We start from the raw sequence: 230,686 nt of genomic DNA, 5'->3' as shown, positions 1-230,686 counted from the left end.
GCGTGGTAAATGCGAATAACCTGAAAGTAACCGCCAACGTGGCGGAAGCCTATGCCGGCTTTTTGAAAACAGGAGATGCCGTTATTATCGCCTTCCCGGATGTTAACCGGGAAATACGGAGCAATATCGGCTTCGCCTCCAGGACCATCGACCCGCTGAGCCGGACCATCAAGATTGAAGTGCCACTGAAACCCGATAATGTACTGCGTCCCAATATGATTGCACACATCCGGATTGTTGACTACACCGCTAAAAATGCAGTAGTGATCCCGGTAAGCGTTATTCAGTACACCTCCGGAAAACCATATGTAATCGTAGCGCAGAACACCAACGGCAAGATGATCGCCCAACGTAAAAGCATCGAAATGGGTCGCACGTACAACGATAAAGCAGAAGTGAAAAGTGGATTGACCAACGGTGATAAAATTGTGACTACCGGTTTTCAGGGGCTGAATGATAACGACCTGATTAAATTATAAAGCTGGCGATAACGGCTAAAACCAAGTGTATGCAAGATAATCTCCATAAAGAATTTAAGCCTACCAGCTGGGCCATTGATAATAAGGTAAGCGTATACGTTGCCACCATTATCATTGCACTTGCCGGTATTCTTACCTATAATAGCCTGCCAAAGGAACAGTTTCCCGAGGTAGTGTTCCCGCAGTTCTATATCAATACCATCAACGCCGGTACTTCTCCGGAAGATATGGAAACGACGGTTACAAAACCTATCGAAAAACAACTCAACGGCATCTCCGGCGTAAAGAAGATCAAAAGTACTTCTATGCAGGATTTCTCTGCGATCACCATCGAGTTCAATGCCAATGAAGATATAGAAGCAGCCCGTCAACAGGTACGTGAAAAAGTAGACGATGCTAAAAAAGATCTGCCGCAGAACCTGACGCAGGAACCGCAGATCGTGAAGATTGACGTATCGCAGATTCCTATCATGAACGTGAACCTGTCGGGCGATTTCGATCTGCAAACCCTGAAGAAGTATGCAGATGATATGAAAGACCGCATCGAAGCGCTCAATGAAATTACCCGCGTGGACCTGGTAGGTGAGCTGGAACGCGAAATCCAGATCAATGTGGACAAATACAAGATGGATGCGGCCCAGATCAGTTTTGATGATATCATCGGCGCTATACAGGGCGAAAATATTACGATCTCCGGTGGCCTCGTGGCTATGGATGGCCAGAAACGTACGCTCAGTGTAAAAGGTGAATATAAAGATCCGGGCAAGATTGGGAATATCATCGTACGCGGACAATCCGGCGCCACTGTTTACCTGAAAGATGTAGCTACGGTGGTAGACGGATTCCTGGAGCAGGAAAGCTATGCCCGCCTCCGGGGAAAAAACGTTATCACCCTCAATGTTATTAAACAGAGCGGTAAAAACCTGATCGACGCATCTGATAAGATCCAGGCCATCACCAAGGATATGAAGGAAAATTACTTTCCTAAGAACCTGGAAGTGACCATCACGGCCGATCAGTCAAAGTCTACCCGCGTAACCCTGCACGACCTGATTAATACCATCATTATTGGCTTCCTGCTGGTAACCGTAATCCTCATGTTCTTCATGGGAGCCGTGAATGCGATCTTCGTCGCCTTATCGGTGCCTATCTCCATGTTCATCGCGTTCCTGCTGATGCCAATGTACGGGTTTACGCTCAACATGATGGTGTTGTTCTCTTTCTTGCTGGCATTGGGTATCGTGGTGGATGATGCGATTGTGGTGATAGAAAACGTACACCGTATTTATAATGAACGAAGGGACCTGGGTATCGTGAAAGCTGCCAAGATAGCGGCAGGAGAGGTATTCCTGCCGGTGTTCTCGGGTACCCTCACAGTACTGGCGCCGTTCTTCCCCCTGCTTTTCTGGCCTGGTGTAATCGGTAAGTTCATGTTCTACCTGCCGGTAACCCTCATCACTACGCTGGGAGCCTCCCTGATCGTGGCTTATATCATTAACCCGGTATTTGCGGTAGATTTCATGGATAGGCATGAAGGGGAAAATCATCCTAAACCCAGGTTCGATAAGAAGTTTGCTATTCTTTCTGGCGTATTCGCCTTTATAGCCCTGATGGGATATGCCAATGGCAGCGTGGGCACGGGTAACTTTGTCATATTCGTGTACCTGATGATTGTACTCGAACGTTTCTGGTTGGGTGGCGTGGCGCGCCGCTTCCAGCACAGCTTCTGGCCAAGGGTACAGGAACGCTACAAACGTATTTTGAAATGGTGTTTATTGGGATGGCGCCCGGTATGGATTGTGATAGCCACTTTCGGATTACTGATTTTCAGTATTATGCTAACGGCTATACGAAATCCAAAGGTGGTATTCTTCCCGCAAGCCGATCCTAACTTTATTTATACTTATATAGAACTACCCAATGGTACTGACCAGAAATATACAGATTCTATTACCAGTATCGTGGAAAGCCGCATTACCAAAGTGGTTGGCGCGAAGAACCCGATCGTGGAATCTATTATTTCCAATGTGGCCAAAGGCGCCGGCGATCCTTCCCAGATGGACCTGAGCGTACAGCCACAGAAAGGAAAGGTAACCGTTGCCTTCGTGGAATTTAGCGCCAGGAACGGGCAATCTACCGTACAATACCTGGACAAGATCCGCGAAGCGGTAAAGGGTATCCCCGGAACCAATATCACGGTAGAACAGGAGCAGGGCGGACCGCCAACCGGTAAGCCGATCAATATCGAAATCAGTGGCGATAACTTCGATGAGCTCACCAGTACCTCGTTCCGGCTCAAACGTTACCTCGATTCCCTGCAGATTGGTGGGGTGGAAGAGCTGAAAAGCGATTTTGAAGCCAATAAACCGGAAATTGTAGTGAACATCGACCGGGAAAGGGCCAATGCTCAGGGTATTTCTACCCGCCAGATTGGAGGGGCTTTACGTACGGCCCTGTTCGGGTTCGAAGCCTCCAAGATCCGTGATGCGAAAGACGAATACAAGATCATGGTACGATTGAGGGAAGATCAGCGCAATAACATTAACAACCTGATGAACCTGAACCTGGTATACCGGGATATGAATATGGGAGGCGTGGTACGCCAGGTACCTTTGTCGGCTGTAGCGGATATCCATTATTCCAATACCTATGCGGGTATCAAACGTATCGACCAGAAAAGGGTGATTACGTTGTATTCCAACGTGTTGACCGGCTTTAATGCCAATGAAGTAGTGCAGCATATCGAAACTTCGCTGCATGATTTCAGTCACCCGGCTTCCGTGTTGATTAAGATGACAGGTGAGCAGGAAGATCAGCAGGAAACCATGAACTTCCTGATGATGGCGATGCTGGGGGCTTTTGGGTTGATTTTAATGATCATGGTAACCCAGTTTAACTCGATTGGCCGTCCGATGGTCATTTTTATGGAAATATTATTCAGTATCATAGGGGTATTCCTTGGGTTCTCCATCTTTAAGATGAGCATTTCCATTGTAATGACCGGGGTAGGTATTATGGCCCTGGCAGGCATTGTGGTACGTAATGGTATCGTGTTGGTAGAGTTTACGGATTTGCTGATCCAGCAGAATATGCCGGTATATGATGCGGTGGTAGAAGCGGGGAAGACCCGTATGACGCCGGTAATATTGACCGCTATAGCGGCCATATTGGGACTGATTCCTTTGGCCGTGGGCTTTAATATCGACTTTGCTTCCCTGTTCAGCGAGTTTAATCCGCATATTTTCTTTGGGGGAGATAACGTGGCGTTCTGGGGACCTTTAGCCTGGACCATGGTATTTGGACTCGTGTTTGCCACCTTCCTGACCCTGATCCTGGTGCCGGTAATGTATGCCATGAACAAACGGTCTATCGATGTGCTGGATCGGTATAATCTGCCACGGTGGCTCAAGTATGTGCCATTCCTGGTGCTGGTGATGAAGATATTTATGAAGCGCGATGAAGTGAGGAAGATGCATGATCCTAAGTATCTGTCGCCCAAGCCCTATCATTTCTTCCCTGAGCCCGAAGCTACCGTAGAGGAAATACGGGGTAAGAAAAAGGTAGATGGCATCTCTGTGAATTAAGTTTTTTTCAATACAGTGTAACAGTTGTAGGTTAACAGTCTCCGTCCCGATTCTTCGGGACGGATTTTTTTTGTATATTCGGGCTGGAAATAGATTTTTCTTCTCATTAACAAATTTTAACATTTGGAATGAGTGGCATTTGAATAGCCTTTATTACTTTTGACCCACAGACAATTGACACGTTACTAGCCATATACAGCCTTAGCCTTATATGCCATATGATAATTAAGCAATAAAATATTAAGAGACAGTCTGTTTTAAATAGTTGGTTAGGCCATTTAGCCTGTAATGAGAGATAGATATATTACAATAATAGTATAGGGGATAACTTGACAAAACCAAAGTACCGCCATTAAGAGAGAAAACTAAGGCGTAAGATTGGAAGACCATGGAGTACGTAGCGACGTTGGCTTTTGCCAGAGAAAGGGACCAACAGGATCCTCTACATAAATTCAGAGATCAATTTTATTTTCCACAGCGTAACGGGAAGGATGCGATTTATTTATGTGGTAACTCGCTCGGATTACAGCCTAAGAACGTGAAGGGGGCTATAGAACAGGAACTGGCGGATTGGCAGCAATGTGCGGTGGAAGGTTATTGGAAGGCTAAAAATCCTTGGTTATATTATCAGCAATACTGCAGTAAACCGTTGATGGGCTTATTTGGAGCAAGCCAGCAGGAGTTGACAGTAATGAATACGCTGACGGTAAATCTGCATTTAATGATGTTAAGTTTTTACCGGCCAAACAAACAGCGGTTTAAAGTGTTAATGGAAGCAGGAGCATTTCCGAGTGACCAATACGTAGTTGAAACGCAGGTAAAGCTCTTTGGATTTGACCCGGAAAGTGCAGTGATAGAAGTTTCTCCCCGACCAGGAGAAAGTTTGATAAGATTAGAAGATATTTTGGAGATTATTAACCGGGAAAGTGATAGCTTAGCGCTGGTTTTATTCGGAGGTATAAATTACTATACCGGACAGTTTTTTGATATCCCCGCTATAACAGTTGCTGCTCACAAGGCAGGTGCTTACGCAGGTTTCGACCTGGCACATGTAGCTGGAAATATACCGGTAGAATTGCACAATTGGGACGTAGATTTTGCCGTTTGGTGCTCTTATAAGTACCTGAATGGCGGTCCTGGCGCGGTAGGAGGCGCATTTGTGCATGAGAAACATGCCAGCAACCGTGCTTTTCTTAGATTAGGAGGCTGGTGGGGCAATGAAGAGAGTGCACGTTTTAAAATGGAAAAGGGGTTTGTGCCTAAAAAAGAAGCTGAAGGATGGCAACAAAGCACCGCTCAGGTGTTTAATATGGTAAGCCTGAAAGCATCCCTGGAATTATTTGAAGCGGCCGGTATCGGCGCTTTACGTAGCAAAAGCATTGGAATGACTGATTATCTTGCGTTCCTGTTGCAACAGTTAAAAGGCATAAACTTCCAGATTATAACACCGGAAAATTGTAATGAACGCGGCGCTCAACTATCTTTGCTGTTTATGAACAGCGGTAAAGAAATACATCAACGGATGACCGATGCCGGTATAATCGTTGACTGGAGAGAGCCTGGAGTTATCAGGGTATCACCGGCACCTCTGTATAATTCCTATCAGGACGTATTTCATTTTTATGAAATCATAGCAAATATTGCTTCAAACGCTTAATTAAGTAAGATGAATTTTGAGAGAAACGAACGCCCCCGCAGGCCTTATTCTCCTGATACCAACAAAGAGAATGATCCCAATAAGGAGAAAGGCGATGACAAACCCAACTTAAACAACGAGCGGGAAGGCGGCAAACCCGACTACAACAGTGGCGGCTCTGAAGGGCGCCCTGGTTACAATCGTGAAGGCGGATATCGTCCGCGTACAGATTACAATCGTGATGGTGGCTATAACCGTGATGGTGGCTACAACCGTGAAGGCGGCGGGTATGACCGCGGCGGCGGTGGTGGTTATGATCGTGGTGGTGGCTACAACCGCGGCGGCGGTGGTGGTTATGATCGCGGCGGCGGTGGATACGACCGTGGTGGCGGTTACGATCGCGGTGGCAGCGGCTACAACCGTGAAGGTGGTGGCGGCGGTTACGATCGCGGTGGTGGTGGCTACAACCGTGAAGGCGGTGGTGGCGGTTACGATCGCGGTGGCAGCGGCTACAACCGTGAAGGTGGTGGCGGCGGTTATGATCGCGGTGGTGGAGGCTACAACCGTGAAGGTGGTGGCGGTGGCTACAACCGTGAAGGTGGTGGATACAATCGCGGCGGTGGCGGCGGTGGTTACGATCGCGGCGGTGGCGGCGGTGGTTACAACCGTGGCGGCGGTGGCGGTGGTTACGATCGCGGTGGTGGCGGCGGTGGATACAATCGCGGCGGTGGCGGCGGTGGTTACAATCGCGGCGGTGGCGGCGGTGGTTACAACCGTGGCGGTGGCGGCGGTGGTTACAATCGCGGCGGCGGAAGCCCAAGACAGGGTGGAAGACCTCAACGCTTTGAACCTAAACCAGATAATAAAATTTACTTTATCGCCCTCCTGCCAACTGCAGAAGTAGGTAAAGAAATTATAAAGATCAAACAGGAATTTGCAGAACAATACGGTCCTATGTACGCACTGAAAGTGTTGCCGCATATTACCCTGCAGGTACCTTTCACGGCTGATCCGGCACTGGAAAAAGCTTTCTGCGACGAACTGACAGAGTTTGCCAAAACACAGGCTCCTTTTGAAGTGTCCCTGAAAGGCTTTGGTACTTTCCCGAACAAACAAAACCGTGTACTCTTCATCAACGTGGAAAAGAGTGAAACCATGTCTGCTATGCACCGTCAACTGATCAACTTCCTGCGTAAGGAATTTGGCTTCAGTACCATGCTGGCACGTACAGGATTTACACCACACGTTACCGTGGCCTTTAAAGACCTGGAAGATGAACAATTTAATAAAGCATGGCCCGAATATGAGAACAAGGAATATGAGGCTACCTTTAAGGTAAATAACCTCTACTTCCTCCGTCACAACGGAAAATCATGGGAAGTGCTGCAGAAATGCAAGTTAGGTGGCGCCTGATAAGGCAACCATCCTCAAATAATAAAGGCCTCCGCAGATGCGGGGGCCTTTTCATATAAACACAGACAGTATAACTATGTAGGCTATACGAAATTATTGCTTGATAATTTTTCCGGAACCTTTTACATCAGCTATCAAACTGGCTTCACCGGTGTAGAAAATATTCCCGCTTCCATAAATCCTCGCCTCCAGATTTTTATGCACATATACCGCATGATCGCCGGAACCCCGGATGGTAATAACCGCATTCTGCGCCTCCAGGTCCATCGCTGTAATCTTCCCGCTTCCATTGATCTCACTGTTTAAGGTAGTAGCCAGCCCTTTCAACCCAATATTCCCCGACCCATTAACTGTCGTGTTCAGATCCCCTGTATTCAGCAACAGCGCAGCATCTCCGCTGCCGTTCAGCTCGTACTTGAAAAGCGACGTATGTATGGTATCCTTATTATCTAAAGAACCGCTGCCATCAAATTTCACCCGTTGAAAAATGGAGTTATGCACGTATATCTTTATAGGCAAATGACGGCGCAGGTTTACCCGGTTACGCAAACGCACAAACAAACTATTGTTGCGGATACCCGTTTCTATTACACCAATAATATTGTCTTCTGCACGGATCTCCACGGCGCCATTGCCTTCCTGTATTAGCCGCACTTCAAAGGGCCCCGATACCTCCAGGTCTGTAAATGCACCCACACTGCGGGTTTCCTTCACTACATTGCCAGATCCGGAAATATTGTCCTTGTTGCAGCTGGACAGTATAATACTGAAGATCACTATCATTAATAGTAGCCATCCGATACTTAAACTGGTATATGTAATAATAAACTGCTTCTTCATAATTGTTGTTTTAAGGGGTCGGTTTAAAAAATGACGTATACCAACACCGATACCCCTATGGCGCAGTTAAATTTCCCGGAACAACTAAATAAGAAAGGAGAGAAACAGGCAGTAGAACAATCACCCGTATAAAAGAAATAAGCCGGCCGTACAGACGTACGGAACCGGCTTTTTGATTAACCCCTATGAAAACAAACTATTGCTCTTGTTGAATATCGTTCTCAGTTAATTTACACTGGTAGTAACAGTTGTAGGCTTATTCAAAGTCTTTGCTTCCTGCTCCTCAAGATGTAAAGTACCTGATGTTATGGATCGATTTTGCAATTACGGTGCCATAATATTTCAAGCTCCCGCATTTAACATATCTTTTGGAAGATATTAACAAAACAACGGAATCGATTATCGGCAAATAAAAAGCCGCCACCTGACGAGTGACGGCTTTCAAGTGTATGGAAGAAAGTGATTATCTTCTGTTCAACTTGCTCAGCAAACGCAGTATTTCCAGGTATAACCAAACCAGGGTTACCATTAACCCGAAGGAAGCATACCATTCAAAATATTTAGGCGCACCTTGCGCAGCTCCCTGTTCAATCATATCAAAATCGAGGATCAGGTTCAGGGCTGCAATACCCACTACAACGAGTGAAAACAGGATGCCGAAAGTACCACTGCTGTGGATTAACGGCATTTCAATGTGAAACAAACGCAGTACCAGGGCTATCAGGTAGAAAACAGCAATACCCAGGGTAGCAGTCATTACAATAGCTTTAAAACGTTCTGTTGCACGGATCACTCCTGTGCGGTACAATACCAGCATGGCGATAAAAGTACCAAAGGTAAGCCCAACCGCCTGCAACACGATACCATGCCACTGCGCTTCAAAAACTGCGGAGATGGCACCCAGGAATAATCCTTCTGCCAAGGCATAAGCGGGAGCCAGGTAACCAGCCCATTCTTTTTTGAAAATAATCACCATGGCAAGTACAAAACCACCAATAGCGCCACCTATAGCTAGCGGCATCACTGAGCTGCCGTTTCTGAAAAATTGACCCCAGGAAAAAACTGCAGCTGCCATCAATAACAGCAACATAAAGGACATTTTGTTAACAGTACCACGGATAGTCATGGTTTCTCCCACCATATGAGGAGCTTTGTCAAACACACTTTGTTTCAGTACAGGGTTATTCGATTGAAATAGTGCCATAAAGTATAGTTTAAATTTATGGGTTAAAAATACGATTTGATTTAATACCAGGGCGTTTATATCCCCCGGATCCGGCCAAAATTAGCATTTTTATAACCAATAACTTCATGTTATCACCCATAACAATAAGTAATGAGCGGGCCGGCTTTAAGCTACGATAGTCTACTAAAGTTGTGTACTTTTGTAATCGGATCGGGAATAATATTGCCTCATAGCGCAATAACACCGGCCGATTACCTAAATTTACATCTTTAAATAAAGAATACCTTTAAAAGAATAAATAGATGCCTAATACTTCGATTCAACAGCTGGAGGATGTAGTGATAAAATTTGCGGGCGATAGTGGAGATGGGATGCAGTTAACAGGTACCCAGTTTTCAAATAACACCGCTTTATTTGGTAATGACCTCAGCACATTCCCGGATTTTCCGGCCGAAATACGTGCCCCAATAGGAACCTTGCCAGGTGTGAGTGGTTTCCAGCTGCATTTTTCATCTAACAGGATATTCACCCCCGGAGACGCCTGCGATGTGCTCGTAGCCATGAATGCGGCTGCGCTGAAGGCTAACCTCAAAGGACTCAAAAAAGGAGGCATCATCCTGGCCAATACTGATGGCTTTGATGCGAAGAACCTCCGCCTTGCCAACTATCCGGAAGGAGTAAATCCGCTGGAAGACGGTTCACTGGCAGCGTATCAGCTGCATACTATGGACGTCACCAAAATGACCAGGGAAGCCCTGAAAGACTCTTCCCTCGGTATGAAAGAGAAAGACCGGGCCAAAAACATGTTTGTACTGGGCTTCCTCTACTGGCTGTACGACCGTAACATGGAAAATACCGAAACCTTCCTCAAAGAGAAATTCGGTAAAAAACCGGAAATCCTCGAAAGCAACCTGAAAGTACTGCATGCCGGCTACAACTTTGCCGACACTGTGGAGGCCTTCACCACCCGCTATCGTGTGGAAAAAGCCCGCATGGAGCCTGGCACCTACCGCAGTATTACCGGTAACACGGCGCTGGCTTACGGCCTGGTAGCCGCTTCACAGAAAGCTGATCTGCCGCTGTTCCTGGGTACTTACCCCATTACACCGGCTTCCGATATCCTGCACGAATTGAGCCGCTTCAAAAATTTTGGTATCCGTACCTTCCAGGCAGAAGACGAAATAGCCGGTATTACTTCTGCCATCGGCGCTTCCTATGGCGGACATATGGGTGTTACCACCACCTCCGGTCCGGGAATGGCACTGAAAGGTGAAGCCATGGGGCTGGCGGTAATGCTTGAAATTCCGCTTTTAATTGTTGACATTCAACGCGGAGGACCTTCTACTGGCTTACCTACCAAAACGGAACAATCCGACCTTTTACAGGCTTATTATGGCCGTAACGGCGAATGTCCGATGCCGGTGATCTCGGCTTCTACACCAGCAGATTGCTTCGACGCCGTTTTTGAAGCATTTCGTATCGCCGTGCAACACATGACACCGGTTATTTTTCTCAGTGATGGATACATTGCAAACGGTTCTGAACCCTGGCGCTTCCCTAAAGCAGCTGATCTGCCACAGATTGCAGTGAAGTTTAAGAAAGGACTGGAGGAAGGAGAGGAGCAATTCCTGCCGTATCACCGCGACGAAAACCTGGTACGCCCCTGGGCCGTGCCTGGCACTCCCGGTCTGGAACACCGTATCGGGGGGCTCGAAAAGCAAAATATCACTGGTAACGTAAGCTATGATCCGGAAAATCACCAGCTGATGGTAAAAATTCGCCAGGAGAAAGTAGATAAAATCGCAGAACATATCCCACTGCAGAAGATAGAGCTGGGTCCGGAAAAAGGTAAAGTACTCGTACTCGGCTGGGGATCAACCTATGGCGCTATCAAAAGTGCCGTACTGGACCTGCTGGCCGAAGGGCACGAAGTGGCGCATGCACACATCCGCCATATCCGCCCCTTCCCGAAGAACCTCGGCGAAATTCTGCATAGCTACGATAAAGTGCTGATCCCGGAAATCAATAACGGTCAACTGATCAAAATTATCCGCGACCAGTTCCTGATCGATGCACACGGTTATAATAAGATCATGGGCGTACCCATCACTAAGGGCGAACTGATTACCAAGATCAAAGAAATGCTGGCCTAGTCTGCCAGCCCCAGATATTATTTATGGCACACAATAAAAAATCCTGTCCATCGTGACAGGATTTTTTGTATTTTCCTATATGGGGAGAGGATTTACAGCTACCGATCTCTATAAAAAATATTTTTTGATCAAGCCAGGTATTATGAATAGCCTTTTTCGTGTATTGTTTACCGTTATAACATCAGCTGTACTGTATGCACAGGTATATGCACAAACCAATACTTTCGAAGTACGCGTAGCTAATCATGCAGTCGGTACCATAGAAGCTAACAGGAAAGTAAACGGGCAAACAAAAAGCATCGTTATCAAAACACGTATACAGGTGATGTTGTCTAAAATAAACAGCGACATCGTAAATGAATACAGTAACAACGTGCTCAATACAGCCAAATCTTCCCGGATCACTAAAAATGGAGAAGATAAGCAAACACTTACCCGCCGTAACGGGAAAGAGTATACGATTATAGTGAATGGGGAGAAGTCAACGCTGGACCATGCCGAAATAGAAGCCTGTGTGGCCGATCTCTATTTTGCGGAGCCCAAGCAGCTAAGCCGCGTCTTCTCCGAAACATTGGGGCTATTCCTGCCGGTGAAGTCAATAGGAGGGGGCATGTATGAACTGATATTACCCGAAGGAAGAAAGAATGTATATAAATATGAAAACGGAACACTGGTACTGGTAGAAGTAAACCATTCCTTTGGTAAAGCCATCTTCGTAAAAGTAAGTTAAATCGGAACATATCTGTAAAAGCAAAAGGGTTATGTAATCACATAACCCTTTTGCTTTTACAGATATCTGAACAGTTTGCTCAATGACTGTTAATGAGCCTCCTTACTTTTCTTACTGTCCCTGAAAAATAACATAAACAGTACCAGTACTACCGCGGCAATACCCGCTGGAATTAACCAGATATGCTGCCAGTTATGGCCATTAGCGGTTTTATAGGACTCGACAATAGGACCGGAAATCAAAAATCCTATCAGCATTCCTACGCCGTAAGTGGCCAGCGTTACAAAGCCCTGGGCAGAGCTCTTGAATTCTTCTCCCGCCACTTTATCTGTATAAATCTGACCGGTTACAAAGAAGAAATCATAACAGATACCATGAAGCACAATACCTGCAATCAGCATCCAGTAATTGGCATCAATGTTTCCATAGGCAAACAGGGTATACCGGATTACCCAGGCCAGCATACCTAATCCCAGCATCTTCTTTACGCCCAGGCGCGCAAAGAACAGGGGCATTACCAGCATAAACAGGAACTCCGACATTTGCCCCATGGATTGCTTGCCGGCAGCGGCGTTCATGCCTATTTCATTCAAAAATGGATTGGTGAAATTATAATAGAATGCCAGTGGGATACAGATGGCGATAGACGACAGGAAAAACAGCAGGTAAGAACGGTTTTTCAACATGCGGATAGCATCCAGTCCCAGGATTTCCCTGACTGAAATTTCCGTTCCTTTCTTTGCTGGTGGCGTTTTGGGCAGAGTAAAGCTGAATACCCCCAATAATACAGAAGCGGCGGCCGCCATTTTAAAGGTGAGGTCGAGTGAATTGGTTTTTTCCCAGTGCAACCAACCGATCAGCAGGCCTGCAATGATCCATCCTACAGTGCCAAATACACGAATAAAGGAAAATTCCTTGCTGGGATCACTCATTTGCCGGAAGGAAATAGAATTTACCAGCGCCAGTGTGGGCATATAGAGAATCATATACGCCAGCAGCAATGGATAAAAAGCATCGAAGCTGGTCATGCCGGAACAGGTCCACAACAGCGCAGCTCCCAGCAGATGGATAACGCCCAGGATAATTTGGGCGGAAATAAAACGGTCAGCAATAATACCTACGATGAACGGGGCTATTACAGCGCCGATAGACTGGGTCAGAAATGCCACTCCCACCTGGCTGTCGGTGGTGCCTTGCAGATTTTTCAGCACGAAAGTGCCCAATGTAACAAACCATGCTCCCCAGATAAAGAATTCGAGGAACATCATAAACGATAGTTGTACCCTAACAGCTAATCTCATAACGACTGATACTTAATTTATTGCATCTTAATGAACTGTTTAAGATAAATAAAAAATAGTAGTTATAACGGAAATTAATGACGGCTAAAAGAAACTTTCGTTGTTTACAGGGTACCCGGTCTGATGGTTTTGCCGGGCATTACCGCTATGTCGGAACCCGCAGCCAGCAAGGCGCTGAGCGGTTGTTGCTGCAACATGGGTTCAAAACTGCTGCCATACAAAGCGCCAGTACTGCAATGATAATCAAAATCGGTCACGGGATGAATTTCCCATTGAGGATGTGTAACCTGGTACTCACTGGTAGTATGGGCGTTTAACTGGGTATATCCCCAGTAATGTTCGGTGATGAATTCGGCTTCGCTGCCAGGTAGTATCGGTTGCGTGGCCTGCAACGCCCTGGCGGATAAATGATTCCATTCATTTGATACCTTCCACCGGTAGTTCACTTCGAGGGTATGCGCATCGGGGTATTGCCAGCTATGGCTCATTGCATGGGTAGCATACCTTTCGCGGTAAATAGTGTTGGCTATCAGGGTGATAAGTGGTTTGGGAACGAGCTCTTTTACAAATACCACCCCTCTTTTCCAGTTACCGTTTTCTTTATAACGAACGTAAAAACGAAGGTTGACTTCTTCAAAAGTGCGATGGCCCGGCAAACTGAGGCCTCTGACCCGGGTATTTTCAAAGAGAAATCCTACCAGGCTGATATAGTGGGTGTTATTCCAGGTGTCGAGTTCCGTGTGCGCCGGTAGCCAATGACGGAGCACTGCCGGATCAGCTTCAAAATTGATCATCAACAGCTTTCTCCAGGCAGCAGTCAGGAACGGGCGCATGATTAACTGGCTTTTATGAGTTTGGCGTAATACTTACAGGCCGGGCGCAGTCCGCATTCTCCGCATTTGGGACTTCTGGCCACGCAAATATAGCGGCCATGCAAGATAAGCCAGTGGTGAGCGATGTACACCTTATCTTTTGGTATATGTTTGATTAGCTGCAGTTCGGTTTGCAGGGGTGTTTTGGCGTTGGTAGTCAGGCCAATACGCGCCGACACCCTGAATACGTGGGTATCTACGGCCATATTGGGTTGTTGGTGTACCACCGAAGTAATGACATTGGCGGTTTTACGCCCTACGCCCGGTAATTTCACCAGTTCAGCTACCGTGGAAGGGATTTCCCCGTTAAAGTCGTCTACCACCATGTTGGCCATGCCTATCAGGTGTTTTGTCTTATTATTGGGATAGCTGATGCTGCGGATGAGTGGGAAAAGGTCATCGAATGTGGCTTTACTCAGGGCGTATACGTCCGGATATTGCTCAAAGATGGCCGGGGTAGTCATATTTACACGTTTATCTGTGCATTGTGCAGACAGGATAACAGCGACCAGTAATTGGTATGGATTGTCGTAGATCAGTTCTGTTTCGGCATTGGGCGCATGTTGCTCAAAGTACTTGAGAACAAACGCATAGCGCTCTTTTTGAGTCATGCCCTAAAGATAGGAAAAATGAAAAAGGTAAGCAGCGGGCTACTTTTTTTCAGTTTGTTTGTTGTTGGCATAATCAAAGATCAGTTGGAGGGTAGCTGGCCGCGGAGTATAGCATACTGTATTCAGTGCTGCTGCCGTGTCCTTAAAGCGGGCTTGTTCTTCCTGGGTTAAGGAAAGTTCCTCCTGGTGATGTTTAAGATCGCTTTTTGTAACCAGACACAGGGTAGACAGTACAGAAAGTGTAAAATTACTCATGCATTATTATTTTAGTAAAAAGAATAGGTTCTATTTTATAACGGAGATAAAGAGGAATCTATTGTTAATTTAAGATAAATTTTTAAGAAATGCAAGAGAGTGCCAGGGCTATTGTTGTGGAGCAGGGGTGATAATGAAAAGGTCTTCATTATCTTTTTTCATATAATATTTTTCGCGGGCAAATTTTTCCAGTTTTTCCGGGCTGGAAAGGAGTTCCTGTTGTTCTTCCCGGGTTTGTTTGATTTCCTGGATAAAGAAGGCTTTCTGGTCTTCCAGCTTATTTACTTCCGACTGGAACTGGTACTGAGACATGAGGTTGGTCTTGTCCAGGAAGGATATCCAGACAACAAATGCCGCGAATGCAATGAAGAACTTGTTCTTCAGGAAAGCGGGCACTTTTATGGATTTAAACCTGGACATAAGGCAATTTACTAAAGAATTACGAATTACAAATGACGTATTTACAATAATACGCCCTTTGTAATTCGTAATAGGATTGCTCCCGGGGGATTATTTTTTAACACCGATAGCATTAGTAGGATAGATTGCTACTTCGCCCAGTGCTTCTTCGATACGCAGTAACTGGTTGTATTTCGCCATACGGTCGGTACGGGAAGCGGAACCGGTTTTGATCTGGCCGCAGTTTAATGCAACAGCGAGGTCAGCAATAGTAGTATCTTCAGTTTCGCCGGAACGGTGACTCATGATAGAGGTATAACCAGCTTTGTGTGCCATGTTAACCGCATCGATGGTTTCAGTAACGGTACCGATCTGGTTTACTTTGATCAGGATGCTGTTGGCAATACCTTTATCGATACCTTCTTTCAGGCGTAGTACGTTGGTAACGAACAGATCGTCGCCTACCAGTTGTACACGTTTGCCTACGGCATCGGTCAGTTTTTTCCAACCATCCCAGTCATCTTCTGCCATCCCGTCTTCGATAGAAACGATAGGATATTTGTTTACCCATTCAGTCCAGTAAGCCACCATTTCATCGCTGCTGATTACTTTCTGGGAACTCTTGTAGAATTTGTAGCTCTTGGTAGCTTCGTCGTACATTTCGCTGCTGGCAGCATCCAGGGCGATAGCAACCTGGGTACCTGGTTCGTAACCAGCGGCTTTGATAGCTTCCAGTACAGTTTCGATAGCTTCTTCGTTGCTCTGGATTTCAGGAGCAAAGCCACCTTCATCACCTACGTTGGTGCTGTATCCTTTCTTCTTCAGTACAGATTTCAGGTGGTGGAAAATTTCCACGCCCCAGCGTAAACCTTCAGAGAAAGAAGGAGCACCTACCGGTACGATCATGAATTCCTGGAAGTCGATTTTATTATCTGCGTGAGCACCACCGTTGATGATGTTCATTAAAGGAATGGGCAGGGTGAAAGCGTTTACACCACCGAGGTAGCGGTAAAGTGGCTGGTTGCTTTCTTCAGCAGCAGCTTTAGCTACGGCCATGCTCACCGCCAGGGTGGCGTTAGCGCCCAGTTTAGCTTTATTAGGAGTACCATCGAGCTGGATCAGCATTTTGTCGATACCAGCCTGATCTGTTACTTCCCAGCCAATCAGTTCTTCAGCAATAATATCATTTACGTTGCTTACAGCCTGTAATACGCCTTTGCCCATGTAAACAGCCTTATCGTTGTCACGTAGCTCTACCGCTTCGTGCTTACCGGTAGAAGCACCGGATGGTACTGCTGCACGGCCAAAATGTCCGTCTTCGGTGGTTACATCAACCTCAATTGTAGGATTACCGCGGCTGTCGAGGATCTGCCTGGCGTGGATTTCTGAAATAGTACTCATAATTCGAAAGTTGTTATTGTTAGCTATTTATTTGTTTCTCAGCGCTTAGCGTTTTAGCGGGCGAGTAAGACCAGGGCTAAAGGCGACCAAAGGCTAAGCACTTTTCGTCAGTTCCCGGAATATGGTTTCCAGGCTTTGTGAATTGCTCTGCAAAGAAAGTATGTTCCGGTTATTAATCAAAGCAAATTGTAAGAGGTTTTTTCTTACCTCGTCCACTTCCCCGGTAAATAATTGCCAGCTATGGTCTTCCCTGGCCACCACGTGGCTAATACCACCTATTGTCATCAGTTCGGCTGCTGTAACGGGCTCGCCAAATGTAACCATTAAATAACCCTGGGAGCCATTTTGCTGCTGTAACAGGGATAACTTGTCATCGGCAATAATTTTCCCTTTATTGATGATAATAACCCGGTCGCAGAGGGCTTCTACCTCCTGCATAATGTGGGTAGAGAGGATCACCGTCTTGTTGGCACCCAGCTCTTTGATCAGCTGGCGGATATCTGCCAACTGGTTAGGATCCAGCCCGGTAGTGGGTTCGTCCAGTATCAGCACCTCCGGATCGTGCAAGAGCGCCTGTGCAAGCCCTACCCGTTGCTTATACCCATTGGACAAAGCGCCGATTTTCTTATGTTGCTCCGGCTGGAGCCCCGTTAACCGGATTACCTCTGTAATCCGCTGTGCACCTGCTTTCCCTAACTGGTGGATGCCCGCCACGAATTCCAGGAATTCCCTGATATACATATCGTAATACAAGGGATTGGACTCCGGCAGATAACCTACTCTTTTACGTACTTCCAGTGATTCAGTAACAATATCAAATCCACATACACTGGCCTTCCCGCTGGTAGGCGGCAAAAAACCGGTGATCATTTTCATGGTAGTAGATTTCCCCGCGCCATTCGGCCCCAGGAAGCCGGTAATTTCCCCTTTTTTAAGTGTGAAGGAAATGGCATCCACCGCCCGTTGTTCGCCATATACTTTACTGAGTTCTGATACCTGGATAGACATGTATGCTTGCACGTTTTGCGGCAACTAATGTACTATAAAAAGAGGATAAAGTATAAAGCTCCCGTATATGCAGCAGCAGCAAGCCGCTTCGCCCGCCGGCAGTAATTGGTAAGTGTGAAGGACACATAACCTTTTCCCTTTTTCCTACATTTGCATATTATGAAGAGAGTCATCGGCCTATTTTGTTTGCTACCGCAACTGTTACAGGCGCAATCTATTCCGGTAAAAGACTACCCGCAGGGCTATTTCAGAAATCCTTTGAATATTCCCATTGAACTGGCTGGTAACTTTGGAGAACTGCGACCTAATCACTTCCATTCGGGAATGGATATCAAAACCCAACAAAGGGAGAACCTGCCGGTCCATGCGGCAGCAGATGGATACGTAAGCCGCGTCGGTGTTTCACATACCGGGTTTGGTAATGTATTATACATTACTCACCCCAACGGATATACGACGGTATACGCTCACCTGAACGCTTTTTTTCCAGCCCTGCAGCAATACGTGAAAAAGCAGCAGTACCAGGCCGAGAGCTGGGCCAGCGACCTTGTTATCCCTGCCGGTATGTTTCCCATAAAGAAAGGCGATTTTGTGGCCTGGAGCGGCAACACCGGAGGGTCGGCCGGTCCGCATCTTCATTTTGAAATCAGGAATACCCAAACGGAAAAACCGCTAAACCCGCTGCTGTTCGGCTTTGACATCGCAGATACGCATGCCCCCGACGTATACCGCATCGCTGTGTACGACCGGGAGAAAAGCATCTATGAACAACAACCTATTACCCTGGCGGTAAAGAAGGCAGGAGGCGAGTATGTAACGGCGCAACCTGTCATTAAGATTAACGCCAGCAAAGCAGCTTTGGGCATTAGTGCGGTAGACCGCATGAATACCGGCAATATTTACGGTATTTATGAGGTAACCCTTTACCAGCGCAATGAGCCGGATATCGATTTCCAGCTGGATAATATTGGTTACGATGAAACCCGTTACCTGAATGCACATATCGATTATAAAATAAAGAAAGGTGGCGGTCCATACTACCAGCTGCTCTTTTCCTTGCCTGGCAACAAACTGGATATTTATCACGATGTAAAGGGGGATGGCACCATTTCGCTGGAAGATGGCGCAGTTCATGATGTGAAGCTGTTGGTGAAAGATGCCTATGGTAATACCTCCACCGTGAAACTGGCCCTACAGCAGGGTGGCCCGGAGCCGGCCGAGAAGCCTTGCGCCAATACGATGTACCCCGATTCCCGGAACATATTTGAAAATAACCAGGTAGAGTTTTACCTCGATGAAGATGCGCTATACGATAAAATTTGTTTCAACTACCTGGAAACACCGGCAACAAGCCCCAAGGCTTATTCCAATATTTTCCACCTGCATACGCCACTGGTACCCATACATGATTTCTTTGGCGTACGTATGCGCTCATCCAGGTCAGTACCGGAGCAGCTGCAATCAAAGGTGGTAATGGTGCGGGAAGGTATGGGAAGCAGCACTTCTGGAACCACACTGGAAAATGGCTGGTATAAAGGCACTTTCCGCGACTTTGGCAACTTCCACCTGGAAGTGGATACAATTGCGCCCAAAGTAACGCCATTGGGTGTAAAGCCTGGGGCTAACCTCGCCAAAGCGACGAAGATTGCCTTTGCCATGAACGATGCCAGTGGTATTCAGCGCTACCGCGCAGAGCTGGATGGCAAATGGCTGTTGTTTTCACGCAGAGGTAACGTACTTACCTATACGTTTGACGAGCATTGTCAGCCAGGAACACATGTACTGGTGATGAAAGTGACCGATGTGGCCGGAAATGAAGGCACTTACCGTTTGTCTTTTAAAAGGTAATTGAACACTGGAAACCTAAACTCTTATATATGGTGGAAAACTTGAAAGAAGGCGATAAAGCCCCTGTTTTTAAAGGAAAAGATCAGCATGGCAAAACCGTATCCCTGGCAGATTTTAAAGGAAAGCGGGTGGTGTTATATTTTTATCCGAAAGATATGACACCGGGATGTACTGCCCAGGCATGCAATCTGCGTGACAACTATACAGCATTGTTGAAAAAAGGATATGTGGTAGTGGGTGTGAGCACCGACAGCGAACAAAGTCACCAGAAGTTCATTGAAAAATATGAGCTGCCATTTACCTTACTTGCCGATGAAGATAGGAAGATTGTGAACCAGTACGGTGTATGGGGTGAAAAACAAATGATGGGAAGAGTATACGATGGTATTCATCGCACCACTTTTTTGATTGATGAGAAAGGCGTGATTGCACATATCATCAAAAAGCCCGACACTAAAAATCATACGGAAGAAATCCTGGAACTGTGGAAATAACCCGGTGATAAAAGCTATAAAAAAAGAGCGAAGATGATATCATCTTCGCTCTTTTTATTTCTTATACTAAGTATTATCTTTTCTGGCGTTGTTTCTTAAACAGGTTACCTGTTTTAAACTTGTTACCTTCCGGACTACCTACACGGTCCATAGCGCAACGGAAGCCAACGGTATTAGTGGCCATGTCTTCCTGCATGTAACGGCGCGTACCAGGGGAAAGCCAGTAAGCACGGTCGTTCCAGCTACCACCTTTCACCACGTGTGATTTATCGTTGATGAGGGAGGTGATACCGTAACCATATTCAACCTGGGAGAGGGAGTCACCATCGAGATAGTTGATTACATCCCCTTTCTGATAGTTAAGACGGTTAGCACTTTCTTCGTCTGTTACATCGCGCATTTTCAGGTGACCTAAGCTATCTTTTTCGAACTCTTTATTTTCGTTCTGGTAAACAGTCTGGAATTTGTTACCACGATAGTAGTTGAAGTCTTCTCCATCGATCGGGTTCAGTGGTCTGTATACGTCGAGTACCCATTCTGCTACGTTACCTGACATATTGTAGATACCGAAAGTGTTTGGATAAAATGAGCGGATAGGACCAGGGATAGAAGCACGGTCGTTCAAACCACCGGCCACACCCATGTTATCACCGGAACCACGCTTGAAGTTGGCCAGGAACTGGCCCTGCATGGTACCACGTCGGATATCACGTAAACCGCTGGTGTTGGTTCCCCAGGAGTATACCTGTTTGTTCATGATCAGCTCTTCCCCGTGTTTGCCTTCTTTTTTAGAAGGGCCAGGGTTTTGACCAATGTAACCCAGTGCAGCGTATTCCCATTCAGCTTCTGTTGGGAGACGGTAGTTAGGCAACATGATACCATCTTCAAAGGCAGCGTTACGGGGAGTTCCGTCCGCATTTTTGAACTGGCCTTTGGTGCCTTTAGACATTTTACCGGGAGTACCTTCGTATAAACCGGCAGTATATGATTTGGTGTCGAAAGTATTATCGTCTGACTGGTTGTTCACGTCTGCCTTGGAGAGCAGGCCTTTGTCCATCAGCAGTTTTTCGTTTACACGGTTGGAACGCCATTTACAGTAGTCGGTTGCCTGTTTCCAGGTAACGCCTACTACCGGATAGTCGTTATATGCCGGGTGACGGAAATAATATTCCACCAGTGGCTCGTTGTAGGCCAGCTCACTACGCCATACCAGGGTATCTGGCAACGCGTTACGGTATACATCCGGGAATGACTCGCCGTAAACGCGGTTCAACCAGTAGAGATATTCGCGGTAGTGTATGTTGGCTACTTCCGATTCGTCGATGTAAAAGGAGGAAACAGTAATACGACGTGGAATATTGTTCCAGTCGCCCATTACGTCCTGTTCCGTTGCTCCCATGGCAAAGGTACCGCCCTGCACGAAAACAAGACCAGGGCCTGTTTGCTGGTTTACGTTCTTTGCTACGCTGAAACCGCCCATTTTCTGGTCGTTATAGTTCCAGCCGGTAGCAGAAGAAGCCGACTTCTTCTTACCGAAAAGTCCCCCGCCGTCTTTGTGACAGGCACTCATGGATAGCATTACGCTGGTACCTACGAGCAATGATAAAGAGGTTAATCTACGCATGCGATACAGCTTTTGTCTAGTATATTTACAGTAAACGCAAATGTACTCTTTTTTATTTTATGGCGAAAAAAATTAATTTGTAATTTGCTGCCAATCGTCCCCGCTGATAAAGGGTCTTCTAAATCAACTGGCCGAAAAACGGCGATTAAGATAATGAAACTCAATTATATTTTTATAGGGATGTTCCTGATTTTTTTGCTGGGAGAAACCAGAACATATGCCCAGCAAAGCCCCAGGCAGTATAAAAAAAATACCGTGCTGACCGGTGGCAGCTGGTATAAGCTGGCCGTCAGCGAACCTGGCGTCTATAAAATAACCGGCTCCCTGCTCAAAAGTATGGGCATGGCCGCCCACCTGCCCACCGGGGCTATCCGCCTGTTTGGTACAGGGGGACAGATGCTGGACGAAGCCACCGGCTCCCCCCGTTATGACGATTTGCCCGAGGTAGCGCTTTATGCACAGGATAACGGTGATGGCTACCTGGATGACAACGACTACCTGCTTTTTTATGCCCCCGGCCCACATAGCTGGAAGTACGACCCCGGAACCGGTATGTTCAGCCATCAGCGTAACCTGTATGCCGACACCGCCTGGTATTTTATTACGGCCATGGACAATGGCCTCCGTATATCATCCGATTACACACCTTTACAACCCGGAATTCCGGAAAATACCTTCGATTACCGGGCCTTTTACGAACGGGACAGCATTAACTTCCTGAATAGCGGGAAGCAATGGTGGGGGCAGGAGTTTAGTAAAGTGATTGGGTTGTCGCGTAACTACCGTTTCATATTGCCCACGACACCTGCCGGGCCAGTAACGCTGACCATGCGGGCCGCCGCCCGCAGCGGTGGCAGTGGGAGTACCTTTAATGCCACCGTTAACCAGGCAAGCGCCATTAGCAGCCTGTATCTGCTGCCGGTGACCGATAATATCTTTGAAGGGGTGGCTACTGTGGCTACGGGCACGGGTACTGCTCCCGCGGCCCAGGCCCAGGTGGAAATTGGAGTGACCTTTGTCCCAGGTAGTCTCAATGACCGGGGCTGGCTGGACTACCTGGAGGTGCAGGCCCGTTGCCCGCTCGTATTACCGCCTAACGGTATGCTAGATTTTCGCAGTACCACTGCAGGCACTTCTCCCTATACCCCCCTGGCCCTGTATAACGCTGGCGGGCAAACGAAAATATGGGATGTTACCGATCCTATACACCCCGTAGCTGTAAACGGTATGCTACAGGGCGATTCCCTCCTGTTTAACCGGAAAAATGACCGCCTCCATGAATACATCGCGTTTAATGAAATAGTTGCCCTGACCCCTGTACTGGTGGGTGCCGTTCCCAACCAGGACCTTCATGGAAATGGGGCCGCCGATATGATTATCATCACCACCGTTGCGTTGAGAGGTGCGGCGGAGAGATTAGCAGCCCTGCACCGGGATATGGACCACCTGACAGTACAGGTAGCTACCATCGACCAGGTATATAACGAGTTTGGAGCCGGCACGCCCGATCCTACAGCGTTGCGTGACTATATAAAGATGTTTTCTGACCGGGGCCCCGCGCCCCGCTACCTGTTGTTGTTTGGTGCCGCGTCTTATGACTACCGCTGGCGGGTAAAGAATAATACGAACGACGTTCCCTCCTGGGAAAGTATGGCGTCGCTGGATGCTATCCGGTCGTATGTAACTGATGATTATTTTGGGATTTTGAAAGATGGTGGAGATATTAACCGCACGGACATACCGGATTTACCGGAAATAGGCATCGGGCGTATCCCGGCCCGCACGATAGGGGAAGCCTCGCTGGCAGTAGATAAAATTATTCGCTACCGGCAACCGGCTGCCTTTGGCCCCTGGCGCAACCAGGTAACCCTGGTAGCCGATGATGAAGATAATAACCTGCATTTTGAAGATGGGGAGAAAATGAGCACTGTCATTGCTGGTAGTGCCCAACAGCTCAACATTGATAAAATATACCTGGATGCCTGGCCCCAGGAAGCTGGTAGTGCCGGTCCCATTGCTCCGGCAGTTAATGCCGCCATAGCCAGGCGTATCAATAAAGGTACCCTGGTATTCAACTATTCCGGGCATGGCAGCAACTCCCGGCTGGCGGCAGAAAATATCATGGATGCTACCAGCATTAATGACTGGCATAACGATCAGCAGCTTCCCTTATTTATCACGGCCACCTGCGACTTTGCCCCATACGACGACCCGGGGATTACCTCTCTCGGGCACCGTGTATTATTACAGCATTCTGGAGGGGCTATTGCCTTAATGACTACCACCAGGGCCGTTTTTGCTGCCTCCAACCGATTAATGAATGCCAATTACCTGGACGTTGCCTTTACGCCATTGGCCGATGGTACTATGCCCTCCCTGGGCATGGCCGCCATGCTGGCTAAAAAGCGGACCAACAGCAGCTCCAGTGATGTAATCAATAACCGCAAGTTCCAATTACTTGGCGATCCGGCCCTCACCCTGGCCTTTCCTGCCTACCGGGTGGTGACTGATTCTATTAACGGGAAAGCGGTGAATGGGGCTGTGGATACGATCAAAGGGCTGGGAACCTACACCATCAAAGGGCATATTGCCGATGCGCAAGGAAAGGCCCTGGATACCTACGGCGGCACGCTGAACACTATTGTGTACGATCAGCCAGCCCAACTAAAAACACGAGGAAATGATCCTGGTAGCCAGCCAGCAGCGTATGTCGTACAGCAAAATGTCCTTTTTCAGGGCACGCAAACAGTGACTCAGGGGAAGTTTTCATTTACATTTGTGGCGCCACGGGACATCCGGGAGGGTACAGGTAACGGAAAGATTAGTTACTACGTGAGTAACGACCGGCAGGATGGTAATGGCTATTTCGATCATTTTACCACGACCGGCCTTGCAACCAACCCCGCCGAGGATGTAGCCGGACCCCTAATAACAGCCTGGTTGGATAACCGGCGCTTTAAAAATGGGGATATTACCGGGCCATCGCCGGTACTACTGGTAGACCTGGCCGACAGCAGCGGGATCGATATTTCCGGGAATAATGATGACTATCGGCTTATAGCCATCCTGGATAGTTCAGAATATTTTGTGTTAAATGATTATTTTGCGGCATCTTTGGACAGTTATAAGAAAGGAAGTATACTGTTTCCTTTGGGCGGATTGCCCGTTGGAGAGCATAGGATCACTGTTAAAGCATGGGACACTTATAACAATGCTGGCAACACTACTATCCATTTTAAAGTAGCAGAACAAGGAGCACTGGCAGTAGAAGAGGTGAGGAATTATCCGAACCCCTTTCATGATGCAACACGTTTTACCTTTTTGCATAACCAGCAGGGAGAAGAATTACAACTGACCCTGCAGGTATATACAGTAGGGGGGCGCTTGGTGAAAACATTACGCAGCACAATAATTTCTGTCACTGGTCGTTATGATGGCATACCCTGGGATGGTTGTGATGATGCGGGAGTAAAACTATCTCCAGGTCTGTACGTGTACAGGTTAATTATCAAGACCACGAAAAGAACGCAGACAAAAGGCGGTAAACTGGTATTATGGTAGCCCATGTAAAGTGCGTAATATTTTGACCAATATCCCAAATAAACCCCTTTCTATGTTATATTAATAAATAAAATTATTTTTACATCCTTATCAAATACAAAATCTGCATGATCCGAAAGGTAACAATGGGCTTCGTGTTCATTTACGGTACTTTCATAAGTTTTAACGTTTCAGCGCAAATCACCAATCCGGGGCAGACAGATGGACGTACTAATGCTGTAAATACAGCCGTCCCTTTTCTGAGAATTACGCCGGATGCACGAAGTGGTGCTATGGGCGATGTGGGCGTAGCACTCTCACCGGATGCATATTCTATTTATAACAACCTTTCCAAACTGCCATTCGCAGAAAAAAATGCGGGCTTTGCAGTTACCTATACTCCCTGGCTGAAAGAACTGGTGAATGACGTTTTCCTGGCCAGTCTTACCGGATATACCAAATTAAACGATAAAGAAGCCATATCGGGGTCTTTACGTTATTTCTCCCTGGGAACTATCAATTTCACAGACTTGACTGGCAATCCCAATGGAGATTTCCACCCGCGGGAGTTTGCGTTGGATGCAGGTTATGCCCGTAAGTTGTCTGACCACTTCTCTATCGGGTTAACCGGCCACTATATTTACTCCAACCTCGCAGGAGGCCAGAGTACCAACGATGGTATTATCAAGGCAGGTAAATCTTTCGCAGTAGATCTGTCAGGATTTTATACTAAAGAGTTTGAAAAATCTGATGGGTTGGTAAACCGGCTGAACATCGGGATGGCTATTTCCAATATCGGTACCAAGATTTCCTACCTGGGTTCTGCTGCCAACAAGGATTTCCTGCCCACTAACCTGGGTTTAGGAACGGCTTATACCATTTCCCTGGATGAAAGCAACCAGCTGACTTTTGCGCTGGATATTAATAAGCTGATGGTACCCACGCCGGATTCATCAGGTGCATATAAAGAGAAAGGCACCCTGCAGGGGATGTTCAGCTCTTTTACAGATGCGCCTGGAGGATTTAAGGAAGAAATGCAGGAACTCATGTATTCTGTAGGTGCGGAATATTGGTATAACCAGCAGTTTGCGGTAAGAGCGGGTTATTTCAACGAAAATAAATACAAGGGAAATCGCAAGTACTTTACTGCTGGGATCGGCGTCAAGTATGATATTTTCGGACTGAATTTTTCTTACCTGGTGCCTTCCGGAACCGGTATTCAGCGTAATCCGCTGTCGAATACCCTGAGGTTTACGCTGACCTTTGACCTGGGCCCGAGAGATGAGGAGAGTCGCACCGGCTGGTAACGATATACCTGTAAATAACTAATTGGTTAAACGGTTGAATCCCTCCGCCAGACGGGGGGATTTTTATATTTAATGCCTTACCTTGCGGATTGGCATAATGATTAAATAATTACGAATATGAGTAGGATACGTATTGGGTTAGGGGTAGATTTTCACCAATTGGTAGAAGGCCGGGAATTCTGGCTGGGAGGAGTATTGGTACCGCATCATAAAGGAGCGTTGGGACACAGTGATGCCGATGTGCTGTTGCATGCAATCTGTGATGCTATGCTGGGCGCGCTTTCGTTGGGAGATATCGGGGTGCATTTTCCCGATACAGATAATGCCTATAAGAATATCGACAGTAAGATATTATTGGCCCGTTGTGCGCAGCTCATTGGTGAAAAAGGTTACCAGGTAGTGAATGTAGACAGTACTCTTTGCCTGGAAGCACCCAAAATCAAATCTTATGTACCGGCAATGCAGGCTGTCATTGCATCTACCTTACATATCAGCACAGAAGATGTATCCGTAAAGGCTACCACCACAGAAAAAATGGGATTTGTAGGCCGCGAAGAGGGCGTTACAGCCCATGCGGTGGTATTACTGGAGCATATTACCCAGTAATTACCATTCCTTAGTATTTTAAAATATCTTTGTTCAATGGCGGATATTATTGTGAAAATTATTAATAAGTCCGGTAACGAATTACCGGCCTATGCTACGGCGGATGCGGCAGGGATGGACCTCCGCGCACACCTGGAAACAGCGGTAACGCTACAATCGCTGGAAAGAGTACTGATTCCTACTGGTTTATTTATGGAGCTGCCGGCTGGTTATGAGGCGCAGATCCGCCCACGCAGCGGGCTGGCTGTTAAACAGGGGCTTACCGTTCTGAATACACCCGGCACGATAGATGCAGATTATCGCGGAGAAGTGAAAATAATTATCATCAATTTGTCTAACGAACCGCAAACTATTCACCCGGGCGACCGTGTCGCTCAAATGGTCGTGGCCCCCTTTGTACAGGTGGCCGTTCAGCCAGTAACCGTATTGACAGAAACCGTTAGGGGAGAAGGCGGGTTTGGACATACCGGTAAATCCTGATAAATGCGGATCTACTTCACCGTTATAGGACTGGTTGGCCTTTTGTTAATGGGAGCTTGTAGTGGCGGCAGGCAAACGACGTCGCGGAAAAACGCAACCAACAAAAATGCCGTTGTGCTTGCACAACGGGCCGATAGCCTTTTTTTCGCCGCACAGCGTTCCAAAATGCTGGGCGATTACAGCACGGCCATCACCCAGTATATCGACTATCTACGGCTGAATAAAAATAATGCGACCGTCAACTATGAACTGGCCCGGCTGTTTATGGAAACGCAGCATGCGGAGAATGCCCTCCTCTTTGCCCGCAGAGCGGTAGCGCTCGATCCGCAGAATCATTGGTTCCAGATAACCCTCGCGGATGCGTATGCCGTTAATCAAAGATTTGACAGTGCTGCCTACGTGTTTGATGGCCTTACCAGCAAGTATCCCGATAACGAAGATTATCTCTATAATAAAGGCATACTCCTGGCGAAAGCCAACAAACCTGCTTCTGCACTAGCCACATTTAACCAACTGGAGAAAAAAGTGGGCGTAGTGGAAGAACTCATCTATCAAAAACAAAAATTGTTGCTGAAGATGAGCATGGTAGACGAGGCCGCCGCAGAAATACAGAAACTGATTGATCAGAATCCCCAGGAAATCCGCTACTACTACCTTTTGGCTGAGATCTATGATGCCAACGACCGTGTTCCTGATGCGGCATCGATATATCATACTATCCTGACTAAAGACCCGGATAACCCCAGGGCACTGATCGCCCTGGCTTCCTACGCCAGGAAGAACAATGACATGGCCACCTACTGGGGCAATCTTACCAAAGCTTTTGCCAATCCGAATTATAATATCGACGAAAAAGTAGCCTACGTATATCCATATCTTCAAATGTTGAACCTCGACACTGCCAAGCTGGACGAGGGATTGCGGCTTACTTCCCTGATTATCCGGGCACATCCACAGGATGCCAAGGGCTATGCATTACAGGGGGACATGTTTTCCCAGGCAGATATGATCGATAGTGCAGAAGTGAGTTATAAAAAGGCGATCAGTCTCGACGATACCCGCTTTTCGGTATGGTATCAGCTGATGTGGATTTACTCCCGTAAGGAAGATCCAACAGCATTGCTTACCCTCAGTAACAATGTTACCACCAAATTCCCCAAGGAATTTATGGGCTATTATTTTAAAGGGGTGGCCAGCTTCTTATTACAGCAATATCCGAATGCGATCAACTCTTTGAATACAGCATTGGAGATAGGGAATGGAGAAAAGAAATTTTTAGGAGATATTTATTCCCTGTTGGGCGATGCATACCACGCAACAGGTCAGCATAAGCAGTCAGACAGCAGTTATGAACGCGCTTTGCTGTTGCGTCCGAAAGATGCACTGATCATGAATAATTACAGCTACTACCTGTCGCTGCGGGGAGAAAACCTGGATAGGGCGGCGGAAATGTCAAAGCAGTCGCTGGAGATCGAACCCGATAGCCCAACTTACATGGATACCTATGCCTGGATTCTTTTCCGTCAGGAGAAGTTTACAGAGGCCAGGCAATGGATAGAAAAAGCCCTGCAGTATCCGGAGGCACAGAAAAATCCGAATGTACTGGAACATTACGGAGACATTCTGTTTAACCTGAAAGAAGTTACAAAGGCAGTGGAATACTGGCAGATGGCAAAAGACAAAGGAGCTTCCTCTGTTGGCCTGGTCCGTAAGATTGCCGAAAAAAGATATATTCAATAGGCTTTTAGCTACAAGTATTGATCAATGAAGAGAAATATTATCGTCACACTTTTAATTGCATCCATTGGTATAGGAATGATGGCCTGCCGTCATCCCAAGAAACTGGCAAGAAACACCTTCCCCGCAGCGGATACCAATAAGGTAATCGTTACCAGGGATAGCTCTTCCAATGAGGAGTTAACCAGGTTTACCAGTGACATGCTGAAGGGAATACATGCCAACCATATCGATTTTGCCACTTTTTCCGGTAAGATGAAATTGGCATTTGAAACAGATAAAAAAAGTCATAATAACCTGAATGCTACCTTCCGAATCAAAAAGGATAGCATCATCTGGATTTCTATTTCGGCGCCTATTGTAGACGAAGTGATCAGGGCCGTGATTACGCCGGATAGCCTTAAAATGTATAACCGGTTGGATAAACAATTATTCCTCCGGAAGATGTCGGATGCAGAGGAGTTGCTGAATATACCATTTGATTTCTCAACCCTGCAGGATATGTTGATTGGTAACCCGGTATATCTTACTGACTCTGTATACCAGGTAGTGAAAACGCCGTCTATCATTTCCTTCAGTTGTGATCATGCGAAGTTTGTAAGCCTGTTTAATGTGTTTGCGGATGACTATGGATTGCAGCAGAGCAAGGTCATGGACAAAGACAGCACCAGCGCTATTAAACGTTCCTGCGAGCTGACTTACGGCGATTATACAACGGTGGCCGGGCGTAAATTTCCCACCACCCGTCGTATTTATGTGGAAGAAAAAAATGTAACCAAGGTAGCGCTTGACTTTACGCGGTACGATTTTGATACGCCGCTGAGCTTTCCTTTTAGCATGCCTTCCAGCTATAAGCGCATGTAAAATGAACATTGCGTAAAATGTCGTCTTTATTAAACTAATAAACGTTGTATATTTATTTAATTTGCAGTTACTAAAACTAGTCATGTTGTATTTGAAGAAGATTATCCCGTTTGTATTGATGCTATGGTTAGTGCCAGCTACGTTGGCAGCCCAGAATAATGGGCAGCAACAATCGCGGGAGGAACTTGAGCGTAGGAAAAGGGAGCTGCAGAAAGAAATAGATGATGCCAACGAACAACTGAAGGAAACCAAGAAATCTACCCGCGAAAGCCTCGGGCAATTGCGCGCGCTGCGTGATAAAATTACCCTGCGTAGCCGGTTGATCAATAATATTAATGAAGAAATCAACTTTATTAATGGAGATATCAATACTGCGTTACGGGATGTAAAAACCCTCCAGAAAGACCTGGACACCCTGAAAGCCCAATACGCCCAACTGGTTGTTTACGCATATAAGAACCGTTCCTCTTATGATATGATGAACTTCGTGTTTTCTGCACAAAGTTTTAATGACGCCGTAAAGCGGTTTCAATATTTAAAGCAATATCGTGAATACCGTCGCCGGCAGGCCGATAATATTGTGACCACCCAGGAGCAGCTAAATCATAAAATTCAGAACCTGGAAAACCAGCGGATAAAGCGCTCGGATGTACTGAAAACGGAACAGGACCAGAGAGCTACGCTGGAAGAAGATAAGAAGGAAAAAGATGAGGTACTGAGTAAGCTGAAAGGACGTGAGAAAGAGCTGGTGGCGGATATTAACCAACGTAACAAAGATGCACAAAAAGTACAGGCAGCTATCCGGGCAGTAATCCGCCGGGAAATAGAAGAAGCGCGCCGTAAAGCCATAGAGGAAGAAGCTGCCCGCCGTAAGGCTGCAGAAGAAAAACGCCGGAGAGATGAGGAAGCCCGCAAAGCCGCACTGGCTGCCGCTGAAAAGGCAAAAGCCGATGCCGCCGCTGCTAATAATGCCAATAAACCAGCTGCGGAGAAACCCGCGCCTACGCCAGTTAAACCACCAGAACCTACTCCGGAACCGGCAAAACCAGTTGCCCGCACGGAAAACGTACTGGAGGCAACACCAGAGGCGCTGGCCTTGTCGGAGAGCTTTGAAGCCAACCGTGGAAAGCTCCCATGGCCGGTGGATGCAGGTAACATTATTGAGCACTTTGGTATTCACCAGCATGCGGTAATGGAACATATCCAGGTGCCTTCCGATGGTATTGTGATTGCCACTAATAAAGGTGGCGCTGTTAAATCCATTTTTGATGGAGAAGTGAAATCTGTGGTGGTGATGCCAGGATCGGGCTATGTAATTATTATTCGCCATGGACAATACTTCACCACGTATGTACGTTTGCAGACAACAAGGGTGAAAAAAGGTGATATGGTTAAAACAGGGCAGGTAATAGGTACTGCCAGTACCAATGATATTGAAAACACCGGTGAAGTAGAACTGCAGATATGGAAAGGCATTAACAAGCAGAATCCTGAGCAGTGGATAAGAAGACGATAGATATTTGAGCTTAACTAACTGAAACTATACGATGAAGCTGAAAGTACTCAAAGGTGCTTTCAGCTTTTCGCTTACTAACCAAATGCTTTTTTTTTTGAGAAAGTTGATCCCTCTTCTGATGGCGCTGTGGCTATTACCTGCACCGTTGTTGGCACAACGGAGTAAGGTACAGTCGCGCACCGTATTGGAAAACCGTAAACAGGAGCTGCTGAAAGAAATAGAAGCAGCAAATAAAGCCCTGCAGCAAACCAAGAAGTCTACACGGCAGAACCTTACCCTGCAGCGCGAACTGGAGCAGAAAATTGCCAGCCGCAATCAACAGATCGCCAGCATTAATAAGGAAATCAGCCTGATAGAAGGCGATATTAGCAGCACTAACAATAACGTACACACGCTGGAGAAGGAAGTAGATTCTTTAAGGGCACGTTATGCCCAGTTGGTGGTATATGCGTACAAAACCCGCGACTCATACAATGTACTCAGCTTTCTTTTTTCGGCCACCAGTTTTAACGATGCTATACGCCGGTACCAGTACCTGCAACAATATCGTGAAAATCGCCGCCGGCAGGCAGAAAACCTCTTGTCTACCCGGGAACTACTGGACCAGAAATTAGTAGTGCTCCAGCAACAACGGGCAGAAAAGGCAGGAAGTCTGCACCAGGAGCAACAACAGCGGGTTAGCCTGCTGGCAGATAAAAAGGAAACGGATCAAACAATTGCCCAGCTGAAAGACCAGGAACAGGACTTACAGCGCCAGATCAACAAAAGTAAAGCCGAAGCCAAACAAGTTGACCAGGCCATTCAGGAAGCGATCCGCCGCGAAATTATTGCTGCGCAGAAAAAAGCCGCTGCCCAGGCATTGGCCAGGAAAAAAGCGGCCGAAGCCAAACGCAGACAGCTGGCTGCTGCCAGGGAAGCCCGGAGAAAAGCTGCATTAGCTGCCGCTAAGAAAGCGCATAAAAAACTGCCGGTAAAACCTGTAGAGGAAGAGAAGGAAGAAGATGACGATGATTTACCACCAGCAAAAACATCTACCGAAGATGTACTGGCGGCCACGCCAGAAGCACTTTCGCTGTCGCGTGATTTTGAATCCAACCGGGGGCGCTTGCCCTGGCCGGTAGACGCCGGACACATTACGGGGCACTTTGGTGCAGGGAGAATAGGGAAAATTGAAGTAGATCACAACGGCGTTATCATTGCTACCGGCAAAGGAGCGGCCGTCAAAGCCATATTTGATGGAGAGGTGATCATGGTATTCATGATTCCAGGCGCAGGATATATGGTTACCCTGCGCCACGGAAAATATTTTACCAATTACGTGAGACTACTGGATGTACGTGTGAGCAAGGGAGCTACGGTAAAACGTGGTCAAACCCTGGGTGTTGCTGCTACCGGTGGCGCCGGCAGCGGTGGTGAAATAGAATTACAGATATACCGGAATACTATAAAACAGAACCCTGAACGCTGGATACGTTCCCGTTAAAGTAATTGCACTTGTTTTTGCAGCACTTCTTCATATAACGCCTCATATTTGGGTATGATATTGTCGATATGAAAGCGTTGGGCCTGTTCCCAGGCGCCTTTCCTTACCTGTTGCAGGAGATTTTCATCTTTCAGCAACCGGATCGCCTGTGCGGCCATACCTTCTACATCGCCCACATTGCTCATATAGCCGGTTTGTCCGGGGATATTGATTTCAGGCAATCCGCCGGCGTTGGAGGAAATCACTGGTACCTGTGCCGCCATGGCTTCCAATGCGGCTAACCCGAAGCTTTCATACTCTGAAGGCAGCAAAAACAGGTCGCTGATCGACATCACATCTTCTAATTGTTCCTGTTTCCCTACAAATCTTACATCTTCGCAGATACCTAATTCGCGGCAAAGGCATTCTATAGAAGGTCTGTCGGGCCCATCGCCCACCAGCAACAATTTAGCAGGAATTTCCTGGCGTACCCGGGCAAATACTTTCACTACATCCGGTACCCGCTTCACTTTACGGAAGTTAGACACATGCAGCAATATTTTTTCGCCGTTAGGGGCAATGGCCTGCCTGAAATGAGGAAGTTCCCGGCGGCTGAAACGTTGGGTATCCACAAAGTTGTAGATCACCGATATGTCCTTTTCTATAGGGAAGGACTTATAGGTTTCTTCCCGCAGGTTTTCTGAAACGGCTGTAATGGCGTCGGATTCATTGATGGAGAAGGTAACTACCGGTTCATAGGTTTTGTCTTTACCCACCAGGGTAATATCTGTACCGTGAAGCGTAGTAATGAAAGGTACTGTTCTGCCATGTTTTTTCACGATTTGCTTGGCCATATATGCGGTAGATGCATGTGGAATGGCGTAGTGTACGTGCAACAGATCCAGTTTCTGGTTAATAATCACATCCACCATGGTACTGCTAAGGGCAGATTCATAGGGAGGAAAATCAAAAAGCGGATATGTAGGGACCTGTACTTCGTGATAATATATATTAGCGTGAAACGCGTTAAGCCTTACTGGTTGCTGGTAGGTGATAAAATGTACCATGTGGCCTTTGTCTGCCAGGGCCTTACCCAGTTCGGTTGCCAATACCCCACTACCACCGTAGGTAGGGTAACATACTATTCCTATGCGCATGAGATGTTTTTTTGCATTCCGCAAAGGTACTAAAAAGCGGAAAGGATACAGCATAGGCCAAAGTTGGCCTGGAGGCAGGGAGGGGTAAGTGGTTATTGCCAGCCTAATCTTGATAGCTTTATACTTTACTCCTGCGGCTTTTTTTAGTAGTTTTAACGATAAATTAACCTGCTGCATGAAAAAGTTTATAATGCCGATTTTAGTGGCCTTTTCCCTTCCTGCCGTTGCCCAGAGCCAGGAAAAGGACTCCCTCACATTAAGAAGGCTGGCGGATGAAGTGCTCACGCATAGCACAGCGTACGACAACCTGCATACTTTAACCAAGAAGGTAGGCGGCCGCCTGGCAGGATCGCCCCAGATGGTAAAAGCCGAACAATGGGGCGTGAAAGCCCTGAAGGCTGCCGGAGCAGATACCGTATATCTCCAGGAATGCATGGTGCCTCATTGGATAAGAGGCGCTGCCGAAGAAGCCCGTATTATATCGAAGCGGCGCGATTTTATTCCTCCGCTGAATGTATTGGCTTTAGGAAATTCGGTAGGCAGCGGACCCGCCGGCGTAACAGCCGAAGTGCTGGAAGTAGCATCTTTCGATGACCTGGAAGCCAAAAAAGACCAGGTAAAAGGCAAGATTGTTTTTTATAACTATCATTTCAATCCCACTTTTATCAAAACATTCCATTCCTATGGAGATGCTGTAAAATATCGTGGCCAGGGCGCCAGTCGTGCAGCCAAATATGGCGCAGTAGCTGTTATTGTGCGTTCTATGAGTCACGCCGCCAATAATTTCCCTCACACGGGCGCCATGGCATACGACAATGCTTATCCCAAGATTCCGGCGGTAGCTATTGGACTGGAAGATGCCGACCGTTTAAGCCAGCGGCTAAAAGACGATGTGGACGCGAAGGTATTCCTGCGTACCAATTGCATGATGCTGAAAGATACAATCGGGCATAACGTGATCGGAGAACTGCGGGGCAGTAAACATCCCGACCAGTACATCACCGTAGGCGGCCATCTTGATTCCTGGGATGTAGCAGAAGGTGCACACGACGATGGTACAGGCTGTGTGCAGTCCATCGAAGTGTTGCGTGCTTTCAAGGCAGCTGGAGTAAAACCGGAACGTACCCTACGGGTGGTGTTATTTGCCAATGAAGAAAACGGCACACGGGGTGGTCGTAAATACGCGGAAGTAGCCAAAGCACAGCAGGAAAAACATATCTTCGCGTTGGAAAGTGATGCAGGTGGCTTTACTCCACGAGGCTTTATCACTACGGTGGATGCTGCCGAAAAAGCAAAGATGGATAGCTGGAAAGCCTTATTTGCACCCTATGGCATATACGATTTTGATGAACAGGGAGGGGGCGTAGACGTGGGCCAGTTACATGAAGCATTGGGAACACCGATGGCTGAACTTTCTCCCGATTCGCAGCGTTATTTCGACATTCACCATGCCGCTAATGATGTATTCGAAAACGTGAATAAAAGAGAACTGGAGCTGGGCGCTTTTGGTATGGCTGCTTTGATTTATCTTGTAGATCTGAATTTCTGATTATCCACTACTAAAATATACTTATGGGTCGTTTTGTCTTTATTGTTGTTTCTATTATTATACTGGTATTGGGAGGCATATTCTTCTATAAATACTATTTCGTTTTCGGACAGGGAGTAAAGGCAGGCGAGCTTAATTATTTTGTGCAGAAAGGATATATCTTTAAAACCTATGAAGGTAAATTGATTCAGTCGGGTTATCGTGGTAAAGTGGCTGGTACTATTCAGTCTAACGAATTCCAGTTTTCGGTGGCCAGCGAACGTATTGCCCAACAGTTGATGACTGCCAGTGGCAAAGTAGTAGAGCTGCACTATAAAGAATATCTGGGCGCTATTCCCTGGAGAGGTTACAGCCCTTTTATTGTGGATAGCATTATTTCTATCACCAACCCGGCACCTCAGAACCTGATTCCTTAAAATAAAAGTATCACCAATAAAAAATGCTGCAGCCATGAAGTGAGCTGCAGCATTTTTTATTAGAAAAGTAGGAAGGCATTGTATCCTAGCCCGCCTGTATAAGAAATATTGCAGGTCTTTTATGGAGATCTGGTAATTGTTTTTTCCATTCCTTCACCGTCTTTGTCTTGATATATTCTGTAGGCGCGGTAATATCTGCCGCTACACATATGCGGGTACTGTCTTTACAGTTATCCACTATATCCTTCAGCAGCTGGTTATTACGGTAAGGCGTTTCAATAAACAGTTGGGTTTGTTGTTTCCGTTCGGAGGTGGCTTCCAGTTCCCGGATGGTTTTAAGTCTTTCCGGTCCCTTAATAGGCAGGTAACCTACAAACTGGAAATTTTGCCCGTTCATACCGGAGGCCATCAGGGCCAGCAGCATGGAGTTGGGACCGATCATGGGAATGATTCGGGCATCGATGCTGTGGGCCATCTGCACTACCAGGTGCCCGGGATCCGCAATGGCGGGGCATCCGGCCTCACTCAATATGCCGATGTCTTTCCCCTCCAACAGTAATTTCCGGCCAATAGTTACATCTGGTGGCTGATTTTCATTCATGATCAGCAGTTGGAGGGCATCTATATTAATATTCCTGTCGAGCGCTTTTAAATAGCGTCGGGCAGTTCGTTCATTTTCTACATAAAAAACCGACAGCCGCTGTACAATAGCTGTTACATAGGCCGGGATGCTGAATAAGGCATCAGAACTTAACACGGTAGGAACAAGGTACACATTGCCTGGAGTATTCATTTATCGCAGTTTTTTGTTTTGTAAGTCAATAGTGGCAGCAATTACAGCGTACGACGGCGCCAACATCCAGCCCACTACCGGGATCAGCATAAACAAGTAAAACACCATGCCATTACCAATGGCCATGCCCCGGTGCTGGCGTATAAATGCAATGCTTTGCGACATATTTAAGCGATGTCTTTCACAACTGTAATCCATCATGGCAAAGCCGTAAAAATAGCTCTCTACAAAAAAACTGATCATGGGTATCAGCCAGCCAACAACCGGGATAAAAGATACCAGCAGCAATACCAGGATAGCCGCAGTTTGGTAAACGATGTTACGGCACGACATCTTAATGCCCCGGATAATATCCTGGCCCAGCTGTGACCAGCTGAATGGGAACTCTTTATATTCCAGGATGGCCTCTGTTTTTTCTGATAAATAGGAGAATACCGGCGAGGCTACTATCAAAAACAGGTATTTGAAATAAGAGAAATACCAAAATACAAAGACTATCCTCACAGAAAAAGCCACGAGGATAAAAAGAAAACTAATCCAGCTGCTTTCCAGGTCCTGTACCCATTCTGTGATATGCAGCAATTTAGTCAGGTACTCCACAAAATCACCGGAATATCCCCATACAAAGTAAAACCCTGTAAAAAAAAGCAAACAGTAAATAATGCCCGGTATCAGTATCCATTTCCATAATTTATGCTGCATGATAAACTGATGGGCCTTTCCGTATGATTGAACAGCCGACAGTACTTCTCTGAATGAAAACAACGCCTGAATTTTTTTAGTGTAACTAAATGTTTTATGAAAGAGCAACGAAACTAAGGCAAAAATATTTTAAATGTGAGCATAAAGCTGAAGGCGCAAAGCAAAAAGCTATTATAGAGAATGATATTGGCGAATATTTAACAATATCGCAGCAGTCATTCTCTATAATAGCTTTTTGCTTTGCGCCTTCAGCTTTTAGAAGCGTGGACAAAGCGTCTTATACTTATTATTTTCGTTCCTGGTGTGAATATAGATCAGTGAAATCTCAAAACCTCCCCTGTAATTAGAGGCTGGTTTCAGGGTAGAAACGTTGGTATCGTAGGTAAGCCCGAGCTGGAAACCCTTGAATTCTAGTCCCACATAAGGAATAACGGCATCTTTAAGACGGTACCAGCTACCTATATAAAACGTAGTAGGCTGATCATCTACCTCGCTGAGGGAGAAGCCATAGGCACCGCCAAACGTAAACTCAGTAGCTGTGCTTTGTTTCATGTACAGGATACTGGTGTGGAAGCGGTCTTTCCCGTTTACCGGTACAGAGCCCCCGCCATGTACGGTCCAGCGGTAGCTGAGCCGGTTCTGGGTAAGGTTCATAAACGACTCGGTAGGTTGGGTAATATGATAATAGGAGGCGCCCAGGTAAATATTGGACGATTCCCCGATTAAACCGTTGTACAAGATCCCCACATTGGGATCGAAATAGGAAATTTTTGGATTTACCAGCGTTTCATTGCTGGGGATAGACGGGTTATACCCGTTGTTATCTATTTGATTCTCAAATTGTAACTTGGTATTATCAATCCTTTTTTGCACCAGCGTTCCCTGTAAACCTATGGCGAGCGTATGATTACCTTCCGGATCCAGGCCTTTATGATAGGCAGTGCTGAACGAAAGATAAGTAGATGTTAATGCCCCGCCACCACTTCTGTCGTACATTGCCTGAAGCCCTACACCCCAGATATCTGTATAGGAAATCACGTTTTTAAGTATCCCGAAATCAATGGCTGCAGTCCCGGTAATGAAAGGGGAAGCAATGCTGCTCCATTGGGACCGGTAGTTGCCGGATAAGCGGTAATCTCCTGAAAATAAACCGGTAAATGCTGGGTTAAGCGTGAGCGGTGAGGCAAAAAATTGCGAAAAGTGCGGATCCTGCGCCCTTAAAGGATTAAAATAAAGTAATATGGTCAAGAATAGTAAAGCTCTTTTCATAGTAGTAAAGCTTAAAGCATAGGGTAGTTATGCAATGTCGGTGAAGGTACATTAATTAGTTCATATCGCAAATTAAATTCATGTATAAAAAGCAGCCGAAATAAAAATGCGAATAGCAGCCGTACCTGTTAAAGATACAAAACTGCTATTCGCAAAACGATTTTATGGTGATTATTGTTGCAATTTATTTCCGAAGGCCAGGTCGCCCGCATCTCCAAGACCGGGAACGATATACCCCTTGGCGGTCAGTTCATCGTCAATATCGCCCGCCCAGATGGTCAGGTTAGCGTTGGTATTGCGCAGCACATACTCTATCCCCACAGTACAGGCAATGGCCACTACCAGGTGAATATGACTGGGCTTCCCGATGGCTTCCAGGTGCTCAATGGTTTTTACCAGGGAGGCGCCGGTAGCCAGCATAGGGTCTGAAAGAATCAACACCTGCCCATCTATCGACGGGGTACTGACATATTCCAGGCTGATATCAAAAGAGCCGTCGTGGTTATGTTTGCGGTAAGCCGAGATAAACGCATGATCTGCCTTGTCGAAATAGTGCAGCAATCCCTGGTGCAAGGCCAACCCTGCACGTAAAATAGTGGCCAGCACCGGTTGGGCCTTCAGTACGCGACAAGTGGCAATACCCATGGGGGTAGTCACCTCTTTGTCTTCATAATCCAGCGTTTTGCTGATCTCATAGGCCGCCACTTCCCCCAGTCGCTCCAAATTACGCCGGAAGCGCATGCGGTCCGTTTGAACCTCCACATTTCTGATCTCGCTTAACCATTCTCCAACCAACGAATTGGTTTCACTTAAATTGATAATCATGAGCAATCCCTTTGAGGCCGCAAATTACCGAAAAATAGTGAACTACTCTTTCTCGTCCTTGTCCAGTAGTTTAGCTTTCTTTACCAGCTGTATGAATTCAGCCCGGTATCCTTCTTTGTCCTCTCCCCGGGCGGTTCCTGCCCACAACAGCACCTGGTCGTAGGTAGCAGTACCTGCAAAGGCAGACCGCCTCAGCAACTGGCCGAAAGCTGCTACGGCAGTAGCCATCCGGAAGTCTTCCGGCGCGGCGCCAATTTCTTGGTTATCATAAGGTAGCACCTTTTCCATTAACTGGCTCTTTTCTGCAGCAGGATCCTTGTAGCGCAATTTTACGGTCAACACCTCTTTCTGGTTACCTACTATCTTACCTTGCTGGTATTTCAACGGATCCACCCAATTCACGTTTTCCCCTTTCTTACCGGTAGGTTTCAGCTCATACAATGCGGTCACCGTGTGCCCCACGCCCATATCGCCGGCATCTTTCTTATCATTATTAAAATCTTCGTTCTGCAATATCCTGTTTTCATAACCTACTAACCGGTAGGCCTGTACGAAGTTGGGATTGAACTCTACCTGTAGCTTTACGTCCTTGGCCACGGTAAACAGGGTACCTCCAAACTCGGTTACAAACGTTCTGCGGGCTTCTTCGAAATTATCAATGTAGGCGTAGTTGCCGTTGCCTTTGTCGGCCAGCAGTTCCATGGTGTTATCTTTTAAGTTACCCATGCCAAAACCTAGTACAGATAAGAAGATCCCTTTCTGTCTTTCATTTTCTATCAGGCGGGTCAATGCTCCTTCACTGGAAATACCCACGTTGAAATCGCCGTCTGTAGCCAATATTACCCGGGTATTGCTGTTTTCTTTACGGAGCTTCGCCGCAATGTCATAAGCCAGCTGTATACCGGCGCCGCCAGCGGTAGAGCCGCCAGCCTGTAGTTCATCGAGAGCCGACAGTATATGTTGCTTATCGTTGCCGCTGGTAGGCGGTAATACCACACCGGCAGCGCCTGCATATACCACAATGGCTACTTTGTCCTGTGGGCGTAATTGTTCCGTCAATACCCTGAAGGCCTTTTTAACCAATGGAAGCTTGTTTTCTTCATCCATGGAGCCCGAAACATCCAGCAGGAATACCAGGTTGGTGGGAGGGAGGTCTCTGGTGTCTACCTGTTTGCTTTTCAGCGCCACGCGCACCAGCTGATGGCTGGTATTCCAGGGACAAATGGCCATGTCGGTATAAATGGCCACCGGATCTTTACCGGCAGGGGCTTTATAGCCATAATCGAAATAATTGATCATTTCTTCTACTCTTACCGCATCTGGTGGTGGCATTTCGCCATTGTTCAGGAAACGGCGCATATTGCTGTACGAAGCCCTGTCCACGTCTATGCTGAAGGTGCTCAACGGCTGGTCTGTTACCGCATGGAAGATATTTTCGTTGATAGGACTGTAATCTTCTGCACTGGAAGGTGCATATGAAACCCTGCCATTATTGGCGGCTACGCCTGATACCATCATCTCATAATTTTGGGCAGCCACCATATTGCGTTTTGGGCTAACTGCCTTAACAGTAGGGGCAGGAGGCGATGTTGATCCTGATGGCTCGCCACCCACCATAACATCGTCCATTATATACCGGCTCCTGTCTTTAACTACCCGCTGTAGCAAATGAAGGGTAACATTGATAGAGGCCTGTTTATCGTTTACCGTGAGTGTTACTACTTTATAATTAGTAGCATTGACTTCCAGCGTAACTGTACCCGCAGGAACTTTCAGGCTAAAATGTCCTTTGGTATCAGAGGCTGTCATCACATCTGTATTTTTTATCCGGACCACCGCATTCGCTACAGGTTGATTACCTGCGCTTTCTTTTACAGTACCGGTAATAGTGCGCAGCTGTTGGGCAGATACAGCGAACGCCACCAGGCAGTTGAATAATAGCAGAGCAAGATATTTTTTCATGGCGATATTGTTTTCTGCTAATAGGATGGCATCCATGTGGCCGTTTCCATAAATCAGGAAAAAAAATATTTAAAAACTACCTTTGCTGAAATTTTTTGAGATGGTATATAACGTGATTGGCACCATGTCTGGTAGTTCATTAGATGGACTGGATATAGTTTTTGCAGAATTGACCGAAATACGCGGACAATGGACTTATGCTATTAAAGCGTCCGAGAGCCTGCCTTACGAGCCGGAATGGGTGGAGAAACTGGTCCAGGCCACCACTTTGTCCGCCAGGGACTACTTGCTGTTGCATACGGCCTATGGACATTATACCGGGCAGCGTATCCTGTCTTTCATAGAAAAGAACCAGCTGGATCATAAAGTACATTTTATTGCCTCACATGGTCATACCACTTTTCATATACCTTCCGCCAAAACAACGGCCCAGCTGGGCGATGGAGCGGCTATTACCGCGGTTACCGGCTTACCGGTGATTACCGATTTGCGGGCAGTAGACGTGGCATTGGGTGGCCAGGGAGCGCCTATTGTGCCTATTGGTGAAAAATATTTATTGCCTGGATACCAATACTGGCTGAACCTGGGAGGTATTGCCAATGTTTCTGCCCAGTTGCCAGATCAATTTGTAGCATTTGATATTTGCCCAGCCAACCGTGTGCTGAATTCCCTGGCAGCGGCGTTGAATAAACCTTACGACGATGGCGGCGCCCTGGCGGCCGGTGGCGTTGCAGATGTGGTGTTGTTGAATCAGCTGAACAGCCTGCCTTATTACGCTGCTTCATGGCCCAAATCGCTCGCCAACGACTTCGGTACCGATACCATCCTGCCTATGATAGCGCCTTTGCGTATTTCTGTACAAGGTAAACTGCGTACCTATGTAGAACATATTGCAGCACAGGTAGCACAGGCCGTAAAAGCACTGAAAGAAAATATGCCGGAAGGGCCCGGTAAAATGCTCGTTACCGGCGGCGGGGCATTCAATACCTTCCTGGTAAACACGATACAACAACAACTGGAGCCCCTGGAAATTACAGTAGAAGTGCCCGATGCACTGACGGTTAATTTTAAAGAAGCCTTGATTATGGCGCTGATAGGTACTTTGCGCTGGAGACAGGAAGATAATATCTTAAGCGGTGTCACCGGCGCATCAAGAGACTCCATCAATGGAGCACTCTGGACGAGCCGGTAAACAGTATTAGAAGTTTTTCTCCAGGAGCTGGAATTTATCCCCATCAAACAAGCCAAGATCGCTTAGTTTCAAATGAGGAATCACCAGTAACGCCATAAAGGACAATGTCATGAAGGGCGATGCCAGCCGGGAACCGAGGGCTTTGGCCGCTTTATCTAGGGTACCGTATTGTGCCGCCACCGTATAGCCGTCGAGGTTACTCATCAAACCGGCGACCGGCAGGGGCAATACGGCAGTGTCGCCGCCGTTTACCACGCTGATACCCCCTTGCTCAGCTATTACCGCGTTGATAGCGGCGGCCAGGCTTTCGTCGTCGGTACCCACAGCAATGATGTTATGACTGTCGTGCGCTACCGAGGAGGCGATGGCGCCCTGTTGCAGCCCAAATCCATGGATAAATGCCATTGCGGGAGCCGCCTGCCGGTAACGGTTTACTACGGCCAGTTTCAGCACATCTTTTGGTATACTGTTTTGCACGTTTCCTTCGGCTACCGGGAGTAATTCCTGTAGAGAACTGGTAATCAGCTGACCATCGAGCGCTGCTATCACCCTGGCACTTACTTCAGTGTCATGGATGTTGTTGACCGGTATACGGAAGTCTGCCGGCTTCACAGGGTTACATATGAAATTATTCACAGGAGCTGATGCAATGCTGGGTATGAGCGTATGCCCATTTTCCGCAACTTTTACCCCATCGATATAAGTGGCCAGTATGCTGAAATCTTCCAGGTTATCTACCACAATAAAATCAGCCGGATCATTTTCCTTCAGCAGGCCGTTATCCAGCTTGTAATGTACAACTGGGTTGATACAGGCGGCGCGTAGTATTTTAAAGAGATCTATACCATGTGCCAGCGCTCTCTTTACCAGCAGGTTAATATGCCCTTCTTCCAGGTTGTCAGGGTGTTTATCATCGCTGCAAAACATAATATGGTCGGCATAGTCATTCAGTAAAGGGTATAATGCCTCAAAATTTTTGGCGGCACTTCCTTCCCGGATAAGGATGTGCATCCCATACTTTAATTTATCCAACGCTTCTTCCATAGTAAAACATTCGTGGTCGGTGCTGATGCCTGCGGCAATATAGTCGCGGGCGGCATCGCCTCTAAGTCCCGGTGCATGGCCGTCGACAGGCTTACCTGCTTTTTTTGCAGCGGCGATTTTAGCCATCACTTCCGGATCTTTATGCAGTACTCCCGGGAAATTCATCATTTCCGTAAGATACCCGATGTCGGGTCTTGCCAACAGGGCTTCGATATCAGCCACTGTAACGGTGGCGCCGGCGGTTTCAAAAGTGGTGGCCGGCACACAGGATGGGGCGCCAAAGTTGAACCGGAAGGGTACCTGTTTACCATTTTCCAGCATATAAGTAACACCGGCAACGCCCATTACATTGGCTATTTCATGCGGGTCGCTGACGGTAGCAATGGTACCATGTACAACAGCCATCCGGGCAAATTCGGAAGGAATGAGCATAGAGCTTTCCACATGTACATGCGCGTCTGTAAAGCCCGGTAGCAGGTAGTTGGAGTAAGATTGGCTATCGCGTGTAATCCTGGCTATGCGGCCGTTTTCAATATGCAGGGTAGCAGGGTAAATTTCGGCTTGCAGGATATCCACCAGGTTGCCCGATATCTGGAATGTATTCATGCCGTAAAGCTAAGGAATAGGCGGCATTTTCGACCCTGGCGTATTTTTTGGTAAACTGTTGGGGGAGATGTTTTTTGGTTATCTTTAGTTACCAAAGAAACGAATATCAAAAACGTATTTATGACAAGGATTAAATCTTACGCGTTGCTGGCTGCCCTTCTGATAACAGGAATCAGCACTTACGCCCAGACTGCCGACGAAATTATTGCAAAGAATACCGCTGCAATGGGTGGAGAAGCAAAATTGAAAGACCTGAAAACGCAATATGTAGAGGGAAGTATGGAAGTGCAGGGGCAATCTGTACCCATCAAGAAATGGGTAAAGCAGAATGAAGGCATGCGGCTGGAATTCAATGTGATGGGAAGCAACAATATACAGGTAGTAACCCGGTCTGCCGGATGGAGCCTGATGCCGGTAATGATGCAAACGGCACCCCAGGATATGGATAGCGCTACCCTGAAAATCATGCAACCGCAGCTGGATCTGAGAGGAGAACTGTACGATTATAAAAACAAAGGAAAGAAGATAGAATTATCAGGTAAGGAAGAGGTGAATGGCATACCGGCCTATAAGCTGAAAGTGATCGGGGACGGCGGCTCTACAGGAGATGTTTACATTGATGCCAATACCTTCCTGATTGTGAAAACAGTGAATAATATTAATATCAAAGGGCAGTCACTGGAGCTGGTATTACTGATGTCTGATTACAAGAAAACGCCGGAAGGCTACGCCTATGCGGCCACTACCACACAAACGCCGGGCGATGTTAAAATAAATGTGTCGAAGGTAGATGTGAATACACCGGTAGCAGATACGCTGTTTGCTAAACCGCAATAAAGAATTATGGACATACGCTGGTGGAATGCTGATTGACACGCCCCGCCAGCGTATATCTTCTGTATACAAATATTATTTATACAATTTGGCCATGGCTATTGCCTCTTCGGCCATTTTTTTTGCCAGGTGGGCTGGCTGCAGCACTTTTACCTGGGCGCCATAGCTGAGCAAGGTCATGGTGAGCTCGGGGTTGATAACAACATTAAGGGATATACGACATTCCTGGTCATTATCCTCCACTACTTCCTGCGAAGCGTGTATAGGCTGTGATTTAACGTACTTGCCCTGTTTAGGGGCAAAGCTCAGCAAAACATGTTCGGGTTCCCCATCATGTACGGTAATGCCAACAGCATGCTTGAAATAGCTGGCATCATCGAAGTTCTTTTCATCAAAATGTTTCATGGTAGGCCAGAGCTTCACAATTCTGTCCAGCGCAAACGTAATAACAGCGCCGCCCCTGGTCTGCTGGCTTTTGCCGATCAGGTAAAAGCGGTGTTGATATTCTCGCAGGTGATAAGGTTCTACCCAGTGTTCCTTGGGCTCGTCGCGTTCAAAGCTCTGGTAGGCAATCCGGATGATTTCCAGGTTTTTTATGGCGTCTACAATCTCGGGGATATGTTCGGCGCCTTTGTATTGAGAGGCGCGGGCAAATTTAATCAGGCCTTTATGTTGCAGCGCTTCCCGGTTCATTTTCAGGCTGGCGGCTATTTTGAGAATAGCATCTTCAAATTGTTGTACTACCGGTAAACTGCGGAATTGTTCTAATATGCCAATAGCAATTTCCAACCCCTGCAGATCTGCTTCTTCAATAGGGGAATTACTGATGGAAAAACTTTCATCTGCGTACCGGTAGGTGCCGCTGCTACGGTCGTATACGATAGGCGCCATGTAGTTTAATTCCGGATCCTGTCGCATGTCCTGTAAATCCTTCTGTATGGTACGAACGGAGATGCCCGCTCCCATTTTATCAGATACATATTCAATCAGGTTGTCCAGGGTAGGTTTGGGTTTCTGTTTGCTGCGCAGTCGCTCATCGATCCAACGGTAGCGCGACACCGCATCTTTGTTCTTTGGCAATAGATAAAATTTAGATAATAAAAATAAGCAATTCCTGCTTTTGCAAATAAGGATAAAAAAAATATAGCGAAAAGATCACTACGCAAATTCCATGCGTGCAGCGCAGCTAGATTTGTATTGTTATCAAAACGGAATGGTTATGAATCAAGTAAATACAACTACAGCCATTACACAAATGCAGGCGATTTCAATTGGGCAAATCATCATGGATGATTCCAATTACCTGACGCTCTGGGGCCAGTTGCTGCAGGATGATGTGTGGTATCCCTGTGATTTTGTAACTACGTATGAAGTCATGAATACCATGCTGCGTTTCGGGCAGGATAAACACGATGCGGTACAAATGACCATTGTGAAAAAACTGGAAGATATGCGCCGTATCCCGGATATAATCGACCTGGAAGCGGAATTGGGAACCGCCGTAGTTTTTGACAACCTTATTTTTTATATGCGCCGTCCATGTCTGCAACAGGACGACAACTGGGAAGCCTATGCGGATGAAGAGTGCTATTATATAGAACGGGTAATACAAATGCCCATCGTGCCGGTACCGCCTACTTTACCACCCGCAGCCCGCCTGCAGGGAGAAGATAACGAGAAAATGGAGTATTGTATCCAATTACTTCATGATGCCTATAACCTATACCTTGGATTTATTGAGATTGAACTCGGGGATGAAGCTGCCAGAATGAAGGCCGGTCTGGAAAATGACTATAAGTTCAGCATGGCTTATTATGCCTGGCAGCTACATACCTCAAATACTTAACCCCTTGTTAGCCATATTTTTATCTATTGAATAACCCCTTTCAGCTGTTGTATGAACCCCTTTTCTATCCGTTGATTGAACCCTGTTAAACATTGTTTGTTAGCCCCAATTCCCCTCCCCATGAAAAAAAATCGGCAAAATTGAGAAAAAAATCCCTAGAAGTCTATAAATTTTGTAGGAAAAGGTTATTTTTGGTCAATAAAATCGCAGAACTATGAGTTTAAGACTGGGCGATGTTGCTCCAAACTTTAAGGCTAATACCACTTTAGGAGAGATAGATTTTTATGAATTCCTTGGTGATGGCTGGGGTATCTTATTTTCTCACCCGGCAGACTTTACTCCGGTATGTACTACCGAGCTTGGTAAAACTGCCCTTCTGAAAGATGAGTTCGCGAAACGTAATACTAAAGTACTGGCTGTCAGTGTAGATCCACTAGATAAACACCTGAGCTGGATAAATGATATCAACGAAACACAACAGTGTGACGTAACTTTCCCTATTATTGCAGATGAAAACAAGACAGTGGCAAATCTGTATGACATGATTCATCCAAATGCCTCTGAAACATTTACTGTTAGATCCTTGTTTATCATTGGACCGGACAAAAAAGTGAAACTGATCATCACTTACCCGGCCTCTACCGGCAGAAACTTCCATGAAGTACTGCGCGTGCTGGATTCTCTGCAGCTTACTGCTAAATACAGCGTAGCTACACCAGCCGACTGGAAAGATGGAGAAGATGTGATCGTTACCGCAGCGGTGCCCACGGCAGACATTCCTGCCCGTTTTCCGAAAGGCCATAAAATTATCAAGCCTTACCTGAGAACAACACCTCAGCCCAACAAATAATGAAGAAGTAGCCTGCAAAAGGCTTTACGTATAAAGATTTTTTAATGGTTGGTTTTTGATTTTTACGAAACGGGGATTTCTCCCCGTTTTTTTTTGCCCTTTTTCTCCCGCCTGGTAAACAAACCCCATATAGATAGGACTCCCCCGCAATTAGCATAAAAAAGATTAGGGAAAACAAAAACAGCTTCCTGCTTCCGTTTCCCCTAACCCTTAAAAAATCAAACAAAACAACATTCTTTATAACAGCCCTATTCAGCAGAGAGCTCCTCCCCAATAACAGGCTGTTTGCCCCGATGCTTCCGCAATTGCGTCAGCAAGGCACTCATATCTTTAGGCAGTGGCGCCTCTATGGTATATTCCTTTCCGTTTTGATCCTTAAACACCAGCATCGACGCATGCAGCGCTAGCCGGCTCAACAACGGACGCTCTTCTTCTGTATGCTTACCCAGTTTGAATTTCTTCTTGATGGTCGACAAAAGTATAGGCTGCGCGCTACCATAAAACTCGTCTACAGCAATAGGATGACCCAGGAATTTCATGTGCACCCTGATCTGATGCGTACGCCCGGTATGAATTTGCATCCTGACCAGGCTATACAAACCAAATTCTTCCAGCACTTCGTAGTCGGTAGAAGAAGGCTTACCCTTACGGTTGGTCACCATCTTTCCCTTCTGTACCGGGTGCTCCATAATGCCCTCGCTCACATTCCCCTGTTTAGTGGTCAGCTGACCGCTTACCAGGCCCAGGTAGAATTTTTTCACGTCCCTGCTTTCAAACAGCTGGGAGAAATATTTATGAGCAGCCTCATTACGGGCAAACAGGATGATGCCGCTGGTTTCGCGGTCCAGCCGGTGTACGGTGAATACCTCACCATACGCCTTCTTCATGATGGCAATTAATGAGCTTAACTCATTGTCATGACGATCAGGTAGCGTGAGCATGCCGGCAGGCTTGTTCACGATAACAAAATCAGGTGTTTCCAGTATAATATGATCTACTAATCGCATCAGGTTATTCGGCAGTTATTTTTTAAAATGTTTCAACAGGATGACTTCTTTCTCTGTGAGAAAGCGCCATTGACCCCGGTTCAACGTTTTTTTGGTCAGACCCGCATACATTACCCGATCCAATTTTTCAACGGTATATTCCAGGTGTTCAAAAATACGGCGTACGATACGGTTCTTACCACTGTGTATCTCAATACCCACCTGCTTTTTGTCTTTTGGATCCACATAACCCAGTGCATCTACTACAGCTACACCATCTTCCAGGGTTACGCCGTCAATAATTTTGTCAAAGTCGCCCTTGGTAAGGGGTTTATCCAGTTCTGCCTGGTAAATCTTTTTGATATTGTGTTTAGGATGCGCCAGTCGCTGCGCCAGTTCTCCGTCATTGGTGAGCAACAACAATCCGGACGTGTTACGGTCCAAACGGCCTACCGGGTACACCCTTTCATTTTCTGCGGCGTCCTGGATCAGGTCCATTACGGTTTTGCGGCCTTCGGGATCATCGGTAGTAGTGATATAACCTTTGGGTTTATTCAGCAGAATATAAATCAGGTTTTTGGTTGGGGTAATTTTTTTATCCTGCATCGTCACGTGATCGCTGCCGGTTACTTTGGTAGCAGGCTCGGTAACTACTTTACCATTCACCGTTACCTTACCTTCTTTAATCAGGTCTACCGCCTTTCTGCGGGAGCAAAGACCGCAGTGCGCCACAAATTTGTTCAATGGCATTTCGCCAGGCCCAAAGATGCTTTGCTTACTTTCGCTATCTTTCGCAGCAGGTTTTGTGGCAGACGTGTGGTCAGTATCCTTTACCTTGATGCGTTTTTTCCGGTCTTGTTTATCAGCAAAACGTTCATTGGTTTTATCAAAGAATTTTTTCCGGTTAAATCCGCTGGGAGTCTCTCTGTCAGCGGATTTGCCACCTTTTTTACTGTCGCCGTGAAAATGGAAAGCGCTGTCATCGTTCTTTTTGGTAACGCCGTAGGTACGTTTACGTAACGGTTTGTCTTCACCGCCGGTGCGTTTACCAAATGCAGGCTTGTCGTCGCGTTTGAAGCCGCCGCCGCGCTTATCCTCGCTTCTCTCACCAAAACTGCGTTTAGGCTTATCGTCATTTCTCTCACCAAAGCTGCGCTTAGGTTTATCTTCACTTCTTCCGCCAAAACTGCGTTTAGGTTTATCGTCGCCTCTCTCACCAAAGCTGCGCTTAGGTTTATCTTCACTTCTTTCGCCAAAGCTGCGTTTCGGTTTATCGTCCCCTGCGCCAAAGCCAGGCTTGCGGCCATCGGCAGAGAAACCTGGTTTACGGGCTGGACGCTCGTTATTATCGAAAGTACGTTTGCGGAATGCAGGCTTTTCATCCCCGGTTTTCCCCCCTTCAAAGCGGGAAGAACGGAAAGACGGTTTACCTTCTGTATGGCCGCTATCTTTTGCAGAGGCTCTTCCTGGCCTCTCGCCGTCAACGGAAAAGCGGTTGCGATTGCCTGCTGGTTTGTCGCTTTTACCCATCTTATTGTCCCTGGATGGACCAAACCCTTTTTTAGCAGGTTGTTTTTTCTTCATAAATTATCATTGATTGATGATCATGGATGCATGACCAATAAGAATATGCATGTAAATAGTTAGCCTTTGTTGGCCAGTTGTCCGCAGGCGGCATCAATATCTTTACCACGACTACGGCGCAGCCTTGCATTCACCTTGTTTTTAGCCAGGTATTCCATAAACTCTTCTGCTGTTTGGGCATCAGGCTTCTGGAAACGGGCCATACCAATAGGGTTGTATTCGATGATATTCACCAGGTCGGCTGGTACCTGCCGGTAAATTTTAATCAATTCATCGGCATCTTCTTTGGCATCGTTAAAATCCTTGAAGAGAATATATTCAAAGGATATTTCATTTTCAGTGGCCTTGTAGAAATAGTTCAACGCTGCAATCAACTCTTTAAGGTTGTTGGAATCGTTGATCGGCATGATTTCGCTGCGTTTTTTATCATTGGCCGCGTGTAAAGACAAAGCCAGGTTAAATCTTACTTTATCGTCTCCCAGCTGCCGGATCATTTTCGCTACACCGGCGGTGGACACCGTAATACGTTTAGGCGACATCCCCAGTCCATCCGGGGCGGTAATCCGCTCAATCGCCTGCAGTACGTTCTTATAGTTGAGCAAAGGTTCGCCCATGCCCATAAACACAATATTGCTCAGCTTTTTGCCATAAGAAGTCATGGCCTGTTCGTTGATGAGCGCTACTTCATCGTAGATTTCATCAAAGTCGAGGTTGCGCTTGCGGTCCATATAACCAGTAGCACAGAATTTACAACTCAGGCTACACCCTACCTGGGAGGACACACAGGCCGTTTGACGGCTGTCGGTAGGTATCAGTACACCTTCTACCAGGTGATTATCGTGCAGGCGAAAACGGCTCTTAATGGTGCCGTCATTACTCTGCTGCACGGCATCTACTTTTATAGCCGGAAGGGTGAAGTGTTCGGTGAGTTTTTGTCTTAGTTCTTTTGAGAGATTGGTCATCGCTTCGAAACTATCGGCATGGCGTAGCCAAAGCCACTCGTATACCTGTTTCGCGCGGAAAGGTTTTTCACCTATTGACCCGAAATATTCCTGTAAAGCCGGCAGGCTTAAATGCCGGATATTTTTATTGTCAGACTTCATTATTTGACCGTTGTTTGAGCAATTGGCTGCCTTCCGGCAGTCGAAAAGTAACGGCAAAGATACGTAATATTGGGATACTGACAGAATAGCACCTAAAAAGCAATGCCACAGCCGTTTCCAGCTGTGGCATTGCTGTAGTTATGTATAGCATTTATTTCATCCATATGGCCGCAAACCGGGAGGAATTGTCATACCCCTGTACCCGGTACAGCTGGTATCCCTGGGCGGTTAAGTCGGTGAATTTGGCCTGGTAATCGGCCGGGCTCATATTCATATAGGAATAATAAGCCTTGTTCCTTGGCCACCACAGGCCTCCAACGTTGTTTTGGCTGCCGTTTTCTTCCACATTGACGTTTACCGTCATCAATCCTGCTTTATTGAGCTCATTAAATTTTTTGGTGAAATCATTGGTATTCAGTCCATAATACATGTAAAATCCTCCGGGGTTGTTGCTGCCAAATACCCCGGCATGATAACGTTTACCGCCAGCATAGTATACCACATGTTCGGTAACCCGCATTTTTTGCTGGTCTACACAGCTTTTCCATTTGGCATTCCATACGTCATCGGTGGCATTATGTACCGCTACAAAGTTCTCGTTGCCGCGGAGTTTCCATATAACAGTAAATAAAGGATTGCCTCCGGCATCGTTTACCACGGAAATCTGGCGGGGAATAAAGCCTTTGGCGTAATACTCATCAAAGTATTGCTGATACTGGGTGGAATTCATATTGATACGGCAATACCACTGTGAGGGCAGGCCATATTGGAATGAGCCGGATGCGAGGTATTGATTACCGGCTTTGTGTACACTCAGTGTTTGCAAAGCCATCCCCATACCGGTATAGTAGCCCCAGTACTGGGTGATATGCTGCACCGGCACATTGTGAAAGGAAGGATAGAAAGGGGCGAAGAAACGGTTGAATGCCCCGGTAGCACCGATTTCATAACAGGAAGCGTTGCTGTTGTCGGAAGTGGAGTAAACACCGTAAGGATCTACTTCCATCCAGTCGGCCCCGGTACCCGGACTTTTAATCCACAGCATGAAATGCAGGTGGTTATTGGCGGTATAGGGATTAGTAGGCGTACCATCCTGGTTAAGTCCCCATCCGGCGCCACCAAAGCCCGTATTGCCCGACCAGGCAATTTGCTGCCCTGCATATACTTTGTCGCCGGCTTTTACCTTCAGCTTTTGGTCATTGGTGCCCCAAAGCAGCTGGGACGGATTGGGCAGGTTCGCGAATTTCTTATACTTGGTATCCCGCGCATCCAGGTTGCTGGGATCGCTGACAGGAATCATTTTTGCATTGGCCACGTCATGGTCAAACCCGCCACGGAGGTGGAAGTAGCCAGTGCGGTAGGTAGTGCCATCCTGGGCAATATGTTCTATGATCACCACGTTACCAAAAAAGGAATCCCACATGGCGGTAACTACCTTACCCGCAGCACTGGCATATACGCCAAAAGTAGGATCTATACCGGGGCCATATGCGTCAGATGTTTTGGAGAAGTCTACCGAACCATGGCCACTGCCATTGTCATATTTCCAGGCGCCCCCGGGATATACTTTGCTGTTAGTAAAGGGAAGGAAGAAAGGTACTTTGGGAGTAAGGCTTTCCGCATAGGTCCGTGCATCGTTTTCATTGCTGAAAATAGCCGCGGGAGAGGCGTATAGCTGATTTTTATTAGCCGCTTCATCTTGGATGTTATAGCTGCAACAGCCAATGGTAACAGTAGGAGTGGTACAGAAGGCCGGTGTATTCAGCTTTTTCACTGTAATAGGACCATTGTCGATGCCAATAAAAGCAGTTTTGCTATTGGCTACCATGTTCCATTTCGGAGCGGGCGCCAGGCGTTGCACATGCACGTTGCGGCCTGGTGTTACCGGGTGTTGCCTGGACGGTTCTATTCCTTCCTTAACAGGAGCCACAGGTTTATTAGGTCTGTAAAGTAATTCCGAGAGATTGGCGTCATTTTCTCCGACGGGTTGCTGTGCATGGGTGATCAGGGGGAAGAGGCCTGTCAGGCACAATAGGATACGTAAGTGCTTCATTTGTGGGGCTTTTAACGATGAATAAATAATCGGGGGCAAAACTACGGTTCTGCAAAAGTTGGCCAAACGGTATTTACTAAAAGGCGGAAATAAGGTTATAACTGGCGGTGTTTGGCGGGTAGCCTGCAGGTGAAGAGGCGGTTTAACGGGGATGCTTTATATTGCAGTTAAACCAAAACAATCACATGCAAGTTGCTTACATAGTAGATGCGGTACGTACTCCCATAGGCCGCTATGGTGGCGCACTGAGCACCATCCGCCCGGATGATCTGCTGGCGCATCTGATCAAAGCGTTAATGAAAAGAAATAGTTCCCTGGATCCGGCTGTTATAGAAGATGTGATTGCCGGCGCCGCCAACCAGGCGGGGGAAGATAACAGGAATGTGGCGCGGATGGCGGCACTGCTGGCAGGGCTACCTGTTACCGTAGCCGGTAATACCGTAAATCGTTTATGCGCCTCCGGTATGCAGGCCATTATGGACGCTGCCAGGGCAGTGATGTGCGGGGAAGGCGATGTATACCTGGCCGGCGGTGTGGAAAGCATGACCCGTGCCCCCTTTGTGGTGGCTAAGTCAGATACTGCCTTCGGCCGCAAAGCAGAAATGTATGATACCACGATTGGCTGGCGTTTCACGAACCCCAGGCTGGCCGACATGTACCATCCCTATGCGATGGGGGAAACAGCCGAAAATGTGGCTAACCAATGGAAGATAGGAAGAGAAGAGCAGGATATTTTTGCATTGCGTAGCCAAACCCTTTACCGGCAGGCATTAGAAGCCGGCAAATGGCAGGACGAAATTATACCCGTAGAAATCGTCCAGGGGAAAGACGAGAAAATGCTCTTTTCGGAAGATGAACATCCGCGGGCTACTACCCTGGAAAAGCTGGCTGCATTACGCCCCGCTTTTGCTAAAAATGGATCCGTTACCGCAGGTAATTCCTCCGGTATCAACGATGGTGCAGCTGCAGTACTTATTGTGTCGGAAAAGGCATTGAAACAATTTAACCTCCAGCCACTGGCACAAATCAAAAGTATGGCGGTAGCGGGTGTAGATCCCGCCATTATGGGCATTGGCCCTGTACCGGCCTCCAATAAGGCATTGCAGCGTGCCGGCCTCACGGTGGATCAATTGCACCTGGTAGAACTCAATGAAGCCTTTGCCGCGCAATCCCTGGCTTGTGTACGTGACCTGGGATTAAATCCCGAACTGGTGAATGTAAATGGGGGCGCCATTGCTATCGGGCATCCATTGGGTTGTAGCGGCGTACGTATTACAACTACTTTGTTGCATGAAATGAAACGCCGACCCGAAGCTAAATTTGGCTTGGCTAGTATGTGCGTGGGTGTTGGTCAGGGAGCAGCAGTCATCTTCGAAAAAATATAAGTGTAGGATTACCCTAAAATAGCGAGCGGTCGGACATTACATCCGGCCGCTCGTTGCTGGCAAGCAAAAAAAAAGGGTTCATCATAGACAGATTTGTTTCTCCGTCATCATTTTCCGGAGATTGATCAGACCATAACGCATCCGACCCAATGCTGTATTGATACTCACTTGCGTGAGATCTGCTATTTCTTTAAAACTTAATTCTGCGTAGTGACGCAGGATAATTACTTCCCGTTGTTCTTCCGGCAGCATATCCAACATCCTGCGAACACGATCGTGACTCTGACGGGTAATCAGCTTGTCTTCCGCGCAGCTGTCGCTGAAACCTAATACATCAAAGATATCTTTGTCATCGCCGGTTCTGATCATTGGCGTACGCTTGATCTTCCGGAAATGATCTACACAAAGGTTGTGCGCAATACGCATCGCCCAGGGAAGAAATTTTCCCTTCTCTGTATAACGTTCAGCCCTAATCGTATCAATGATTTTAATAAAGGTATCCTGGAAGATATCTTCTGCGAGGAAAGAATCTTTTACCAGTAGTAGGATGGAAGTGAACACCTTGTCTTTGTGACGGTGCACCAATTCTTCTAATGCGGAAGAATGTCCCTTTTTAAAGAGAGTAATCAACTGCTCATCGCACAATTTGTACATTACTTGCATAAACTTCTACAACTAGGCAGGTTAGTAAATAAATTACAGACTTCACAGCCAGTTTGGTTGTTTTAATTAAGTAGAGTTTATGCGATAATGAGTAGTTTTTAGTTAAAGATCGATGCCTGAAATGCCAGCGAGATAGACCTGGTCTTATGCAAATATAACAGAATAGTTCAATAAAACAAATAATATTATAGTAGGCTTCGGAAGGCTAAAATAAAGGCTTTGAGCGGATTCGAAACACCACTCAAAAGCTAACTATTGAACTAACATCTTTTCCCTTAAATTTGTTCTGTCATGGCAACAAAAGTAAAGAAAGAAACAAGCACAATTGATCCTCAGGAAGTTAGCCCGCAGGACCATATTTTCATAAAAGGAGCCAGGGTACACAATCTCAAGAATGTAAGCGTATCCATCCCCCGTAGCAAACTCGTTGTGGTAACTGGTGTGTCCGGTTCAGGGAAATCCTCCCTGACCATGGATACCCTCTATGCCGAAGGCCAGCGCCGGTACGCGGAAAGCTTAAGCTCCTATGCCCGTCAATTCCTGATGCGTATGAACAAGCCGGATGTCGACTATATCAAGGGGATTTGCCCGGCCATCGCTATCGAACAAAAAGTAATTACCCGTACCCCCCGTTCCACGGTGGGATCTATGACGGAAATTTATGATTACCTCCGGCTCCTGTTTGGAAGAGTGGGTAAAACCTATTCCCCCATCTCCGGAAAACTGGTAAAAAAACATGAGGTAAGTGACGTGGTAGACTTTATCACGAAACTAAAACATGGCAGTAAGGTATTGCTGCTGGTGCCTTTCCGTCGCCACGCGAAAAGAGAGGCGAAGGAGGAACTGGGCATCCTGCAGCAAAAAGGCTTTTCCCGTTTATACGTACCCGGCGCCGAAGGCAATGGCCTGCTACGCATAGAGGAGCTACTGGAACAAAAAAAGATTACCGTACCCGCCGATGCCTGGGTATTAATAGATCGCCTGGTAGTAAAGGATTTTGAAGAAGATGATAAACACCGTATAGCCGATAGCGTGCAAACGGCGTTTTACGAAAGTGAGGGTGATTGCTACGTGGAAGTGGATGGAAAAGAAATCCAGCACTTCGCCAACCGCTTCGAGCTGGATGGTATCACCTTTGAAGAACCGGTACCCAACCTGTTTTCCTTCAATAACCCCTACGGCGCCTGCCCTACCTGTGAAGGATTCGGACAGGTACTCGGACTCGATGCCGACCTGGTGATACCCGATAAGCGACTGAGCGTTTTTGAAGGCGCCATCGCGCCCTGGCGGGGTGAGAAAATGGGTGAGTATAAAGACGCGCTCATTAAAGTGGCCCGTAAATTCAATTTCCCGGTACATAAGCCTATCGCCGAATTAACGGATGAACAGGTGAAATTGCTCTGGACCGGCAACGAACACTTCTATGGGCTGAACGAATTCTTTAAAATGGTAGAGCAAAACCTGTATAAGGTCCAATACCGTGTACTGCAAGCCCGTTACCGCGGTCGTACGATATGCCCCGAATGCGGAGGCGGACGTTTACGCAAGGAAGCGCTCTATATCAAAGTAGGCAACCGGAATATCGCGGAGCTGGTGGACCTGCCCGTATCAGACCTGAAAAAATGGTTCGACGAACTCGATCTCAACGAATATGATCAACAGGTAGCTAAACGTATTCTCATTGAAATAAATCATCGTATCAAAACCTTACTGGATGTAGGTCTCGGATACCTTACGCTCAACAGGGTAGCCAATACGCTGAGTGGTGGCGAAAGTCAGCGTATCCAGCTGACGCGGACCCTGGGCAGCAACCTTACCAATTCCATGTACATACTGGATGAACCCAGCATCGGCTTGCATGCACGCGATACACACCGCCTGATTTCCGTACTCAAAGAGCTGCGCGATCTTGGCAATACCGTGGTGGTAGTAGAACACGACGAACAGATGATGGAAGAAGCTGACTACATCATCGATATGGGCCCACTGGCCAGCCACCTGGGAGGGGAAGTCATTTTCGCCGGTACCTATCTTCAAATACTGAAAGATGGTAAAAGCCTTACCGGTAAATATCTCAGTGGACAATTCACCATCGATCCGCCAGCCAAGGTACGCAAGTGGAAAAAAGCCATTACCGTGGAAGGCGCCCGGCAGCACAACCTGAAAAATATTACAGTTGATTTTCCATTGCAGGTACTCACCGTCATCAGCGGTGTGAGCGGCTCCGGAAAAACTACCCTCGTAAAACAGATCCTCTACCCCGCACTGATGAAGCTAAAGGGCGAGTTTGCAGAAAGGGTGGGTAACCACAAGGCCCTCAAAGGCGCTATGGATGATATTACACAGGTGGAAATGATTGACCAGAACCCCATTGGTAAGTCATCGCGCTCCAATCCGGTAACCTACATCAAAGCCTACGATGAAATCAGGGACCTGTATTCCAGGCAACAGCTGAGCAAGATGCGCGGTTTCCAGCCCAAGCATTTTTCTTTCAACGTAGATGGCGGCCGTTGTGATGCCTGCAAGGGAGAAGGAGAGGTGATTGTAGAAATGCAGTTCCTGGCAGATGTACACCTTACGTGTGAAAGCTGTGGTGGTAAAAGGTTTAAAGACGAAGTACTGGAAGTTACCTATAAAGGGAAGAATATCTACGAAGTATTGGAAATGGGGGTAGATGAAGCGCTGAACTTCTTCAAGGATGAAAAAGAAGTATGTAATAAAATACGTCCCTTGAGCAGTGTAGGATTAGGGTATGTGAAACTCGGACAAAGCAGCGATACCCTCAGTGGTGGAGAGGCGCAACGTGTAAAACTGGCATCTTTCCTTGGAAAAGGGAAAGCCCAGGGACATATCCTCTTTATCTTCGATGAGCCTACTACCGGTCTGCATTTCCACGATATCAGGAAGCTGCTGGACTCCTTTAATGCATTGATAGATCAAGGCCATTCCGTACTGGTGATCGAACATAACCTCGACGTGATCAGGAGCGCTGATTGGGTGATCGATTTAGGCCCTGAAGGTGGCGCCGGTGGTGGTAACCTGCTATACGCGGGTGTTCCAGACGGATTAAAGAAAGTAGGGGAAAGCTATACAGGGAAGTTCCTGTAACAAGGGCATCAAAATAAAGTTAGAAAGGTGTATCGGTCATGATACACCTTTTTTATTGACAGAGCGGTCAGTGATGCTAACGGTTGCCCAATAAAAAAGGGCCGCACCCGGAAGGTGGCAGCCCTGAAAATTTTTTACAGGCAAATACCTGGTTATCTGAGTCGGTCGAGTGATTTGATCAGCTTCTCATCTTTATAAATGCCTCTTACCGCCAGGAACAGTAAAATGATGATCACAATGGGCAAAAACGAGGCGATCTGGTAAGACGCGGATGTAATGGCTACACCACCCGTACTTAATTTATTAGCCGTTTGCTGCACCACATAGTATTGATAGGCCAGGGCGCCAAAAGCAAAAAGAATGTTAAATATTGTGAGCCGGAACTGTAATTTACGCTTCTTAAAGAGGAAGATAGTAACTGCGCTCAGCAGTATAATCACCACATACAATACAAACAGGAGATAATTGCTGGAAGCGTTTACGTACACCGGGTTAGGGTTGTTGGTCAGGGTAGCTTTCCACAGGTTAAAAGATAAGGCAGCAGCGCCGGCGGCGGCAGCCAATAGCAGATAGAGACTCTGGATGCGTTGTATCATGATATTTGTGAATGTTTAACGCTGTAAAAGTAAGTAATTTTAATGGTTAGTATCGTTAATAATAGGCAGGTATCCCACTATTGTGTTGGATGCGCTATTTGAATACTTCGTATATTGCACGCCCAATAACAATCTTATATTTATATGGCAAAGAAACTGAATAAGCAGGATGCGTTAGACTATCATGCAATGGGCAGGCCGGGTAAAATTGAAGTCATACCTACAAAAGACACTAAATCACAATGGGATCTGTCGCTTGCATACTCTCCCGGAGTAGCAGAACCCTGTAAAGAAATTTACAACGACGTAGAAAACGTTTATAAATATACCGCGAAAGGAAACCTGGTGGGCGTTATCAGCAATGGTACCGCTGTACTGGGATTAGGAGATATAGGTCCTGAAGCTGGCAAACCGGTGATGGAAGGGAAAGCCGTATTATTTAAAATATTTGCCGATATAGATGTATTTGATATAGAGCTGGACGCTAAAGATCCCGATACCTTCGTAGCGGCTGTAAAAGCCCTGGAGCCCACCTTTGGCGGTATTAACCTGGAAGATATCAAAAGCCCGGAATGTTTCGAAATTGAAGACAGGCTGAGAAAAGAGTTGAAAATTCCGATTATGCACGATGATCAGCACGGTACGGCCATCATTTCTTCCGCCGCCTTGCTGAATGCACTGGAACTGGTTAAAAAGAAGATAGAGAAGGTGAAAATCGTGGTAAACGGCGCCGGCGCCGCTGCCATGGCCTGTGTAAAACTGTATGTAGCCCTGGGCGCCAAACCGGAAAATTTCATCATGTTTGATAAAGACGGTGTGTTGAACAAAGACCGCCAGGACTTATCCGACAGGCATAAGCAATTTGTTACCAGCACCAAAATAACTACGCTGGCAGAAGCCATGAAAGGAGCAGATGTGTTCCTGGGATTATCAGTAGGCAATGTAGTTTCTACCGACATGATCAAGAGCATGGCTAAGAACCCCATCGTGTTTGCCATGGCTAATCCTGACCCGGAAATAGCTTACGAAACCGCTATCGCAGCACGCCCCGACATCATTATGGCTACCGGCCGTTCTGATTATCCCAACCAGGTAAACAACGTATTGGGCTTCCCATATATCTTCCGTGGCGCCCTCGATGTGAGAGCCACCCAGATTAATGAAGCCATGAAACTGGCAGCTGTACGGGCTTTGGCTGAAATGGCCAAATCGCCGGTGCCGGATATCGTTAACCTGGCCTATAACGAAAGAAATATTTTCTTCGGACCTAAATACATTATTCCCAAACCGCTGGACCCACGTTTATTAAGTACCGTAGCACCTGCAGTAGCTAAGGCCGCTATGGAAAGTGGTGTGGCCCACCGGCCTATCACCGACTGGGAAGCTTACAAAAATGAGCTGAACCATCGGCTGGGACTGGATAACCAACTGTTTCGCGTAATTGGAACTAAAGCGCGCCGTGATCCAAGGAAGGTGGTATTTGCGGAAGCAGATAACCTGAAGGTGCTGAAAGCCGCCCAGGTAGTGAACGATGAAGGTATTGCCCACCCAATTTTGCTGGGTAATGAAACCCGTATCCGTGAGCTGATGCTGGAAAATGCCATCGACATTGAAAATGTGGTGATCATTGATCCGAAGAGTGAAGAAATGAAGGAAATGCGTCATCGTTTCGGCGACCTCTTCTTCAAGAAGCGCCAGCGCAAAGGACTTAACCAGTACGAAGCCCGTAAAATTATGCGTGAGCGTAACTATTTCGGCTGTATGATGGTGGAAACCGGCGAGGCAGATGCACTGATTTCCGGTCTTACCCGCAAATACCCGGATACTATCCGTCCTGCGCTGCAGGTAATCGGTATGGAAGATGGCGCCAAGCGCGTAGCAGGTATGTACATTATTCAAACCAAACGTGGACCATTGTTCCTGGCCGATACTACCGTAAATTTCAATCCTACTGCAGAAGAACTGGCAGATATTACCATGATGGTGGCCAAGGAAGTGAAACACTTCAATATCACGCCCCGCATTGCGATGCTGTCTTATTCCAATTTTGGCAGCAGCCAGACACCGGAGGCGCAAACCATGAGCAAGGCGCGCGAAATCGTAAAACAACGCGATCCGTCCCTCATTGTAGATGGTGAAATACAGGCCGCAATGGCCTTTAACAAGGAAATTCTGAAAGATAATTATCCATTTACGGAACTGTTGGGTGAAGAAGTAAATACCCTCATCTTCCCTAACCTGGCAGCTGGTAATATTGCATATAACCTCTTACAGGAAGTAGCGGGGTTTGACGCCATTGGCCCCATCCTGCTGGGCATGAAAAAGCCGGTGCATATCCTGCAATTGGGTAGTACCGTGCGCCAGATCGTAAACATGGTGAACATCGCCGTGGTAGATGCACAGGAGAAGTGCTGCCGTCAGGCCAGGGAAGAGGGAAAAGGAAAGAAAGAGAAAAAGAAAAAGTAAGCGATAAAACATAGTAAAAAGCTATTGTGGAGATGACCGAAGCGATTTTTAATATTCGCTATCCTCATTCTCTGCAATAGCTTTTTGCTTTCCGCTTTTTCCTATATTTAACCATGCAAACTATTTCCCGTAAGAAAATATTTTTCCCAATTAACTCGGCCTTTCGCAATTACCTCAAATTGTATGAGCGGGAGTTGAAATTGCCTATATCCTACGAGGAACTACGGTATTATGATCAGTCTATTTCCGTGTATGATAAGGAAGGAAAAGACACGCTTTGGGAAACCGTTTTCTATCCCCAGAGTATGGTTGGATCCATTCATGCAGGGTTAAAGCGGATATATTCCATTTTGAAGGCAGGTGGGGATCAAACCGCAGAGGAACACCTGCATATAGAGCGGATCGATTACTGTACTTTCGGAAATTCTCATCCTTTCCGCATTAAAATCGTCAATAACTACAATGAAGTATACGACTATTTTTATATTAAGATAGCCGATGCTTCCCGTATTTATGGCCTGGAACTGGAGCATATCCTATCTCCCTACTGGATGAATTTCCTGATAGATGGTAATACCCTGGTGGAAGAACATATTGCGGGGGTGCCGGGTGATCAGTTTATTTTACATTACCTGAACAGACCTGAGTTTAACCCGAAACGTATAGCCAAAGAGTTTGTGAAATTCAATGAACGCTGCTTTGTACGATTATTGGGAGATATGCGCTCCTATAACTTCGTGTTCGATATCACGCCTGATTTTGATGATGTGCAGTTCAGGATACGGGCTATCGACTTTGACCAGCAGTTTTACGAAGGCCGGCGTACGCTCTACATGCCACAGTATTTTAAAGAAAACAGGGTATTTGTAGATCTGGCGATTAAGCACCTGAATGCGGAAGTGGTAAAGCAGTATCAACAGGAGGAGCGCGCCGTAATTGCCCGCCGTATCAAAGCTCATCGTCACCGGATCAAAGACCTGCGCGATGTGATCATGACCGACCGGGTATCTTTCCCGGAAAAAATACAGCAGTTGGGGAATGAGTTAGCCGAATATTATCATGATGCCGTTTTCTCGCGTTGCAAAACCATGGGCGAAATAATAGAACGCAGTTTAAAGCGTTTGCTGGTAAGCAGCTTACGGTAAGCCCGGTATTAAATCTTAAATTAAGACATGTTTGAAAAAATCCTTCCTATCTTTGATCAGTTATGGAGTTCAAATTCTTCTATCATTTCGGAAATTTCCTGCTAATGTTAAAGGGCATGTTTTCCCGCCCGGAAAACATGAAGATGTACTGGAAACAATTTATGCAGCAATGCGTGGATATCGGCGTAGGGTCGTTTGGGATAGTCTTTATTATCTCCCTGTTCATGGGTGGCGTAACGACGCTGCAAACAGCCTATCAGCTTGTAAGCCCTATCATACCCAAGAGTACCATAGCACAGGTGGTGCGTGATACCATTATCCTGGAGTTTGCTCCTACCTTGACCAGTATTGTACTGGCCGGTGTGGTAGGTTCTAAAATAGCATCAGAACTGGGTAATATGCGGATATCCGAGCAAATTGACGCCCTGGAAATTATGGGTATCAATACCAAAGGATACCTGATTGCCCCTAAAATCCTGGCCGCTGTACTTATGATACCGGTCCTCGTAGCCATTGCGGGTTTCCTGGGTATCTGGGGTGGTAAGGAAGCCGGGGAACTGTCTGGAGTGCTGTCCGGCGAAGAATTTATGCAGGGATTACGACAGGAATTTAAAGCATATAACGTTTTTTTTGCGATGGCTAAATCCTACACTTTCGGATTTATTATTGCCAGCGTATCTGCCTACTATGGCTATAATGTTACCGGTGGCGCATTGGAAATCGGTAAAGCCAGCACCACGGCCGTAGTGGTAAGTTGTGTGTTGGTATTATTCATGGACTACGCATTAACGGCTATATTACTGTAATCATGATTGAACTGAAAGACATAAGAAAGAGCTTTGGGGATAAGGAAATATTGAAAGGTGTGTCTACAACAATGGAGCCCGGTAAGGTAAACCTGATCATTGGCGCCAGTGGTAGTGGCAAAACTGTACTGATGAAATGCATTGTAGGACTGATGGGCGTAGACGGGGGGAAGGTACTGTATGATAACCAGGACTTTACCAGTATGGACGATAAAGAGAAAAAAGGCATCCGTCAGGAAATAGGCATGTTGTTCCAGGGATCTGCCTTATTTGACAGTATGACGGTGGAGCAAAATGTAATGTTTCCCCTGGAAATGTTTGGTACCGGTACCCACAAAGAAAAGAAAGCCCGTGTAGACGAATGCCTGGAAAGGGTACAGCTTAAAGAAGCTGCAAAAAAATATCCCGCTGAAATTAGCGGTGGTATGAAGAAAAGGGTAGGTATTGCCCGCGCCATTGTGCTGAATCCAAAGTATCTTTTCTGCGATGAGCCTAACTCCGGTCTGGATCCGCAAACCTCCCTGCTCATCGATAAACTGATTACCGAGCTTACTAAAGAATATAATATCACTACGGTGATCAATACCCATGATATGAATACGGTGATGGAAAGTGGTGACCACATTGTATATATGTACCAGGGACAGAAGCAATGGGAGGGTAGTAACAAAGACATCGTATTCAGCAAGGATCAGAAATTAAACGACTTTATTTTCGCGTCTGAGTTCCTCCGGGAGGCCAAAGAAATGCGGCAGCTGGAAATGTTCAAGGATGGAAAGTGGCGGGATCAGCTGAAAAAGGAACAGGACGGGAAATAAAAAACAGCATATTATACATTAATATAAATGTATATACGGATAAATAACCGTCAAATTATTTCCCCGGGCGATTGGTAGCTTTATCTTAAAGGCGATAAATTGCAGAATTATGGAAATCGGCTTATTTTTGCCGTCCAGAAGAATCAGATATATAATATTAAACCAATAAAACAAGCGCGATGAGTGTTTTAGTTAATAAGGATAGTAAAGTGATTGTTCAGGGATTTACCGGTACTGAAGGTACATTCCATGCTACACAGATGATTGAATATGGTACCCAGGTAGTGGGGGGTGTTACCCCTGGTAAAGGTGGTACTACACACCTGGAGCGCCCGGTATTCAACACAGTAGCGGATGCAGTAAAAGCAACAGGTGCAGATGTTTCCATCATTTTTGTACCGCCAGCTTTCGCAGCAGATGCAATCATGGAAGCTACCGAAGCTGGTATTGCCCTGGTGGTATGTATCACCGAAGGTATTCCTGTTCAGGATATGATCAAAGCGAAGAATTTCCTGCAGGGTACCACTACCCGCCTCATCGGGCCTAACTGCCCTGGTGTTATCACCGCAGAAGAAGCTAAAGTAGGTATCATGCCTGGCTTTATCTTCAAAAAAGGTAACATCGGTATTGTTTCCAAATCCGGTACCCTCACTTACGAAGCTGCTGACCAGGTAGTAAAAGCTGGTTTAGGCGTTTCTACCGCTATCGGTATTGGAGGCGATCCTATCATCGGTACACCTACCAAAGATGCCGTAGAATTGCTGATGAATGATCCTGAAACAGAAGGTATCATCATGATCGGTGAAATTGGTGGTAGCATGGAAGCGGATGCCGCTAAGTGGATCAAAGAATTTGGTACTAAGCCGGTTGTAGGTTTCATCGCTGGTCAAACCGCGCCTCCGGGACGCCGTATGGGCCACGCCGGTGCTATCATTGGTGGTGCAGACGATACCGCTGCCGCTAAAATGAAAATTATGGCGGAATGCGGCGTACACGTAGTGGAAAGCCCTGCCAACATCGGTAAAACCATGGCAGAAGTACTGAGCAAGAAAGCAGCCCTGGCATAACTATCTGCCGGTAAAATATATAAAGGTGAAAAGTGAGGCGGTATCATCCCATCACTTTTCACCTTTTTTTATCCCCATTTATGGAAACCTTACTGAAACCCGCATCTCTTTAAAAAGTATCTTACTTCATGTAAATAACGGTTTTATGCGTTTATTCATCGGAATATTCATTGTTTTAATCTTTAGCAGCATTCAGATAATGGCCCAGTTTAATTATGATAACTCCTGGAAAAAAATAGTCACCCTCGAGGAAAAGGGATTACCGAAATCGGCACTGGAAGTGGCAAACGATATTTATGCCCATGCTGTAAAAGACAAGGCAACGGTACAGGAGATCAAGGCATTGATCTACCAAATGAAATACAATACCCAGATCAAAGACAGCAGCACCCTGGAAAACATGCAGCGCATCAATAACCGGATAGCTACTGCCTCCGGCGCTCAAAAAGCGATCCTGCAAAGCATCAAGGCAGAAATGCTGCTCCGGTATTTTCAGTATCACCGCTACCAGTTGTATAATCGCACCGCTATCGCCGGTGATGAAGGCGCCGATATCACCACCTGGGGCATGGAAAAACTGCATCGGGAAATTACCGCCGCTTACGAGGCTTCTTTGTCTGATAAATCGTTATTAGAAAAGACTGCGCTCCGTGAGTTTGATCCTATTATCATACCAGGCAACACCCGTGCATTACGACCTGCGCTATACGATTTGCTGGCTCATCGCGCCCTGGAGTATTTTAAATCCGGCGAGTCAACTATCACCAATCCGGTTAACCAGTTTGAGCTAACGGACGCCGCAGCTTTTGCCCCGGCAGCCATCTTTGCCACCCATCGCTTTACTACTACGGATACCGCCTCTTTGCAATATCATGCCCTGTTGATCCTGCAAGAGCTCATTCGCCTGCATGCCGGAGATAAAGCTGCTCTGCTGGATATTGACGTGGAGAGAATTACCTATATGAACCAGGTAGCCGTGATAGATAACAAGGACGGTCTTTACCTGCAGGCCCTGGACCAGATGGCCCAGGCGTATACCGGCCAGCCGGAAGTAACAGCCGTCCTGCAACTACAGGCCGCTCATTACCTGCAGGAAGGCCTACAGGAAGAAGCGCCCAAGGCAACTGCCATCAAAAAAGCGAAAGAAATTTGTGAGAAAGCCGTACAACTGGCGCCTCAATCGGCCGGTGGCGTAGCCTGTGCCCAGATGCTGGACCAGGTGAACGAAAAATCGCTCGAACTAACCACGGAAGCAGTGAATGTGCCAGCATTGCCTTTTAGAACCTTGGTTAAATACAAGAACATCGATAAGATCTACCTCCGCATGGTGAAGGTGGATGAAGCATTCCTTAAACAGCTACGTAAAGCACAGCAGAATTACCGGAACGATGAAAATGCTTACTGGAAACTGGCGCTGGCCCGGCCGGCCCTGAAGTCATGGGAACAAGCCCTGCCCAATCCCAACGACTACCTCTTACATAAGGCGGAGATTAAAATTGATGCATTACCAGCAGGACATTATATGCTGCTGTCTAGCGTAGATCCTGCATTTGCGCTGAACAATAACCCCATGGCCATGCAGCTGACCTGGGTGTCGAACATTAGCTATATCAGCGGCAACAGCGAATACTATGCGCTGGACCGTACTAGCGGTAAGGCTTTACCAGGAGTAACGGTAGATATATACAAAGGCAACTACCGCGATGACCAGGACAACTGGACATTATTGCAAAGCCTGGTGACCGACAAAAATGGGAATGTAAAAATTAAATATGCTAATAACGGCCAACAGATCCGTACCCACTGGAAAAACGGTGCAGATGAACTGTATATAGATGAGTACAAGTATTTCTATAATAACACTTACAACAGTAATAATGAAGGCGTTTATCACTATCTCTTTGCCGACCGGGGGATTTACCGCCCGGGTCAAACTGTTTATTTTAAAGGGATTGTTATAAAGCAACATGCAAAAGAGGTGCAAAGCCAGCTTCAAACAGGCTACCAGTCTACAATCTATTTATATGATGCCAACGGTACCAAAGTAGACTCCCTGAAATTGACCACCAACGAATATGGTACTTACTCCGGGAAGTTTGTTTTACCCGAAGGCCGCATGAATGGTATTTTCTCCCTGAAAGAGGCCAAGGGTAAAGGAAACCTGGCTATCCGGGTGGAAGAATACAAACGACCTAAGTTTTATGTAGCATTTGATTCCGTGAAAGAAAGCTATCGTTTAGGCGATACCGTTACCGCCACCGCCAAAGCGCTGGCGTATGCAGGGAACAACATCGACGGGGCAAAAGTAAAATACCGTGTAGAACGCCAGGTGCGTTATCCCTACCTATGGATGTTTTACTGGAAACCTATTCCTTATTATGCTTCCCGTGAAATTGCACACGGCGAAACCACTACGGATGCCAATGGCGCATTTACCGTAAAATTCCCGGCGCTGAGTGATAAAACAGTAGATCCGGCCAACAAGCCTATTTTTAGCTACTACGTATATGCGGATGTAACGGATCTGAATGGTGAAACCCGTAGTGCCGGACAATCTGTAAGTGTGGGTTACCAATCCATGGAAATAGAGTTGCGTGCCGCAGAGCGCATGCAGCAAAAAGAATTGGCCGATATCAGGATTATTTCAAAAAACCTGAATGGTGGCTTTGAACCGGCTACACTCCAGGTACAATTGAAACCACTTACGCCCAACAAGCGCCTGATACGCCGCCGCTATTGGGAAAAACCAGACCAGTTTGTAATGGACGAAGCGGCCTATATCAACGCTTTTCCGGTAGATATTTATAAAAATGAAGATGAAACCGCGGCGTGGCCCCGTTTGTCGCCTGTTATACAGGAAACCATGAAAAGCAACCCAGACGGTCATCTAGCACTCAACACCCAAAAGTTGAAACCTGGTTTCTACGAGCTGGAAGTAAGCACTATAGATAAAAACAATGACACGGTAATGCAGAAAACCACCTTTGAGTTGGTAGACCCAAATACCAAAGCACTGCCGGCGCCTGCCTATCTCTGGACTTATCAGCCTGAAACCACTGTAGAACCGGGCAATACCGCCAGTATCCTATTCGGTACCAGCGCAGGCCCGCTGAATATATTACAATCCACTCAAACCGTGGAGGATGGCGATGTGCATACTAACCTGGATCTTGCAGGGGTAAAAAAACTAGAGTATCCTATCACAGAAAAGGAAAGAGGCGGTAAACAGATCAATTATATTTTTGTAAAAGATAACCGCATATTTGCCACCGAAGCGGGAATTGCGGTTCCCTGGAGTAATAAGGACCTGCAAGTGAAACTGGGCACTCACCGCGATAAGTTGTTACCCGGCGAAAAAGAAAAGTGGACCGCGCAAATTTCCGGCAATAAAGGTGAGAAAGTAGCCGCAGAAATGCTGGCCGCTATGTACGATGCTTCGCTGGATGCCTTTGCTCACAGCGCCTGGTCTATACCAGGTATTTATCCATATGCTTCCAGGCCTTCGGCTTTCAACGGCAGCGAAAACTTTAAAATGGAAGTATCTACTGGACTGTATATCCGTCCGGATAAATCTTATCCATCCGAGTCAAAAGAGTATGATGAGCTGAACCTGTTTGACTGGAGCATGACCGATGGAGGCGGTTGGATGGGAGCCGGTCCCGGTGGAAGTATCCGCAGAAAGGCGATGGCCGGAAGAGTTCCTGGTATAGTATTAGCCGAAGATGCTAAAATGATGGCTCCGGCGCCAGCATCCGCTCCTGCCATAGGCCTTGCTAAAAATGCCCAATTGAATGAGGTAGTGGAAGTAGGCTATGGCACTAAGAAAAAACAAGACACCGCCGAGGCCCCGGCAGGTGAAGCGCCTGTTGCCTCCATTCGCAAAAACTTCCAGGAAACGGCCTTTTTCTTCCCGGATCTTCATACCGACAAAGACGGGAACATTTCTTTCGAGTTCACCGTGCCGGAAGCCCTTACCAAATGGAACTTCCAGGCACTGGCACATACCAAAGAACTGGCATTCGGTATGACAAGCGCCAGTATCGTTACGCAGAAAATACTGATGGTACAGCCCAATGCACCCCGCTTTGTGCGCGAAGGTGATAAAATAACCTTTACCGCTAAAGTAAGCAACCTGTCGGATACCCTGCAGATAGGCCAGGCCCACCTGGAATTGCTGGATGCCGGTACCATGCAGCCGGTTGACGGATGGTTCCAGAACATCTTCCCGATGCAACATTTCACAGCTAAGCCGGGACAAAGCACCGTAGTAAGTTTTCCTTTACAGATCCCTCATGGTTTCCAAAGTGCACTGGTATATCGTGTAACTGCACAAGCAGGTAATTTCAGCGATGGAGAAGAAAATGCCCTGCCGGTGCTCACTAACCGGATGCTGGTAACAGAGGCGATGCCTTTACCAGTAAGAGGAGATGGAAAACATGATTTTACTTTTGAAAAGCTGTTGCATAGCGATGCTTCCCAAACACTGGTGCAGCACGGGGTTACAGTAGAATATACCAGCAATCCTGCCTGGTACGCCGTACAGGCATTGCCCTACCTGATGGAGTTTCCATATGAATGCGCGGAGCAGGTGTTTAACCGCTATTACGCCAATGCACTTGCCACATATATTACAGGTGCTACGCCAGGTTTAAAAACGGTGTTTGAAAAATGGAAAACTACCGACACCGCAGCGTTACAGAGCAATCTGCAAAAGAATGAAGAACTGAAAGCAGTATTGCTGCAACAAACACCCTGGGTGTTGGAAGCAAAGAACGAAGCGCAACAGAAGAAAAATATCGCCTTGCTGTTTGATCTACAACGCATGAAACAGGAAAGCAGGTCCTCCCTGGATAAACTGGCTGCCAAACAATTACCCAGCGGCGCTTTCCCCTGGTTTACCGGCATGTGGGAAGATAGATTTATTACACAGTATATAGTGGCAGGTATTGGCCACCTGCAACAACTGGCAGCTGTAAAAGATCCAATAACCGCGGATATGGCCAATAAAGCCATTGACTACCTGGATAAATTATTAGATAAAGATTACTATGAGCTCATCAAAAGGAAAGCAGATCTGAAAACACCACAGATCAACTATCTGCAAATCCACTATCTGTATGCCCGTAGCTTCTTTGATAAGCCCGTGCCAGCGGCGATGAAAAAGTCTTTCGACTTCTTTTACGCCCAGGAAAAAATGGTGTGGACAAAGCAGGAACGCTATGCACAAGGCATGATAGCCCTGACCCAGTTCAGGAAAGGGGATAAGGTAACGCCGGCGGCTATATTAAAATCGCTGAAAGAAAATGCGATAACCAGCCCGGAAATGGGTATGTATTGGAAAGATGTGGTAGCTGGTTATGGCTGGCAGCAGGCGCCTATTGAAACACAGGCATTGCTGATAGAAGCATTTCAGCTGATAGGCAAAGATGAGAAAGCTGTAGCCGATATGAAAACCTGGTTGTTGAAAAACAAGCAAACCAACAACTGGTCTACCACCAAAGCTACCGCCGATGCCTGCTATGCCATGCTTCTACAGGGTAGTAACTGGCTGGCAGCCAACCCACAGGTTACGCTGCAACTGGGCAAACAAACCATACAACCTGCGGCCACTGAAGCAGGCACAGGGTACTTCAAGGAAAAGATTGATGGTAAGGAGGTAAAGCCTGATATGGGACACATCAGTGTAACTGTGCAAGACAGCAAGGGACAACCTTCCTGGGGAGCTGTATACTGGCAGTATTTTGAAGAGCTGGATAAGATTACCACGGCTAAAACACCTTTGGTGCTGGAAAAAGAACTGTACAAAGAAGTGAACAGCGACAAAGGCCCGGTACTCACCGGGATTGCAGATGGCAACGAACTGAAAGTGGGAGATAAGGTGAAAGTACGTATTGTACTGCGTGCTGACAGGACTATGGAATACATTCACCTGAAAGATATGCGGGCAGCTTGTTTCGAGCCAACCAACGTAATCAGTACCAGTAAATGGCAGAATGGTATGAGTTATTATGAAAGTACCAAAGATGCATCTACTGATTTCTTCTTCAGCTATTTGCCCAAAGGTACGTATGTGTTTGAGTACGCCTTATTTGTAACACATGAGGGCCGGTATTCCAACGGTATCAGTGAGGCGCAATGCATGTATGCACCTGAGTTTACGGCGCATAGTGAAGGATTGAATGTGAAGGTGACAGAATAAAGTCAACATAAAATACAGAAAGGGGATTTTGCGGTTTTCCGTAAAATCCCCTTTTTATATCTTCGCAGCATTATGAGGAAAGCAGATTACCTTATTATAGGGCAGGGAATTGCGGGAACCATGCTGAGTTGGTTCTTACTACAGGCAGGGAAAAAGGTAATTGTTATCGACGATGCCAAATCCAACAGTGCTTCGCGGGTGGCTGCCGGCATTATTAACCCGGTATCTGGCCGTCGTTTTGAGCCGGCCTGGATGTATGATACTATTTATCCGTTTGCAAAAACTACCTATCTGCAGCTTTCGGCTTTGCTGCAGGTGCCGGTTTTCACCGAACGTCAGCTATGGACCGTATTCCCCTCGTCCCAAATGAGAGATGCTTTCCTGAACAAGGCTACCGGCAATGAATATACGGAGCTGCCAACTACCCTGAAATATGAGGCTTTCCTGGACCAGCCCCACGGCGCTGCCATTGTACGGGGAGCTACGGTAAATCTTCGCGCCTTGTTGCCCGCTTATCGCCGTTACCTGGCAGAACAGAATGCTTTGCTGGAAGAACACTTCGACTCAGCAGCCCTGGAAATAACAGCTACTGGAGTAACGTATAAAACCATCAGCGCAGGCAAAGTGATTTGCTGCGATGGAGTAGCTACTACCAGTGGACCTTTCTTTAAAAACGTAAAATTTTTACCCAATAAAGGGGAGGTGCTGTTGGTGAGGATACCAGGATTGGTAACCAATGATATCCTGAAGAAAGGCATTACCCTGGTGCCACAGGAAGATGGATTGTATTGGGCGGGGTCTTCCTTTGTATGGGATTATACCGACGACGGACCTACGGCGAAGCAGCGGGAAATATTGGAAAAGAGCCTGCAACAGTTGCTGAAAGTGCCGTATGAGGTGGTTAATCAACTGTCGGCTGTACGGCCTTCCGGAAACGACCGTCGCCCCATTATTGGTTTCCATCCGGAGTACCCCGCCATAGGCATATTTAACGGGCTTGGAACCAAGGGCTGTTCGTTGGCCCCTTTTATGGCAGCACATTTCAAGGAAGTGCTTGTTGCAAACACCCCACTGATGCAGGAAGTAGACTTGCACAGATATTTTTAACATACTCCCGGGATAAAATGCCCGATGCAAACCGTATCTTTGCCCCCCTTATGGGTGTAAGTGTACAACTGGATAGTGGTCGCCATTTGCAGACAGCTTATTCCGTATGTCAACCATAAAACTCACTAAATCAATTATTTACGCATGTACAGGACGCACACTTGCGGGGAATTACGAATGGAACAGGTGGGCCAGGAAGTAACATTGGCCGGATGGATACAGACAGTAAGAAAGTTTGGCAGCATCAATTTCTTTGATCTGCGAGACCGCTATGGTATTACGCAATTGTTGTTCGGCGAAAGCCTGAATGCTAAACTGGATGCACAGCCACTGGGCCGTGAGTTTGTTATCCAGGTAAAAGGCACCGTAACAGAGCGTTCCAATAAGAATAAGAATATTCCGACAGGAGATATAGAAATCACAGTAAGCGATTTCACGATCCTCAATGCGGCTAAAACACCGCCGTTTACCATCCAGGATGATACCGATGGTGGTGATGAGTTACGTATGAAGTACCGTTTCCTGGATCTGCGCCGTAATGCGGTAAGACAGAACCTGGAGCTCCGCTACCAGATTGGCCGTGCTGCACGTAATTATTTACATACTGCCGGTTTCATGGACGTGGAAACGCCTTTTCTGATCAACTCTACCCCTGAAGGTGCACGTGATTTCGTGGTGCCCAGCCGTATGAATCCTAACCAGTTCTATGGACTGCCACAGTCGCCCCAAACTTTCAAGCAATTGTTGATGGTGAGTGGGTACGACCGTTACTACCAGATCGTGAAATGCTTCAGAGATGAGGATTTACGTGCCGACCGTCAGCCGGAGTTTACGCAGATCGACTGTGAGATGAGCTTTGTAGAACAGGAAGATATATTGACCACGTTTGAAGCGATGTTGAAATATATCTTTAAAGAGATCAAAGGTCTTGAGTTCAATGAACCGTTCCCAAGAATGACTTTCGATGATGCTATGGAATATTATGGTAACGATAAACCGGATATCCGCTTCGAGATGAAGCTGGTAAACCTGAACGATACCGTAAAGGGCAAGGGCTTTAAAGTATTTGATGAGGCAGAACTGGTAGTGGCTATTGCTGCTAAGGGTTGTGCCGAATATACCCGTAAACAGCTGGATGAATTAACGGACTGGGTAAAACGTCCGCAGATTGGCATGAGTGGCCTCATCTATGTTAAATATAACACCGATGGTACACTGAAGAGCTCTGTGGATAAGTTTTTTGATGAATCTCAATTGGCATTATGGGCGCAAAAATGTCAGGCGCAACCTGGAGATCTTATCCTGGTGCTGGCTGGCAAGGAAGAGCGCACCCGTAAAGCTGCCAGCGAGCTCCGCCTTGAAATGGGAGAACGGCTTGGTTTACGCAACAAAAACGAGTTTAAACCGTTATGGGTAATAGACTTTCCGCTGTTTGAGTACGCCGAAGAAGAAAAACGTTGGGTGGCCCGTCACCATCCGTTTACGTCACCAAAGCCAGAGCAGATTGCCCTGATGGACGATCCTTCACAATACGCTAAAATTAAGGCAAACGCCTACGACATAGTTTTAAATGGTACAGAAGTCGGTGGTGGTTCTATCCGTATTTTCCAGCGCGATCTGCAACAGAAGATGTTCGCCGCCCTGGGAATGACTAATGAAGAGGCAGAGCGCAAATTTGGCTTCCTGTTAGGTGCATTTGAATATGGTGCACCACCGCATGGAGGTATCGCACTCGGATTCGACCGCCTGTGTGCGCTGTTAGGTGGCAGTGAAAGCATCCGTGACTTTATCGCATTCCCGAAAAATAACTCTGGTCGCGATGTAATGATGGATGCGCCTAGTGAAATTGATCAAGCGCAGCTTAATGAGTTAAGGATCAGCCTGGTTAAGTAATTTTTAGGGGTAGGTTTAACTAAACCATAACAGCCTCTACCGTAAAAACGGACTTACCGGCATAGTCTTTGCAAGAAGAGGGCTTCGTAGCTAAAATCCCCTTTGATATGGCAATTTGCTGCATCAAAGGGGATTAACACTAATATAGGGACAATATTTTTTAACAAGAGATTAACGAGAGAAAAGAAACAGAGAGAAGAGATATTATTAAATTTTTTAAAGTAATATTGCGATGTGATCATCGTTGATATGTGAGGAAGAAAATGATGCTGAAAACAAAGAAAAAACTATCACCAACAAAAAATACTACCATGAGAATTTCTACATTCTTGAAGCGGACAGTATGGTCAGGTGCGGTGTTAATATTGCTCATGCTCAGCAATGTTGGGTTTGCTCAACAATCGACAACCAATTATTTGAAGAAATTTAAACCAGTATCTGTAGAGATCATGCAGGAAACCGGTATACCGGCAAGCGTTATCCTCGGAATTGCCATGCTGGAATCTGGCACCGGCACCAGCAGAAATGCTAAATTGTTGCATAACCACTTTGGTATTGTGGGCAAGAACGACCTGGCAAAAACCAAGTCCGGACACCGTTCCGTATACAAACAATATGTTACTGACCTGGCTTCCTACGAGCATTTTGCGGAGCTGCTGGCCAGTAAAAAATGGTTCGGTCAAATGAAAGGAAACCCCGAATTTACCGCCTGGCTCAAAAAAATGAACCATAGCGGTTATTCTTCCGCCGGCCATGAATGGATCAGAAGAGTGACGAATATTATTAACCGCTATAAATTGTATAAGCTGGACGCAAGCATGGATAGCGTGGCAACGGACTCCAAGCAATGGTTAACCGTAGGCATGCCGCCAGCAGGCGAACAGTGATGCGCTAACCTATTATAAACTATGTCCGGCAAAAATAAGTCTGCCTACCCGTTTTATATTATTATTGGAACGCTTGGATGCCTGGTAGGACTGTCACAACTAAACTACCGCTTATCATATAAAGACTTTCAATTCAGGAAACTGGATTTGTTGTCGGATCTGAGAACAGATTCAGCTTCCACAAACAATCAAAAGCTTACTGCTGCCGGTAAAGGCAACAGTAAGCTTTCTGGTTTAGACAGCAGCACCGGAGCTGCCAACCCCCATGTAGCTAACCCCGATCATGCTCATGACTTCATGTCGTATACCGGTATCATGGAATATCCTTCCCCGGTTCCGGGAGATAGCTCCGCTGGTATGCAGCATTTCTTTAACGCGCTTCGTGAACTGAAAACCGGTAAGCGCCGTAAAGTACGGATTGCCTATTTCGGCGACTCTATGATTGAAGGTGACCTGATCACCGGTGACCTGCGCGACAGCCTGCAACATTTCTTTGGCGGCGCCGGCGTTGGATTTGTACCGGTTACTTCCGTGGTAGCTTCTTTCAGAACCACCATCACGCACACCTTTTCTACCGACTGGAAGGATTATCACTATAAAAATTCTCCACCGTCCAATATCACGCTGGGCCTGTCGGGACATACCTTTTACCCGGGAGGAAACAGCTGGGTGAAATACTCGCCCGTGAAAAAGCCGTTGCTCGACAAATTCCAGGATATATCCCTGTTATATGGCCCCGTAGCTTCCGGCACCGTTACTATTAACGATAAAGCCTATACGCTTTCCGGTAGTGAAACGGTGAACAGGCTGGACTTGGAACAGGATACCGCACAACCTTCGCTGATGCTGCGTTACAGCGGCGGCGCCATGCCTTTCTATGGCGTTTGTTTTGAAAATGGTAATGGTGTCTATGTAGATAATTACTCCTTCAGGGGAATCAGCGGGGTAGAACTGGGCCACCTGTCGGCCGAAATGGTACGCCGTATGCAACAGAAACGCCCTTACGACCTGGTAGTGATGCATTATGGCGCCAACGTATTATTCCGCCCGGAACTGACGGACTATAGCTGGTATGAGCGCCCAATGAAAAAGGTAATGGATTCTCTGCGTAACGACTTGCCTGGTACTTCTTTCCTGATTATTGGTACCGCAGATAAATCGTACCGCAAAGCTGATAAATATATCACTGCACCAGGAGTGCCTGCATTGTTGCAGGTGCAACACGATCTGGCTGCAAGCCATGGTACCGCCTACTGGAACCTATACGCCGCCATGGGTGGCGACTGTTCTATGGTAAAGTGGGTAGAGGGAGATACCGTTATGGCCAACAAAGACTATACACACTTTAACAGAACGGGAGCAGCCAAAGTAGGAGCGCTGCTTTATAAAGCTATTATGAATGAATACAGGCTGGCACAACCTTAACAAAAAATGGGTGGCAGTGCTTTCGCTGTTGCTCGCCGGTATTACAACAACTTATGCACAACAGGTAAATGTTAACAATATTCAGCAGGATACTGCACTGTTTAGCGTTTTTCATTCCCTTTCCGCTGCAGACAGTAGTGTAATATCTATTCTTCACCTGGGTGATTCCCATGTGCAGGCAGGCTATTTCCCATTGGCCACAGCTTCTCTGTTGCAACAACAGTTTGGTTACGCCGGCAGAGGATATGTATTTCCCTATAGCCTGGCAGGCACCAATGGCCCGGAAGACTTCAGATGGAATAGCACCGTAAGATGGTCGTCGGAGAGAGTGGTAGACCGGAATAAGTCGAGTGTACTCGGTCCGGGTGCCATTGTGATCACTTCCCTTAATGATGCCCCTAACCTGGCTTTCTCCGGAAAACCAGATGGCAGTATGGATAATAACTTCCGTGAGGCAGAATTGTTTTATGATGCCGGTAGCACCAACAATACAGTAGTGGCGCCCGATGCTACAGTAACAGTAACCCCGGCACCGTTTCCTGGTTCGCCCACCATCAGTATGGCTACCCTTCATTTCCCACAAATGGTCAATTCATTCCAGGTAAGGTGGGAAGGTACAGGCAACGGGCCATTCCGCTTTTTTGGTGCGGTCATGAAAAACGGTCGCCCTGGTGTGCTATACAATAGCATAGGAATTAACGGCGCCATGTACCAGCAATACAACGAATTTGATAATACGCTTTTGGCGCAGATGGCAGTGCTGAAACCACAGTTGGTTATCATCTCTCTGGGTACAAATGAAGCCTATGGGGGCAGGATGGATCCGCTGACCTTCAGAGATGAAATAGATAGAACAGTTACCCTGATCCGGGAACAAAATCCTGCTACCCGTATTCTCCTCACCACGCCACCCGACTGTATGCGTGCCGGCAGGAAAGGAGTGAGAAAGAAAGTAGGGAAAAGAAAATATAAGACGATATATCATACCGTATATTATCCCAATCCATATATTTCAATGGTTACCCAGCAGATTATGGGATATGCCCGTCAACACGGTCTTGCCTGCTGGAATTTTAATGCGGTAAATAAAGCGCAGAAGGATAGATTTGCAGGGGCATGGGCGCCAGACCATATTCATTTTAATGTGAGAGGATATCAGCAACAGGGACAGTTACTATACGAAGCCCTGCAACAATCTTATACACATTACTTACAGCAAACCAAGAAAAATCCAGTTATCTCCAATGATCAGCGTTAATGAGTTGTTGTCAGAACTGTTGTACGACGAGAAAAATCCGGTTCTCTTTAACAGCGGTTTCTTCTTTTATTACTTTGCTTTATTCATGATGTGCTACCTGCTGGCCAGCAGGAGCAAAACCGCCAGGGTATGGGTGTATACCGTGTTTTCCCTGTACTTTTTCTATAAAGCCTGTGGCTATTATGTGGGATTGGTTATCCTGTCGGCTATCGTCGATTTTAATTTATCGCGATGGATTTACCACAGTAGTGATAAAAAAGTAAAGAAATCATTGCTCATATTTAGTATTCTGCTGAATATTGGATTGTTGTTTTATTTCAAGTACACTAACTTCTTTATCGGTATTATCAACGATGTTACTGCCGGGCATATTCACCCATTAAGCCTGATCCTGCCTATCGGAATTTCCTTTTATACCTTTGAGAACCTGAGTTATACGATCGACGTATATCGCGGAGAAATCAAGCCGGTAAACAATTTCATGGATTATCTCTTCTTCCTGTCTTTCTTCCCGAAGCTGATGATGGGACCCATTGTGCGTGCGGCAGATTTTATTCCGCAGATTTCCATGCCCTATCGTCTTACCTCTGAAGACATCGGGAAGGGGATGTACCTCATTATGGGTGGTTTGTTTAAGAAGATCATAATATCTGACTTTATCTACCAGAATTTTGTACAATATATTTTTGATGATCCCAGTAAGCACACCGGCCTGGAATGCCTGATAGGCGTGTATGGCTATGCCCTGGTGATCTATTGCGATTTCTCCGGTTATTCTGATATGGCGCTGGGTATTGCCCGGTGGACCGGCTTCAAAATCCCGCCTAACTTTGACTCTCCTTACCAGAGTTCCTCGATCACAGAGTTCTGGCGCCGTTGGCATATTTCATTGTCCAGCTGGTTGCGCGATTACCTCTACATTCCATTGGGAGGTAACCGTAAGGGAAAAGTACGTCAGTATATTAACCTGGCGCTGACCATGTTAATCGGTGGTTTCTGGCATGGCGCGAGCTGGAATTTTATATTCTGGGGAGCCATGCATGGCAGTGCGCTGGCCGTTGACAAGGTGCGCATTGACTGGTTGAAAAAACGCAAAACAGTGATAACAGGTTGGAAAGCCACACTCTTTAAAATAATAGGTGTACTCATTACTTTCCACTTTGTATGTTTCTGCTGGGTATTTTTTAAGGCCGCTACGTTCCATGATGCCTGGTCGCTTTTACACCAGGTAGCATACGATTTCCAGCCGGAAATAGCGATGGAATTATACCAGGGTTATACCGCCGTGTTCTGGGTAATGGTGCTGGGTTTTGTATTACACTTCCTGCCGTCCAGGGTAGAATTCTCCCTGGAAAAATTTCTTGGAAGGGTGCCGGTAGTGGGCAGTGTAGCCATTATGGTGGTATTCATATGGCTGTTGGTACAGGTAAAGAGTACCCAACCCATGATTCCGATCTATTTCCAGTTTTAATTCAACGTTTTTGCCGGGGAATGAAGATCTCACAATGATCAATTCCGGTGAGCGAAATAAAGAAATGGTTGCCACTCATTTTGAAGTGCCCGGACCTGCAGCTGGTGTTAATAAACTGGTACATGGGCAGGCCGGCGGCAACAAAGCTCATGGGGACCGGCAATTTTTTATAGCTACCTCCGGGAATCATTTTGGTATACAGGCCATGTGATTCCTGGAAGGTGAGTTGCATCTGCCGATGTGCCCTGTCATACGCACTTTCCTGGGGCACGAGGATGCCCACATACATCATCATTTTACTATAAGAGGTAACTGGCACCACATCCAATGTACCGGTAATTACCATGGCGCCCGACAGTTGCAGCACGGCATTAATGGTATGCAGTTCCTGTTGGTACCGGCCCATATACTCCACCATGCTTTTTACCGGGTTATTGTTTTGAGGCAATATGTTGTAGTACAGGATATAATCCGGCAGACTTACATTCAGCGTTCTATCTATAGAAAAAATGAGGTGCTGCGGATCGTTATGGGGTGTGGTGGCCCTCGACGTTTCTTCCAGTGTATAAGCTTCATTGGGTAAGTACAGCCGGTCGCGGAAGCTGACAGGGGATTCGTTGTACAGTTCCCGAAAGCCTTTGGTAAAGCTGGAATGCGTATATCCACACACCTCCGCAATCTGTTTTACGCTGAAGTCGCTATGCCGCAGGTAGCCGGCGCCCGCTTCCAGTCGCCTTCTTTTCGCAAAGTGAACATAAGATTCACCGTACATTTCCACAAACTTATGCGAGAAGTTGTCGTATGATTCGGCAATCATAGCGGCTACCGTCCTGACATCCCTTTCTCCAAAAGGATCATCATGCGATAAAGCGATGGCGTGTTCAATTTTCTTTTCCCAGTGGGTAATGGTGGAAGTTTTCATATTGGCATGTTTGGAAGGTGATCCTAATCTAGTCAGAATGATAATCTGGTTTGCAAGGCCTGGCAAAACAGGGATGTATTAACGAGCGCTTAACATTTAGATAGCATTATTAAATAATAGTTAATTATCTACTTTTGCGCAATAATTTAAAAACGAGATGCGCGTAGCCAGAATATTGCCAGTTGTTCTTTTGATGTTGTTATCCAGTATGGGCGCCCGGGCGCAATTCCTGATGGATATGATAGATACCACTTCTGAGCTGGGGAAGGGGATGATTTCCATTTACCAGAAGTATGATGCGCTACGTTTCAGCGGCTATATCCAGCCGCAGTTCCAGATGGTACAATCGAAAGGAGCTGCCAGCTATGCCGGCGGCGATTTTGGTGCCGCTGTTGATAACCGGTTTACACTTCGCCGCGGCCGTATCCGCGTCGATTACGAACGCTATAATAAGCAGGATATGCCCGTAGTACAGTTTGCTTTCCAGTTTGATGGAACGGAGCGGGGCGTATTTATCCGCGACTTCTACGGCCGCTTCTTTGAAACCAAATTCAATGTATTATCGCTGGTGGGAGGGATGTTTGCCCGTCCTTTTGGCTATGAGGTAAACTTGTCATCGGCCGACCGTGAAACCCCGGAGAGGGGGCGTATGTCGCAGATACTGATGAAAACGGAGCGCGACCTTGGCGCCATGATTTCTTTTGAGCCCCGCCGCAAAGACCATCCGTTGCGATTCTTAAAAATTGACCTCGGCGCCTTTAACGGGCAGGGGCTTACGGCTACCACCGATTTCGACAGCCACAAAGACATTATAGGGCGTATTGCCATCAAGCCGCAGAAAATAGGAGCTTCCCAAACCCTGGTTTCAGGCGGTGTATCAGTATTGTATGGAGGCATGCAGCAGTTTACCAACTATATCAATACCATGGGTACGGTAAATGGTAAACCAGGTTACCTGGTGGATTCCAGTGTAGCTAATGCTGGGAAAATTGCGCCCCGTCATTATTATGGCGCTGATATACAGGTGAAAATTCCGAATGGTCCGGGAAAAGGCAGCACCCAGTTCCGGGCTGAGTATATCCGGGGACAGCAAACCGCTACCGCACAAACCACCGAAACACCAGGCGCTATTCCGCTTACTCCCCAGGGAAAATATGCACCGCTCTATATTCGCAGTTTTGACGGCGCCTATCTGTATTTTATTCAAAACCTGGCTAGCGAGCAACATCAGCTGGTGGTAAAATACGATTGGTATGATCCCAATAAAAAGGTGAGCGGGAAAGATATCGGTGTGCCCGGATCGGGACTAACGGCAGCGGATATACGCTATAATACCTGGGGTGTTGGCTATCTGTATTACGCCAACGAACACTTGAAGTTTATGTTTTATTATGACTGGGTAATCAATGAAAAAACAGCACTGGAGGGATATACCAACGATTTGAAAGATAATGTGCTGACCTGCAGGATGCAGTACCGGTTTTAATAACCAACGGATTTGCGGATAGTGATATCCGCAAATCCGTTACCCTTATTGTTCTCTTCCAGACTCCATGGTGAAGCCGAAAGTACTGCCTATTTCAGGTTTGCTGCGAACAGTAATAGATTGGTCGTGCGCCTCTACGATATGTTTTACAATGGCCAGTCCAAGACCGGTACCACCGATATCGCGGCTGCGGGCGCGGTCGGTGCGGTAAAAACGTTCAAACACACGAGGCAGATGTTCTTCTGCCATACCAATGCCGTCATCGGATATTTCAACCAGTACCCGTTTACCGTCCATGCTGTAAATGCTGGCAATGGTATGGCCATCAGGCTTACCGTATTTGATGGAGTTATCTACCAGGTTGATCAGTACCTGCCTGATTTTCTCTTTATCTGCAAACACTGGTTGTGGCGCTTCACAACCCTTTTTGATGCTGAATTTTATGCCTTTGGTATTGGCTTTCAGAGACAAGGTATCAAATACATCCTTGATCAGGTCCTGGATAACGAATACTTCTGCATTGATTGTCATTTCACCGCTTTCGAGTTTGGATATTTCATCCAGGTCATCGATGAGGCGGCAAAGGCGATCAATATTTTTGGTGGCGTTTTTCAGGAATAATTTATTCACGTTTGGATCTTCCAATGCCCCATCCAGCAGGGTGTGGATATAGCCCTGTACAGCGAAGATGGGCGTTTTCAGTTCATGAGAAAGATTGAGCAGGAACTCTTTCCGGAATTCTTCGTTCCGGCGCAGGTTCTCCAGCTCCTCTCTTTTCTGACTGGCCCATTTTTCCACGTCTTCACTTACTTCTTCAATGGTTTTCAGGGGAAGTATATTTTTCTGGAAAAACTCCTCCCGCTTGGATGCCTTGGTTTGGTAAATGAACTTGTAGATCAGCTTTATTTTACGGTAAATAAAGTTCTGCAACGTGTAAAGGTACAGGTAGTAGGAAACAAGAAAAGTAAGTATAAATGCCCCCAGCATTACCTTCCAGTTGCCATCTATTAGCAGGCTTCCCAATGCTATAACAGCTGATATGATCAGGGCTGTAAATCCCGCTAATTTTTGCGGGGATAGGTTTTTAGCTTTAAACATACTCCAAAGTGAGTAATTAGTATAATAATGGGAAATTACTTTAAATTTTTTACTTGCCAACGGAAATCAGTTTAGCCCAGTCGCTTTTCAGCTTTCAGGAATATGATGTTTTGGTGGGATAGAGGGCCAATAAAAACCAATAGCTGATAGTGATACTAACAGCTAACAGTAAAGGCCAACAGCCAATGATGGCATCAGCCTACATTTCGAACTTATATCCTACTCCTTTAACGGTAGTGATTAAGTCGATACCAATTTTCTGGCGGATTTTGCGGATGTGTACATCAATGGTGCGGTCGCCTACAATTACTTCGGTACCCCATACCTGGTTGAGGATTTCATTGCGCAGAAATACACGACCGGGTTTGGATGCCAGCAATTGCAGTAACTCAAATTCTTTTTTCGCCAGAATGATTTCCTGTCCTTTGTAGGTAACAGTGAATTTCTCACGGTCAATGATCAGGTCTCCGAGGGTTACACGGGTTTCTTCCGGTTTGTGCAAACGGCGGAACAATGCGTTGATCCTGCTCACCAGCAGTTTGGGCTTAATGGGTTTGGCAATGTAATCATCGGCCCCCATGTTCAAACCATCTACTTCCGATTTTTCATCATTCAGTGCGGTCAAGAACAGTACCATGGTGTCTTTGAATTCCGGGATCTTCCTGATTTCGCGACAGGTATCAATCCCGTTTTTGTTGGGCATCATGATATCCAGCATAATCAGATCCGGTCTGAATATTTTAGCCTTCTGGATAGCCTCGCTGCCGTCTTTGGCGGTTACGGTATCATAACCCGCTGTTTTGAGATTGTAGCTGATAATTTCCAGAATGTCCAATTCGTCATCTACTACCAGTATTTTTCCTGCTACCGCTTGGTCTATCATAAATTTTGCTTTTAAAAAGACGGGACAAAATTATAAAGCCATCCCCGTGATTAATGGAAAATTAACATTATGAAATTGTTAATTCAGTATCAGCCTGGTTTTCCGCGACCATTCACAAGGTACATGAATTTATAATCTCCCTTCAATATGGTAATTATCTAACATTCATACGGATGTGATTGTTATTGTAATGGGATATTTTTATTTTCAAAGCCGCCAAAAAGCATCAATAAGCCCATTAGATAATTATGCCAGTTATAGATAGAATATTAATATATATTTCTCCTTAAAAACAAAAGATAAACGGGCACTACTGGCAAACTCTGTATTTTGGTTGTAAATTTGCTATCTGGTCCCACGGGAAAAGATCACTTTAGTATGAGACGATTTTTATTATTTTTTGCACTGGCAGTATTCACAGTCAGTTCGTTAATGGCGCAGAGTAGTCATCATCCGATTCCAATCAGCAGACAGGGGTTTCATGATAACATCGACAAAGAACAGGCCGCTGCAGCCAAATTTGATGGTAAAGCCGATGATTTTGTTAAAGTATCAGAGGATCAGACAACCAACCTGCAGGTAACCAACGCGCTTCTGAAAGAAGTAGACAAGATGCAGCAGGAGATTGAAGATAATGATGCGCTGGATCACCGCCTGAAGGTAAAATACCTCTCCGGCATTTATGTAATGCTGAAAGACTATAACACCAAACGTGCGCGTCATAAAATTGATCCGGAAGAAGCTCCCGCCATGGTAACCGCCTTCCGCGATATGATGCACGCCGATATCAAAGGCCAGAGCATTGCACCTTTCGTGAAAAACCTTTCCTTCGACGGCGCTGAACGAATGATTGAGTCCTTCCAGGATAATCCTGGTTATAAAGACGCAAAAGGGGAAGTGTTTGCCAAATACGCTTATGGTAACCTGGAAACCATTATGCCCAAACTGTCGGAATACCTGGACTTTCCAGGCACCGATTCCATTGTGGCTGCTGTAGCCCGGAAGTATCCTAACCAGGTGCTTACCTACGCTACTTCCTATACGCCTATGGCCAACGCCATTAAACGTAACCAGGATCCTATCGTACAGCAGATTGTGCGCATTGGTCAATCTCCCCAGAGCACCAAAATATTGCCTTTCCTGGACGAACTGCTGGCCGGTACCACTACTGTAGAAAAGCTGGAACCCATTGTCAGCAATGACTACCAATACTACAAGCAAATGGTAAAATCTACCATCGCCCTGCAGAAATTGAAAAACGAAGGGAAAACACCCTACGGACTGAAAGCGATGATGGAAAATATGCAGGCCAAATCACTGCTGTATATCCGCGAGGTAAACGATTTGCACGAGGAATCCGCCCCGGTGCGTTTTGCTATCGTCAAAAACTTTACGCCCGAAGAACTGTATTATCTCATCATCAACGGCCAGGAAGAATTGTATACTTCCAGCTACACCAACCATAACAACGCTGGCTTGTACGACCAGATGATGCTGCGTATGAAGCCACCCCGTGGCGACAGCCTGTTGGTGATGGTGAATTTCGACCGTTTCAAGAAGTTTATCGCTATGGCAGCGGGTTTCAATACCCTCGATAATTTCCTGAAATCAATGGCGCCGGAAAACTCCAATTACCTGATGCAGAAATATGTGCAGAACCTGGAGAAAACTGAAGACCTGGAAGACGCGGTAGACGTAGCCAATTCCTTCGGCAGCATCCGTGATGAGAAACTGCTCGACTTCCTGCGGGCCGAAGTAAAAAAGAATTTGGCATATGTAAGTCGCCATAAAGATAAACGCGGTACCGTTATCTACCAGCTGCTTACCAGTCTCTTTGAAACAGAGTCCAAAACGGAAAACGACTCTTCTAAAGCCACTGATATGGCCAGCAAATTCCAGCTGCCGCCGATCAACTTCGTGGCCTACAACGGCCTGGAAAGTGACAGTGGGAAGGTATTCCAGCAGGTGTTTTTCTATGGAGATAAGGATGGGCAGGAATCATTTTCCAGCTTCATGACCAATTTCCCATCTTCCGAATGGAGAGTTACCAAGAATAAATACTGGGCTACTATTTCTTCGCTCAAAGGCAAGCCTACCGTCATCTATGCGAATTTGCCGATAGATGAACCCGGGGATAAAGAAGCGATTGCCAAGCTGTCGGACTACCTGGATGAAAATGATATTCACCCGAGCATCTTTATTCACCGTGGCCATAGCTACCATATCAATACCACCCTGGAAAACCTGCAAAGCTCTGCTAAGATCGTGATGCTGGGCTCCTGCGGAGGTTACCATAACCTGGCTACGGTATTGGAGAAATCGCCAGAAGCGCATATTATTTCTTCCAAACAGGTAGGTACCCGTTTTGTGAACGAACCGATCATCCATACCCTGGAAGACCAGGTACGTGCAGGCAGAAATGTTGACTGGGTGCAGATGTGGGCGGCCCTCACCAAAAGATTTGCAGGAGATGCACGTAATAAAGAGCTTTTCAGTGATTATGTGCCACCACATAAAAACCTGGGTGCTATTTTCATTAAAGCCTACAAACAGGTGATGAAGGACGAGAAAAAATAAGCTAAAAACACAAGGCATAAAGCATAAAGCTATTAAGGCGAATGATCTAAGCGGATATTTATCCGCCCTGGTCATTCGCCTTAATAGCTTTATGCTTTCCGCTTTAAGCTTTCTGCTTTTTGTTGTACGTTTGTAGTGTAGTTCAAACCCGGCACATTGGAAAATCTTGTGGTAAAGAAAGTATTTGATTTTAGTTTATTACGGCGCATCTTCTCGTTCGCGGCTCCTTATAAGCGGTCCTTCTACATATCCATGATATTAACGGTTGTACTGGCTGCGATCTCTCCATTACGGCCCTACCTGATCCAGGTAACGGTAGATAAATACATTGCCGGCCAGCTGATGAAGATGTTGATCCTGGTCACTATCGTACAAATAGGATTGCTGCTGCTGGAAACGGTGGTACGATTCTTTTTCTCGTACCTGACCAACTGGCTGGGGCAATCGGTGGTAAAAGACCTGCGGGTAACGGTATATAAGAAGATTGTGCACCTGAACCTGGCATTTTTTGATAAAACACCTATTGGTACCCTCACTACCCGGACCATCAACGATATTGAAGCCATTAACGATGTTTTCTCGGAGGGGATTATTTCCATTGTGGCTGACCTGTTGATGATTATCGCCATCCTGGTGGTGATGTTTATGGAAGACTGGCGCCTGACACTGATTAGCTTGTCGCCCTTTCCCATACTGATTTTTGCTACCTACATTTTTAAGGAAAGTGTGAATAAATCCTTTTACAAGGTGCGCAACGCTGTATCGGCGTTGAATGCCTTTGTACAGGAGCATCTTACGGGTATGGTGGTGGTGCAGGCTTTTACTTCAGAAAAAAGGGAGCTTGCCCGTTTTAAGCATATCAACAAGGACCACCGCAACGCCAATATCGATGCCATTTTTGCCTATTCCGTGTTTTTCCCGGTAGTGGAAATTATTTTGGCTATTTCATTGGGACTGATGGTATGGTGGGGCGCCAATAAAGTGCTGAATTATGAAGTGACCCAGGGTGTAATGATTGCGTTCATTATGTACCTGAATATGCTGTTTCGCCCGCTGCGTATGTTGGCCGATAAGTTCAATACCCTGCAGATGGGAATGGTGGCCAGCGAGCGTGTATTCAAAGTGTTGGATAACCAGGATTATATTGCGGATAAGGGGCATCACAAGGCCGATCAGATGAAGGGCGACATTAGCTTTGAACATGTATCGTTTGCCTATATAGAGGACCGTTATGTTCTGAAAGACATCAATTTCCACGCTAATCCGGGCGATACGGTAGCGATAGTAGGGCATACCGGTTCGGGCAAAACCACTATTATCAGCATCCTTAACCGCCTCTATGAAATTCAGAAAGGAAGTATTAAGATAGATGGGATCCCATTGCCGGCGTATTCGCTGGAGTCACTGCGTAGTAAGATAGGCGTGGTACTACAGGATGTATTCCTGTTTGCCGGTTCTATTTACGATAACATCACCCTGCACGACAGCAGTATCAGCCGGGGAAAGGTGGAAGAAGCTGCCCGGTTGATCGGTATTCACGACTTTATTATGCAATTGCCGGGAGGGTACGACTACCAGGTGATGGAGAGGGGCAGTACTTTATCGCTCGGACAGCGGCAGTTGATTTCGTTTGTGCGTGCTCTGCTGTATGATCCGGCCATCCTGGTGCTCGATGAGGCTACTTCTTCAATCGATACAGCATCTGAAATGATGATACAACAGGCCATCGATAAGCTGATTGCCGACCGTACCGCTATTATCATTGCACATCGTTTGTCTACCATCAGTAAGGCCGATAAGATTATTGTACTGGATAAGGGAGAAGTGAAAGAAATGGGTACACATGATGAGTTATTGAAGCTGGAAGGGTTCTATTATAAACTGCATAGCATGCAGTTTAATGCAGCGAAAGTATAACGGGCTACCCCTAGGTAGGATGTATTGCTGCGATTTACTTTGTACATTTGCAGCTATTTAAATCCTATATCTGATGAAAAGAGTTGTTAACGCTATTCTTATCTTGTTTTTACTGTGCCCCATTATATCATTGGCCGGGGATTATGAAAAGGCCTGGGAGGCTATTCACAAAAATGATATGAAATCCGCGGTCACCTATCTGCAAAAGGTGATCAAATCCGGTGGCCCTCAAAAGAACAGTGCTGTTAGTACACTGGTATTACTTCACCACGTTACAGATTATGCGGATGATTTTTCACGCACTTATTTTAATCCGCTTGGCGTATTATCCACTCCCGCCCCTTATGCTTATGCATTGTGGTTTAACGGCGCATTATTAGGAGATTACGGTGTGAAAAGTGGTAGCCAGCTCGATAACCTGGATCGCATCATCAATGATTCTGTTCAGTACAATGGCTCAATGCGGGCTGCTGCCAGGTATTTCAAAACTCATCATCTACGAGGCATTAAACAGCAATCTATGGCCCTTGCGTTGTTTCCCCAGATAGGTGCCATAGAAGAATGGGCCTATGCCGGACCGTTCGATAATCTGATGGGTAGCGGTTTTGACAAAGATTATGGTCCAGCAAAGCACCCTACGGGCAGCAATTTTATTTCTAAGAATAATAATCCCATTAACTGGTTTGTACCGTTATATACTACCCGCGAGGGTTGGACCTTTGTAGGGCCGGCATTTGCTTCCAGTAACGCGGTGGGTTACCTCCAATCTTTTGTAAAGTCTTCATCAGATATGGATGTTGTGCTATGCCTGGGTGGTAATGGCGCCATGAAAGTTTGGGTAAATGATAAGCAGGTGATTAGTCAGCCGGAAGAGCAGGTTACGGAGCTGGACTGGTGGAAAACGAAAGTACATCTGAATAAAGGCTATAACCGTATTTTACTCCAGCTAGGCTATACAGATGATAACAGTACCCCTCATTTTATTGTGAGATTAACAGATGAACAGTACAACCCTGTTAAAGGTATTACGGCGCAAAACCGGCCGGAAAGCTATCAGCCGGATCTATCGAAAGGGGAGTCAGCGCTCATTCCGCATTTTGCCGAAGAGTATTTTAAAAAAGAAATCGCCCAACATCCTGCCGACCCGGTACTGGCAATTCTGTTGAGCAAAGTTTACGTCCGCAACCAGGAATGGGACAAAGCGAAAGCTGTGATGTTTAAATGGCAGAAAGACTATCCAAAAGATGCTTTGGTACTGAATTATTATATCGATTGTTTGTCGGGCAATAATGACAGAACAGAGATTACAGAGCGTATGGAGTTGATGAAAGCGCTGGTGCCAGACAACTACTGGATGTTGGCTGCCAAGATGAACAAGTTGGAAGAAGAAAAGAATTATACGGAGGCAATGGAGATACTGGACAAGTTAATTGCAATGAAAGGAGAGCATCAGTATACTACTTTTAAAAAGCTGCAATTACTCATGGAGCAGGAAAAGATTGACAGCGCTTTGCAGTTACTGAAGTTTGCCTATGAGAAGTATCCGAATGTGACTGAAGTTGTGCAGGTGATGTCGCTGATTGAGTCGAAAGTACATAACAATCCGGCTAAAGCGCTGGAGGTATTGGAAAAGAACAGGGCCGAACGATTTAACTTTAAATTGCTGGATGGGTTGACAGATGAATACCTGAACCAGGGCAAAACAACAGAGGCGGTGGCATTGATGCAGGAGCTGCAGGGGATGGCCAGATATGACGCAAATAGTTATACTAAGCTGATTAAGTATTACTATGGCCGCCAGGATTATGATTCCGCATTGAAGTACCTGCGGATACAACATCAGATTAGTCCATATAGTCACGTGCCGCTGGGCGATATGGCCAATTGTTATCTTCAGAAAAAACAAAATGACTCCGCTATCCACTACTATCGGCAGGCGTTAGCAATGTATGCGGGCGGCTTTGGTTATCGTGAAAAATTGCGTACCCTGGAAAATAAACCGCCTATGGACAAGTATTTTCCAGTATTGAACTATTACAAAGAAATAGAAGCTGCACTGAAGAAACAACGGGATTCAACCCAGTCTTATGCGTATATTTTTGATGAAAAGAATGTGATTGTATATCCGGAGGGTGCAGGAGAACAAACCATCAACACGGCTATTATCATCAACAATAAAAAAGGCATTTCCCGCTGGAAGGAAATCTCTATCCCATATAATACCGTGTACCAGGATGTGATTATTGTAAAGGCGGAGGTAATAAAGGCGAATGGAGCTAAGGTTCCCGCCGAAACCAATGAAAATGAGATTGTGTTTACCCGGTTGGATGAAGGAGATGTTATCTATTTTAACTATAAAGTGAATAGTTATGGGCGAGGTCGTTTAGGGAGGGAATTCTGGGATAAATTTTATTTCTCAGGCTTTGTTCCCAGGCATATTTCCAGTTACAACGTACTGATATCCGACAGTATCCCTTTATACTATGAGTATGTAAATGGAGGAGCCGTTAAGCCGAATGTAAGCAAACATGAACAATTTAAGCTGTATAGCTGGCGGGAGGATGATATTACAGCAGTGCGTAGTGAATCATATATGCCTAGCCTGAATGATATAGGTAAGGTGCTGCATCTTTCAACGGTAAAAGACTGGGATGTGATAGGAGAGTGGTATAGTGATATTACCCGGGCGCAATCGAAGGAGGACTTTGAAATTAATGAGGCCTGGAAAGAAATATTTCCTTTTGGCGCAGAGAAGTTGGATGATTTCGCTAAAGCGAAGCGAATTTATGAATATATAGAAAAGAATATTGCCTACAGCTCCGTATCGTTTCGGCAGGGGGCTTATGTACCACAGCGGGCTGGTAAAACGCTGGTGACCCGTTTGGGAGATTGTAAGGACTTATCAACGCTGTTCCTGGCTTTTGCCCGTAAAGCAGGAGTGGAAGCCAACTTAATACTAGTAAGTACCCAGGATTACGGAGAAAAGAATATGCAGCTGCCTTCTATGGATTTCAATCACTGTATAATTCGGTATAAGGCGGAAGGAAAAGATTATTACCTCGAGTTAACAGATAATGCATTGCCATTTAATTCGTTGTCATCAGCTCTGGCCGGGGCACAAATATTAAATATTCCATATAACTACAAGAATGGGGAAAAGATTGGGCTGTTGTCAGCGGCCAATTTTGCGCCGAAGATGTTACGCCGGCGACTGGATATCGACCTGAGTGGGGCAGACCAGCATATTATTTCCAATTGTGCCTACAGTGGAGAATTAGCGTCGCAGATCAGGCATTCCTATCAGCACAAAACCCGGGAGGAAACAAAAGACGCTGTACAACATGGCATTAGTGGTATGTTCAAAAATCAAGTAGTATTAGATAGCTTTAATTTCCGTAATCTGGATAACCTGGAAGATACGGTGTGGCTGCAAAGCACTTTTACGGTGAAGAATGATGTTATCAATGTAGGCGATTTCAACATGATTAAGCCGGCATTTATGGATATAGTCGCCACAGCGGATATTTTTACGCCAGAGGCGCGTCAGCATCCGTTCGAATATAACAATTACGAGAATACCGATAACTATACTACAGAAATTCACATTAAGCTGCCAACAGGCAAGCAATTTGACCAGGTACCGGGCAATACCAATCTGAAATGGGAAGATATGAGTTATGACCTGTCCTTTAAAAAAGAAACAGATGATAAATTAGTTATTAGTAGGCAGTTTAAAACAAATTGTAATAAAATAATTGGACCTGTGGCATTTAAAGAACTGGAAACCTTTTTTACAGGTATTATTAAGGCGGAGCAGAAATATGTGTCCTTTAAATAATATTCGTTAATCAAGAAACAAAAAAGACAGCCATTGGCTGTCTTTTTTGTTTAATATTTCCCAGAAAGGATCCATTATAAACCGAACGTTACCGTAAATATTTAAATTATAATTTTTTAAATATGAATGACCATTTGCAACAGACGCTTTTCTGAGAATTTTTTCATTGAAAAAGGGGGAAATACGGAGTTACAAGGGCTTGGCTATCAATATAATTACAATATATCGTTCTTTTTTTTCGTAGTCGCTTAATTTTGAAAGTAAAAACGGTTATCTTTGCGCAAAATTTCAGAAAACGGTGATTTCTTTCAATTGGTTCAAACATAGAATGGTAGCACTTGTGATGGTTTTAGGCCTTCACAGTTTTAGTAATTTTTCCTACGCTGAGGAGGCGCACCCTGAACACGCAGCAGCTGCGGTGGCAGGTGAAGAAAAGCACTCTGACGAAGGTGAGTCCAAGAAGATTGATATTAAGGAGGTGCTCTTCGGACACATTTCTGATGCACATGACTGGCATCTGTTTGATCTGGGTGAACATACCCCGGTGGTTATTCCTTTACCGGTAATTATGTATTCTCCGACACATGGTGTTACAGCGTTTATGTCATCCCGTTTTGAGCACGGACATCAGCCTTATGCCGGTTACCAGCTGGTAAATGCGCATTACCGTGCAGAGAAGGGGCTGGATGAAGCTACTTATCCTAACAATAAAGTAATTGCCGTAGACGATAATGGTATGCCGACCAATGAGAAGGTATATGATTTGTCTATGACCAAGAATATCACCTCTATGCTGATTGCTGCCATCCTGCTGACCTGGATCATGCTGACGGTAGCGAAGGCTTACCAGACCCGGGGCGCCAAGAAAGCGCCTAAAGGTTTACAGAGCCTGATTGAGCCGGTTATCATCTTTATGCGTGATGAGGTGGTAAAACCAAATATTCCTGGTCACCGGAGCGCTAAATACACTCCATTTATTCTCACTGTATTCTTTTTCATTCTGATCAATAACTTGTTGGGACTGTTGCCTGGTTCTGCCAACGTAACCGGTAACATCGCGGTAACAGCGGCACTGGCGCTTATCAGCTTTATTGCTACTATGTTTAGCACCAACAAGCATTTCTGGGGTCATATCTTCAATCCTCCGGCACCATTTGGTGTAAAGCTGATCCTCGCCCCGGTGGAGTTGATTGGTGTGTTTACCAAGCCTATCTCCCTGATGATCAGGTTGTTTGCCAACATCCTGGCAGGTCACATTATCATTCTGAGCATTATCAGCCTGGTATTTATTTTTGGTTCTATGAACCGCGGAATTGGTTATGGCTTTATGCCGGTATCCATTGCCTTCAACCTGGTAATGATGATGCTGGAATTGCTGGTAGCCTTTATCCAGGCATTTATCTTTGCCAACCTGACTGCGGTGTTTATTGGCCAGGCGATGGAAGGTGCTCATCATGAAGATGGACATCACCATTAATCTCCTCCTTTAAACAGGAATGATTGAAAGTGAACAGTAGATTGCTGGAGCTTTTACGAACAAACGAAATTTTTTAAATTCAAATACATATTCATTATGGCACTTTTGTCTATTTTATTGCAGGCTGCTGCTGCATCTGGTCTGGCTAAAGCTGGTGGTGCTGTTGGTGCTGGTATCGCTGCTATCGCTGCTGGTATCGGTGTAGGTAACATCGGTAAGAGCGCTCTGGAGTCTATCGCTCGTCAACCAGAAGCTGCTAACGACATCCGTGCAAACATGATCCTGGCTGCTGCGCTGGTTGAGGGTGTTGCCCTCTTCGGCGTTATCGCTGGTCTGTTGGCGGTAGTTATGTAAGCAAAACTTCTTACTGCATCCGGCGCACAGGGCAATGGATGCAGTAAATTTTTATGCTGAACACAGCTCATTCAACATCTGTAAATATCAACATAACAATATCATAAAATCCTAATTATATGGATCTGTTGCAACCCGCGTTAGGCTTGTTTGCTTTTTCGTTTATCGTTTTCGTTATCGTTTTCCTGATACTGAAGAAATTTGCCTGGAAACCGATCCTTGCTACTCTGAAAGAAAGGGAAGATTCAATCACTGACTCCATTACTACTGCTGAAAGAGTGAAAGAGGAAATGGCACAGATGAAAGCTGAGCACGAACATGTGCTGGCGGAAGCTAAAGCTGAAAGAAGTAAGATCCTGAAGGAAGCAAAAGACGCGAAGGACATGATTATCAGCGAAGCAAAAACTCAGGCGCAAGCTGAAGCTAAGAAAATCATCAGTGAAGCTTACACCGCTATTGAAAACCAGAAAATGGCTGCGTTAACGGATGTAAAGAACCAGGTAGGTAACCTCGTGATCGAAGTTGCTGAAAAAGTACTGAGAAGAGAACTGGCTGATAAAACAGCACAGGAAGGTTACGTGAAACAACTGGCAGAAGAAATCAAATTGAACTAAGAGATTAACTGAATGCTGGTAACAGCAAAGAGTTAACGGCTAAAAGCTTTTTTAAATATGCAGAATCCCCGTTTAGCATCCCGGTATGCAAAATCATTGATAGACCTGGTACAGGAACTGAACCAGGTGGAAGCTGTACATACCGACATGCAGTACTTACAACAGGTGATGAAAAGCAACCCGGATGTGGTGAGTTTGCTGAAGAGCCCCATCATTAAGGCTGATAAAAAGCAAAAGATCCTGGCAGCAGTGCTGGAAGGACGGGTAAGTACAACGACACTGAGTTTCCTGAATCTCCTGGTAAGCAAAGGCCGTGAAAGTGCATTGCCTGAAATTGCTACTGAGTTTCAGCGCCAGTACAACGTGCTGAAAAATATCAGTGCTGTAAAAATCACTACTGCCGTGGCGCTGGACAATGCTACACTGGATGTAATCAAATCCAAAATAGCCAGTGAAGTTCCTCAGCAGATAGCGTTGGAAACAGCTGTAAATGCCGATCTGATCGGTGGCTTCGTGCTGGAAACCAATGATAAATTGTTTGATGCTTCTATCCTGCGCGATCTGAAGGATATCAGACAACAATTTACCAAGAACATTTACGTATCCGAGATACGTTAATTATACAGCAGCCGCTGCGTACACGCAAAGCTGTTGTCGTTATACTAAATTTATCTAACGACTTTTTTTAAAATCATAATTATGGTTGATATTAAACCTGATGAAATTTCGGCGATATTGCGCCAGCAGTTAAGCAACTTCAATGCTTCTGCCGACCTGGAAGAGGTAGGTACTGTATTGTCAGTGGGTGATGGTATTGCCCGCATTTACGGTTTGGGTAACGTTGGTTACGGTGAACTCGTTGAATTCAGCAATGGTGTAAAAGCAATTGCACTGAACCTGGAAGAAGATAACGTGGGTGTGGTATTGATGGGTGCTTCATCAGGTATTAAAGAAGGTGATAAAGTGCGTCGTACCAAACAAATCGCATCCATTAATGTGGGTGAAGGTGTGATTGGTCGCGTTATCAATACACTGGGTGAGCCAGTTGATGGTAAAGGCCCTATCAAAGGTGAACTGTATGAAATGCCACTGGAGCGTAAGGCACCAGGAGTATTGTTCCGTGAACCGGTAAAAGAACCGCTGCAAACAGGTGTGAAAGCGATCGATGCGATGATTCCTGTTGGCCGTGGTCAGCGTGAATTGGTAATTGGTGACCGTCAAACAGGTAAAACAGCTATCTGTATCGACACCATCATCAACCAGAAAGAATTCTTTGACGCAGGTAAACCTGTATACTGCATATACGTAGCGATTGGTCAGAAAGCATCTACTGTTGCCGGTGTAATGAAAACATTACAGGAAGCAGGCGCTATGGCTTATACTACCATTGTAGCTGCAAACGCTGCTGATCCTGCTCCGCTGCAGTTCTACGCTCCATTTGCCGGTGCTGCTATCGGTGAGTTCTTCCGTGACTCGGGTCGTCCTGCACTGATCGTATACGATGATCTGTCTAAACAGGCCGTTGCTTACCGTGAGGTATCCCTGCTGCTGAAACGTCCTCCTGGTCGTGAAGCTTACCCTGGTGACGTATTCTACCTGCATAGCCGTTTGCTCGAGCGTGCTGCGAAAATTATCAATAATGATGCTATCGCCCAGCAAATGAATGACCTGCCGGAATCTATCAGACACCTGGTGAAAGGTGGTGGTTCCCTGACAGCATTGCCTATCATTGAAACACAAGCGAGTGATGTATCTGCTTACATCCCTACCAACGTGATCTCCATCACCGATGGTCAGATCTTCCTGGAAGGTAACCTGTTCAACGCAGGTATCCGTCCGGCGATCAACGTAGGTATCTCTGTAAGTCGTGTGGGTGGTAACGCTCAGATCAAATCCATGAAGAAAGTATCTGGTACCCTGAAACTCGACCAGGCACAATACCGCGAAATGGAGGCCTTCTCCAAATTCGGCGGTGACCTGGATGCTGCTACCAAAGCAGTTATCGACAAAGGTGCCCGTAACGTGGAAATCCTGAAACAACCACAGTTCAGCCCATTCCCGGTTGAAAAGCAAGTGGCTATCATCTACCTCGGTACCAATGGTCTGCTGCGCGATGTTCCCGTTAAACAGGTACGTGCTTTCGAAGAAGCATTCCTGAACGAAATGGATGTTCGTCTGCCTGATGTACTGGCTGAATTCAAGAAAGGAAATCTGCCGGAAGATGGTCTGAAGAAAATGGTGACACTCGCTAATGAGCTGAAACACAGATTCGCATAAGCAAAACATCTTGCTGAAAATATAGAATAGAAGGGCTTTACCGTTGTCGGTAAAGCCCTTTTTAATTTCGGTGAATCTTCTGTAAGAATTTTGGTTTATAATATAAACCAGTTTAGTTTTGTTCCATCAAATTAATCCCTGATATGTCGAAATTCAACCTTTATCTATATCTGCTGATCTGCTTTCCTTTGGTGTCGTTGGCACAAAATAAAGTGACGGGTAAGGTAACCGATAGCAAAAAGCACCCGCTGGCAGGCGTAAACATTGCCATCAGAGGCACTTACGATGGGGCCACCACCGCAACAGATGGCACCTTTTCTTTTACCACCAGCGCTTCCGGCGACCAGATCATTTCTGCCTCCTTTACCGGTTACCAGCCCATGGAATTAAAAGCGAACGTAAGCGCCTCCGAACCGATAAACATCATACTGAAGAACAATATCAACGCCCTGCGGGTAGTTACCATCTCGGCCGGTAGCTTTGAGGCCAGCGATGATAAAAAAGGAACCGTACTTAAGCCCCTGGATATCGTTACTACTGCCGGCGCAGGCGCTGATATTGTAAACGCTATCAAAACGCTCCCGGGCGCCCAGCAAACAAACGACCGGGAAGGACTGTTTGTACGCGGCGGCACCGGCTATGAAACCCAAACACTGATAGACGGTATGTTGGTACGGAATCCTTTCTCAACCAGCTTGCCAGATATTCCGGGCCGTGGCCGCTTTTCCCCTTTCCTGTTTAAAGGTACCACCTTCAGCAGCGGTGGCTATTCAGCACAGTATGGACAGGCCTTGTCGTCGGCGCTGATATTGGAGTCTACCGACCTGCCCACCCGCTCTTCTTCTTCACTGGGATTATCCGTGATCGGGGTAAACGGAGGGGTGGATAAACTAACAAAAGATAAAAAGACCTCCTACGGTGTGGAAGCGGATTATACCAACCTGGCGCCTTACTTTAATGTGGTGAAACCCAAACAAACACCCAGCCTCGGACCGGAAATTATTGGCACTTCTGCCAATTTCCGGAGGAAGACTTCTTCTACCGGGATGCTTAAATTTTATGGATATGGCAACTGGACCAAAATGGGATTCAATAGCAACAGCCTGGAATACCCCGGCTATATGGAGTCTTTTAAGGTACATAACAATAACGTATACACGAATCTGACTTACCGCGAAAGTATAGGGCATGATTGGCACTTATATGCCGGGGCCTCCTTTAGTATCAATACGGATAATATTCATACAGATACGCTGTTGAAGAACCCAGCGCCTACCCTGATCAAGGTACGATCTACCCTCAGCCAGTCGAAGCTAATGCTGTATAAAAATCTGGGTAGCTTTTCTGTGGTTAGATTTGGCGGAGAATACCAGTATGCCATCGAAAACTCTTCCTTCAATGAAAAGACGGCCAATTACGTGGATAACTACACCGCAGCTTTTGCGGAGGGCGATATTTATATTACCCCCAGCCTGGTAGGACGCCTGGGTGGACGTGCTGAATATTCTTCTATACTGGCAAAAATGAACTTTGCGCCCCGTGTATCACTTGCTTATAAATTCGATAACTACAGCCAATTTTCATTAGCCTATGGCGACTATTACCAGAAGCCGGAGCCCCAGTATCTCCGTTTCAATAACTACCTGGGCTATATGAAAGCCACTCACTATATTGCCAGCTTCCAGCGGATATCCAATAGTTATACCTTCCGTACGGAAGTGTTTTATAAAAAATACAAAGACCTGGTTAAAACTGTGCCTTCCTATAACAACAATGGCGATGGCTATGCCAAAGGCATCGAAGTATTCTGGCGCGACCGCAAAACTTTTAAGAATGTGGACTACTGGATTTCCTATTCTTACCTGGATACTAAAAGAGATTACCTGAATTATCCATTCCGTGTGCAGCCCGATTTTGCAGCCAATCATACCGCCAGTATTGTATATAAACACTACTTGTCTAAAATCAGTACCAACCTGGGTTTAACATACACCTTTGCTACGGGGCGTCCGTATTATGATCCCAATTTACCGGTGGACAAATTCATGTCGGAAAAAACGATGACCTATAATGCAGTGGGAGTGAGCGCCAGTTATCTTACCAATATCCGCAAAGCCTTTACCATATTTGTTTTGTCGGTGAGCAATGCGCTTGGTAACAAGCAGGTATTCGGTTATCATTATTCTACTGATGGATTACGCCGGAATGAGATTACGCCCAATGTGCCAAGATTTATTTACCTGGGCATGTTTATGAATTTTGGTATCGACAGAAGACAGGATGTTCTTAATAACCTCTAATAACACACATATGAAACGTCTCTTTTTAGCATTTTTATTTACCGGTAGCATGGCTACCGCCGCCATGGCCCAGAGTGCCCAATACATGGATGCTATGACCAAACAAACTGCAGACCTGGATAGCAGCAGCACATTTACCCCCGATCATCTGTTGGAAAAGGGCAATACTTTTGAGCGGATTGCCAACGCAGAACAAAGCCAATGGTTGCCTTACTATTATGCCGCTTATATGCAGGTTATGCAGGGATTTATGCTGAAGGATAAAAGTCAGCTGGATCCGCTGATGGACAGGGCAGAAGTGAATCTTGATAAGGCGGAGTCATTGAGTCCAAAGAACTCTGAAATTGCCTGCATCCGCTCCTTGGTGGCCACTGCACGATTAACGGTAGATCCTATGACCCGTGGTCAAATGTATGGCGCAGAAGCGGCTAAGCAATTGCAACAAGCCAAGGAGTACAACCCGGAGAACCCGCGTATTTACATGTTGCAGGGACAATCATTATTGTTTACACCGGAACAATGGGGTGGCAGTAAGTCTGGTGCAAAAACAGCCCTGGAGCTGGCGTTGACAAAGTTTGCGGCCTTTAAACCAGAAAGTAATATTGCGCCACATTGGGGAGAACCGTATACTCGCATGCTGTTGGCTAAAGCCAGTAATTAATCAAAGGTTTTAATTCTTTGGATATTTAGTTATTTTGTTTCCGTTGCAGGTATATCAAAGTGGCTATATAAGAAAATTATGCACATGGACTTCAAAGATCTGGACCCGGTACTACATTCACAATTGCGGCTAGCTATTATGTCGATATTGATTAGTGAGGAAGAAGCAGAATTTACGCTGTTGAAAGAGAAAACGAATGCTACGGCAGGTAACCTGAGTGTACAGATTAATAAATTACGTGATGCAGCTTATATTACGGTGGTAAAGCAGTTTAAAGAGAATTATCCGCAAACGATCTGTAAGATCACCGCTACGGGGAAAAAGGCCTTTAGCGATTATGTGGCCTCTATACAGTCTTACCTGAACGCGGGAAAACGCAAATAGCGGAAAGTATAAAGCGAAAAGCTATTATGGAGAAGAATTTAGCGAGTATTGACATTCGCTTTAATCATTCTCCATAATAGCTTTTCGCGTTATGCTTTCGGCTTTCCGCTATTCAGAAGCCAGTTCTGTTTTCTTCAGGGGGTTGCGGGTATTTTCCGCATAAATTTCCCGTTGCTCCAGGATATCGAGGCAGGTGAAGATGGCTTGCCTGAAGGATTCAGGGTCTGCCAGATTTTTACCAGCTATATCGAAGGCGGTACCATGATCGGGAGAAGTGCGCACAATACCCAATCCGGCGGTATAGTTGATACCGTTGCCGCTGGCCAGCGATTTGAAGGGGATCAGCCCCTGATCGTGGTACATGGCTAATACTCCGTCGAATTGTTTAAACATTTCGCGGGCAAAGAAGGCATCGGCGCTATAAGGCCCGAAGCACAGGATGCCATTCCCTTTGGCATGTTTAATAGCAGGGCTGATTTGTTCTATTTCTTCCTTGCCTATCAAACCTTCATCACCGGCATGCGGATTGAGGCCCAGCACGGCGATACGTGGTTTGTCTATACCGAAATCCTTTACCAGGCTATCTCTCATCAGCGCTAATTTGCCGAGAATATTTTCTTTGGTAACATATTTACTCACATCCGCCAGGGGCACATGTTCTGTGAGGAGCCCCACGCGCATATTGTCGGCAGTCATGAACATCAAAACGTCTTTGGCATTGAAGGCATCGCGCAGGTAGGGGGTATGACCGGTATAGTTGAAATTGGCGCTCTGGATATTGTTTTTGTGGATAGGTGCAGTGACCAGACCACTGATGAAGCCCTCCTTCATAGATTTAATGGCCACTTCCAGTGCCCGGGCGGCGTATTTTCCACCAGTTTCATTCAACACTCCGGGGGTAATCTGCACTTCTTCCTCCCAGCAGTTATATACGTTCACCTGCTTGTGGTTCAGGCGGGTGAAGTCTTTGATGCTCTGGTAGTTGAAATTATTTTCATTCATCAGCTTCCGGTAGAAGTTGATGGTTTTATTAGATGCAAAAATTACCGGCGTGCAAAACTCCATCATACGCGTGTCCATAAACGTTTTGATGATAATTTCTGCGCCGATGCTGTTGATATCACCAATGGTGATGCCTATTACCGGTTTGTTGTGCTGGATGGTACTCATGCTTTATTGCCTCAATGAATGGCAAATATACACTTTTAGGCTATAGCTTCCCCCCTTTTAGTTGGTGGGGGATCCCTTAAAAGCAGGGGAAATAAAAGCTAATAAATGCTTTATCTTTGCGCTGCACAATGTATACACTAAAAAAATCACTCGGCCAGCATTTCCTTAAGGATGAAAACATCTCCAGGCAAATAGTGGCGTCGTTACCTGTAACAGAAGGCCAGCAAGTGCTGGAAGTGGGCCCCGGAGGGGGAGCCATTACGAAGTACCTGTTGCAACTGCCAGGTATTCACTTTAAGGCGATAGAGCTGGATACCGAAAAGGTACAGTACCTCGAAAAAACCTATCCCGATATCCGGGGAAAGCTGATCAATGTGAGCATACTGGATGCTGAGCTGCCATTTGAAGGGCCGTTCCAGATGATCGGCAATTTTCCTTACAATATTTCCACCCAGATTATGTTTAAGGTGCTGGACTGGCGCCAGGAGGTAGATGTGGTGGTAGGGATGTTCCAGAAGGAAGTGGCCCAGCGTATTGCCGCTCCGCATGGCAATAAGGAGTATGGTATCCTGAGTGTGTTGTTACAGGCCTTTTATAAGATAGAATATTTGTTTGAAGTACATGAAAACTGCTTCAATCCGCCGCCTAAAGTAAAATCTGCCGTTATCCGCCTTACCCGGCTGGAGCAGCCGGCAGATATTGCCTCTGAACGTAAATTTTTTGTACTGGTGAAAACAGCCTTTGGCCAGCGCCGTAAGCAACTGCGCAATCCGCTGAAAACCATGTTCGATAAGGAGCTGTTAGCACAGGATCCTATTTTTTCAAAAAGGGCAGAAGAACTGACTGTGGCTGATTTTGCAGCATTATCCCATAAGATGATATGAGCAGGAAAGTATTAGTTACCGCGAAAACGCATCCGTATTTAGTTGAGCAGCTGGAAGAAAAAGGCTTTGAAGTCATTTATCAACCGGCTATTTCCTATGATGAAGTATATAGCGCTATCGGCGATTGCGTAGGACTGATTGTAACCACCCGTATCCGGGTAGATAAGTATATTATTGACCATGCCAGGGAATTGCAGTGGATAGGTCGCCTGGGATCCGGTATGGAGCTGATCGACGTGCCATACGCAGAAAGCAAGGGTATTCACTGCGTGAGCAGCCCCGAAGGCAATCGTGATGCCGTAGGCGAACAGGCAGTAGGTATGTTGCTCTGCCTGTTGAATAATGTGCTGAAAAGCAACCTGGAATTGAGAGAAGGGATTTGGGAACGCGATGGCAACCGGGGGTATGAGCTGAATGGCAAAACAGTAGGCATCATCGGCTATGGTAATACCGGGAGCACGTTTGCGCATAAGCTGAAGGGCTTTGATGTAAACATCCTGGCTTATGATAAGTATAAGAAAGGATTTGGTACCAGCGAGGTGAAAGAAGCTACTTTGGATCAGATTTTCCAGGAAGCGGATGTAGTCAGCTTACATCTCCCGCTGACACCTGAAACCAAACATATTGGTAATACGGGCTTTTTTGAATCTTTTGCCCGGCCGGTATGGTTCATGAACATGGCCAGGGGGAAGCTGGTAAATATCCCGGATCTTATCGGGGCTTTAGAGGGAGGCGTGATTGCCGGCGCCTGCCTGGATGTGCTGGAGAATGAAAAATTAAATACTTATAGTGAAGACGAGAAGGCCCAGTTGGCCTGGCTGCTAAAAGCCCCCAATGTGGTGGTAACACCGCATATAGCTGGTTATTCGCACCAGGCGAGCATTAAAATGGCCCGCATTGTATTAGAGAAATTAAACATTTTATAAGCCTGTCAAACAGGTAGTGGTTCTGGGATAAATAATTGATTTTCAATTTATTTAATTCCGGGAGAAGGGGTTTTTTCTTTATAATAAATTCATTATATTTGCGATAATACCAGTAAACAACGCTTCTGTGAAAATGGAGGCGTTGATTTTTTTTTCTTATAACCAAAAAACACAGCAGGTTATGTCTGGCATAAATTACGTTACGAAAGAAACCCTGGACCAAATGATGAGTGAGCTTTCCTTACTAAAAACCAAGGGGAGAGCGGAGATTGCACGTGCAATTGCAGAAGCAAGAGAAAAGGGTGACTTGAAGGAAAATGCCGAATATGATGCCGCCAAGGAAGCGCAGGGCATACATGAAGCTAAGATTGCCACGCTGGAGAACGCTATTGCCACATCCCGTATAGTAAGTGCAGCCGCTATTGATACTTCCAAGGTATCTATTCTTTGTAAGGTTACCATTACCAATATGGCTAATAAGAAGACAGTTACCTACCAGTTGGTGTCTGAAACCGAAGCAGATCTGAAAGCGGGTAAGATATCCATTACTTCTCCTATCGGTAAGGGCCTATTAGGCAAGCATGTAGGTGAAATTGCGGAGGTACAGGCGCCTAACGGGCAGATTAAATTTAAGATTGATAGTATTACTGCATAAGCGCTACTGGCACTTTTTCATGATATTTGCAGGGTTGCATTCAATTGCAGCCCTTTTTTATTTTTACTTTGGATTAAGCTATCTACTATGACCATCTTCTCAAAAATCATTAATGGGGAAATCCCAAGCTATAAAATAGCGGAGAATGAACAGTTCTATGCTTTCCTGGATATTTTTCCGCTGGTAAAGGGGCATACGCTGATTATCTGCAAAACGGAAACAGACAAGTTTTTCGATGTATCGGATGAGTTGCTGAAAGAATGGCTGCTGTTTGCCAAACCTATTGCCAAAGCTATTGAGCGGGTAGTGCCTTGTAATCGTATAGGCGTTAGTGTGGTTGGCCTGGAGGTCCCGCATGCGCACATGCACCTGATTCCAATTAATTCGGCCGATGATATGAATTTTTCCCGTAGTAAGCTAAAGTTGTCTGTAGAGGAATTTAAGGAGATACAGGCACAGATTGTTGCTGCTTTATAAATGAGCTTACCTGGGGGGAATATTGAATCGGAATCCCACCCCATGTACGGTTTCCAGCTTTATTTGCGGGTCTGATTTGAAATGTTTCCGGAGTTTGGTAATAAAAACATCCATGCTACGGCCCAGGAAGTAGTCATCTTTTCCCCACACATTAGAAAGGATATCTTCTCTTTTGAGTGTTTTATTGGGATTATTGCAGAAGTATTTAAGCAGGTCGGCTTCCTTTTGTGTGACGGAAATAGACACTTCACCATCGGCTGTATAAAGGCGGAGGTCTTCATAATCGAAGGTAAGCTGACCAATCGTGAACAGGTTTGATTTGTCTTTCCCCCTGCTCATGGTCCGTTTCAGGAACACTTCGATACGCAGGATAAGTTCCTGCATATTGAATGGTTTACTGATATAGTCGTCGGCACCGGTTTGGAGGCCGGCTATCCGATCTTCTTTTTCATTTTTAGAAGTGAGGAACAATATGGGGACATGGTCATTCAGCTCGCGGATTTGCTGTGCCAGCTGCAGGCCGTCTTTTTTAGGCATCATCACGTCCAGTAGGCAAATGTCGAATGAGCGTAACTGGAACTGTTCCCATGCTGCCTGGCCATCTATACTATGCACTACATCATAGCCCGCTTCTTCCAGTCGTTTCTTCGTCGCCGCACCAACATTTTGATCATCTTCCACCAATAGGATTCTTGCTTTCATATCTGCCTGATGCTGATTAATATAAAAAAGCTGTTATAAAACTTGTGTATAGCAATTGATGGTCACTTTTCATAGTCAAGCTGTTAAAAACGGTATATGGCCGTGTAGCAGTTGTAATTGGGTTCATGAATTTAACCAAAGTGACTACAATTTACGGATTTATTGAATAACCTTCTCTCCCGATGTTTTTTATCTGACAATCCTCTCGGGATGTTGCTGCAGAAACTTCTCCCAGCCTTTGGAACCGGTAATACCGACTAACGGGTTACTTTCCTGGTAAAAATGGCAAACTGCTACTGCCAGGGCATCCGTAGCATCGAGGTAGTCAGGGCGTTCCGGGATATTGAGTGTGCGTTGCAACATTTGCCATACTTGCTCTTTGTCTGCATTACCATTGCCTGTAACAGATTGCTTTACTTTTTTGGGGGAATACTCGGTTACAGCCAGTCCTTCCTGGATAGCCGCTGCGATGGCTACACCCTGGGCGCGTCCCAGCTTCAGCATACTTTGTACGTTCTTACCATAAAATGGGGCTTCTATAGCAAAACTGGTGGGTTTATGTTCCCGGATCAGGTTTTGTACCCGGCAGTGAATCTGTTGCAGCCGCTCGTAATGATCTTTGAATTTGGACAGTTTAAGCACATCCATCCCGAGCAGACTGGCTTTTTTTCCTTCAATACGTATAAGCCCATAGCCCATTACAAGGGTACCGGGGTCAATGCCGAGAATTATTTTTGACTTGTTTGCCAACCACAGTTTATTTTTGCCAAAAATTGACTATCTGAACAAAAGTACCAAAATAATTCTCAATTACTTATTAGGGGCAGGGCTTTTTACGTGGCTGGCGTACTCTATTTACTCGCAAATCATCCATCGCGATAATTTACAGTTGTCTGTCAGACACATGTGGGAGTCCTTACAGGAAAGGGGTTGGGTAGGTATTTTCCTGGTGCTGGTGTTAATGTTATTCAACTGGGGACTGGAAGCCCGTAAGTGGCAGAAATTGGTAGCCCCGCTGGAAGAAGTCTCTTTTCTAAGGGCTTTTAGCGCCATTATGTCTGGCGTTTCCCTCTCTATCAATACCCCAAATCGTGTAGGCGAATACGGTGGACGCATCCTTTATCTCAAAAATCATAATAAACTAAAAGCAATAGCGGCAACGATCGTGGGTAGTTTCAGCCAGCTGATCGTAACTATTATCTTTGGGTTAATTGGTTTACTGTACTATATCAACAATTATGCGCTGGCAGCCGAAAGCGCATTTCTCAGTCCGGGTGTGTGGCAAAAATTACTGCTGGCAGCCGGTATACTTATTTGTGGCCTGACGATATTGTTATATTTTCGGTTACAAATTATTCTGGCTGTATTTGAAAAGGTACCTTTTCTTCGTAAAGTGAAGGTCTTTGTGCAGATAATTGTGAAATACTCATCGGGCGATTTACGTTACCTGTTGCTGCTTTCAGCCTTCCGGTACATAGTCTTCTCGGCACAGTATTTGATTTTGTTGGACGCACTGGGCATGGAATTTTTGTGGTGGCAGGCTTTCCTCCTTAATAGCGTAATCTACCTCGTTATGGCAGGAGTTCCGACCATTGCTATCGCAGAACTTGGAGTACGCGGAAAAGTAAGTATCTTTTTTCTGGGTTTGCTAAGCTCCAATACCATGGCTATCATCGCCGCCACGGTAGGCATTTGGCTGATCAACCTGGTACTACCAGCCGTTTTGGGAAGTGTGTTATTGTTAGGGGTAAAAATTTTTAAGGAAAAATAGCTTCCATCAATGAAGTATCTTCTACTGATCGTCTTATGGCTTTCCTGTTTTCAACCCGTTGAAGCACAAAACGACTTTTGCTCCATCCGTAACACCAGTTTTAACGCTGGTGAAAGTATTACCCTGAAAGTATTTTATAACCTCGGCAAAATGTATGTAGGGGCCGGCGAAGCTACCTTTAACGTGGTGCTCGAAAACTTCGCCAACCGCGTGGTATATCACGTTACCGGCGATGGGAAAACCTACCGGGCATACGACTGGATCTTTAAAGTACGTGATAAATACGAGAGCTTCATCGATACTGCCACCATGCAACCTCTCAAGTTTCTGCGTAATGTAAATGAAGGCGGCTATAAGATCTATAACAACGTAGTATTTAACCAGGCTGCTCACCAGGCTATCAGTACCAACGGAACTTTCACAGTGCCACCCTGCGTACAGGATGTGATCAGCGCCATTTACTACGCCCGCAATATCGACTTCAACAAATACCAGGCGGGCGATAAAATTCCCTTTGCTATGTTCCTCGATGACCAGGTGTACAATATCTATATCCGGTACATGGGTAAAGAAGAGGTGAACACCAAATTCGGCAAGTTTCGCGCTATTAAGTTCAAGCCCCTGCTGATTAAAGGAACGATCTTTGAAGGTGGGGAAAAAATGACCGTGTGGGTAAGCGATGATGCCAATAAAGTGCCCCTGCGCATTGAAAGCCCCATATCTGTAGGTAATATCGTGGTAGATATGGTGAACTACAGCAACCTCCGTTATCCCTTTAGTTCACTGCTGAACAAGAAGTAGTATCCTGGTTTTAACAATTCATTTGAGGGATAACACTTAAAATTTCACGACCTTTCGTCCCGCAGAAAAACTTTATATTTGTTATAATCAACCCTTTATGATTATGGAAGAACGTAAACCGAAGATATTACTGGCTGAAGATGATACCAATCTGGGTATGGTGTTGAAGAACTATCTGGAGCTGAACGACTATGATGTGGAATTATGCCGCGATGGTATCCTGGCCCTGGCAGCCTTCCGCCGCGAGAAATTTGACATCTGTCTGCTGGATATTATGATGCCCAATATGGACGGATTTAAACTGGCAGAAGAAATCAGAGATGTGGATCCCGATATCCCGCTCTTCTTCCTGTCGGCCAAAACCATGAAGGAAGACATCATACAAGGGTATAAGCTGGGTGCGGATGACTATATCTCTAAACCATTCGACAGCGAACTGCTGCTGCTGAAAATTAAAGCCATCCTGAAACGTAACCAGGAGCTCAATAGCAAAGATGAAGAAGTACATGAGTTTGTAATCGGCTCCTATACGTTCAATTCCCGCCTCCGTACCCTCGGACATAACAACGAAACACATACGTTATCGCCCAAAGAGAACGAGCTGTTACACATGTTGTGCGAGCACAAAAATGACCTGCTTCCCCGCGAACTGGCACTGAAGAAAATATGGGGTAGCGATACCTACTTCAACGGCCGTAGCATGGACGTATATATCGCCAAATTACGCAAATACCTGAAAGATGATCCCAATATCGAAATCGTGAATATTCACGGTAACGGGTTCAGACTGGTGGTGAAAGATGCCTGAGAAAGAAGCGTAAAGCGTAACGTATAAAGCAATTAAGGCGAATGATTTCTGCAGAGATCATTCGCCTTAATTGCTTTATACGTTATCCCGCTTAGAAAAGAAGGTTAGAACCGCCTCTGAAGGAGGTTTTGCCTAAATGGATATATGCTTTTTCTGTAACCTCCCGTCCCCTGGGGGTTCGCTTAATAAAGCCTTCCTGTATCAGGAAAGGCTCATATACTTCTTCCAGGGTGCCCGCTTCCTCCCCAACTGCGGTAGCAATAGTGGTAATACCCACAGGACCTCCCTTGAAGTTTTCGATGATCACATTCAATATCCGGTTATCCATTTCATCCAGCCCGTATTCATCTACATTCAGTGCTTTCAGGCTCAACAGGGCTATTTCCATGTCTATTACTCCGGTGCCAATTACCTGGGCAAAGTCACGCACGCGGCGCAGCAACCCATTAGCAATACGGGGGGTACCCCGGGAACGCCTCGCTATTTCACTGGCAGCATCGGAAGTAATTTTCACATTCAGCAAGGAGGAGGCGCGCCAGATGATTTTTTGCAAGGTGGCAGCACTGTAGTACTCCAGCCTGGATTTAATGCCGAAACGCGATAACAATGGGGCGGTGAGCAACCCGGAACGGGTGGTGGCGCCTATCAGCGTAAACGGCTGCAGGTTAATTTGTATGGCACGGGCGCTGGGACCCGTATCAATCATAATATCGATGCGGTAGTCCTCCATGGCGGAATACAGGTATTCCTCCACTACGGTACTCAGGCGGTGTATTTCATCAATAAACAGCACGTCTTTATCTTCCAGGTTGGTGAGCAAACCCGCCAGGTCGCCAGGTTTTTCAATCACCGGTCCCGAAGTTTCCCGGATATTTACTCCCAGCTCATTGGCCACAATGCGCGACAACGTGGTTTTTCCCAAACCAGGAGGTCCGTGAAACAACACATGGTCGAGCGCTTCCCCACGCATTTTGGCCGCTTTAATAAAAATCTTCAGGTTCTCGATAATTTGATCCTGGCCCGAAAAATCCATGATTTCCCGCGGCCGGATACTATTCTCGAACTCTTTCTCAGCGGCGCTGAGCCTGTTCTCTTCTGGTCTTAAAGGCTGATTGGACATAATTGTATACCCTCAAAAATACGCAAATATTCAAAGGAAGAGGACCTCTTGGATATTCATCTTTTACTGATTATTTTTAATATTACTTAAATCCCATCCCCTCGTATGACAAAGTCCCTGTTTTTATTGCTTTTGTTGGCCCTGGTTTACACGATGCCTGTAGCTGCCCAAACCAAATTTAAGAGGGGTGATAGCTGGTTATATCAAATCCAATTTAGTGATACTGGTTTCCCCGGAGAAACTATACAGCGGGAAAAACTATACCGTATTGCGATTACCGGTATCCAGGCAAATGGTACGGTGCAGGCCAACGCCACCCTGGAGGGATATACTGCTACCGCAGGAAATATCCACTACAGCAGCGGTCAACCTGCTACTTATCCTCTTAGCCGCGATCTGATGTTCCCCATGCTGGCACTTTATCGGCCACTGTCGTTTACCCTGTATACAAACGATAGCGTTGGTCAACCGGTAAATACCTCTGCGTTGGCGAAAGCGGCGGCGAATAAAGTGGGACTGGAACCCCAATGGGAAGATGCCTATTCCGCCTGGCTGAAGAATGCAGCGATGGAAATAAACCACTTGTTTTCCCACTTTCCCGCCCAGGAAGTAGTAGGCTATCAATGGAATACCACGTACTGGAGTTACCGGGTAGACAGTGTCCGGAAAAATGACATCATGATCAGTGGCGCCGCAGACCGGGAAATGCCTGATAGCGTGAAAGGGCTGACGACTGTTTCGTATACACTTTCCCGTGACAACGGAAGCGTACTGACACTGACGGCTGTAGCCCGGCTGGGCCGCGGCGCCAATGCGCCACGGATGGTTACACAAGTGAAGCGGTTACCCGCTAATACAGCTGTGCCACCAGCGGATACCGCTTTTTACAATGTACTGGCCCGTATGGCCTACAGTAGCGAACTGCTGACGAAAAACAACGAACTGGATTCCGCCAAAGTGGTCAATTTCCTGGCAGTGAATCAGCCGAAGTATGGCAGGAATGCGACATTTAAGGTAGCCACGCTGAATTTACTGAACCGGGGGAGGAGCGAATTTATCTACGAGTTATACCGTAATTTGTTGAAAGAAACGACCACTGATCTAATCGCCAATACTCCCAGCCACTTGTTTAATAAACTTGGAGATGTGTTATGGAAAAATACTGATACAGCAGTAGCCCTGGTGAAGCTGTTATCCGCCAATCAGCATATGCTCGATTCCTGGCTGGATCAATCCTTTTCCCAGGGGCTGCGGAAACACCCTTCCCTTGACACTGCGGAGGCGTTAAAGACTTTCAGGGAGCGTGGTGTAAGCGAGAAAAGAATTGCTGAACTATTTGAAGAAGCAGAAAAAGCACCCGCTGCCAGCAGAGTACTCTTAGGCCGGCTGGTACAGGAAAAAGACAGTGTATTACGGACAGCGGTTCGGCCTATGTATCTATGGGACCAGGCGATGCATACAACAGACACGGCTACACTAAAAAATATTGCCGGTCAATTTGCGCAGATGGGCGCTGCCGAACTGACACTGGGCAAAGCTGCCCGCTACCAGTTGATGGTAGCAGGCATATTGAAAGAAGCACAGCTAACCGCCACCGCTGATCAATTGCTGGATAAAACATTGACCGACCTGGTGAAGAACCAGCAGGATACTGCTTTTTGGAGAACTCACCCGGAGTTAAAGGAGAAGAAAGATGCCAATAAGAACATCCTGGCGCATGCTTACTATCTTAAATACCAACAAACTGCAAAACAGGATAAAGATGCTGCCATGAATTACCTGGGCCTGGCGGCAGCCAACTCGCCGGGAAACAATAGGGAAAAGGCCTATGAAAGCTTTTATGATCGGGTATTCCTCGATTCGAAGGAGGATTACCGGGCCGAGTTTGCCGCCCAGCTAAATGCCCTGGGGAAGCCGCAGGAGGCCATGAAGGTATTATCCCGGCAACTGATAACGGAGCCAGGTATGGTGGATTCAGCCAGGTCTTTTTTTGACAACCATTTCCCAGGGAAATCCTTTGCTGGCTACTTCCGGGATGTATTACTGAAAGACTGGAAAGATGCCCCTGATTTTACACTCACGGGGATTAATAATGAACGCTATCACCTGTCAGACTACCGGGGAAAATGGTTGTTGCTCGACTTCTGGGGAACCTGGTGTTCTCCCTGCCGGGAAGATCTGCCACATCTGAATAAGCTGGCCATCGAAATTAACGAGGGTAAACACCCGGAGAATGCGATATTGGCCATTTCCTGCCATGAAACCCTGGAGACGGCGAGAGATTTCGTAAAGGCCAATGCATATGTGTTTGCTGCCGCCCATTCTGATAACCAGGTAGAAAAATTGTACCAGGTGGCTGGTTATCCGACCAAAGTATTAGTTTCGCCAGAGGGGAAGATGCTGGAATTGCAATTTGGGGCAGACTATGCCGCCATTTTAAAAGCCTACAGCGATATCTATTTCCAGAAAAATAAAGAAACCCCCGTTATCAAGGTTCACAACAAGCAAAAAGACTAAATCCTTTTATGAAGAAATCACTGTTATTATGCCTCATTGCCGGGAGTATGGCAATAGCCGGCCAGGCACAGGATATTAAAGAAAAAGAAGTAAGACGAATTATCTCCACATTGGCGGCCGACGATATGCAGGGCCGCTTCCCAGGAACACCCGGTATTGAAAAGGCGGCACAGTTTATCAGCAGCGAGTTTGCAAAGGCCGGATTACAACCATTGCCCGGCGAAAGCAGCTATCTGCAATCATTTGCCAAGTATAAAATGCATCCTACCAGTGTATCCCTTACCGTTGGTGGCGTGCCACAACGCTGGCCGGTGATTCCGATTGGAGCCGGCAGTAACTTCGACTGGGTAAAAGACGACAGTTATGCTGTGATGCATATAAATGATCCGCATGCCCTGATGAATATTTTAAAGAACCCGGGAAAGCTGGAGAAAAATACCCTGGTATGGATAGGCTCCGCATTGAGTGGTTACCTGGGTGGGCTTACCGGCAGTTTTTCCGAGCATAGTTATGATACCCGTGAACAACTGGATGCTGCTGCTGCAAAAGGTGCAACAGAGAAACAGGTTATACTGGTGTTCGAAGAGCAACCCGTAGCTGATACCGCCAGCTGGGAAATACATGTGAAAAGGGAAGTGGAGACACAACAGTTTGCGAATGTAGCCGGTATGATCAAAGGAAAAAGCAAACCTGATGAATATGTAGTATTTTCCGGTCACTACGACCACCTGGGCATTTTACCAACTGTGGCCGGCGATAGTATTGCCAATGGTGCAGATGATGACGCTTCCGGTACTACTGCCGTGATCATGCTTTCGAGGTATTTTCAACACCATCTTCCTGAGCGCTCCGTTATTTTTGTAGCGTTTACAGCGGAAGAATCAGGTGGTTATGGCTCTCGCTATTTTTCTGAGAAGCAGGACCCCAATAAGGTGGTAGCTATGTTTAATATTGAGATGATAGGTAAGGAGTCCAAATTTGGAAGAAACAGCGCTTTTATCACTGGTTTTGAACGCTCTGACTTTGGTCCTATCCTGCAACGTAACCTGAAAGGCTCCAGTTTTAATTTCCACCCGGATCCTTATCCTGAGCAGCAGCTGTTTTACCGCTCAGACAATGCCACATTGGCCAGGCAGGGCGTTCCGGCGCATACTATTTCTACCACCCAGATAGATAAAGATAAATACTATCATACCGTAGGTGATGAAGTAACGACGCTCGATACCAGGAATATTACGGATATTATTCAGGCGATTGCGATCAGTGCAGGTAGCATTGTAAATGGAACGGATACGCCTACACGAATTGAAAAGCTGGAAAAATAGCGTCAGCGCGCATCATATATTGATCCGATTAAGCGAGCTTAGTCGGATCATTCTTTTTTAATTAACGCCAAAGCTGTTCTTTTTCCCAAATTCTTTGTTAAATTTACCACATAATTTTCCCCAGTCATTAAAAACCATATCGATAATGAAAACCGGAATCCTACATTTCTGCGGTGCTGTTGGCATTGCAACCATCCTGCTATCTTCTTGTTCAAAGAATGATATGGCAGGACCGGATGGTCAACCACCCATCGACAACGCAAACGCTGCCACTGTCAACTACGAAATTTCGGCAGTAAATCCCACGTACACACTATCACCAGACGCTACCGGCCGCTTGTCTGCTATCACCGGCGATGCAGCCATGGCGAAAGCAGCTCCTGGTAGTTTCGACATCACCTGGGACACTGCAACAGCGCGTTTAAGAGAAATCCGCTTTGATGCAAGGCGCGGAAAAGATGAAGTGGAATTTAAATTGAAAACAGACAGACAGGTGGATCTCAAAAAAGTACCGGCTGTACTGGGAGCAATTAAAATTCCTACAGGCACTTACCAACAGGTGAAAGTGTACGCAAGAGTAGAAGGAGACAAGAATGATCCTGCAGTACGACTGATAGGATTCATTACCTGGGATGGCAAAAAGATCCCTATGGAAATCCTGCTCTCCGGAAAAATTGAACTGATGGCTCACGGAAAGGATGTTGTGGTAACAGATTCCAAGATCGACTGGAAAGGCTCGCTTAAGATTTCAATGGACCTGATTCTTACCAAGCTGCAGATTGGCGACTTTACCGGCTCATTCACCAACGGTAAGTTGAAGATCAGTGTAGATGTAAATGGCGACCTCCACAATAAGGTGGTAAATGCCCTGGAAAACAGCATGTCTGTAGAACACACGCACGACTGATTGCCGTAAATGAATTGCCCCCGGTCCTGATGATGAATGCCAGGACCGGGGGCTTTTTTATGGCGTATTTATTTCATCAACAGTTCTGTATATACAGCGAAGTGATCCGAAGCATACCTGCCCTCCCAGGTGGGAGAAATACTGGCATGTTTAAGAACTTGAAACTTTCCTTTCAGGAAGATGTAATCAATGGGCTGTGGCTCTCGCTCGGCCATCTGCCAGCCATTGAAGGTACCTATCGGACCAAAGTGAGACGTTTCGCTGATTGCCTTGCTATCTGTTAAATGCAACGGATCGTTCGGATCCATAATAATCTGGATGGGTTCATCAGATGGAATAGCATTGAAGTCGCCCGTAATAATAGCGGGAACATTACCGGCTATATGATGTACCTGTTGCAGTAAGAACTTAGCGCTTTCCCTGCGGGCAATTTTGCCCATATGATCAAAGTGGGTATTGAAGTGGAAGAAGAGCTTGTTAGTTTTCTTATCCTTGAATTTTCCCCAGGTAACAATACGGGTACAAGCGCCATCCCAGCCAATTTTTCCCGCTACAGTAGGTGTTTCAGATAACCAGAATGTTTCACTTTTCAGTAACAGTAAACGCGTAGTGTCGTAGAAGATAGCGGAATATTCTCCCCTGGTTTTACCATCATCCCGGCCTACACCAATGCTTTTGTACTGTGGCAGTTGTTGTTGCAGGTCCTGCATCTGGTCGTTCAGGGTTTCCTGAACACCTAATGTATGCGCTCCCAGGAATAATACTTCTGAAGCCACTTTATCCTTGCGGTGAGGCCATGCATTAAGCCCATCATCCGGGTTATTGTAGCGGATGTTGAAGGTCATTACTTTCAAGGGTACCTGTGCGGTTGCCATGCCAACTATCAGGCTGCAAACGCCAGACAGCAATAGTTTTCTCATACCAAATCGATTTAAACGCATAAAAATAGCATCTGTGCGGATAAATCCTAATGAATCGGTAACAATTTACTATTTCATCATCTCTGCACTGGGCCGGTAGCGAAGTTAATGTGTGTATTGATTGAGTTGTAAAATGATATCCGGATCAGGGCAGTTGGAGAGGTATTTTTCTTTCTCGCTGTAACGGCATACGCCGGGGTAGTCGCCTCGGAAGCCCTGCATATCTTCAATGACCTGGAAATGCAGGTGTGGCGGCCATCCACCATTTTCTGAAGGAGTGCCGAAATGTGCCAGCTGGTGACCGGCTGCAATAGGCATGTTTTCATATAACCCCTGTAAATTGGAAATGCTCAAATGCCCGTACAAGGTATAAAAGGTGTATCCATCAAGCTGGTGCTGCAAAATAATAGTAGCGCCATAATCTCCGAAATGATCATTAAACCGGAAACTATGTACATGCGCATTCAGCGGAACATACAACTGCGTGCCGGCTTCTCCCCATACATCCATACCCAGGTGAAGGCGCCGGGGTTCTTCGCCCGCATCGAAATGAGGACTCACCGCGTATATAGTCCGGTGTTCGGCATAGCCGCCAATGCCCAGACGGCAACCACTTTGCTCTAATGTGGTATCAATGTATTTGCTAAACCGGTTGATGTCCTGCAGGATGTTTTTGGTAAGCGTGGTGTTATTGGCAGTGAAATCCATTACCAGCAGGGGCTCAAGATCGCCCATCAGCGGAATAACCGGCTTGAAGGAGGACTGATACTTCTTTAATACCTCTTGTAACATATTTTTGCGTACTTGAAGTTCATCTAAATATAAATATTAATTTGTGTATTAAATAATCAATGCCCATTGCCGTTCCCTGTTTATATCCATTTATTTTCTGTACAGCTGCCGTTACATGCGGTTACGGAAACGTTGGGCATGTTTATCGGCTTCCGGTATTTCCTCTACCTGCGCAAGCAACGGGGCGACCAGGTAAATCAGCCAAATCGCCTTTGGGCCATTATCGGGGCTATTTTTGGCGCATTATTCGGGAGTCGCCTGTTGGGAGCACTGGAAAATCCACCGGGATTGCTTCAGACCGGTAACATCCTGTTATACATCTACCAAAGTAAAACTATTGTAGGCGGCTTGCTGGGCGGCCTGATAGGCGTGGAGCTGGTAAAGAAGATAATTGATGAACGTCAATCTACCGGCGACCTGTTTGTATATCCGCTTATTCTTGCCATGATCATAGGCCGGATAGGTTGCTTTTCCATGGGTATTTATGAAGAAACATATGGGATACCCACTTCTCTGCCCTGGGGCATGAAACTGGGCGATGGCATCTACCGGCACCCGGTATCTCTCTATGAAATTGTTTTCCTGCTGGTACTGTGGGCTTTCCTGTTAATGATTACCCGGAGATATACACTCGTCAGCGGCGCTACTTTTAAATTGTTTATGATAGGATACCTGTTATTCCGGCTGTTGCTCGATTTTATCAAACCTGGCTATCGCTACGCCTTCGGCCTGGGATCCATACAGCTGGCCTGTTTGGCGGGATTGCTCTATTATTTACCCAGTATTGTTTTCCCCTCACGACTAATTCAAAAGCAATATGCCTGAAAAAAATTATACCTATTACGATTTTACACTGAGTATCTGTAGCACTTGCCTGCGGCGGGTTGACGCTAAAGTGATATTTGAAGACGGGAAAGTTTTCATGATAAAACATTGTCCGCATCATGGGCGAGAAAAAGTGTTGATTGCAACAGATATTAACTACTACAAAAATACCCGCAACTATAACAAGCCGTCGGAAGCACCCTTAAAAACCAATACCCATACGCATTATGGGTGCCCATATGATTGCGGACTATGTCACGATCATGAGCAGCATTCCTGCCTGAGCGTAATAGAAGTAACCGACCGATGCAACCTTACCTGTCCTACCTGCTATGCCATGTCATCGCCTCATTATGGCCGGCACCGCACGCTGGAAGAGATAGAGCGGATGATTGATATCATCGTGGAAAATGAAGGGCAGCCGGACGTAGTGCAGTTGAGTGGAGGGGAGCCCACGCTGCATCCACAGTTTTTTGAGATATTAGATATCGCCAAACGTAAGCCTATCCGGCACCTGATGATTAATACCAATGGCGTACGCATTGCCAAAGACCTGGAATTTACCCGGAGACTGGCGACTTATATGCCCGATTTTGAAGTATATCTCCAGTTTGATTCCTTTAAACCGGCAGCGCTGGAACGTATGCGGGGGAAAGATCTGACGGAAGTGCGCCAGCAGGCACTGGCCAACCTGAACGCCGTTAACCTCAGTACAACGTTGGTGGTCACGTTGCAGAAAGGCGTAAACGACGACGAAATGGGAGCTATTATCGACTACGCCCTCAAACAGCCTTGTGTGCGTGGCGTTACCTTTCAGCCAGTACAGGTGGCAGGCCGTACGGACGATTTTGACCCAGCTACCGACCGGATCACGTTAACGGAAGTACGACAACAAATATTACAGCAGTCGCCTGTCTGGCATGCAAATGATATTATTCCCGTACCCTGCAACCCGGATGCATTGGCCATGGCCTATGCACTTAAAATAGATGGACAGGTATACCCGCTCACCCGGTATGTAGATCCTGCTGTATTACTCAATAATTCAAAGAATACGATTGTATACGAACAGGACGAACGGCTGCACCAACATGTGCTGAAAATATTCAGCACAGGGATTTCTACTGATGCGGCGGTAAACGATATGCAATCTTTGCTCTGTTGCCTGCCGCAGGTGCAGGCTCCCGGTCTCGACTATACGAATCTATTCCGCATTGTTATCATGCGCTTCCTGGATGCTTATGACTTTGATGTAAGGGCCATTAAAAAATCCTGTGTACATATTGTACACAAAGATGGACGCATCATTCCTTTTGAAACGATGAACCTTTTTTACAGGGATGATAAAGAGGAATACCTGAACACATTACAGGCAGAGCGGACTTTTACTCCACTCGTTTAATCAAATCTTTTACAGCATGAATAAAACATTCAAAGATTTGTTGATAGCTACGCTGATTCCGCTGGGGCTGATGTTGGTGATGTGTATTACAGGAGATGAAGGAATTCTCCTGGCAGGTATCGCTATGCTACTTTGTGCAGGAGCGTATGTTTTAATAGGGATTATTTGCCTGCTGTCAGCTAACACGCATTGGGGAAAAGTACTGATGCTGTCAGCTGGAATTATACTATTGGTGGGCTTTTCCACCTGTGGGCTAATTATGAATGGAATGAATTTTCATTGATACATATAAAAAACGGGCTGTTATGTTTTGCATAACAGCCCGTTTTCATTATACTGGCAGTGGTTTTACACCACTACGTTAATCATCTTGCCTTTTACGATAATCACCTTTTTAGGGGCTTTACCTTCCAGCCATTTCTGCACTACTTCGTTGGCCAGCACTTCTTTTTCGATATCCGGCACTGCGGCATCCAGCGGGAATCCCATTTCAGAGCGGGTTTTACCGTTGATGGCTACCGGGTAGTTGAAGGCGGTTTCTCTGGTATATTTTTCTTCATATACCGGGAAGATAGCATTCAGGATGCTTTCATTGTGTCCCATATACTGCCACAGTTCTTCGCAAAGGTGTGGCGCGTACGGTGTCAACAATACCAGCAACGGCTCCAGGATAGCGCGTTTATGACAGCGCAGCGTAGCAAGTTCATTTACGCAGATCATAAACTGGCTTACGGCGGTGTTATAAGAGAAACCGGCAGTATCGTGGTCTATCTTCTGGATAGTTTTATGCAAAATCTTCAATTCTTCCGGTGTTGGTGCCTGTTCATTTACCAGGATACCTTTTTGTTCGTCGGCAAATAAGCGCCACAGTTTTTTGAGGAAGCGGTGTACGCCTTCAATACCTTTGGTATCCCAGGGTTTGGACTGTTCTACAGGGCCGAGGAACATTTCGTACATGCGGAAGGTGTCGGCGCCATATTTTTCTACCAGGTCGTTGGGATTAACGGTATTGAATAAACGCTTACTCATTTTTTCCAGCTGTACGCCGCAGATGTATTTACCATCCTCCAGGACGAAGGTAGCATCAGCGAAGTCAGGTTTCCAGTGTTTAAATGCCTCTGTATCCAGTTCCACGCCGTCTACTATGTTTACATCCACATGGAGTTCATCGGTTTCGTATTGATCTTTTAATCCATGAGATACGTACTGGTGAGTGCCACGAACGCGGTATACCAGCCTGGAGCTTCCGCCAATCATACCCTGGTTGATCAGGGATTTAAAGGGCTCGTCGAAGCCGATATGGCCCAGGTCGTACAACACTTTGGTCCACATGCGGGAGTAGAGCAGGTGTCCTACGGCATGTTCGGTACCGCCTACGTATACATCTACCTGGTTCCAGTAGTCGGTAGCTTTACGGTCGGCAAAGGTATGGCTGTTATGAGGATCCATGTAGCGCAGGAAGTACCAACTACTGCCGGCATAGCCAGGCATGGTGTTGGTTTCGCGTTTTATGCCGGGCGCTACATTCACCCAGTCGGTGATATTGGCCAGGGGGCCTTCGCCTTCTTCGCCAGGTGTATAGTTTTCCACATGAGGCAGTTCCAGCGGGAGGTCTTTTTCGTCCATCGCATAGGGAATACCGTCTTTATACACAATTGGGAATGGCTCACCCCAGTAGCGCTGGCGGCTGAAGCCTGCGTCGCGCATTTTGTAGTTGATCTGGCGTTTGCCGATGCCCATTTCCTCAAGTTTGGCGATCACCACGTCCATGGCGGGTCTCATGTCCATGCCATCTAGGAAGCCACTGTTTTGCAGTTTGGCATCCTTGGTTGGATTGGCTTCCTGGCCGTTGAAGGCATCGCCGATGATATTGGTGATGGGGATATTGAAATGTTTGGCAAAGCCATAGTCGCGCTGGTCGCCACAAGGCACGGCCATGATGGCGCCGGTACCGTAGCCTGCCAGTACGTATTCTGCAATCCACACTGGTATTTCGCGGCCATCAAACGGATTAATGGCATAAGCGCCGGTAAAGCAGCCGGTAATTTGTTTGACATCGGCCATACGTTCCCGCTCGGAGCGACTTTGCACGTATTCGAGGTATTTATCGATAGCGGCTTTTTGCTCCGGGGTGGTGATCAGGGATACCAGGTCGTGTTCTGGCGCCACTACCATGAAGTCTACGCCGAAAATGGTATCGGGGCGGGTGGTATATACTTCTACGTGTTCGCTGGAGTTTTTCAGGGCAAATTTTATTTCTGCGCCCTGGCTTTTCCCGATCCAGTTACGTTGCATTTCTTTCATGGCATCGCTGAAGGCTACCGTTTCCAGGCCTTCCAGCAGGCGGTTGGCGTAATCGGTGATGCGCAGGAACCATTGGCTCATCTTCTTCTTGATCACCGGGTAACCTCCACGTTCGCTCACGCCGTTTACCACTTCATCGTTGGCCAGTACAGTTCCCAGGGCCGGGCACCAGTTTACCTCGGCATGAGCCAGGTAGGCCAGGCGATATTGCATTAATATGTCCCGTTGCTCTTTTTCGCTGTAATTTTTCCAGTCGCTGGCGGTAAACTGGATGCTGCGATCGCCCGGGCAAATATGCCCTGCATTGCCTGCCTGCTCAAAAATGGCGGTCAAGGTGCTGATAGGCTCCGCCTTCTGGCTGCTGCGGTTATACCAGCTTTCGAAGATCTGCAGGAAGATCCATTGGGTCCATTTATAATAAGAAGGGTCGCTGGTAGTTACCTGGCGGTTCCAGTCGTAGCAAAAGCCAATATTATCAAGCTGTTCACGGAAAGCTTTGATATTTTGCTCGGTAGTGACTGCGGGGTGTTGACCGGTTTCCAGGGCATATTGTTCGGTTGGCAGCCCAAAAGCGTCATAACCCATGGCATGGAGCACATTGTAGCCTTTTAGCCTTTTATAACGTGCATAGATGTCTGTAGCAATGTAACCCAGGGGGTGTCCTACGTGAAGACCAGCCCCGGAGGGGTAGGGGAACATGTCCAGTACGTAACATTTGGGCTTTGGACTGTCATTGCTCACACGGTAAGCATGCGATTGCTCCCATTGTTGCTGCCATTTTTTTTCGATTGCCCTGAAATTGTATTCCATATCGGTTGCAGATGGACCTTTATCAGTGGATATGACAATACATCCGATGATAAAGGCGTTATCATTTATAGTTTAAAAATTTTTAATAATGCCGGTTCAGCAAAATAATGTTAAATTCATTAATACACCAATGTCAATCCCCAACATCTGTATATATTGCCATTCTAATGCCCGGATATGGTGTATTCCCTGAACGGGTTGGCAAAATTAAACACATAACTATTAATTTTTATTATTTTCGCCGATAAACTGCAGATTAATGGCGCAATCCGGGAAATCATCAGCAAAGAAGTCGAAACCATCCTACCTGTATTCCATCATTGGGGTGGCACTGGTATTGTTTTTATTGGGCACACTGGGTCTGGTGGTAATACATGCTAATAAGCTAAGCAAGTATTTTAAGGAAAGCATTGAGGTACAGGTGATCCTCCGGGACAATGTAAAAGAAAACCAGGCGCTGGCCCTCCGCGACTCTATGGCGCATAAGCCGTATGTAAAGTCCATCGAGTACGTGTCGAAAGATATGGCCGCCCAGCGGTTCAAAAAGGACTTTGGGGAAGACTTTATCACCCTGTTACAATACAATCCGCTTTACAGCAGCATCAATATCAAGGCTAACGCTAACTATGTTAACAATGACAGCCTGAAGATTATTGAAAATAACCTTTCCCAGCAGAGCATTGTGAGGGAAATTTCCTATCAGCGCATGCTGGTAAGCAAATTGAACGAAAATGTGAACCGGATAGGATTGATTATACTGATCATTAGCGGGTTATTATGCCTGGTGGTAATTTTCCTGATAGATAATACCATCCGCCTGGCCATGTTCAGTAACCGCTTCCTGATTAAAACCATGCAAATGGTGGGGGCTACCCGTTGGTTCATTGCCAAGCCGTTCGACCTGCGTAGTATTGCCAATGGTGCTATCAGCGCTGCTATTGCCATTGCAGGTCTGGTGGGTATCATGTCTTTTGCAGATAAATTACTGCCTGAACTGGCCGGATTAAGAGACAACCTGATGATTGCCCTGCTTTTTGTAGGCATGATCCTGATCGGTATCTGTATTTCCCTGGTGAGCACCCATCGCTCTGTGATGAAGTACCTGCGACTGAAACTGGATGATCTGTATTAAATAATTGCTTTAACTGAAGATATAACACACACACCAAATATTATGGCTAAAACAAGCATAAACCCAGGTTCCAAAAAGGATGTACAGGCCAAGGAAGACGCATTGGCCAACAGCTACCCTATTTTACCCAAAGAAAACTACAAATTTATGCTGGCTGGTATTGTTGTCATCGTACTGGGTTTTCTCCTGATGATGGGAGGCGATTCCAACGATCCCAACTCCTTTAAACCAGAACAGGTATATAGCTTCCAGCGTATTACCCTGGCGCCTATCGTGATTGTGCTGGGTTTGTTGGTAGAGGTATATGCCATTATGCGTCGTCCTAAGACCAACGCATAGTGTATGCCCGTAAAAGTATTCTTACAGCGATGATTGCTCATCGCTTTTTTTTTAACTTTTAACCATATTAAATCGATGAATGTTTTACAGGCTATCATTATTGCCATTGTAGAAGGATTGACTGAGTTTCTCCCTATTTCCTCCACTGGTCATATGATCATTGTGAGTTCATTACTGGGAATAAGCAAGGACGAATTTACCAAGCTGTTTGAAGTAGTGATCCAATTGGGCGCTATCCTGGCAGTAGTGGTATTTTACTGGAGAAAGTTCCTGGTGTTTGACAAAAACCGGTTTAACTTCTATTTCAAGTTGATCGTAGCCGTTATCCCCGCGCTGATCTTAGGATTCTTATTCAGCAAAAAAATAGACGCCATGCTGGAAAGCCCGCTGACAGTGGGTATTACTCTCTTTGTAGGCGGTATCATATTACTTTTTGTAGATAACTGGTTTAAAGAGCCTACCATCGAGTCTGAGGAAAAGATCAATATTTTTACGGCCCTTCGCATCGGGTTTTACCAGTGCCTGGCCCTGATCCCCGGTACCAGCCGCAGTGCGGCGTCTATTGTTGGAGGGATGCAGCAAAAATTATCGCGCAGTGTAGCCGCAGAATTCTCCTTTTTCCTGGCAGTGCCTACCATGGCGGCGGCTACAGGATATAAACTCCTGAAAGGAAAAGAGCTGCTGATGGCGCATCCTGAAAATCTGAAGCTCCTGCTGATAGGCAACGTGGTAGCTTTTGTAGTAGCCCTGGGTGCTATCAAATTCTTTATTGGTGCAGTAAAGAAATACGGATTTAAAATGTGGGGTTATTACCGGATTTTGATCGGGCTGGTTATTATCGCCGCTATCCTGATGGGGTATTCTCTCGAGGTATAACTTTTTATTGACTGCTTTATGCCGACATCCGGCATAAAGCAGTCAATCTTATTCTCCTATCCTTTCACCGCCAGCAGCAGTTCCAGGTCGGTATATTTCAATTTGAATTTCTCGCTCAAATGGTAATTGGTTAATGCCCCTTTATACAGATAAATACCATTACGCACGCCCCGCTTAATCCACACCAGGTTCTCAAATCCGCCATCATCGGCAGCTTCTACCAGTAACGGCATCAGTACGTTGCTGATAGCTTCAGAGGCCGTGCGGGCAAACCCGGAAGGAATATTGGGTACACAGTAATGCACCACATCATATTTTTTGAACACGGGACTTTCGTGGGTGGTGATTTCAGAGGTTTCGAAGCAACCGCCCCGGTCTATGCTCACATCCACGATTACGGAACCGGCTTTCATGTTGCTTACCATCGATTCGCTTACTACCACGGGAGTACGGCCGCTTTGGGACGACAGGGCGCCTACTGCTACGTCGGCATTCCGCAATTGCTCTGCCAGTACTTTGGGCTGGATAACGGAGGTGAATACCCGTACGCCGATGTTGTTTTGCAACCTTTTCAGCTTATAGATATTGTTGTCGAATACTTTTACGGAAGATCCCAGGGCCAGCGCGGTACGGGCTGCAAATTCGCCTACAATACCGGCGCCTATGATCACCACCTTGGTAGGTGGGATACCCGTAACGCCTCCCAGCAGGATGCCCTTGCCTTTGTTATCGTTGCTCAGGTATTGCCCGGCAATCAGCATACAGGCCCCGCCTGCAATTTCACTCATGGCCCGTACAATAGGGTAAGTGCCGGCATCATCTTTCAGGTTTTCAAAAGATAACAGGGTGATACGCTTATCCATCATTTTCTGTACCTGTAACGCTTTCAGGGCTGCCAGGTGAATAGGGGAAATAACGATCTGATGAGCGTGCAGGAGTTCTATTTCTTCATCGTTCAGGGGAGCCGATTTTACGATAATTTCCGCTTTAAAGACTTCTTTTTTATCGTATACTATTTCTGCCCCGGCTTCGGAGTAGTCAGTATCATAATAGTGCGATCCATCGCCCGCTTTGTGTTCTACCACGATGTGGTGTCCATGTGCCGCTAAAATGCTGACTGCATCGGGCGTAAGGGCAATCCGGTTCTCCTGGAAAGACGTCTCTTTGGGAATACCTATAAACAAACGGGAATTTTTCTGCGGAATGTCCAGCGTTTCCTCGAGTGGTGAATAGGTAAATCCAGCACTTACTACAGGTTTTTGCCTCTGCTCCATATGCGGTGTTCAGTTTTTATAAATCGAAGTATTCAAAGATACATCATTTGAGAGAGGAAGCGATTTCACGCAGCACCCTTTTTTGGTCGGGCTGCACTTCCAATTGCAGATGTATGGTACCAGGGGGTAAAAGAGGGGATACCACTTCGGGCCATTCCACGAAGCAGATAGCATCCTGGTAAAGGGTATCCTCCACACCGGCGCTGATGGCGTCATCTTCGTCCCGGAGCCGGTACAGGTCCAGGTGGAAGATACGCCGGGGTTGGCCTCCGGCATCTGTATAGCCATATTCGTTGATAATGGAGAAAGTGGGGCTGGCGGTGGCGTCTTCTACGCCTTTGGCTGTGCATAAAGCCTTTACCAGTGTGGTTTTACCCGCTCCCATGGGGCCGTCTAATGTAAATACCTGTTTGTCAGCAAAATATTCCCAGAATTGTTGGGCGGTGGCTGGTAGTTGGTCGAGCGTAAATGTCCATTGCATGCACGAATTTACATAAATAACCCCAAAATGCTGCTTCGTTGCATTAATACCTGCTCATCAGTAAGGGAAAGGTAAATCGGCCACCATGGCGTAAATTGCCTGTTCAAATGACTCCTCGTTGCATTAATATTTTCCCGCTTTATTGACTCAGCCAATAACTTTGTAAACAGGAGGAAGATCTCAGATGACACCAGTAAGTTGCAAGGTAGAAGGGATGCATTGCACCAGTTGTGCACTCAGCGTTTCCAAATACCTGGAAAAAAAGGGGATGCAGGATGTAAATGTTAGTTTCGCTACAGAAGAAGTGAGCTTTACAGCCCCGTCGGGAGCCGATTCTAAAGAGGCGCTGGAAGGCATTGCCCAGATGGGTTACCGCGTGGTATTGCCGGAAGACAAGCCTGCCGAACGGAAATTTTATACTACCCTCACATTCAAATTCATTTTTTGCGCCATATTTACGCTACCCCTATTATTACATATGTGGGTGAGCTGGCCCTGGTTGCATCAGCCCTGGGTACAATTTGGGCTTACCCTGCCGGTATATTTCACCGGGATGTGGCATTTTGGAAAGAGCGCGGTCAGGTCCCTGATCAACCGTATGGCCAATATGGACGTGCTGGTAACACTGGGCGCCACCGCTGCCTTTGTATATAGTTTTGTGGGCACCGTGGTATATGGCAACCCCGACTATATGTTTTATGAAACTACTGCCGCTATCATCACCCTGGTATTCCTGGGTAACATGCTGGAAGAGCGATCTGTAAAACAAACTACCACGGCCATTTCAGAGCTGGCCCGTATGCAAATCACCACTGCAAGGCTTATTAACACGGATCATGGACACGAACATATCCATGAAGTAGATAACCGCACGCTCCGTACAGGTGATTGTGTACTGGTAAATACGGGCGACAAAATACCCATGGATGGCACCATCTACTGGGGCAGCGGGCATATCAATGAATCAATGATTACCGGCGAAAGTACCCCTGTCAGTAAAAAAGAAAAGGATAAAGTAATAGGCGGTACTATATTGGAAGATGGCAGCATCAAGGTATATATCACCGCCACAGGCAAGGATACGGTGTTATCTTACATTATAGAGCTGGTAAGACAAGCCCAGGCCGATAAACCGCCTATGCAAAAACTGGCTGACCGCATCAGCGCTATATTCGTTCCACTGGTGCTCAGTATTGCCGTGATTACGTTCGCAGGCTGGTATTTCATCGGACATACCACCCTGGCCACGGCCATGATGCGCAGCGTTGCCGTGCTGGTGATTGCGTGTCCCTGTGCCATGGGCCTGGCTACCCCGGCAGCCGTAATGGTAGGCCTGGGACGTGCTGCCCGCAATGGTATCCTCATTAAAGGCGGACATACCCTGGAAATGTTTAAAGATATCAGGCAGGTGGTATTCGATAAAACGGGTACTCTTACTACCGGTAAGCTGGAGCTCAGCGCCTGCCAGTTTTTTAATATGTCGGAAGATGAGTTTAAACAGGTGGTATATAGCCTGGAGAAATATTCCTCGCACCCGATTGCCCGGTCTATCGCCACACTTTGGAAAACCGCCGGGGAACTGCCTTTACAACAGGTAAGAGAGCATAAAGGATTAGGGATGCGTGCCAGCGATAAAACCGGTAATCAATGGGAACTCGGTTCTTTCCGTCTGGCCGGTAATGCCACCACCGATGACAGTCATAACTTATATCTCTTAAAGAATGGCCAGCTGGCCGGATGGATTGACTTCAGTGATGAAATCAGGCCGGAAGCAGCTGCCGTGATTACTCAGTTAAAGCAGGCAGGTATTGAGCCGATCCTGCTGAGTGGAGATACTACCCGCAAATGCCGGGAGCTGGGCGAAAAACTGGGTATTACAGCCATCTATGCGGAACAATCGCCGGAGCAAAAACTGCAAATGGTGGACACGCTCATGAAAACAGCACCTACCGCCATGGTGGGCGATGGGATCAACGATGCGCCGGCACTGGCTAAAGCCACCATTGGTATTTCATTGAGCGATGCTACACAAGTAGCTATGCAAAGCGCCAATGTAGTGCTGCTCAATAATCATCTCGGATCCTTGCCGCTGGCGCTGGGACTGGGAAAACATACTTATCTCACGATTAAACAGAACCTCTTCTGGGCGTTTATCTATAACGTAGTTGCCATACCAGTAGCTGCCCTTGGATTCCTGAATCCTATTGTGGGAGCGGGTATTATGGGATTGTCTGATGTAGTGCTGGCGGTTAATTCTATAAGGTTGCGATATAAGAAAGTGTTTTAGAAAAGCAGAAAGCCGAAGGCATAAAGCTATTGAAGCGAATGATCTTAGCGAATAGTTAAAATACGCTTTGGTCATTCGCTTCAATAGCTTTATGCTTTCTGCTTTATACGCTATCTTCGCAATAACCATTAAATTTTTCCTTGAGTACACCCGTAGCTATATTGCAACAATACTGGGGATACCAGCAGTTTCGCCCGTTACAGGAAGATATTGTCAATGCCATATTAAAGGGCCAGGATACGCTGGCACTGCTGCCTACCGGAGGGGGAAAGTCTATCTGTTTCCAGGTGCCGGCTATGATGAAGCCAGGTTTGTGCCTGGTTATTACGCCGCTCATTGCCTTGATGAAAGACCAGGTGGTGAATCTAAAAAGGAGAGGTATTACAGCCTATTCCATTTATTCCGGTATGCAATATAAGGAGGTAGAGAGGGTACTGGAAGCCGCCCGCCGCGGTGGATGCAAGTTTTTATATGTATCTCCGGAAAGATTACAAAGCAAACTTTTTCAAACCTACTGCGATGGACTACCGGTAAATATGATAGCGGTAGATGAAGCACATTGCATTTCACAATGGGGATACGATTTCCGGCCAGCTTACCTGGAAATTGCCGAAATCCGGAGTTTCTTTCCAAACACGCCGGTGCTGGCACTTACGGCTTCTGCCACGCCTAAAGTGCAAACGGATATCTGTGACAAGCTGCTAATGAAAGACGCCCAGGTATTCACCAAAAGCTTTGCCAGGGCCAATCTTTCTTACAGCGTGCTAGAGGAAGCTACCAAAATTGATAAGATAAAATACCTGCTCGAACGCGTGCCCGGCTGTGGTATTGTGTATTGCCGCAATCGCAAAAAAACAAAAGAGATCGCCTCCCTGCTGGCATTACAGGGTATCCCAGCCAGTTACTATCATGCCGGGTTGCCCCAGGCAGAACGTGCCGCCAGGCAGGAAGCCTGGATCAATAATGAAACCCGTATCATGGTATGTACCAATGCCTTTGGGATGGGGATCGATAAACCAGATGTACGCATCGTGGTACACTATGATATGCCCGACAGCCTGGAAGCCTACTACCAGGAAGCCGGACGGGCAGGGCGCGATGAACAAAAAGCCTACGCAGTATTGCTTTATAATGAAGATGAACTGGCAGACATGCTGGAACGCATAGCCATGCAGTTTCCTACGCTGGAACAAATTCGCGAAGTGTACCAGGCCATCGTCAACTATTTACAAGTGCCTATAGGCAGCGCAGAAGGCATGTACTTTGATTTTGATATCAATGACTTTGCCCGTGTTTTTCAGCTAAACCTTACCATGGCCTATAGCGCCGTACGCCTGCTGGAACAGGAAGGGGTGCTGCAGTTAAGCGAAAGTGTATTCTTGCCCTCCCGGGCAGAATTTGTTACCGACAAAGCATCGCTGTACGAGTTTGAAAATGCGTATCCTGCATTGGAAGAAATTATTAAAACGCTGCTGCGCACTTATGAAGGAATCTTCGATAACGCCGTACCTGTTTATGAAAGGCAGATAGGTCGTATTATGCTCATGGAAGATGATGATATTGCTGCCCAACTGCAACAACTGCACAACTATGGCGTATTGCGTTATCAGCCGCGCCGGGATCAGCCACAGCTCTGCTTCCTGCATGAACGCGCTTCGGCGCAATACCTGCGTGTTAATATGGCCAGGGTAGAGGTGCGTAAAAAAGTGTATGCCGACAGGCTCGACGCAATGTTTGCGTACGCCCGGAACCGTGATACCTGTCGCACACAGCAGCTGGTGGCCTATTTCGGAGAAAATGAGTGTGCTCCCTGCGGCGTATGTGATATTTGTTTGAAAAAAAAATCAAAACCGCTGGATGCCGCAGCATTTAAACGTATATCCGATACCGTTATCAACTATTTAAAAGCAGAACCGCTGTTGTTTATCGCATTACAAGAAAAAATGCAGGATGTGGGAAGAAATGACCTGATGGAGGTATTGCAATTCCTAAATGAAGAGGGGCTCGTGTTCCGCGATGAAGCAGGTAGGCTTTCAGCTCTCAGGTAGCTGAGAACTGAAAGCACGAAAATTAGAGGGTAATTACTTTTCCTTCCTTGCTGCTCTCAAAGGCAGCTTCTATTACCCTGATTACTTTAATAGCATCTTGGGGTGGCACTGGGTTGGCGGCTTTATTGACCAGGGCTTCGTATACGCCCTGGTAATAGTCCATGTAATTGCCGTTACCACCAGGAATATATTTCTTTACGACATTACCATCAATTTCGGTATGTAATAAACCCCATTCGTGTGGCGCCTCTGCTCCCCAGTCGGGACTATTGGGGAAAAGGCCTCTTTGCAGCTGGGCTTCCTGTATGTCGGACTTGGTTTTGATAAAGGAGCCAATACGTCCGTGTATCTGGTAAGCCGGCAGTGCTTCCCTCACGAGGTAACTGCATTTTACGCGGGCGCGCAGCTGATCATAATAAAGCACCAATTCAAAATAATCATCTACAATCGAGTCCCTGCGGATAACCCGGATATCCGCCCATACTGCTTTAGGCATGCCAAACAGTGTAATGGCCTGGTCGATCAGGTGAGAGCCCAGGTCGTACAGGGAGCCGGTACCGGGACCGCCCACTTCTTTATGTTTTTTGTAGCTGAGTTCTTCTTTGAAACGGTCGTAATGTATTTCTGCTTCAAGGATGTCGCCCAATTGACCGGATTGCACTATTTGTTTAACAACTTTGTAATCGCTGTCGTAGCGGCGATTGTGGTACACGCTGAGCAGCAGTCCTTTTGATGCCGCGAGGGCTGCCAGCTCTTCGCCTTCTTTGGCGTGTACGGTGAAAGGCTTTTCTACTACTACGTTCTTCCCTGCCTCCAGGGCGGCTTTTACATAATCGTAGTGCGTGTAGTTGGGTGTGTTTACTACAATCAATTCCAGGTCTTTGTCAGCCAGCATTTCTTCCACGCTCGTATATACCTTTACGTTAGGATACCGTTGCTGGGCCAGGTGCTTGCTTCTTTCTACAACCGCTGTAAATTCGAATCCCGGATTTACGTGGAGGAAGGGGGCATGAAATATTTGCCCGGACATGCCGTACGAGCACACGCCCGTCTTGATAATTCTAGTCATACTTTAAATATATTGATGTAAGCAGGCAGCGAAGTGCTGCCGGTTGCATAATTAAAACCAACTTTTACTTTTACTACTCCGTCCACCCAGACCCAGCGCGCCCAATAGGCTACGTGTAATAACGCTGGCGGCTGTACGTCCTACCTGTCTGGCGGCAGAGCTTTCCAGTACCTGTTCAATAAATCCTTTTTCTTCTTTTTGTTTACCACTGGTTGCTTTAGGCGCTTCCTGGGCAGCGGTTTTGTCGGCCGCTTCCTGTAGTTTGGCTGTAAGGATTTCGTAGGCGCTTTCGCTGTCAATTTCTTCGCTGTACTTTTTTACCAGCTTGGAATTGTCCGCAATGGCATCGACTTCCGCCGTTGTTAAAACATCCATCCTGGACCTTGGAGAAACCAGCATGGTAGCAGCGAGCGGGGTAGGTACCCCTTTTTCATTCAGGCAGGTAACCAGCGCTTCACCAATTCCTATCTGCGTTAACAGCTCGTCTGTTTTATAGAAGTCCGATAACGGATAGTTCTCGGCGGTTTGCTTAATGGTTTTCCGGTCGTTGGCCGTAAACGCACGCAGGGCGTGTTGAACTTTCAGCCCCAGCTGTCCCAGTACAGAAGGAGGTACGTCCATCGGGTTTTGGGTACAGAAGAAAATGCCTACTCCTTTTGAGCGGATCAATTTTATGATAGTATCTATTTGTTTCAATAACGCATCGCTGGCTTCGTTGAAAATGAGATGCGCTTCGTCGATAAACATGACCAGCTTGGGTTTATCAAGGTCGCCTTCTTCCGGGAGGGTGGCATATAACTCTGCCAGCAGGCTAAGCATAAAGGTGGAAAAGAGTTTAGGCCTGTCTTGTATATCGCTTACACGCAGGATGGACACCATGCCCCGGCCATCGTCGCTCACGCGCATCAGGTCATCTACTTCGAAGGATTTTTCTCCGAAGAATAAACCGGCGCCCTGTTGTTCCAGCTCTATCACTTTACGTAAAACGGTGCCGGTAGAAGTGGTAGATATTTTACCATAATCTTTTTCCAGGTCTGCCTTGCCTTCATCGCTGGCGTATTGCAGTACTTTTTTAAAGTCCTTTAAATCGAGTAAGGGAAGCTTGTTATCATCGCAATACTTGAACAGCATAGCTACAAGGCCTGCTTGCGTATCGTTCAGCTCCAGTATTTTTGACAGGAGAACAGGGCCAAATTCACTGACAGTAGCGCGAAGGTGCACGCCTTTCTCCTGGCTGAGCGATAATAATTCTGCCGGGTAAGCTGCAGGGCTCCAGCTGCCACCTATTTTCTGATACCGTTCTGCTATTTTAGGATTACTGGTGCCGGCAGCGGCAATACCACTCAAATCCCCTTTAATGTCCATTAAGAGTACAGGAACACTGGCATCGCTCAGTCCCTCTGCAATTACCTGCAGGGTTTTGGTTTTACCGGTGCCTGTAGCTCCTGCTATGAGGCCGTGCCGGTTAAGGGTACTCAGAGGGAGCAATACATCTGCTCCCGCAACTACTTCGCCGTTCAACATGGCACAACCTAATTTGAAATGCTCGCCTTTGAAGGTATAGCCGTTTTTGATATAGTCCAGAAATGCGTCCTGATTGGCCATGACTTAGTTTTTTTTATGAAGATAATAAAAAGCATTAACCGTTTAAGTACCAATTTACTGTCTATGAGTATATCGTTTTTCGTTCTATATTTATTGATAATCGATAAAATTATTTTGTTTATCGATACAGATCGCATACTTTTGAGTTCAATAAAATAACTACAAATGAAAATTGCTACCTATTTGCTGTTACTTAAAATTGCAGTGCTTATTTCTGCCTTGCTGACTATTGGAATTATTGGAATGAATATCTACATGTACTTTTTTGAGTTGGGAACTCAAGTAGGAGCTGGGCCATGGGCTTATGCACAAATTATTGTGTTCGAACATATTACACTGGCGTTACTTTACCTGGTGATCGCTTTTTGTTCATTTAAGCTATTAGTAGGAACAGCAGATCGCGAGCTCATTTCCCGGAAAAATTTGACTTTGGTAAAAGGAATTCTTTGGACGTTATTGGCATTATTACTGACAAAAATAGCTTTCGCGTGGTTCATTGGAAATAGCATCATGATTCCGGCAGGAAGCAGATTATACTTCCGTGTAGTAGGCATTCTAGGATCGACCTGGGAACTGCTGATGGCATTCATTGTTATTTTTATCTTAGCTGTTGTTTTCGAAAAGGCCGTGCGCTTGAAAGAAGAAGAGGCGCTTACTATTTAATTGTTGTTATGGGAATAATTGTAAACCTGGATGTAATGTTGGCTAAAAGAAAAATGTCGCTCACAGAATTGAGTGTACAGGTAGGCATTACGATGGCTAATCTGAGTATATTGAAGAGTGGCAAGGCCAAAGCTATCCGCTTTTCTACGCTGGAAGCCATCTGCCGGGTATTGGATTGTCAGCCGGGAGATATCCTGGAATATAGGGAATAACGCTTCCAGCGTCAACAAAATAAAAAATCTGCTGTTTAGCAGCAGATTTTTTAAATATGAAAAATGTACAGATCGCTTTAAAGGTCTTCTTCTCTTTCCAGCATTAAGATAGCGCCCTGTGGTACTATATAATACGTTTCCTCTTCATATACCACTGCGGTAGAGCCACTAAGCAGGAAGATCGCCAGGTCGCCTTCTTTTACCTGTAAAGGGATATATTTTACTTTTTCTTCTTCCGGTTTCCATGCTTCATCTACATCAGCAGGAGTAGGTATAGCATACCCCGGACCGGTTTTGATAACATAGCCCCGTTGTACTTTTTCTTTTTCCTGTACCCCCGGAGGGAGGTACAAGCCGCTGCTGGTGCGTTCGTGGGGAGTAGCTGGCTTTATGAGCACGCGGTCGCCCACCACAATCAGTTTTTTCAATTTATTATCCGTTGTTATGTGTATAGCCATACCATAGCATTATCAAAAATGATGCAGCAGCGGGGATGGTGACAGAGTGACAGTAATCAGAGGCTGCTTAGCTTAAATGTTTCGCCTACCCTGATGCCTTTTTCCGTCCGCTGTAGCACGCAACACTCATTCACCGGATCATGCTCGAAAAACAAGATGTATTCATTATCTACCGCCTCTTGCAGAAAGGTTTTCTTTTCATGAATCGTCCTCAACGGGAACATGTCGTAAGACATGACATAAGGAATGGGAATATGCGCCGTAGAAGGCAGTAAATCCGCCATGTATATAATGGTTTTACCCTTGTATTGAATTTGTGGAAGCATCATAGCATCGGTATGCCCGCTTACAAAACGGATAGAGATATTGTCAGCAAATGAAATGCCTTCAGTGTGGGCAATGAACCGGAGCTGGCCACTTTCTTTGATGGGCAGGATATTTTCTTTCAGGAAAGATGCCTTTTCCCGGTCGTTCGGATGCGTAGCCCAATTCCAGTGCCCCTCATTACTCCAGTATACGGCGTTTTTAAAGGCAGGCACCAGGGCTTCGCCCTGGCGGACAATGCTTCCACCGCAATGGTCAAAATGTAAGTGTGTAAGGAATACGTCGGTGATATCATCGCGATGGAAGCCGTGTGCAGCCAGCGATTTATCCAGCGTAGCATCGCCATGGGGCTGATAATGGCTGAAGAATTTGGCGTCCTGTTTGTCGCCCAGGCCGTTATCAATCAAGATAAGCCGGTTGCCATCTTCAATCAACAGGCAACGCAGCGCCCAGGTACACAGGTTGTTTTCATCGGCAGGATTCAGTTTGTTCCAGATACTTTTAGGCACTACGCCGAACATGGCGCCGCCATCCAGCTTAAAGAATCCCGTATCTATGGTGTATAATTTCATAAAATTGTTATTTGGATATTTGGTACCAGAAAGTTACCCATTTCTGCAACCAAATATCCAAATAACAATAAAATTAAATCGCTGGTTTTAATTGTTGCTGTTTACGCAGTGCTGATAAAATCCATATCAACCCAATGACGAAAAACACGACCAGTGCCAGTACGGAGTTACGCATATCTTCGGTCAGGTCATCTATATAGGCAAACGAAAACATACCTATTACGATAGATAGTTTTTCGGTAACATCATAATAACTGAAGAAGGAAGTCGTGTCTGTTGTTTCCGGCATCAGCTTAGCATAGGTGGAGCGGCTAAGGGATTGTATACCCCCCATGACAAGACCCACGGCGGTAGCCAGCATATAGAAGTGGGTAGCTGTTTGCATTTTATAACCCGCAATACAGATACCTGCCCATAGTATTACTACGCCAATCAATACACGCAGATTGCCATATTTATCTGACAAGCGAGCCATGCTCCAGGCGCCGGCAATAGCTACCAGCTGTATGATCACCACGGTTACAATCAGCATTTGGGCCGGCAGGTGTAATACTTTACTTCCGAAAACGGTAGCAGCCATCATCACGGTTTGTACACCCATACTGTAGAAAAAGAAGCCGCGCAGAAATCTTTTCAATACCGGCATTTGTTTTACCTGGGCATATACCTTGCGCAACTCTGTGAAACCTTCGGTGAGTGCACTGCCGGTATGCTGCGATACCGTAGCAATACTATCCGGAAGCCGGGCAAAGGTGATGAGCGCAAAGCCCAGCCACCACACGCCTACCAGCAGGAAGGTGATTTTTACCGGCATACTTTCATCCATGCCCAGCGGTTTGCCAGCCATCACCAGGCCGAAGCCAATCAACTGTAAGATAACGCTGCCTATATATCCCATACTGAAGCCACGGGCACTGATACGGTCCCTGTCTTCAGGCGCAGCTATTTCAGGCAGGTAAGAGTTGTAAAACACCAGTCCCCCGCAATAACCTACGGTAGATAGCATAAAACAAACAACCCCCAGCATCAATGTACTTGAATCAAAAAAATACAGCGCGCTACAGGATAACGCGCCTAATATGGTAAAGAAGCGGAGAAAATTCTTTTTGTTTCCCCGGGTATCCGCAATAGAAGATAAAATGGGAGAAGCGATAGCCACCAGCAGGTAAGCCGCTGCCATGGTGTAATTGTACAAGGCGGAGTTTACAAATTTCATTCCCAGGAAGGAAACATGTTCGTTGGTAACCGCAAGAAAATAGATAGGGAAAAAAGTAGTAGTGATAACCAGGTTGTACACGGAGTTGGCCCAGTCGTACATGGCCCAGCCATTGATCACTTTAGTACTGGCAGTCTTCATATAGCTTATAGCTTTTTACGAAGATAGTTTTTATCAGCAGAAAGCAAAAGCTAAAGAGAAAAAGGAGGGGAGTGAGTTTTCTTATTTATAATCGAGGATCTGGATATGTTCTTTGCACATGAAATATTCCTGTTCATCGTTAGAACTCACAATAATCATACGATTGCCGCCATATTCATTGATGAGTGCCTGGTATTGGGCGGTACCAGCGGAGTCGAGGTTGGTGCAGGGCTCATCCAGCAGGAGCACGGGAACGTCGGATAAGATAGCCAGTGCCAGCTTGGTACGTTGTTTCATGCCGGAAGAAAAATTCCGTATTTGCTTGTTGGCCGCCTTTTCCAGGCCTACCAGCTCCATAGCTTTTTTGGGAGTGATGCCGGGAAGAAGGCTTTTAAATTGTTGGTGAAAGTGAATGATTTCAGAGAGGGTAAACTCTTCAATCAGCTCCAGGTAAGGCGCTGCAATGGCACAATACCGGAAAAACGCATCTGTTGCGATGGGTTTTTCCGGTGTGCCGTATGTAATGGTGCCTTCATTGTGTTGAATGGCGCCAAAGATGACTTGTAGTAAAGTAGATTTGCCCGAACCATTGGGGCCCAGTATAGCGTAACGTTGTCCTTCACTAAAGGTGAGGGTTACACGCCGGAAAATCCAGTCGTAGTTATAACGCTTGCCTGTCTGGTTAAGAGATATCGTCATTGGTTCTGGAAGTATAGCCTCTCATAATACCACGTCCTGATTCACGGATGAACGACAGGATTTCATCTCTTTCATCAGTAGCAGGAAATTCTGCCTCTATGATACTGATAGCTTTGGATAACTTAAAGCCTTTCACAAAAATTATCCGGTATATATCCAGGATGTGATTGATTTTTTCCAGCGGAAAGCCTCTGCGCTTCAGGCCTACGGAGTTTACACCCACATAGGATAATGGTTCGCGGGCAGCTTTTACGTAAGGGGGCACGTCTTTACGTACCAGGGACCCTCCGGTAACGAAGGCGTGATCGCCGATTTTGCAGAACTGTTGCACTGCCACCATACCAGCCAACACTACGTTGTTGCCAACAGAAATATGGCCTGCCAGGGTAGTGTTATTGGAAAATACGCAGTAGTTACCTACTTCGCAGTCGTGTGCAATATGGCTGTAAGCCATGATCAGGCAATTATTACCGATTTTGGTTCTCCACTTGTCTTTGGTACCGCGGTTGATAGTTACATATTCACGGATAGTGGTATTGTCACCTATTTCCGCCGTAGTGTCTTCACCCGCAAATTTCAAATCCTGAGGGATGGCGGAAATAACAGCACCCGGGAAAATACGGCAGTTTTTGCCGATGCGGGCTCCTTCCATAATAGTTACGTTGGAACCAATCCAGGTGCCATCACCGATTTCAACATTTTTATGTATGACGGTAAATGGATCAATTTTTACATTAGGCGCTACTTTGGCGTCTGGATGTATGTATGTAAGCGGGTGGATCATTGCTATTATTTGCCTTCTCTTGTTTTTATAATTTGTGCTACCATGTCGGCCTCAGTAGCTACCTTGTTACCTATAAATACTGTCCCCCGCATTTCTACAAGGCCTCTTCTGATAGGACTCAGCAATTCCATTTTAAGAATCATGGTATCGCCGGGTACTACTTTGGATTTGAATTTACAGTTGTCGATTTTCAGGAAATAGGTATCATAATTTTCCGGATCCGGTACACGGTTCAGCGCCAGGATACCGCCTACCTGAGCCAGCGCTTCCAGCTGCAGTACACCGGGCATTACCGGGTTACCGGGGAAGTGGCCCTGGAAGAACCCTTCATTGAAAGTAACGTTCTTGATACCAACTACTTTCTCTTCTCCCAGTTCAATGATCTTATCTACCAGCAACATCGGGAAGCGATGCGGCAACGTTCTTTCAATACGTGGGGTATCGAAGATGGGTGGTTGATTAGGATCGTATACCGGTACGTCTTTATTGTGCTTGTTCTTTTTAATATACGCTTTGATCTTGCGGGCAAATTCCACGTTGGAAGCGTGCCCCGGACGGGTAGCAATGATATGCGCATTGATCGGGTAACCAATCAGGGCCAGGTCGCCTACTACATCCAACAGCTTGTGACGGGCAGGTTCGTTAGGGAAGCGCAGTTCTATGTTGTTGAGAATACCTTCCTTCTGTACAGAGATGTTGTCCCGGTTAAATACCTTGGCTAAGCGGGCCAGCTCCTCGTCTGTTACTGGTTTGTCCACCACAACGATGGCGTTGTTGATATCGCCGCCTTTAATCAGGTTGAGCGACAACTGGTATTCCAGTTCATGTAAAAAGCAGAATGTACGGCAGGGCGCAATTTCTGTTTTAAATTCTTCTATCCCTTTCATTTTGGCATGTTGGGTGCCTAATACAGGGGAGTTAAAGTCGATCAGACAGGTAATGCGATAGTCTACCGCCGGCATAGCTACCATTTCTACCTTTTTCTTCTCATCATAATAGCTGATGTTGGTATCGATGGTATAGTATACTTTCTTGGCATCCTGGTTTTGAAGGCCTATTTTTTCTATAGCGTCGATAAATGGCCAGGCGCTGCCATCCATGATAGGAATTTCGCCGCCATCCAGCTCTATCAGTGCGTTGTCTATACCGGTTCCAGCTAAAGCCGCCATAATATGTTCTACGGTACTTACCCGGGCGCCATTATGCTCCAGGGTAGTGCTACGGGTAGTTTCCACTACATAATCCACGTCCGCTTTTACGATAGGTTGCCCCGGCAGATCTATACGCTGAAATTTAATCCCGTGGCCTGGTGTTGCCGGCTTCAGGGTCATATTAACATAGGCGCCTGTATGCAAGCCAATACCCGACAAGGTAATTTCACCCTTCAGGGTATGTTGGTATTGCTGATTTTCCATAATAAGCTAACTAATATGTAACTATTTGACCAGTAATCAATTTTATACGCCTGCTCTTTCCTGTAACAGTTGTTTTACCATCTCCTCCAGTTCCTTTACGCGCTTTTCAAGGTCCGGCAAATTTCTAAAAATTGCCTGACTTTTCAGCGAACTTTTATAATCGTACGCCGGAGAGCCGGTTAAAGACGTATTGGGCACGGTAATAGACTTGGACAAGCCGCTCTGGGCATTGATTTTAGTGTTGTCAGCAATATGGATATGACCTACCATGCCTACCTGTCCGCCAATCACGCAGTTCTGGCCAATCTTGGTACTGCCGGACACCCCTGTTTGGGCGGCAATAACCGTATTGGTGCCTATATCCACATTGTGCGCTACCTGGATCAGGTTATCCAGTTTCACGCCCGCACGGATCACAGTGCTACCCATGGTAGCCCGGTCGATGGTAGTATTGGCGCCAATTTCCACGTTGTCATGAATCACCACGTTGCCAATTTGTGGCACTTTTTTATAAGAACCATCCGGCTGAGGGGCAAAGCCAAAGCCATCACCACCGATTACGCAACCGGCATGCAGCATAACGCGGCTGCCTACCACACAGTTGTCGTATACTTTTACGCCCGGGTACAGGATGGAATCGTTGTTTACGATCACATTGTCGCCCAGGTATACGCCAGGATATATTTTAACGTTGTTACCCAGTACCACGTTTTCTCCCAGGTAGGCAAAAGCGCCTACAAACACGTTTTCACCCATTTTCACGGAAGCGGGCACATAGGAAGGTTGCTGAATACCTGATTTGTTACCAGTAAGGTAGCGGTATTGTTCCAGCAGCAGTGCAAAACTGCTATAGGCATCTTTTACCCTGATCAAAGTGGATTTAATCGGACGTTCTATTACCAGGCTTTCATTCACGATAAGAATGGAAGCATTGGTAGTATATATGAACTCTTCATACTTAGGATTGGCAATGAAACTGAGCATGCCCTCGCCAGCTTCTTCAATCTTGGCGATGTTGCTCACCTTTACGTCCGGATTTCCCTCCAGCTTACCATTTAACATGGTAGCTAATTGTAATGCGCTAAACTGCATAGTTTAAAATTGTAATGTTTTCCAGGCCACACCGGATAGTATGAAATTATTCTTTAACATTTTATTCCTTATAAAACGTTGTTAGCCTGAATTTTTGGATGACAAATGTAGAATTTTTTTACCGGTATCGCCAGTGTATGGCTAATCAGTGCGTTGTCTATGGAGGAAATGTCTTTTACAGTTCCGTCTTTAAATAGGATATTAATCTTCTCGTCATTAACATTATAGGCCCTTAACGTAGCGGCGCCGGAAAAAACAAAGTAATCCAGGTCGGGTCCTTCAATGCCCCATTTCTGTTTAATCTGTTCCTTTAATAACTGCGCGGCACTGTCGTCAAATGCCTGGTTACTTAATACGACTTTGAATAAGTTCCTGTTTATTAACCATTTGCACAAAAGGGACAATACTTTGTCCTCGTGCATCGTCCACACCTTTATCGCTCCCAGGATATCATAGTCGTCCAGTTGGCAAAATAACTGAAGACAGTCCGGTGTTCGTTCAAAATTGTCCCTGGTCACTGTATTATACAGGAAATATGCCAGTGCTGGAGAACAGAACAATTCTTTTCCCTCCTGGGCCAGCTGTTTAGCCCTGCGCAGGATCTTTACCAGCATATTTTCCGCGCTCAGTACCGTTTTATGCAGGTATACCTGCCAGTACATCAGCCGCCGGGCAATGACAAATTTTTCAATAGAATAGATACCTTTTTCTTCCACCATCAGTTCTCCATGATGTACGGTCAGCATTTTTATAATGCGATCGTACCCGATGGTGCCTTCGGCTACCCCGGTATAGAAACTATCGCGGTTCAGGTAATCCATCCTATCCACATCTAACTGGCTGGATACCAGTTGATGCAGGAATTTTTTATGATACCGTCCGTTAAAGATGTCAAGTGTAAGTGTCAGGGCACCATCCATCTCCTTATTGAGGTGCTCCATCAGCCACTGGGAAATCTCTTCATGAGATACCCCTTCTATAATGCCATTTTCCAACGCATGGGAATAAGGACCATGGCCGATATCGTGCAACAAAATAGCCAGTTTGGTGGCTATCTCCTCATCGGCGGTAATCGCTACCCCTTTGCTCCGCAGTTCCTGTAAAGCCATGCTCATCAAGTGATAGGCGCCCATGCTATGATGAAATCGCGTGTGCATTGCACCCGGATACACCAGGTGGGCCAGCGCCATCTGATGTATGCGGCGGAGCCGCTGGTAATATGGGTGTGAAATGAGGTTAAGAATCAACGGGTGATCTATGGTAATAAAGCCATACACCGGATCATTAACAATTTTTCGCTTGCGTTCGGTCATTGCATTTAATTATAAATTTCAGACAGGGCGTCCGCGTCTGAAATCCCTGGTGCCTATTGCAAAGCTACACCATGAATTAATTATATGTAATTTTTTTACTTATAATGACGCTCTCCGTCCACGAAACCCCTATGACAGACAGTAAAAAACAGTTGGTAGGTTACAGGTAATTAAATGTTATGGATGCGAAGGTAAATAACTTTATCAGCCCTCACACTTTTTACTGCGATCATTTTACCAGGTATTTCCGTTTTTAACATATAATTACGGCCAATTGACAGGCAGGGAATGATATTTGCCGAAAAATAGGGGTAAATTTCTTTTTTTTCGACGCCTTAAATCTTATTATGAGTCAGATAAATATACTATGGGTAGACGATGAGATAGAGTCCCTCAAATCACAGATTATCTTCCTGGAAAACAAAGGTTATAAAGTTTCCGCCCTCACCAATGGCTACGACGCCCTCGAATTCCTGAAAGACCAGGTGGTCGACGTGGTATTACTTGATGAATCCATGCCCGGTATCACAGGGCTCGAAACCCTTAGCAAAATCAAGGAGATCGATCAGCAGATTCCTATCGTGATGATCACTAAAAATGAGGCGGAAAACGTAATGGACGACGCCATCGGCTCTCAGATCACCGACTATCTCATTAAACCCGTCAACCCCAACCAGGTATTATTATCTCTCAAAAAAATAATTGACAACAAAAGGCTGGTGGCCGAAAAAACTACTATCGCCTACCAGCAGGAGTTCCGCAGCCTGTTCATGGCGCTCAGCTCCAATCCAGATTATAATGAGTGGATGGACATTTATAAAAAGCTGGTGTATTGGGAAATGGAAATGGCCAAAACCAATAGCCCGGAAATGCTGGAAGTATTCAATGCCCAGAAAACGGAAGCCAATAGCGAATTTTCCAAGTTCATTTCCCGGAACTACAGCGATTGGCTTCATCCAAAGACCAAGGATGCCCCGGTGATGTCGCATACCCTGTTCCGCGACAAAGTGGTCCCCAACCTGGATCCCGACGTGCCCAATGTATTCCTGTTGATAGATAATCTCCGCTATGACCAGTGGAAAGCCATTCTGCCCATTTTCCAGGAATCTTTCCGGCTCATGGAGGAAGAATCTTTCTTCAGTATTTTGCCTACCAGTACGCAATACAGCCGTAACGCCATATTTGCCGGCATGCTTCCCGTGGATATAGAACACCGCTTCCCGCAGGAATGGAAGAATGACGACGAGGAAGGGGGCAAGAATCTGTTTGAAGAGCATTTCTTTGCCGCCCAGCTGAAACAGCTGAAAATGGACCCGCGGTTTTCCTATACCAAGGTGACCAATCATGCGGATGCCCAGTCTATGCTCAATAATATCCATAATATGCTCGACTATCCGTTGAGCGTTATCGTATACAATTTTGTGGATATGCTCAGCCATGCCCGCACAGAAATGGAAGTACTGAAAGAACTGGCCGGCGATGAAGCTTCTTACCGCTCTATTACCGCCAGCTGGTTTGAACACAGCCCGTTGCACCAGGCATTGAAGCGCATCAGCGATAAAAAGTTCAACCTGCTGATCGCAACAGATCACGGTAGCGTAAGGGTGAAAACGCCGGTAAAGGTGATCGGTGATAAGCAAACCACTACCAATCTGCGTTACAAGCACGGTCGTAACCTGAATTATGATCCCAAGGAAGTGCTGGCCTTCAGGGATCCGCGCGATGCCGGCTTGCCAAAGCCCAACGTGAATTCGTCTTATATCTTTGCCAAAGGCGATGGCTACCTCTGCTATCCCAACAACTACAATTATTTCGTCAACTACTATCGTAATACCTTTCAGCACGGTGGAATTTCCCTGGAGGAAATGATTGTGCCCTTTGCAAGAATGACCACCAAATAGGCGCTTTTTGCTATTTTCGCATCATGAATATCAAAATCACACCTAACAACCTGTCTAAACTGGAAAAGATCTTTGAGGAGGCCAAATATGTACTGCGCTTCGAAAAAGGTAGTTTCCTTTCCGGGTACTGCATTCTGGAACACAAGAAAGTGGTAGTGATCAACAAATTCCTGAACCTGGAAGGGCGTATTAACACCCTCATTGATATCTTAACCACACTGCCGCTGGAAGAAGAAGCCCTCACCGCCGAATCTCACAAGCTGTACAAACAGATACAGTCCAGCAAACTTGTTCCCAACGCAGATGAAGCAACTGCGGAGGACGAACAGGCAGCACCATCGGCGGAATAAGTTAAACAGACAAATGCATTGGGATGAAAGTCACATTTTTAGGTACCGGTACATCGCAGGGAGTTCCCGTAATAGCTTGTGGTTGCGAAGTGTGTGCTTCTATTGATAAAAAAGACAAACGTTTACGGAGCAGTATACTGATTACTGCTCCGGCTGGAAATATTGTAGTAGATACCACGCCTGATTTCCGATACCAGATGCTGCGGGAAAAGGTAGGCCACCTGGAAGCGGTGTTGATCACCCACTCACATAAAGATCATATTGCAGGCATGGATGATATCCGTGCCTTTAATTATTTTCAGAGAAGCGCTATCAACATATACGCTACAGAATTTAGCCAAACCGTGATCAAACGCGAGTTTGCCTATGCATTTTCCGATTTTAAATACCCTGGTATCCCCGAAATCAATCTACGGAACATTCCCGGTGAGCCCTTTGATATCAATGGCTTGCCCGTAACGCCCATACAGGTGATGCACCACAAGATGCCAGTGATGGGCTTCCGCGTACACGATTTTACCTATATTACCGATGCCAACTATATTGCGCCGGAGGAAAAGGACAAGATAAGAGGGTCGAAAATACTGGTACTGAACGCTCTTCGCAAGGAAAAGCATATCTCTCATTTTACCCTGGAAGAAGCCATCGAGTTAGGACGCGAACTGGAAATTCCACAGGTATACTTTACACACATCAGCCACCAGCTGGGCTTACACGAGGAAGTGTCTAAAGAGCTGCCTGCCGGGATGGCCCTGGCTTACGACGGACTAAGCCTGGAAATTTAACGCTGTTTTATTTCTGTTAACATACCACGTACCGCGATTGTCTAGCTTTGGGGCAAATGTTGTTGACCCATGTGGAAAACGGTTGTACGTGAATACCTGCGCTTTTCCAGGAAGGAGCGCGCCGGTATAACTTTGCTGGTGGCGGCTATGCTGCTGACCTGTTATACTCCCGACCTGCTGTTTTATTTCCGGCGTGTGCCCGTTACCGATAGTACTGATCTGAAAGCAGCCATCCAATATTTTGAGGCGTTGGAGGCAGATTCGGTGTCTGGCATACTCGCAGCAGAGGCGGTTTTGCCTGAAAAACCATTATTTTATTTCGATCCCAATACCCTGCCGGTGGCTGGCTGGCAGCAATTGGGACTTAGCGAACGTACCGCCCTTACTATTACGAAATATGTGGCGCATGGAGGGCATTTCCGGGAGCCGGCCGACCTGCAGAAAATCTATGGCCTGCCACCGGCGCTATATGCCCGCCTGCAACCCTGGGTACGTATTGTAAAAGATAACAGCCGGAAGAAGATATGGAGAGAGAAGGATATCGCAGTAGGGTACAGGAGGGAGCAATCGGGGTATCGTGCCTGGCAAAAAGATACTACGTTTAGGCGTTATAGTAAGAAAGCGCCGCCGGAAATAATTGACATTAATACAGCAGATTCGGTAGCCTGGCAAACTTTACCGGGGATAGGACCGGGGTTTTCCCGCCGGATTACTACCTTCCGGGAGCGGTTGGGAGGCTTTTATGCGGTAGAGCAGGTAGCTGAATGTTATGGGTTACCTGACTCCACATTTCAAAAAATTCAACCTTTTTTAAAGATCGGTAGCAGTTCTCTAAAAAAACTAGACCTCAACCTCACAGATGAAAAATCTTTGGCAGCTCACCCATATATACGCTATAAACTGGCCCACTTAATTGTGCAGTACCGCAGTACGCACGCGGGTTTCAGGGAGGTATCGGAGCTTCGCAACCTGCCGTTGGTGGATGACGTTATTTATCGTAAAATTGAACATTACATATACATCAAACATTAAATCCACACGTTTATGAATTTTGAGCCTACGGAAATGCAACAACAGATTGCACAAATGATCCGGGATTTCGGAAAGACAAATATTCAGCCACACGTGATGGAATGGGATGAGCGACAGGAGTTCCCGGTAAAGGTATTGAAGCAGCTGGGAGAGCTGGGTCTGATGGGCGTTTTGGTACCACAGGAATATGGCGGTAGCGGCCTGGGATACCTGGAGTATGTAACGGTTATCAGTGAGATATCCCGCATTTGCGGCGCTATCGGCCTAAGCGTGGCTGCGCATAATTCTTTGTGTACCGGCCACACCCTGCAATTTGGCAATGAAGCGCAGAAACAGCGGTATCTGCCTAAGCTGGCCAGCGGCGAATGGATCGGCGCCTGGGGGTTAACAGAGCCCAATACCGGCTCCGACGCCATGAATATGAAATGTGTAGCCAAAAAAGAGGGGAATGAATGGGTGATCAACGGCACCAAATGCTGGATTACCCATGGTAAAAGCTGCGATATGGCCGTAGTGATAGCCCGTACCGGCGATATCCGCGATAGTCACGGTATGAGCGCATTTGTAGTAGAAAAAGGGACGCCCGGTTTCAGCGGGGGAAAGAAAGAAAATAAATTGGGCATGCGGGCCTCCGAAACCGCAGAAATGATATTTGACAATTGCCGCATTCCCACCGAAAATATGCTGGGTGAGGAGGGCGACGGCTTTATCCAGTCGATGAAGGTGCTGGACGGTGGCCGTATTTCCATTGCGGCGCTATCGCTTGGCATTGCCAAAGGCGCTATGGATGCTGCTATTAAGTATGCCAAGGAAAGACACCAGTTTGACCAGCCTATCGCCAATTTCCAGGGCATATCCTTTAAACTGGCAGATATGGCTACAGAAGTTGCCGCTGCGGAGTTACTAACCATGCAGGCCGCTGATATGAAAAACCGGAAGGTAAAAATGACGCAACAAGCCGCCATGGCCAAGTATTACGCTTCAGAGGTAGCGGTAAAAGTAGCGAATGATGCCGTACAAATCTTTGGTGGATATGGCTATACGAAGGATTTTCCTGTGGAAAAATTTTATCGTGATGCAAAATTATGCACAATCGGAGAGGGAACTTCAGAGATCCAAAAGATCGTTATTGCCCGGGAAGCACTAAGGTAGAATAACGATTTTGCTATTGATTTTGATAAGCTTGAAGAGATATAATTTTCTTAATTTAAAGAAAGGCCATTTATAAGCCGTTCATCATTTTTTCAAAATAATTTAATATTAACCCTTTAGTGTTATTGAATATTGCAAAAGGAACGTTAAATTTGGGTTAATTCATCACTCTTTACCGTTTATCAACCTTAACACACAAAATCAAGAAAGATTTGAAACACTTTTACGCAATGAGAAGCACCCTGTAATACGGGTGCTTTTCTATACCGGGTCTGGCCGGTTTATCCCGTATAAAAGATGCTTAGTAAAAGATGTAGACCTGTAATCCACGTTATGATTTTGTCCATAATTCAGTACTACTACTGAGCCTCATCATATTTATCCCTATTACTTTTGCCCCTTACTTATTGTTAATTCTTATTGTTATGTTCTCCAAAATCATGAAATGGGCCGCCATTGCCGGGCTGGGGCTGTTACTGCTATTATTGCTATCATTTGGCATTTTTTCTTTTCTTTTTCATCAGCATACAAACCGGCAGTATGCGGTGCAGGTGAGGGATATCCCTATTCCTGACGATTCAGCCACTATTGCTGCCGGCCGCCACCTGTATGAAATTAAGGGCTGTGGCGAATGTCATGGGGCCAACCTGGGTGGGAAAATGTTTGTAAACGATCCGCCTATCGGGCGTTTCTCAGGACCGAACCTCACCCGTGGAAAAGGTGGCCTGCCGGTCAGCTTTGATAACACGGCCTGGCTAAAGGCCATGAGGCATGGTTTAAATGCCGAAAATAAGCCGTTATTACTGATGCCTTCTCAGGAGTTCACCTTAATGGATGATCACGATATGGCGGCTATAATTGCGTTTTGCAAGGCACAACCTCCGGTAAATGTTCCTACCCCACCTGTACAAGTAGGTGCATTGGGTAAGATTTTATCTGTAGCGGGAAAAATCCCGATGTTTCCGGCGGAGTTGATAGACCATTCCCGCCAGCAGCCAAAGCAGGTTGTCAAGGCTGCTACGGTGGATTATGGCAGGTATTTATCGGCCTCTTGTCAGGGCTGTCACCGCCCCACACTCACAGGAGGGGACAATCCTGTACCCGGCGGGGTTCCGGTGGCCAATATTACAGCCACGGGTAATGTGGGAAAATGGTCTAAAGAAGAATTTATCACCGCATTGCGCACGGGAAAAACGCCGGAAGGGAAACAGCTGCAGGTGGGGGATATGCCCTGGAATATGACGGCGCAATATACCGACGATGAGCTGACAGCGCTTTACCTGTACCTGAGAAGTCTCTAAAAAGAGAAAGGGATTTTCGGGTAGGTCACTACCCGAAAATCCCTTTTTATAAGTAGGAACAGCCTACTTTTTATCTTTGAAGAAGCCAGACACTTTTTCTTTTGCCTCTTCTGCCCAATCCTCTGCCTTGTCTTTCACATCTTCCAGGAAATCGCTTGCCTGGTCCATCAGGCCGGGTTTCTTATCTTCTGCTTTTCCTGACATGCCTGCAAACCAGTTATCAACAGTACCTGCGATAAATGGCGGTAGTTTTCCCTTCACATATTCTTTGATCACGTCTATGGACTGTACTGCCTGTTCGGGCGTAAGTCCGGCTTTTTCCTGCAATTGCTGAATGAGTTCCTGCATAAAATGCGTGTTTTATGGTTAGCAATAGTTTGGCAATTCCGGGTGTCCAAAAGAGGACTAGGCTACTTTCAGTTTTACGAGGGTGGACTGCTCCAGTTTAGACTGAGCATATTCCCGGGTAAGGTGGAAAGTAGTTTCATTCGCGGAGGGCAGCTCGTACATGGCGTCGCTCAATACTACTTCGCAGATGGAGCGTAATCCACGTGCGCCGAGTTTGTATTCCATGGCTTTGTCTACGATATACTCAACCGCTTCGTCTTCTACGTGCAAGTCGATGTTTTCCACTTTGAAAAGCTTCTTGTATTGTTTCACCAGTGCGTTTTTAGGCTCTGTTAAGATAGCTTTCAACGTGTCTCTGTCGAGAGAATTCAGGTAGGTTACTACCGGCAAACGTCCCAGTAATTCCGGGATGAGGCCAAAAGATTTCAGGTCTTGCGAATTGATGTAGCGCAGGATTTGTTTCCTGTTTTCTTCTTCCCTTTCCTTGTTAACGGTGAAGCCGATAGAATGTGTTTGTATTCTTCTGCTGATAATTCTTTCAATTCCGTCAAATGCGCCACCGCAGATGAAGAGAATGTTTTGTGTATTTAATTTTATCAGCTTTTGTTCCGGGTGTTTACGACCGCCCTGTGGAGGTACCAGTACTTCGGTGCCTTCCAGCAGTTTGAGGAGACCTTGCTGTACGCCTTCTCCACTCACATCACGGGTGATGGACGGGTTATCGCTTTTGCGGGCAATCTTATCGATTTCGTCGATGTATACGATACCACGTTCAGCTGCTTCCACGTCGTAGTTGCACACCTGGAGGAGGCGGCTGAGGATACTTTCTACGTCTTCGCCCACATAACCAGCTTCCGTGAATACGGTAGCATCTACGATGGCAAAAGGAACGTTCAGTTGTTTGGCGATGGATTTGGCCAGCAATGTTTTACCGGTACCGGTTTCACCAACCATGATGATATTGGATTTTTCAATTTCCACTTCATCGTCACCTATCTGCTGATTGAGTCTTTTATAGTGGTTGTATACGGCTACTGCCAGTATTTTCTTGGCGTCGTCCTGTCCAATTACGTATTCGTCCAGGAATCTTTTCATGTCTATTGGTTTAGACACTTTAGGAGTAAAATGAGGCGCTACGCTGGCTGCAGCGGTTTTTTTACCCGGAGTGAATAATTCCTGGTCAATTATTTCCTGTGCGTTGGCTACACAATTTTCGCAGATATGACCTTCTGCGCCGGCGATCAATATCTGCACTTCTTCCTTGGGACGGCTGCAAAAGGAGCAACGAATTTTTGATTCTTTCATTTCGGAATAGATTATTTTTCTACGAAACTATCATTGTCTGCATTGGCATTGCAGGGTTACAAATTTACACTAAATAGCCGAAAGCGGAAAGGATCGTGCATAAAGCTATTGTAGCGAAAAAGGATAGCGAAAACGGCAGCGAAATATATCAAAAATCGCTATCATCTTCGCTATCCTTTTTCGCTACAATAGCTTTATGCTTTGCGCTTTATGCTTTAAACTTTACTGTGGTGTGTCCAGATTTTTCTTTGGATTTTTCTGAAGAACGTCATCAATGATGCCGTATTCTTTTGCTTCATCCGCAGTCATCCAATAGTCACGATCAGAGTCTTTTTCCACTTTTTTAACGGGTTGCCCGCAGTGGCCGGCAATGATCTCGTTGAGCTCTTTTTTCAGTTTTACGAACTCACGCGCGGTGATTTCGATATCTGAAGTCTGGCCTTCTGCACCGCCGTGAGGCTGGTGAATCATTACGCGGGCATGTTTCAGCGCAGTACGTTTTCCCTTAGCGCCGGCTACCAGCAGTACAGCGCCGAAAGAGGCCGCCATACCGGTGCAAATAGTAGCGATTTCAGGAGAAACGACCTGCATGGTATCATAAATACCCAGACCTGCATACACACTACCACCGGGGCTGTTGATGTACATCTGGATATCACGGTTACGGTCGGCAGACTCCAGGAATAACAACTGTGCAGTAATTACGTTTGCTACGTAGTCGTTTACCGGGTCGCCCAGGAAAATAATACGATCAGCCATCAACCTGGAGAAAACGTCCATCTGTTGCATGTTTAACTGACGCTCTTCGAGGATATACGGAGTCAGGCTGTTTAACTGATGGCTTTTAGCGTAACTATCTACTACCAGGCTGCTGATTCCACGATGCTGGATGGCATATTTTCTGAATTCGTTATTAATGTTCATGATGGTGATGTTTATGAGGTAAATTAACAAAATCTTCTGCTTTGATTTCCTCTTCTTTCACGTTCACCTTAGCTTCCGCCCAGTCAAACAACTTGGCAGTGATCATTTCACGGTAAGTCTGGTCTACGAATTTTTCATCCTGTAACAGGCGATCCAGGTAGCTTTCTAACCATTCTGCTCCATCAGCAGCGGCGCCGCCATAGTAGCCCAATACTTTTTGTTTGGCATTTTCTTTCAGGTCTTCGAAAGAAACTTCCAGTTTATTTTCTTTAACCAGTTTATCGCTGATCAGTGTCCAACGCAGTTGGTGGTCGAAACCAGGGAATTCTTTTTCTGCTTCTTCTGCGGTTTTAGGCTTTTCGCCACCTACCTGCAGCCAGCGTTTGAGGAAATCCTTTGGTAAATCAATGGGAGTTTCGTGTACCAGTACTTCAAACAGGTCATTGTGAAGGTGGTTACGGCTCTCAGATTCCCAGTATTTGCCGATTTCTTCTTTCAGTTTAGCCCGGAAAGCCTCTTCTGTAGTGATTTCTTGACCTGGATAAACTTCTTTGAAGAATTCTTCGTTCAATTCTCTTTTTTCAATCAGACCTACCTTGGTAATAGTCAGTTTGAAATATTTCTTTGCTGCTTCCTGGTCGTTTGTTTCAAAGCCCAGATCTTTCAGGATCCAGCCTAAGCGTTGTTCGTCGAAAGAAGTAGCCAGTTGGAATACAATGCTGTCGTCATTTTTCTTGCCCTGCAGTTCGGCCTGGATAGCAGGTGAGAAGTATTTAACGAGTAAAGCGTTTTCTTTTACGATACCGCCTTCGATCACATTACCCTTTTCGTCAGACTCTTCGAATTTAACGTTAATCACGTTATCTTCCGAAGTAATTGTTTCAGGTTCTGTGGTTTTACCACCTTTCAGCTGTAAACGCTGTACTTCATCGTTTACCATTTCATCGGTAACGGTTACTTTATATTTGGTAAGGGTGGTTTTGTTGTTTTCCAGCGGAGTAACAGCGAAAGCGGGTTTCAGACCTACTTCAAATTCGAAGGAGTAGTCAGCCGGTGCATTGAAGTTCAGGTCTTTAGGTTCTTTTTCCAGGGATAACGGCTGGCCAAAGATTTCCAGTTTCTCTGCCTGCACATAGCCCATTAATTCTCTTTCTACAGTTTTCAGAATTTCATCACCAAAGATCGCCTGACCGTGCATCTTCTTAACCATACCTGCAGGTACCATTCCTTTACGGAAGCCAGGTATGTTGGCGTTTTTGCTGAATTGTTTTACTGCCTTGTCAAAATTAGGAAGGTAATCTTCCCTGTTCACTTTCACAGTGATCTTATCGTTCAATAAACCAATGTTTTCTCTGGTAACGGTTGCCATAATTGAATTATATAAAGTGTTCTTTAAGAAGCAATAATGATTCCTTGTTTGTTTTTCTGCCATGAAGTCACAACGGCAAGTAGGAATGGCAGGAAATTATTTGTTATTAAAATCAGGTGAAAGTGTGTCTGAATAAGACAACAGTGACAATGAAAAGGAAGGAGAGCATAGCATTATCACATTGCCATATTGACGCATTGCCACATAATTATATATAAGTGCGGATGAAGGGACTCGAACCCCCATGCCTCGCGGCACCAGATCCTAAGTCTGGCATGTCTACCAATTTCATCACATCCGCATTAAATAAAAGAACTCACTCATTTTGTACCTCGTTCACCCCCGAAGGCTGGTGAATACACATGACAAGAGCTTCCTTTTTTTAGCTTAAAAAGGATTGCAAAGGTATCAATTTTTGCGAATTAACAAAATCATTTATAAGAGAACTTTAGCCGCCTTTCTCGGTCTATTTTTAAAAAAATCAGATTTAGCGCCTTAAATTGGAGATAATTAATGTAAAAGTCTATCTGACGCTATGGCCAAGACCTTCTTTGAAGAATTAAACAATGCAAATGCTACAGGGGTAGCTTATAAGAACATCAACCTGAAAAAGGCCGCCCTGGCTTATTTTGCCAATAATGGCCACGCTACCATCGCCGATTTGTGTAAGGAGCTGAACCTGAGTACACCCAAGGTAACCAACCTGGTGAACGATCTTATTAACGACGGGCTGGTAATGGATTACGGGAAAATTGAATCCACCGGCGGCCGAAAGCCCAACCTGTACGGCCTGGTGGCTGATTCAGCTTTCTTTATCGGGGTAGATGTAAAACACGACCACCTCAACCTGGGCCTGTCAGATTTTCATAAAAACCTGGTCACCACGGTGGAAGCACTTCCTTATACGCTTGATAATACGAAAGCCTCACTGGAAGAACTCTGTCAACTTATTAATAATTTTATTGATGGATTGACAGTGCCCAGGGAGAAAATCCTGGGAATCGGCATTAATATCTCTGGTCGTATCAACTATGCCACCGGCTACAACTATAGCCTCTTCTACTTCGATGAAGAGCCTCTCAGCAAAGTAATCGGCAATAAGGTAGGAATCCGGGTGTTCCTGGAAAACGACTCCCGTGCCATGGCTTATGGCGAATTTTGCTCCGACCTGGTACATGGCGAACGGAATGTGTTGTTCCTGAACCTGGACTATGGAATAGGGATGGGTGTACTGATCAACGGGGAACTGTATTACGGTAAATCCGGCTATAGCGGGGAGGTGGGGCATATTCCTTTGTACGATAATGAAATCATTTGCCATTGTGGTAAAAAGGGCTGCCTGGAAACCGAAGCCTCCGGCTGGGCCCTGGTTAATATGTTCCGCCAGAAACTGGCAGCGGGCTCCTCTTCCATGTTGTCGCGTACCCACCGGTCGCCCGAAGACATTCACCTGCCCGATATTATTGAAGCGGCCAACAACGACGATATGCTGGCCATAGAACTCATTGCTAAAGTGGGAGAGAACCTGGGGCGCGGCGTGGCGCTGCTGATGAATATTTTTAACCCCGAGCTGGTGATCCTGGGCGGGGCGCTGGCAGCTACCCAGGACCATATCCGGTTGCCCATAAAAAGCGCGATGAAAAAATATTCACTGAGCCTGGTGAGTAACGATTCCAAACTGAAAATGTCGAAGCTGGGCGAACGTGCCGGCATCATCGGAGCCTGTCTGCTGGTAAGAAATAAGGTGTTGATAAGTTAGTTTTGGTTAACTTTATTATCTACCTGAATTCCATCTTTTACCCAAAAAAAAATGTCATGTCAAGCACATTAACGACCTACTTCATTTTCAACGGCAACTGCCGGGAAGCGATGACCTTTTATCAGAAAGTGTTGGGTGGTGATCTAAAAGTAATGACGATGGCCGATTCCCCCATGAAAGACCAGGTACCTCCCGGTGCAGAAAACCTGGTAATGCATGCCTTCCTTCAAACACCAGGCTTTGCACTCATGGCCTCCGATGGCATGCAGGGACCGCCACCTGTAAATGGTGATTCTGTTTCGCAGGCACTCTCCGTTAATTCTACGGAAGACGCAGAAGCTGTATTTACTAAACTGTCTGAAGGAGGGAAGGTGACAATGCCTATCCAGGAAACATTCTGGGCACACCGGTATGGTCAGTTAATCGACAAGTACGGTATGCATTGGATGGTAAGCTATAACAAGCCCATGCCGATGTAATCGTAAGGCAGCTAAGCCACAAAGCAGCAAAGGAGATATTTATGTAATCCCTTTGCTGCTTTGTTTTTTAGCGCCTTTGCGTTACTATTTCTTTTTCCTGAAGAAAGAAAATAATCCTCCTCCTTTGAGTTGCTTCTTTTTTTCTACTGCCGGCTGATATCCAGGATCATTCGCTACAATCAGGTCGATTAGTTTTTTACAGGACGAAAAATCTTCCTTCGCTTCGAAAGCCAGTGCCATAGTATATCGTATGGCGGAAGCTTCTGCATCCCAGGCCCAGTTATTGCCCGCATAAATGTTTACACATTGCATACCATAAGTCAGGCATTGATCATACTCCTGTTCACCCAGGTAGGCCTCTGCCATAAAAGCGTATACCCCAAACCGGTAGTTAGGTGAATTATCTGCTGCATCTCCACTGGCCATTATTTCCAGCGTTTGTTGCATATCTGCAATGGCTGCTTTATATCGCTTCAGTTTTAGCGCAGCCTTTCCCCTGAAATAATAAATTTTCATTTGGGAGATGACCGGCAACTGCTGTATGCCGCCAATGGAAATACGATTGTTGATAGCGCCGATGCAATGTTCATATTGCCCGTTATCAAAATAAAGATACATCAGGTTGAAGTAGGCATCGCTGTCATCCGGCTTGTCGGTTAAATGGCTTTCCAATGCCAGTATACGTTCCGATAAATCATTGTCGCTGTTGCTCCTGATAAATGCCCTGCCGGTTTTAATGCGGTCGATATTATACGTGATAGTGTTGCGGTCGTATACTTCCAGTTCTTCCATATCGCGAGCAATCCATTCATTGTATTCATTCAGTATTTTTTCATACAGGTCCAGCGCTTCGGGGTGCCGCTCCAGGGTGCAGAGGTCGTCTATCATACGTTCATGAATAGATACATAGTACATCAGGGGTAATACATCGGTGTAATTCTCCAGTATATTTCTCCTGTCTGCGATGGCTTCGGCCAATTTACCCATGTTGTGATACGCGTCAGCCCTGGATTCCAGCTGCTCCCAGAAAGGCGACATATTATAGCCAATGGTATGTATGTGTGCGGCTTCCACAAAAATGCCGGCTTCATATAAAGCGATGCCGTAGTTGTTGCAGCACATGGCGAAATGATGTGGATGCCCGGCATACGAATTGCCTTTATTTTCATACCAATAGGCATGATAAAGATCAAAAGCTTTCTTGTATAAGAAGCGTTTAAGCGGCGTGGCGGCCTGCTTTAACTGCGGATCGTTTTCCAGTTGTATAATTTCCGTGAAGATAACACCCGCTGCATACCAGTCGTACGGTATGAGATGGTCAATATCCGGCCATGCTGTTGGGAAATGCCCGGTCACCTTGTAAGTAGTATAATACCATCTTACAATACTGAATGGATAGGGCTTAATGGCCATTGATTTTTCATACCAGGGAAAGGCTTCCTGGTAGCTGCCGATGTTGAAAAACGCAGTAGCGGTATAATGATAAAAGTAAGCTTCATCGGGATACTGTGATACAAAGTTTTTACCCACTAATATCTGCTCCAGCGTGCCTTCATCATCATCTTCTCCATAGAACTCATGCCAGAACTCTGTAGTGCCTTTACAATATTCACGGGCCAACATAGCATGCCTGACGCCCTCTGTGAGTAATTGCTGTATATGTTTGAGCAGGCGGAGCATTTCTTCCCGGGAGTTTTCGCCGGTAGAAATGAGGATCTGCAGCATATTTGCGGCGAAATCATAGTCGGCCATTTCAAGGGCAAACCAGATAGTCGACATCAGCCGGTTGTTGTACACGGTGCAATCGAAGGCCTGCTTGTAGTATTCCAGTGCGGCGGGCCGGTTTTCGGTATGGTAATAAACATCCCCGATGCGGGTGTAACACTGGAATCGGGCTACATTGAGTTGCGGGAGGTCGTCGACATAGAGCGATTCATATATCTGGAGACTGCGATGCATATCTGCCAGTGCCTTTTCTGGTTCCTCTTTGAGCACCCATATCTGGAAACGGTAAAGCAGGGCTTTGGTGGTAATATCTTCATCGCTGCCGGCGATGAGTACATCGCAGTCGCTGATCGCTTCGTCTCCTTTTTCGGTCATGATATTTGCGCCAAGGTAGGCGCGGTGCAGCCTTGCCTGCGCGTGGGAAGCATCGATGGTCAACACCTGGGTGAACGCATCGTAAGCCGCTTCATACATGGCGGATACCAGGTCGGGGTTGTCGGTGGCCCGGGCGTTTTCCAGCTGGGATAATCCTAGCAAATGCCATCCCCTGGCTTCCTGAGGGTAATCCTGTAAGTAGGTTTCGAGTTTTGTTATTGCTTCGGTATATGCCTGTTCGTTGTACAGCCTTTCCAGTTCGTCTAATTGCATACGCGGTTCATTAGGACGTGTAATTTATTAATATTGACGCAGGATGATAAATAAATTCTGATAGTTCCGTCCGAATATATATATTTAAAGACCATTTATTATCAGCCAAAAACATTCAAACCCTTTGCTATGAAAGCAATAGCTGTATTGGTATTACTATTATGTAATGCCCATTTATACGCGCAGGAATGTGATTGTAAAAAGAAATTTGACAGCGTACACATCTATCTCAGAAAAAACTATGTAGGATTTATTGACAAGGTAACACCGGTTACCCAGCAAACGTATTCGGCGTTGGTGGCCAAGCTGCGATTGCAGGCGGCAACGATCCGGGGCGCCAGTCATTGTATGTTGTTGATCAACAGGTACCTGCGGTTTTTCAGGGATCAGCACCTGGTACTGGAACCAGAATATGCGCCGGTCATCGAAAAAATAACTTTATTGCCGGCGCAGCTGGAGTTACTGGAAAAGCAGGCTGCCGGCCCCGTGATGGGCATTTATGAATCCGATAGTATGGGTAAAATAGCCCTGGTGAAAAGCCCACACGGATTAAGGCAATATGCCGCGGTAATATTGCAGTCGCCCCAGTTGGCATGGACCCCGGGTGATGTTGTATTTGAACTGGCTGCCACAGCGCCTGATAAATACGACCTGGTTAATTACAGCCATCAGCGGGTGACTTTAGACACCGTAACCATCAATAAGCAAAGAAACGGTCTGGAAGCGCTGGGCTGGCAAAAGGCAGGCGCCAGCCATGGCCAGCTGTCCCGGGAAATGCCGGCATTCACCGATATGCCAGCTGCCACGACTTTCTTTCGCCAGGTAGACGACAGTACCGGGTACCTGCGCATCGGCGGGTTTACGGCGGCCGACTTCCCCATAACCGACTCGGTACTGAACGCCAACGATGAATACCTCCGCAAAAATCCCCGCCTGATCATCGACATACGGGATAACGGGGTAGGAACGGATAAACTCACTGAACGGTTACGCCCATTGCTATATACACAGCCGGTACGCATTGTGGGAGCCGACTTCCTAGCAACAGCAGATAATATTGCCGCCTGGAGCCGTATCCTGGACCAACAAAGTGGTCAAATGCCAGACGAATACCTTGAGCAAACCCGGAAAGCCATCCACCAGGGCGACGGCCTGCAGGGCAGGTTAGTCAGCCTGGGCCCAGATGAAAACATGATTTTACCGGCGCCATTATCCGCGCCAGCCAAGGTAGCGGTGATTGTAAATAACAAATGCAGTAATGCTGCAGAGCAATTCCTGCTGGAAGCAATACAAAGCAGAAAAGTAAAAGTATACGGCACACCTACTGCCGGCGCGCTGGACTATTTCAATGTAAATGAGGTGAAATTTACCGCACCGGCATGTACTATCCGCTATCCGGTCACCCGGTCGAGGAGAGTGGCAGCAGGACAAGGGATTGATAACAAAGGTGTTCAACCTTCTGTGAAGTTGAATTTCTCTGCACCTGGATGGTTGGAGGAAGTAGTCAAACAATTTTAATGCAGGAGTTATTAAGAACCGGTTAACACTTACGGGCACTTAATTGCTCATCTTTACCCTCACAAAGCATATGCTCATGCATATATGAGGGTTTAAAAAATAGTAACAATGGTAGAAAAGCTGCCTCACAATTCTTTGTGAGGCTCTTTGTTTTAAAACAGTTGCTGCTGTAATATCCTGGAAAGCGTATGGGTGAGTTCGTGCAGGCTATTGGGCTTAGTCAAAAAATAGGACGCCCCGAGTTGCCGGGTTTCTTTTTTATCGGAATCATGAGAAGAGGTGGTATAGATGATCACCGGTATATGCTTCAAATGGTCGATTTGCCGGATTTCCGCTAAAAACTGCTTACCATTTATTCTGGGCATGTTCAGGTCCAGGAATATCAGGTCCGGGGTGAAATCACGGCCTAGTTTTGTCAGCGCATCCTCCCCATTGATAGCTTCGTGGTAATTGATATCCGGTGCCAGCTCTTTTAATACTTCACCAAATATCATCCTGTCATCTATATCATCGTCTATTAAAAGTACTGAGGTATATTTACTACGGTCGGGCATATCATTTTTCGAATAGGGACAAATCTATGGGATTTTGTTGTTATTTTATTATCATTTCCTGTAGATAACGCTGTTCTTTGGAATGAATTATGTAGAAATCCGGCAAGAGCGGCCGTATTAAATTAGGACCCATTATTAAACAAGCTCAGGCAGATGAAGAAATTTTTTATGCAACTTCCGTTACCAAGGAAGCTGATGTTAATAGCTGTTATACCACTGATATGCCTTATCTATTTCGGAGTAGAGGTATTCAACAAGCAAAGCGCAGATATTGATACAATCGACAACCTGGTACAAAAGGTAAATACTGCTGCGGTGATCATGAAAGTAGCCGATGAAATACACCTGGAACGGAGAAGCAGCGTGAACTATGTATTACAAACCGGTAGCCTGAATGATTTACTGACACAACGCGCCAAAACCGACCTGGCCATTGAAGCCGTGAAAAGCAGTCTGCTGGCCTCCGACAGCCATTTCTTCCAGTACTCCTTACTGAATACCCTGGCTCGCAAACGCCAGGAAATTGATCATAAAAATATGCCCCAGCGGGAAGTACTCGATTATTATTCCAATCTCATTTTCCGGCTGGACGATCTCGCTAACATTAATACCCCTGATATTCCGGTACTGAAAGGACTGCAACGCGATATGAATGCGCAATCCCTTCTGGCCGGCATGGCTGCTTACCAGGGCATGCTGCGCATGGATATCTACTATTTTATGCGGAAGAAGGAGGTATGGCCCGACGACTTTGCCCGCATCGAAAACAACAACGACATGTACAATGCCCTGCGTACGGAGCTGCTGGAGCGGGCCTCACCAGCTGTTGCCAAAAGTTTCCTGCAAATGGAGCAATCAAGTGAGTCGACCATCACCAACGATTTTATCAGGAATACGGTCACTACCCGCAGCATCGATACCCTTTTCAATGCCGATTCGTGGTGGGATAATTCCTCACAGGCCGTAGACCAGCTGAAACAGCTGCAGCACAGTATTACGGATAAGGTGAGCAAAGATGCGAAGGCGATTTCGAAAAAGGAAAATGACCTGAAAACCCGTTACCTCGTAGCCCTCGTACTCATTGTAGTACTGGTGATCGCGTTTGTAAGCGTTACCATCAAAGGCATCACCGACAGCCTGGATTTACTGCGTGTGGCGGCAGGAAATATTGCCCGCGGTATTCCCGGCTCAGCCCCGGAAATAACTACCAGAGACGCGGTGGGCAGCCTGGCCCGGTCTTTTGAAGCAATTGATCAAACCAGCCAGGTACTGGCCGATGCCGCCGATCAGATTGGAAAAGGGAATTTTAATATTGACGTGCAACCCCGTAGTAAAGACGATTTGCTGGGACATGCCATCGTACAAATGGCGGCCGACCTGAAAGTATTCCGCAGCAAAGGAGAACAAACCATCTGGATACAATCGGGTCTTAATCAGATTAGTGAAACCCTGCTGGGAGAAAAGGACCTGTCCGCGCTCAGCAATGATGCACTCACAGATATAATAAAATATACCGGTGCGCAAACAGGTGTATTATATATTCGCCAGGCAGGGGAACTGCATTTTTCTGCCGGGTACGCATTATCGCCGGAGCACCCTGCACCACTCATTATTGAAGTAGGTAAAACGTTGCTCGGACAACAGGTACTGCGGAAAGAGCCACTGTACCTACAGGAAGCTCCTGATAGCTTCCTGTATATTGCGACGGGCACCGGCGCCGCCACGCCCGGACATGTACTCATTATTCCCTTGATGCATGCAGGTATTACAGAAGGAGTAATGGAAGTAGGCTCCCTGTATCCTTTTAACAGCAGCGTGGTCGATTTTGTGAAACAAGCGGCTACTAACATCGCCGTTGCCATACAAAGCACCCGCAGCCGTACCCGTTTGCAGGAGCTGCTGGAAGAAACCCAGGCACAGGCCGAAGAACTGCAAACCCAGCATGGTGAACTGGAAAGTATGAATGTGGAGCTCGAAGCACAAACGCAAAAGCTACAGGTATCTGAAGAAGAGTTAAAAGTGCAGCAGGAAGAACTGATGCAATCCAACGCAGCGCTGGAAGAAAGAAGCCGTCTGCTGGAAGAGAAGAACCAGATCATCGTAGAACGCAACCTGGATATACATAAAAAAGCAGAAGAGCTGGCGCTTAGTACCCGCTATAAGTCAGAGTTCCTGGCTAATATGTCGCACGAGCTGCGTACACCGCTGAACTCTATCTTACTGTTGTCAAGGCTCCTGTCGGAAAATCACGATCATAACCTCAATGGCGACCAGGTGGAGTATGCACAGGTCATTAACAGCTCTGGTAAAGGGTTGCTGACACTGATCGATGAAATACTGGATTTGTCGAAGATAGAATCCGGTAAGATGGAACTCGAATTGGGAGAAGTTGCTGTTGCCAGTATTTGTTCCAATATGCAGGCATTGTTTGAACCTATTGCCAAAGAAAAAGGACTACAGCTGTTATTGGAAACTGCTGTACAAACGCCGGCTTATATAGAAACAGACCAGGTAAGACTGGAGCAGGTGCTAAAGAACCTGTTATCCAACGCGCTGAAATTTACGGCCAAGGGTACGGTAACATTGGCAGTAAGCCCGGGCGAAATGCAGGATACCATTCGTTTTGCAGTGAAGGATACTGGTATCGGCATCCCCGAAGACAAGCAGCAGGTTATTTTTGAAGCATTCCAGCAGGCAGATGGTTCTACCCGGCGGAAGTATGGTGGAACGGGTTTGGGACTCTCTATCAGCCGGGAATTGGCGAAATTATTAGGAGGCCAGCTGAGTGTAACCAGTAAGAGTAATGAGGGCAGCGAATTTGTGATAACGATTCCTGTAACGCCTAAGGTAGCAGATTCCGGCGATTCTCAGGAGGTTCCAGCGCCGGCAAGGGAAGAAGAAGTACCTACTGGCGGCAAATCGCGCTTCCTGTCGCCAGTGATACCGGAAGGCGTTTTTGATGACCGCGGGTTGATAGAAAAAAATGATGCAGTGATCCTGATTGTAGAAGACGATACGCACTTTGCCAAGGCGCTGTTGGATTTCACGCATACCAGGGGATATAAAGGCATTGTAAGTGTAAGGGGCGATGAAGCCGCGGAGTTGGCGCGAATCTACAAACCCATCGGCATTTTGCTGGATATCCAGTTGCCTGTTAAAGACGGCTGGCAGGTGATGGAAGAATTAAAAAATGATCCACGTACAAGACCTATCCCGGTACATATCATGTCTTCCATGGAAGCTAAAAAGGAAAGCCTGATGAAAGGCGCGGTCGACTTTATCAGCAAGCCGGTAGATCCGGAGAGTATGCAGTCGATCTTTGAAAAGATGGAATTTGTATTACAACGTTCTGCCAAGAAAGTGCTGATCCTGGAAGAGAATGCCAAACATGCCAAGGCGCTGGCCTACTTCCTGAGCAGTTACCAGGTAAATTCGGAAATCAGTAATAACGTGGAGGATGGCGTTACATTACTGCAGCAGAAAGATGTAGACTGTGTGATCCTGGACATGGGCATCCCGGATGAGAAAGCTTATGAGGCCCTGGAAATGGTGAAGGAAATAAAAGGGCTGGAACAATTGCCTATCATCATTTTTACAGGTAAAAGCCTGTCAAAATATGAGGAACAGCGTATCCGGCAATATGCAGATTCTATCGTGATAAAAACAGCGCATTCCTATCAGCGTATGCTGGATGAAGTATCGTTGTTCCTGCACCTGGTATCTGAAAATGTGCCGGTGCCGGCTGGTGGCAATGGAAAGATGGGCACGCTGAATGAAGTATTGAAAGACAAAACCGTGTTAATAGCAGATGATGATGTACGCAACATCTTTTCTTTAACCAAGGCACTGGAAACACACCAGATGAAAGTATTGTCGGCCATCGATGGCAAGGAGGCATTAGAGCAGCTGAAAGAGCACCCGGTGGATATTGTCCTGATGGATATGATGATGCCAGAGATGGATGGATACGACGCTATTGCGGCCATCCGTAAACAACCCGGATTGCGGAACCTGCCGATTATTGCCGTTACGGCCAAAGCTATGATGGGCGACCGCGAAAAATGCCTGCAGGCAGGAGCTTCCGACTATATTTCCAAGCCAGTAGATGTCGACCAGTTATTGTCACTATTACGGGTATGGCTATACGATAAAGCGATGAAATAAATTGTTATGGGCAAGAAGCAAGTATTGATCGTAGATGATGATACACGGAATATTTTTGCATTAACGGCGGTGTTGAAATCCAGGTCCATTCCCTGTTTATCTGCCGGCAGCTGCGCGGATGCCCTGCACCTGCTCACGGGAGATCATAACATTGGAGTGATATTGATGGATATCATGATGCCGGAAGTAGATGGATATGAAACAATAGCGGCTATACGTGCGCTCCCCGGAAATGAGCAGTTGCCGGTGATTGCAGTAACCGCCAATGCCATGGTAGGCGACCGGGAGAAATGCCTGGAAGCAGGGGCGGATGATTATATTTCAAAACCCATTGATGTAGACAAGTTACTGTTACAACTACAACAATATTTATCTGTATAAGAAGTGAGCAAGTACCCAATAAGCGAGCAGGAAGTAAATGTATTACTCAACGATGTGTGGGAACGGTATGGTTATGACTTTACTGAATATGCACCTGCTTCGATTAACCGGCGCGTGAATCACCTGTTCCAGATGGACCGTTTCCCCAGTTTCGCGGAGTACCGCTACCGTATTATCTCTGATCCGGGGTACGCCATGCGTTTTGTGGAAGAAATTACGGTGAATGTAACGGAGATGTTCCGTGATCCTTCTTTCTACCAGGTTTTGCGTACACACGTTTTACCGGTATTGGCCACTTACCCGTTTATCAGGGTATGGCATGCGGGGTGTTCTACAGGGGAAGAGGTATATTCCGTTGCCATTTTGCTGAAAGAAGCAGGGTTATTGCAAAAATCTGTTATCTATGCCACCGATATCAATGTAAGTGTGTTGGAGAAAGGAAGGAAAGGGTTGTTCCGCCTGTCCCAGATGCAGCAATATTCCCGTAATTATATGGAAGCGGGGGGAAGAGAAGATTTCTCCTCTTACTATACCGCCAATTATGAGTATGCCAAGTTCAGGGAGGATCTGGGAGAGAAGATTATTTTCTCGCCGCATAACCTGGTAACAGATGGTTCTTTCAATGAATTCCAGTTGATCATTTGCAGAAATGTATTGATCTACTTTAATAAAAAGCTACAAGACAGGGTACTTACTTTATTCAGTGATAGCCTGGAACAGCTGGGCTTCCTGGCCTTAGGGAGTAAAGAAACGCTGAGTTTTACCAGTGTGACCCGTAAGTTCAGACAATTAGATAACAGGGAGAAAATCTGGCGGAAAATGCAGTTGTAATAATGAAACAATGATTTTATGACTACGGCTCCGTATTTAATAGTAATAGGCGGTTCTGCCGGCGGGCTACAGCCTGTGTTACACTTGTTGCCGGCATTGAACGCTTCGATCAATGCGGCTATTATCATTGTTTTACACCGGCCTAGTCATTACGAGTCGTTACTAACAGACTTGCTATCGACCAGGTCTGTATTGCCGGTGAAAGAAGCGCCGGAGAAGGAGCCATTGTTACCGGGTGTCGTTTACATTGCCCCGGCCGACTATCATTTACTGATAGAAAGGGATCATACGCTATCCCTAGATGCTTCGGAGAAGGTAAATTTCAGCCGGCCCAGTATTGATGTTACATTTTCTTCCGCCGCCTTGGCTTACCGCAATAATATGGCGGCCATCCTGCTATCGGGAGCCAACAATGATGGGGTAGAGGGATTGACGGACGTGCATGAAGCGGGAGGTACAACGGCCGTACAGGACCCGGCTACAGCGGAAGTAGACTATATGCCACGTCATGCAATAGAGCAGGCACCTGTAGATATTGTATTACAGCCATCCGAGATGGCAGCGTTTATAAATGAGATGGGTGGAATATGATTTATGTAAAATGAATGCGGTATGATTTTAATAGTAGATGATAAGCCGGAGAATATTTTATCGATCCGGAAAACGCTGGAACAGTATCAATTTGAGGTAGATACCGCCTTATCGGGCGAGGAAGCGCTCCGGAAAATATTGAAGCAAAACTACACGCTCATTATTCTCGATGTGCAGATGCCCAGCATGGATGGATTTGAAGTAGCGGAAGCCCTGTCAGGCTACAGTAAAGCGAAAGATATTCCCATCATATTTTTATCAGCTGTTAATAAGGATAAAAGATTTATCGTAAAAGGATACGACTCCGGTGGGATAGACTATATCACCAAACCGGTGGATCCGGATATCCTGTTGATGAAAGTAAAAACGTTTTCCCGGCTTTACCAGCAATCGCAGGAGTTGAAGCAAATGCATCAATCGCTCAAGGAGGAAGTGGAAGTACGCAAGCTGGCGCAAGAAGCGCTGATAGCGCATCAGCAGCAGGTAAATGATATGCTGGAGCAAAAGGTAAGGGAGCGGACCGAAGAGCTGAGGGAAATCAATAAATCGCTGGAAGCCAGCAACCACGATCTGCAGCAGTTTGCCTCCGTGGCTTCCCATGATTTAAAAGAGCCATTGCGTAAAATTCAGCTGTTTGGGGCCATTCTGAGAGATAAGTTTTTACAGATGAATCCCAGCGCCCTGTCGTATATGGAGCGGATTGTAAGCTCCTCTGAGCGCATGGCAAGGCTTATTAACGACTTGTTGAACTATTCCCGCCTTTCGGGAGACAGTATATACGAACTCACGGATTTTAATGTCATTGTAGATGAAATTTTAAGTGACCTGGAGTTAATGATACTGGAACGGGGCGCGGTGATTGCTGTAGAGAAAATGCCTCAGATTGAAGCGGTGCGGGGTCAGGTGAGGCAGGTTTTCCAGAATATCATCAGCAATGCGTTGAAATTTTCCCGGAAAGATGTAGCTCCCCGGGTGGAAATTACCGCAGAAACAGTAACAGACCTGAACCCCGACAGTGCTGCCTTTTCCGGCGGGCACTACTGCCGGATTGTAATCCGGGACAACGGTATTGGCTTTAACGAAAAATATCTCTCTAAAATATTTACCATATTCCAGCGGTTACATACGGCGGAAGTATATGAGGGAACAGGGATTGGGCTGGCCATTGCCCAAAAAGTAATTGATAAACATGGAGGCATTATTACTGCCAGGAGCCGGGAAGGAAAAGGCGCCACCTTTATTATTGTATTGCCGCTCCGGCAGGGGAAGCATCCGTTAACGGATAGTATATAAAACAGAAAAACCCGCGCATTGCGCGGGTTTCAAAATCAGGTGGAGGATATCGGACTCGAACCGATCACCTCAAACATGCCATGCTTGCGCTCTACCAGATGAGCTAATCCCCCTCATTTCAATTTCCCCTTTCGGGAGTGCAAAAATATATCTTTTCCTGAAAACACCAACATTTTATATAAAATCTTTAAAAATTCCTTCCACAGCTTCCTTCAGGTCCTTTAACAGCAAGGGTTTGCGAAGTAATTTAACTACCATCGGGTTGGCGTTGGTGCGGGTAATATCGCCATAATCGAGGGAAGAAGACACCATAATGATATGGCATTGGGATTTGATCTTTTGTGGGTAGGCATCAAATGCCTGCAAAAATTCAAAGCCATCCATTTCCGGCATCTGTATGTCCAGGAGTATAACGGTAGGAGGGATTTTAGGTAAGGCAATATTGGAAGACAGGAATTCCAATGCCTTGTTGGCATTGGCAAATGATAGTACCGTTCTGCTGATTTGTTGAATTCCGATCAACTTTTCATGCAGTAACAAATCAATCTCATTGTCATCAATTAATATGACACGCAGGTCAGGTATCGAATTCATTTCTGTTGGGGATGGTAATTTCAAATTGGGTGCCTTCGCCATATTTTGACTCTACATTAATGGTGCCGCCAATTTTACTCAGCGCCTCTTTCACAATGTATAAGCCAATACCACTGCCCGGTTTATTGTTGTTTTTGGATCGGAAGAACATCTTGAAGATATTATTCAAATGCTCGCTCAAAATACCAATACCATTGTCACGAATGCAAATAGTAGCCTTATGTGGTTCTACTTTTACGGCCAGGTTTACCATAGGATTGGCTTCCTCCGGCTTTTGGTACTTAACAGCGTTTGATATGAGATTGTTCAAAATAACACTGATCCTGAATGTATCTCCCCGGAAATCTACCGCCTGATCTACCTGGGTTTTAAAAAGTATCTGGGTATTCTGCGGTTTAAATGCAGTGATGCAGTCAGACAGCAAACTGCTGAAATCAATTTTTTCATATTCTACCTCCAGCCGCGAATTCCGGTAGTATTCAATAATCTTTTGAATAAAATCATCCAGCTTCAGTACACAGCTCTCGACCATATTTATATAGCCATTAGGGTCGACCACTGAATTATCCAGCCGGGAAAGATTAATAATTCCCAGTACAGACATCAGGGGGGAACGGAGGTCATGAGAGGTAGAGTAAATAAACCGGTTTAACTCATCGTTGGTTTTTTCCAGCTCCTCAATTTTCTCCCTGAGTTGTTTACGTGTCCGGTATATTTCGTAGGCGTTATTGATGGTTCTATGCAGCTCATGCTCATCCCACGGCTTCTTGATATAGGAGTAGATATGCCCTTTGTTGATGGCATCTATAATATCTTCTACGTCGGTATAACCCGTGAGCAAGATACGCATGGGGTCGGGGAGGACTTCTTTAATTTCGTTAAAAAATTCTACCCCGGTGGTAACAGGCATTTTCTGGTCTGCGATAATAATATGCACCATGATCTCTTTCAGCAGCAGTTTTCCTTCCTGTGCCGAAGAAGCCGTATAAATTTCATAACTCCTGCGAAAGCCTGCTTTGAACGCATTCAGGTTATGAATTTCATCATCGATGTATAATATTCTAATACGGTTTTCTTTCATTGAAAGATCTTATGGTTACGATAAATGTTTTGTTATATCGAGTGGTAAATATATAATAAATTCTGCTCCTTCTCCGGGGGCAGAATTCACTATAATCTTTCCTTTATGCTTTTCTATAATGCTGAATACAATGGATAAGCCGAGGCCGGTACCTTCTCCCACATCCTTGGTCGTAAAGAAGGGGTCGAATATTTTTTCGCGTACACTTTCCGACATGCCAATACCACTGTCTTTGATGGTAATGATCACAAACTCACGCTCCAGAGCCGTTTTGATGGTAATAGACTCGTTGTGATGTTCTTTCTTGGATTTAATAGCATTCAGTGCATTCGAGAAAATGTTCATGAATACCTGGTTGATTTTGCCGGCATAACATTCAATCTTGGGCAGGTTGCCATACTCTTTTACAATACTCACATAAGACGGGATGGCATTACGAAGCAGTACCAGCGTAGAATCCAGTCCCTCGTGGATATCGATGGATTTTACATCACTTTCATCGAGGCGGCTGAAGGTGCGTAGCCCTTTTACTATTTCAGCAGTCCGGGTGGCGCCATCTTCAATACCCTTTATCAGGGAGGTTATTTCTTCGTGTATATAATCGATATCGATTTCCTTCTTAAACGATTCTATCTCTGCCAACACTTTAGGAATATCGGGGGTACTGTCATTCAATGAGCCATATCGTTCCAGCAACTCCTTCAGGTCGGCGATGTCCAGTTTCAGCGGTTTGATATTGGAGGTCACGAAATTGATCGGGTTGTTGATTTCGTGCGCAATACCGGCAGTGAGCTGACCCAGCGATGCCATTTTTTCCTTTTCTACCAGTTGGGTCTGAGCGTCTTTCAGGTTGGTTAAAGCGGTATTCAGCTCCAGGTTGGTCGCTTGCAGGTCTTCCGTCCGATCTCTTACCTTGGTTTCCAGGATGATATTTTGTTCCCTTACCAATCGCTCGTTTTCCTGCGAAATGGCCAGTGCCATTTGTTGAGATGCTTCTTTTTCTGCCTTGAAAACGTTGATTTTATGCGCCAGTGCGAAAGACAGCAGGAGTACTTCCACCGCAGATCCGGTCTGCAGGGCGTAGTAGGTAAAGTTGTTATAAGGCAGTACGTTAAAGTTACGCAGTACAAAAATCACCACGCTGGCCAGGAACACCGACCATGCCAGCAGGAAGAACCTGGCCGCGGGCACTCCCCTGGAACTGATACGAAGCGCTACCACGAAGGCCATCACTGATGCCAGGAAGGCATCCATTTGTACCAGGATTTGCGCATAGTCATACATACCGAGGAAGGTGGGGATAAATACTACCATGTACATCACCAGGATGATATTAAGTATTTTGTTCCCTACCGGGTAGTTTTCTTTGGTAGACAAAAATTGTTGGATAAACGTAACGGCAGCCAACCCGTTGAGCACCGGCACCAGGGCCGTGGCATGTATCGCCAGCCAGGGGCTGTTGGGATACAGGAAGCGAAAAGAGTATCCCTGCAGGGTAACCTGGGTAAGACCTGTAAAAAAGATATAACTCACGTAAATCAGGTAGCTATTGTCACGGGTAGATACATATATAAAGAGGTTATAGAAGATCATGGCGAAAACAACGCCCACGTATATACCAAATATCAGTTCCCGCTTGTTGTTTTTTTCGGCTATTGTGTTGGGCGCACCCAGGTAAATGGGAAGCTGTAATTGTTCCCCCGCTTTTACCTTCAGGTAATATTGCCGGGTTTCATTAACGGGTATGTTTACACGAAACTGGTAATTCTGGTGATCATAGCCCCGGTCTTTATACCGGGTAAACTCCCCCAGCCGGGTGCTCTTGACCTGCCCATCGGGCAATATTTCGAAGAGAGTAATATCATCTATGATGGGATATTCCACTTCCAGCATCAGTTGACTGGTATTGGATTCATTGCGGATCGAAAACCTGGCCCATTGAGTATAGGGCGTAATCTGCAGGTTGGGCACTTCCTGCCCTGAGGGTTTGAAAGCCTGTTGCCGGGCCTGTTCAATGGTAAGAGAATTACCTTTATCCGTATAAAGTTCAAGGTACCTGCCTATCTGCTGCAGCTCCTGTGAATTTTTAAATACAGCAGGTTGTGCTGTTATATGTAACAGGAAGGATAAGGTAAATATAGACCACAAAATAACAAGCTTGGACAACATCAATGCTGAGATTAAATAAGGCTTGAATTTATGTTATTTTTTAATAATCATTTTAATCAGGGAGTTGAGTGAACAGGAGAGGGGATTTTGAGGCTATAATTTACATCATAGCTCCCCTTGGGTCCTACTTCTATTTTAGTCTGCATGGGATTTTCCCGCAGGTCTGAAATGAGTAGCTTTTCTTTAGGATCAGCATGTGGCAGGCTGAAGGGATCGGTAATTACCATAGCGGTTGCCAGGAAGTCGTCTTTAGGATAGAAGAAAGTACCGTTATTTCCCAGCGATTCATCAATAATAAATCCTACCCGTTTACCTACCCGCGCCGTAATCGGAGCGCACAGAACGTGGTAGGTATCGATTGGCAGCTGGGCACCAAGCACTACGCCTACCCTGGCCAGTACCTGGCTACCTATTCCCATTCCTGCTACTTCTTTGGAATTCCACATACCACAGATCTCTGCACTGCCTTTTTTTATGTAAGAATATATCCTTGGATCATATTTGCCGATCGCCGTTTCAATAGGCAGTGGCAACTTACCATCGGCTACCTGTACGCGCGCGCCTCCGTATGTCTTGGTACGGGTTTCGTCCTCAACAATGATCACTATCGTGTTTTCGTGTTGCATCCAATCAGCACTGCCGGATGTTACCTGGGCTATACCAAAATAAATTTCCAGCAGCTTGAGATGCCCTGTATAAAACCTCATACAGGCCTCAGGATCATCCGGAGCCCTAAATACCCTTACATTAATCATGACATTGCGGAATAGCGCTTATACAAGGCGTAAGTGCGTTAAACAATCAACTGCTCAAAATCTACATAATACCTGCCTGAATTTTTAAACTGATCCAGGGCTATACGACGACATGTGTCGGCCACCAGCGCGCCTCCCAATACCACCGATGAAGCCAGTTGCGGCCAGGTGGTAATGGTTTTTCCAATTTCTCCCAACGAAAATTTCATCCTGGCAGAAGCATTGTCCAATGCCAGCATAGGACTGAAGATCGGCAGCTTTTCTGCGTCGGTCAGCCCGCGGAGCGTTGGTATGTCCACTTCAGGAATCAGGCCATGCATTAACGGCCTGTCCGGCTCGAGGTCAAAACGTTCAATATCTATCATCCCACGGTCATTCATTTCCATCACCACAGGGATTTTAAGCTCTTTTGCCTTTATTCTGCTCAATATCTTAATGTCAACGCCATCACACTCTTCTATAAAAATGTCGAGTACGCCGCCTGCGGTGAAGAAGTCGTCCATGTTAGCCTCTGTCATGCCGTCTTCGTAGATCTTTACCTTTATGAACGGGTCCAGTTCTGCAATCTCCCGCGCCGCAATTACTACTTTGGGCACCTGGAGATTGTGTACGCCACAACGGATCCTGTTCATATTAGTCAGTTCCAGCCTGTCGAAATCCGCCAGTCGTAGTTCTCCGCACAAACGTTCCATTACCAGGGTTAATGCGATCGATTGCCCTACCGATAAACCCACAATGCCTATCTTCTTTTTAGACAACACGGCAATCTCTGCTGCGGTGATTTTATGCTGGTTCCTGCTGGTACGTAGCTCAATAAAATCCGCCTCGTTTACCAGGTGAACCACCTGGTGGTTCCAGGGATAATATACCCAAACGCCAAATTTTTCTATGTCCGCTCCATCCAGGTAAGCCTGTATTTTTTCATCGTATTCAGCCGCTGTCAGGCGCTTAGTAGGATTCCTGATTTTCATCAGCTCCCTTAATTGTGAATAAATTTCGTCATTGATGCGGATATACGGCCGGGATTTCAAAAGGGCCTCAAAGGTATGAAGGTCTTGTGCATTCTTCAAATCATAAAAAACAGGCTGGTAGTCTTTGCTTTCAACCTGTTGCCTGAGGTAGTCTTGTATCATGTTTCCTGCTTTTGCAAAATGGTGCCTGACCTGATCGCACTGTATGTTCCTGTATGATCGCTGTGACAAGCAAGGTCCTTTACTCTCGTAAATATGTTGCTTTTATATTATAAATTTATTATTATTATGTAGTCGATTTGTTGGCTTTGGCGGGTTAATGAACAGGCGTTCTTAACTTACCTGCCAGGCCCGGGATAAATTGTCTGGCATTCAATAAATAACTACAATACAATCAATATTGTAATTATTATATGAATGTAAGGTAAAATAGTAATTTAATATGAAAACTTGATAAAAGTTTTTGATTATTTTGATATTAAATTACTGTTTTTATACTTTTACCTTAGTTCTAATATTTCTTTTCGTCTCTTCCCACCACGGAGATATTGGTTTAATATTTGAGGCCCTTTGGCACCCGACTTCGTATACAATAATTATATTTAAAAAAATAAATATGGATAAGAGAGAATTTCTCAAGCTTACCAGCCTCGCAGGTGCCGCTATTTTAAGCAGACCATTAAGCAGCCTGGCCACTTCTTCTGTATCCGGACAGCCGGCATTAGCCGATCCTAAAGCCCCTTTTGTTCTGCCCGCACTGCCTTATGGCTACGATGCACTGGAACCTTCCATCGATAAGATGACCATGGAAATCCACCACGACAAGCATCACGGGGCCTATGTAAAAAATCTGAACGAAGCTGTAAAAGGTTCTGCCTTTGAAGCCCTGACACTGGAACAAATACTCAACAAAGTCACCGACGCCGACAAAGCAATACGCAACAACGGCGGTGGCCACTACAACCACTCCCTGTTCTGGACACTCCTGTCGCCCCAGAAACAAACGCCTTCCGATAAACTGAAAGCTGCTATCAGCAAGGAATTTGGTACCTGGGAAGCGTTCCAGACCAAATTCAATGACGCCGCTAAAACTGTTTTCGGCTCCGGCTGGGCATGGCTGGTAGTTACGCCCGAAAAGAAACTGGTGATAACCAACACACCCAACCAGGACAATCCCCTGATGCACAATATTGTGAAAGTAAAAGGTACTCCCATCCTCGGCCTCGACGTTTGGGAACATGCCTATTACCTGAAATACCACAACGTGCGTCCGGATTATATCAACGCATTCTGGAACGTAGTTAACTGGAGTGAAGTAGAAAAACGTTATAACGCTGCCGTATAAACGCTTATATTATAAATGCAACAGCCCTCACATTGAGAGGGCTGTTTGCTTTGTATTAAAATAGCTGTTATTATTTACGCTTCAGGAACACAAACCCATTTTTCTCCCCAATTACCTCCAGGTTGGGATGATGCCGGTAAGGCTCACTGTCTGTAACGCGACAAATAAAATAAGCCGGCTTATCGATCTGTCCATTCAATAGCCAATTTTCGTTGTAATAGTTTTTATTGCTATGCGGTTGCTCCCGGGTATAATAATGCTGGGCATAACTGTGATACCCCAACGCTTTTACATATACATCTTTGCCCTGTAAGGAAATAAAATAATCAATCGCCGCCCGCTGGGAATAGGCCTCTATTTTGGGAACAAAGTGCAATACCGATAACTGGATAACGACAATAGAGCTGATAAAAAGACAGAGTAAGCCATTGGTTACCTTACGGCGCATCAGCAAAATCCCGCTGATGACCACCAGGATAATATAACTGATGCCATATGCCATTTCTGCGGGCGACCAGGAAACTGCCGCCCGGAGGTTTCCGGCCGCAAATTTATCTACATAAGGTATCAACAGATCTTTGTAAATGCCCACTAGTGGTAATATGGCAATAGCCAATCCCAGTACAATTCCTACAAACAACAGCAGCACTATATTCCAGCCGCGTAGCTGCAGTTTGCCTTCAGCAAGTTTGTATACCTGCCAGGCAGCCAGGAACGACAGCGGGAAGTAACACAGGGAAGAATAATGGACAATCTTTGTTTTAACAATAGAAAACAGGATCAGCGCTACCCAGAACATTACCCACATCCATACTTTGAAATCCTTTATTTCAGTGGCAGCAGAGGTAGTATATATTGTTTTTTTTCTTTTCCGGAGATAGGTAAACAGGAAGGTACTCGCCGGGAAACACCCAATCAGCAGCACAATCCAATGATAAAAGAAAGGGCCTCCGTGTCCGGCATCCTCTGTAGTCAGTAACCGAATCTGGTAGGCAACGAACTCGTTCACAAACCACCACCCATGTGCAATAATTTCGTACCCAAACCACAGCAGGGTGGTGATGCTGGCAAACAAGGCAATTAAACTCAGGTGAGTAAACCGGATACTGATTTTTCCTTTGTTCCAGATCCAGTACACCAACAGGGTTAATAAAGCTACCAATATGGCTACAGGGCCTTTTGTAAGCACTGCCAGGCCCAGGAAAAGCCCGCTGAAGATAGCCATACGGGCGGGCTTGTGGTAATAGCCTATCCTGTAGGCAAAGTAAATAGCCAGGAAAATAAAAAAGTTGAAAGTAGGATCGATGATGCCTGACTTGAAGTAGAAGTGGGGGAGCCAGGATCCGGCATACACCAGTGCCCACCAGAAGCCCAGCCGGTCGTCTGCGAGCTTTTTACCAATCGCAAACAGGGTTACCAATGTGGCAATACCTATAATGGCATTGGGAAAGCGTGCTGCGAAGTCGTTTACGCCAAACAGCATCATGCTGCCGGCCTGCATCCATATAAATAATGGTGGTTTTTCCCAAAAGGGGCGGAAGTCGATTTGTACCTGGCTGAAGTGATGGCTGACAATCATTTCCCGGGCTGCCTCCGCAAAGTTGATTTCGTCCCAGTCAAACAAATGTACAGCACCCAGAAAGGGAATGAATAATAAGGCAGCCACTATAGCAATCAGCAGGTATTTCATGACAGATTTTAAAAAAAAGCTGGACTACACATACCCCCGGGGGGTATGCGTAATCCTTTAGACAGTTAATATTTAAATATTGTTTAAGTAGTTGTATTCGCCTGTAATAGCGCTTCCGCGCAAACTTCCGGGGAGGAGGTGGTGTGTCTGAATTTAAAGAACCCGTATACAATCACCGTACTTAACGTACCTACTATGCTGCCTGCATAAACGTCGGCAAAAAAGTGCTGTGCCAGGTAAATGCGGGAATAAGCAGCACAAATCCCCATTATAAAGAACAGTAATCCGGTCTTTTTATTGTTCCAGATCAGGGCAAGAAAGCTAAACATACCAAACGCGGCAGCAGAGTGGCCAGAAGGAAAGCTGCAACTGCTGTGTACACTTACCCATCTTACCGTATGTACCAGGGTGGCGGTTTCGTCACCAAAGTAGCTGATAGGTCTTGGTGCATTAAAATAATGTTTGGCTACCTGTACAATCAGGGTTACCAGCAGCAGGACGGCCAATCCAATAAAAAATAGCCTGAAGCGTTGGGTTACCAGCATCAGGAATAATACAATTCCAAACATAATACCATCGCCCAGGTAAGTAAGACCGGTTACCAGCACGTCGGCCCACTCGGAGTGCTCTCCATTAATACCCAGGAACAATTCCCGCTGGCTATAAGTTGCCAGCATCACACCTCCTACAATCAACCATAGTAGGAAGGGCAGAAAGAAATATATATTCTTCCTGAACAGTGTAATCAGCGTTTTCAATTCTGTAGGTTTTTAAACTTGTAGGTTGTCGTTATTAAATCGCTTTAAGAACTTTCTTCTTTTTAAATTTCTCCAGAAATTTTTTCACTTTCTGAATAACGCGAAAATAGTATTCTTTATTAAAAAGCTGTGAATCATTCATGGCCTTAACAATTAGAAAACCTGCAATAGGCAGGAGTACAATGTTAGATAGCCACATCCCCGACCAGGTATACATTACGCCACTTCTGGCCATTTTTTCCCCGATCATGAAGAACACGTTGAAGATCACGAAAAAGATCACAGCAAACACCAGTGGGGTACCTAGTCCTCCTTTCCGGATGATAGAGCCCAGCGGGGCGCCGATCAGGAACATCACCACACAGGCGGCGGCCAGGGTAAACTTACGTTGCCACTCTACCTTGTGCATGAGTATCAGGTTATGCTTGTCTTCATATTCCAGGGTAGGCTGATCCAGTGAGCTCTGCGTTTCCCGTACGGTTTGTTCAGCTCGTTCCAGCACATTGCGCATACTTTTTTGGGGTACGATGGCTACAAACTCTTTTTCTTTCAAAGGGGGGGCACTGGCTGCCCAGGCACTGTCTTTCCATTTGAAGAAAGGGTAACGTACGGTTACATACGAATTTACGGTTTTACTGAATTGTTTCTCTGCTTTCTGCATAGAATCTATTGCCATATCCAGCTGCCGCACGTTCAGCATTTGCTGGTTGGAGGCAAAAAGGTCCATGTTTAGGCGGTTGAAGGCAAAAGAACTGAGATCAAATGCCTTGGTATATCTTTTAAAACCTTGCCGGATCATGTCGCCGGGAACAGTATAACCCCGGTTGCCCCTCTCTTCATATCGCCAGCCATTTTCCAGGATAAAATAGAGGAAGCGTTTATTGGCGGTAAGTACCATCTGGCCCTTATCAGCCAGGATCATGGCATTATTGTTCTGGTGATCGATGATCATCACCTGGTGGATGGTCTGGTTATCTTTATCTTTCTGGGCTACCTTGATCGTATAATCCGGGATATCTTTAAAGAAAACGCCCGATTTTATATTAAATGCCGGTTTAGCGTAAGTGATATCGTATAGTAAGGACTTGGCCTGAAGGTTAGCCACCGGGATCACATAATTGGCGAATAAAAACGCCAGAACCGCGATAATGCTGCACACTAGAAGCAGGGGGCGGATAAAACGCAACAGTGAAATACCAGACGACTTCAGGGCCACCAACTCAAAGCTTTCCCCCAGATTTCCGAAGGTCATGATAGAAGACAGCAGTACCGCCAATGGAAGGGCCAGGGTAACCAACGTAGCACTGGTGTAGGCAATCAGTTGTACAATCACCATGGTATCCAGGCCTTTACCAACCAGATCGTCTACATACTTCCACAGGAACTGCATTACCAGTACGAATAGGGTGACGAAAAAAGTGGCAATAAAAGGACCCAGAAAAGTTCTTATAATGAGTTTGTCGAGTTTTTTCACTGATAATGCAATATTAAAAAAAATGGAATCCTGATATTTGTACGATTGTAGACCAGGATGCAACTAAACAGTAAAGTTAGCACGATTTCCTAAAGGAGTGGTCAGGAGGACCTGAAAATACCGTTAAAATTATATGGAAAATTCAGATTTAACGCCCGAAGAAGCGGCTATTGTTAGCAGTACGCATTTTATTCGCCTGAAAAACAGTGCAATAGAGAAGGTGATGGGATTAATGGGGCGTGTTCAGGAAGCGTTGGCAGCGTGTGACCGGGAAACGGATTTTCCGTTTGCACCTGAGTGGTTGTTGCAGGGAGGGAAGATATCGAAAGGGGAGCAATATAAAGGTCTGCCCTGGGTGATGCTGGATTATCCAAGGTATTTCAATAAAGAAGAGATATTTGCCTTCCGGACCATGTTCTGGTGGGGACATTACTTTAGTGCTACCCTGCACCTGGGGGGCAAAGTAAAAGCACGTTTCCATACCGTACTGGAAGAAGGATATGCAGCGCTGGCACAAGCTGGTTTCCAGGTATACCTGCCGGAGGATCCCTGGGAGCACGATTTCGAAAATGGAAATTACCGTTTCATAGATACTTATAGTTTAGATGAGTGGAAGACGCTGGTTAGCCGCAATCATTTCATTAAGTTGGCTAAACCTTTCGTGATCGATCATTGGGGCGAAATAATAACTGAGGTGGTAGAGGCATACGCTACACTACTCAATATTCTCAACGGGAAGAGGGGAGCTTAGCTGCCGATGCGGTGGAAGAGATCTTTCACCTGGTATTCCCATAACTGACTTTGGTCCTTCACCTCTTTCTTCTCTGCGAAATCTTTTACTACCAGGATAGTTTCATTCGTTACTTCAGAAATTTGTATACGGAACTCAAAATATTCATCTTTGGGAGCATGCGTCCAATGCAGCCGGATAAACTCATCTTCTTCCTGTTCGATTACTTCGGCTTCTTCCGCGGTGCCATTCCATGAAAAGGAAAAGACATTATCCCTGAAGTCAACCCTATCTGCGAACCACTCCTGTAAGCCAGCGGGTGTAGATAAGAATTCATACAGGATACCGGGGGAGCATCTAACCGGAAATTCTAGTTCATAAAGCACTTTCTTGGACATCTCTCAAATAATTAGTAAATCAATATCATCCAGTTGCAATTATAGAAAATATTTTACTCTGTCAAAATAATTTACGGTTTTTTTTTATAGTGTACACAAAAACTTTACACACCTTAATAAAAGTATACATATATCTATTTTTATAAATATTAAAATTCCGTATATAATTGACTTTATGCTTTCGCCTTTATAGTGGCGAATTTCCGCGACAATTGCAAGCACTTAATGATCAATCGATTTTATTTGGAAATGATTTAAGAACATGAGATTTTTTTTGGTGGCTTTCTAAAAAAAGTTATTTTTGTCAGGCATTCATCAAATCTTAACTTTTTATTAACCTGTAACTGTTCCGACTTTATGTCAATGCGCCAACTTAAAATCACTAAATCCATTACCAACAGGGAATCTCAGTCCCTGGAGAAGTACCTGCAGGAGATTGGGAAAGTGGATTTAATTACGCCGGAAGAAGAGGTAAACCTGGCTATCCGGATCAAGCAGGGCGATCAGAGAGCATTGGAGAAGCTTACTAAAGCCAACCTTCGCTTTGTGGTATCCGTTGCGAAACAGTACCAGAACCAGGGCCTGTCGCTCAGTGACCTGATCAACGAGGGGAACCTCGGGTTAATTAAAGCTGCTCAACGTTTTGATGAAACGCGCGGTTTTAAATTCATTTCCTACGCCGTATGGTGGATTCGTCAGTCTATTCTCCAGGCGCTGGCAGAGCAATCCAGGATTGTTCGCCTGCCACTCAACAAAGTGGGCCTGAGCAATAAGATCAGCAAAGCGTATTCCCAGCTGGAACAAGAATATGAAAGAGAACCATCTCCTGATGAACTGGCCACCATCCTGGAAATTAATACGGATGAAGTAGAAGCTACCCTCGGAGTAGCTGCCCGTCACGTATCCATGGATGCACCATTTATCGATGGGGAAGACAATTCCCTGCTGGATGTACTGGAAAATCCGAACGCAGTAAGCGCAGATGAGGAACTGGACCACCACGATTCTCTCCGCCGCGAAATTGAGCGTTCCCTCTCCACGTTAACCGATCGTCAAAAAGACGTGATCATGCTGTACTTCGGTATCGCCGTAGAACATCCCATGTCACTCGAAGATATTGGCGAAAAGTTTGGACTGACCCGCGAACGTGTTCGCCAGATTAAGGATAAAGCTATTACCAAGTTAAGAACCACGTCCAGAAGCAAGTTGCTCCGCAACTACCTGGGATAGGCAGCTCTTCTGCCACGAAAAAGACGCTATTTAGTTGATTGTATAAGATTTTAGCCAGCGAAGATGATGACGGTAGTCTGTCATTGTCTTCGCTGTTTTATTTGTACGCAAAGCAACAGAGAGACAAAGAAAATTTTGCCTGACCCTCCTGGTGGCCCTGCTCCTTTATTCCTTTGCGTGAAATCCCAGCGCTTATCCCAAAAAAAATATACTTTTGCAATCCGTTTAAAATACCAACAATGTTTGAATCATTATCAGAGAGACTCGATTCCGCGTTTAAACAGCTTAAAGGAGAAGGCCGGATTTCCGAAATAAATATCGCTTCTACCGTTAAAGAGATCCGTCGTGCATTGGTGGATGCGGATGTGAACTATAAAATTGCCAAGGAATTTACTGATAAAGTAAAGGATACCGCTTTGGGAGAGAAGGTATTAACTTCCATTTCTCCCGGACAATTGATGGTAAAGATTGTGAAGGACGAACTGGTAACCCTGATGGGCGGTACCGAAGCCGACTTTGATATCAAAAGCAATCCTTCCATCGTACTGATAGCGGGTTTACAGGGTTCCGGTAAGACTACCTTCTCCGGGAAACTGGCCAGTTATCTCAAAACCAAGAAAAATAAAAAGCCCTTGCTGGTAGCAGCCGATATTTACCGCCCTGCGGCGATTGATCAGCTGAAAGTACTGGGAGAACAGATCGGGGTAGAGGTATATAGCGAACCGGAAAATAAAAATGCGGTGCAGATTGCTGAAAACGCCATCAAGCATGCAAAAGCCAACAACTTTAACATTATCATCATAGATACCGCCGGCCGTTTGGCGGTAGATGAACAGATGATGAGCGAGGTAGCCGCTGTAAAAGCCGCTGTGAAGCCAAACGAAATCCTGTTTGTCGTGGATTCCATGACCGGTCAGGATGCTGTAAATACCGCCAAAGCCTTCAACGATCGCCTCGACTTTACCGGGGTGGTACTGACCAAGCTCGATGGTGATACCCGCGGTGGTGCGGCCCTTACGATCAAGTACACGGTAGAAAAGCCTATCAAGTTTGTGAGTATGGGTGAAAAACTCGATACCCTTGATGTTTTCTACCCTGAACGTATGGCACAGCGTATCCTCGGTATGGGTGATATTACCACCCTCGTAGAGCGCGCCCAGGCACAGTTCAACGAAGAACAGGCTAAAAAGCTGGAAAAGAAAATCCGCCAGAACCAGTTCGACTTCGACGATTTCAAGGAGCAGTTACAGCAGATCAAGAAAATGGGTAACCTGAAAGACTTGATGGGCATGATTCCTGGCGTAGGTAAAGCCGTGAAGGACCTGGATATCAGCGATGATGCTTTTAAAGGCATTGAAGCCATGATCAACTCTATGACCAAGGCAGAGCGTGCTGATCCGGATATGATCGATGGAAGCCGTCGCAAGCGTATTGCTAAAGGAGCCGGAAAAGACATCCAGGATGTCAATCAGTTCATGAAGCAGTTTGAGCAGATGCGGCAGATGATGAAAATGATGAATAAATTTGGCGGTGGCGGCAAGGGTTTGAAGGGAATGATGCGCTAGAAGATCAGAATGACATAAATTTTTTTTGCAAATATCAACTAACTGATTACATTTGCATCCCTAATTAAACAATATTTCCTAACTCGCAAAAAATAACTCGACTTATTTATGCCAGTAAAAATCAGACTGCAGAGACATGGCGCGAAGAAGAGACCCTTCTATTTTATCGTAGTTGCCGATGCGCGCGCACCAAGAGATGGTAAATTCATCCAAAAAATCGGTACTTACAATCCTTTAACAGTTCCAGCTTCTATCAACATCGATACCGAAAAGGCATTGCGTTGGTTGCAGAAAGGTGCACAACCTACTGACACTGTTAGAAGAATCTTGTCTTTCAAAGGTGTATTGTATTTGAAACATCTGTTAAGAGGTGTTACATTGAACCTGTTCGACGAGCCTACTGCTTACCAAAAGTTTGCACAATGGCAGGCTGAACACGAACAAAAAGTTTCTGCCCGTCGCGACGGTCACAAAAAAGCTAGAATGGCAGCTCCAATCGTAAGAAAGGTAGAAGACACTCCGGCTCCAGCTACTGAAGCTCCGGCAGAAGGAGAAGGTACAGAAGCATAAAACGGCAACGTTTTAACAATACCTGAAAAAGGAAATATTTGCAACCGCAAATATTTCCTTTTTTAATTTTTGTTACCAGCCAGTTTCCACGCCGGAAAGGCAGTAATACAAAGGCTAACAGCGGAAAATATGAGTAACTATTTTAGTATAGGTAAGTTGGCTTCAGCGCATGGCTTACAGGGCGACCTGGTTTTAAGGCATAGCCTGGGCAAAAGATCAGCCCTGAAGGGTGTTACTGTTATTTTCCTGGAAGAGCGGAAAAACAGCTTCATTCCCTATTTTATCCAGCAGGTATCGGTAAAAGACAGCGAAAGTGTGTATATCAAGCTGGAAGGCATAGATACGAAGGAAGCGGCGCAAAAGCTCATGCCGGCACAGGTATACCTGCAAGAGGAAGATTTCAAGCAACAAACAGCCTCTTCTGCCCCTCTGGCATTACTGGGGTACCAGGCAGAAGACGAGCAATACGGCCTCCTGGGTATTATTGAGGAAGTGATTGAAATGCCTATGCAGATACTGGTGAAAGTGTTTATAAAGGGAAAAGAAGCCCTGTTGCCGGTAAATGAACAGTCGCTGGTAAAAGTGGATAAGAAAAATCAAAAGGTATATCTGAATCTGCCTGAGGGCCTGATTGAGCTGTATACCAGTTAAATACGCTGAAAGCATGCGAATAGATATAATCACCGTACTACCGGAATTACTGGAAAGCCCGCTGTCTCATTCCATTATGAAGCGGGCACAGGCCAAAGGCCTGCTGGAAGTACATGTACATCCGCTCAGGCAATACTCCACCCTCAAACATAGCCAGGTAGACGACTACCAGTTTGGCGGTGGCGCCGGTATGGTCATGATGCTGGAGCCTATTGTCAATGCTATTGAATCGCTGCAGGCTAAGGTACAGTACGATGAAATCATTTACCTGACGCCCGACGGGGAAACATTGAACCAGAAGATGGCCAACCAGCTGTCGCTCAAAGGCAACCTGCTGATGCTCTGCGGGCACTATAAAGGCATAGATCAGCGTATCCGGGATCATTTTATCACCAAAGAAATCTCAATCGGCGATTACGTATTGAGTGGGGGAGAGCTGGGAGCGGCTGTGTTGGTAGATGCCATCGGGCGTTTGCTGCCGGGCGTGCTCAACAATGAAACCAGCGCGCTGACCGACTCTTTCCAGGATAACCTGCTGGCGCCGCCGGTATATACCCGTCCCGAGGAGTTCCGTGGATGGAAGGTGCCGGAGGTACTCATGAGCGGTGATCACAAAAAAATCGAAGAATGGCGACACCAGGAATCAGTGGAAAGAACAAAACAACGCAGGCCCGACCTGTTATAACATAATGATTTATAGGTCATATAGATCGCTTTGCCATCTGAGATGCATAATTTCTTGGTTTTTAATTTGGTAAATGCTATTTCTTGACTTACTTTTGCACTCCCATAAATATTTGAAAGATGAACGCAATTTCGTTTGTTCACGAACAACTGACAGCTAACAAACAGTACCCGAAGTTTAAAGCAGGCGACAACGTCACTGTCAATTATAAAATCGTGGAAGGTAATAAAGAAAGGATTCAGTCCTTTAAAGGTGATGTATTGAAGATCCAGGGTACAGGATCAACTATGTCTTTCACTGTTAGAAAAATTTCTGATGGCATTGGTGTGGAAAGACTGTTTCCGCTTTACTCTCCTCATATCGATGGTATCGTGTTGAACAAGGTGGGTAAGGTAAGAAGAGCTAAGCTTTACTACCTGCGCGAAAGAGCTGGTAAGAAAGCCCGTATCAAAGAAAAAAGGGTTTAGTATAAATACAGGGAAATTTGTTAAAAGCGGGACCGTTCCGGTGCCGCTTTTTTCGTGTGCTTAAAAAGGTATTAAAACTCTGCCAGGACCGCCTGGAGGGGTGAAAAAGCCGATTTTATGCGCTATCTTTGTTGACTGAACAATATAAATTTTTGAGACGATGACAGCTGTTTTTGTTAAATCATCATTTTTGATTCTTCAGGATATTGGTATGTCCGAGCTGCTTTTAATTGCAGTGGTAGTATTGCTGCTTTTTGGAGGCAAGAAAATCCCTGAATTAATGCGTGGCCTGGGTAAAGGTATCCGCGAATTTAATGACGCCAAAAACAATGTGCGCCAGGAGATAGAAGAAGGTATGAGAGAAAAGCCTGTTCAGCCTTCTGCACCGGCTACTACTGATGTTCCTACCAAGGAAGCTGTAGATCCGCATCACAACGCGTAATTGATTGCCAACACCCTGCGGGGTTTTACTGATTAGTTTCAATTTTAACTGGTTTAGCCTTGTCTGAATTCAGCTGTATAACTACTTTTCATAAAGCATTATACGCCGGCAACACAAGCTGTATGGAGCAGGTTCGTTATTACCTGAACCGTATTGCACAGCTAAAACATTTAAATGCCTTCCTGGAAGTGTATGAGGAGGAAGCCCTGACAAAGGCACAAATGCTGGATACCCGTTTAAAAAACGGAGAAAAGCTGGGTGCATTGGCAGGAGTGGTGATAGGTATTAAGGATGTTATCTGCTATAAAGGCCATAATGTAAGCGCCGCTTCCCATATATTGGAAGGGTTTACTTCTTTGTTTTCTGCCACGGCTGTAGAGCGGTTGCTGGCGGAAGATGCCATTATCATTGGTAATCTCAACTGCGATGAATTCGCTATGGGATCTACCAATGAAAATTCTGCTTTTGGGCCTACCCTCAATGCCCTGGATAATTCCCGTGTTCCGGGAGGATCTTCCGGCGGGTCGGCAGTAGCCGTACAGGCAGATTTATGCCAGGTGAGCCTGGGAAGCGATACGGGAGGATCTGTTCGCCAACCAGCTGATTTTTGCGGTATTGTAGGATTAAAACCTACTTATGGCCGCATTTCCCGGTATGGACTTATTGCTTACGCTTCTTCATTCGATCAGATCGGTATTTTTGGCAAAGATATTGCTGATGTGGCCGCTGTTTTACAGGTAATCGCAGGACCGGATGAGTTTGATAGTACCGCTTCTCAACAAGCAGTACCTGATTATAAAGCCGGTCTGGAGGACAATAAAACGTTCAAATTTGCGTATTTAAGGGATGCCCAGTACCATGATGGACTGGACGCAGAAATGAAGGACGGCTATATTGATTTCTTTGAAAGTTTGCAATTATTAGGTCATACAGTATCAGGAAGAAGTTTCGAATATCTTGACTATGTGGTTCCGGCCTATTACGTACTTACTACTGCTGAAGCATCGTCTAATTTGTCCCGTTACGATGGGGTAAAATATGGGCATAGAACAGCAGAGCAGCATCTGGATCTCATCGAATTTTACAAAAAAAGTAGATCAGAGGGGTTTGGAAAAGAGGTAAAACGTCGTATATTACTGGGGACTTTTGTGCTGAGCGCGGGATATTACGACGCATATTATACTAAGGCACAACAGGTTAGGCGTCTTGTTACAGAAAAACTCAACGAAATATTAGAAGAGTACGACGCCATTTTAATGCCAACAGTGCCGTCTACGGCATTTAAATTAGGGGAGAAAACAGATGACCCCATCGCCATGTACCTGGCCGATATTTATACGGTACTGGCAAATCTGGCAGGGGTTCCGGCAATATCCGTTCCTTTGAGCCGGCATTCGAATGGAATGCCATATGGTGTACAGATCATCACAAAGAAGTTTAGCGAAGCAAACTTGTTGCATATAGCCAATCGAATCATGGCTAAAGAACAGGTTACTGTTGTTTAAAATAAATTGTATGAGAAAAATCTTTTTACTACTGCTGTTGCCAGCAACAAGTTTAGTGGGGTTGGAAGTGAAGGGAAGCAATAGCAATCCTAAAGAGATGGTGTATCCAATAGGAGCGCCAGATACTTCAGTTGTAAGACTGAGTCATAAGGTGCATTTACCTAAGGATTCAGTACAGGCATCTCCCACATCGGTGGCCGTTAGAAAGGCTGCCCAAAGTTTACCTAACACCATTCGTAGCGCGAAGGTGTACGAGCAAATTAACAATAACCTGGTAGCAGGTTATGTGAGTAATTATGCCACCCGGTATAGCCAGCACCTGCAAATCATGATTGATAAGGGACAGCCTTATTTCAATATGATTGAAAAAGTATTCCGCGATAACGGTATCCCGGAAGAAATGAAATACCTCGCAGTGATTGAATCCAGCTTTAACACCAATGCCCGTTCCAGGGTAGGTGCAGTAGGCGCTTGGCAGTTTATGGCCGGTACCGCCCGCATTTTTGGTTTGAGTGTAGGAAAGAAAGTGGATGAAAGAAAAGATTTTTATAAATCTACCCTGGCTGCTGCTCAGTTCCTGAATCAGTTGTATGCGCAGTTCGACGACTGGTTATTGGTGGTAGCTGCTTACAACTGCGGTGCAGGTGGTGTTCAACGAGCCATCAATGCCAGCGGACGTAAGGACTTCTGGGGAATGCAGTACTTCCTGCCAGCAGAATCCCGTAACCACGTATACAAATTCATTGCTACTGGTTATATTCTCGACAGGTTCAATAACTTCTTTGGTGTAAGCGACGATGTAAATCCTACCATTACGGTAAATATGCCGGCTGGTGAAAACATGGCCACACCTGTAGCAAAAGGACCATTAACGGAAGACGAAATTTTCAACACTGTTGAAATCAATGTCACTGGTAAATATCGCCTGGAAGCTATTGCAAAGAAGCTGGATATGTCTGTGCCAGAATTAGATCGCTTCAACCCGGGTTTTGCCAAAGCAATGGGGAGTGCAGAAAATTCTTACGACTTGCGCATTCCGAAAGAGAAAATGAAGCAGTTCATGGCGGAGAAAGATGAGATGCTGAAAGAATCTGTACAAATGACACTGGACGATAAAGCGGTAGGAGTAGATAAATCTAAGTTCCCACCGCCGGTGAAAATGGCAGAGAAAACAACTGTAGCCAAGAAAACTACTTATTCTTCCAGGAAACATCATTCAGCAGCCAAGAAGCATCATACCGGAAAGAAGCACACCGCTAAGAAGAAAAAGAAATAATTACCCGAAAGGATATACGATAAAACAAAGAGAGGGAGCTGATCATCAGCTCCCTCTCTTTGTTTTATGACGGAATGATTTATAAAGTAGTTAAACTTTGCTTGCGTTTTTCGCTCAGGGCTACCAGGTCCAGTAACGGACCGGTCATAAACGTAGTAGCCAGGGCCATCAATACCAGCATGGCAAAGATTTCGGGTGACAGGATGCCCAGGTCAAAGCCGATATTCAACACCACCAATTCCATTAATCCACGGGTGTTCATCAGGGCGCCGATGGCTACCGACTGTCGCCAGGATTGTCCCATTAACCGGGCGGTGATGGCACTACCGCCAAATTTTCCTGTTACTGCTACCAGCATGATAATACCGCAAACGATCCAGAGATCCCCCTGGTTCAGTAAACCGATTTGCGTTCTTAAACCGGTGAAGACAAAAAAGATGGGCAGCAGCAGCATAACGCTTACATCTTCCAGTTTATCAGTGAGTAATTGTTTGATATTAGTGGAGGCAGGCATAATTACACCCGCCAGGAATGCGCCAAACAGAGCATGGATACCGATTACCTCCGCCACCCAGGCAGAGATCAGCAGTACAAAAAATACGGTGGATACCGCCGCTTTCTCACGTCCTTTGGACATCAGAGAGGCTGTTACTTTATTCAACCACGGGCGAACCAACAGCAGCATCAGTGCTACAAATACCAGGGCGAGGCAAATGGTGATGAATGCGCTCATCAGACCGCTGGCATTCACAATGGCTACTACCACTGCCAGGATGCACCAGGCGGTTACATCATCTGCAGCTGCACAGGTGATAGCCATAATTCCCAGGGGGGTATGGGTTAGTTTTCTTTCCTGTACGATACGCGCCAGTACCGGGAAGGCGGTAATACTCATGGCGATGCCTATAAACAGCGCAAAAGAAAGGAAGCTCACATTGGCTGGGGCAAAGCGGGTAAAGAGAAAATAAGCCAGCCAAACGCCCAGGAAGAAAGGCACAATGATGCTGGCATGGCTGATCATCACGGCATCGTGGGCTTTATGCCTGATTTTACTGATGTCGAGCTCCATACCCACTATAAACATAAAAAAAGCCAGGCCTATCTGACTGAGGAACTGCAGGTTTTTCAGCGATTCCACCGGGAAAATAAAGCCGGAGAAGGAGGGCGCGATCCAACCGAGCAGGGAAGGGCCCAGTAATACTCCTGCAATGATTTCGCCTACTACTGCTGGCTGTTTTATTTTGTTGGCCAATATCCCGAAGAAACGCGCTACCACCATAATCAGGATAATTTGCAGGAGCAATAATCCCAACGGATGTTTAAGGTTATCGAGGTAATGCCACCATCCCGCTGTGGCGGGGGGAACGGCTACCGGCTTAGCCGGAACAAGATGGTTGGGGTTAACGGGCAACGATTGACCTTTTTGCAGGATGATCCAGATGAGCACCCCGAAAGAGCCGATGATGGCCGGATACCATAGCAGGCGTTTGTTCATAACACAAGAGTGAATGGTTATTGGTAAAATACTAAAAAACGTTGGGGTATTTTTATGGTCCGTCTTATAAAGTAACAGCTACCAGTGCGAATGATGCTGGCGCCATTCTCCCTGGTAGCTGTTGTGCTATATTAAATGTTTTTAAAGCTTTATTCCTGACCTACAGCCGCGATTCCCGGCAGTACTTTTCCTTCGAAGAATTCTAACAGGGCACCACCGCCGGTAGATACGTAGCTTACCTTATCGGCAATACCAAACTGGTTTACCGCAGCAACAGAATCACCGCCGCCTACCAGGGAGAAAGCTCCTTTAGCAGTGGCTGTAACAATAGCTTCGGCTACTCCTTTGGTACCAGCCTGGAAGGCGGGCATTTCGAATACGCCCATGGGACCATTCCACAGGATGGTGTTGGAATTGGCGATAGTTTCGCCAAACAGGGCTACAGATTTAGGGCCTATGTCAAGTCCCATCCATCCTGCAGGAATATTATCGTTGGATACTTCCTGGGTATTGGCATCTGGCGCAAATTTATCAGCTGCAATAGAATCGACTGGCAGTAAGAGTTTTACGCCTTTTTCCTTTGCTTTGGCTACCAGTTGATTGGCCAGGTCCAGTTTATCGTTTTCGCAGAGAGAGCTACCAATTTCTTTGCCCTGGGCTTTGAGGAAAGTATAAGCCATACCACCACCAATGATAAGGTTATTGGCACGATCCATCAGGGTTTCAATGATGAGTATTTTATCGCTCACTTTTGCGCCACCGAGGATAGCGGTAAAGGGGGCTGCGGCATTGTCCAGTACTTTGGTGGCGCTGTTTACTTCTGCTTCCATCAGCAGACCGAACATGCGGTTGGCCGGTGAAAAATACTGCGCAATCACTGCGGTAGAGGCGTGGGCACGGTGTGCAGTACCAAAGGCATCATTTACATATACATTACCGAGCTTGGAGAGTTGCTCTGCAAATTGCGGATCTCCTTTTTCTTCTGCTTTGTGGAAACGCAGGTTTTCCAGCAAGAGCACTTCACCCATTTGCAGGTCTGCAGCTGCTTTTTCGGCAACGGGGCCAACGCAGTCGGATGCAAATTTTACAGTAACGCCGCCCAGTAAGCTAACGAGGTGATATACCAGGTGCCTTAAAGAATATTTATCGGTGGGACCGTCTTTCGGGCGGCCCAGGTGAGACATCAGCATTACGGCGCCGCCATCTTTCAGGATTTTCTGGATAGTGGGAACCGCTGCGCGCATACGGGTATCATCGGTAATCTGGAACTCATCGTTCAGGGGAACGTTGAAATCTACACGTACCAATACTTTGCGGCCATTAAAGTTATAGTTAGCAAATTTGCTCATATGTATCAATTTAAGATCATGAGAACAGGGTAATATTAAAAAACCGCGGTACTAACAGCGCAAAGCAAGTATACAACCAAAAATAAAACTCTGGCCAATTGCTGCTATGGTGTAGTCCCGCGGAATTTAAAGACTCCCCGCAACAGCGGGGAGTACATGGTATAATTATTTAGTAATCAGACCAGCGAAGTACTTTACAGTACGTACCAGCTGAGATACATAACTCATTTCGTTATCGTACCAGGAAACGGTTTTAACCATTTGGTGTTCGCCTACAGTCATTACTTTAGTTTGAGTAGCATCGAACAAGGAACCGAAGTGGATACCGATGATGTCAGAGCTTACAATTTCATCTTCGGTATAACCGAAAGATTCGTTGGAAGCGGCTTTCATTGCTGCGTTGATTTCATCAGCAGTTACTTTTTTACCAAGGATGGTGGTCAGCTCAGTTAAAGAACCGGTGATAGTAGGTACGCGTTGTGCGTTACCGTCCAGTTTACCTTTCAGTTCAGGTAATACCAGGCCGATAGCTTTAGCGGCACCGGTACTGTTAGGTACGATGTTAGCGGCAGCAGCACGGGCACGGCGCAGGTCACCTTTTGGATGAGGAGCATCCAGGGTGTTCTGGTCGTTGGTGTAAGCGTGTACGGTAGTCATTAAACCGGTGATGATACCGAATTTGTCCTGCAATACTTTAGCCATAGGAGCTAAGCAGTTGGTAGTACAGGAAGCGCAGGAGATAACGGTTTCGCTACCATCCAGGATTTCGTGGTTAACGTTGAAAACGATCGTTTTCAGATCACCAGTAGCGGGAGCAGAGATTACTACGCGTTTAGCGCCAGCAGTGATGTGTGCAGCAGCTTTATCTCTGTCGGCGAAGAAACCGGTACATTCGATTACTACGTCGATGTCATGCTCTTTCCAAGGAATTTGAGACGGATCTCTCTGTGCATATATTTTCACATCTTCACCGTTCACATTGATTGCGTTTTCAGAATGCTTAACTTCTGCATCGAATCTACCCTGTGCTGAATCATATTTCAGCAAATGCGCCAGCACGTTAGGGCTGGTGAGGTCATTGATAGCTACCACATCAATGCCGGGCATTTTGTAAATTTGGCGGTATACCAAACGGCCAATACGACCGAAACCATTAATACCAATTTTGAGAGTAGTTCCCATTTTACATCGTGATTTGAGTATGAAAAAATCGAGAGCGAATTTACAATCAATACCCTTATTAATCAATATAAATTTAGGTTAGCAAAATTTTTTTTGGAAATATAAAATAACGTCCTACATTTGCAATCCCAAAACGATACATGCCGCGTTGGTCAAGGGGTTAAGACGCCTCCCTTTCACGGAGGAGTCACGGGTTCGATTCCCGTACGTGGTACAAGAAGGTACGTAGTTCCAAAGAGCTGAAGGCTCCTCTGAAAAGAGGGGCCTTTTTTCTTTTTAGCCTATTCATATATTACAATTATTACAATGGTTCTGATGGATCAAGGGATCAAGTTGAAAACTTGATCCTACGGCCATTTGCGAAGGCAAACCCAGAGCAGAATAATTCCATGCCAGTTTTGTGAACTTATATTGGTTGTTTTTAAGTAGATAAAAACACTAATGTGTAATTTATTTCATGTAAAACATTTATTGGTTTTACATTTTTTGTGCATTTTCATTCATCTTCTGTTATTATTCATTTTGTTCATTAGGCGCTGAAAGACTTACCCCTGTAGATTATTAGGGTACATTAGTCATACCGTACCAGAAATATCCCAGTTATTACAGCGACTAATATCCTTATGCGTATCCCTTTCTGTGTGTTGTTGAATATAGAGATTACAGCCAAATTATCCCGATCGGCGAGGGGATTACGCTATGTTACTATACTATGTTTCTTTTCCCTCATTTTCCCATTTTCTTCTGTTTCAAGCCAAAGCTGCCCCGTTCCTAAAATCAGGAAATATGCCCTCGGTCAAAGACCTGTAGTTACGCCACTTTTGGCCAGTGTTACCAATGCCGGTAATGCAGCCGACGGAAATCCTGTTACTAACTCTACTTTAAATGCCACACTCGGCGTACTGGGGTTGGTAACTGCCACGCAATATCTCAGTTTCAACAGCCAGGTAGCGGCCGGAACGCCCATCTACGTGAAGATCAACTACCCGGTGAACCTGGTAGGATTGGGAAGCTCCTTTACCGTGCAACCATTTGTGTATGATGCATCGCATAATGAACAGCCGGTGGGTCAGGCTTATACCGCTGGTGATTTGTTAGCTGTGCTCAGCGGCGCCGGGGATATGGAAGTTTCCTTCACTCCTCAAACCGCCGCCGGAACGCCAGTGGCTTATGATGGCGTATCGGTGACACTCAACGGCGTGCTATCTGTTGGCGCCAGCATGGGAGTGTATGATGCCTATATTCTGCAGGATGCTACTTCCGCCACCTGTAACCAACCTATTGACGTACTCGCAGGCATAAGAGCAGGAGGGCTAAGCATTGCCAATGCCACCGGATCCGTTACCAATAAATGGAACGCCATCGATGTGGATCCTACACTCAGCACTTATGCACAATTGAACACCGGCGCCGCCGTGTTGACACAAGTATTTGAAACCGTACTATTCAATACCACCACCCGCCCGGGCGACTCTATCTACATCGTATTGCAGGATCCTGGCGCAGGATTGCTGGATCTCAATTTGCTGACTGGCTTCACCATACAGCCTTACCTGGGGAAAACAGCAGCCGGCAGCGCTATTACCAATACCAACACCCTGCTTAATTTACGGCTGCTAAGTGGCGCCGGTAATAAGTATGTTTTATCGGCCGCTATCCCCGCTGCTTTTGATCGCATCGATATTTCAATGGGTGGATTGGTAGGCGCGCTGTCGTCATTGCGGATTTATGATGTGAAAACAATCATGCCTGTTCCCACTTATGGACTCACCATTAATGGCAGTGCCAGCGCTAATCCTGTCTGCATTAAAGATGCCGGTAAACTACAGCTTAATATTTCCAATACAGATCCCTGTGCCATCTATAATTGGTATCAGTCTAATAATACCACCTTGCTTGGCACCGGCAGTTCTTTTAAGCCGGTGATTACCAGTCCGGGTACCTATACCTATTATGTGGAAGCCGTGAGAAGCGGCTGCAACAGTGTTGCCAGTAATCGTATACCCGTTACCGTTAACGTGGTTCCACGTCCCGGGGCCCCTTTATTAACCATTCAATTAAACCCTTAACATATGAAAATTAGTATTCTCGGAATGCGCCGGTCTTTTTACCCGGTTTTACTGGTCCCTGTTATCCGTGGAAACATGTTCAAACTGGCATTGGCAGCCCTGGTATTGCTTTTTACATTCACTGCGAATGCACAAACAATTCCTGTGAAAACACCTGCCGACCTTTCCGTGGGAGATGACCCAACCAAGGGTACTTCCACCAGTACAGGTACCACCTTATTTTGTGTAGATCAATCCGGTTTTACACTGACATCGAGTACCTCTGATCCAACCAGCCCGTCGGTTAACTATACCAGTTGGCAATGGCTGGAGATTGATGCCTCTGGTAACGCTGGAGCTTTACCTGCGACCGCTACACCTACCAATGAAAAGCTGGTAGTGGCCAGCGCTACGCCCGGCTGGCATACTTACCAGGTGACCGCGTCTACCGGTACCGCAAACTGTCCGGCAGACCCGGTGATATTTACGGTGTTTGTGCTGCCAGGTCTTACGGTAACTTCTGCTGTAGACCAGGCCAATAACCCCAGTCTTACTTATTGCGCGGCTAATGGAGCACCCACGAATCCTACTAAAGCAATTAATCTGACGAGCACCGTTGCATTTAATGGCAACTTAAATAGTGTTCCAGGTTTAAAGCAATTCCAGATTTCTGATTTTGATCTCAAGTATGTCTGGAACAGAACAGAGATAGGTGGCTCTGCTCAGACGCAACAAGTTGCCACAACCGCCAATTATACGGTTACAGATCCTGCGGTGACTTCAGCAGGCACCGAAAAGAAATATAAATACAGCGTGACAGTAGCCTACACTGTAAAATCATGCAATACCACATACTCCGCTATTGCGCAGTCCAGTGGGGCTGATGCTGTTATCACCGTTACGCCTAAACCAGGTAAACCAGTTATTACCATCCAGTAACAGGCGTATGCTGAAGAGAGGTACTGCTTTCATATTGTTCCTGTGTGGGTACTGTCTGACTGCCGCCGGGCAGTCGGTCCCCATCAGGTATATTATGCCCGGACAGCAGGTGAAATTGTCTGCTACCTCCGTGAATGCCCCCCGGTATCAGTGGTACCGCGATGGAATGGCATTACCTGGAGCATTCCAGCAGGACTATGTCACCGCCACTCCGGGCAAGTATACCGTGGAAGCTTATGGCGGCGGTGGATGTATTTCAGATTTATCGGACCCGGTAATTATTGCCGAAATAACCGGCCGTGGCCCCGATGCTGACATGCAGATCAACAAGACCGCAGATAACGGCGCCTTTAAACTCAACAGCACTTTTAATTATTATCTCACCATAGCTAACAATGGCCCTGCAGATGCTACCGGTATTGTGGTGACAGATAAACTTCCTCCCCAGGTATCCCTGGAACTCTTGTCTGTGCCTACTTTGGGAACAGCTACTTATCAACCGGGTGATCATACGGTGGTATGGAAGATCAATAGTTTACAGGCAAGTATGGCGGCGTCCCTGTCGATAAAAGTGAAGGTGATAGCAACCGGTCAAATCACCAACACCGCTACGGTAGCCGCTGTGGAACAGGATAACGCGCTGCAGAACAACCAGAGCACGCATCAGCTGTTGGTATTGCCATTGCATATCCCCAATGCTATTACGCCTAATGGCGACGGGATCAATGATGTTTTCGAGATCAGTGGATTAGAACAATACCCCGAAAATGAACTGATTATCCTGAATCGCTGGGGTAATCATGTGTTTGAACAAAAAGGATATACGCAAAACTGGAGTGGTAAAGGATTGAATGAAGGGACCTACTTCTACCTGCTGCGTGTCAAAGATGGAATTGGCCGCTGGCAGGAGTTTAAAGGTTATATCACATTGCTGAAACCTTAATGACTATGTGTATCAAAAAATATTTCGTTTTCCTGGTGGGCTTATTAGGTGGGCAGTATGCGCAGGCCCAGCAGGATGCACAATTCAGCCAGTATATCTTCAACGGGATTTACATTAATCCCGCTTACGCGGGATACCGGCAGGAATTGAATGCGCACGCTTTTTACCGGGATCAGTGGGTAGGTATTGCCGGTGCGCCGCAAACCATGTCGCTGGCGGTGGACGGCAATGTAAACGACGACCGGGTAGGATTAGCCTTGCAGGTATCGTCCGATAAGATAGGCGCCCAGAGCCAGTTGTCAGCCTATGGTAACTATGCCTATCGTATTCCATTAGGAACAGAAAGTGGCCGGCTGGCACTCGGTATAGGCGCCGGTATCGTACAGCAGGGGCTCGATCCCGGCAAGCTCGATTTTACCAATCCCAATGAACCAAATATTGGTGGCGCCGCGCAGCATATGCTGTTGTTTGATATGCGAGCCGGAATATATTACTCAACGGCCAACTGGTTTATTGGATTTTCGGCAGATAACCTTACAGCACAGTACCAGGTAAAAAATAAACCACTGGCGCATTTTATCCCCGTGTCCAAGCCTCACTATTATCTAACGGCGGGGGCCCTGTTTCCCGTGAATGACGATGTGATGTTAAAACCTTCCTTCCTGCTGAAAGATGACCGCGGAGGTCCAACCAGCCTGGATCTGAATATGTTTATACTGTTGAAGGAAATGGTATGGATCGGTGGCGGATATCGTACTGCTGTACATATTTATAATAAACCCGATTTGCAGCCAGGTCTTACCAAATCCAGTGCTGCCGTGGCAATGGCAGAAGTATTTGTAATACATGAGTTACGGATCGGTTATGCTTTTGACTATGCCCTGAATAAATACCGCACCTACAATAACGGGACCCATGAAATTTCCGTAGGGTATTATTTTAGGAGAATGGATAATGCAAAGAGAACTTCATTAAGACAAGTTCGCTGCTCTTATTTTTAGTATGTGTGGTTTTATTGTTAAGTTTGGTAAAAGGAAAACCGGACTTTTAAAAGATGTAACCCATGCAAACCATTTCTGCTGTACTGTATTTTCTGAGCCATCATCCCGGCTGGTCATTTCTATTGTTAGTATTGTTTTTCGGTGCCTTATACGCCGTTACTAAAAAATTGATCTTTGGTATCCTCACTTTGCTGATGCCTATTGCCAATATTTTCCTGGCGCATATGCTGAATGCCTGGTTTCTGAATGCCTATGGCGTTAAAGGAACCGGTATTGTTACATTAATATCTGAAACCAGCAGTACCCTCAATGACAATCCTATTTATGATTATGATGTGCTGGTAAAAACACCGGATGGAGAAGATGTACTCACCGGATTTTCTACGATGTCGGCCGCTATCTACCCGGTAAGAAACGCCATATTATTGCCGCCAACCAATGAGGCTTTTGTGCTGAAGTATATCCCGGGTTATGAAAAGAATATTGTGGTGTTAAGCGATGAATCTGCTTATGGGTTGGCAAGAATTGTCCATGAAAATAAGCAGCTGGTGGAAAAAGCCCGGATACAGTTTGAAGCGAGTCGTAATAACGGGCGGTTTAAAGAAGAATATAAGCAGGCGTTAAAAACATTTATCGCTGATCCGGATAATCTTTCCGATGATATGGCATTAAGAGAGTATCGGGAGGTGCTCCACAGCCTGGAATAGGAAAAGAAAAGGAGACGCGAACCCGCGTCTCCTTTTCTTTTTAGAAGCTGAGATTGAGCCTTGCAAACAGGAAACGGCCGTTGAAGCCAAACTGTTGTGAGGCCCGGCTGTACACAAAGCGTCCGGAGCTTTGGTTAGCTGCCGATAATTTATCAGGATAGATGTCCAGCAGGTTGTTGGCGCCGATGGTCAGCCCCAGTGCGGGAATAAACCGGTATCCTATGCTTACATCGGTTACCACTTTACCTTTATACCAATCCTGTGCAGTTACTACGTTAGTAGCTTCCTGTACTTTCCCGAAATAAACATTGCGCAGGAAGAAACCCCATTTCTGAATAGTATAATTCAGCGACAAGTTGGCTTTTGTTTGCGGAACGGCAGATTCCAGGTAGATGCGGCTGGCCGCATCGAAGTAGGTACTTTCTTTGCCTGCCAGTTGTGGTGATGCGTGAATAGGTCCTACCAGGTTGGTTTTGGCAAACGTGCCGGAGAGATCTGCCCGGAGATGACCTTTGCCGGGATGTACGGTATACGTAATTACCACATCTATTCCTTTGGTTTCTGTGTTGATAGCATTGGCGAAGAACCTCGCTGTAGTAGCATTGGCGGTGCGAAGGATATTGTAGATTTCCTGTTCCTGCGGGGTACCATTTTTGTTACCGGAGAACTGCCCGGTATAAACAATGCGATCGTTTATCCGAATGAAATAGCCGTCTACCGTTAGTTTCAGTGGTCCGAGGTTGCTGGTGATACCGGCACTGTAGCTGTATGAAGTTTCCTGTTTGAGTTTAGGGATACCGAGCAAAGCTGCTACGCGGCTGTCGTTGGTGAAGGTGCCTGACTCCAGAAATACGCCATCAGTGAATATACTGGAGGTGGCATTGAAGTAGCGCTGATGCAGCGAGGGTGCTCTGAATCCGGTACTGGCGGCGGCTCTCAGCAGGAACTTAGGGCTGAACTGATAGCGACTGGCCAGTTTCCAGTTGAGGGTGGAACCAAAGTCGGAATAATTTTCAAACCGGAGGGCTCCATCCACCAGCAGTTTTTCGGTGAAGTTGACTTCCACATCGCTGTAGGCGGCAACAGACGTTCGGGACGCGTTGGTGGCATTATCCGGACTAAATCCCGGGAAGCTTTGAGCGCCGCCGGCAAATGCGCTGCCATTGGCCGCAAAGCGGGTAGATATATTTCCTTTTGGATCGGGAATGAGAATAGGGTTCCCTTGTCCGTCTGTGCCTATTTTGAGGGCATTGCCGTAATTGATGTAGGAAGATGCTTCACCGGGTAGGATGCGGTAGTTTTCGTAGCGATGTTCTGCGCCAAAGGCTACGTTGATCCCGCTCAGCACATCTTTGAAAAACCGGGTAAAATCGAGGTTGGTGGTGTTTTGAAGAAAGCGGTAACCACCGGCTTCAAAGGTAGTGGGAGAGGCTTTCAGGAGAGAGGCGTTGAGTGTGTTATCTACGTTGAAGTCCACCGCATTTTGCCCGATCGTATTGCTGAAATCTACTTTCCATTCACCCAGTGTGCTCCTGATACCAGCGGCCAATGATTTATCGCGGTTATCGGTCACAATCAGCGGCAGGAAGCCATTGGGATAGATGGTATCGTTGTTCTGGGTAAGCTGGGAGGGTGTTCTGTAAAAGGCAGCTGCTTCGCCATGGCGATAGTTGAGGCCTCCGAAAAAATACAGTTCGGCTTTGTCGCTGATGGGCAACGAAGCGTTTAGGAACAGGCTACCACCGCGGTTGGCCGATTGTCCTATGCGGGAGTTGAAGTCTTTGCGCGTAAGACCTCTTTTGGCTAGTTCTGCATCTGTAATATCTTTCCCGGTAGGGCTACCTGGCGTAGCTGCCAGGGCAGGATCGTTATAGTCGTTGAAAATAGTACCGGAGAAGGTGCCGGTGCGATTGGTATAATCGCGGTAGTCGTAAGAGCCGGCCAGGTTGATGTAGCCGCCTTTATCGCCCAGTGGCAGGCCGTAGTTGATGTTGGCCTGTACATTTTGTCCGTCGAGTCCATTAACGGAGTTTTTGGATACATAAGCGCCGGTAGATACGCCTACGTTTACTTTATTTACTTCGTCGTTGAGCACAATGTTGATAACACCTGCAATGGCATCAGAGCCATATTGGGCAGCGGCGCCATCTCTCAATATTTCTATTTTTTTGATAGCAGAAGTAGGAATGGCGTTAAGGTCGGTGCCTACGGAACCTTTACCAAAGCTGCCGTTGATATTAACGAGGGACGTAGTATGCCGTCTTTTACCATTGATGAGCACCAGTACCTGGTCGGGGCCTAAACCGCGCAGGGAAGCGGGATCTATATGGTCGGTTCCGTCCGACAGGGTTTGGGTGTTGGACGTAAAGGAAGGCGCCACATAGTTGAGTATCTGGTTGATGCTTACCTGTGGGGAGTATTGGGCTATTTGTTTTACATCTACTACGTCTACCGGTACCACGGTAGATAGCTGGCTGCGGGGCGCGCTCCTGGAACCCAGTACCACCACTTCGTTCAGGTCATCTGTTGATTTCAGTACAAAGTTGAGGGTAGCTGATTCGCCGGCGGCTACGGTTATTTCCTGCATGCTGGCCTGGTAGCCGATGTAGCTGGCGCTGAGTGTATATTTACCCGGCTGTACTTTTATTTTATAATGGCCGCTGGCGTCGGTGGCAGCGCCTGTGTTGGCGCCGATCACTCTTACAGAGGCGCCTGCGAGTGGTTGCTGCTTATCGGCAACGGTACCTTCAATAGTTTGTCCGTAAGCTGTAACGGACAATAGGAAAAGCCATAGCAGGGCGTACAATTTTGATTTCATGCTATTGATTTTAATGTTGAGAGTAGGAGCAGTCTATGCAGGTGGCATTACCACTCCGGGGAGTTACTATACTGGTTGATAATTACCTGGATGCCCGAAGGCATTGTTGTTGACGGCTTTCCGGGTTATCCCGGAATCTATGCCGGTTGTTGGGATTCATAGCCATTAATTAGTGTCCTACTAATTTACGAAATTGAATGGGTTAAACAATAGTCTACTGTTTTTGTAGGATAATAATTTTTTCACAGGATAGGTATGTCTTTAAAAACAGGGCTATCTTTAATCTATAAGTTATTGTTATGCGAAAAAAGAAGGCCGTAAAGTTATTGGTCGGCATGCACCCATTACAGCGGGTATTGGTAAGCCTGGGATTTGCAGGTCTGGTATTGGTAAGCTTTTTCTTATTTGACCTGAAGCTTCATCCGCTGGTGCAGTATATGCTGTCCTGGGATGTATTTGCCATCTCCTATATCGTCACGGGATGGATTGTGTTTTATAATCGTACGGTAGAGGAGTTGCGTACCTGGGCAAGGGTAGATGATGGCAGCCGGATATTTGTATCCTTTTCTGTGGTATTGGCTTCTATTGCCAGCCTGGTGATTGTACTGCTGTTGATGTTGTCGAAAGAGGTATCGGGTGGTTCTAAGATGATTTACTTACCGGTAGCGATTATGGGCATGCTGGCTTCCTGGGTAATGGTACACACCACGCTGACTTTCCATTACGCTAATTTATACTATGATGATGACGGGACGGATGTTACCAAACATGCCGGTGGGCTGGAGTTCCCGAGTGAAAAGCATCCGGATTATATCGACTTTGCCTATTTCTCCTTTGTGATCGGGATGACTTTCCAGGTATCGGATGTAGAGATCAGCAGGCGGGTGATCCGGCGTACCGCCTTGGCCCATGGCCTGTTGTCGTTTGCGCTCAACACGTTTGTAGTGGCATTGACCATTAACCTGATCGCTGGCCTGAAACAATAGATCGTATAGTCTTTGGGGTTAGTACCGGGCATCTCTCTCCCTGAAAAATATTTTCGGGGAGATAATACCACAATAAGCCTGCTTTAAACAGATCAAATGCCCCGTGGCAGCGGGTAGGGATGGGGTAGCTTCCAGCCGGAAAAGCCAGTTTTTTTGAGTGGTAGAAAGCATAATCTTCTTATCTTTGGGAAGAAATAAAAAAAAATTTTGGAATAATAAACATTTTCCTATCTTTGCAATCCCAAACGAAAAATGCCGCGTTGGTCAAGGGGTTAAGACGCCTCCCTTTCACGGAGGAATCACGGGTTCGAATCCCGTACGTGGTACAAGAAGGACTTCTGAAAAGAGGTCCTTTTTCATTTCAGCCATTATTTCCCGCACCTTACCACATACAACTAACAACAACATTTAGTACATTTATTACAGCACTGCAACTGTCTCCGATATTGTAATGATGCATAGGCATGTCAAGGTAACTGCCCCGCGATGGCAACATGCAGCCAGGTATATCTTTTACCTGCTGTGGATAGTGGTTGCCCTTCCCAATGCAGTAGCACAGTATCCGTCCAAGGTTTCGTACAACTTTTCCCACCTGGATATCAGCAATGGCCTGGCCAGTAATCACGTATCCGCTATTATGCAGGATAAAAAAGGGTTTATCTGGATTGCCAGCACCGCCCTGCAAAGATACGATGGCACCAATCTCCTGACAGTAGCCAGTTTCGACCGCGTGCCAGGTTCCATTTACTACGACGATATCTGCCTCTGTGAAGACCACCAGGGACGCATATGGATGGGAACCCCCGATAACATCCGTGTATACGACCCTGTAACCGACCTGGTAAGAACCTTGAAAGTGGCCGAAAAAGATGTACGCCCTGAAGGACTGCAATGTAGCCAGATTGTGCAGGACCATGCCGGCGTTATATGGGCTACTACGCATGATGGATTACTGCGGTTCAACGAAAAAGCCTTTAATTTCCAGAAAGCGACCATTATTCCCGAAGCTGATCGTGAACAAATGATGGATGCCATCATGGAAGATGAAGCGGGGAACCTTTGGCTCAGCGGAAAACACGGCGTTTATATCCTAGACCGGGACCGGAAAAATTTATACAGCCGCGTCAATAATCCGGAACACCTGCCCATACTGGATATAGACAATACCTTTAAGAAGATATTTACCGATGCCGATCACCAGATATGGCTGGCCTGTCGCAGCGGACAACTCTTCTGTTTCCATCCGGCCTCCCGTAAACTGAACGCCTATACGTTTGAAACACCGTTGGAAAAACGCCTGCTAAAAGTAAAAAGAGAACTGGACAACACTTTCGATCTTGTTTATGATGGGGACAAAAACGTATGGGCAGCCACCGAAAAAGGTGGAATTTTCCGTTTTAGCCGTGCTTTGGGTCATTTCGACCTGAATATTACCGCCAACAATAACGATGAAAAAGGGTTTCATTATAACTACGAGGCTAACTGTTTCCTGAGCGACAGGGAAGGACATCTCTGGATCGGTACCGACCGGGGAGTGAATATTCTCAGTCTGCACAATAAAACCTTCCGCCTGCTCGACAGCCGCACCGTTTTCCCCAATACGAAGGAGCAACTCCCGGCAACAGAAGTGACAGGCATTTTGCAGGCCGCTAACGGCGATGTATATGTAGGTTACTGGGGACAAGGCTTCAGTCGCCTTACGCCTGATTTGAACCTGGTACGCAACTATGTGCACAATTCCACCGGGAATACCGCTACTTCTTTACCCGAAGAGCGGGGCCTGGTATGGAGCTTCGCAGAGTTAAAAGATGGGACTATCGTGGTAGGCCAGGAAAATGGGAATCTTTCTCTCTTTAATCCTGCTACAGGACAATTTATCAAACATGTAACCTCACCCGTATTATACGAACAAACGGTTTTGCATTTACAACCGCAAAACGATACCACGGTTTGGATAGGTCTTTATAAAAGAGGATTGGCCCGCTGGAATCCACAACAGAATACCTTCCGGCAATTCAATAAGTTGACCGACTCTCTGAAGCGCCCGGTATCTGTGATGGATATTGTGCCGGAGAATGATTCTATGTTATGGCTGGGAACCAGCAGTGCAGGGCTCATGCTGTTTAATACCCGGCAGCATTGCATCGCTATCAGGGAAGCATTTACCCGGAGCTCAAGGGTATACAGCAATATCACTTCCCTGCTACGCTATAACGATAGCTTGTTATTGGCCGGTACCGATCATGGGATGTGGATTTATAATACCCTCCGGCAAACTTACCGGCCACTGCTTACCAATACGAAGTTATTCGACCAATGGGTATTGAGTATGGTGATGGGTGATAAGGGCGAGGTATGGTTTACCACCCAATATGGTTTTTATCGTTATTATCTCCCCGAAAATAAATTGGAAACATTTATCCAGGCCGACGATATTGTGGACAATGCCCGGAAAGTGCGCCGCCGTGTGATCCGCTTAAAGAATGGCAATCTATTGGTAGGCGCTTCTGATCACGTGGTTACCTTCGATCCCAACAGCCTGCAGGTAGCGCTGCCGCCTCCCGATGTAACGATTGTAAATCTTAAGGCGTTAGACAGTACCATTCTCATACAGGCCGCCATGCGGGATAGCGTACCGGTAATACTGAGCCATAAGCAAAACTTTATCAGCATTGAGTTTAAGAGCCTGCAATACCACCAGGAACGCATCCGGTATTATTATCAGCTGGAAGGAGTTGATGAAAACTGGGTGTTGACAGATAACATACTGGTGGCTAAATACACGAATCTTCCGCCGGGAAATTACCTTTTTAAGGTACGTGCAGTAAATGCAGCGGGTACCTTTTCGGATCATATCACTACCCTTCGCCTGTTCATTAAGCCAGCCTTCTGGCAAACAGGCTGGTTTCAGTTAATCTGCCTGCTGTTGGCAGCCTCCCTGGTATACCTGTATTTCAGGTTGCGCATTTCGGGAATCAAGCGGGAAGCAAAGAAACGGGAAGCGATACAACAACAAATTGCACAGTTGGAAATGAAAGCCCTGAGGGCACAAATGAATCCGCACTTTATTTTTAATGCGCTCAATTCAATCCAGACTTTTATGATGAAAAGCGAAACGGAGCAGGCGTTATCTTACCTGAGTCGCTTTGCAAAACTGATCCGTAATGTACTGGATAACTCCCAGCTCAATAATATCACCGTAGCACAGGAAGTGAGTGTACTGGAAAATTATATGGAATTGGAAAAGCTACGTTTTTCCGACGAATTTGAATACGAAATTATCATCGATCCATCGTTGGATGCCAATATGGTAGAAGTACCTACGATGGTGATTCAGCCATTTGTGGAAAACGCCATCTGGCACGGCCTGGTGCATGAAAAAGGAAAAGGAAATCTCACCATCACTTTTAAAAAGGTAGATGACCGGGTTTTATGTACCATTGAAGATAATGGAGTAGGTAGAGAGAAGGCCGCTGCAATGAAGAAAGCAAATAAACCCGGGCATCAGTCACGGGGACTGCAAATTACACGGGACCGTTTATCGCTCTATAATAGCCGCTTTAATGTAGATGCCAGCTTTGATATCGAAGACCTTACCGATGAGGAAGGAAAAGCATCGGGAACAAGAGTGAACCTGTGGTTCCCGCTGGTAGAAGAATAAGCTCATATTCCCGTAAAGGCGCAAAGAAAAAAGCAGCAAAGAAATTTAATTCCTTTGCTGCTTTTTTCTTTGCGCCTTTACGGACTGATTAACCTAAACCGATTTCGGAATGTCTTTCGGGAATTTCAATATCCAGGAAGCCTTTTTTCAGTAACCAGTTTCTGAATATTTGTTGTACATCGTACTCGCCGTGTACCAGGAATAGTTTTTTCACTTCCCTGGGATCCTGGCAGGCCAGCCACTGGCTTAAATCTTCATAGTCGCCATGTGCACTCATTGAGCGGATAACGCCTACTTCCGCCTTTACTTCATAGCGGCTACCGTAGATAGATACTTCTTTGGCGCCGCGCATCAGGCGTCCACCCAATGATTGCGGCTCGCAATAGCCCACGATCAGGATGGTGTTTTGTGGTTCGTCGATATTGTTGGCAATATGATGTTTCACACGGCCGGCTTCGGCCATGCCTGAGGCAGAGATGATCACGCAGGGTTCCTTACGGAAGTTGAGTGCTTTGGACTCGTCAACAGATTTTATATAACGCAGTCCGGGGAAGTCAAATGGATCGTCGTCTGTTTTAAGGATATTGGCGACATCCTTGTTAAATACTTCCGGGTGGGCTTTGGTAACCGCGGTAGCTTCTGTAGACAGCGGGCTGTCTACGAAGATATCTACTTTAGGAAGCGTGCCTTTGAGCTGTGCATTGTTAAGCGCATAGAGTAGTTCCTGGGTGCGGCCTACGCTGAAAGCAGGGATAATCAATTTTCCTCTTTTTTCTATGCAGGTTTCGCGGATATAACGAAGCAGTTCATCATCTGCAGGGGCTGCATCAGCGTGAAGCGTGCTGCCATAGGTAGATTCTATCAGGATATAATCTGCCTGTGGAAAAGTGGCAGGCGATTTCAGAATAGCATCGTTGTAGCGGCCAATATCTCCGCTAAAGGAAATTTGTTCTGTTTTACCATTTTCCGTGATACGCAGATGTACAGATGCTGCGCCCACAATGTGACCTGCGTCGGTAAACATCAGTTGAATATCCGGGTCGATATTGGTCCAGGTATTATAGCCCATGGGCTGTAAAGAATGAATGGCTATTTTGGCGTCTTCCACACTGTACAGCGGCTGTACGTAGGGAAGCCCTTCTTTGGCCATTTTCTTGTTGGTGAATTTTACATCGTCCTCTTGTATTTCAGCAGAGTCCATCAACAAAATTTCTGTCATGTCGCGGGTAGCAGGTGTACAATAGATATGGCCGCTATACCCCATTTTAACCAGTCGCGGAATCAGCCCCGAGTGATCGATATGCGCATGTGATAATACCATGTAGGTAATGTCGTGAGGCTCAAAACCAAAGTCCCTGTTCATTGCATCGGTCTCTTGCCCCATTCCCTGGAACATTCCGCAGTCCAATAAAATCTTTTTGCCATTCTTGAGTGTGATCAGATGTTTTGATCCGGTAACGGTGCGTGCTGCGCCATGAAATGCAATTTTCATATCAGTGTTTTAAGGTGAAAGGGTTCACCGTTTTACGATTTACTTTTAAACGACCAGGTGATGGCGAAAGAGGCAATTAGTATGCCGTCTTTATCCCTGCCTTCACTATGAAGGGTAACTGTTTCGGCGGTATCATTGTTCAGCGCTCTTTCCATGGCAGCTCTCAGCAGTGGTAGTTCAGCACAGGTAAACAAAGTAAGGCCGGTCGCCTTTTTTACAAAGGTTGATTCCATGCCGGTAACCAGCATGGATATACGCCGGGAAGTACTACTGGCATACATCAGTGCGGGTAAACCAGTACTCAGCTCTGCGGCCATAGCCAGGCAGGCGAAATAAGTGGAACGGAAAGGGTTTTGTGATAGCCAGCGATAAGGCACTGACGTAACGCAGGTTTCGGTTTCCAGTGATTGTAGTCTAACGCCCGACAACCAAGCAGCGGGCAGCTTCCAAAACAGGTAGGCCGAAAACTTAAACGGATGCCGCGCAAACTTTTGAAAAGATTGCACAGCATCCGTGTTAAAAGTGGTTATGCCAGTATTCATGGCGATATTATTCGTTAACATAATGGGAGGGGAGCAAGGCGCCGGGCGACCACTGCTTCAGAAATTCCGATACTTTCTTTTTGTCATAAGTATCAGCAGATTCCAACAGGCCGGTGTTTTGCGTGTGCAGCCGGTTTCCTTTGGCATCCAGCACTACCAGCACCGGGAACCCAAAACGCTGTGGAAATCCCAGTTCTTTCAGTATCGGCAGATTTTTGTTCTCCTTGCTGTAGTTGAGGTGATATACCTCATAGTTATTGTTCATGGCAGCTTTCAGCTCGGCATCGTCCTCAATAAACTTATACAGCCTTTTGCACCAGATACACCAGTTGCCGCCCACCTGTAACAGTACGTGCTTATTTTCTGCCGCCGCTTTTTTAACCGCAGCAGCAATATCTGTTTTGGCATCGGCAGCAGGATTATAGATGTGTTCCAGGTCATGGGTTTGTGCCTGAGTAGCTGGAATAGCAAAGGCAATACTCAGTAGTAGTGTCCAAACGTACTTCTTCATAAAAAACTAATCATTCAGGGTATCTAATTTACATTATATTTTGCACATACGCGCTGATTGCTTCCTGCGCATGGCGAGGGTCTTTCAGCTGTAATTGTACAATGTCTTTCAGCTGTTGTTGCAGGGCTGTATCGTACACAGGTACACATACTTCAATGCGGCGATGAAGGTTGCGGTTCATCCAGTCGGCAGAGCCCATATACACTTCTTCCTGGTTGTTATTGTGGAAGATAAATATCCGGGCGTGTTCCAGGTAGCGGTCTACAATCCGGATAATGCGGATATTCCGGCTCTCCGGTATATCGGTAACCAGGCAGTTAATGCTTCTTACCACCAGGGTTACCTGTACCCCGGCCTCACTGGCTTCATACAGCTTGCTAATCATCCCCCTTTCCTGTAGGTTATTTATCTTGATGATGATATGGGCAGGCTTGCCTTCCCTGGCGTATAGGATTTCCCGGTCTATCAGGCTGGTGAAACGTTTGGTCATATTAAACTGCGCCACCAACAGATGTTCGAACCGTAAAAAATCGTAGGCCAGTGGTTGTTCCCTGCTTTGCAGGTAGAGGAACAGCAGCTCCATCTCCCTGGTAATACCTGTGTGGGAGGTAAACAAAACATGATCGGTATAAAAGCGGGCGGTGCTTTCGTTGAAATTGCCGGTAGCTATCAGTCCGCAATAATCCCATTGATAGCCCCTATTGCGCTTTACCAGGGCGGTTTTAGCATGCACCTTCATGCCCGGGATACTATAGATCAGTTTCACGCCGGCATCTTTCATCTTCTTGGCCCAACGGATATTGTTGGCCTCGTCGAACCGGGCTTTCAGCTCCACGAATACCGTTACCTTTTTACCATTTTTAGCAGCGCTGATCAACGCCTGAGCGATCTGCGACCCGGAGGCAATGCGATACAGGGTGACATATATTTCGGCTACATCAGGATCCAGCGCAGCTTCACTGAAGAAACGCAGCACATAGTCGTAACGCTGATAGGGGAGATGTACCAGCAGGTCCTGTTGCAGTACAAGGTCCAGTAACCGGTCGGTAGCCGCTGCTGTTTTGTTCTCCGCAGGAGTCACCCTGGGATAACTGATCTGCGTTAATCCCGCGGGAGCGGGAAGATCTGCCAGGTCTTTCAAATTATGATAACGCCCCCCGGGTACCAGTTCATCGTTCCGGATATCAAATTGCCCGGCCAGGAAATGTAATAGTGGTAAAGGAATGGTGGCATCATACAGGAAGCGGGTAGGCACACCTAACTCACGTTTACGGATAAACGTTTCTACTTCTTCCAGTATATCGCCCTTTACTTCATCCATATCCATTTCTGCATTACGGGTGAGTTTAATACTATGGCAGTTTTCCACCGTATATCCCGGAAAGATATATGCGAGATGGGTACGTATGATATCATCCAGGAAGGTGATATAATGTATGCCATCAATAGATGGCAGCTGCAGGAAGCGGGATAAGGATGCCGGTATATTTACGATGGCATATTCCTGCGACTCCGGGCGGTTTTCCGGGAGCAGTGTTACCGCAAAATAAAGCGCATTATTTTCCAGGAATGGTTTCTTCGGTTTCCCGTTCAACCACACCGGTTGTAAATAAGCCAGTATCGTGGTGAGAAAATAATTTTTTGTAAATGCCTGGTGAGAGGCGTTTAAGGGTTGATTGTAATACAACTGTACCCCACGTGCCAGCAGGTCGGGTAATACGCTGCCAGTAAAGATCTGACCGTACTCCTGTTGCTGCCGGTTTATTTCCTGTAGTACTTCCTGCAACGTACTACTGCTGATAGACTCATTTTCGCCGGCAGCAGGGTCCTGCGCTAACACTTTGTTAATAGTCAATACAGCCGGCATTCTTACCCGAAAAAATTCATCGAGGTTAGAAGAAAAAATTGACAGGAATTTAATGCGTTCGTATAGCGGTACCTGTTGGTCCGCCGCCATTTGCAGCACCCGGTAGTTAAACGATAACCAGCTCAGATCGCGGTTATATAAAGGAATACCCATGAATCATTATGCTTTTACCGGGAAGAAAATAGCTGCTATCAAAAATGCAAGGACGGAAATAATTAATCCGAACATGAAGATATTATAGGAAATGCGCAACAGTTTATATTTATGGCCCAATACTACGCCCAGGTAGTAAATGTCGCGGGTCATGCTGCTATACAGGAAGTCGGAATCGTTCATCATTTGCTTCATGCCCCATTGGTATTCTTCCAGGTGCATTTTATAGAAGTTGCCAAAGAACAGCAGGTTGGCATCTTTCTTTTCAATATCTGTTTTGGTAAATACGCCACTGGTTACATTAGGGCGGGTAGCCAATACAGAGAAGATAACGGTTAGCACTGCCGTGGTGAGGAAGATAATGGAAGGAATGATCATATTGGGATAATCCTCCAAGCGCCTTACCAGTACGCTCAATATCACGGAGATAATGATCGAGTTGACAGAAATCATGATATGCGCTTTGCTGTCGGCCATAGAGCTGAGGCGGATATGATTGGTAGAAGTGGTTCTGAACATCGTTTCCACTCCTCTTTCCGGCTTCTTGGTCTTATCTTTTTTAATTTTTTCCTGCGCTTTAAGCGGGGCAGTACCGGCATCAGCAGGTGCATTGGTGGCTTCCTCTGCGGCTTCTGCTGTTTTTTTCTCCAGCTTCTTTTTCAGTTTAGCCAGGTTTTCGTCTTTCTGTTGCTTGAACAACATCTGGGCATAATCGGTCCAGTAGTGATGCTCGGTCAGAAAGGTAATATTGTTCGTGAGCCAGTTGATGGCTGGGATATCCCGCTGGTAAGTAAGCTGTAATTCCTGGCGCAGGAGCTTGTTGCGGTCAGCAAATTCTTTGGAGCCCAGGTGAGACAGGTCGGCATCGCAAACAATCTGTTCTACCAGGGTATGGGGCGACTGGGGCATTTTGGTGGCGAGGATCGCTCCTTGCACCATCGACTGAACTTTTTCAGGGACCTGTTGTTGCTGTAAAAACCGGAGCGCTTCCTGCGCGCCGTTTTCCTCGTGTACTTTGCCTTCTCCTATTAAATAGCCGGCATCATGAAACCAGGCAGCTACATATACCGCCAGTAGTTCATCGTCTTGCAAACGGTAATGGGCGGCTATTTGTGCAGCAGCCTGTACTACCTGTTGGGTATGAACCAGGTTATGATATACCAGGTTGGGATGCGGATGTTGCTGGTATTGGTTCAGCACATAATCCCGGGCTGCATCTATGATAATATTGTTCATAAGGAAGAGAAAAAATTAAGATAAGAAACGGTGAATGCCGTTTTTTCATGGACTATAACGACATATTCGCTGTTTCCGGTATTACAATTCACAAATTCAACCTAAGTTACTGCATTTTTGAGTTAAATTTATGCCATAAAGTTACACTATGGATGTCCGGATCGGGTTAATCTTTCTCCTCTTCTTACTGTCATGCAATACTTTTAGTGACAGAGAACAAAAAGTGTATTCCACTCCACCAGGATATGATTTAAAAGAGCCGGTGCGTTACCGGCTGCGGGAATCCATGCAGGAAATTTCCGGGATTGTACTATTCCCGGATGAACATAAGATCGTGGCGATTAACGATGAGGAGGGCAGGATTTACCAGGTAGATGTGGCAGCTACCAAGCCTTATCCGTATTATAAGTTCGCCAAAAACGGCGACTATGAAGATATTTGTCGTACCGACAGCGGATGGTTTGTATTAAAGAGCAGCGGCTCCCTGTATCATGTACATGGTTTGTTCACCGATAGCGTTTACAGCGATCACTATAAACTGGAAAAGCAGGGTAAACGGGAGTTCGAAACCACCTACTACGACAGTGCCAGGAACAGCATTGTGATGGTATGTAAGAATTGTGAAGACGATAAAAAGCTGGGAATTACCAGCGCTTACCGTTTCGACCTGGCTTCCAAGACATTTGATACCACCGCCATTTATCATTTCGAGGCCCGGGAAATTGCCCGCCTTGTGGGGGCAGATATGCGCTTCTTTAAACCATCGGCCGCCGCTATTCACCCGATAGAAAAAAGATTATATATGGTAGCCTCGGTAAATGGACTGCTGGTCATTGCCGACCTGCAAGGCCATGTACAGGAAGCATACAACCTGAAACACCGCCTGTTCCTGCAACCGGAGGGTATTGATTTTGCGCCTAACGGCGATATGTATATTTCTAACGAAGGCGGTTACGATGGCGCCGCCAGTATTCTTAAATTCACCTACAAGTCCAAATGATCAGATCCATCCTTTTTTATATTGTATTGTTCTTTCTTGCTTATGGCAGTGTGAGTGCACAATCACCTACGGTGGTAAAGCGTGTCATCCTTATCGGTGATGCCGGCGAATTGCACAGCAACGGGCATAATGCCGTAGTAGATGCGGTGCGTAAAACATTTAATCTCCAGGATAACAACAATACCATCCTCTTCCTCGGCGACAACGTATATCCCAGAGGGGTGCCCGATTCTGCCAGCGCCAAATATCCGGCTGCGAAAGAAATTCTGGACTACCAGATCAACCTGGTACGCGGTACTAACGCCCGCGGCTATATTATTCCCGGCAACCACGACTGGTATAAGAGCAAACCAGATGGCTGGGATATTATCCGCAACCAGCAACGGTACGTCGATTCCCAGCATCTGGATAATGTGCAATTCGAGCCAAAAGATGGCTGCCCCGGTCCGATAGAAGTGAAAATAGCAGATAGCATTACCCTTATTATTATGGATAGTGAATGGTGGGTATTTCCTTATGAAAAGCCCGGTGCGGAATCGTCCTGCGATTGTAAAGACAATGATGAAATCCTCACCAAATTGTCGGAGATAGTAGCATTGAACCGCAATAAGCTGATCATCTTTGCTACGCACCATCCTTTCCGCAGCTACGGCATTCACGGTGGTTACTATACGCTGAAGCAACATATTTTTCCGCTCACCGATCTGAAGCCATCACTCTATATTCCACTGCCCGTTATAGGATCTATCTACCCTTTTGCCAGGGGAGTACTGGGCAGCCTGGAAGATATCCCCAATCCCCGGTATCAGCAAATGATCAAAGGAGTAGAAGAGGCGCTAAAACCACATGGCCCGGTAGTATTTGTGTCGGGACACGACCATACATTGCAGCTTATCAGGGATCAGCAAAATGCTTATGTCGTTAGTGGAAGTGGCGCTAAGCATAACCGCGTTAAAAAAGGCGCCAAATCACAATTTGCTTCTACTGCCAATGGTTTCAGCACCGTGGAGTTGCTGTCTGACGGTACCGTACGCACACAGTATTATTTCGCAGATAACGGTGCTACACCGGTATTCAGCGAAAACCTGTTTCGCATACAGGATATATCTTCACAGGCCCTGACCTACAAAACGCCCGCTGAATTACCGCCTTATATCAGGATGGCGGCAGACACCCAATACAACCGTTTCGGTGGTTTCCATAAATTCATCCTGGGTGAAAACTACCGCAAGGTATGGGCTACACCTTTGAATTTCCCCGTGTTAAACCTGGCTACTGCCAAAGGAGGCCTGAAGGTATTGCAACGTGGAGGCGGCAAACAAACGCACTCCCTCCGGCTGGAAGATAGCACCGGCACAGAATACGCGATGCGCTCATTAAAGAAATTCCCGCTGGCGGCTATACCCGAGCTGCTGAGAGAAACAGTTGCCCGCGATGTGGTACAAGACCAAATCTCCGCGGCCAATCCTTTTGCGCCACTGGCAGTGAGCGTATTGGCCGAAGCTGCCGGTGTACCTCATACTAATCCCACGTTTGTATATCTCCCGGCGGATACGGCGCTGGGTGTCTTCGCCAATACTTTCGGTAACGAAGTATATCTCTTCGAAGAACGGGAACCCATGACGGGGAAGAATGATAAAACTTACAATACCCCAAAAGTACTGGCTAAGATTTTAGGAGATAATGATGCACATGTAGATCAGAAAGCCGTACTAAGGGCACGTATACTCGATACTTATATTATGGATTTCGACCGTCATGATGATCAGTGGCGTTGGTACAAAGAATCGCATAAAGGGGAAGATTATTATTACCCCGTACCCCGCGACCGCGACCAGGCGTTTTTTATCAATGGTGGTGTATTGCCCCGCCTGGCTTCCCGTCCGTGGATATTACCGGGTATACAAGGATTCCGTGATAACATCCCCGATGTGAATGGCTTCCAGTTCAGTGCCCGGTACTTCGACCGTTCTTTTATGAACGAGCTGGATGAAAAAGACTGGAAGAAACAAACAGGGAAATTTCTGAAGAAGATGACCGATAGCGTGATACAGGCTGCTGTAAATGCCTTCCCGGATACTGTTAAGACTCAGGTAGGCCCGATGATGATCCATCGCTTGTCTGTTCGTCGTGATATCCTGGAAAAGAACATGATGAAATACTATCGCTTCCTGGCGAAAGGCGTAGATGTGCCAGCCACCGAAAAAGATGAGCTGATAGTGGTGGATAAACAGGAAAATGGCGCCGTGGCGCTAGATATCTTTAAAATCAGCAAGAAAGGAAATATCAAGCAAAATATCTATTCCCGCACCTTCGACCCAGCTGTAACCAAAGAAGTGAACGTATATGGCATGGGAGGAAACGATCGCTTTGTCATCAAAGGCGATCATGGCACGCCCATCCGCATACGCCTGGTAGGTGGCCGCGATACCGATTCTTATATCGACAGTACTACCGTGAAGGCTGGTAAACGGATACGTATATACGACCAGCGAACCGGCAATGATACGTTTGCCCTCTCCCGTAATGAACAACGTCGCTTATCGAACGATCCCGCGAATATCAAATATAACCGAAACGCCTTCCAGTACGAGAAAACAGTACCTATGCTGGCTGGCGCCTATAACCGCGATGATGGCTTATTACTGGGGCTCGGATTATCCGATACCCGGCATGCTTTCCGCCGGGAACCGTTTTCATCGAAGCACCTGTTTACCGCTACTCATGCACTGGCTACCCGCGCCTGGAACTTCCGCTACGAAGGTGAATTCACCGACGTGATCGGAAAATCAGACCTCCTGCTATTCGCACGAGCCAAAGCGCCCAATAATACCATTAACTTTTTCGGTTTCGGCAATGAAACCGTATTTGATAAGTCCAACGGAAAAACTATTTCTTATTACCGCGCCCGGTTTAATATCTATAACGCAGAAGCACTGCTGAGAACAAGTTTTGGCAATCACTTCAACATTGCGTACGGCCCTGCTTTTACCAATTACGCGTTTGATAAAGATGAAAATGGGAATCGTTTTATCACAGATTTTAAGACTAATGGTCTCGATTCGGCCGGTATCTATGCCAACAAAGCTTATGCCGGTGGAAAAGTGGTAGCAACGCTGGATACGCGTAACAATAAAATTATTCCCACCCGCGGCGTTTTATGGACAACCACTTATTCCGGAAATTTTGGGTTGAATGGAAATAGCTACAATACTACCCAGCTGCAGTCGGATTTGAGTCTTTATATGAGTTTCCGGATTCCTGCCAACTTTGTGATTGTAAGCCGTTTCGGTGGTGGTAAGCTATGGGGGAATTATGAATACTTCCAGGCACTAACAGTAGGAGGAGTCCAGAACCTGCGTGGCTACCGCAATTTCCGGTTTGCCGGCGACGCCAGCGTGTACAACAATACAGAAATAAGGGTAAAATTATTCGACCTGAAAACATACATATTGCCTGCCGGCGTAGGATTGATTGCCTTCAACGATGTAGGCCGGGTATGGTGGGAAGGAGAAACCTCGCATGTATGGCACGATGGCTATGGTGGAGGTATCTATGTGGCGCCTATCAATACGCTGATCATTACCGCGGTGATAGGGCATTCTAAAGAAGAAACGGTACCCTATGTTACCTTCGGGTTTAAGTTTTAATGAAAAGGTCCCGCTCAGCGGGACCTTTCTTTTTATATAGCGACGAGGTTCAGGCTTCTTCCATATTCACGGTTACCCTCAAGGCTTTCAGGCCACTCACTCCCTGTAATTCTTCCAATTCTACTTCCTCAATTTCCGGCAAAAGGATCTTTTTGCTTTGCAGGAATGCGATGTATTTTTTCAGTTCATCCATTTCGCGGGCATAAGAATATACCATGGCAATGGTACCGGGCTGCGTCAGTCTTTCGCCGGTATCCTTGATATGCACTTTATCGATACGTTTTTTGATGATCTCGTAGCGAACATTATAGGCGCCTTCTACGTCAAACCGGCGTTCATCGCTGCGGAAGCTGATGGTGATAGGAGCGCTGTGCATCAATATCATTTGTGTGGTTTGCAAATGCACTTTTAACTTCGGACTCAGCTTATGCGTCAGCCTGGCGATATGTGCCATTGACGAGAGTTGCCATAGGCGAAGGTTGCGCAAATACAGGTGGTCAAACTTTTTTTCCTGCGCAATCGACTGACCGATGTAGATGGTATATTCTATACCATCTGTGCGGTATTTTTCAAAATAGCAGGGGAAAGATTGCTGAATGTATAATCTTTCTTTTTCCAGGTATTGACTGATAGCGGTATTCACATGAGACAGGCTTTCTTCATACTCTCTCCGGTGATGATATACATGCCCCTCTGATTTATCTATCTTCTTGAAATAGTTTTCCAGCACCGGCTGCAGCGTTTCATTGCCTTCACATAGATGTTCCAGTACTGGTTGTATTTCCTGGTCCATGAACTCGTTTACCTTGAGATCTTCGCCGGCTTGCAGGCTATTGCTGAGATGTTGTAGCAGGTCGTTTGTTTTAAACTGCAATTCTTCCAGCAATGGCAGGTGCACGGTTTGTCCGATTGTTTCGAGCGTATCACGAATCAATTCCAGCTGTTCCTGCAGATCTTCCCGAATGGCATTACCTTGTTGAACAGACGAATTCCGGATATCTACGGCGCCATATAATGGGTATACTTCATCGAAGCTGATGCTTTCAATATCCTTTCTTTCTTCCGGAGGTGTGAGCAGGTAATTCCAGGCTTCATCCACAAATTTCCATTCCACCGCAGGTTGCAATGCGGTGAACTGGTCTTTGATCACTTCGTTCAGCCTGTTTTCCAGGATGTTCATACTGCGACTCAGCATCAATCCCAATAAAGGGTAGGCATTTTGCAGTTTCCACAAAGGCTCTGCTGATAGGCGATTCGGTACGGAGGACGCTAATTCCAGTACGCCCAGTACCTCCTTTTTATGGGTGATGGGGCATAGGATAAAGCTCCTGATATTTTTAATCGGCAGAAACTTAAGAAAAGGATGAGGGTTGATAGTAGCCTCATTCACATCCGGTACAATCAGCGGAACAGGGTGCTGTTGCAGATGTTCCAGCATCAACTGGAAGAAATGCTGTTGCTGTTTCTTGTTGCCGATGCCCAGGATAGGATCCGTATTGGAAAATTGCTCTTCTAGTACGCTTTTACCATTTACTTTGGGAAACGGTACCATATGCGCGGTGATATCCGGGATCCCCAATATGGTAGGAATCATTTTTTCCAGGCTCCGGTAGCTGTCAACTTCATTGTTGGCGCGCATATTCATTACCAGGTTCTTGATGTTATTCAGCGTTTCGGACTGGGTCACATCTTTTACCGTCCATATCACAAAGCCTTCCAGGGAAAACAGGTGTGTAGGAAGCAGCTGTTGTAAGCCCTCAGGGGTAATTTGTTTGGAACAAAATTGATTATAGTCCAGGTGTGGTATGGAGCCATTTACTTTTACGTCTACAAACCGGGCATCGATATTTACTTTCACATAACGCTTAATGCCATCGGGCGTTTCAACCCGGTGGATAATATCGTTTTTATAATTCATGGGAAAGTGAAATACCTTTTCCAGGATTAGTTTGTACAGCCAGGTCATTTTATCTTTCTTCACCTGGGCCAGCGAAATGCCGTCGGGTACGGTGGTCAGTTCTTTTCCGTCTGACGTGAAAAGCTGTTTGAAAAGATCTGAATAATGGAAGATGGCAAATCTATAAGGAGCTCCCATACCATAAATATCCGTGGACGAGTCGGTAGTTACCGGGAAAATGGCAGCAATCAACAAATCCAGGTATTCCTTGTATTGGCTGAGGTCCGCATCCGGTGAGATGGGTTTTAGTATATCCGGGTTGCTTTCAAACTTGTCAATGATCAGTTGGTAAAAAGAGGAACGGGCATCATCTCCATTGCCTACTTTCTCCTTTAGATAGTTGAGGAATGGGACGAATGATATATTGGACTCAATTACTTTATCATCGTTAAAAACGCCGGGGTGTGCAGTTAGAACTTTCATATCTACGTATAATTATAACCAAAGGCTATTCTTTTAATGCCAGCAAAAAATGTCTTAATACAAGTTACAATAACGAGTGCAGGTATAACAGAGAGGAGGTAATAATGGAGACGTAAAGGTAGGAGAAATATTGTATCAAGGGATGCAGGAAATTGTATTTAGTAGTGTTGATATGGCAATCAATTACCTACATCCCTTGAAAAAATAATATATTACTGCAGTTCGATCTGGTTTTTCAGGAGGTCTTCCAGGGTATCGCGTCTGCGGATCAGGTGCGGTTTACCCTCTTTCACCAGTACTTCCGCCGGTTTCAGGCGGGAGTTAAAGTTGGAAGACATTTCAAAACCATAGGCGCCGGCGTTATAGAACACCAGGTAATCGCCTTCTCTCACTTCGTTAATTTTCCTATCCCATCCGAAGGTATCTGTTTCGCAGATGTTTCCCACTACGGTATAAATCCGCTCCGTGCCTTTAGGGTTGGAGATATTGCGGATCAGGTGGAAAGCATCGTAAAACATAGGTCTGATCAGGTGGTTAAAGCCGGAGTTCACCCCTACAAATACATTGGCCGTAGTTTGTTTGATCACATTAGCTTTTACCACGAAGTAACCGCACTGGCTTACCAGGAACTTTCCTGGTTCAAACCAGAGCTGCAGCGGACGTACGTATGTTTTGGCGAAATTGTTGAATGCTTCGCTCAGTTTTCTACCAAGCAGATCAATATCGGTTTCCGGGTCGCCTTGTTGATAAGCCACTTTAAATCCGCTGCCCAGGTCAATAGATTCCAGGTCGGGGAAGTGTTGTACCATTTCCAGCATTACTTCAACACCACGCAGGAACACATCTACATCTTTGATTTCGGAGCCGGTGTGCATATGGAGGCCCGTTACTTTCAGCTTAGTAGAGTTGATAATACGTTCGATATGGCGCATCTGGTGGATGGAGATACCAAACTTGCTATCAATATGGCCGGTAGAGATTTTGAAGTTACCACCTGCCATGATATGTGGATTCAGGCGGATGCAGATCGGGTAGCTGCCGCCGAACTTGTTCCCGAATTGCTCCAGGATAGACAGGTTGTCGATGTTGATAATTACGCCCAGGTCTTTCGCTGCAATAATCTCTTGCAGGTCTACACAATTGGGGGTAAAGATGATATTCTTAGGATCAAACCCGGCTTTCAGGCCCAGTTGTACTTCCTGGATGGATACGGTATCGAGGCCGCAACCAATAGAATTGACGTACTTAAGGATATTGATGTTGGTCAATGCCTTACAGGCGTAGAAAAAGCGGGTGTCGGCCTTATGAAATGCCTTTTGCAGCTTTTCATATTGAGTTTTAATCTTTTCCGCATGGTATATGTATACCGGGGTACCAAATTCTTCTGCTATTTTCACCAGGAAATCGGCAGCAAGTACGTCGCTTTGTTTAGGCATTGATAATCCTTAGTTTAAGAATGAGGTGGCAAAATTACTACGCAAAAGTGAGAAAATGTAGAAAAATGCGTTGGGGTTACAAATGTACCAGCCGGAAATAAAGAATCGTCTCCTTGAAAAAGATAAAATTATATTTTGTTTTAATGTGTGAGTCTGCTGTAGTAACAGAAATATTGACGCTATTCCTCGTCTCCTTCCATGAATCCTTCTATACTTCTGCGGTCTTTCTTGGTAGGGCGGCCAATCTTACTCTGGCGCTTACCAGTCTGGAATACAGATGGAACGTAGGCAGGGGCGAGTTTATCTTCGTCGGGGGTATTATCTGTATAATATTTAATGGCCTCTGAGTAGGCTACCCGGTTGGAAATGATGCCTACTACTTCAATCACCCACTTGCGGGCTTCTCCCCTGATTTCGAATTTATCGCCTATGGATACAGGCTTGGCGGCTTTTACGGAAGAACCGTTCATTTTTACTTTACCGCTATCGCAGGCATCGGCAGCCTGGCTGCGGGTTTTAAAAACTCTGATCGACCAGAGATATTTATCAACGCGTACTTTTTCAGTGTTACTCATGTGATAAGCTTTTAACGTTTAGCCTACGCAGCCCCCGCTATCGGTGGGAGCTGCGTAGCCAAAGGCTATTTCTTCGCCAGTTCCGCAAAGTACTTGTGGAAGTACGGAATGGTTTCAATGCCTTTGTAATAGTTTGCTAAACCATACTTCTCGTTGGGAGAATGCAGGTTGTCGCTGTCGAGGCCAAAACCCATCAATACTGTTTTCAGTCCCAGTGTTTTTTCAAACAAAGCTACGATTGGAATGCTACCACCACCACGAACAGGGATCGGCGCTTTACCAAAGGTAGTATTGATGGCTTCATGGGCTGCTTTAAATGCAATAGAATCAGTAGGCGTTACATACGGACTACCACCATGATGTTTGGTAACTTTCACTTTTACACTCTTAGGCGCAATAGCTTCAAAGTGTTTGGTGAACAGGTCCGATATTTCATGCCAGTCCTGGTTAGGCACAAGGCGCATTGATATTTTTGCAAATGCTTTGGAAGGCAATACGGTCTTGGATCCTTCACCGGTGTAGCCACCCCAGATACCATTCACTTCCAGGGTAGGCCGGATGCCGGTTCTCTCGATGGTGCTATATCCTTTTTCACCCCACACATCAGCGATGCCCAGGTCTTGCTTGTACGCTGACTCGTCGAATGGAGCGGCATTAAGGGCTGCTCGTTCATCGGCACTCAGTTCCTGTACTTTATCGTAAAAACCAGGGATGGTAATGTGATTGTTTTCGTCGTGCAGGGAAGCGATCATTTTAGCAAGGATAGTGGCCGGGTTGGCTACGGCGCCACCATATACACCACTGTGCAGGTCGCGGTTAGGGCCGGTTACCTCTACTTCCATATAAGCCAGGCCACGCAGACCGGTATCAATGGAAGGCGTATCCAGGCTGATCATGGAAGTATCTGAAATCAATACTACATCTGCTTTCAGGCGCTCTTTATTTTGCTCCAGGAAAATACCCAGGTTAGCGGAACCTACTTCTTCTTCTCCTTCAATCATAAATTTGATATTACAGGGAATAGAGTTGGTTTTGTGCATGGTTTCAAATGCTTTTACATGCATGTAAAACTGGCCTTTATCATCGGCGCTGCCGCGGGCATATATATTACCGTCTTTGATAACGGGTTCAAACGGACCGCTATGCCACAGTTCCAGTGGATCTGCCGGCTGTACATCGTAGTGGCCATATACCAGTACGGTAGGTAAGGAAGGATCTATTATCTTTTCTCCATAAACGATAGGGTGACCTGCAGTCTGACACACTTCTACTTTGTCGGCGCCTGCTTCCTGCAAACGCTGTTTCACCGCTTCTGCGCAACGCTGTGTATCTCCATTAAAACGGGAGTCGGCACTCACAGAAGGAATGCGCAACAATTCCAGTAATTCCTCCAGGAAACGATCTTTATTCTCTGCCTGGTAATCTTTCCAAACTTGCATGTTTCAGGTATGATTAAGTTTACAATGTGGTGCAAGTTAACGGAAAATCAACATTCAGAAATTCGGTGCCAGGGGATTTTGATAAACGGAAGCCAGCAGATACAGGCACATAAAAAACTGGCCTGCTTCAGCTGGAAGCAAACCATTCAAGTCACCGCAGCAGGAAATAATCAGGAAATTAACTTCTGTCTTACAAGGAATTCCAGTTGCTGGTTTACGTCCAGCAGTTTGGCGGTCAACTCTTTGTTTTCTTTACGGAGCGCATATACCTCATAAGCTTTGTCAATATTATGCTTCAGCTCCTCTTCGTTCCAGGGTTTGGAGAAATACTTATATACCTGTCCTTTATTGATGGCGTCTACCACCGCGTTAATGTCGGCATAGCCAGTGAGTAACATGCGGATGGGTTCGGGGTACTTTTCCAGTATCGACTCAAAAAACTCAATCCCGGTGGTTTTAGGCATGCGCTGATCCGAGATGATGATGTGAAATTCCTGCTCTGCCAGTAACTTTTCTGCTTCTTCTGCAGAGGTGGCAGTTACCACGTGGTACATCCTTCTGAATGAAGCTTTAAAGGCATTCAGATTGTGTATTTCATCATCAATATAGAGTATATGGATTTGTTGTGCACTCATTTAAGCAGACTTAGTTCCAAGTTATTGATAATAAATGAGTTAGAAACAATGAAACTTTTAATATCGATTTTGTATCCATTCTGCCTCATTCACCCTAAAATCATATTGTAAAACGTTCAACGTTTATTACTTAGCAAAGGTACATATAAACATACTGTTTTATAACGAATATTTCAAGGATGACTGAACTTTTTTAAAAAATTGCGGTTTCCTTATCCAATAGCTATTTAGTGGCTGAGTTTCCATATTTTCGTGTAGGCGTGAAAAGAGTGGTTTTACCGCTTTTTCAATTGTCTTTACCGGTGAAAACAACTAGTTACACCGGCAATGCGTAAAATGGGAATACGTTTTGCTCATTTGCCGGCACTTAAAATTCTAAATTTAATCCAGATGAAAAAAGGAGTTATTGTTATTGTAGTACTCGTAATTCTAGCTATGGCAGGTTGTGGTGGTTGTAACAAGTACAACGGATTGGTGAAGCAGGACGAAAACGTGAAAAATAAATGGGGAGTGGTACAAAGTAGCTACCAACGCCGGGCTGACCTGATTCCTAACCTCGTAGCTACTGTAAAAGGTGCTGCCAACTTTGAAACTGAAACACTGGAAAAAGTAATCCAGGCCCGTGCCAGCGCTACCCAGGTAAAGGTAGACGTAAATGATCTGAGCCCGGAAAAAATACAACAATACCAGGCTGCTCAAGGCCAGTTAAGCCAGGCACTCGGTCGCTTGCTCGCCGTGTCTGAAAGCTATCCCGATCTGAAAGCAAATGCCAACTTCCAGAACCTGCAGGTACAACTGGAAGGCACTGAAAACAGGATCAACGTAGCCCGGAACGATTTCAACCAGGCGGTAAACGGATATAACAGCTCTGTACGTACCTTCCCCGGTAATATTATTGCCGGCATCGCTGGTTTCAAACAGAAAGGTTATTTCGAGGCGTCAGCCGGTGCTGAGAATGCCCCACAGGTGAAATTCTAATACTATCTAAATAAAGGCTCCCGGCCGGCTGCATTTCTTTTTGATTTGTTGCCGGCCGGTCCCCCAAAAATACCAGGCATGCGCTTATTTCCTTTTAAAAGAAAAGAAATTTTTTCCGAGCCGGAGAAGAACAGGTTAGTGCAGGCAATACGGGTAGCCGAACGGCTTACCTCCGGCGAAATCAGGTTGTTCGTGGAAAGCCACTGCAGCTACGTAAACCCGATGGATAGGGCCAAAGAAGCCTTTGCGTCGCTCGACATGGGAAAAACGCGGTTCCGCAATGGTGTATTAGTATATGTGGCCATTAAAGACCGGCAGTTTGCCATCCTCGGCGATCAGGGAATTCACGAAAAGGTAGGCGATGACTTTTGGGCAAAAGAAGCAGCACTCCTCATCAGCCATTTCCAGGATAACCGCATTATTGATGGCATTGAAGCCTGTATTGAGGAGATAGGAAGCTCGCTCCGTACTCACTTTCCGCACGAAGCCGGCAACGACGAGAATGAACTACCCGATGATATCGTCTTTAATATCTGACGACCACTCTTTTTAACGATTTTAGCTTTGATACAATGAGGATACTACGCTGGTTTTTACCGGGATTATTAATGATGGCAGGTTTGCTGGCAAATGCCCAGAATATACCGCCCCGGCCTAATCCTCCAACTTTAGTCAACGACTTTGCAGGCGTACTACTGAAAAATGAAGATGATGCGCTCGAACAAAAGTTAGTCACCTATTATGACAGTACCTCCACCCAGATCGCTATCGTTACCCTCAAATCTGTGGGTGAGTACGACATCAGCCAGGTGTCGTTAAAAATTTTACGCGATTGGGGAATTGGTACAAAAGGTAAGAACAATGGAATACTTATTCTTGTTTCAATTGAAGACAGGAAGATCAGGATTGAAACAGGCTACGGCATGGAAGGCGTTGTGCCGGATGCAATCGCCAATGATATCATTAACCAGGCCATTAAACCCAATTTCCGCGAAGGACGCTATTATGAAGGATTGAATGCGGCAGTTGATGGGATCATCAAAGCAGCAGCGGGAGAATACAAGGCCGATCCACGGCAAAGTAAGCCTGGCATTAGTCCCGGGGGCGTTTTTCTGCTCATCCTGTTGATTGTCATCATCGTTTCACTTATTAGTCGCGGTGGCGGTGGTGGCGGTGGTGGAACCACTTATAACAGACGTGGTGGCTGGATTTGGCCAGTGATCGGTAGCGGTATGTTTGGCGGCGGCGGTGGAGGCGGCTGGTCCGGTGGTGGAGGCGGAGGCGGCTTCGGTGGCTTCGGAGGAGGTTCCGGAGGTGGCGGAGGTGCCAGTGGTAGCTGGTAAAGCTTGAAAATTATTTTATGTCATACCTGAATGTGCTAAATGGAGATGCTATCCTTACCTTGTTCCGGCAAAGCAAGGTGCCGGGAGAAGTGGTAGTATGCCGGGAAATGATGTGCGAAGGCAAAGTAAAGTATACAAAAGACCTCGCCGAGTTTTTTGAAAGCAGGGCCAAACACCTCGAATATCAATACGGTATTGATAAACATACTTATTATACGAATGTAGTGCAGGAGCTGGAGAAACTGGATTCCTCCGGCTCCGCTATAGATGAAATTATACTCTGGTTTGAATACGACCTGTTTTGCCAGGTCAATATGATATTCCTTCTCCACTATATCAGCGTTAAGCTTCCCCATGCGCCGCCTATCAGCATTGTGGATCTGCCACACCACCCATCACCGGAAATCCTGGCCCAGGTGTTTGAACAACGGGTGCGGCTAAACGCCGATGACCTGGCACTGGCAGCCGACGTTTGGGATGCCTGGTGCCAGCATTCGCCACAGGAGCTGGAACGTATCAGTAAAAGATCTCCCGGTAATCTCCGGCATCTGCCGGCAGCTATTATAGCCCACCTGAAAAGATTTCCGGACAGTATCACCGGCCTGAGCGTGATCGAGAGCTATTTCCTGCTTCGCCTGGCCCTGGGCAGTTATCGCTGGTACGATTTGTACACGCTTTTCTGGAGTGAACTGGAGATCTTTGGCTTCACCAATTTTCAGCTCGATATCCTGGTAAACCGCATGGTACGCGCCGGCGTGCTGGAAGAAAATGACCAGATGCTGAAGATAACCAGCCTGGGGAAGGAAATATTGAATGAGGAAGAAAACTACCTCGATTATTGTTCGCTGGAACACCGCTGGCTGGGCGGCGTTCGGCTCTCCGATAGCACCTGGTGCTGGGATCATGAAACACAGGCCCTGGTAAATGTAGAAAGGTAGTATCCTGACATCGCTATAAAAAGATCGGGGGAGATGAAAGCGGCCAGCCGTTTCCATCTCCCCCGATCTTTTTATAGTAATATTATTTACTCTTTAATAGCAGTTCTGATCGTTTCTGCCGTTTTACGCAAATAGTCTGCCTGCTTAGTCAACTCATCCTTGTTGGCGCCACTAACCGCGGTTGCCTCCTGGGCTTTGTTTTTGCTGATTTCCTGCATCCAGTTGCTGATGTAGGTGTTTACCTGCGGATTGTTGAACTGGGCCGTCATGGCTTTCACCTGGTCTACTCCTTTAATTACCGCATCGGTATTGCTGATCTTGGATAAGAAACCCAGGTAATCGAAGGCCGCATTCAGCTTATCCTGACCGCTGGTTTCATCAAATTTGATAGCTACAAAACCGATATCTGCTGCATTCCCTTTTCTTGCGTACACACTGGCAATAGCGCCTACCAGTTTACCTTTTGTATCGCTTTCCAGTTGCTTGGCAATGGTATATGCTTTATCCAGGTCCAGTGCGGATAAGCCTTCCAGGCCGGCAGCTTCTACGCCATAGGATTTGTCTTTGGTGGCTGCTTCAAACAGTGGCGCATACTCGGTGCTCTTTAACTCTGCCAGTTGTTGCAATGCAGCGGCCCGTACCAGGGCGCTGGGGTCGTTCTTGGCCAGTTCTACCACAATAGACAATGTGGCTGCTTTCACAGCGCTGTTGCTCAGGTTCAGCTTACCGATGGTGTAGCTTCTCAAGCCATGGTACTTATCTTTTAAGGCAGCTTGTAACAGCTTCACAGCATCCGGGTTGGAAGCCTGCGCATCTCCTGCTTCATCGATAGCCTGGCGGCGATCCAGGTAGTTAGGCGCATGGGCGTATTGATAGAGGTAAGTGCTGAAGGAGCGGTGATCGTCTACTTTAGACAATATCACTTTATCTGCATCTACATTTACCAGGTCAGGCTTAGTGGAATAGGCATAAGTAAATGAATCTACCCTGTTTTCCATGAAGATATTATGACGGGTTACTTTTCCATTCTCATAAATATCAACGGCCATAGGGATTTGCCATACTTTAGCCTCTTTTTGAATCTGTTGTAAGATAACGGTCACTGTTTTAGCAGCGTCATTGTATTTATAACTGATATCGAGTTGTGGAAAACCTTTACCGAAATACCACTCATTGAAGAACCAGTTCATATCACGGCCCGTTACTTCTTCAAAGGCCAGGCGTAGCTGATGCGCTTCTGTTGCTTTGAAGGCGTTGGTTTTCAGGTACAGGTTCAGTGATTTAAAGAAAGCGGAATCGCCTACCGCATAACGTAACATGTTCAGGATACGACCTCCTTTCTGGTAGGTGATCTGGTCAAACATGTCTTCCCGGTCGCGGTAGTGAAAGCGTACCAGGTCTTTGTCGCCGGAATATTGTACCATCGACATATAAGACTGCGCCGCTTCCAGGCTATGCTCATCTGCCGCATCTTTACCGTATTGATGTTCCAGCCACAGGTATTCGCTGTAATCGGCAAAAGATTCGTTGACGGTCAGGTTGCTCCAGGACTCGGCGGTAGCGAGGTCGCCAAACCAGTGGTGAAACAGCTCGTGCGCAATAACGCATTCATTATAGTTGTTGTTGTCGAGCAGTTCCCGGTCTGTTTTCTGCATGAATTCACCATGCAGGGTAGCAGTGGTATTTTCCATAGCGCCTGAAACGTAGTCACGGCCGGTAATCTGTGAATACTTCACCCAGGGATAATCATATCCCAGTATTTTGGAATAGAAGGTGAGCATTTCCGGTGTATTGCCAAAGATATTTTTAGCATATTTCTCAAAAGGCTTCTCTACGTAGTAGTTCACCTCTTTCCCGCGCCAGCTGTCTTTTACAATAGCATAATCACCTACAGCCATCATAAAAAGATAAGGAGAGTGGGGGAGATCCATTTTCCAGGTATCGGTACGGGTGCCATCGGCATTGCGTTTCTGGCTTACCAGCTTACCATTGGAAAGGGTCACATATTTATTTTCCACCGTCATGCTAATTTCCTCAGTACATTTCTGGTTGGTTTTATCGATGGTAGGAAACCAGGCGGAAGAGCTTTCAGTTTCGCCCTGGGTCCAGATCTGGATGGGCTTATTGGGATCTTTTCCATCGGGATTAATAAAATATAATCCTTTGGCATCGCTGATAGCCGCGCTGCCCTTCACTTTGAGCTCATCGGGCTTGGCGGTATAGTTAATATGTATAATGTAAGATTCAGTTGGCTTATATTGCTTGTCCAGTGCGATGTGCAGCTGCATGCCATCGTAGCTGTATTTCAGGGGATTATTTTTACCAGCTTTTACCAGGGCCACTTCCTTGATATCCATGCCTTTGGCATCGAGCGTAAGGGAATCGGCGGCATAGAAGTGGGGTTTCAGGGTAATCCAGGCCTTACCATACAGGTATCTTTTGGCATAGTCAAAACGTACATCCAGCTTGGTATGTACCAGATCGTTCACTTTAGTGGCAGCAGCGCGGTAGATTTTTAGTACGGGGTCGTCCTGGGCAGCTTTCTCAGACTGAGCCATCAGGGAATTTGAAAATCCCAGTCCGGCCATTCCTCCAATCAGCATTCCTATAAGGGATTGCTTCAGATGTTGATTCATGTAAAAGATGGTTTTAAACAAATGTATCGGCTTGACCGATTTTAAAGAGCCAAATTTAAACAAATGGGCTAAATATGAGGTAAGTGGTTAAAAATGCTATTTTTGTTATGGTTACTGGCCAATAAAACAGCATTATGATCAAAGCAATAGTGAATGGCAAATCTACATTTGCCGTGAATAATGATACCAAGGTTACCATCGACAACCAGGCAGTAGATTGGTCGGCCGCGCAACTACCCACCGGCGATTACAGCGTTATTATGGATGGTCATAGCTACCAGGCGCAGGTATTAAAGGTGGAGAAAGACACTAAAACAGTGGTATTACAAGTAAACCAGCAGGTGTTCGAAGTCGTTATTGAAGAACCGATCGATCAGTTACTGGCCTCTATGGGCATCAAAGATGCCATGACCAGGAAGGTGAACGATATTAAAGCGCCCATGCCAGGACTGGTACTGAAGGTACTGGTAACTCCGGGGCAGACTATCCATAAAGGCGATCCGGTATTGATCCTGGAGGCTATGAAAATGGAAAATGTATTTAAGGCCACAGCAGATGCGGTCGTGAAAGAAATAAAGGTGGCAGAACGCACCGCCGTGGAAAAAGGCGAGGTGCTGATCGTGCTGGAATAATATTTGCACAGGGACAGTTTTTTTATACCAATCTATAGTATGCATCTCAGATTCAGGACAGTAACATTCGTTTGGGTGTGTCTGTTACTTTGCAGCCAGGCATGGGCGCAGGTACAGCATCACTACGTATATATTCAGAGCGAGAAGGGGCAGCCATTTTATGTAAAGCATAATGGCCAGGTGTTGAGTTCCACGGAACGAGGCTATATTATCCTGCCACAGCTTAGCAGCGGAACGACCCCTATTACCGTGGGGTTCCCGAAAAATGAGTCGCCTGAAGTGAAGTTTGACCTGAGGATCGCTAAAAATGATCAGGGCTTCCTGCTAAAGAAATCAGGGGATGCCGCTTATTCATTATATGATCTGCAGTCATTCCGCGAAATAAAACCAGAGGATGGCACTGCGGTGCAAACCGTTGCCGCCACTGAAACGCCAGCTCCGGCCACGCCAGTAGAAGCAGATACAACAGCGCCTGTTCCGGATACCGCCAAAAAAGAAATGATGGCTAACCTCCAGAAAGACCTGGAAACCACTTTTGCAGATAAAGCAGTGGTAACTGGCCCGAATAAGCCCGCTAACCCTGTGAAACCAACTACCAATAAAGGGAATAGCTTTTCGTCTGCTTTAGATAAAGTGGTGGTAAGCGGAGATGATAGAAATGAGCCGGAACCGGAAGTAGCCGCCACGCCAGTGCCTGCGCAGCCTGCAACAGCATCTGTTTTGGACGGGCCGGAAGTGAAGAAAAGCAAGGGCCGGAAACATAAAGGCGCCCGGGAGCCGTTAACAGAAGAAGAACAGTCGCTCCTCACCGAAGTGATGGCAGAAGAGAATAGAACCGCTGCCAGCGAAGCCGCTGCTGCGGATGCCGCCAAAACCGCTACAGAAGAAGCTCCTGTAAAGAAACAGAAGAAGCATAAACAGAGAGAGGGAGATCCTGATTTTATCGAGTTCCAGGATGATAAATCACAAGCAGCTCCTGTTGCTGCTAAAGACGCCGCCGCAGCTGCGCCAGTGGTGGTAGAAGTTCCGGTGGAAGCAACACCTGTACCTACGGAAGATCAGCCTGCCCGCAAGAAGAAGAAACGGAGTAAAATCTTTGATGATACGGAACATCCTGCCAACGTTATTACGGATGATTCCAGCGGTTATGGCGTAATGGCTCCCCGTGCCGACGAAGCGCCGGTAAAGAGCAAGAAGAAAAAGAAACATAGCGATGAGGCGGAAGTGGATGCTGCCGGAGCTCCGGTAGGTGCTGCAGTGGCTGCCGAAGAGCCTGTGGCTAAAAAGAAATCTTCTGACACCCGCTTGCTGAATTCAGATTGTACAAATATCATGGATGAAGCTACCTTCCGTAAAGTACTGCGCAAGTTTGCTGCCGCCAAAACAGACAATAGCATGATCGACGTGTTTATGAAACAAACACGGAACTATTGCCTGGAAACAGCACAGGTGAAAACCCTGGCTTCCCTGCTCACGGCCGACGATACCCGCTATCGGTTACTGGATGCGGCTTATCCCAAAACATATGATACCGAAAAATATGGTTCACTGGAGAATATCCTGATAGATGATTACTACAGGGGAAGATTCCGGGCCATGCTGCATAAATAGCCGGTAGTAGCCACATTATATTGTTACGGAGTTGTAGGTAGACAGATAACGGATCGTCTGCTCACAACTCCGTAATTCATTATTGGTAATTCGTAATTCTTTATTTTCGCCCCCGATATGAACAGGTACTTTATAGAAGTGGGTTACAATGGGGCGCAGTACAGCGGCTTCCAGGTGCAGGAAAATTCACATACCGTGCAAGCGGAAATAGACAGGGCTTTGAGCCTGTTGCTGAGAGATGCCATCGCGAGCACGGGTTCCAGCAGAACGGATGCCGGCGTAAATGCGCGGCAAAACTTCCTGCATTTTGATACGGAAGTGCCGTTGCACCCACAGTTTTTATATAAGGTTAATGCCATCCTGCCGGATGATATCGTGTTGAAAAGAATATACCAGGTACCTCCGGATGCTAATTCCCGCTTTGCTGCCCTGGCGCGGTCGTATGAGTATACTTTATATACGCATAAAGACCCGTTTATGAAAGACAGGGGCTACTTCTTTCCTTATAAAATGGATATTGCTGCATTGCAGGAAGCTGCTGCGGTGATTAAAACCTACAGTGACTTTACCACGTTCTCCAAGCGCAATACCCAGGTAAAGACGTATATATGTAAGATAATGGAGTCTTCCTGGACAGTGGAAGGCGAACGTATAGTCTATAACGTTACCGCTAACCGTTTCCTGCGCGGAATGGTGCGTGGCCTGGTAGGTACTATGCTGAGAGTAGGGCGGGGAAAGCTTTCCATGGATCAGTTCCGGGAAGCGATAGAGAGTAAAGACTGTACAAAAGCCGACTTTGCAGTGCCTCCCCAGGGGCTGTTTTTAATGAATGTACAATACCCGGAAGGGCTTTTGACCCCCATTACGTTTATTCCCTGATAATTATTTTTTACCCTACAACCCTTTGCAGCAAAGGGTTGTAGGGTTTTGTTTTAAAATAAGCCAATAAAAAAATTGGAAGTGTGAAAAAAGCGCCTACCTTTGCGCTCCGCTTTGATAGAAAGCACGTACAAAAAGCTCTTTCACACACATCATTTCCCACTGATTTTTATAGCGATACAGTAGCAGTTGTTATTGGTAAATTCGGAAAATAAAATTTAAAAAATCTTTAAAAAGATTTGGTGAAAATGAAAAGTTTGCTACCTTTGCAACCCCAACGATAACGGGGCAACAAACGGAAAGCGAAGTTGAGAAAATTGAAATGAAAGATGTTCGGCCAAAGGGCCACTGGGATCGGATCTCACACATCGGCAAACAATCTTTAGAGATTGACAAGTTCTTTGAAAGAATGGAAACAACAGCACGAATCTAAGTAGTGATGCTTAGATTCAAACACAGGTAATGTTAAAGCTAAACATAATTTAAAACGATCCGATTGATTTCGAGAGAAATTAGTCAGTATCAAAACTTCTTTACAATGGA

185 protein-coding genes and 4 tRNA genes (1 of these 189 cut by a window edge) are annotated in these 230,686 nt (G+C 46.2%); 111 read left to right on the top strand and 78 right to left on the bottom strand.

The window, feature by feature from the left end; translation table 11 throughout:
• From FHW36_RS00945 to FHW36_RS30805, 4 genes are all read left to right on the top strand, one after another.
• A protein-coding gene (locus FHW36_RS00945) for an efflux RND transporter periplasmic adaptor subunit (RefSeq protein ID WP_145660831.1) crosses the window boundary here: on the top strand, nt 1-479 show its 3' portion. The gene continues 643 nt to the left of window position 1, outside the view; only the last 479 of its 1,122 coding nucleotides appear in the window; its start codon lies off the left edge, out of view; the stop codon is at nt 477-479.
• A gap of 29 nt (nt 480-508) precedes the next feature.
• On the top strand, nt 509-4,063 hold the full coding sequence (locus tag FHW36_RS00940; protein WP_145660828.1) for an efflux RND transporter permease subunit: 3,555 nt from the start codon (nt 509-511) through the stop codon (nt 4,061-4,063).
• Nucleotides 4,064-4,451: 388 nt separating this feature from the next.
• Nucleotides 4,452-5,720 carry a kynureninase gene (gene kynU, locus FHW36_RS00935; RefSeq protein WP_145660825.1) on the top strand — a complete coding sequence of 423 codons (1,269 nt, stop codon included), beginning with the start codon at nt 4,452-4,454 and terminating at the stop codon, nt 5,718-5,720.
• Between the two features lie 9 nt (nt 5,721-5,729).
• On the top strand, nt 5,730-7,112 hold the full coding sequence (locus tag FHW36_RS30805) for a 2'-5' RNA ligase family protein (RefSeq protein ID WP_246121033.1): 1,383 nt from the start codon (nt 5,730-5,732) through the stop codon (nt 7,110-7,112).
• A gap of 93 nt (nt 7,113-7,205) precedes the next feature.
• Here the strand turns inward: FHW36_RS30805 and FHW36_RS00925 are convergent, their stop codons facing one another.
• Nucleotides 7,206-7,952: a head GIN domain-containing protein gene (locus tag FHW36_RS00925; RefSeq protein WP_145660821.1), complete on the bottom strand. Its 747-nt coding sequence runs from the start codon at nt 7,950-7,952 to the stop codon at nt 7,206-7,208.
• A 463-nt stretch (nt 7,953-8,415) separates the two neighbouring features.
• Nucleotides 8,416-9,156 (bottom strand): Bax inhibitor-1/YccA family protein, encoded by a 741-nt coding sequence (locus tag FHW36_RS00920; RefSeq protein WP_145660819.1) that lies wholly within the window; start codon nt 9,154-9,156, stop codon nt 8,416-8,418.
• Nucleotides 9,157-9,440: 284 nt separating this feature from the next.
• Here FHW36_RS00920 and FHW36_RS00915 point away from each other — a divergent pair, with 284 nt between their 5' ends.
• Both FHW36_RS00915 and FHW36_RS00910 read left to right on the top strand, forming a co-directional pair.
• Nucleotides 9,441-11,291 (top strand): 2-oxoacid:acceptor oxidoreductase subunit alpha, encoded by a 1,851-nt coding sequence (locus tag FHW36_RS00915; protein WP_145660816.1) that lies wholly within the window; start codon nt 9,441-9,443, stop codon nt 11,289-11,291.
• Between the two features lie 52 nt (nt 11,292-11,343).
• The gene (locus tag FHW36_RS00910; protein ID WP_145660813.1) at nt 11,344-12,021 is read left to right on the top strand and encodes a DUF6134 family protein; all 678 of its coding nucleotides are present in this window, start codon (nt 11,344-11,346) and stop codon (nt 12,019-12,021) included.
• 89 nt (nt 12,022-12,110) lie between these two features.
• Here FHW36_RS00910 and FHW36_RS00905 read toward each other — a convergent pair whose 3' ends face one another.
• The 7 genes from FHW36_RS00905 to gldA all read right to left on the bottom strand — a co-directional run bounded on the left by FHW36_RS00905 (nt 12,111) and on the right by gldA (nt 17,868).
• Nucleotides 12,111-13,322 (bottom strand): nucleoside permease, encoded by a 1,212-nt coding sequence (locus tag FHW36_RS00905; protein ID WP_145660810.1) that lies wholly within the window; start codon nt 13,320-13,322, stop codon nt 12,111-12,113.
• Nucleotides 13,323-13,426: 104 nt separating this feature from the next.
• Complete coding sequence (locus tag FHW36_RS00900; RefSeq protein WP_246121032.1) at nt 13,427-14,155, bottom strand: YqjF family protein; 729 nt, start codon at nt 14,153-14,155, stop codon at nt 13,427-13,429.
• A 2-nt stretch (nt 14,156-14,157) separates the two neighbouring features.
• A complete protein-coding gene (gene nth, locus FHW36_RS00895; protein WP_145660804.1) occupies nt 14,158-14,805 on the bottom strand; it encodes an endonuclease III in 648 nt (215 codons plus the stop codon).
• Between the two features lie 39 nt (nt 14,806-14,844).
• Nucleotides 14,845-15,060, bottom strand: a complete 216-nt coding sequence (locus FHW36_RS00890; protein ID WP_145660801.1) for a hypothetical protein — start codon at nt 15,058-15,060, stop codon at nt 14,845-14,847.
• 108 nt (nt 15,061-15,168) lie between these two features.
• Nucleotides 15,169-15,480: an FtsB family cell division protein gene (locus tag FHW36_RS00885; protein WP_145660799.1), complete on the bottom strand. Its 312-nt coding sequence runs from the start codon at nt 15,478-15,480 to the stop codon at nt 15,169-15,171.
• Between the two features lie 90 nt (nt 15,481-15,570).
• On the bottom strand, nt 15,571-16,860 hold the full coding sequence (eno, locus tag FHW36_RS00880) for a phosphopyruvate hydratase (protein WP_145660796.1): 1,290 nt from the start codon (nt 16,858-16,860) through the stop codon (nt 15,571-15,573).
• Nucleotides 16,861-16,953: 93 nt separating this feature from the next.
• Nucleotides 16,954-17,868, bottom strand: coding sequence for a gliding motility-associated ABC transporter ATP-binding subunit GldA (gene gldA, locus FHW36_RS00875; RefSeq protein ID WP_145660793.1), 915 nt, complete (start codon nt 17,866-17,868; stop codon nt 16,954-16,956).
• A gap of 159 nt (nt 17,869-18,027) precedes the next feature.
• Between gldA and FHW36_RS00870 the strand changes: the two genes are divergently transcribed.
• Entirely contained in the window at nt 18,028-19,716 is a 1,689-nt protein-coding gene (locus FHW36_RS00870) for a M23 family metallopeptidase (protein WP_145660791.1), read from the top strand.
• A 29-nt stretch (nt 19,717-19,745) separates the two neighbouring features.
• Nucleotides 19,746-20,210, top strand: a complete 465-nt coding sequence (gene bcp, locus FHW36_RS00865; protein ID WP_145660789.1) for a thioredoxin-dependent thiol peroxidase — start codon at nt 19,746-19,748, stop codon at nt 20,208-20,210.
• 73 nt (nt 20,211-20,283) lie between these two features.
• On the opposite strand, the gene FHW36_RS00860 is transcribed toward bcp, so the two are convergent.
• Nucleotides 20,284-21,834: an SUMF1/EgtB/PvdO family nonheme iron enzyme gene (locus FHW36_RS00860; protein ID WP_145660786.1), complete on the bottom strand. Its 1,551-nt coding sequence runs from the start codon at nt 21,832-21,834 to the stop codon at nt 20,284-20,286.
• Between the two features lie 153 nt (nt 21,835-21,987).
• Here FHW36_RS00860 and porU point away from each other — a divergent pair, with 153 nt between their 5' ends.
• The 8 genes from porU to FHW36_RS00820 all read left to right on the top strand — a co-directional run bounded on the left by porU (nt 21,988) and on the right by FHW36_RS00820 (nt 33,367).
• Nucleotides 21,988-25,395: a type IX secretion system sortase PorU gene (gene porU, locus FHW36_RS00855; protein ID WP_145660784.1), complete on the top strand. Its 3,408-nt coding sequence runs from the start codon at nt 21,988-21,990 to the stop codon at nt 25,393-25,395.
• A gap of 107 nt (nt 25,396-25,502) precedes the next feature.
• Nucleotides 25,503-26,681, top strand: a complete 1,179-nt coding sequence (gene porV, locus FHW36_RS00850; RefSeq protein ID WP_145660781.1) for a type IX secretion system outer membrane channel protein PorV — start codon at nt 25,503-25,505, stop codon at nt 26,679-26,681.
• 117 nt (nt 26,682-26,798) lie between these two features.
• Complete coding sequence (gene ispF, locus FHW36_RS00845; protein ID WP_145660772.1) at nt 26,799-27,287, top strand: 2-C-methyl-D-erythritol 2,4-cyclodiphosphate synthase; 489 nt, start codon at nt 26,799-26,801, stop codon at nt 27,285-27,287.
• Nucleotides 27,288-27,323: 36 nt separating this feature from the next.
• Entirely contained in the window at nt 27,324-27,767 is a 444-nt protein-coding gene (gene dut / locus FHW36_RS00840) for a dUTP diphosphatase (RefSeq protein ID WP_145660766.1), read from the top strand.
• A 3-nt stretch (nt 27,768-27,770) separates the two neighbouring features.
• On the top strand, nt 27,771-29,507 hold the full coding sequence (locus FHW36_RS00835) for a tetratricopeptide repeat protein (protein ID WP_145660763.1): 1,737 nt from the start codon (nt 27,771-27,773) through the stop codon (nt 29,505-29,507).
• A gap of 24 nt (nt 29,508-29,531) precedes the next feature.
• Nucleotides 29,532-30,368, top strand: a complete 837-nt coding sequence (locus FHW36_RS00830) for a DUF4292 domain-containing protein (RefSeq protein ID WP_145660760.1) — start codon at nt 29,532-29,534, stop codon at nt 30,366-30,368.
• Nucleotides 30,369-30,459: 91 nt separating this feature from the next.
• Nucleotides 30,460-31,884 carry a murein hydrolase activator EnvC family protein gene (locus tag FHW36_RS00825; protein WP_186452265.1) on the top strand — a complete coding sequence of 475 codons (1,425 nt, stop codon included), beginning with the start codon at nt 30,460-30,462 and terminating at the stop codon, nt 31,882-31,884.
• A gap of 94 nt (nt 31,885-31,978) precedes the next feature.
• On the top strand, nt 31,979-33,367 hold the full coding sequence (locus FHW36_RS00820) for a murein hydrolase activator EnvC family protein (RefSeq protein WP_186452264.1): 1,389 nt from the start codon (nt 31,979-31,981) through the stop codon (nt 33,365-33,367).
• On the opposite strand, the gene bshA is transcribed toward FHW36_RS00820, so the two are convergent.
• Nucleotides 33,364-34,503, bottom strand: coding sequence for an N-acetyl-alpha-D-glucosaminyl L-malate synthase BshA (gene bshA, locus FHW36_RS00815; protein WP_145660751.1), 1,140 nt, complete (start codon nt 34,501-34,503; stop codon nt 33,364-33,366). The genes FHW36_RS00820 and bshA overlap by 4 nt on opposite strands.
• A gap of 175 nt (nt 34,504-34,678) precedes the next feature.
• Here bshA and FHW36_RS00810 point away from each other — a divergent pair, with 175 nt between their 5' ends.
• Together FHW36_RS00810 and FHW36_RS00805 are read left to right on the top strand one after the other, a co-directional pair.
• Nucleotides 34,679-36,052: a M20/M25/M40 family metallo-hydrolase gene (locus FHW36_RS00810; RefSeq protein WP_145660748.1), complete on the top strand. Its 1,374-nt coding sequence runs from the start codon at nt 34,679-34,681 to the stop codon at nt 36,050-36,052.
• 23 nt (nt 36,053-36,075) lie between these two features.
• Nucleotides 36,076-36,468, top strand: a complete 393-nt coding sequence (locus FHW36_RS00805) for a hypothetical protein (protein ID WP_145660745.1) — start codon at nt 36,076-36,078, stop codon at nt 36,466-36,468.
• Nucleotides 36,469-36,553: 85 nt separating this feature from the next.
• On the opposite strand, the gene FHW36_RS00800 is transcribed toward FHW36_RS00805, so the two are convergent.
• From FHW36_RS00800 to FHW36_RS00780, 5 genes are all read right to left on the bottom strand, one after another.
• Nucleotides 36,554-37,261, bottom strand: coding sequence for an SAM-dependent methyltransferase (locus FHW36_RS00800; RefSeq protein ID WP_145660742.1), 708 nt, complete (start codon nt 37,259-37,261; stop codon nt 36,554-36,556).
• Nucleotides 37,262-38,026: an EI24 domain-containing protein gene (locus FHW36_RS00795; RefSeq protein ID WP_145660739.1), complete on the bottom strand. Its 765-nt coding sequence runs from the start codon at nt 38,024-38,026 to the stop codon at nt 37,262-37,264.
• Between the two features lie 192 nt (nt 38,027-38,218).
• Nucleotides 38,219-39,232 carry a PorP/SprF family type IX secretion system membrane protein gene (locus tag FHW36_RS00790; RefSeq protein ID WP_145660736.1) on the bottom strand — a complete coding sequence of 338 codons (1,014 nt, stop codon included), beginning with the start codon at nt 39,230-39,232 and terminating at the stop codon, nt 38,219-38,221.
• 171 nt (nt 39,233-39,403) lie between these two features.
• Complete coding sequence (gene upp / locus FHW36_RS00785; RefSeq protein ID WP_145660729.1) at nt 39,404-40,057, bottom strand: uracil phosphoribosyltransferase; 654 nt, start codon at nt 40,055-40,057, stop codon at nt 39,404-39,406.
• 42 nt (nt 40,058-40,099) lie between these two features.
• Nucleotides 40,100-42,019, bottom strand: coding sequence for a YfbK domain-containing protein (locus FHW36_RS00780; protein ID WP_145660726.1), 1,920 nt, complete (start codon nt 42,017-42,019; stop codon nt 40,100-40,102).
• Between the two features lie 82 nt (nt 42,020-42,101).
• Here FHW36_RS00780 and FHW36_RS00775 point away from each other — a divergent pair, with 82 nt between their 5' ends.
• Nucleotides 42,102-43,211: an anhydro-N-acetylmuramic acid kinase gene (locus FHW36_RS00775; protein WP_246121029.1), complete on the top strand. Its 1,110-nt coding sequence runs from the start codon at nt 42,102-42,104 to the stop codon at nt 43,209-43,211.
• A 6-nt stretch (nt 43,212-43,217) separates the two neighbouring features.
• Here FHW36_RS00775 and ade read toward each other — a convergent pair whose 3' ends face one another.
• Nucleotides 43,218-44,861 carry an adenine deaminase gene (gene ade / locus FHW36_RS00770; protein ID WP_145660718.1) on the bottom strand — a complete coding sequence of 548 codons (1,644 nt, stop codon included), beginning with the start codon at nt 44,859-44,861 and terminating at the stop codon, nt 43,218-43,220.
• 120 nt (nt 44,862-44,981) lie between these two features.
• Between ade and FHW36_RS00765 the strand changes: the two genes are divergently transcribed.
• A complete protein-coding gene (locus FHW36_RS00765) occupies nt 44,982-45,698 on the top strand; it encodes a LolA-like protein (RefSeq protein WP_145660715.1) in 717 nt (238 codons plus the stop codon).
• 72 nt (nt 45,699-45,770) lie between these two features.
• Here the strand turns inward: FHW36_RS00765 and FHW36_RS00760 are convergent, their stop codons facing one another.
• On the bottom strand, nt 45,771-46,775 hold the full coding sequence (locus FHW36_RS00760; RefSeq protein ID WP_145660713.1) for a helix-turn-helix transcriptional regulator: 1,005 nt from the start codon (nt 46,773-46,775) through the stop codon (nt 45,771-45,773).
• A gap of 139 nt (nt 46,776-46,914) precedes the next feature.
• Between FHW36_RS00760 and FHW36_RS00755 the strand changes: the two genes are divergently transcribed.
• Both FHW36_RS00755 and FHW36_RS00750 read left to right on the top strand, forming a co-directional pair.
• Entirely contained in the window at nt 46,915-47,541 is a 627-nt protein-coding gene (locus tag FHW36_RS00755) for a hypothetical protein (RefSeq protein WP_145660709.1), read from the top strand.
• A 214-nt stretch (nt 47,542-47,755) separates the two neighbouring features.
• Nucleotides 47,756-48,391 (top strand): peroxiredoxin, encoded by a 636-nt coding sequence (locus FHW36_RS00750; RefSeq protein ID WP_145660707.1) that lies wholly within the window; start codon nt 47,756-47,758, stop codon nt 48,389-48,391.
• A gap of 248 nt (nt 48,392-48,639) precedes the next feature.
• Here FHW36_RS00750 and FHW36_RS00745 read toward each other — a convergent pair whose 3' ends face one another.
• The 4 genes from FHW36_RS00745 to FHW36_RS00730 form a co-directional block, all read right to left on the bottom strand.
• On the bottom strand, nt 48,640-49,398 hold the full coding sequence (locus FHW36_RS00745) for an RluA family pseudouridine synthase (protein WP_145660705.1): 759 nt from the start codon (nt 49,396-49,398) through the stop codon (nt 48,640-48,642).
• Between the two features lie 15 nt (nt 49,399-49,413).
• Nucleotides 49,414-50,961 carry a pseudouridine synthase gene (locus tag FHW36_RS30800; RefSeq protein ID WP_145660702.1) on the bottom strand — a complete coding sequence of 516 codons (1,548 nt, stop codon included), beginning with the start codon at nt 50,959-50,961 and terminating at the stop codon, nt 49,414-49,416.
• Between the two features lie 59 nt (nt 50,962-51,020).
• Complete coding sequence (gene rlmN, locus FHW36_RS00735) at nt 51,021-52,064, bottom strand: 23S rRNA (adenine(2503)-C(2))-methyltransferase RlmN (RefSeq protein ID WP_145660699.1); 1,044 nt, start codon at nt 52,062-52,064, stop codon at nt 51,021-51,023.
• Nucleotides 52,065-52,215: 151 nt separating this feature from the next.
• Nucleotides 52,216-54,117, bottom strand: a complete 1,902-nt coding sequence (locus tag FHW36_RS00730; RefSeq protein WP_145660696.1) for a peptidoglycan DD-metalloendopeptidase family protein — start codon at nt 54,115-54,117, stop codon at nt 52,216-52,218.
• Nucleotides 54,118-54,302: 185 nt separating this feature from the next.
• On the opposite strand from FHW36_RS00730, the gene FHW36_RS00725 reads away from it, so the two are divergent.
• The gene (locus FHW36_RS00725) at nt 54,303-55,502 is read left to right on the top strand and encodes a thiolase family protein (RefSeq protein WP_145660693.1); all 1,200 of its coding nucleotides are present in this window, start codon (nt 54,303-54,305) and stop codon (nt 55,500-55,502) included.
• Between the two features lie 81 nt (nt 55,503-55,583).
• Here FHW36_RS00725 and FHW36_RS00720 read toward each other — a convergent pair whose 3' ends face one another.
• Nucleotides 55,584-56,165 carry an RNA polymerase sigma factor gene (locus tag FHW36_RS00720; protein WP_246121028.1) on the bottom strand — a complete coding sequence of 194 codons (582 nt, stop codon included), beginning with the start codon at nt 56,163-56,165 and terminating at the stop codon, nt 55,584-55,586.
• 291 nt (nt 56,166-56,456) lie between these two features.
• Between FHW36_RS00720 and uvrA the strand changes: the two genes are divergently transcribed.
• Nucleotides 56,457-59,273: an excinuclease ABC subunit UvrA gene (gene uvrA, locus FHW36_RS00715; RefSeq protein WP_145660688.1), complete on the top strand. Its 2,817-nt coding sequence runs from the start codon at nt 56,457-56,459 to the stop codon at nt 59,271-59,273.
• Between the two features lie 152 nt (nt 59,274-59,425).
• Here the strand turns inward: uvrA and FHW36_RS00710 are convergent, their stop codons facing one another.
• Complete coding sequence (locus tag FHW36_RS00710; RefSeq protein ID WP_145660680.1) at nt 59,426-59,869, bottom strand: DUF4293 domain-containing protein; 444 nt, start codon at nt 59,867-59,869, stop codon at nt 59,426-59,428.
• 144 nt (nt 59,870-60,013) lie between these two features.
• Between FHW36_RS00710 and FHW36_RS31135 the strand changes: the two genes are divergently transcribed.
• From FHW36_RS31135 to FHW36_RS00650, 12 genes are all read left to right on the top strand, one after another.
• Nucleotides 60,014-62,335, top strand: a complete 2,322-nt coding sequence (locus FHW36_RS31135) for an NADP-dependent malic enzyme (RefSeq protein ID WP_145660671.1) — start codon at nt 60,014-60,016, stop codon at nt 62,333-62,335.
• A gap of 113 nt (nt 62,336-62,448) precedes the next feature.
• Nucleotides 62,449-63,480 (top strand): hypothetical protein, encoded by a 1,032-nt coding sequence (locus tag FHW36_RS00700; RefSeq protein ID WP_145660666.1) that lies wholly within the window; start codon nt 62,449-62,451, stop codon nt 63,478-63,480.
• Nucleotides 63,481-63,542: 62 nt separating this feature from the next.
• A complete protein-coding gene (locus FHW36_RS00695) occupies nt 63,543-64,286 on the top strand; it encodes an MlaE family ABC transporter permease (protein WP_145660663.1) in 744 nt (247 codons plus the stop codon).
• 2 nt (nt 64,287-64,288) lie between these two features.
• Nucleotides 64,289-65,104 (top strand): ABC transporter ATP-binding protein, encoded by an 816-nt coding sequence (locus FHW36_RS00690; RefSeq protein WP_145660660.1) that lies wholly within the window; start codon nt 64,289-64,291, stop codon nt 65,102-65,104.
• 179 nt (nt 65,105-65,283) lie between these two features.
• Nucleotides 65,284-66,171: a succinate--CoA ligase subunit alpha gene (sucD, locus tag FHW36_RS00685; RefSeq protein ID WP_145660657.1), complete on the top strand. Its 888-nt coding sequence runs from the start codon at nt 65,284-65,286 to the stop codon at nt 66,169-66,171.
• Between the two features lie 145 nt (nt 66,172-66,316).
• Nucleotides 66,317-72,370, top strand: coding sequence for an alpha-2-macroglobulin family protein (locus tag FHW36_RS00680; RefSeq protein WP_145660654.1), 6,054 nt, complete (start codon nt 66,317-66,319; stop codon nt 72,368-72,370).
• Between the two features lie 72 nt (nt 72,371-72,442).
• Nucleotides 72,443-73,477 carry an NAD(P)/FAD-dependent oxidoreductase gene (locus FHW36_RS00675; RefSeq protein ID WP_145660651.1) on the top strand — a complete coding sequence of 345 codons (1,035 nt, stop codon included), beginning with the start codon at nt 72,443-72,445 and terminating at the stop codon, nt 73,475-73,477.
• A 144-nt stretch (nt 73,478-73,621) separates the two neighbouring features.
• Nucleotides 73,622-75,370, top strand: a complete 1,749-nt coding sequence (gene aspS / locus FHW36_RS00670) for an aspartate--tRNA ligase (protein WP_145660648.1) — start codon at nt 73,622-73,624, stop codon at nt 75,368-75,370.
• A 311-nt stretch (nt 75,371-75,681) separates the two neighbouring features.
• Nucleotides 75,682-76,257 (top strand): glucosaminidase domain-containing protein, encoded by a 576-nt coding sequence (locus tag FHW36_RS00665; RefSeq protein WP_186452263.1) that lies wholly within the window; start codon nt 75,682-75,684, stop codon nt 76,255-76,257.
• 21 nt (nt 76,258-76,278) lie between these two features.
• On the top strand, nt 76,279-77,682 hold the full coding sequence (locus FHW36_RS30385; protein WP_186452262.1) for an SGNH/GDSL hydrolase family protein: 1,404 nt from the start codon (nt 76,279-76,281) through the stop codon (nt 77,680-77,682).
• Nucleotides 77,657-78,940: a GDSL-type esterase/lipase family protein gene (locus tag FHW36_RS00655; RefSeq protein ID WP_145660642.1), complete on the top strand. Its 1,284-nt coding sequence runs from the start codon at nt 77,657-77,659 to the stop codon at nt 78,938-78,940. Before FHW36_RS30385 ends, FHW36_RS00655 begins: the two co-directional genes overlap by 26 nt.
• Nucleotides 78,927-80,411, top strand: coding sequence for an MBOAT family O-acyltransferase (locus tag FHW36_RS00650; RefSeq protein WP_145660639.1), 1,485 nt, complete (start codon nt 78,927-78,929; stop codon nt 80,409-80,411). Before FHW36_RS00655 ends, FHW36_RS00650 begins: the two co-directional genes overlap by 14 nt.
• A 1-nt stretch (nt 80,412) precedes the next feature.
• Here FHW36_RS00650 and FHW36_RS00645 read toward each other — a convergent pair whose 3' ends face one another.
• Entirely contained in the window at nt 80,413-81,333 is a 921-nt protein-coding gene (locus FHW36_RS00645; protein ID WP_145660636.1) for a helix-turn-helix transcriptional regulator, read from the bottom strand.
• Nucleotides 81,334-81,490: 157 nt separating this feature from the next.
• On the opposite strand from FHW36_RS00645, the gene FHW36_RS00640 reads away from it, so the two are divergent.
• The gene (locus FHW36_RS00640; RefSeq protein WP_246121027.1) at nt 81,491-82,819 is read left to right on the top strand and encodes a porin; all 1,329 of its coding nucleotides are present in this window, start codon (nt 81,491-81,493) and stop codon (nt 82,817-82,819) included.
• A 45-nt stretch (nt 82,820-82,864) separates the two neighbouring features.
• On the opposite strand, the gene FHW36_RS00635 is transcribed toward FHW36_RS00640, so the two are convergent.
• Nucleotides 82,865-83,917, bottom strand: coding sequence for a sensor histidine kinase (locus FHW36_RS00635; protein WP_186452261.1), 1,053 nt, complete (start codon nt 83,915-83,917; stop codon nt 82,865-82,867).
• Nucleotides 83,918-84,116: 199 nt separating this feature from the next.
• Complete coding sequence (locus FHW36_RS00630; protein WP_079471020.1) at nt 84,117-84,800, bottom strand: response regulator transcription factor; 684 nt, start codon at nt 84,798-84,800, stop codon at nt 84,117-84,119.
• 378 nt (nt 84,801-85,178) lie between these two features.
• On the opposite strand from FHW36_RS00630, the gene FHW36_RS00625 reads away from it, so the two are divergent.
• The 11 genes from FHW36_RS00625 to FHW36_RS00575 all read left to right on the top strand — a co-directional run bounded on the left by FHW36_RS00625 (nt 85,179) and on the right by FHW36_RS00575 (nt 101,199).
• Complete coding sequence (locus FHW36_RS00625) at nt 85,179-87,377, top strand: hypothetical protein (protein ID WP_145660630.1); 2,199 nt, start codon at nt 85,179-85,181, stop codon at nt 87,375-87,377.
• 156 nt (nt 87,378-87,533) lie between these two features.
• Nucleotides 87,534-89,294, top strand: coding sequence for an ABC transporter ATP-binding protein (locus tag FHW36_RS00620; RefSeq protein WP_145660627.1), 1,761 nt, complete (start codon nt 87,534-87,536; stop codon nt 89,292-89,294).
• A gap of 73 nt (nt 89,295-89,367) precedes the next feature.
• Nucleotides 89,368-93,132, top strand: a complete 3,765-nt coding sequence (locus FHW36_RS00615) for a DUF3857 domain-containing protein (RefSeq protein ID WP_145660624.1) — start codon at nt 89,368-89,370, stop codon at nt 93,130-93,132.
• Nucleotides 93,133-93,460: 328 nt separating this feature from the next.
• Nucleotides 93,461-94,609: a F0F1 ATP synthase subunit A gene (atpB, locus tag FHW36_RS00610; RefSeq protein ID WP_186452260.1), complete on the top strand. Its 1,149-nt coding sequence runs from the start codon at nt 93,461-93,463 to the stop codon at nt 94,607-94,609.
• A gap of 96 nt (nt 94,610-94,705) precedes the next feature.
• Nucleotides 94,706-94,963, top strand: coding sequence for an ATP synthase F0 subunit C (atpE, locus tag FHW36_RS00605; RefSeq protein WP_089758700.1), 258 nt, complete (start codon nt 94,706-94,708; stop codon nt 94,961-94,963).
• 119 nt (nt 94,964-95,082) lie between these two features.
• Complete coding sequence (gene atpF, locus FHW36_RS00600; RefSeq protein ID WP_145660617.1) at nt 95,083-95,577, top strand: F0F1 ATP synthase subunit B; 495 nt, start codon at nt 95,083-95,085, stop codon at nt 95,575-95,577.
• A gap of 57 nt (nt 95,578-95,634) precedes the next feature.
• Nucleotides 95,635-96,195, top strand: coding sequence for an ATP synthase F1 subunit delta (gene atpH, locus FHW36_RS00595; RefSeq protein ID WP_145660614.1), 561 nt, complete (start codon nt 95,635-95,637; stop codon nt 96,193-96,195).
• An 81-nt stretch (nt 96,196-96,276) separates the two neighbouring features.
• Nucleotides 96,277-97,854, top strand: a complete 1,578-nt coding sequence (gene atpA, locus FHW36_RS00590) for a F0F1 ATP synthase subunit alpha (RefSeq protein WP_145660611.1) — start codon at nt 96,277-96,279, stop codon at nt 97,852-97,854.
• A 143-nt stretch (nt 97,855-97,997) separates the two neighbouring features.
• Entirely contained in the window at nt 97,998-100,154 is a 2,157-nt protein-coding gene (locus FHW36_RS00585; protein ID WP_145660608.1) for a TonB-dependent receptor, read from the top strand.
• Between the two features lie 10 nt (nt 100,155-100,164).
• A complete protein-coding gene (locus FHW36_RS00580; protein ID WP_145660602.1) occupies nt 100,165-100,815 on the top strand; it encodes a tetratricopeptide repeat protein in 651 nt (216 codons plus the stop codon).
• 84 nt (nt 100,816-100,899) lie between these two features.
• On the top strand, nt 100,900-101,199 hold the full coding sequence (locus tag FHW36_RS00575; RefSeq protein ID WP_145660593.1) for a winged helix-turn-helix domain-containing protein: 300 nt from the start codon (nt 100,900-100,902) through the stop codon (nt 101,197-101,199).
• Between the two features lie 108 nt (nt 101,200-101,307).
• Here the strand turns inward: FHW36_RS00575 and pdxA are convergent, their stop codons facing one another.
• The gene (pdxA, locus tag FHW36_RS00570) at nt 101,308-102,369 is read right to left on the bottom strand and encodes a 4-hydroxythreonine-4-phosphate dehydrogenase PdxA (protein WP_145660587.1); all 1,062 of its coding nucleotides are present in this window, start codon (nt 102,367-102,369) and stop codon (nt 101,308-101,310) included.
• 128 nt (nt 102,370-102,497) lie between these two features.
• Between pdxA and rsmA the strand changes: the two genes are divergently transcribed.
• The 4 genes from rsmA (at nt 102,498) to FHW36_RS00550 (ending at nt 105,311) form a co-directional block, all read left to right on the top strand.
• The gene (gene rsmA / locus FHW36_RS00565) at nt 102,498-103,253 is read left to right on the top strand and encodes a 16S rRNA (adenine(1518)-N(6)/adenine(1519)-N(6))-dimethyltransferase RsmA (protein ID WP_145660584.1); all 756 of its coding nucleotides are present in this window, start codon (nt 102,498-102,500) and stop codon (nt 103,251-103,253) included.
• Nucleotides 103,250-104,179, top strand: a complete 930-nt coding sequence (locus FHW36_RS00560; RefSeq protein WP_145660581.1) for an NAD(P)-dependent oxidoreductase — start codon at nt 103,250-103,252, stop codon at nt 104,177-104,179. Before rsmA ends, FHW36_RS00560 begins: the two co-directional genes overlap by 4 nt.
• A 181-nt stretch (nt 104,180-104,360) precedes the next feature.
• Nucleotides 104,361-104,834 (top strand): transcription elongation factor GreA, encoded by a 474-nt coding sequence (greA, locus tag FHW36_RS00555; RefSeq protein ID WP_145660578.1) that lies wholly within the window; start codon nt 104,361-104,363, stop codon nt 104,832-104,834.
• An 87-nt stretch (nt 104,835-104,921) separates the two neighbouring features.
• The gene (locus FHW36_RS00550; RefSeq protein WP_145660575.1) at nt 104,922-105,311 is read left to right on the top strand and encodes an HIT family protein; all 390 of its coding nucleotides are present in this window, start codon (nt 104,922-104,924) and stop codon (nt 105,309-105,311) included.
• 6 nt (nt 105,312-105,317) lie between these two features.
• On the opposite strand, the gene FHW36_RS00545 is transcribed toward FHW36_RS00550, so the two are convergent.
• Both FHW36_RS00545 and ruvC read right to left on the bottom strand, forming a co-directional pair.
• Entirely contained in the window at nt 105,318-106,013 is a 696-nt protein-coding gene (locus tag FHW36_RS00545) for a response regulator transcription factor (protein ID WP_145660573.1), read from the bottom strand.
• 189 nt (nt 106,014-106,202) lie between these two features.
• Complete coding sequence (ruvC, locus tag FHW36_RS00540) at nt 106,203-106,763, bottom strand: crossover junction endodeoxyribonuclease RuvC (protein WP_145660570.1); 561 nt, start codon at nt 106,761-106,763, stop codon at nt 106,203-106,205.
• Between ruvC and FHW36_RS00535 the strand changes: the two genes are divergently transcribed.
• The 3 genes from FHW36_RS00535 (at nt 106,732) to FHW36_RS00525 (ending at nt 109,393) form a co-directional block, all read left to right on the top strand.
• Nucleotides 106,732-107,784: a lysylphosphatidylglycerol synthase domain-containing protein gene (locus tag FHW36_RS00535; protein WP_145660567.1), complete on the top strand. Its 1,053-nt coding sequence runs from the start codon at nt 106,732-106,734 to the stop codon at nt 107,782-107,784. The genes ruvC and FHW36_RS00535 overlap by 32 nt on opposite strands.
• Before the next feature lie 9 nt (nt 107,785-107,793).
• Nucleotides 107,794-108,585, top strand: a complete 792-nt coding sequence (locus tag FHW36_RS00530; RefSeq protein WP_145660564.1) for a DUF3108 domain-containing protein — start codon at nt 107,794-107,796, stop codon at nt 108,583-108,585.
• Nucleotides 108,586-108,688: 103 nt separating this feature from the next.
• On the top strand, nt 108,689-109,393 hold the full coding sequence (locus FHW36_RS00525; protein ID WP_145660561.1) for a response regulator transcription factor: 705 nt from the start codon (nt 108,689-108,691) through the stop codon (nt 109,391-109,393).
• A 91-nt stretch (nt 109,394-109,484) separates the two neighbouring features.
• Here FHW36_RS00525 and ruvB read toward each other — a convergent pair whose 3' ends face one another.
• Complete coding sequence (ruvB, locus tag FHW36_RS00520; RefSeq protein WP_145660558.1) at nt 109,485-110,513, bottom strand: Holliday junction branch migration DNA helicase RuvB; 1,029 nt, start codon at nt 110,511-110,513, stop codon at nt 109,485-109,487.
• Nucleotides 110,514-110,618: 105 nt separating this feature from the next.
• Between ruvB and FHW36_RS00515 the strand changes: the two genes are divergently transcribed.
• The 3 genes from FHW36_RS00515 to FHW36_RS00505 all read left to right on the top strand — a co-directional run bounded on the left by FHW36_RS00515 (nt 110,619) and on the right by FHW36_RS00505 (nt 115,262).
• Nucleotides 110,619-113,030: a TlpA family protein disulfide reductase gene (locus FHW36_RS00515; protein WP_145660555.1), complete on the top strand. Its 2,412-nt coding sequence runs from the start codon at nt 110,619-110,621 to the stop codon at nt 113,028-113,030.
• A gap of 8 nt (nt 113,031-113,038) precedes the next feature.
• Nucleotides 113,039-114,355, top strand: coding sequence for a M28 family metallopeptidase (locus FHW36_RS00510; protein ID WP_145660549.1), 1,317 nt, complete (start codon nt 113,039-113,041; stop codon nt 114,353-114,355).
• A gap of 145 nt (nt 114,356-114,500) precedes the next feature.
• A complete protein-coding gene (locus FHW36_RS00505) occupies nt 114,501-115,262 on the top strand; it encodes a hypothetical protein (protein WP_145660547.1) in 762 nt (253 codons plus the stop codon).
• Nucleotides 115,263-115,330: 68 nt separating this feature from the next.
• Here FHW36_RS00505 and FHW36_RS00500 read toward each other — a convergent pair whose 3' ends face one another.
• Together FHW36_RS00500 and FHW36_RS00495 are read right to left on the bottom strand one after the other, a co-directional pair.
• Complete coding sequence (locus tag FHW36_RS00500) at nt 115,331-116,182, bottom strand: endonuclease/exonuclease/phosphatase family protein (RefSeq protein ID WP_186452258.1); 852 nt, start codon at nt 116,180-116,182, stop codon at nt 115,331-115,333.
• 105 nt (nt 116,183-116,287) lie between these two features.
• Complete coding sequence (locus tag FHW36_RS00495; protein ID WP_145660541.1) at nt 116,288-116,974, bottom strand: peptidoglycan DD-metalloendopeptidase family protein; 687 nt, start codon at nt 116,972-116,974, stop codon at nt 116,288-116,290.
• 66 nt (nt 116,975-117,040) lie between these two features.
• Between FHW36_RS00495 and FHW36_RS00490 the strand changes: the two genes are divergently transcribed.
• Genes FHW36_RS00490 through FHW36_RS00480 form a run of 3 tightly spaced genes read left to right on the top strand, consistent with a single transcriptional unit; the run spans nt 117,041 to nt 119,484 of the window.
• Entirely contained in the window at nt 117,041-117,799 is a 759-nt protein-coding gene (locus tag FHW36_RS00490) for a prolipoprotein diacylglyceryl transferase (protein WP_145660538.1), read from the top strand.
• Nucleotides 117,792-119,201, top strand: coding sequence for a radical SAM protein (locus FHW36_RS00485; RefSeq protein ID WP_145660535.1), 1,410 nt, complete (start codon nt 117,792-117,794; stop codon nt 119,199-119,201). Before FHW36_RS00490 ends, FHW36_RS00485 begins: the two co-directional genes overlap by 8 nt.
• A 16-nt stretch (nt 119,202-119,217) precedes the next feature.
• Complete coding sequence (locus FHW36_RS00480) at nt 119,218-119,484, top strand: hypothetical protein (RefSeq protein WP_145660532.1); 267 nt, start codon at nt 119,218-119,220, stop codon at nt 119,482-119,484.
• Between the two features lie 65 nt (nt 119,485-119,549).
• Here FHW36_RS00480 and leuS read toward each other — a convergent pair whose 3' ends face one another.
• Entirely contained in the window at nt 119,550-122,315 is a 2,766-nt protein-coding gene (gene leuS, locus FHW36_RS00475) for a leucine--tRNA ligase (RefSeq protein WP_145660529.1), read from the bottom strand.
• Nucleotides 122,316-122,574: 259 nt separating this feature from the next.
• On the opposite strand from leuS, the gene FHW36_RS00470 reads away from it, so the two are divergent.
• The 3 genes from FHW36_RS00470 (at nt 122,575) to FHW36_RS00460 (ending at nt 124,662) form a co-directional block, all read left to right on the top strand.
• Nucleotides 122,575-123,447: a cell division protein FtsX gene (locus tag FHW36_RS00470; protein ID WP_145660526.1), complete on the top strand. Its 873-nt coding sequence runs from the start codon at nt 122,575-122,577 to the stop codon at nt 123,445-123,447.
• Nucleotides 123,448-123,489: 42 nt separating this feature from the next.
• On the top strand, nt 123,490-123,786 hold the full coding sequence (locus FHW36_RS00465; RefSeq protein WP_145660522.1) for a DUF3098 domain-containing protein: 297 nt from the start codon (nt 123,490-123,492) through the stop codon (nt 123,784-123,786).
• A gap of 75 nt (nt 123,787-123,861) precedes the next feature.
• Nucleotides 123,862-124,662, top strand: coding sequence for an undecaprenyl-diphosphate phosphatase (locus FHW36_RS00460; protein WP_145660519.1), 801 nt, complete (start codon nt 123,862-123,864; stop codon nt 124,660-124,662).
• Nucleotides 124,663-124,718: 56 nt separating this feature from the next.
• Here the strand turns inward: FHW36_RS00460 and FHW36_RS00455 are convergent, their stop codons facing one another.
• Together FHW36_RS00455 and tsaE are read right to left on the bottom strand one after the other, a co-directional pair.
• Nucleotides 124,719-125,936, bottom strand: coding sequence for an alanine dehydrogenase (locus FHW36_RS00455; protein WP_145660516.1), 1,218 nt, complete (start codon nt 125,934-125,936; stop codon nt 124,719-124,721).
• 43 nt (nt 125,937-125,979) lie between these two features.
• Nucleotides 125,980-126,417, bottom strand: coding sequence for a tRNA (adenosine(37)-N6)-threonylcarbamoyltransferase complex ATPase subunit type 1 TsaE (gene tsaE, locus FHW36_RS00450; protein ID WP_145660512.1), 438 nt, complete (start codon nt 126,415-126,417; stop codon nt 125,980-125,982).
• Nucleotides 126,418-126,601: 184 nt separating this feature from the next.
• On the opposite strand from tsaE, the gene FHW36_RS00445 reads away from it, so the two are divergent.
• Together FHW36_RS00445 and FHW36_RS00440 are read left to right on the top strand one after the other, a co-directional pair.
• On the top strand, nt 126,602-128,704 hold the full coding sequence (locus tag FHW36_RS00445) for a heavy metal translocating P-type ATPase (protein WP_145660509.1): 2,103 nt from the start codon (nt 126,602-126,604) through the stop codon (nt 128,702-128,704).
• A 140-nt stretch (nt 128,705-128,844) separates the two neighbouring features.
• Complete coding sequence (locus FHW36_RS00440; protein ID WP_145660506.1) at nt 128,845-130,752, top strand: RecQ family ATP-dependent DNA helicase; 1,908 nt, start codon at nt 128,845-128,847, stop codon at nt 130,750-130,752.
• A 22-nt stretch (nt 130,753-130,774) separates the two neighbouring features.
• Here the strand turns inward: FHW36_RS00440 and FHW36_RS00435 are convergent, their stop codons facing one another.
• Complete coding sequence (locus tag FHW36_RS00435) at nt 130,775-131,821, bottom strand: Gfo/Idh/MocA family oxidoreductase (protein WP_145660503.1); 1,047 nt, start codon at nt 131,819-131,821, stop codon at nt 130,775-130,777.
• 51 nt (nt 131,822-131,872) lie between these two features.
• Complete coding sequence (locus tag FHW36_RS00430) at nt 131,873-133,426, bottom strand: helicase HerA-like domain-containing protein (protein ID WP_145660500.1); 1,554 nt, start codon at nt 133,424-133,426, stop codon at nt 131,873-131,875.
• Between the two features lie 165 nt (nt 133,427-133,591).
• Between FHW36_RS00430 and FHW36_RS00425 the strand changes: the two genes are divergently transcribed.
• Entirely contained in the window at nt 133,592-134,089 is a 498-nt protein-coding gene (locus FHW36_RS00425; protein ID WP_145660497.1) for a DUF2975 domain-containing protein, read from the top strand.
• Between the two features lie 8 nt (nt 134,090-134,097).
• Nucleotides 134,098-134,301, top strand: coding sequence for a helix-turn-helix domain-containing protein (locus FHW36_RS00420; protein ID WP_145660494.1), 204 nt, complete (start codon nt 134,098-134,100; stop codon nt 134,299-134,301).
• A 77-nt stretch (nt 134,302-134,378) separates the two neighbouring features.
• Here FHW36_RS00420 and FHW36_RS00415 read toward each other — a convergent pair whose 3' ends face one another.
• The 8 genes from FHW36_RS00415 to FHW36_RS00380 form a co-directional block, all read right to left on the bottom strand.
• Nucleotides 134,379-134,759 carry a co-chaperone GroES gene (locus FHW36_RS00415; RefSeq protein WP_211092464.1) on the bottom strand — a complete coding sequence of 127 codons (381 nt, stop codon included), beginning with the start codon at nt 134,757-134,759 and terminating at the stop codon, nt 134,379-134,381.
• Between the two features lie 56 nt (nt 134,760-134,815).
• Nucleotides 134,816-135,655, bottom strand: coding sequence for an MBL fold metallo-hydrolase (locus FHW36_RS00410; RefSeq protein ID WP_145660491.1), 840 nt, complete (start codon nt 135,653-135,655; stop codon nt 134,816-134,818).
• Between the two features lie 73 nt (nt 135,656-135,728).
• Complete coding sequence (locus FHW36_RS00405; protein ID WP_145660489.1) at nt 135,729-137,012, bottom strand: MFS transporter; 1,284 nt, start codon at nt 137,010-137,012, stop codon at nt 135,729-135,731.
• 81 nt (nt 137,013-137,093) lie between these two features.
• Nucleotides 137,094-137,711, bottom strand: coding sequence for an ABC transporter ATP-binding protein (locus FHW36_RS00400; protein ID WP_145660486.1), 618 nt, complete (start codon nt 137,709-137,711; stop codon nt 137,094-137,096).
• Entirely contained in the window at nt 137,695-138,495 is an 801-nt protein-coding gene (gene lpxA / locus FHW36_RS00395) for an acyl-ACP--UDP-N-acetylglucosamine O-acyltransferase (protein ID WP_145660482.1), read from the bottom strand. Before lpxA ends, FHW36_RS00400 begins: the two co-directional genes overlap by 17 nt.
• Nucleotides 138,496-138,500: 5 nt before the next feature.
• The gene (locus tag FHW36_RS00390; protein ID WP_145660479.1) at nt 138,501-139,910 is read right to left on the bottom strand and encodes a bifunctional UDP-3-O-[3-hydroxymyristoyl] N-acetylglucosamine deacetylase/3-hydroxyacyl-ACP dehydratase; all 1,410 of its coding nucleotides are present in this window, start codon (nt 139,908-139,910) and stop codon (nt 138,501-138,503) included.
• Nucleotides 139,911-139,952: 42 nt separating this feature from the next.
• Complete coding sequence (lpxD, locus tag FHW36_RS00385) at nt 139,953-141,002, bottom strand: UDP-3-O-(3-hydroxymyristoyl)glucosamine N-acyltransferase (RefSeq protein ID WP_145660475.1); 1,050 nt, start codon at nt 141,000-141,002, stop codon at nt 139,953-139,955.
• A gap of 68 nt (nt 141,003-141,070) precedes the next feature.
• Entirely contained in the window at nt 141,071-142,315 is a 1,245-nt protein-coding gene (locus FHW36_RS00380) for an HD domain-containing protein (RefSeq protein WP_145660472.1), read from the bottom strand.
• 347 nt (nt 142,316-142,662) lie between these two features.
• Between FHW36_RS00380 and porX the strand changes: the two genes are divergently transcribed.
• The 6 genes from porX (at nt 142,663) to FHW36_RS00350 (ending at nt 148,836) form a co-directional block, all read left to right on the top strand.
• A complete protein-coding gene (gene porX, locus FHW36_RS00375) occupies nt 142,663-144,216 on the top strand; it encodes a T9SS response regulator signal transducer PorX (protein WP_145660469.1) in 1,554 nt (517 codons plus the stop codon).
• Nucleotides 144,217-144,239: 23 nt separating this feature from the next.
• The gene (locus FHW36_RS00370; RefSeq protein WP_145660466.1) at nt 144,240-144,566 is read left to right on the top strand and encodes a hypothetical protein; all 327 of its coding nucleotides are present in this window, start codon (nt 144,240-144,242) and stop codon (nt 144,564-144,566) included.
• A 23-nt stretch (nt 144,567-144,589) separates the two neighbouring features.
• Complete coding sequence (locus FHW36_RS00365; protein WP_145660463.1) at nt 144,590-145,351, top strand: MBL fold metallo-hydrolase; 762 nt, start codon at nt 144,590-144,592, stop codon at nt 145,349-145,351.
• A 69-nt stretch (nt 145,352-145,420) separates the two neighbouring features.
• Complete coding sequence (locus FHW36_RS00360) at nt 145,421-146,383, top strand: helix-hairpin-helix domain-containing protein (RefSeq protein ID WP_145660460.1); 963 nt, start codon at nt 145,421-145,423, stop codon at nt 146,381-146,383.
• Between the two features lie 12 nt (nt 146,384-146,395).
• The gene (locus FHW36_RS00355; protein ID WP_145660457.1) at nt 146,396-147,535 is read left to right on the top strand and encodes an acyl-CoA dehydrogenase family protein; all 1,140 of its coding nucleotides are present in this window, start codon (nt 146,396-146,398) and stop codon (nt 147,533-147,535) included.
• A 425-nt stretch (nt 147,536-147,960) separates the two neighbouring features.
• The gene (locus FHW36_RS00350; RefSeq protein ID WP_145660454.1) at nt 147,961-148,836 is read left to right on the top strand and encodes a c-type cytochrome; all 876 of its coding nucleotides are present in this window, start codon (nt 147,961-147,963) and stop codon (nt 148,834-148,836) included.
• A gap of 63 nt (nt 148,837-148,899) precedes the next feature.
• Here the strand turns inward: FHW36_RS00350 and FHW36_RS00345 are convergent, their stop codons facing one another.
• From FHW36_RS00345 to FHW36_RS00325, 5 genes are all read right to left on the bottom strand, one after another.
• A complete protein-coding gene (locus tag FHW36_RS00345) occupies nt 148,900-149,184 on the bottom strand; it encodes a hypothetical protein (protein ID WP_145660452.1) in 285 nt (94 codons plus the stop codon).
• Between the two features lie 57 nt (nt 149,185-149,241).
• Nucleotides 149,242-150,489: an ATP-dependent Clp protease ATP-binding subunit ClpX gene (gene clpX, locus FHW36_RS00340; protein ID WP_145660449.1), complete on the bottom strand. Its 1,248-nt coding sequence runs from the start codon at nt 150,487-150,489 to the stop codon at nt 149,242-149,244.
• Nucleotides 150,490-150,711: 222 nt separating this feature from the next.
• Nucleotides 150,712-151,413: an ATP-dependent Clp endopeptidase proteolytic subunit ClpP gene (gene clpP, locus FHW36_RS00335; protein WP_145660446.1), complete on the bottom strand. Its 702-nt coding sequence runs from the start codon at nt 151,411-151,413 to the stop codon at nt 150,712-150,714.
• Nucleotides 151,403-152,782 (bottom strand): trigger factor, encoded by a 1,380-nt coding sequence (gene tig, locus FHW36_RS00330; RefSeq protein WP_145660443.1) that lies wholly within the window; start codon nt 152,780-152,782, stop codon nt 151,403-151,405. Before tig ends, clpP begins: the two co-directional genes overlap by 11 nt.
• 219 nt (nt 152,783-153,001) lie before the next feature.
• Nucleotides 153,002-153,083, bottom strand: a tRNA-Leu gene (locus FHW36_RS00325).
• A gap of 234 nt (nt 153,084-153,317) precedes the next feature.
• Between FHW36_RS00325 and FHW36_RS00320 the strand changes: the two genes are divergently transcribed.
• Nucleotides 153,318-154,541: an ROK family transcriptional regulator gene (locus FHW36_RS00320; protein ID WP_145660440.1), complete on the top strand. Its 1,224-nt coding sequence runs from the start codon at nt 153,318-153,320 to the stop codon at nt 154,539-154,541.
• Between the two features lie 56 nt (nt 154,542-154,597).
• Nucleotides 154,598-155,020, top strand: a complete 423-nt coding sequence (locus FHW36_RS00315) for a VOC family protein (RefSeq protein WP_145660437.1) — start codon at nt 154,598-154,600, stop codon at nt 155,018-155,020.
• 84 nt (nt 155,021-155,104) lie between these two features.
• On the opposite strand, the gene FHW36_RS00310 is transcribed toward FHW36_RS00315, so the two are convergent.
• A complete protein-coding gene (locus FHW36_RS00310; RefSeq protein ID WP_145660434.1) occupies nt 155,105-157,393 on the bottom strand; it encodes a hypothetical protein in 2,289 nt (762 codons plus the stop codon).
• 129 nt (nt 157,394-157,522) lie between these two features.
• Here FHW36_RS00310 and FHW36_RS00305 point away from each other — a divergent pair, with 129 nt between their 5' ends.
• Nucleotides 157,523-158,911 carry a S41 family peptidase gene (locus tag FHW36_RS00305; protein ID WP_145660431.1) on the top strand — a complete coding sequence of 463 codons (1,389 nt, stop codon included), beginning with the start codon at nt 157,523-157,525 and terminating at the stop codon, nt 158,909-158,911.
• A gap of 152 nt (nt 158,912-159,063) precedes the next feature.
• On the opposite strand, the gene FHW36_RS00300 is transcribed toward FHW36_RS00305, so the two are convergent.
• Nucleotides 159,064-159,465: a response regulator gene (locus FHW36_RS00300; RefSeq protein WP_145660428.1), complete on the bottom strand. Its 402-nt coding sequence runs from the start codon at nt 159,463-159,465 to the stop codon at nt 159,064-159,066.
• Between the two features lie 153 nt (nt 159,466-159,618).
• On the opposite strand from FHW36_RS00300, the gene FHW36_RS00295 reads away from it, so the two are divergent.
• Genes FHW36_RS00295 through FHW36_RS00275 form a run of 5 tightly spaced genes read left to right on the top strand, consistent with a single transcriptional unit; the run spans nt 159,619 to nt 166,725 of the window.
• Entirely contained in the window at nt 159,619-163,629 is a 4,011-nt protein-coding gene (locus FHW36_RS00295; protein WP_145660425.1) for a response regulator, read from the top strand.
• A gap of 6 nt (nt 163,630-163,635) precedes the next feature.
• The gene (locus FHW36_RS00290) at nt 163,636-164,010 is read left to right on the top strand and encodes a response regulator (RefSeq protein ID WP_145660422.1); all 375 of its coding nucleotides are present in this window, start codon (nt 163,636-163,638) and stop codon (nt 164,008-164,010) included.
• A 3-nt stretch (nt 164,011-164,013) separates the two neighbouring features.
• Complete coding sequence (locus tag FHW36_RS00285) at nt 164,014-164,841, top strand: CheR family methyltransferase (protein WP_145660419.1); 828 nt, start codon at nt 164,014-164,016, stop codon at nt 164,839-164,841.
• Between the two features lie 18 nt (nt 164,842-164,859).
• Nucleotides 164,860-165,432 (top strand): chemotaxis protein CheB, encoded by a 573-nt coding sequence (locus tag FHW36_RS00280; RefSeq protein WP_145660416.1) that lies wholly within the window; start codon nt 164,860-164,862, stop codon nt 165,430-165,432.
• Nucleotides 165,433-165,453: 21 nt separating this feature from the next.
• Entirely contained in the window at nt 165,454-166,725 is a 1,272-nt protein-coding gene (locus tag FHW36_RS00275; protein WP_145660413.1) for a hybrid sensor histidine kinase/response regulator, read from the top strand.
• A 40-nt stretch (nt 166,726-166,765) separates the two neighbouring features.
• Here the strand turns inward: FHW36_RS00275 and FHW36_RS00270 are convergent.
• The 6 genes from FHW36_RS00270 to FHW36_RS00245 all read right to left on the bottom strand — a co-directional run bounded on the left by FHW36_RS00270 (nt 166,766) and on the right by FHW36_RS00245 (nt 172,457).
• Nucleotides 166,766-166,838, bottom strand: a tRNA-Ala gene (locus tag FHW36_RS00270).
• Nucleotides 166,839-166,899: 61 nt separating this feature from the next.
• A complete protein-coding gene (locus FHW36_RS00265; RefSeq protein WP_186452257.1) occupies nt 166,900-167,319 on the bottom strand; it encodes a response regulator in 420 nt (139 codons plus the stop codon).
• On the bottom strand, nt 167,303-168,400 hold the full coding sequence (locus FHW36_RS00260; protein WP_145660407.1) for a sensor histidine kinase: 1,098 nt from the start codon (nt 168,398-168,400) through the stop codon (nt 167,303-167,305). Before FHW36_RS00260 ends, FHW36_RS00265 begins: the two co-directional genes overlap by 17 nt.
• 15 nt (nt 168,401-168,415) lie before the next feature.
• Complete coding sequence (locus FHW36_RS00255; RefSeq protein ID WP_145660404.1) at nt 168,416-170,569, bottom strand: sensor histidine kinase; 2,154 nt, start codon at nt 170,567-170,569, stop codon at nt 168,416-168,418.
• A gap of 56 nt (nt 170,570-170,625) precedes the next feature.
• Nucleotides 170,626-171,276, bottom strand: coding sequence for a hypothetical protein (locus FHW36_RS00250; RefSeq protein WP_246121026.1), 651 nt, complete (start codon nt 171,274-171,276; stop codon nt 170,626-170,628).
• Nucleotides 171,277-171,362: 86 nt separating this feature from the next.
• Nucleotides 171,363-172,457: a ThiF family adenylyltransferase gene (locus FHW36_RS00245; RefSeq protein ID WP_145660398.1), complete on the bottom strand. Its 1,095-nt coding sequence runs from the start codon at nt 172,455-172,457 to the stop codon at nt 171,363-171,365.
• Between the two features lie 454 nt (nt 172,458-172,911).
• Here FHW36_RS00245 and FHW36_RS00240 point away from each other — a divergent pair, with 454 nt between their 5' ends.
• Nucleotides 172,912-173,640, top strand: coding sequence for a superoxide dismutase (locus FHW36_RS00240; protein ID WP_145660395.1), 729 nt, complete (start codon nt 172,912-172,914; stop codon nt 173,638-173,640).
• 70 nt (nt 173,641-173,710) lie between these two features.
• Here the strand turns inward: FHW36_RS00240 and FHW36_RS00235 are convergent, their stop codons facing one another.
• The 3 genes from FHW36_RS00235 to FHW36_RS00225 form a co-directional block, all read right to left on the bottom strand.
• Nucleotides 173,711-175,330 carry an ArnT family glycosyltransferase gene (locus FHW36_RS00235; protein WP_145660392.1) on the bottom strand — a complete coding sequence of 540 codons (1,620 nt, stop codon included), beginning with the start codon at nt 175,328-175,330 and terminating at the stop codon, nt 173,711-173,713.
• Nucleotides 175,331-175,413: 83 nt separating this feature from the next.
• Complete coding sequence (locus FHW36_RS00230; protein ID WP_145660389.1) at nt 175,414-176,088, bottom strand: phosphatase PAP2 family protein; 675 nt, start codon at nt 176,086-176,088, stop codon at nt 175,414-175,416.
• 34 nt (nt 176,089-176,122) lie between these two features.
• Nucleotides 176,123-177,562, bottom strand: coding sequence for an LptF/LptG family permease (locus FHW36_RS00225; protein ID WP_145660386.1), 1,440 nt, complete (start codon nt 177,560-177,562; stop codon nt 176,123-176,125).
• A 133-nt stretch (nt 177,563-177,695) separates the two neighbouring features.
• Here FHW36_RS00225 and FHW36_RS00220 point away from each other — a divergent pair, with 133 nt between their 5' ends.
• Nucleotides 177,696-178,313, top strand: a complete 618-nt coding sequence (locus FHW36_RS00220; protein WP_145660383.1) for a hypothetical protein — start codon at nt 177,696-177,698, stop codon at nt 178,311-178,313.
• Here the strand turns inward: FHW36_RS00220 and FHW36_RS00215 are convergent.
• Entirely contained in the window at nt 178,310-178,690 is a 381-nt protein-coding gene (locus FHW36_RS00215) for an START-like domain-containing protein (RefSeq protein WP_145660380.1), read from the bottom strand. The genes FHW36_RS00220 and FHW36_RS00215 overlap by 4 nt on opposite strands.
• A 363-nt stretch (nt 178,691-179,053) precedes the next feature.
• Here FHW36_RS00215 and FHW36_RS00210 point away from each other — a divergent pair, with 363 nt between their 5' ends.
• The 9 genes from FHW36_RS00210 (at nt 179,054) to FHW36_RS00170 (ending at nt 187,081) form a co-directional block, all read left to right on the top strand.
• Nucleotides 179,054-179,920: a sigma-70 family RNA polymerase sigma factor gene (locus tag FHW36_RS00210; RefSeq protein ID WP_089758842.1), complete on the top strand. Its 867-nt coding sequence runs from the start codon at nt 179,054-179,056 to the stop codon at nt 179,918-179,920.
• 239 nt (nt 179,921-180,159) lie between these two features.
• Entirely contained in the window at nt 180,160-181,485 is a 1,326-nt protein-coding gene (ffh, locus tag FHW36_RS00205) for a signal recognition particle protein (RefSeq protein ID WP_145660377.1), read from the top strand.
• A gap of 108 nt (nt 181,486-181,593) precedes the next feature.
• Complete coding sequence (rpsP, locus tag FHW36_RS31015) at nt 181,594-182,055, top strand: 30S ribosomal protein S16 (RefSeq protein WP_145660373.1); 462 nt, start codon at nt 181,594-181,596, stop codon at nt 182,053-182,055.
• A 129-nt stretch (nt 182,056-182,184) separates the two neighbouring features.
• The gene (gene rimM / locus FHW36_RS00195; protein ID WP_145660370.1) at nt 182,185-182,706 is read left to right on the top strand and encodes a ribosome maturation factor RimM; all 522 of its coding nucleotides are present in this window, start codon (nt 182,185-182,187) and stop codon (nt 182,704-182,706) included.
• A gap of 13 nt (nt 182,707-182,719) precedes the next feature.
• Entirely contained in the window at nt 182,720-183,391 is a 672-nt protein-coding gene (gene trmD, locus FHW36_RS00190; protein WP_145660367.1) for a tRNA (guanosine(37)-N1)-methyltransferase TrmD, read from the top strand.
• Between the two features lie 119 nt (nt 183,392-183,510).
• Nucleotides 183,511-183,858, top strand: a complete 348-nt coding sequence (gene rplS, locus FHW36_RS00185; RefSeq protein ID WP_079473603.1) for a 50S ribosomal protein L19 — start codon at nt 183,511-183,513, stop codon at nt 183,856-183,858.
• A 190-nt stretch (nt 183,859-184,048) separates the two neighbouring features.
• Nucleotides 184,049-184,300 (top strand): Sec-independent protein translocase subunit TatA/TatB, encoded by a 252-nt coding sequence (locus FHW36_RS00180; protein WP_246121025.1) that lies wholly within the window; start codon nt 184,049-184,051, stop codon nt 184,298-184,300.
• Nucleotides 184,301-184,359: 59 nt separating this feature from the next.
• The gene (gene gatA, locus FHW36_RS00175; protein ID WP_145660361.1) at nt 184,360-185,805 is read left to right on the top strand and encodes an Asp-tRNA(Asn)/Glu-tRNA(Gln) amidotransferase subunit GatA; all 1,446 of its coding nucleotides are present in this window, start codon (nt 184,360-184,362) and stop codon (nt 185,803-185,805) included.
• Between the two features lie 10 nt (nt 185,806-185,815).
• Entirely contained in the window at nt 185,816-187,081 is a 1,266-nt protein-coding gene (locus FHW36_RS00170) for a lytic transglycosylase domain-containing protein (protein WP_145660358.1), read from the top strand.
• A gap of 79 nt (nt 187,082-187,160) precedes the next feature.
• On the opposite strand, the gene FHW36_RS00165 is transcribed toward FHW36_RS00170, so the two are convergent.
• The 3 genes from FHW36_RS00165 to gap form a co-directional block, all read right to left on the bottom strand.
• Nucleotides 187,161-188,576 (bottom strand): cation:proton antiporter, encoded by a 1,416-nt coding sequence (locus FHW36_RS00165; protein ID WP_145660355.1) that lies wholly within the window; start codon nt 188,574-188,576, stop codon nt 187,161-187,163.
• Between the two features lie 149 nt (nt 188,577-188,725).
• Nucleotides 188,726-189,925 carry a phosphoglycerate kinase gene (locus tag FHW36_RS00160; RefSeq protein ID WP_145660352.1) on the bottom strand — a complete coding sequence of 400 codons (1,200 nt, stop codon included), beginning with the start codon at nt 189,923-189,925 and terminating at the stop codon, nt 188,726-188,728.
• 165 nt (nt 189,926-190,090) lie between these two features.
• On the bottom strand, nt 190,091-191,107 hold the full coding sequence (gene gap, locus FHW36_RS00155; RefSeq protein WP_145660349.1) for a type I glyceraldehyde-3-phosphate dehydrogenase: 1,017 nt from the start codon (nt 191,105-191,107) through the stop codon (nt 190,091-190,093).
• A gap of 142 nt (nt 191,108-191,249) precedes the next feature.
• Between gap and FHW36_RS00150 the strand changes: the two genes are divergently transcribed.
• From FHW36_RS00150 to FHW36_RS00125, 6 genes are all read left to right on the top strand, one after another.
• A tRNA-Glu gene (locus tag FHW36_RS00150) sits at nt 191,250-191,321 on the top strand.
• A 409-nt stretch (nt 191,322-191,730) separates the two neighbouring features.
• Nucleotides 191,731-193,176, top strand: a complete 1,446-nt coding sequence (locus tag FHW36_RS00145; protein WP_145660347.1) for an immunoglobulin domain-containing protein — start codon at nt 191,731-191,733, stop codon at nt 193,174-193,176.
• A 3-nt stretch (nt 193,177-193,179) separates the two neighbouring features.
• The gene (locus FHW36_RS00140) at nt 193,180-194,094 is read left to right on the top strand and encodes a hypothetical protein (RefSeq protein ID WP_145660344.1); all 915 of its coding nucleotides are present in this window, start codon (nt 193,180-193,182) and stop codon (nt 194,092-194,094) included.
• 7 nt (nt 194,095-194,101) lie between these two features.
• Nucleotides 194,102-195,037 carry a T9SS type B sorting domain-containing protein gene (locus tag FHW36_RS00135; RefSeq protein ID WP_186452256.1) on the top strand — a complete coding sequence of 312 codons (936 nt, stop codon included), beginning with the start codon at nt 194,102-194,104 and terminating at the stop codon, nt 195,035-195,037.
• Between the two features lie 5 nt (nt 195,038-195,042).
• Nucleotides 195,043-196,038, top strand: a complete 996-nt coding sequence (locus tag FHW36_RS00130) for a PorP/SprF family type IX secretion system membrane protein (RefSeq protein ID WP_145660338.1) — start codon at nt 195,043-195,045, stop codon at nt 196,036-196,038.
• A gap of 62 nt (nt 196,039-196,100) precedes the next feature.
• Nucleotides 196,101-196,745 carry a hypothetical protein gene (locus FHW36_RS00125; protein WP_145660335.1) on the top strand — a complete coding sequence of 215 codons (645 nt, stop codon included), beginning with the start codon at nt 196,101-196,103 and terminating at the stop codon, nt 196,743-196,745.
• 40 nt (nt 196,746-196,785) lie between these two features.
• Here the strand turns inward: FHW36_RS00125 and FHW36_RS00120 are convergent, their stop codons facing one another.
• Complete coding sequence (locus FHW36_RS00120; RefSeq protein ID WP_145660332.1) at nt 196,786-199,563, bottom strand: TonB-dependent receptor; 2,778 nt, start codon at nt 199,561-199,563, stop codon at nt 196,786-196,788.
• Between the two features lie 299 nt (nt 199,564-199,862).
• On the opposite strand from FHW36_RS00120, the gene FHW36_RS00115 reads away from it, so the two are divergent.
• The 3 genes from FHW36_RS00115 (at nt 199,863) to FHW36_RS00105 (ending at nt 204,210) form a co-directional block, all read left to right on the top strand.
• A complete protein-coding gene (locus FHW36_RS00115) occupies nt 199,863-200,549 on the top strand; it encodes a DUF1345 domain-containing protein (RefSeq protein WP_186452255.1) in 687 nt (228 codons plus the stop codon).
• A gap of 254 nt (nt 200,550-200,803) precedes the next feature.
• Nucleotides 200,804-200,875 (top strand) — tRNA-Glu (locus tag FHW36_RS00110).
• A 128-nt stretch (nt 200,876-201,003) separates the two neighbouring features.
• A complete protein-coding gene (locus FHW36_RS00105; protein ID WP_186452254.1) occupies nt 201,004-204,210 on the top strand; it encodes a ligand-binding sensor domain-containing protein in 3,207 nt (1,068 codons plus the stop codon).
• 88 nt (nt 204,211-204,298) lie between these two features.
• On the opposite strand, the gene FHW36_RS00100 is transcribed toward FHW36_RS00105, so the two are convergent.
• The 5 genes from FHW36_RS00100 to FHW36_RS00080 are packed head-to-tail and all read right to left on the bottom strand — an operon-like array spanning nt 204,299 to nt 210,011.
• Nucleotides 204,299-205,702, bottom strand: coding sequence for an MBL fold metallo-hydrolase RNA specificity domain-containing protein (locus FHW36_RS00100; RefSeq protein WP_145660325.1), 1,404 nt, complete (start codon nt 205,700-205,702; stop codon nt 204,299-204,301).
• Between the two features lie 32 nt (nt 205,703-205,734).
• Nucleotides 205,735-206,244 carry a DUF4442 domain-containing protein gene (locus FHW36_RS00095; protein ID WP_145660322.1) on the bottom strand — a complete coding sequence of 170 codons (510 nt, stop codon included), beginning with the start codon at nt 206,242-206,244 and terminating at the stop codon, nt 205,735-205,737.
• A 7-nt stretch (nt 206,245-206,251) separates the two neighbouring features.
• The gene (locus FHW36_RS00090; RefSeq protein ID WP_145660319.1) at nt 206,252-206,755 is read right to left on the bottom strand and encodes a thioredoxin family protein; all 504 of its coding nucleotides are present in this window, start codon (nt 206,753-206,755) and stop codon (nt 206,252-206,254) included.
• 28 nt (nt 206,756-206,783) lie between these two features.
• The gene (gene ppk1 / locus FHW36_RS00085; RefSeq protein WP_145660315.1) at nt 206,784-208,775 is read right to left on the bottom strand and encodes a polyphosphate kinase 1; all 1,992 of its coding nucleotides are present in this window, start codon (nt 208,773-208,775) and stop codon (nt 206,784-206,786) included.
• Nucleotides 208,776-208,781: 6 nt separating this feature from the next.
• On the bottom strand, nt 208,782-210,011 hold the full coding sequence (locus tag FHW36_RS00080) for a Pycsar system effector family protein (RefSeq protein WP_145660308.1): 1,230 nt from the start codon (nt 210,009-210,011) through the stop codon (nt 208,782-208,784).
• Nucleotides 210,012-210,159: 148 nt separating this feature from the next.
• Here FHW36_RS00080 and FHW36_RS00075 point away from each other — a divergent pair, with 148 nt between their 5' ends.
• The gene (locus FHW36_RS00075) at nt 210,160-211,011 is read left to right on the top strand and encodes a hypothetical protein (RefSeq protein ID WP_145660301.1); all 852 of its coding nucleotides are present in this window, start codon (nt 210,160-210,162) and stop codon (nt 211,009-211,011) included.
• The gene (locus FHW36_RS00070) at nt 211,008-214,661 is read left to right on the top strand and encodes a BamA/TamA family outer membrane protein (protein ID WP_145660298.1); all 3,654 of its coding nucleotides are present in this window, start codon (nt 211,008-211,010) and stop codon (nt 214,659-214,661) included. Before FHW36_RS00075 ends, FHW36_RS00070 begins: the two co-directional genes overlap by 4 nt.
• A 49-nt stretch (nt 214,662-214,710) precedes the next feature.
• On the opposite strand, the gene FHW36_RS00065 is transcribed toward FHW36_RS00070, so the two are convergent.
• The 5 genes from FHW36_RS00065 to FHW36_RS00045 all read right to left on the bottom strand — a co-directional run bounded on the left by FHW36_RS00065 (nt 214,711) and on the right by FHW36_RS00045 (nt 221,126).
• The gene (locus FHW36_RS00065; RefSeq protein WP_145660295.1) at nt 214,711-217,041 is read right to left on the bottom strand and encodes a GAF domain-containing protein; all 2,331 of its coding nucleotides are present in this window, start codon (nt 217,039-217,041) and stop codon (nt 214,711-214,713) included.
• 212 nt (nt 217,042-217,253) lie between these two features.
• A complete protein-coding gene (gene lysA / locus FHW36_RS00060) occupies nt 217,254-218,477 on the bottom strand; it encodes a diaminopimelate decarboxylase (protein ID WP_145660292.1) in 1,224 nt (407 codons plus the stop codon).
• 179 nt (nt 218,478-218,656) lie between these two features.
• The gene (locus tag FHW36_RS00055; protein ID WP_145660289.1) at nt 218,657-219,052 is read right to left on the bottom strand and encodes an RNA-binding S4 domain-containing protein; all 396 of its coding nucleotides are present in this window, start codon (nt 219,050-219,052) and stop codon (nt 218,657-218,659) included.
• Nucleotides 219,053-219,117: 65 nt separating this feature from the next.
• Nucleotides 219,118-220,491: a dipeptidase gene (locus tag FHW36_RS00050; protein ID WP_145660286.1), complete on the bottom strand. Its 1,374-nt coding sequence runs from the start codon at nt 220,489-220,491 to the stop codon at nt 219,118-219,120.
• Nucleotides 220,492-220,661: 170 nt separating this feature from the next.
• Entirely contained in the window at nt 220,662-221,126 is a 465-nt protein-coding gene (locus tag FHW36_RS00045; RefSeq protein ID WP_145660283.1) for a response regulator, read from the bottom strand.
• 390 nt (nt 221,127-221,516) lie between these two features.
• Here FHW36_RS00045 and FHW36_RS00040 point away from each other — a divergent pair, with 390 nt between their 5' ends.
• The 4 genes from FHW36_RS00040 to FHW36_RS00025 all read left to right on the top strand — a co-directional run bounded on the left by FHW36_RS00040 (nt 221,517) and on the right by FHW36_RS00025 (nt 224,385).
• Entirely contained in the window at nt 221,517-222,104 is a 588-nt protein-coding gene (locus tag FHW36_RS00040; protein ID WP_145660280.1) for a LemA family protein, read from the top strand.
• A 78-nt stretch (nt 222,105-222,182) separates the two neighbouring features.
• Nucleotides 222,183-222,641 carry a TPM domain-containing protein gene (locus tag FHW36_RS00035; protein WP_145660277.1) on the top strand — a complete coding sequence of 153 codons (459 nt, stop codon included), beginning with the start codon at nt 222,183-222,185 and terminating at the stop codon, nt 222,639-222,641.
• Nucleotides 222,642-222,676: 35 nt separating this feature from the next.
• Nucleotides 222,677-223,447, top strand: a complete 771-nt coding sequence (locus tag FHW36_RS30910) for a TPM domain-containing protein (protein ID WP_186452253.1) — start codon at nt 222,677-222,679, stop codon at nt 223,445-223,447.
• 17 nt (nt 223,448-223,464) lie between these two features.
• The gene (locus FHW36_RS00025) at nt 223,465-224,385 is read left to right on the top strand and encodes a hypothetical protein (protein ID WP_145660274.1); all 921 of its coding nucleotides are present in this window, start codon (nt 223,465-223,467) and stop codon (nt 224,383-224,385) included.
• An 86-nt stretch (nt 224,386-224,471) separates the two neighbouring features.
• On the opposite strand, the gene FHW36_RS00020 is transcribed toward FHW36_RS00025, so the two are convergent.
• Nucleotides 224,472-227,021, bottom strand: a complete 2,550-nt coding sequence (locus FHW36_RS00020; RefSeq protein WP_145660272.1) for a M1 family metallopeptidase — start codon at nt 227,019-227,021, stop codon at nt 224,472-224,474.
• Between the two features lie 134 nt (nt 227,022-227,155).
• On the opposite strand from FHW36_RS00020, the gene FHW36_RS00015 reads away from it, so the two are divergent.
• From FHW36_RS00015 to truA, 3 genes are all read left to right on the top strand, one after another.
• Nucleotides 227,156-227,653 (top strand): biotin/lipoyl-containing protein, encoded by a 498-nt coding sequence (locus FHW36_RS00015; RefSeq protein WP_145660269.1) that lies wholly within the window; start codon nt 227,156-227,158, stop codon nt 227,651-227,653.
• A gap of 39 nt (nt 227,654-227,692) precedes the next feature.
• Nucleotides 227,693-229,264 carry a DUF4476 domain-containing protein gene (locus FHW36_RS00010; RefSeq protein WP_145660267.1) on the top strand — a complete coding sequence of 524 codons (1,572 nt, stop codon included), beginning with the start codon at nt 227,693-227,695 and terminating at the stop codon, nt 229,262-229,264.
• 117 nt (nt 229,265-229,381) lie between these two features.
• Nucleotides 229,382-230,143 (top strand): tRNA pseudouridine(38-40) synthase TruA, encoded by a 762-nt coding sequence (gene truA, locus FHW36_RS00005; protein ID WP_145660264.1) that lies wholly within the window; start codon nt 229,382-229,384, stop codon nt 230,141-230,143.
• Nucleotides 230,144-230,686: the final 543 nt, after the last annotated feature.

The sequence above is a fragment of the Chitinophaga polysaccharea genome, from assembly GCF_007829335.1.
Lineage (GTDB): Bacteria > Bacteroidota > Bacteroidia > Chitinophagales > Chitinophagaceae > Chitinophaga > Chitinophaga polysaccharea_B.
The sequence above is the reverse complement of the archived record's forward strand: the minus strand, read 5'-3'. Positions and strand labels throughout refer to the sequence as shown.

Bases quoted from the DNA above. Each gene is read 5' to 3' on its own strand.
- FHW36_RS00940 (WP_145660828.1), top strand. From the start codon at position 509: ATGCAAGATAATCTCCATAAAGAATTTAAGCCTACCAGCTGGGCCATT.
- kynU (WP_145660825.1), top strand. From the start codon at position 4,452: ATGGAGTACGTAGCGACGTTGGCTTTTGCCAGAGAAAGGGACCAACAG.
- FHW36_RS30805 (WP_246121033.1), top strand. From the start codon at position 5,730: ATGAATTTTGAGAGAAACGAACGCCCCCGCAGGCCTTATTCTCCTGAT.
- FHW36_RS00925 (WP_145660821.1), bottom strand. From the start codon at position 7,952: ATGAAGAAGCAGTTTATTATTACATATACCAGTTTAAGTATCGGATGG.
- FHW36_RS00920 (WP_145660819.1), bottom strand. From the start codon at position 9,156: ATGGCACTATTTCAATCGAATAACCCTGTACTGAAACAAAGTGTGTTT.
- FHW36_RS00915 (WP_145660816.1), top strand. From the start codon at position 9,441: ATGCCTAATACTTCGATTCAACAGCTGGAGGATGTAGTGATAAAATTT.
- FHW36_RS00905 (WP_145660810.1), bottom strand. From the start codon at position 13,322: ATGAGATTAGCTGTTAGGGTACAACTATCGTTTATGATGTTCCTCGAA.
- FHW36_RS00900 (WP_246121032.1), bottom strand. From the start codon at position 14,155: ATGCGCCCGTTCCTGACTGCTGCCTGGAGAAAGCTGTTGATGATCAAT.
- nth (WP_145660804.1), bottom strand. From the start codon at position 14,805: ATGACTCAAAAAGAGCGCTATGCGTTTGTTCTCAAGTACTTTGAGCAA.
- FHW36_RS00890 (WP_145660801.1), bottom strand. From the start codon at position 15,060: ATGAGTAATTTTACACTTTCTGTACTGTCTACCCTGTGTCTGGTTACA.
- FHW36_RS00885 (WP_145660799.1), bottom strand. From the start codon at position 15,480: ATGTCCAGGTTTAAATCCATAAAAGTGCCCGCTTTCCTGAAGAACAAG.
- eno (WP_145660796.1), bottom strand. From the start codon at position 16,860: ATGAGTACTATTTCAGAAATCCACGCCAGGCAGATCCTCGACAGCCGC.
- gldA (WP_145660793.1), bottom strand. From the start codon at position 17,868: ATGTCTATCCAGGTATCAGAACTCAGTAAAGTATATGGCGAACAACGG.
- FHW36_RS00870 (WP_145660791.1), top strand. From the start codon at position 18,028: ATGAAGAGAGTCATCGGCCTATTTTGTTTGCTACCGCAACTGTTACAG.
- bcp (WP_145660789.1), top strand. From the start codon at position 19,746: ATGGTGGAAAACTTGAAAGAAGGCGATAAAGCCCCTGTTTTTAAAGGA.
- FHW36_RS00860 (WP_145660786.1), bottom strand. From the start codon at position 21,834: ATGCGTAGATTAACCTCTTTATCATTGCTCGTAGGTACCAGCGTAATG.
- porU (WP_145660784.1), top strand. From the start codon at position 21,988: ATGAAACTCAATTATATTTTTATAGGGATGTTCCTGATTTTTTTGCTG.
- porV (WP_145660781.1), top strand. From the start codon at position 25,503: ATGATCCGAAAGGTAACAATGGGCTTCGTGTTCATTTACGGTACTTTC.
- ispF (WP_145660772.1), top strand. From the start codon at position 26,799: ATGAGTAGGATACGTATTGGGTTAGGGGTAGATTTTCACCAATTGGTA.
- dut (WP_145660766.1), top strand. From the start codon at position 27,324: ATGGCGGATATTATTGTGAAAATTATTAATAAGTCCGGTAACGAATTA.
- FHW36_RS00835 (WP_145660763.1), top strand. From the start codon at position 27,771: ATGCGGATCTACTTCACCGTTATAGGACTGGTTGGCCTTTTGTTAATG.
- FHW36_RS00830 (WP_145660760.1), top strand. From the start codon at position 29,532: ATGAAGAGAAATATTATCGTCACACTTTTAATTGCATCCATTGGTATA.
- bshA (WP_145660751.1), bottom strand. From the start codon at position 34,503: ATGCGCATAGGAATAGTATGTTACCCTACCTACGGTGGTAGTGGGGTA.
- FHW36_RS00810 (WP_145660748.1), top strand. From the start codon at position 34,679: ATGAAAAAGTTTATAATGCCGATTTTAGTGGCCTTTTCCCTTCCTGCC.
- FHW36_RS00805 (WP_145660745.1), top strand. From the start codon at position 36,076: ATGGGTCGTTTTGTCTTTATTGTTGTTTCTATTATTATACTGGTATTG.
- FHW36_RS00800 (WP_145660742.1), bottom strand. From the start codon at position 37,261: ATGAATACTCCAGGCAATGTGTACCTTGTTCCTACCGTGTTAAGTTCT.
- FHW36_RS00790 (WP_145660736.1), bottom strand. From the start codon at position 39,232: ATGAAAAGAGCTTTACTATTCTTGACCATATTACTTTATTTTAATCCT.
- upp (WP_145660729.1), bottom strand. From the start codon at position 40,057: ATGATTATCAATTTAAGTGAAACCAATTCGTTGGTTGGAGAATGGTTA.
- FHW36_RS00780 (WP_145660726.1), bottom strand. From the start codon at position 42,019: ATGAAAAAATATCTTGCTCTGCTATTATTCAACTGCCTGGTGGCGTTC.
- ade (WP_145660718.1), bottom strand. From the start codon at position 44,861: ATGAATACATTCCAGATATCGGGCAACCTGGTGGATATCCTGCAAGCC.
- FHW36_RS00765 (WP_145660715.1), top strand. From the start codon at position 44,982: ATGACAAGGATTAAATCTTACGCGTTGCTGGCTGCCCTTCTGATAACA.
- FHW36_RS00755 (WP_145660709.1), top strand. From the start codon at position 46,915: ATGAATCAAGTAAATACAACTACAGCCATTACACAAATGCAGGCGATT.
- FHW36_RS00750 (WP_145660707.1), top strand. From the start codon at position 47,756: ATGAGTTTAAGACTGGGCGATGTTGCTCCAAACTTTAAGGCTAATACC.
- FHW36_RS00745 (WP_145660705.1), bottom strand. From the start codon at position 49,398: ATGCGATTAGTAGATCATATTATACTGGAAACACCTGATTTTGTTATC.
- FHW36_RS30800 (WP_145660702.1), bottom strand. From the start codon at position 50,961: ATGAAGAAAAAACAACCTGCTAAAAAAGGGTTTGGTCCATCCAGGGAC.
- rlmN (WP_145660699.1), bottom strand. From the start codon at position 52,064: ATGAAGTCTGACAATAAAAATATCCGGCATTTAAGCCTGCCGGCTTTA.
- FHW36_RS00730 (WP_145660696.1), bottom strand. From the start codon at position 54,117: ATGAAGCACTTACGTATCCTATTGTGCCTGACAGGCCTCTTCCCCCTG.
- FHW36_RS00725 (WP_145660693.1), top strand. From the start codon at position 54,303: ATGCAAGTTGCTTACATAGTAGATGCGGTACGTACTCCCATAGGCCGC.
- FHW36_RS00720 (WP_246121028.1), bottom strand. From the start codon at position 56,165: ATGCAAGTAATGTACAAATTGTGCGATGAGCAGTTGATTACTCTCTTT.
- uvrA (WP_145660688.1), top strand. From the start codon at position 56,457: ATGGCAACAAAAGTAAAGAAAGAAACAAGCACAATTGATCCTCAGGAA.
- FHW36_RS00710 (WP_145660680.1), bottom strand. From the start codon at position 59,869: ATGATACAACGCATCCAGAGTCTCTATCTGCTATTGGCTGCCGCCGCC.
- FHW36_RS31135 (WP_145660671.1), top strand. From the start codon at position 60,014: ATGGCAAAGAAACTGAATAAGCAGGATGCGTTAGACTATCATGCAATG.
- FHW36_RS00700 (WP_145660666.1), top strand. From the start codon at position 62,449: ATGCAAACTATTTCCCGTAAGAAAATATTTTTCCCAATTAACTCGGCC.
- FHW36_RS00695 (WP_145660663.1), top strand. From the start codon at position 63,543: ATGGAGTTCAAATTCTTCTATCATTTCGGAAATTTCCTGCTAATGTTA.
- FHW36_RS00690 (WP_145660660.1), top strand. From the start codon at position 64,289: ATGATTGAACTGAAAGACATAAGAAAGAGCTTTGGGGATAAGGAAATA.
- sucD (WP_145660657.1), top strand. From the start codon at position 65,284: ATGAGTGTTTTAGTTAATAAGGATAGTAAAGTGATTGTTCAGGGATTT.
- FHW36_RS00680 (WP_145660654.1), top strand. From the start codon at position 66,317: ATGCGTTTATTCATCGGAATATTCATTGTTTTAATCTTTAGCAGCATT.
- FHW36_RS00675 (WP_145660651.1), top strand. From the start codon at position 72,443: ATGAGGAAAGCAGATTACCTTATTATAGGGCAGGGAATTGCGGGAACC.
- aspS (WP_145660648.1), top strand. From the start codon at position 73,622: ATGTACAGGACGCACACTTGCGGGGAATTACGAATGGAACAGGTGGGC.
- FHW36_RS00665 (WP_186452263.1), top strand. From the start codon at position 75,682: ATGAGAATTTCTACATTCTTGAAGCGGACAGTATGGTCAGGTGCGGTG.
- FHW36_RS30385 (WP_186452262.1), top strand. From the start codon at position 76,279: ATGTCCGGCAAAAATAAGTCTGCCTACCCGTTTTATATTATTATTGGA.
- FHW36_RS00655 (WP_145660642.1), top strand. From the start codon at position 77,657: ATGAATACAGGCTGGCACAACCTTAACAAAAAATGGGTGGCAGTGCTT.
- FHW36_RS00650 (WP_145660639.1), top strand. From the start codon at position 78,927: ATGATCAGCGTTAATGAGTTGTTGTCAGAACTGTTGTACGACGAGAAA.
- FHW36_RS00645 (WP_145660636.1), bottom strand. From the start codon at position 81,333: ATGAAAACTTCCACCATTACCCACTGGGAAAAGAAAATTGAACACGCC.
- FHW36_RS00640 (WP_246121027.1), top strand. From the start codon at position 81,491: ATGCGCGTAGCCAGAATATTGCCAGTTGTTCTTTTGATGTTGTTATCC.
- FHW36_RS00635 (WP_186452261.1), bottom strand. From the start codon at position 83,917: ATGTTTAAAGCTAAAAACCTATCCCCGCAAAAATTAGCGGGATTTACA.
- FHW36_RS00630 (WP_079471020.1), bottom strand. From the start codon at position 84,800: ATGATAGACCAAGCGGTAGCAGGAAAAATACTGGTAGTAGATGACGAA.
- FHW36_RS00625 (WP_145660630.1), top strand. From the start codon at position 85,179: ATGAGACGATTTTTATTATTTTTTGCACTGGCAGTATTCACAGTCAGT.
- FHW36_RS00615 (WP_145660624.1), top strand. From the start codon at position 89,368: ATGAAAAGAGTTGTTAACGCTATTCTTATCTTGTTTTTACTGTGCCCC.
- atpB (WP_186452260.1), top strand. From the start codon at position 93,461: ATGGTAGCACTTGTGATGGTTTTAGGCCTTCACAGTTTTAGTAATTTT.
- atpE (WP_089758700.1), top strand. From the start codon at position 94,706: ATGGCACTTTTGTCTATTTTATTGCAGGCTGCTGCTGCATCTGGTCTG.
- atpF (WP_145660617.1), top strand. From the start codon at position 95,083: ATGGATCTGTTGCAACCCGCGTTAGGCTTGTTTGCTTTTTCGTTTATC.
- atpH (WP_145660614.1), top strand. From the start codon at position 95,635: ATGCAGAATCCCCGTTTAGCATCCCGGTATGCAAAATCATTGATAGAC.
- atpA (WP_145660611.1), top strand. From the start codon at position 96,277: ATGGTTGATATTAAACCTGATGAAATTTCGGCGATATTGCGCCAGCAG.
- FHW36_RS00585 (WP_145660608.1), top strand. From the start codon at position 97,998: ATGTCGAAATTCAACCTTTATCTATATCTGCTGATCTGCTTTCCTTTG.
- FHW36_RS00580 (WP_145660602.1), top strand. From the start codon at position 100,165: ATGAAACGTCTCTTTTTAGCATTTTTATTTACCGGTAGCATGGCTACC.
- FHW36_RS00575 (WP_145660593.1), top strand. From the start codon at position 100,900: ATGGACTTCAAAGATCTGGACCCGGTACTACATTCACAATTGCGGCTA.
- pdxA (WP_145660587.1), bottom strand. From the start codon at position 102,369: ATGAGTACCATCCAGCACAACAAACCGGTAATAGGCATCACCATTGGT.
- rsmA (WP_145660584.1), top strand. From the start codon at position 102,498: ATGTATACACTAAAAAAATCACTCGGCCAGCATTTCCTTAAGGATGAA.
- FHW36_RS00560 (WP_145660581.1), top strand. From the start codon at position 103,250: ATGAGCAGGAAAGTATTAGTTACCGCGAAAACGCATCCGTATTTAGTT.
- greA (WP_145660578.1), top strand. From the start codon at position 104,361: ATGTCTGGCATAAATTACGTTACGAAAGAAACCCTGGACCAAATGATG.
- FHW36_RS00550 (WP_145660575.1), top strand. From the start codon at position 104,922: ATGACCATCTTCTCAAAAATCATTAATGGGGAAATCCCAAGCTATAAA.
- FHW36_RS00545 (WP_145660573.1), bottom strand. From the start codon at position 106,013: ATGAAAGCAAGAATCCTATTGGTGGAAGATGATCAAAATGTTGGTGCG.
- FHW36_RS00535 (WP_145660567.1), top strand. From the start codon at position 106,732: ATGCCGAGAATTATTTTTGACTTGTTTGCCAACCACAGTTTATTTTTG.
- FHW36_RS00530 (WP_145660564.1), top strand. From the start codon at position 107,794: ATGAAGTATCTTCTACTGATCGTCTTATGGCTTTCCTGTTTTCAACCC.
- FHW36_RS00525 (WP_145660561.1), top strand. From the start codon at position 108,689: ATGGAAGAACGTAAACCGAAGATATTACTGGCTGAAGATGATACCAAT.
- ruvB (WP_145660558.1), bottom strand. From the start codon at position 110,513: ATGTCCAATCAGCCTTTAAGACCAGAAGAGAACAGGCTCAGCGCCGCT.
- FHW36_RS00515 (WP_145660555.1), top strand. From the start codon at position 110,619: ATGACAAAGTCCCTGTTTTTATTGCTTTTGTTGGCCCTGGTTTACACG.
- FHW36_RS00510 (WP_145660549.1), top strand. From the start codon at position 113,039: ATGAAGAAATCACTGTTATTATGCCTCATTGCCGGGAGTATGGCAATA.
- FHW36_RS00505 (WP_145660547.1), top strand. From the start codon at position 114,501: ATGAAAACCGGAATCCTACATTTCTGCGGTGCTGTTGGCATTGCAACC.
- FHW36_RS00500 (WP_186452258.1), bottom strand. From the start codon at position 116,182: ATGAGAAAACTATTGCTGTCTGGCGTTTGCAGCCTGATAGTTGGCATG.
- FHW36_RS00495 (WP_145660541.1), bottom strand. From the start codon at position 116,974: ATGTTACAAGAGGTATTAAAGAAGTATCAGTCCTCCTTCAAGCCGGTT.
- FHW36_RS00485 (WP_145660535.1), top strand. From the start codon at position 117,792: ATGCCTGAAAAAAATTATACCTATTACGATTTTACACTGAGTATCTGT.
- FHW36_RS00480 (WP_145660532.1), top strand. From the start codon at position 119,218: ATGAATAAAACATTCAAAGATTTGTTGATAGCTACGCTGATTCCGCTG.
- leuS (WP_145660529.1), bottom strand. From the start codon at position 122,315: ATGGAATACAATTTCAGGGCAATCGAAAAAAAATGGCAGCAACAATGG.
- FHW36_RS00470 (WP_145660526.1), top strand. From the start codon at position 122,575: ATGGCGCAATCCGGGAAATCATCAGCAAAGAAGTCGAAACCATCCTAC.
- FHW36_RS00465 (WP_145660522.1), top strand. From the start codon at position 123,490: ATGGCTAAAACAAGCATAAACCCAGGTTCCAAAAAGGATGTACAGGCC.
- FHW36_RS00460 (WP_145660519.1), top strand. From the start codon at position 123,862: ATGAATGTTTTACAGGCTATCATTATTGCCATTGTAGAAGGATTGACT.
- FHW36_RS00455 (WP_145660516.1), bottom strand. From the start codon at position 125,936: ATGGAGCAGAGGCAAAAACCTGTAGTAAGTGCTGGATTTACCTATTCA.
- tsaE (WP_145660512.1), bottom strand. From the start codon at position 126,417: ATGCAATGGACATTTACGCTCGACCAACTACCAGCCACCGCCCAACAA.
- FHW36_RS00445 (WP_145660509.1), top strand. From the start codon at position 126,602: ATGACACCAGTAAGTTGCAAGGTAGAAGGGATGCATTGCACCAGTTGT.
- FHW36_RS00435 (WP_145660503.1), bottom strand. From the start codon at position 131,821: ATGACTAGAATTATCAAGACGGGCGTGTGCTCGTACGGCATGTCCGGG.
- FHW36_RS00430 (WP_145660500.1), bottom strand. From the start codon at position 133,426: ATGGCCAATCAGGACGCATTTCTGGACTATATCAAAAACGGCTATACC.
- FHW36_RS00425 (WP_145660497.1), top strand. From the start codon at position 133,592: ATGAAAATTGCTACCTATTTGCTGTTACTTAAAATTGCAGTGCTTATT.
- FHW36_RS00420 (WP_145660494.1), top strand. From the start codon at position 134,098: ATGGGAATAATTGTAAACCTGGATGTAATGTTGGCTAAAAGAAAAATG.
- FHW36_RS00415 (WP_211092464.1), bottom strand. From the start codon at position 134,759: ATGGCTATACACATAACAACGGATAATAAATTGAAAAAACTGATTGTG.
- FHW36_RS00410 (WP_145660491.1), bottom strand. From the start codon at position 135,655: ATGAAATTATACACCATAGATACGGGATTCTTTAAGCTGGATGGCGGC.
- FHW36_RS00405 (WP_145660489.1), bottom strand. From the start codon at position 137,012: ATGAAGACTGCCAGTACTAAAGTGATCAATGGCTGGGCCATGTACGAC.
- FHW36_RS00400 (WP_145660486.1), bottom strand. From the start codon at position 137,711: ATGACGATATCTCTTAACCAGACAGGCAAGCGTTATAACTACGACTGG.
- lpxA (WP_145660482.1), bottom strand. From the start codon at position 138,495: ATGATCCACCCGCTTACATACATACATCCAGACGCCAAAGTAGCGCCT.
- FHW36_RS00390 (WP_145660479.1), bottom strand. From the start codon at position 139,910: ATGGAAAATCAGCAATACCAACATACCCTGAAGGGTGAAATTACCTTG.
- lpxD (WP_145660475.1), bottom strand. From the start codon at position 141,002: ATGCAGTTTAGCGCATTACAATTAGCTACCATGTTAAATGGTAAGCTG.
- FHW36_RS00380 (WP_145660472.1), bottom strand. From the start codon at position 142,315: ATGACCGAACGCAAGCGAAAAATTGTTAATGATCCGGTGTATGGCTTT.
- porX (WP_145660469.1), top strand. From the start codon at position 142,663: ATGAGTCAGATAAATATACTATGGGTAGACGATGAGATAGAGTCCCTC.
- FHW36_RS00370 (WP_145660466.1), top strand. From the start codon at position 144,240: ATGAATATCAAAATCACACCTAACAACCTGTCTAAACTGGAAAAGATC.
- FHW36_RS00365 (WP_145660463.1), top strand. From the start codon at position 144,590: ATGAAAGTCACATTTTTAGGTACCGGTACATCGCAGGGAGTTCCCGTA.
- FHW36_RS00360 (WP_145660460.1), top strand. From the start codon at position 145,421: ATGTGGAAAACGGTTGTACGTGAATACCTGCGCTTTTCCAGGAAGGAG.
- FHW36_RS00355 (WP_145660457.1), top strand. From the start codon at position 146,396: ATGAATTTTGAGCCTACGGAAATGCAACAACAGATTGCACAAATGATC.
- FHW36_RS00350 (WP_145660454.1), top strand. From the start codon at position 147,961: ATGTTCTCCAAAATCATGAAATGGGCCGCCATTGCCGGGCTGGGGCTG.
- FHW36_RS00345 (WP_145660452.1), bottom strand. From the start codon at position 149,184: ATGCAGGAACTCATTCAGCAATTGCAGGAAAAAGCCGGACTTACGCCC.
- clpX (WP_145660449.1), bottom strand. From the start codon at position 150,489: ATGAAAGAATCAAAAATTCGTTGCTCCTTTTGCAGCCGTCCCAAGGAA.
- clpP (WP_145660446.1), bottom strand. From the start codon at position 151,413: ATGAACATTAATAACGAATTCAGAAAATATGCCATCCAGCATCGTGGA.
- tig (WP_145660443.1), bottom strand. From the start codon at position 152,782: ATGGCAACCGTTACCAGAGAAAACATTGGTTTATTGAACGATAAGATC.
- FHW36_RS00320 (WP_145660440.1), top strand. From the start codon at position 153,318: ATGGCCAAGACCTTCTTTGAAGAATTAAACAATGCAAATGCTACAGGG.
- FHW36_RS00315 (WP_145660437.1), top strand. From the start codon at position 154,598: ATGTCAAGCACATTAACGACCTACTTCATTTTCAACGGCAACTGCCGG.
- FHW36_RS00310 (WP_145660434.1), bottom strand. From the start codon at position 157,393: ATGCAATTAGACGAACTGGAAAGGCTGTACAACGAACAGGCATATACC.
- FHW36_RS00305 (WP_145660431.1), top strand. From the start codon at position 157,523: ATGAAAGCAATAGCTGTATTGGTATTACTATTATGTAATGCCCATTTA.
- FHW36_RS00300 (WP_145660428.1), bottom strand. From the start codon at position 159,465: ATGCCCGACCGTAGTAAATATACCTCAGTACTTTTAATAGACGATGAT.
- FHW36_RS00295 (WP_145660425.1), top strand. From the start codon at position 159,619: ATGAAGAAATTTTTTATGCAACTTCCGTTACCAAGGAAGCTGATGTTA.
- FHW36_RS00290 (WP_145660422.1), top strand. From the start codon at position 163,636: ATGGGCAAGAAGCAAGTATTGATCGTAGATGATGATACACGGAATATT.
- FHW36_RS00280 (WP_145660416.1), top strand. From the start codon at position 164,860: ATGACTACGGCTCCGTATTTAATAGTAATAGGCGGTTCTGCCGGCGGG.
- FHW36_RS00275 (WP_145660413.1), top strand. From the start codon at position 165,454: ATGATTTTAATAGTAGATGATAAGCCGGAGAATATTTTATCGATCCGG.
- FHW36_RS00265 (WP_186452257.1), bottom strand. From the start codon at position 167,319: ATGAATTCGATACCTGACCTGCGTGTCATATTAATTGATGACAATGAG.
- FHW36_RS00260 (WP_145660407.1), bottom strand. From the start codon at position 168,400: ATGAAAGAAAACCGTATTAGAATATTATACATCGATGATGAAATTCAT.
- FHW36_RS00255 (WP_145660404.1), bottom strand. From the start codon at position 170,569: ATGTTGTCCAAGCTTGTTATTTTGTGGTCTATATTTACCTTATCCTTC.
- FHW36_RS00250 (WP_246121026.1), bottom strand. From the start codon at position 171,276: ATGAGGTTTTATACAGGGCATCTCAAGCTGCTGGAAATTTATTTTGGT.
- FHW36_RS00245 (WP_145660398.1), bottom strand. From the start codon at position 172,457: ATGATACAAGACTACCTCAGGCAACAGGTTGAAAGCAAAGACTACCAG.
- FHW36_RS00240 (WP_145660395.1), top strand. From the start codon at position 172,912: ATGGATAAGAGAGAATTTCTCAAGCTTACCAGCCTCGCAGGTGCCGCT.
- FHW36_RS00235 (WP_145660392.1), bottom strand. From the start codon at position 175,330: ATGAAATACCTGCTGATTGCTATAGTGGCTGCCTTATTATTCATTCCC.
- FHW36_RS00220 (WP_145660383.1), top strand. From the start codon at position 177,696: ATGGAAAATTCAGATTTAACGCCCGAAGAAGCGGCTATTGTTAGCAGT.
- FHW36_RS00215 (WP_145660380.1), bottom strand. From the start codon at position 178,690: ATGTCCAAGAAAGTGCTTTATGAACTAGAATTTCCGGTTAGATGCTCC.
- FHW36_RS00210 (WP_089758842.1), top strand. From the start codon at position 179,054: ATGCGCCAACTTAAAATCACTAAATCCATTACCAACAGGGAATCTCAG.
- ffh (WP_145660377.1), top strand. From the start codon at position 180,160: ATGTTTGAATCATTATCAGAGAGACTCGATTCCGCGTTTAAACAGCTT.
- rpsP (WP_145660373.1), top strand. From the start codon at position 181,594: ATGCCAGTAAAAATCAGACTGCAGAGACATGGCGCGAAGAAGAGACCC.
- rimM (WP_145660370.1), top strand. From the start codon at position 182,185: ATGAGTAACTATTTTAGTATAGGTAAGTTGGCTTCAGCGCATGGCTTA.
- trmD (WP_145660367.1), top strand. From the start codon at position 182,720: ATGCGAATAGATATAATCACCGTACTACCGGAATTACTGGAAAGCCCG.
- rplS (WP_079473603.1), top strand. From the start codon at position 183,511: ATGAACGCAATTTCGTTTGTTCACGAACAACTGACAGCTAACAAACAG.
- FHW36_RS00170 (WP_145660358.1), top strand. From the start codon at position 185,816: ATGAGAAAAATCTTTTTACTACTGCTGTTGCCAGCAACAAGTTTAGTG.
- FHW36_RS00165 (WP_145660355.1), bottom strand. From the start codon at position 188,576: ATGAACAAACGCCTGCTATGGTATCCGGCCATCATCGGCTCTTTCGGG.
- FHW36_RS00160 (WP_145660352.1), bottom strand. From the start codon at position 189,925: ATGAGCAAATTTGCTAACTATAACTTTAATGGCCGCAAAGTATTGGTA.
- gap (WP_145660349.1), bottom strand. From the start codon at position 191,107: ATGGGAACTACTCTCAAAATTGGTATTAATGGTTTCGGTCGTATTGGC.
- FHW36_RS00145 (WP_145660347.1), top strand. From the start codon at position 191,731: ATGCGTATCCCTTTCTGTGTGTTGTTGAATATAGAGATTACAGCCAAA.
- FHW36_RS00140 (WP_145660344.1), top strand. From the start codon at position 193,180: ATGAAAATTAGTATTCTCGGAATGCGCCGGTCTTTTTACCCGGTTTTA.
- FHW36_RS00135 (WP_186452256.1), top strand. From the start codon at position 194,102: ATGCTGAAGAGAGGTACTGCTTTCATATTGTTCCTGTGTGGGTACTGT.
- FHW36_RS00130 (WP_145660338.1), top strand. From the start codon at position 195,043: ATGTGTATCAAAAAATATTTCGTTTTCCTGGTGGGCTTATTAGGTGGG.
- FHW36_RS00125 (WP_145660335.1), top strand. From the start codon at position 196,101: ATGCAAACCATTTCTGCTGTACTGTATTTTCTGAGCCATCATCCCGGC.
- FHW36_RS00120 (WP_145660332.1), bottom strand. From the start codon at position 199,563: ATGAAATCAAAATTGTACGCCCTGCTATGGCTTTTCCTATTGTCCGTT.
- FHW36_RS00115 (WP_186452255.1), top strand. From the start codon at position 199,863: ATGCGAAAAAAGAAGGCCGTAAAGTTATTGGTCGGCATGCACCCATTA.
- FHW36_RS00105 (WP_186452254.1), top strand. From the start codon at position 201,004: ATGCATAGGCATGTCAAGGTAACTGCCCCGCGATGGCAACATGCAGCC.
- FHW36_RS00100 (WP_145660325.1), bottom strand. From the start codon at position 205,702: ATGAAAATTGCATTTCATGGCGCAGCACGCACCGTTACCGGATCAAAA.
- FHW36_RS00095 (WP_145660322.1), bottom strand. From the start codon at position 206,244: ATGAATACTGGCATAACCACTTTTAACACGGATGCTGTGCAATCTTTT.
- FHW36_RS00090 (WP_145660319.1), bottom strand. From the start codon at position 206,755: ATGAAGAAGTACGTTTGGACACTACTACTGAGTATTGCCTTTGCTATT.
- ppk1 (WP_145660315.1), bottom strand. From the start codon at position 208,775: ATGGGTATTCCTTTATATAACCGCGATCTGAGCTGGTTATCGTTTAAC.
- FHW36_RS00080 (WP_145660308.1), bottom strand. From the start codon at position 210,011: ATGAACAATATTATCATAGATGCAGCCCGGGATTATGTGCTGAACCAA.
- FHW36_RS00075 (WP_145660301.1), top strand. From the start codon at position 210,160: ATGGATGTCCGGATCGGGTTAATCTTTCTCCTCTTCTTACTGTCATGC.
- FHW36_RS00070 (WP_145660298.1), top strand. From the start codon at position 211,008: ATGATCAGATCCATCCTTTTTTATATTGTATTGTTCTTTCTTGCTTAT.
- FHW36_RS00065 (WP_145660295.1), bottom strand. From the start codon at position 217,041: ATGAAAGTTCTAACTGCACACCCCGGCGTTTTTAACGATGATAAAGTA.
- lysA (WP_145660292.1), bottom strand. From the start codon at position 218,477: ATGCCTAAACAAAGCGACGTACTTGCTGCCGATTTCCTGGTGAAAATA.
- FHW36_RS00055 (WP_145660289.1), bottom strand. From the start codon at position 219,052: ATGAGTAACACTGAAAAAGTACGCGTTGATAAATATCTCTGGTCGATC.
- FHW36_RS00050 (WP_145660286.1), bottom strand. From the start codon at position 220,491: ATGCAAGTTTGGAAAGATTACCAGGCAGAGAATAAAGATCGTTTCCTG.
- FHW36_RS00045 (WP_145660283.1), bottom strand. From the start codon at position 221,126: ATGAGTGCACAACAAATCCATATACTCTATATTGATGATGAAATACAC.
- FHW36_RS00040 (WP_145660280.1), top strand. From the start codon at position 221,517: ATGAAAAAAGGAGTTATTGTTATTGTAGTACTCGTAATTCTAGCTATG.
- FHW36_RS00035 (WP_145660277.1), top strand. From the start codon at position 222,183: ATGCGCTTATTTCCTTTTAAAAGAAAAGAAATTTTTTCCGAGCCGGAG.
- FHW36_RS30910 (WP_186452253.1), top strand. From the start codon at position 222,677: ATGAGGATACTACGCTGGTTTTTACCGGGATTATTAATGATGGCAGGT.
- FHW36_RS00025 (WP_145660274.1), top strand. From the start codon at position 223,465: ATGTCATACCTGAATGTGCTAAATGGAGATGCTATCCTTACCTTGTTC.
- FHW36_RS00020 (WP_145660272.1), bottom strand. From the start codon at position 227,021: ATGAATCAACATCTGAAGCAATCCCTTATAGGAATGCTGATTGGAGGA.
- FHW36_RS00015 (WP_145660269.1), top strand. From the start codon at position 227,156: ATGATCAAAGCAATAGTGAATGGCAAATCTACATTTGCCGTGAATAAT.
- FHW36_RS00010 (WP_145660267.1), top strand. From the start codon at position 227,693: ATGCATCTCAGATTCAGGACAGTAACATTCGTTTGGGTGTGTCTGTTA.
- truA (WP_145660264.1), top strand. From the start codon at position 229,382: ATGAACAGGTACTTTATAGAAGTGGGTTACAATGGGGCGCAGTACAGC.